The organism is Actinopolymorpha singaporensis (genome assembly GCF_900104745.1).
Taxonomy (GTDB): domain Bacteria; phylum Actinomycetota; class Actinomycetes; order Propionibacteriales; family Actinopolymorphaceae; genus Actinopolymorpha; species Actinopolymorpha singaporensis.
In genome coordinates, this window is sequence record NZ_LT629732.1 from 738,001 (window position 1) to 968,686 (window position 230,686).

203 protein-coding genes, 1 tRNA gene, 4 pseudogenes and 1 riboswitch (2 of these 209 running past the window's edge) are annotated in these 230,686 nt (G+C 70.8%); of the genes and pseudogenes, 91 read left to right on the forward strand and 117 right to left on the reverse strand.

What is annotated here, in order from left to right:
• The 5 genes in view from BLU27_RS03430 to BLU27_RS03450 are tightly spaced (at most 50 nt apart) and all read left to right on the forward strand, a layout consistent with a single transcriptional unit that may run on beyond the window.
• On the forward strand, positions 1–879 hold the 3' portion of the coding sequence (locus tag BLU27_RS03430; protein ID WP_092657101.1) for an FAD-dependent oxidoreductase. The gene continues 447 nt to the left of window position 1, outside the view; the window shows 879 of its 1,326 coding nt (coding positions 448–1,326); its start codon lies beyond the left edge, outside the window; the stop codon is at positions 877–879.
• 50 nt (positions 880–929) lie between these two features.
• Complete coding sequence (locus BLU27_RS03435) at positions 930–1,988, forward strand: polyprenyl synthetase family protein (protein ID WP_157728193.1); 1,059 nt, start codon at positions 930–932, stop codon at positions 1,986–1,988.
• Positions 1,973–3,547: an SDR family oxidoreductase gene (locus tag BLU27_RS03440; protein ID WP_241827760.1), complete on the forward strand. Its 1,575-nt coding sequence runs from the start codon at positions 1,973–1,975 to the stop codon at positions 3,545–3,547. Before BLU27_RS03435 ends, BLU27_RS03440 begins: the two co-directional genes overlap by 16 nt.
• Positions 3,544–5,139 (forward strand): phytoene desaturase family protein, encoded by a 1,596-nt coding sequence (gene crtI / locus BLU27_RS03445; protein ID WP_092650485.1) that lies wholly within the window; start codon positions 3,544–3,546, stop codon positions 5,137–5,139. Before BLU27_RS03440 ends, crtI begins: the two co-directional genes overlap by 4 nt.
• Positions 5,136–6,083 carry a phytoene/squalene synthase family protein gene (locus BLU27_RS03450; RefSeq protein ID WP_241827761.1) on the forward strand — a complete coding sequence of 316 codons (948 nt, stop codon included), beginning with the start codon at positions 5,136–5,138 and terminating at the stop codon, positions 6,081–6,083. The genes crtI and BLU27_RS03450 overlap by 4 nt, the downstream gene beginning before the upstream one ends.
• A gap of 43 nt (positions 6,084–6,126) precedes the next feature.
• Here BLU27_RS03450 and BLU27_RS30180 read toward each other — a convergent pair.
• Together BLU27_RS30180 and BLU27_RS03460 are read right to left on the reverse strand one after the other, a co-directional pair.
• A pseudogene (locus BLU27_RS30180) lies at positions 6,127–6,348 on the reverse strand (lycopene cyclase domain-containing protein); the annotation flags it as partial.
• On the reverse strand, positions 6,341–6,748 hold the full coding sequence (locus BLU27_RS03460) for a lycopene cyclase domain-containing protein (RefSeq protein ID WP_241827762.1): 408 nt from the start codon (positions 6,746–6,748) through the stop codon (positions 6,341–6,343). The pseudogene BLU27_RS30180 and the gene BLU27_RS03460, both read right to left, overlap by 8 nt.
• 65 nt (positions 6,749–6,813) lie before the next feature.
• On the opposite strand from BLU27_RS03460, the gene BLU27_RS03465 reads away from it, so the two are divergent.
• Genes BLU27_RS03465 through BLU27_RS03475 form a run of 3 tightly spaced genes read left to right on the forward strand, consistent with a single transcriptional unit; the run spans position 6,814 to position 11,491 of the window.
• Positions 6,814–7,713, forward strand: a complete 900-nt coding sequence (locus BLU27_RS03465; protein WP_092650489.1) for a cobalamin-dependent protein — start codon at positions 6,814–6,816, stop codon at positions 7,711–7,713.
• Positions 7,710–9,122, forward strand: coding sequence for a cryptochrome/photolyase family protein (locus BLU27_RS03470; RefSeq protein WP_092650491.1), 1,413 nt, complete (start codon positions 7,710–7,712; stop codon positions 9,120–9,122). The genes BLU27_RS03465 and BLU27_RS03470 overlap by 4 nt, the downstream gene beginning before the upstream one ends.
• Positions 9,119–11,491: an FAD-dependent oxidoreductase gene (locus BLU27_RS03475; protein ID WP_092650493.1), complete on the forward strand. Its 2,373-nt coding sequence runs from the start codon at positions 9,119–9,121 to the stop codon at positions 11,489–11,491. The genes BLU27_RS03470 and BLU27_RS03475 overlap by 4 nt, the downstream gene beginning before the upstream one ends.
• Before the next feature lie 173 nt (positions 11,492–11,664).
• On the opposite strand, the gene BLU27_RS03480 is transcribed toward BLU27_RS03475, so the two are convergent.
• The 3 genes from BLU27_RS03480 to BLU27_RS03490 all read right to left on the reverse strand — a co-directional run bounded on the left by BLU27_RS03480 (position 11,665) and on the right by BLU27_RS03490 (position 15,855).
• Positions 11,665–12,678, reverse strand: a complete 1,014-nt coding sequence (locus tag BLU27_RS03480; RefSeq protein ID WP_197681659.1) for a DUF5914 domain-containing protein — start codon at positions 12,676–12,678, stop codon at positions 11,665–11,667.
• 97 nt (positions 12,679–12,775) lie between these two features.
• Complete coding sequence (locus tag BLU27_RS03485) at positions 12,776–13,804, reverse strand: TAXI family TRAP transporter solute-binding subunit (RefSeq protein WP_092650495.1); 1,029 nt, start codon at positions 13,802–13,804, stop codon at positions 12,776–12,778.
• A complete protein-coding gene (locus tag BLU27_RS03490) occupies positions 13,801–15,855 on the reverse strand; it encodes a TRAP transporter permease (protein WP_241827763.1) in 2,055 nt (684 codons plus the stop codon). The genes BLU27_RS03485 and BLU27_RS03490 overlap by 4 nt, the downstream gene beginning before the upstream one ends.
• A 58-nt stretch (positions 15,856–15,913) precedes the next feature.
• Here BLU27_RS03490 and BLU27_RS03495 point away from each other — a divergent pair, with 58 nt between their 5' ends.
• The 3 genes from BLU27_RS03495 (at position 15,914) to BLU27_RS03505 (ending at position 20,704) form a co-directional block, all read left to right on the forward strand.
• Complete coding sequence (locus BLU27_RS03495; RefSeq protein ID WP_241827764.1) at positions 15,914–17,614, forward strand: FAD-binding oxidoreductase; 1,701 nt, start codon at positions 15,914–15,916, stop codon at positions 17,612–17,614.
• Between the two features lie 121 nt (positions 17,615–17,735).
• Positions 17,736–18,620, forward strand: a complete 885-nt coding sequence (locus BLU27_RS03500; protein WP_092650499.1) for a TIGR03621 family F420-dependent LLM class oxidoreductase — start codon at positions 17,736–17,738, stop codon at positions 18,618–18,620.
• A 227-nt stretch (positions 18,621–18,847) separates the two neighbouring features.
• The gene (locus BLU27_RS03505; protein WP_092650501.1) at positions 18,848–20,704 is read left to right on the forward strand and encodes a phosphoenolpyruvate carboxykinase (GTP); all 1,857 of its coding nucleotides are present in this window, start codon (positions 18,848–18,850) and stop codon (positions 20,702–20,704) included.
• Positions 20,705–21,887: 1,183 nt separating this feature from the next.
• Here the strand turns inward: BLU27_RS03505 and BLU27_RS31085 are convergent.
• The 3 genes and pseudogenes from BLU27_RS31085 to BLU27_RS03520 all read right to left on the reverse strand — a co-directional run.
• Positions 21,888–22,043: pseudogene (locus tag BLU27_RS31085) on the reverse strand (DapH/DapD/GlmU-related protein); the annotation flags it as partial.
• Between the two features lie 592 nt (positions 22,044–22,635).
• Complete coding sequence (locus tag BLU27_RS03515; RefSeq protein WP_092650505.1) at positions 22,636–23,865, reverse strand: hypothetical protein; 1,230 nt, start codon at positions 23,863–23,865, stop codon at positions 22,636–22,638.
• A gap of 198 nt (positions 23,866–24,063) precedes the next feature.
• A tRNA-Ser gene (locus BLU27_RS03520) sits at positions 24,064–24,154 on the reverse strand.
• A gap of 441 nt (positions 24,155–24,595) precedes the next feature.
• Between BLU27_RS03520 and BLU27_RS03525 the strand changes: the two genes are divergently transcribed.
• The gene (locus BLU27_RS03525; RefSeq protein ID WP_092650507.1) at positions 24,596–26,134 is read left to right on the forward strand and encodes an LCP family protein; all 1,539 of its coding nucleotides are present in this window, start codon (positions 24,596–24,598) and stop codon (positions 26,132–26,134) included.
• Between the two features lie 5 nt (positions 26,135–26,139).
• Here the strand turns inward: BLU27_RS03525 and BLU27_RS03530 are convergent, their stop codons facing one another.
• Positions 26,140–26,667: a hypothetical protein gene (locus BLU27_RS03530; RefSeq protein WP_092650509.1), complete on the reverse strand. Its 528-nt coding sequence runs from the start codon at positions 26,665–26,667 to the stop codon at positions 26,140–26,142.
• Between the two features lie 232 nt (positions 26,668–26,899).
• On the opposite strand from BLU27_RS03530, the gene BLU27_RS03535 reads away from it, so the two are divergent.
• Positions 26,900–27,913 carry a DUF6081 family protein gene (locus tag BLU27_RS03535; protein ID WP_092650511.1) on the forward strand — a complete coding sequence of 338 codons (1,014 nt, stop codon included), beginning with the start codon at positions 26,900–26,902 and terminating at the stop codon, positions 27,911–27,913.
• 16 nt (positions 27,914–27,929) lie between these two features.
• Here BLU27_RS03535 and BLU27_RS03540 read toward each other — a convergent pair whose 3' ends face one another.
• The gene (locus BLU27_RS03540; protein WP_092650513.1) at positions 27,930–28,544 is read right to left on the reverse strand and encodes a TetR/AcrR family transcriptional regulator; all 615 of its coding nucleotides are present in this window, start codon (positions 28,542–28,544) and stop codon (positions 27,930–27,932) included.
• Between the two features lie 91 nt (positions 28,545–28,635).
• Here BLU27_RS03540 and BLU27_RS29750 point away from each other — a divergent pair, with 91 nt between their 5' ends.
• Complete coding sequence (locus BLU27_RS29750; RefSeq protein ID WP_197681660.1) at positions 28,636–29,559, forward strand: nuclear transport factor 2 family protein; 924 nt, start codon at positions 28,636–28,638, stop codon at positions 29,557–29,559.
• A 6-nt stretch (positions 29,560–29,565) separates the two neighbouring features.
• On the opposite strand, the gene BLU27_RS03550 is transcribed toward BLU27_RS29750, so the two are convergent.
• The 8 genes and pseudogenes from BLU27_RS03550 to BLU27_RS03585 form a co-directional block, all read right to left on the reverse strand.
• Positions 29,566–30,462 carry a carbohydrate ABC transporter permease gene (locus BLU27_RS03550; RefSeq protein ID WP_092650515.1) on the reverse strand — a complete coding sequence of 299 codons (897 nt, stop codon included), beginning with the start codon at positions 30,460–30,462 and terminating at the stop codon, positions 29,566–29,568.
• Entirely contained in the window at positions 30,462–31,412 is a 951-nt protein-coding gene (locus BLU27_RS03555) for a carbohydrate ABC transporter permease (RefSeq protein WP_092650517.1), read from the reverse strand. The genes BLU27_RS03550 and BLU27_RS03555 overlap by 1 nt, the downstream gene beginning before the upstream one ends.
• 6 nt (positions 31,413–31,418) lie before the next feature.
• The gene (locus BLU27_RS03560) at positions 31,419–32,708 is read right to left on the reverse strand and encodes an ABC transporter substrate-binding protein (protein WP_092650519.1); all 1,290 of its coding nucleotides are present in this window, start codon (positions 32,706–32,708) and stop codon (positions 31,419–31,421) included.
• 490 nt (positions 32,709–33,198) lie between these two features.
• Complete coding sequence (locus BLU27_RS03565) at positions 33,199–33,414, reverse strand: hypothetical protein (protein ID WP_092650521.1); 216 nt, start codon at positions 33,412–33,414, stop codon at positions 33,199–33,201.
• A gap of 128 nt (positions 33,415–33,542) precedes the next feature.
• A complete protein-coding gene (locus tag BLU27_RS03570; RefSeq protein WP_092650523.1) occupies positions 33,543–34,484 on the reverse strand; it encodes a cation diffusion facilitator family transporter in 942 nt (313 codons plus the stop codon).
• A 203-nt stretch (positions 34,485–34,687) separates the two neighbouring features.
• Positions 34,688–34,975, reverse strand: a pseudogene (locus BLU27_RS30185) (ArsR/SmtB family transcription factor); the annotation flags it as partial.
• 186 nt (positions 34,976–35,161) lie between these two features.
• Positions 35,162–35,956 carry an SDR family oxidoreductase gene (locus BLU27_RS03580; protein ID WP_277869275.1) on the reverse strand — a complete coding sequence of 265 codons (795 nt, stop codon included), beginning with the start codon at positions 35,954–35,956 and terminating at the stop codon, positions 35,162–35,164.
• Positions 35,953–36,978 (reverse strand): zinc-dependent alcohol dehydrogenase, encoded by a 1,026-nt coding sequence (locus tag BLU27_RS03585; protein ID WP_092650525.1) that lies wholly within the window; start codon positions 36,976–36,978, stop codon positions 35,953–35,955. Before BLU27_RS03585 ends, BLU27_RS03580 begins: the two co-directional genes overlap by 4 nt.
• Positions 36,979–37,202: 224 nt before the next feature.
• Between BLU27_RS03585 and BLU27_RS03590 the strand changes: the two genes are divergently transcribed.
• Complete coding sequence (locus tag BLU27_RS03590; RefSeq protein ID WP_092650527.1) at positions 37,203–38,180, forward strand: pirin family protein; 978 nt, start codon at positions 37,203–37,205, stop codon at positions 38,178–38,180.
• Positions 38,181–38,214: 34 nt separating this feature from the next.
• Here the strand turns inward: BLU27_RS03590 and BLU27_RS03595 are convergent, their stop codons facing one another.
• Positions 38,215–39,150 carry a LysR substrate-binding domain-containing protein gene (locus tag BLU27_RS03595; protein WP_172804854.1) on the reverse strand — a complete coding sequence of 312 codons (936 nt, stop codon included), beginning with the start codon at positions 39,148–39,150 and terminating at the stop codon, positions 38,215–38,217.
• A gap of 139 nt (positions 39,151–39,289) precedes the next feature.
• On the opposite strand from BLU27_RS03595, the gene BLU27_RS03600 reads away from it, so the two are divergent.
• Both BLU27_RS03600 and BLU27_RS03605 read left to right on the forward strand, forming a co-directional pair.
• Positions 39,290–40,447 carry a YeiH family protein gene (locus tag BLU27_RS03600; protein ID WP_241827765.1) on the forward strand — a complete coding sequence of 386 codons (1,158 nt, stop codon included), beginning with the start codon at positions 39,290–39,292 and terminating at the stop codon, positions 40,445–40,447.
• A 173-nt stretch (positions 40,448–40,620) separates the two neighbouring features.
• Complete coding sequence (locus tag BLU27_RS03605; protein WP_197681661.1) at positions 40,621–41,577, forward strand: diacylglycerol/lipid kinase family protein; 957 nt, start codon at positions 40,621–40,623, stop codon at positions 41,575–41,577.
• 99 nt (positions 41,578–41,676) lie between these two features.
• Here the strand turns inward: BLU27_RS03605 and BLU27_RS03610 are convergent, their stop codons facing one another.
• The 3 genes from BLU27_RS03610 to BLU27_RS03620 all read right to left on the reverse strand — a co-directional run bounded on the left by BLU27_RS03610 (position 41,677) and on the right by BLU27_RS03620 (position 43,466).
• Positions 41,677–42,516, reverse strand: a complete 840-nt coding sequence (locus BLU27_RS03610; RefSeq protein ID WP_092650533.1) for a DUF1206 domain-containing protein — start codon at positions 42,514–42,516, stop codon at positions 41,677–41,679.
• Positions 42,517–42,761: 245 nt separating this feature from the next.
• The gene (locus BLU27_RS03615; RefSeq protein WP_092650535.1) at positions 42,762–42,998 is read right to left on the reverse strand and encodes a DUF6458 family protein; all 237 of its coding nucleotides are present in this window, start codon (positions 42,996–42,998) and stop codon (positions 42,762–42,764) included.
• 255 nt (positions 42,999–43,253) lie between these two features.
• The gene (locus tag BLU27_RS03620) at positions 43,254–43,466 is read right to left on the reverse strand and encodes a CsbD family protein (protein WP_092650537.1); all 213 of its coding nucleotides are present in this window, start codon (positions 43,464–43,466) and stop codon (positions 43,254–43,256) included.
• A gap of 385 nt (positions 43,467–43,851) precedes the next feature.
• On the opposite strand from BLU27_RS03620, the gene BLU27_RS03625 reads away from it, so the two are divergent.
• On the forward strand, positions 43,852–44,148 hold the full coding sequence (locus BLU27_RS03625; RefSeq protein ID WP_092650539.1) for a hypothetical protein: 297 nt from the start codon (positions 43,852–43,854) through the stop codon (positions 44,146–44,148).
• A gap of 33 nt (positions 44,149–44,181) precedes the next feature.
• Here the strand turns inward: BLU27_RS03625 and BLU27_RS03630 are convergent, their stop codons facing one another.
• Complete coding sequence (locus BLU27_RS03630) at positions 44,182–46,359, reverse strand: ABC transporter substrate-binding protein (protein WP_241827766.1); 2,178 nt, start codon at positions 46,357–46,359, stop codon at positions 44,182–44,184.
• A 97-nt stretch (positions 46,360–46,456) separates the two neighbouring features.
• Positions 46,457–47,815 (reverse strand): class I SAM-dependent RNA methyltransferase, encoded by a 1,359-nt coding sequence (locus BLU27_RS03635; protein WP_092650541.1) that lies wholly within the window; start codon positions 47,813–47,815, stop codon positions 46,457–46,459.
• Between the two features lie 118 nt (positions 47,816–47,933).
• On the opposite strand from BLU27_RS03635, the gene BLU27_RS03640 reads away from it, so the two are divergent.
• Positions 47,934–48,584, forward strand: a complete 651-nt coding sequence (locus tag BLU27_RS03640; RefSeq protein WP_092650543.1) for a hypothetical protein — start codon at positions 47,934–47,936, stop codon at positions 48,582–48,584.
• On the opposite strand, the gene BLU27_RS03645 is transcribed toward BLU27_RS03640, so the two are convergent.
• Positions 48,555–49,403, reverse strand: coding sequence for an AraC family transcriptional regulator (locus tag BLU27_RS03645; RefSeq protein WP_241827767.1), 849 nt, complete (start codon positions 49,401–49,403; stop codon positions 48,555–48,557). The two genes, BLU27_RS03640 and BLU27_RS03645, sit on opposite strands and share 30 nt — an antisense overlap.
• 135 nt (positions 49,404–49,538) lie before the next feature.
• On the opposite strand from BLU27_RS03645, the gene BLU27_RS03650 reads away from it, so the two are divergent.
• The 3 genes from BLU27_RS03650 to BLU27_RS03660 all read left to right on the forward strand — a co-directional run bounded on the left by BLU27_RS03650 (position 49,539) and on the right by BLU27_RS03660 (position 52,502).
• Positions 49,539–50,375: a phytanoyl-CoA dioxygenase family protein gene (locus tag BLU27_RS03650; protein WP_172804856.1), complete on the forward strand. Its 837-nt coding sequence runs from the start codon at positions 49,539–49,541 to the stop codon at positions 50,373–50,375.
• Between the two features lie 82 nt (positions 50,376–50,457).
• The gene (locus BLU27_RS03655) at positions 50,458–50,790 is read left to right on the forward strand and encodes a hypothetical protein (protein ID WP_172804857.1); all 333 of its coding nucleotides are present in this window, start codon (positions 50,458–50,460) and stop codon (positions 50,788–50,790) included.
• Positions 50,791–51,005: 215 nt separating this feature from the next.
• Positions 51,006–52,502, forward strand: coding sequence for a sensor domain-containing diguanylate cyclase (locus BLU27_RS03660; RefSeq protein ID WP_092650545.1), 1,497 nt, complete (start codon positions 51,006–51,008; stop codon positions 52,500–52,502).
• 217 nt (positions 52,503–52,719) lie between these two features.
• Here BLU27_RS03660 and BLU27_RS03665 read toward each other — a convergent pair whose 3' ends face one another.
• From BLU27_RS03665 to BLU27_RS03675, 3 genes are all read right to left on the reverse strand, one after another.
• Positions 52,720–53,961 (reverse strand): S8 family peptidase, encoded by a 1,242-nt coding sequence (locus BLU27_RS03665; RefSeq protein ID WP_092650547.1) that lies wholly within the window; start codon positions 53,959–53,961, stop codon positions 52,720–52,722.
• Positions 53,962–54,174: 213 nt separating this feature from the next.
• On the reverse strand, positions 54,175–55,140 hold the full coding sequence (locus tag BLU27_RS03670) for a transketolase family protein (RefSeq protein WP_197681662.1): 966 nt from the start codon (positions 55,138–55,140) through the stop codon (positions 54,175–54,177).
• A gap of 10 nt (positions 55,141–55,150) precedes the next feature.
• Entirely contained in the window at positions 55,151–55,864 is a 714-nt protein-coding gene (locus BLU27_RS03675; protein WP_092657129.1) for a thiamine pyrophosphate-dependent enzyme, read from the reverse strand.
• Positions 55,865–56,069: 205 nt separating this feature from the next.
• Between BLU27_RS03675 and BLU27_RS03680 the strand changes: the two genes are divergently transcribed.
• Genes BLU27_RS03680 through cbbX form a run of 3 tightly spaced genes read left to right on the forward strand, consistent with a single transcriptional unit; the run spans position 56,070 to position 58,965 of the window.
• Positions 56,070–57,515 (forward strand): form I ribulose bisphosphate carboxylase large subunit, encoded by a 1,446-nt coding sequence (locus BLU27_RS03680; protein WP_092650549.1) that lies wholly within the window; start codon positions 56,070–56,072, stop codon positions 57,513–57,515.
• Positions 57,516–57,529: 14 nt separating this feature from the next.
• Positions 57,530–57,982: a ribulose bisphosphate carboxylase small subunit gene (locus tag BLU27_RS03685; RefSeq protein WP_092650551.1), complete on the forward strand. Its 453-nt coding sequence runs from the start codon at positions 57,530–57,532 to the stop codon at positions 57,980–57,982.
• Entirely contained in the window at positions 57,979–58,965 is a 987-nt protein-coding gene (gene cbbX, locus BLU27_RS03690) for a CbbX protein (RefSeq protein WP_241827768.1), read from the forward strand. Before BLU27_RS03685 ends, cbbX begins: the two co-directional genes overlap by 4 nt.
• Before the next feature lie 10 nt (positions 58,966–58,975).
• On the opposite strand, the gene BLU27_RS03695 is transcribed toward cbbX, so the two are convergent.
• Positions 58,976–59,947, reverse strand: coding sequence for a phosphoribulokinase (locus BLU27_RS03695; protein WP_092650555.1), 972 nt, complete (start codon positions 59,945–59,947; stop codon positions 58,976–58,978).
• Between the two features lie 297 nt (positions 59,948–60,244).
• Here BLU27_RS03695 and BLU27_RS03700 point away from each other — a divergent pair, with 297 nt between their 5' ends.
• Both BLU27_RS03700 and BLU27_RS03705 read left to right on the forward strand, forming a co-directional pair.
• Positions 60,245–61,009 (forward strand): response regulator, encoded by a 765-nt coding sequence (locus BLU27_RS03700; protein ID WP_172804858.1) that lies wholly within the window; start codon positions 60,245–60,247, stop codon positions 61,007–61,009.
• Positions 61,006–62,214: a GAF domain-containing sensor histidine kinase gene (locus BLU27_RS03705; RefSeq protein WP_092650557.1), complete on the forward strand. Its 1,209-nt coding sequence runs from the start codon at positions 61,006–61,008 to the stop codon at positions 62,212–62,214. Before BLU27_RS03700 ends, BLU27_RS03705 begins: the two co-directional genes overlap by 4 nt.
• Positions 62,215–62,262: 48 nt before the next feature.
• Here the strand turns inward: BLU27_RS03705 and BLU27_RS03710 are convergent, their stop codons facing one another.
• The gene (locus BLU27_RS03710) at positions 62,263–62,820 is read right to left on the reverse strand and encodes an NADPH-dependent FMN reductase (protein ID WP_092650559.1); all 558 of its coding nucleotides are present in this window, start codon (positions 62,818–62,820) and stop codon (positions 62,263–62,265) included.
• A gap of 115 nt (positions 62,821–62,935) precedes the next feature.
• Here BLU27_RS03710 and soxR point away from each other — a divergent pair, with 115 nt between their 5' ends.
• Complete coding sequence (gene soxR, locus BLU27_RS03715) at positions 62,936–63,391, forward strand: redox-sensitive transcriptional activator SoxR (RefSeq protein ID WP_092657132.1); 456 nt, start codon at positions 62,936–62,938, stop codon at positions 63,389–63,391.
• Between the two features lie 134 nt (positions 63,392–63,525).
• On the opposite strand, the gene BLU27_RS03720 is transcribed toward soxR, so the two are convergent.
• Together BLU27_RS03720 and BLU27_RS03725 are read right to left on the reverse strand one after the other, a co-directional pair.
• The gene (locus tag BLU27_RS03720; protein WP_092650561.1) at positions 63,526–66,747 is read right to left on the reverse strand and encodes a discoidin domain-containing protein; all 3,222 of its coding nucleotides are present in this window, start codon (positions 66,745–66,747) and stop codon (positions 63,526–63,528) included.
• Between the two features lie 158 nt (positions 66,748–66,905).
• Positions 66,906–67,697, reverse strand: a complete 792-nt coding sequence (locus BLU27_RS03725; protein WP_092657134.1) for an LLM class F420-dependent oxidoreductase — start codon at positions 67,695–67,697, stop codon at positions 66,906–66,908.
• 239 nt (positions 67,698–67,936) lie between these two features.
• On the opposite strand from BLU27_RS03725, the gene BLU27_RS03730 reads away from it, so the two are divergent.
• Complete coding sequence (locus tag BLU27_RS03730; RefSeq protein ID WP_157728194.1) at positions 67,937–69,676, forward strand: ABC transporter ATP-binding protein; 1,740 nt, start codon at positions 67,937–67,939, stop codon at positions 69,674–69,676.
• A 22-nt stretch (positions 69,677–69,698) separates the two neighbouring features.
• Here the strand turns inward: BLU27_RS03730 and fdhF are convergent, their stop codons facing one another.
• The 3 genes from fdhF to BLU27_RS03745 are packed head-to-tail and all read right to left on the reverse strand — an operon-like array spanning position 69,699 to position 76,682.
• Positions 69,699–72,449 carry a formate dehydrogenase subunit alpha gene (gene fdhF, locus BLU27_RS03735; protein ID WP_197681663.1) on the reverse strand — a complete coding sequence of 917 codons (2,751 nt, stop codon included), beginning with the start codon at positions 72,447–72,449 and terminating at the stop codon, positions 69,699–69,701.
• The gene (locus BLU27_RS03740; protein WP_197681664.1) at positions 72,446–74,149 is read right to left on the reverse strand and encodes an NAD(P)H-dependent oxidoreductase subunit E; all 1,704 of its coding nucleotides are present in this window, start codon (positions 74,147–74,149) and stop codon (positions 72,446–72,448) included. Before BLU27_RS03740 ends, fdhF begins: the two co-directional genes overlap by 4 nt.
• Positions 74,150–74,156: 7 nt before the next feature.
• Positions 74,157–76,682 carry a cation-translocating P-type ATPase gene (locus BLU27_RS03745; RefSeq protein ID WP_197681665.1) on the reverse strand — a complete coding sequence of 842 codons (2,526 nt, stop codon included), beginning with the start codon at positions 76,680–76,682 and terminating at the stop codon, positions 74,157–74,159.
• A 119-nt stretch (positions 76,683–76,801) separates the two neighbouring features.
• On the opposite strand from BLU27_RS03745, the gene BLU27_RS03750 reads away from it, so the two are divergent.
• The 3 genes from BLU27_RS03750 (at position 76,802) to BLU27_RS03760 (ending at position 83,043) form a co-directional block, all read left to right on the forward strand.
• Complete coding sequence (locus tag BLU27_RS03750) at positions 76,802–79,600, forward strand: bifunctional acetate--CoA ligase family protein/GNAT family N-acetyltransferase (RefSeq protein ID WP_197681666.1); 2,799 nt, start codon at positions 76,802–76,804, stop codon at positions 79,598–79,600.
• A gap of 102 nt (positions 79,601–79,702) precedes the next feature.
• Complete coding sequence (locus tag BLU27_RS03755) at positions 79,703–80,965, forward strand: protoporphyrinogen/coproporphyrinogen oxidase (RefSeq protein ID WP_277869276.1); 1,263 nt, start codon at positions 79,703–79,705, stop codon at positions 80,963–80,965.
• A gap of 86 nt (positions 80,966–81,051) precedes the next feature.
• Complete coding sequence (locus tag BLU27_RS03760) at positions 81,052–83,043, forward strand: DUF8034 domain-containing protein (protein ID WP_157728195.1); 1,992 nt, start codon at positions 81,052–81,054, stop codon at positions 83,041–83,043.
• Positions 83,044–83,049: 6 nt separating this feature from the next.
• On the opposite strand, the gene BLU27_RS03765 is transcribed toward BLU27_RS03760, so the two are convergent.
• The gene (locus BLU27_RS03765; protein WP_092650569.1) at positions 83,050–83,598 is read right to left on the reverse strand and encodes an HNH endonuclease; all 549 of its coding nucleotides are present in this window, start codon (positions 83,596–83,598) and stop codon (positions 83,050–83,052) included.
• A gap of 384 nt (positions 83,599–83,982) precedes the next feature.
• On the opposite strand from BLU27_RS03765, the gene BLU27_RS03770 reads away from it, so the two are divergent.
• Entirely contained in the window at positions 83,983–84,231 is a 249-nt protein-coding gene (locus BLU27_RS03770) for a hypothetical protein (protein WP_092650571.1), read from the forward strand.
• Between the two features lie 257 nt (positions 84,232–84,488).
• On the opposite strand, the gene BLU27_RS03775 is transcribed toward BLU27_RS03770, so the two are convergent.
• From BLU27_RS03775 to BLU27_RS03790, 4 genes are all read right to left on the reverse strand, one after another.
• Complete coding sequence (locus BLU27_RS03775) at positions 84,489–85,220, reverse strand: formylglycine-generating enzyme family protein (RefSeq protein ID WP_241827769.1); 732 nt, start codon at positions 85,218–85,220, stop codon at positions 84,489–84,491.
• 266 nt (positions 85,221–85,486) lie between these two features.
• Complete coding sequence (locus tag BLU27_RS03780; protein ID WP_092650573.1) at positions 85,487–85,942, reverse strand: YtxH domain-containing protein; 456 nt, start codon at positions 85,940–85,942, stop codon at positions 85,487–85,489.
• The gene (locus tag BLU27_RS03785) at positions 85,939–86,526 is read right to left on the reverse strand and encodes a DUF1772 domain-containing protein (RefSeq protein WP_197681667.1); all 588 of its coding nucleotides are present in this window, start codon (positions 86,524–86,526) and stop codon (positions 85,939–85,941) included. Before BLU27_RS03785 ends, BLU27_RS03780 begins: the two co-directional genes overlap by 4 nt.
• Positions 86,523–88,697 (reverse strand): MMPL family transporter, encoded by a 2,175-nt coding sequence (locus tag BLU27_RS03790; protein ID WP_092650575.1) that lies wholly within the window; start codon positions 88,695–88,697, stop codon positions 86,523–86,525. Before BLU27_RS03790 ends, BLU27_RS03785 begins: the two co-directional genes overlap by 4 nt.
• Before the next feature lie 156 nt (positions 88,698–88,853).
• Here BLU27_RS03790 and BLU27_RS03795 point away from each other — a divergent pair, with 156 nt between their 5' ends.
• Together BLU27_RS03795 and BLU27_RS03800 are read left to right on the forward strand one after the other, a co-directional pair.
• Positions 88,854–90,101 carry a sensor histidine kinase gene (locus BLU27_RS03795; RefSeq protein ID WP_241827770.1) on the forward strand — a complete coding sequence of 416 codons (1,248 nt, stop codon included), beginning with the start codon at positions 88,854–88,856 and terminating at the stop codon, positions 90,099–90,101.
• The gene (locus tag BLU27_RS03800) at positions 90,098–90,811 is read left to right on the forward strand and encodes a response regulator (protein ID WP_277869277.1); all 714 of its coding nucleotides are present in this window, start codon (positions 90,098–90,100) and stop codon (positions 90,809–90,811) included. Before BLU27_RS03795 ends, BLU27_RS03800 begins: the two co-directional genes overlap by 4 nt.
• A 9-nt stretch (positions 90,812–90,820) precedes the next feature.
• Here the strand turns inward: BLU27_RS03800 and BLU27_RS03805 are convergent, their stop codons facing one another.
• Both BLU27_RS03805 and BLU27_RS03810 read right to left on the reverse strand, forming a co-directional pair.
• Entirely contained in the window at positions 90,821–91,195 is a 375-nt protein-coding gene (locus BLU27_RS03805; RefSeq protein ID WP_092657147.1) for a TraR/DksA family transcriptional regulator, read from the reverse strand.
• Positions 91,188–91,793, reverse strand: coding sequence for a TetR/AcrR family transcriptional regulator (locus BLU27_RS03810; protein ID WP_172804860.1), 606 nt, complete (start codon positions 91,791–91,793; stop codon positions 91,188–91,190). Before BLU27_RS03810 ends, BLU27_RS03805 begins: the two co-directional genes overlap by 8 nt.
• A gap of 95 nt (positions 91,794–91,888) precedes the next feature.
• Here BLU27_RS03810 and BLU27_RS03815 point away from each other — a divergent pair, with 95 nt between their 5' ends.
• Positions 91,889–92,416, forward strand: coding sequence for an NUDIX hydrolase (locus BLU27_RS03815; protein ID WP_092657149.1), 528 nt, complete (start codon positions 91,889–91,891; stop codon positions 92,414–92,416).
• Here the strand turns inward: BLU27_RS03815 and BLU27_RS03820 are convergent.
• From BLU27_RS03820 to BLU27_RS03835, 4 genes are all read right to left on the reverse strand, one after another.
• Complete coding sequence (locus BLU27_RS03820) at positions 92,413–93,186, reverse strand: SDR family NAD(P)-dependent oxidoreductase (RefSeq protein ID WP_092650581.1); 774 nt, start codon at positions 93,184–93,186, stop codon at positions 92,413–92,415. The two genes, BLU27_RS03815 and BLU27_RS03820, sit on opposite strands and share 4 nt — an antisense overlap.
• Positions 93,187–93,208: 22 nt before the next feature.
• Positions 93,209–93,472 (reverse strand): acyl-CoA-binding protein, encoded by a 264-nt coding sequence (locus BLU27_RS03825; RefSeq protein ID WP_092650583.1) that lies wholly within the window; start codon positions 93,470–93,472, stop codon positions 93,209–93,211.
• A gap of 101 nt (positions 93,473–93,573) precedes the next feature.
• The gene (locus BLU27_RS03830) at positions 93,574–94,581 is read right to left on the reverse strand and encodes a Gfo/Idh/MocA family protein (protein ID WP_241827771.1); all 1,008 of its coding nucleotides are present in this window, start codon (positions 94,579–94,581) and stop codon (positions 93,574–93,576) included.
• A 157-nt stretch (positions 94,582–94,738) separates the two neighbouring features.
• The gene (locus BLU27_RS03835) at positions 94,739–95,542 is read right to left on the reverse strand and encodes a phytanoyl-CoA dioxygenase family protein (RefSeq protein WP_092650585.1); all 804 of its coding nucleotides are present in this window, start codon (positions 95,540–95,542) and stop codon (positions 94,739–94,741) included.
• Positions 95,543–95,815: 273 nt separating this feature from the next.
• Here BLU27_RS03835 and BLU27_RS03840 point away from each other — a divergent pair, with 273 nt between their 5' ends.
• Positions 95,816–97,003: a cytochrome P450 gene (locus BLU27_RS03840; protein ID WP_092650587.1), complete on the forward strand. Its 1,188-nt coding sequence runs from the start codon at positions 95,816–95,818 to the stop codon at positions 97,001–97,003.
• Here the strand turns inward: BLU27_RS03840 and BLU27_RS03845 are convergent.
• The 5 genes from BLU27_RS03845 to BLU27_RS03865 all read right to left on the reverse strand — a co-directional run bounded on the left by BLU27_RS03845 (position 97,000) and on the right by BLU27_RS03865 (position 103,299).
• The gene (locus tag BLU27_RS03845) at positions 97,000–97,428 is read right to left on the reverse strand and encodes an NUDIX domain-containing protein (RefSeq protein WP_092650589.1); all 429 of its coding nucleotides are present in this window, start codon (positions 97,426–97,428) and stop codon (positions 97,000–97,002) included. The genes BLU27_RS03840 and BLU27_RS03845 overlap by 4 nt on opposite strands.
• Complete coding sequence (locus BLU27_RS03850; RefSeq protein WP_157728196.1) at positions 97,429–100,047, reverse strand: hypothetical protein; 2,619 nt, start codon at positions 100,045–100,047, stop codon at positions 97,429–97,431.
• A 165-nt stretch (positions 100,048–100,212) separates the two neighbouring features.
• Positions 100,213–102,312: a phosphocholine-specific phospholipase C gene (locus tag BLU27_RS03855; RefSeq protein WP_092650591.1), complete on the reverse strand. Its 2,100-nt coding sequence runs from the start codon at positions 102,310–102,312 to the stop codon at positions 100,213–100,215.
• 163 nt (positions 102,313–102,475) lie between these two features.
• On the reverse strand, positions 102,476–102,925 hold the full coding sequence (locus BLU27_RS03860) for an SRPBCC family protein (RefSeq protein WP_092650592.1): 450 nt from the start codon (positions 102,923–102,925) through the stop codon (positions 102,476–102,478).
• Positions 102,922–103,299 (reverse strand): ArsR/SmtB family transcription factor, encoded by a 378-nt coding sequence (locus BLU27_RS03865; protein WP_092650594.1) that lies wholly within the window; start codon positions 103,297–103,299, stop codon positions 102,922–102,924. The genes BLU27_RS03860 and BLU27_RS03865 overlap by 4 nt, the downstream gene beginning before the upstream one ends.
• A 303-nt stretch (positions 103,300–103,602) precedes the next feature.
• Between BLU27_RS03865 and BLU27_RS03870 the strand changes: the two genes are divergently transcribed.
• From BLU27_RS03870 to BLU27_RS03880, 3 genes are read left to right on the forward strand one after another with little or no spacing between them, the layout of a single operon-like run.
• A complete protein-coding gene (locus BLU27_RS03870) occupies positions 103,603–104,418 on the forward strand; it encodes a helix-turn-helix transcriptional regulator (RefSeq protein ID WP_197681668.1) in 816 nt (271 codons plus the stop codon).
• Between the two features lie 38 nt (positions 104,419–104,456).
• Positions 104,457–105,572 carry a WD40/YVTN/BNR-like repeat-containing protein gene (locus BLU27_RS03875; RefSeq protein ID WP_092650596.1) on the forward strand — a complete coding sequence of 372 codons (1,116 nt, stop codon included), beginning with the start codon at positions 104,457–104,459 and terminating at the stop codon, positions 105,570–105,572.
• Between the two features lie 8 nt (positions 105,573–105,580).
• Positions 105,581–105,865: a MoaD/ThiS family protein gene (locus BLU27_RS03880; protein WP_197681669.1), complete on the forward strand. Its 285-nt coding sequence runs from the start codon at positions 105,581–105,583 to the stop codon at positions 105,863–105,865.
• Positions 105,866–105,872: 7 nt separating this feature from the next.
• Here the strand turns inward: BLU27_RS03880 and BLU27_RS03885 are convergent, their stop codons facing one another.
• The 3 genes from BLU27_RS03885 to BLU27_RS03895 form a co-directional block, all read right to left on the reverse strand.
• A complete protein-coding gene (locus tag BLU27_RS03885) occupies positions 105,873–106,568 on the reverse strand; it encodes a class I SAM-dependent methyltransferase (protein ID WP_092650600.1) in 696 nt (231 codons plus the stop codon).
• A gap of 40 nt (positions 106,569–106,608) precedes the next feature.
• Positions 106,609–107,031 carry a DoxX family protein gene (locus tag BLU27_RS03890; RefSeq protein WP_092657153.1) on the reverse strand — a complete coding sequence of 141 codons (423 nt, stop codon included), beginning with the start codon at positions 107,029–107,031 and terminating at the stop codon, positions 106,609–106,611.
• A 234-nt stretch (positions 107,032–107,265) separates the two neighbouring features.
• A complete protein-coding gene (locus tag BLU27_RS03895; protein ID WP_092650602.1) occupies positions 107,266–108,396 on the reverse strand; it encodes a C40 family peptidase in 1,131 nt (376 codons plus the stop codon).
• Between the two features lie 8 nt (positions 108,397–108,404).
• Positions 108,405–108,563, reverse strand: a riboswitch (cyclic di-AMP (ydaO/yuaA leader).
• A 513-nt stretch (positions 108,564–109,076) separates the two neighbouring features.
• On the opposite strand from BLU27_RS03895, the gene BLU27_RS29470 reads away from it, so the two are divergent.
• On the forward strand, positions 109,077–109,232 hold the full coding sequence (locus tag BLU27_RS29470; RefSeq protein WP_092650604.1) for a hypothetical protein: 156 nt from the start codon (positions 109,077–109,079) through the stop codon (positions 109,230–109,232).
• 134 nt (positions 109,233–109,366) lie between these two features.
• Positions 109,367–110,134 carry an alpha/beta hydrolase gene (locus tag BLU27_RS03905; RefSeq protein WP_092650606.1) on the forward strand — a complete coding sequence of 256 codons (768 nt, stop codon included), beginning with the start codon at positions 109,367–109,369 and terminating at the stop codon, positions 110,132–110,134.
• Positions 110,135–110,138: 4 nt separating this feature from the next.
• On the opposite strand, the gene BLU27_RS03910 is transcribed toward BLU27_RS03905, so the two are convergent.
• Both BLU27_RS03910 and BLU27_RS03915 read right to left on the reverse strand, forming a co-directional pair.
• Entirely contained in the window at positions 110,139–111,485 is a 1,347-nt protein-coding gene (locus BLU27_RS03910) for an ABC transporter substrate-binding protein (protein WP_157728197.1), read from the reverse strand.
• 19 nt (positions 111,486–111,504) lie between these two features.
• Entirely contained in the window at positions 111,505–111,897 is a 393-nt protein-coding gene (locus BLU27_RS03915; RefSeq protein ID WP_241827772.1) for a carbohydrate ABC transporter permease, read from the reverse strand.
• Positions 111,898–112,245: 348 nt separating this feature from the next.
• On the opposite strand from BLU27_RS03915, the gene BLU27_RS03920 reads away from it, so the two are divergent.
• The 4 genes from BLU27_RS03920 (at position 112,246) to BLU27_RS03935 (ending at position 116,237) form a co-directional block, all read left to right on the forward strand.
• On the forward strand, positions 112,246–112,617 hold the full coding sequence (locus BLU27_RS03920) for a VOC family protein (protein ID WP_092657155.1): 372 nt from the start codon (positions 112,246–112,248) through the stop codon (positions 112,615–112,617).
• Positions 112,618–112,839: 222 nt separating this feature from the next.
• The gene (locus BLU27_RS03925; protein WP_092650610.1) at positions 112,840–113,883 is read left to right on the forward strand and encodes a Gfo/Idh/MocA family protein; all 1,044 of its coding nucleotides are present in this window, start codon (positions 112,840–112,842) and stop codon (positions 113,881–113,883) included.
• 84 nt (positions 113,884–113,967) lie between these two features.
• On the forward strand, positions 113,968–114,930 hold the full coding sequence (locus BLU27_RS03930; protein WP_092650612.1) for an aldo/keto reductase: 963 nt from the start codon (positions 113,968–113,970) through the stop codon (positions 114,928–114,930).
• Between the two features lie 131 nt (positions 114,931–115,061).
• Complete coding sequence (locus tag BLU27_RS03935) at positions 115,062–116,237, forward strand: XdhC family protein (RefSeq protein ID WP_092650614.1); 1,176 nt, start codon at positions 115,062–115,064, stop codon at positions 116,235–116,237.
• On the opposite strand, the gene BLU27_RS03940 is transcribed toward BLU27_RS03935, so the two are convergent.
• The 7 genes from BLU27_RS03940 to BLU27_RS03970 form a co-directional block, all read right to left on the reverse strand.
• Entirely contained in the window at positions 116,192–117,241 is a 1,050-nt protein-coding gene (locus tag BLU27_RS03940; RefSeq protein WP_157728198.1) for a hypothetical protein, read from the reverse strand. The two genes, BLU27_RS03935 and BLU27_RS03940, sit on opposite strands and share 46 nt — an antisense overlap.
• Before the next feature lie 144 nt (positions 117,242–117,385).
• Entirely contained in the window at positions 117,386–118,981 is a 1,596-nt protein-coding gene (locus BLU27_RS03945; RefSeq protein ID WP_092650618.1) for a CYTH and CHAD domain-containing protein, read from the reverse strand.
• Between the two features lie 116 nt (positions 118,982–119,097).
• The gene (locus BLU27_RS03950) at positions 119,098–119,523 is read right to left on the reverse strand and encodes a pyridoxamine 5'-phosphate oxidase family protein (RefSeq protein ID WP_092650620.1); all 426 of its coding nucleotides are present in this window, start codon (positions 119,521–119,523) and stop codon (positions 119,098–119,100) included.
• A complete protein-coding gene (locus BLU27_RS31090; RefSeq protein ID WP_092650622.1) occupies positions 119,508–119,672 on the reverse strand; it encodes a mycothiol transferase in 165 nt (54 codons plus the stop codon). The genes BLU27_RS03950 and BLU27_RS31090 overlap by 16 nt, the downstream gene beginning before the upstream one ends.
• A 13-nt stretch (positions 119,673–119,685) precedes the next feature.
• The gene (locus tag BLU27_RS03960) at positions 119,686–120,195 is read right to left on the reverse strand and encodes a DEAD/DEAH box helicase family protein (protein WP_092650624.1); all 510 of its coding nucleotides are present in this window, start codon (positions 120,193–120,195) and stop codon (positions 119,686–119,688) included.
• Positions 120,196–120,314: 119 nt separating this feature from the next.
• Complete coding sequence (locus BLU27_RS03965) at positions 120,315–121,619, reverse strand: MFS transporter (RefSeq protein ID WP_197681670.1); 1,305 nt, start codon at positions 121,617–121,619, stop codon at positions 120,315–120,317.
• 150 nt (positions 121,620–121,769) lie between these two features.
• Positions 121,770–122,978, reverse strand: coding sequence for an FAD-dependent monooxygenase (locus tag BLU27_RS03970; protein WP_092650628.1), 1,209 nt, complete (start codon positions 122,976–122,978; stop codon positions 121,770–121,772).
• A 194-nt stretch (positions 122,979–123,172) separates the two neighbouring features.
• Between BLU27_RS03970 and BLU27_RS03975 the strand changes: the two genes are divergently transcribed.
• Positions 123,173–124,204, forward strand: coding sequence for a TetR/AcrR family transcriptional regulator C-terminal domain-containing protein (locus tag BLU27_RS03975; protein ID WP_092650630.1), 1,032 nt, complete (start codon positions 123,173–123,175; stop codon positions 124,202–124,204).
• Here BLU27_RS03975 and BLU27_RS03980 read toward each other — a convergent pair.
• On the reverse strand, positions 124,201–125,835 hold the full coding sequence (locus BLU27_RS03980; protein WP_241827773.1) for an alkaline phosphatase D family protein: 1,635 nt from the start codon (positions 125,833–125,835) through the stop codon (positions 124,201–124,203). The genes BLU27_RS03975 and BLU27_RS03980 overlap by 4 nt on opposite strands.
• A 349-nt stretch (positions 125,836–126,184) precedes the next feature.
• On the opposite strand from BLU27_RS03980, the gene BLU27_RS03985 reads away from it, so the two are divergent.
• Positions 126,185–128,410 carry a HelD family protein gene (locus BLU27_RS03985; RefSeq protein ID WP_092650632.1) on the forward strand — a complete coding sequence of 742 codons (2,226 nt, stop codon included), beginning with the start codon at positions 126,185–126,187 and terminating at the stop codon, positions 128,408–128,410.
• Positions 128,411–128,457: 47 nt separating this feature from the next.
• Here the strand turns inward: BLU27_RS03985 and BLU27_RS03990 are convergent, their stop codons facing one another.
• A complete protein-coding gene (locus BLU27_RS03990) occupies positions 128,458–128,994 on the reverse strand; it encodes a 2TM domain-containing protein (protein WP_092650634.1) in 537 nt (178 codons plus the stop codon).
• 66 nt (positions 128,995–129,060) lie between these two features.
• Between BLU27_RS03990 and BLU27_RS03995 the strand changes: the two genes are divergently transcribed.
• The gene (locus BLU27_RS03995; RefSeq protein WP_092650636.1) at positions 129,061–129,666 is read left to right on the forward strand and encodes a TetR/AcrR family transcriptional regulator; all 606 of its coding nucleotides are present in this window, start codon (positions 129,061–129,063) and stop codon (positions 129,664–129,666) included.
• 119 nt (positions 129,667–129,785) lie between these two features.
• Here BLU27_RS03995 and BLU27_RS04000 read toward each other — a convergent pair whose 3' ends face one another.
• From BLU27_RS04000 to BLU27_RS04010, 3 genes are read right to left on the reverse strand one after another with little or no spacing between them, the layout of a single operon-like run.
• Positions 129,786–130,757, reverse strand: coding sequence for a DNA polymerase domain-containing protein (locus BLU27_RS04000; RefSeq protein WP_092650638.1), 972 nt, complete (start codon positions 130,755–130,757; stop codon positions 129,786–129,788).
• Between the two features lie 40 nt (positions 130,758–130,797).
• Complete coding sequence (locus BLU27_RS04005; RefSeq protein ID WP_092650640.1) at positions 130,798–132,039, reverse strand: RNA polymerase sigma factor; 1,242 nt, start codon at positions 132,037–132,039, stop codon at positions 130,798–130,800.
• A 3-nt stretch (positions 132,040–132,042) separates the two neighbouring features.
• Entirely contained in the window at positions 132,043–132,450 is a 408-nt protein-coding gene (locus BLU27_RS04010) for a YciI family protein (protein ID WP_197681871.1), read from the reverse strand.
• Positions 132,451–132,644: 194 nt separating this feature from the next.
• Here BLU27_RS04010 and BLU27_RS04015 point away from each other — a divergent pair, with 194 nt between their 5' ends.
• Positions 132,645–132,974, forward strand: coding sequence for a putative quinol monooxygenase (locus BLU27_RS04015; protein WP_092650644.1), 330 nt, complete (start codon positions 132,645–132,647; stop codon positions 132,972–132,974).
• A 59-nt stretch (positions 132,975–133,033) separates the two neighbouring features.
• On the opposite strand, the gene BLU27_RS04020 is transcribed toward BLU27_RS04015, so the two are convergent.
• The 3 genes from BLU27_RS04020 to BLU27_RS04030 form a co-directional block, all read right to left on the reverse strand.
• Positions 133,034–134,611 carry an FAD-dependent oxidoreductase gene (locus tag BLU27_RS04020; RefSeq protein ID WP_092650646.1) on the reverse strand — a complete coding sequence of 526 codons (1,578 nt, stop codon included), beginning with the start codon at positions 134,609–134,611 and terminating at the stop codon, positions 133,034–133,036.
• 91 nt (positions 134,612–134,702) lie between these two features.
• Positions 134,703–135,128 carry an SRPBCC family protein gene (locus tag BLU27_RS04025; RefSeq protein WP_092650648.1) on the reverse strand — a complete coding sequence of 142 codons (426 nt, stop codon included), beginning with the start codon at positions 135,126–135,128 and terminating at the stop codon, positions 134,703–134,705.
• Entirely contained in the window at positions 135,125–135,808 is a 684-nt protein-coding gene (locus BLU27_RS04030; RefSeq protein ID WP_197681671.1) for a CGNR zinc finger domain-containing protein, read from the reverse strand. The genes BLU27_RS04025 and BLU27_RS04030 overlap by 4 nt, the downstream gene beginning before the upstream one ends.
• Before the next feature lie 40 nt (positions 135,809–135,848).
• On the opposite strand from BLU27_RS04030, the gene BLU27_RS04035 reads away from it, so the two are divergent.
• Positions 135,849–136,298, forward strand: coding sequence for a VOC family protein (locus tag BLU27_RS04035; RefSeq protein WP_092650652.1), 450 nt, complete (start codon positions 135,849–135,851; stop codon positions 136,296–136,298).
• An 82-nt stretch (positions 136,299–136,380) separates the two neighbouring features.
• Here BLU27_RS04035 and BLU27_RS04040 read toward each other — a convergent pair whose 3' ends face one another.
• Complete coding sequence (locus tag BLU27_RS04040; RefSeq protein WP_092650654.1) at positions 136,381–137,319, reverse strand: lipid kinase; 939 nt, start codon at positions 137,317–137,319, stop codon at positions 136,381–136,383.
• A 191-nt stretch (positions 137,320–137,510) separates the two neighbouring features.
• Between BLU27_RS04040 and BLU27_RS04045 the strand changes: the two genes are divergently transcribed.
• The 10 genes from BLU27_RS04045 (at position 137,511) to BLU27_RS04095 (ending at position 151,450) form a co-directional block, all read left to right on the forward strand.
• Positions 137,511–138,551 carry a Gfo/Idh/MocA family protein gene (locus tag BLU27_RS04045; protein WP_092650656.1) on the forward strand — a complete coding sequence of 347 codons (1,041 nt, stop codon included), beginning with the start codon at positions 137,511–137,513 and terminating at the stop codon, positions 138,549–138,551.
• A 132-nt stretch (positions 138,552–138,683) separates the two neighbouring features.
• Positions 138,684–139,682 carry an alpha-L-arabinofuranosidase C-terminal domain-containing protein gene (locus BLU27_RS04055; protein ID WP_241827774.1) on the forward strand — a complete coding sequence of 333 codons (999 nt, stop codon included), beginning with the start codon at positions 138,684–138,686 and terminating at the stop codon, positions 139,680–139,682.
• A gap of 152 nt (positions 139,683–139,834) precedes the next feature.
• A complete protein-coding gene (locus BLU27_RS04060) occupies positions 139,835–141,196 on the forward strand; it encodes a hypothetical protein (RefSeq protein WP_092650660.1) in 1,362 nt (453 codons plus the stop codon).
• Positions 141,197–141,512: 316 nt separating this feature from the next.
• Positions 141,513–143,474, forward strand: a complete 1,962-nt coding sequence (locus BLU27_RS04065) for an APC family permease (RefSeq protein ID WP_092650662.1) — start codon at positions 141,513–141,515, stop codon at positions 143,472–143,474.
• Positions 143,475–143,693: 219 nt separating this feature from the next.
• Complete coding sequence (kdpF, locus tag BLU27_RS04070; RefSeq protein WP_157728200.1) at positions 143,694–143,783, forward strand: K(+)-transporting ATPase subunit F; 90 nt, start codon at positions 143,694–143,696, stop codon at positions 143,781–143,783.
• Positions 143,783–145,444: a potassium-transporting ATPase subunit KdpA gene (kdpA, locus tag BLU27_RS04075; protein WP_092650666.1), complete on the forward strand. Its 1,662-nt coding sequence runs from the start codon at positions 143,783–143,785 to the stop codon at positions 145,442–145,444. The genes kdpF and kdpA overlap by 1 nt, the downstream gene beginning before the upstream one ends.
• Entirely contained in the window at positions 145,441–147,579 is a 2,139-nt protein-coding gene (gene kdpB / locus BLU27_RS04080; protein WP_092650668.1) for a potassium-transporting ATPase subunit KdpB, read from the forward strand. Before kdpA ends, kdpB begins: the two co-directional genes overlap by 4 nt.
• A complete protein-coding gene (gene kdpC / locus BLU27_RS04085) occupies positions 147,576–148,193 on the forward strand; it encodes a potassium-transporting ATPase subunit KdpC (protein ID WP_092650670.1) in 618 nt (205 codons plus the stop codon). The genes kdpB and kdpC overlap by 4 nt, the downstream gene beginning before the upstream one ends.
• A 3-nt stretch (positions 148,194–148,196) precedes the next feature.
• On the forward strand, positions 148,197–150,764 hold the full coding sequence (locus tag BLU27_RS04090; RefSeq protein WP_092650672.1) for a sensor histidine kinase: 2,568 nt from the start codon (positions 148,197–148,199) through the stop codon (positions 150,762–150,764).
• Positions 150,761–151,450, forward strand: a complete 690-nt coding sequence (locus BLU27_RS04095) for a response regulator (protein WP_092650674.1) — start codon at positions 150,761–150,763, stop codon at positions 151,448–151,450. Before BLU27_RS04090 ends, BLU27_RS04095 begins: the two co-directional genes overlap by 4 nt.
• Here BLU27_RS04095 and BLU27_RS04100 read toward each other — a convergent pair.
• On the reverse strand, positions 151,432–152,460 hold the full coding sequence (locus tag BLU27_RS04100) for an NAD(P)-dependent oxidoreductase (protein ID WP_157728201.1): 1,029 nt from the start codon (positions 152,458–152,460) through the stop codon (positions 151,432–151,434). The genes BLU27_RS04095 and BLU27_RS04100 overlap by 19 nt on opposite strands.
• 167 nt (positions 152,461–152,627) lie before the next feature.
• Here BLU27_RS04100 and BLU27_RS04105 point away from each other — a divergent pair, with 167 nt between their 5' ends.
• A complete protein-coding gene (locus BLU27_RS04105; protein WP_092650678.1) occupies positions 152,628–153,671 on the forward strand; it encodes an acyltransferase domain-containing protein in 1,044 nt (347 codons plus the stop codon).
• A 7-nt stretch (positions 153,672–153,678) separates the two neighbouring features.
• On the opposite strand, the gene BLU27_RS04110 is transcribed toward BLU27_RS04105, so the two are convergent.
• Together BLU27_RS04110 and BLU27_RS04115 are read right to left on the reverse strand one after the other, a co-directional pair.
• Complete coding sequence (locus BLU27_RS04110) at positions 153,679–155,664, reverse strand: 3-keto-alpha-glucoside-1,2-lyase-like domain-containing protein (RefSeq protein ID WP_092650680.1); 1,986 nt, start codon at positions 155,662–155,664, stop codon at positions 153,679–153,681.
• Between the two features lie 240 nt (positions 155,665–155,904).
• Positions 155,905–157,032: a LacI family DNA-binding transcriptional regulator gene (locus tag BLU27_RS04115; RefSeq protein WP_092650682.1), complete on the reverse strand. Its 1,128-nt coding sequence runs from the start codon at positions 157,030–157,032 to the stop codon at positions 155,905–155,907.
• A 214-nt stretch (positions 157,033–157,246) separates the two neighbouring features.
• On the opposite strand from BLU27_RS04115, the gene BLU27_RS04120 reads away from it, so the two are divergent.
• Entirely contained in the window at positions 157,247–158,446 is a 1,200-nt protein-coding gene (locus BLU27_RS04120) for a glycoside hydrolase family 76 protein (RefSeq protein ID WP_092650684.1), read from the forward strand.
• A 247-nt stretch (positions 158,447–158,693) separates the two neighbouring features.
• Here BLU27_RS04120 and BLU27_RS04125 read toward each other — a convergent pair whose 3' ends face one another.
• Positions 158,694–159,263, reverse strand: coding sequence for a 2'-5' RNA ligase family protein (locus BLU27_RS04125; protein WP_092650686.1), 570 nt, complete (start codon positions 159,261–159,263; stop codon positions 158,694–158,696).
• Positions 159,264–159,280: 17 nt separating this feature from the next.
• Here BLU27_RS04125 and BLU27_RS04130 point away from each other — a divergent pair, with 17 nt between their 5' ends.
• The 6 genes and pseudogenes from BLU27_RS04130 to BLU27_RS04150 all read left to right on the forward strand — a co-directional run bounded on the left by BLU27_RS04130 (position 159,281) and on the right by BLU27_RS04150 (position 164,150).
• Complete coding sequence (locus BLU27_RS04130) at positions 159,281–159,973, forward strand: histidine phosphatase family protein (protein ID WP_157728202.1); 693 nt, start codon at positions 159,281–159,283, stop codon at positions 159,971–159,973.
• Between the two features lie 351 nt (positions 159,974–160,324).
• Positions 160,325–160,996, forward strand: a pseudogene (locus BLU27_RS30190) (aryl-beta-d-glycosidase); the annotation flags it as partial.
• Positions 160,997–161,276: 280 nt separating this feature from the next.
• Positions 161,277–162,215 (forward strand): glycoside hydrolase family 3 C-terminal domain-containing protein, encoded by a 939-nt coding sequence (locus tag BLU27_RS30195; RefSeq protein WP_241827776.1) that lies wholly within the window; start codon positions 161,277–161,279, stop codon positions 162,213–162,215.
• Between the two features lie 289 nt (positions 162,216–162,504).
• Positions 162,505–162,735: a hypothetical protein gene (locus BLU27_RS04140; RefSeq protein ID WP_092650688.1), complete on the forward strand. Its 231-nt coding sequence runs from the start codon at positions 162,505–162,507 to the stop codon at positions 162,733–162,735.
• Positions 162,736–162,863: 128 nt separating this feature from the next.
• Positions 162,864–163,271, forward strand: a complete 408-nt coding sequence (locus BLU27_RS04145) for a VOC family protein (RefSeq protein WP_092650690.1) — start codon at positions 162,864–162,866, stop codon at positions 163,269–163,271.
• A 72-nt stretch (positions 163,272–163,343) separates the two neighbouring features.
• Complete coding sequence (locus BLU27_RS04150; RefSeq protein ID WP_092650692.1) at positions 163,344–164,150, forward strand: SDR family oxidoreductase; 807 nt, start codon at positions 163,344–163,346, stop codon at positions 164,148–164,150.
• Between the two features lie 265 nt (positions 164,151–164,415).
• Here the strand turns inward: BLU27_RS04150 and BLU27_RS04160 are convergent, their stop codons facing one another.
• Entirely contained in the window at positions 164,416–165,159 is a 744-nt protein-coding gene (locus BLU27_RS04160; RefSeq protein ID WP_092650694.1) for a haloacid dehalogenase type II, read from the reverse strand.
• Between the two features lie 98 nt (positions 165,160–165,257).
• Between BLU27_RS04160 and BLU27_RS04165 the strand changes: the two genes are divergently transcribed.
• The 3 genes from BLU27_RS04165 (at position 165,258) to BLU27_RS04175 (ending at position 167,356) form a co-directional block, all read left to right on the forward strand.
• Positions 165,258–166,097 (forward strand): CPBP family intramembrane glutamic endopeptidase, encoded by an 840-nt coding sequence (locus BLU27_RS04165; protein WP_197681672.1) that lies wholly within the window; start codon positions 165,258–165,260, stop codon positions 166,095–166,097.
• A gap of 94 nt (positions 166,098–166,191) precedes the next feature.
• Entirely contained in the window at positions 166,192–166,854 is a 663-nt protein-coding gene (locus BLU27_RS04170) for a ThuA domain-containing protein (protein WP_092650698.1), read from the forward strand.
• Positions 166,855–166,900: 46 nt separating this feature from the next.
• Entirely contained in the window at positions 166,901–167,356 is a 456-nt protein-coding gene (locus tag BLU27_RS04175) for a VOC family protein (protein WP_092650700.1), read from the forward strand.
• Positions 167,357–167,369: 13 nt separating this feature from the next.
• Here BLU27_RS04175 and BLU27_RS04180 read toward each other — a convergent pair whose 3' ends face one another.
• The 9 genes from BLU27_RS04180 to BLU27_RS04215 all read right to left on the reverse strand — a co-directional run bounded on the left by BLU27_RS04180 (position 167,370) and on the right by BLU27_RS04215 (position 175,904).
• A complete protein-coding gene (locus BLU27_RS04180) occupies positions 167,370–167,840 on the reverse strand; it encodes a MarR family winged helix-turn-helix transcriptional regulator (protein ID WP_092650702.1) in 471 nt (156 codons plus the stop codon).
• Positions 167,833–168,810, reverse strand: a complete 978-nt coding sequence (locus BLU27_RS04185; protein WP_092650704.1) for an SMP-30/gluconolactonase/LRE family protein — start codon at positions 168,808–168,810, stop codon at positions 167,833–167,835. Before BLU27_RS04185 ends, BLU27_RS04180 begins: the two co-directional genes overlap by 8 nt.
• An 83-nt stretch (positions 168,811–168,893) precedes the next feature.
• Entirely contained in the window at positions 168,894–170,174 is a 1,281-nt protein-coding gene (locus BLU27_RS04190) for an MFS transporter (RefSeq protein ID WP_092650706.1), read from the reverse strand.
• Positions 170,171–170,722: a MarR family winged helix-turn-helix transcriptional regulator gene (locus BLU27_RS04195; protein WP_197681673.1), complete on the reverse strand. Its 552-nt coding sequence runs from the start codon at positions 170,720–170,722 to the stop codon at positions 170,171–170,173. The genes BLU27_RS04190 and BLU27_RS04195 overlap by 4 nt, the downstream gene beginning before the upstream one ends.
• A gap of 34 nt (positions 170,723–170,756) precedes the next feature.
• Entirely contained in the window at positions 170,757–171,206 is a 450-nt protein-coding gene (locus BLU27_RS28755; protein ID WP_241827777.1) for an O-methyltransferase, read from the reverse strand.
• Positions 171,131–171,724 carry a DUF2218 domain-containing protein gene (locus BLU27_RS29755; RefSeq protein ID WP_197681675.1) on the reverse strand — a complete coding sequence of 198 codons (594 nt, stop codon included), beginning with the start codon at positions 171,722–171,724 and terminating at the stop codon, positions 171,131–171,133. Before BLU27_RS29755 ends, BLU27_RS28755 begins: the two co-directional genes overlap by 76 nt.
• 75 nt (positions 171,725–171,799) lie before the next feature.
• The gene (locus BLU27_RS04205; protein ID WP_092650708.1) at positions 171,800–173,422 is read right to left on the reverse strand and encodes a DUF4185 domain-containing protein; all 1,623 of its coding nucleotides are present in this window, start codon (positions 173,420–173,422) and stop codon (positions 171,800–171,802) included.
• A 257-nt stretch (positions 173,423–173,679) separates the two neighbouring features.
• Positions 173,680–174,780, reverse strand: coding sequence for a Gfo/Idh/MocA family protein (locus tag BLU27_RS04210; RefSeq protein WP_157728203.1), 1,101 nt, complete (start codon positions 174,778–174,780; stop codon positions 173,680–173,682).
• Between the two features lie 14 nt (positions 174,781–174,794).
• Entirely contained in the window at positions 174,795–175,904 is a 1,110-nt protein-coding gene (locus tag BLU27_RS04215; protein WP_092650712.1) for a Gfo/Idh/MocA family protein, read from the reverse strand.
• 309 nt (positions 175,905–176,213) lie between these two features.
• Here BLU27_RS04215 and BLU27_RS04220 point away from each other — a divergent pair, with 309 nt between their 5' ends.
• Positions 176,214–177,218, forward strand: coding sequence for a phosphatase PAP2 family protein (locus BLU27_RS04220; RefSeq protein WP_092650714.1), 1,005 nt, complete (start codon positions 176,214–176,216; stop codon positions 177,216–177,218).
• Between the two features lie 30 nt (positions 177,219–177,248).
• Here the strand turns inward: BLU27_RS04220 and BLU27_RS28765 are convergent, their stop codons facing one another.
• The 3 genes from BLU27_RS28765 to BLU27_RS04225 all read right to left on the reverse strand — a co-directional run bounded on the left by BLU27_RS28765 (position 177,249) and on the right by BLU27_RS04225 (position 178,681).
• Positions 177,249–177,410 carry a hypothetical protein gene (locus tag BLU27_RS28765; protein WP_157728204.1) on the reverse strand — a complete coding sequence of 54 codons (162 nt, stop codon included), beginning with the start codon at positions 177,408–177,410 and terminating at the stop codon, positions 177,249–177,251.
• An 89-nt stretch (positions 177,411–177,499) separates the two neighbouring features.
• Positions 177,500–177,727, reverse strand: a complete 228-nt coding sequence (locus BLU27_RS28770) for a hypothetical protein (RefSeq protein WP_157728205.1) — start codon at positions 177,725–177,727, stop codon at positions 177,500–177,502.
• A 219-nt stretch (positions 177,728–177,946) separates the two neighbouring features.
• Positions 177,947–178,681, reverse strand: a complete 735-nt coding sequence (locus tag BLU27_RS04225) for a maleylpyruvate isomerase family mycothiol-dependent enzyme (protein WP_092650716.1) — start codon at positions 178,679–178,681, stop codon at positions 177,947–177,949.
• Positions 178,682–178,879: 198 nt separating this feature from the next.
• Between BLU27_RS04225 and BLU27_RS04230 the strand changes: the two genes are divergently transcribed.
• Entirely contained in the window at positions 178,880–179,521 is a 642-nt protein-coding gene (locus BLU27_RS04230; RefSeq protein ID WP_092650718.1) for a dihydrofolate reductase family protein, read from the forward strand.
• 65 nt (positions 179,522–179,586) lie between these two features.
• On the opposite strand, the gene BLU27_RS04235 is transcribed toward BLU27_RS04230, so the two are convergent.
• Positions 179,587–180,489 (reverse strand): polysaccharide deacetylase family protein, encoded by a 903-nt coding sequence (locus BLU27_RS04235; protein ID WP_092650720.1) that lies wholly within the window; start codon positions 180,487–180,489, stop codon positions 179,587–179,589.
• A 99-nt stretch (positions 180,490–180,588) separates the two neighbouring features.
• On the opposite strand from BLU27_RS04235, the gene BLU27_RS04240 reads away from it, so the two are divergent.
• The 5 genes from BLU27_RS04240 to BLU27_RS04265 all read left to right on the forward strand — a co-directional run bounded on the left by BLU27_RS04240 (position 180,589) and on the right by BLU27_RS04265 (position 185,412).
• Entirely contained in the window at positions 180,589–181,215 is a 627-nt protein-coding gene (locus tag BLU27_RS04240; protein WP_092657163.1) for an acyl-CoA-like ligand-binding transcription factor, read from the forward strand.
• Between the two features lie 94 nt (positions 181,216–181,309).
• Positions 181,310–181,681 (forward strand): hypothetical protein, encoded by a 372-nt coding sequence (locus BLU27_RS04245; protein ID WP_092650722.1) that lies wholly within the window; start codon positions 181,310–181,312, stop codon positions 181,679–181,681.
• Positions 181,678–182,214, forward strand: a complete 537-nt coding sequence (locus tag BLU27_RS04250; protein ID WP_092650723.1) for a hypothetical protein — start codon at positions 181,678–181,680, stop codon at positions 182,212–182,214. The genes BLU27_RS04245 and BLU27_RS04250 overlap by 4 nt, the downstream gene beginning before the upstream one ends.
• A gap of 95 nt (positions 182,215–182,309) precedes the next feature.
• Positions 182,310–183,488 carry an ROK family protein gene (locus BLU27_RS04260; protein WP_092650725.1) on the forward strand — a complete coding sequence of 393 codons (1,179 nt, stop codon included), beginning with the start codon at positions 182,310–182,312 and terminating at the stop codon, positions 183,486–183,488.
• 127 nt (positions 183,489–183,615) lie between these two features.
• A complete protein-coding gene (locus BLU27_RS04265; protein ID WP_241827778.1) occupies positions 183,616–185,412 on the forward strand; it encodes a bifunctional metallophosphatase/5'-nucleotidase in 1,797 nt (598 codons plus the stop codon).
• Positions 185,413–185,494: 82 nt separating this feature from the next.
• Here BLU27_RS04265 and BLU27_RS04270 read toward each other — a convergent pair whose 3' ends face one another.
• The 4 genes from BLU27_RS04270 to BLU27_RS04285 all read right to left on the reverse strand — a co-directional run bounded on the left by BLU27_RS04270 (position 185,495) and on the right by BLU27_RS04285 (position 190,820).
• Positions 185,495–187,960 carry a CehA/McbA family metallohydrolase gene (locus BLU27_RS04270; RefSeq protein WP_092650729.1) on the reverse strand — a complete coding sequence of 822 codons (2,466 nt, stop codon included), beginning with the start codon at positions 187,958–187,960 and terminating at the stop codon, positions 185,495–185,497.
• Between the two features lie 127 nt (positions 187,961–188,087).
• Positions 188,088–188,930, reverse strand: coding sequence for an ABC transporter permease (locus BLU27_RS04275; protein ID WP_092650731.1), 843 nt, complete (start codon positions 188,928–188,930; stop codon positions 188,088–188,090).
• Positions 188,923–189,702 (reverse strand): ABC transporter permease, encoded by a 780-nt coding sequence (locus BLU27_RS04280; RefSeq protein WP_157728206.1) that lies wholly within the window; start codon positions 189,700–189,702, stop codon positions 188,923–188,925. Before BLU27_RS04280 ends, BLU27_RS04275 begins: the two co-directional genes overlap by 8 nt.
• A gap of 74 nt (positions 189,703–189,776) precedes the next feature.
• Positions 189,777–190,820: an ABC transporter ATP-binding protein gene (locus BLU27_RS04285; protein WP_172804865.1), complete on the reverse strand. Its 1,044-nt coding sequence runs from the start codon at positions 190,818–190,820 to the stop codon at positions 189,777–189,779.
• 218 nt (positions 190,821–191,038) lie between these two features.
• On the opposite strand from BLU27_RS04285, the gene BLU27_RS04290 reads away from it, so the two are divergent.
• The 4 genes from BLU27_RS04290 (at position 191,039) to BLU27_RS04300 (ending at position 193,854) form a co-directional block, all read left to right on the forward strand.
• Positions 191,039–192,109 (forward strand): amidohydrolase family protein, encoded by a 1,071-nt coding sequence (locus BLU27_RS04290; protein ID WP_092650735.1) that lies wholly within the window; start codon positions 191,039–191,041, stop codon positions 192,107–192,109.
• Positions 192,106–192,252, forward strand: coding sequence for an N-acetyltransferase (locus BLU27_RS28775; RefSeq protein WP_157728207.1), 147 nt, complete (start codon positions 192,106–192,108; stop codon positions 192,250–192,252). The genes BLU27_RS04290 and BLU27_RS28775 overlap by 4 nt, the downstream gene beginning before the upstream one ends.
• A gap of 130 nt (positions 192,253–192,382) precedes the next feature.
• On the forward strand, positions 192,383–193,486 hold the full coding sequence (locus BLU27_RS04295; protein WP_092657167.1) for a Gfo/Idh/MocA family protein: 1,104 nt from the start codon (positions 192,383–192,385) through the stop codon (positions 193,484–193,486).
• Positions 193,486–193,854: a cupin domain-containing protein gene (locus BLU27_RS04300; protein WP_092650737.1), complete on the forward strand. Its 369-nt coding sequence runs from the start codon at positions 193,486–193,488 to the stop codon at positions 193,852–193,854. The genes BLU27_RS04295 and BLU27_RS04300 overlap by 1 nt, the downstream gene beginning before the upstream one ends.
• A gap of 70 nt (positions 193,855–193,924) precedes the next feature.
• On the opposite strand, the gene BLU27_RS31095 is transcribed toward BLU27_RS04300, so the two are convergent.
• From BLU27_RS31095 to BLU27_RS04320, 4 genes are all read right to left on the reverse strand, one after another.
• Positions 193,925–194,152 carry an SRPBCC family protein gene (locus tag BLU27_RS31095; protein WP_197681676.1) on the reverse strand — a complete coding sequence of 76 codons (228 nt, stop codon included), beginning with the start codon at positions 194,150–194,152 and terminating at the stop codon, positions 193,925–193,927.
• Positions 194,153–194,234: 82 nt separating this feature from the next.
• Positions 194,235–194,642, reverse strand: a complete 408-nt coding sequence (locus BLU27_RS04310) for an ArsR/SmtB family transcription factor (protein WP_092650739.1) — start codon at positions 194,640–194,642, stop codon at positions 194,235–194,237.
• The gene (locus tag BLU27_RS04315) at positions 194,632–195,063 is read right to left on the reverse strand and encodes an SRPBCC domain-containing protein (protein ID WP_092650741.1); all 432 of its coding nucleotides are present in this window, start codon (positions 195,061–195,063) and stop codon (positions 194,632–194,634) included. Before BLU27_RS04315 ends, BLU27_RS04310 begins: the two co-directional genes overlap by 11 nt.
• A 61-nt stretch (positions 195,064–195,124) precedes the next feature.
• A complete protein-coding gene (locus BLU27_RS04320; protein ID WP_092650743.1) occupies positions 195,125–196,585 on the reverse strand; it encodes a DJ-1/PfpI family protein in 1,461 nt (486 codons plus the stop codon).
• A 101-nt stretch (positions 196,586–196,686) separates the two neighbouring features.
• On the opposite strand from BLU27_RS04320, the gene BLU27_RS04325 reads away from it, so the two are divergent.
• Positions 196,687–197,259, forward strand: coding sequence for a TetR/AcrR family transcriptional regulator (locus BLU27_RS04325; RefSeq protein WP_197681677.1), 573 nt, complete (start codon positions 196,687–196,689; stop codon positions 197,257–197,259).
• Positions 197,260–197,390: 131 nt separating this feature from the next.
• Here the strand turns inward: BLU27_RS04325 and BLU27_RS04330 are convergent, their stop codons facing one another.
• The gene (locus BLU27_RS04330; protein ID WP_092650747.1) at positions 197,391–198,212 is read right to left on the reverse strand and encodes a sugar phosphate isomerase/epimerase family protein; all 822 of its coding nucleotides are present in this window, start codon (positions 198,210–198,212) and stop codon (positions 197,391–197,393) included.
• Positions 198,213–198,263: 51 nt separating this feature from the next.
• On the reverse strand, positions 198,264–200,240 hold the full coding sequence (locus BLU27_RS04335; protein WP_157728208.1) for an ABC transporter substrate-binding protein: 1,977 nt from the start codon (positions 200,238–200,240) through the stop codon (positions 198,264–198,266).
• A 291-nt stretch (positions 200,241–200,531) separates the two neighbouring features.
• Between BLU27_RS04335 and BLU27_RS04340 the strand changes: the two genes are divergently transcribed.
• Together BLU27_RS04340 and BLU27_RS04345 are read left to right on the forward strand one after the other, a co-directional pair.
• A complete protein-coding gene (locus BLU27_RS04340) occupies positions 200,532–201,596 on the forward strand; it encodes a LacI family DNA-binding transcriptional regulator (RefSeq protein ID WP_092650751.1) in 1,065 nt (354 codons plus the stop codon).
• Positions 201,589–202,557: a Gfo/Idh/MocA family protein gene (locus BLU27_RS04345; protein ID WP_092650753.1), complete on the forward strand. Its 969-nt coding sequence runs from the start codon at positions 201,589–201,591 to the stop codon at positions 202,555–202,557. The genes BLU27_RS04340 and BLU27_RS04345 overlap by 8 nt, the downstream gene beginning before the upstream one ends.
• A 24-nt stretch (positions 202,558–202,581) precedes the next feature.
• Here the strand turns inward: BLU27_RS04345 and BLU27_RS04350 are convergent, their stop codons facing one another.
• The 8 genes from BLU27_RS04350 to BLU27_RS04380 all read right to left on the reverse strand — a co-directional run bounded on the left by BLU27_RS04350 (position 202,582) and on the right by BLU27_RS04380 (position 211,332).
• Positions 202,582–203,007, reverse strand: a complete 426-nt coding sequence (locus BLU27_RS04350) for a VOC family protein (RefSeq protein WP_092650755.1) — start codon at positions 203,005–203,007, stop codon at positions 202,582–202,584.
• A 43-nt stretch (positions 203,008–203,050) separates the two neighbouring features.
• Positions 203,051–203,149, reverse strand: coding sequence for an epoxide hydrolase N-terminal domain-containing protein (locus tag BLU27_RS30200; RefSeq protein WP_241827779.1), 99 nt, complete (start codon positions 203,147–203,149; stop codon positions 203,051–203,053).
• A gap of 9 nt (positions 203,150–203,158) precedes the next feature.
• Positions 203,159–204,127 carry a phosphotransferase family protein gene (locus tag BLU27_RS04355; RefSeq protein ID WP_092650757.1) on the reverse strand — a complete coding sequence of 323 codons (969 nt, stop codon included), beginning with the start codon at positions 204,125–204,127 and terminating at the stop codon, positions 203,159–203,161.
• 140 nt (positions 204,128–204,267) lie between these two features.
• Complete coding sequence (locus BLU27_RS04360) at positions 204,268–206,106, reverse strand: ABC transporter substrate-binding protein (RefSeq protein ID WP_241827780.1); 1,839 nt, start codon at positions 206,104–206,106, stop codon at positions 204,268–204,270.
• 11 nt (positions 206,107–206,117) lie between these two features.
• Entirely contained in the window at positions 206,118–206,924 is an 807-nt protein-coding gene (locus BLU27_RS04365) for a phytanoyl-CoA dioxygenase family protein (RefSeq protein WP_092650759.1), read from the reverse strand.
• Positions 206,925–207,052: 128 nt separating this feature from the next.
• Entirely contained in the window at positions 207,053–207,832 is a 780-nt protein-coding gene (locus tag BLU27_RS04370) for an ANTAR domain-containing protein (protein WP_092650761.1), read from the reverse strand.
• A gap of 83 nt (positions 207,833–207,915) precedes the next feature.
• The gene (locus BLU27_RS04375; RefSeq protein WP_092650763.1) at positions 207,916–209,847 is read right to left on the reverse strand and encodes a glycoside hydrolase; all 1,932 of its coding nucleotides are present in this window, start codon (positions 209,845–209,847) and stop codon (positions 207,916–207,918) included.
• A gap of 30 nt (positions 209,848–209,877) precedes the next feature.
• Complete coding sequence (locus BLU27_RS04380) at positions 209,878–211,332, reverse strand: amidase (protein WP_092650765.1); 1,455 nt, start codon at positions 211,330–211,332, stop codon at positions 209,878–209,880.
• A 215-nt stretch (positions 211,333–211,547) separates the two neighbouring features.
• On the opposite strand from BLU27_RS04380, the gene BLU27_RS04385 reads away from it, so the two are divergent.
• Positions 211,548–212,861: a cellulase family glycosylhydrolase gene (locus BLU27_RS04385; protein WP_157728209.1), complete on the forward strand. Its 1,314-nt coding sequence runs from the start codon at positions 211,548–211,550 to the stop codon at positions 212,859–212,861.
• On the opposite strand, the gene BLU27_RS04390 is transcribed toward BLU27_RS04385, so the two are convergent.
• The gene (locus BLU27_RS04390) at positions 212,821–213,888 is read right to left on the reverse strand and encodes a class I SAM-dependent methyltransferase (protein WP_092650769.1); all 1,068 of its coding nucleotides are present in this window, start codon (positions 213,886–213,888) and stop codon (positions 212,821–212,823) included. The two genes, BLU27_RS04385 and BLU27_RS04390, sit on opposite strands and share 41 nt — an antisense overlap.
• A gap of 213 nt (positions 213,889–214,101) precedes the next feature.
• On the opposite strand from BLU27_RS04390, the gene BLU27_RS04395 reads away from it, so the two are divergent.
• Together BLU27_RS04395 and BLU27_RS04400 are read left to right on the forward strand one after the other, a co-directional pair.
• Positions 214,102–214,785, forward strand: a complete 684-nt coding sequence (locus BLU27_RS04395) for a winged helix-turn-helix transcriptional regulator (protein ID WP_092650771.1) — start codon at positions 214,102–214,104, stop codon at positions 214,783–214,785.
• A gap of 265 nt (positions 214,786–215,050) precedes the next feature.
• Complete coding sequence (locus tag BLU27_RS04400) at positions 215,051–215,773, forward strand: hypothetical protein (protein ID WP_092650773.1); 723 nt, start codon at positions 215,051–215,053, stop codon at positions 215,771–215,773.
• 388 nt (positions 215,774–216,161) lie between these two features.
• Here BLU27_RS04400 and katG read toward each other — a convergent pair whose 3' ends face one another.
• The 4 genes from katG to BLU27_RS04425 form a co-directional block, all read right to left on the reverse strand.
• Positions 216,162–218,351, reverse strand: coding sequence for a catalase/peroxidase HPI (gene katG / locus BLU27_RS04410; protein WP_092650777.1), 2,190 nt, complete (start codon positions 218,349–218,351; stop codon positions 216,162–216,164).
• 24 nt (positions 218,352–218,375) lie between these two features.
• Positions 218,376–218,798 (reverse strand): Fur family transcriptional regulator, encoded by a 423-nt coding sequence (locus BLU27_RS04415; RefSeq protein WP_277869301.1) that lies wholly within the window; start codon positions 218,796–218,798, stop codon positions 218,376–218,378.
• Positions 218,799–219,019: 221 nt separating this feature from the next.
• A complete protein-coding gene (locus BLU27_RS04420) occupies positions 219,020–219,634 on the reverse strand; it encodes a dihydrofolate reductase family protein (protein ID WP_092650781.1) in 615 nt (204 codons plus the stop codon).
• A 189-nt stretch (positions 219,635–219,823) separates the two neighbouring features.
• The gene (locus BLU27_RS04425) at positions 219,824–220,249 is read right to left on the reverse strand and encodes a MarR family winged helix-turn-helix transcriptional regulator (protein ID WP_092650783.1); all 426 of its coding nucleotides are present in this window, start codon (positions 220,247–220,249) and stop codon (positions 219,824–219,826) included.
• Positions 220,250–220,357: 108 nt separating this feature from the next.
• On the opposite strand from BLU27_RS04425, the gene BLU27_RS04430 reads away from it, so the two are divergent.
• Positions 220,358–220,768 carry a nuclear transport factor 2 family protein gene (locus BLU27_RS04430; protein ID WP_157728210.1) on the forward strand — a complete coding sequence of 137 codons (411 nt, stop codon included), beginning with the start codon at positions 220,358–220,360 and terminating at the stop codon, positions 220,766–220,768.
• A gap of 22 nt (positions 220,769–220,790) precedes the next feature.
• Here the strand turns inward: BLU27_RS04430 and BLU27_RS04435 are convergent, their stop codons facing one another.
• The 3 genes from BLU27_RS04435 to BLU27_RS04445 form a co-directional block, all read right to left on the reverse strand.
• A complete protein-coding gene (locus BLU27_RS04435; protein ID WP_092657171.1) occupies positions 220,791–226,316 on the reverse strand; it encodes an ATP-binding protein in 5,526 nt (1,841 codons plus the stop codon).
• 271 nt (positions 226,317–226,587) lie between these two features.
• Complete coding sequence (locus tag BLU27_RS04440; protein WP_092650787.1) at positions 226,588–227,838, reverse strand: hypothetical protein; 1,251 nt, start codon at positions 227,836–227,838, stop codon at positions 226,588–226,590.
• A gap of 143 nt (positions 227,839–227,981) precedes the next feature.
• Positions 227,982–228,803: a sulfotransferase gene (locus BLU27_RS04445; RefSeq protein ID WP_092650789.1), complete on the reverse strand. Its 822-nt coding sequence runs from the start codon at positions 228,801–228,803 to the stop codon at positions 227,982–227,984.
• A 193-nt stretch (positions 228,804–228,996) separates the two neighbouring features.
• Between BLU27_RS04445 and BLU27_RS04450 the strand changes: the two genes are divergently transcribed.
• Positions 228,997–230,472, forward strand: coding sequence for a polysaccharide pyruvyl transferase family protein (locus BLU27_RS04450; protein ID WP_092650791.1), 1,476 nt, complete (start codon positions 228,997–228,999; stop codon positions 230,470–230,472).
• 137 nt (positions 230,473–230,609) lie between these two features.
• Here the strand turns inward: BLU27_RS04450 and BLU27_RS04455 are convergent, their stop codons facing one another.
• Positions 230,610–230,686, reverse strand: partial view of a sulfite oxidase gene (locus BLU27_RS04455; RefSeq protein ID WP_197681678.1) — the 3' portion only. The gene runs 1,012 nt beyond the window's last position; 77 of the gene's 1,089 nt are visible here — the last part of the coding sequence; the start codon falls outside the window, past its right edge; it ends in the stop codon at positions 230,610–230,612.

Here is a 230,686-nt window from a genome sequence, read left to right on the forward strand (position 1 = left end):
AGGCAGGCCCGGGTCACCGGCCTGCTGGAGGACGAGGACGGCGTGGTCCAGGGTGTGCGCTACCGCGGACCGGACGGAGAGCACGAGCTTCCGGCCCGGCTGGTGATCGGCGCGGACGGCAGGTTCTCCCGGCTGCGGAGGCTGGCCGACATGCCCGCGGAGTCGTTCGGCGCCGGCGCGGACGTGCTGTGGTTCGAGCTGCCCCGCCGACCGCGGAGCGACCCGCCGGACGCGGACGTCTCGCTGTACTTCGGCGTCGGCGGGTACGTCGGAGTCCTCGGCCGCACCGAGACCTGGCAGGTCGGCTACACGATCCCCAAGGGGAAGTACGCGCAGGCCCGTGAGGCAGGCGTCGTACCCATCCAGGACTTCATCCGCCGCTGGGTGCCGTGGCTGGCCGACCGGGCACATCTGCTCGCCGACTGGTCCCGGCTGACGCTGCTGTCGGTCGACATCGCCCGCGTGGAGCGCTGGCACCGCCCGGGACTGCTGCTCATCGGCGACGCCGCACACGTGATCTCACCGGTCGGCGGCAACGGCATCCTGATGGCCATCCAGGACGCGGTGACGGTGGCCAACGTGCTGGCCCGCCCGCTCCGCCAACGGGGGCTTGTCAGCGACGCCGAACTCGCCCGCGTCCAGGAGAACCGTGAGCCCGCGATCATCTCCGTCCAGCGCCAGCAGATCCGCACCGAACGCCGGTCGGCGGCCACCCTGCGCGCGGACAAGGCGTTCCGGCCACCGCTGCCGCTGCGCCTGATCACCGAGGTTCCGTTGGTGCGCTGGCTGAGCGCCCGGTCCAACGCCTACGGCCCGCGAACACCCCGCCTGGACGAGTCCGTCCTGACGTCGCCCCCGGTCGGCAGGGGGGCGTCGTGAAGGTGGGGGCCGAGCCCGGCCGGGCAGGGATCGAAGTACGTCCGGGCCGTTTGACCGACGACTTCGACCGCGCGGTCGACGCCTACCTGCGGGACCTGCTTGCCGCCGAGGCGACGCCGTGGACGGACGGGCTCGCCGTACGGTTGACCGACCGGGCAGGTGACCGGCTGGGCGAGCTGCTCGCCGACCTGTGTGCCAGCCTTACCGGCGGCAAGCGGTTGCGGCCGGCGTTCTGCCACTGGGGTTTCGTGGGCGTGGACGGTACGCCACCGGGCGACACGGCAGTCCGCGCCGCCGCCGCCCTCGAACTCCTGCACACGTTCGCGCTCGTCCACGACGACGTGATGGACGGCTCATCCTCACGGCGCGGCGCACCCGCGCTGCACGCCACCCTGCTCGCCCGGCACTCCTGCCACGGCTGGCGCGGCGACCCGCGGCGGTTCGGCGCGGGCCTGGCGGTGCTGGTCGGCGACCTCGCGTTCACGCTGGCCCACCGGATCGCCGCCGGCCTGCCCGATTCGGCCGCGCGGACCTGGCACCAGATGTGTACCGAACTCGTGGTCGGGCAGCACCTGGACATGCTGGGCAGCGCAACCGGCGAACGCGACGCCGACTACGCCACGTCCGTCGCGACCCTGAAGTCCGGTCGCTACACAGTCGTCCGTCCGCTGCAGCTCGGGGCCTGCCTCGCGGGTGGATCGAGGTCGCTCATGGCGGCGTACGCCGAGTACGGAGGTCCGCTCGGCGTCGCGTTCCAGCTGCGGGACGACCTGCTCGGCGCGTTCGGCGACAGCGCCGCCACCGGAAAACCGGTCGGTGAGGATCTGCGGGAGGGCCGGCCGACCCTGCTGCTGGCGGTAGCCGCCGAACGCGCCGGGCCCACCGACCGCCGGTTGCTGGACCGCGTGGGCGACCCCGACCTGGACGACGACGAGGTCGCCGCGCTGACCGCCGTACTCCGCCGAACCGGCGCCGATGTCGAGGTCGAGCAGCAGGTCAAGCTGGCCGTCGACCGCGCACTGCTGGCCCTGGAGCGGGGGCCGGTCCACCCGAGGGCGGTGCCCGCCCTGCGCGCGCTCGCCGAGGAGGCCGCGTGGCGGCAGCGATGAACGACGCACCGGCCCTGGTCACCGGCGTCACCGGGTACGTCGGCGGACGGCTGGTCCCCGAAATCCTCCAGCGCGGACACCGGGTCCGCGTGCTCACCCGGTCGGTCGACCGGATCCGCGAGCGCACCTGGTTCGCCGACGTCGAGGCCGTGGAGGGCGACGCCGGCGACCCCGACGTACTGTCCCGGGCCCTCGACGGCGTGTCCGTGGCGTACTACCTCATCCACGCGATGGGCACGTCGGCGAAGTTCGAGGAGCGCGACCGCGGCACCGCCACCGAGTTCGCCCGGGCCGCCGAGCGGGCGCGGGCGGGCCGGATCGTCTATCTCGGCGGCATCACTCCCCTGGACGAGAACGGCCGCCCCGCAACCGACCTGTCGCCGCACCTGCGCTCGCGGGAGGAGGTCGGGCGCATCTTCCTGGACTCCTCGGTTCCGGCCGCGGTGATGCAGGCGGCGGTGATCATCGGGTCGGGCTCGGTGTCGTTCGAGATGCTGCGCTACCTCACCGAGCGGTTGCCGGCGATGGTGGCGCCGTCGTGGGTGCGTACGCGGATCCAGCCGATCGCGATCCGGGACGTGCTCTGGTATCTCGCCGAGACGCCGAGGCTGGCGCCGGACGTCAACCGCACGTTCGACATCGGCGGCACCGACGTCCTCACGTACGAGCAGATGATGAAGCGGTTCGCCGCCGTGGCCGGGCTGCCCCGGCGGGTGATCGTCCCGGTGCCGGTGCTCACGCCGCGGCTGTCCAGCCACTGGGTCGGCCTGGTGACGCCGGTGCCGAGCGGGATCGCCAAGCCGCTGGTGGAGTCGCTGCGGTACGAGGTGGTGTGCCGCGAGAACGACGTCGCCGACCTCATCGGCGAACCACCCGCTGGCCGGCTCGGGTTCGACGAGTCCGTTTCCCTTGCGCTGCAACGGATCCGGGAGGCCAACGTGACGACCCGGTGGTCGTCGGCGTCGGTGCCGGGCGCGCCCAGCGACCCGCTGCCCACCGACCCGGACTGGGCCGGCGGCAGCCTGTACGTCGACGAGCGCCGGCGCCGGGTGCACGCGTCGCGGGACACACTGTGGTCGGTGATCGAGGGGATCGGCGGCGAGCGCGGGTGGTACTCCGTCAACATGCCCTGGCGGATACGCGGGCTGATGGACCGCGCCGTCGGCGGTGTGGGACTGCGGCGCGGGCGCCGCGACCCGAACAGGCTTCAGGTCGGTGACGCCCTGGACTGGTGGCGGGTGGAGGCCCGCGAACCCGGCCGGCTGCTTCGACTGCGCGCGGAGATGCGGCTGCCCGGCCTTGCCTGGCTGGAGTTCCGCCTGGAGGAGGACGAGGGCGACGACGAGGTGACCCTCGTGCAGCGCGCGTTGTTCCATCCGCGCGGACTGCTCGGTCAGGCGTACTGGTGGGGCATCATGCCCTTCCACGGCCAGGTCTTCGGGACAATGATCGCCAACATCGTCCAGGCCGCCGAACGCGGTCGGCCGCGTCCGCTGCGCAAGCACGAGCAGTGGCGCCGGGAGGTAGCCGCACGGCGAGACGAAGGAGACCACCGATGAGCCCGACCGGCTCCCGCTCCGGCGGCAGGTCCGGCCGCTCCGGCACCGGCAACGACACCGCCGACGGCAACGGCACCGGCCTGTCCGGCACCCGCCCGAGACGCCGGGTGGTCGTCGTCGGCGCCGGCCTGGGCGGGTTGTCTGCCGCCTGTCACCTCGCCGGTGCGGGCCACCAGGTCACCGTCGTCGAACAGGCCGCGCGGCCTGGTGGCCGGGCCGGTCGGATCGTGTCCGACGGCTTCACGTTCGACACCGGGCCGACGGTGCTCACCATGCCGGACCTGCTGGAGGCGACCTTCGCCGCGGCCGGAACGCCGATGGCCGACCTGCTGACGCTGCGCCCGCTCGACCCGTCGTACCGCGCGAACTTCGCCGACGGATCGACCATCGCGCTCCGGCACGGCCGGGAGGCGATGGCGGCCGAGATCCGGGAGAAGTGCGGACCGGCCGAGGAGGCCGGCTTCGTCCGCATGTGCGACTGGCTGGAATCGCTGTACCAGTTGGAGATGCCGGCGTTCATCGACCGCAACTACGACCACTTCTGGGACCTCGCCCGGCCCCTTGCGCCGGCGCTCGGGCTGTTCCGGCTGGGCGCGCTGCGACGGCTGGAGAGCGCGATCCGGCGGTACTTCACCGACGAGCGACTGGTGCGGCTGTTCAGTTTCCAGGCGATGTACGCCGGGCTCGCACCCCAGCAGGCTCTCGCCGTGTTCGCGGTGATCACCTACATGGACTCCGTACGCGGGGTGTACTTCCCCGAGGGCGGCATCGGCGCGGTGCCGGCGGCGATGGCTGCCGCCGCACAGAAGGCCGGCGCCACGTTCGTCCACGACGCCCGGGTCGAACGCGTGCTGCACGACGGCGCGGTGCCCGGGTCGGTGGGCTCCGGGCGCGCCGCGCAGGTGCGCGGCGTACGACTCGCCGACGGCACCGAGATCCCCGCCGACGCGGTGGTCGTCAACGCCGACCTGCCGACGGCCTACCGCACCCTGCTGCCCGAGCTCGCGGCACCCGTCGCCGCGCGCAAGGGCCGCTACTCGCCGTCGGCGTTCGTGTGGCACGTCGGGGTGCGCGGCCTGCCGCCGCCGGAGGCGACCCACCACAACATCCACTTCGGCAAGGAGTGGTCGTCGTCGTTCCGTACCCTGCTTCGCGACGGACGGCGGATGCCCGACCCGTCCGTGCTGGTCACCGTGCCCACGTTGACCGACCCGGGCCTGGCACCGGACGGTTCCTCGGTGCTGTACGTCCTGGAGCCGGTGCCGAACCTCTCCGGCAAGGTCGACTGGACGGTCGAACGCCGCGCCACCCGCGACCGGCTGGCCGGCCTCGTCGAGAAGTGGGGCTACCCGAGCGACGTGGTGGTCGAGGAGACCGTCGACCCGACCGACTGGGCCCACCAGGGGATGGCCAGGGGCACACCGTTCGCGTTGGCCCACACGTTCTTCCAGTCCGGGCCGTTCCGGCCGCCGAACGTCGACCGCCGGATGCGCGGCCTGGTCTTCGTCGGCAGCGGAACCGTCCCGGGAGTCGGCGTTCCCATGGTGCTCGTCTCCGGCCGGTTGGCCGCCGAACGCGTGGAGGAGTTGTGAGCGGGGGCCCCGGCAAGAGCGGGTTGACACCGGAACTCGAGCGGTCGTACGACCTGTGCCGCAAGATCGCCCGCGCTCATGGCAAGACGTACTCGATGGCGGCCCGGCTGCTCGACGCCGAGCAACGCCGGCACGTGCACGCGGTGTACGCGTTCTGCCGCGTCGCCGACGACATCGTGGACGAGGCCGGCGAGCGCGACCTGGCGCAGACCCGGGCGGCCCTCGCGGAGTTCGGCCGGAGGTTCGACGCCGACCTCGCCGCCGGGTACTCCGACCATCCCGTACTCGCCGCCGTCGTGCACACCGCACACACCCTGCACATCGATCCGGACTGCTTCACCAGGTTCATGCGGTCGATGTCGATGGACCTGGACACCGCGAAGTACGACACCTGGGCCGACCTGATGGACTACATGGATGGTTCGGCCGCGGTGATCGGCGAGATGATGCTGCCGGTGCTGCGTCCTCGTGACAAGGCTGCCTTGCGCCCGGCCCGCGACCTCGGGGTGGCGTTCCAGCTCACCAACTTCCTGCGCGACGTCGGCGAGGACCTCGAGCGCGGCCGGGTCTACCTGCCGCAGGAGGATCTGTGGCGGTTCGGCGCCGACCCGCAGGCCCGCACGGTCACGCCGGAGTGGCGGGCGCTGATGAGGTTCGAGATCGCCCGCAACCGGGAGATCTACGCCGCCGCCGACACCGGAATCCCCATGCTGGCAGGGCGTTCGGCGCGCTGTGTGCACACCGCGCGGGTGCTGTACAGCCAGATCCTGGAACGCATCGAGGCCGCCGACTACGACGTGTTCACCGCTCGCGCGCGGGTGCCCGGCCGCCGGAAGCTGGCGGTTGCTGCGCGGTCGATGCTCGGTCGCGCTCCCGGCCACCGCTCTGGTCATGGCCCTGGCCGCGCTCCCGGGAGCCCAGCCGATCCCACAGCAGCAACGTGAGCGTCATGAGGCTGAAGCCGAACGCGAAGTCCTCCACCGGGATGTCCCACGGCATCCGAATGCCGCTGGCGTGGCTCTCGGCGTACAACACGATCGGTGCGCTGAGCTTGGTGAGCCAGCCGTCCACCGGGATCTGGAAGCCGAACACGATCACGGCGGTGATCCAGTACGCCGGACGGCGGAACATCCCGGTGCGCAGCCAGGCCAGCTCCAACGCCACGACGAGGCCCACCGACACCACCGCGGCCAGGGTGTACTCAGGCATGCTCGGCTCCCTGCGGCTCGCCGGACCGCGGGTCGCGCCGCACGCGGCGGCGGTCGGCGAGGTAGCCGAGCATGGTGCTCACCGACTCGTACGTCAGCAGTGCACAGATCGGGATCGCCAGGAAGAACGCGAACTCCTCCACCGGGATGTTCAGCGGAAGCAGCCATCCAGTGGTGTAGCGGTCGCTGAAGTGCCAGTGGCCGCGAGCGACCGCCACCGCGTCCCAGGCGAGGAACACCACCAGCACCGGGACGAGCGTGCGCACCAGCCGGCTCGGGCGACGGTAGACCCGGGCACGGAACACGAACTCCAACGGCAGGGTCAACACCAGGCACGCCGCCATCAGCAGGAGGTACTGGAACCTGTCGATCTGCGGACTCCTCAGCACTCGGCGCGACACGGGAACGCCCCTCGGGTCCGGCCGGGCGTACGCGCGGACAGACCACCTGCGAGGGTAGTAACGAGATGAACGGCACCCAGGGTTCCGGGGGCCGCGACCGCGAAGACGATCCCGCCGACCCGGCGGAATCGGTGCGTTCGGGACACCCTCTCGACCTCGCCGAGGTGGCTCGGCGGCTGGGCGTGCACTACATGACGGCCTACCGCTACGTCCGCCTCGGCCGGCTGCCCGCTGCCCACCGCGGCGGCCGCTGGTGGGTTGATCCGGCCGATGTGGACAGGTTCGTCGCGCAGCGTACTGCCGCACCGCCCGCCCGGCGCGGCGACTGGCGGCCGGAGGCCTACCGCACCCGGCTCGGCGAACGCATGCTCGAGGGCGACGAGGCGGGTGCCTGGTCGGTGGTGGAGTCCGCACTGGTGTCCGGCGTCGCGCCGAAGGAAGTGATCCTCGGTGTGCTCGCCCCGGCGATGCGGGCCCTCGGCGACGGCTGGGAGGAGGGCCGGCACACGGTGGCCGAGGAACACAGAGCCAGTACCGTCGCCCTGCGCCTGGTCGGGCGGCTCGGCCCGCTCTTCGCCCGCCGGGGACGCCCCCGCGGCACCGTCGTACTCGCCGCGGTCGCCGGCGACCCGCACAGCCTCCCCACCGCGATGGTCGCCGACGTGCTGCGAGGGGAGGGGTACGCGCTGGTCGACCTCGGCGCCGACACGCCTGTCCGGTCGGTGGTCGAGGCGGTCGGCAGGACACCGCGGCCGCTCGCGCTCGGGCTGAGCGCCGGCGCCGACCAGCACCTGGCCGCCGTACGCCGAACCGTCGGTGCCGTCCGCGCGGAGCGGCCCGACCTGCCGATCTACGTCGGCGGCCCGGCGGTGGTCTCCGCCGACCAGGCGTCCGACCTCGGCGCGGACGGCTGGGCCGCCGACGCGGGCGGGTTCGCCGACCTGCTGGAAGGACTGACTCCTTGAGCAACGCCGAGGTCCCCGCCACGGGAGCCCCCGGCACCCCCGCCACGGGGACCGCCGGGGACCACACCACGGTGGTGCTGTTCACCCGTGACCTGCGGGTCCGCGACCACCCGGCGCTGGCCGCGGCGTGCCGGGGGTCGGCGCGGGTGGTGCCGCTGTTCGTCGTGGACGACCGGATCGTGCGGGGCCGGTACGCCTCGCCCAACCGGGGCGCGTTCCTGGGCGAGGCGCTGGCCGACCTGCGGGACAGCCTGCGCCAACGCGGCGGTGACCTGGTGGTCCGGTCCGGCGACCCGGTGACGGAGACGCTGCGGGTGGCGAAGCAGGCCGGCGCGGACCGGGTGGCCGTGAGCGCCGACGTCACCGCGTACGCCCAGGCCAGACAGGACCGGCTGGCCCGGGAGTGCGGGCGCGCGGGCGTGGACCTGCGGTTGTTCCCGGGCGTCACCGTGGTCCCGCCGGGTGAGCTCCGGCCTGCGTCGGGTGCGTCGTACCAGGTCTTCACGCCGTACTGGCGGGCCTGGGACTCGGCCACCTGGCGTACCCCCGACCGCGCGCCCGTCAGGGTGGAGCTTCCGGACGGGATCGCACCCGGCGACCTGCCCGTCCGTTCCGACCTGGTGTTCGGCGAGACGTCACCGCGGCTGCCGAAGGGTGGTGAGAGCGCCGGCCGGGCGGTGCTGGACGCGTACCTGCGCAGGCTGCCCGGTGACGGCGGCGAACTCGACCGGGACGACCTGGCCGGCGACCAGACCACCCGGCTCAGCCCGTACTTCCACTTCGGTTGCCTGTCGCCGCTCGGGGTGGCCAACCGGCTGCGCGGCAGGGCCGACGACGTCGTACGGCAGCTGTGCTGGCGGGACTTCTACCACCAGGTGGCCGCGGCGTTCCCGCGCATCTCCACCGACGACCTGCACAATCGGGGCCGGGAGTGGGCCGCCGACACCGAGGACGCGGTGGAGGCGTGGCGCACCGGGCACACCGGCGTACCGCTCGTGGACGCCGGCATGCGGCAGCTGCTGGCCGAGGGCTGGATGCACAACCGCGCCCGGATGCTGGTGGCGTCGTTCCTGACCAAGCAACTCGGGGTCGACTGGCGGGTGGGTGCCGCGCACTTCATGCACTGGCTGGTCGACGGCGACGTCGCCAACAACTTCGGCAACTGGCAGTGGGTCGCCGGCACCGGCAACGACACCAGGCCCAACCGGGTGCTCAGCCCGCTCCGCCAGGCCGAGCGCTTCGACACCGACGGGGAGTACGTCCGCCGGCACGTCCCCGAGCTGGCCTCGATCGAGGGCGGCGCGGTTCACCAACCGTGGCGGCTGCCCGGCGACGTACGCCGTAGCCTGGACTACCCGCCACCGTTGATCGACCCCGTGCCCCGGCGCGGACGGAAGGGACCCACGTGACCGACCGGCTGCTGCGCCCGTCGCAGGTGGTGGAGGGCTTCGACGAAGCCGCCGACACCTACGATCTCCTGGTCGGATCCAACCCCGGCTACCACGCGCACCTGCGCAGGTCGGCGCGCCGGCTGGTGCCGCCCTCCGGCGACGGGTCGGGGCTAGGGCTGCTCGACCTCGGGTGCGGCACCGGTGCGTCCACCGCCGCGCTGCTGCGGGTCGCACCGCGCGCTCGGGTCGTCGCCGTCGACGGGTCGGCCGGGATGCTGGCACAGGCGCGCCGCAAGCCCTGGCCGGCCGGGGTGACGTTCGTGCACGCGGACGCGTCGGACCTCACGGCCGGGCTGGCCGCGGCCGGTGAGAACGGCCCGTTCGACGGGGTGCTGGCCGCCTATCTCGTGCGTAATCTCGACGATCCCGACACCCTGCTGCGCGAGGTGCTCGGCCTGCTGCGCCCGGGCGGCACGCTCGCCGTGCACGAGTACTCCGTCGCCGGCTCCGCGCTCAGCCGCGCCGTCTGGCGGGCGGTGTGCGCGTCGATCATCGTGCCGATGGGGCGGGCGGTGTCCGGTCACCCCGCGTTGTACGAACACCTGCGGCACAGCGTGCTGCACTTCGACAGTGTCGAGCAGCTGTCCGCGCGGCTGCGGGCGGCGGGGTTCACCCGGGTGCGGGTGGCCCCGATGACGGGCTGGCAGCGCGGGATCGTGCACACGTTCCTGGCCAGCCGGCCCGCCACCGGCGCGGTCGCCGAGCGTGCCGGCGAGGAGGACGGCGAGCACGTCGGCGAACTGGTGAACGTGAGCGACGACGGAGCGGGGCCGCCGCGACCGCCGGGACGGGACCGCCGGGTGACACTGCTCCCCGTCCCCACGGTGCACCTGGTGCCGCGACCGCCGGACAGTCCGCGGGTCGCCGTCGTCGGCGGCGGCATCGCCGGGGTGAGCGCCGCGGTCGCGCTGGCCGAACGCGGCGTCCGGGTCGTCCTGTTCGAACGCGAGCCACAGCTCGGCGGGCGGTTGGCCGGCTGGCCCACCCGGCTGAACGACGGCAGCGAGGTCACCATGACCCGCGGCTTCCACGCCTTCTTCCGGCAGTACTACAACCTGCGCGCCCTGATCGAGCGGGTCGACCCCGGACTCGGCTCACTCGTCCCGCTGCGCGACTATCCCCTGCTGCACGCAGACGGTGTACGGGACACGTTCACCCGGGTGCCGAGGACGCCCCCGCTGAATGCCGCCGTCTTCGCCGCGACCAGCCCGACGTTCGCCGCCCGCGACTTCCTCCGGCTGAAGCCGCGGGCCGCGCTGCCGATGGTTGACGTGTCGGTGCCCGACGTCTACCACCGGCTGGACGACGTGGACGCGCTCACCTTCCTGAACCGCATCGGATTCCCGGCGGCGGCGCGCGACCTGGCCTTCTCGGTGTTCTCCCGGAGCTTCTTCGCCGACCCGCGCGACCTGTCCGCGGCCGAGCTGGTGACGATGTTCCACCTGTACTTCCTCGGCTCCAGCGAGGGGCTGCTGTTCGACGTGCCGTCGGCGCCGTTCCCGCGGGCGTTGTGGAACCCGCTCGCGGCGTACCTCTACGACCGCCGTGCGCAAGTGGAACTTGACACCCCGGTGCGATCGGTCGAGCCGAGTGCTGCCGGCGGGGGTGGCCGTACGCACCTCGTGCACACCGACTCGGCGCTCTACGACGTGGACGGCGTGGTGCTTGCCGCCGACGTGCCCGGTCTGCGGTCCCTGGTCACCGGGTCCTCGGCGCTCGGCACTCCCGAGTGGCGGGACCAGCTCGCCGGACTGCCGAGCGCGCCGGCGTTCCTCGTCTCCCGGTTGTGGCTGTCGGAGCCGGTGCGAGCCGACCGGCCGGCGTTCGCCGGTACGGCGGGATACGGTCCGCTGGACAACGTGAGCGTGCTGGACAGGTACGAGGACGAGGCCCGGGACTGGGCGGGGCGCACCGGCGGCTCGGTGGTCGAGCTGCACGCTTACGCCGTGCCCGAGGGCACCGACCCGGACAAGCTGCGCCACGAACTGCTCGGCCAGCTGCACCGGGTGTTCCCGGAGACCGCCGACGCGACCGTGGTGGACGAACGTCACGAGTTCCGTGCGGACTGCCCGCTCTTCCCGCCCGGCGGGTTCGACCGGCGGCCCACGGTCACCACTCCGGACCCGGCCGTCGTGGTCGCCGGCGACCTGGTGCGGGTGGACGCCCCGGTGGCGTTGATGGAACGCGCAGCCACCAGCGGCCTGCTCGCGGCCAACCACCTGCTCGCCCGATGGGGCCGCCCGACGCATCCGGTGTGGAGTGTCCCGAACGCCGGCCGGTGGCGGGCGCTGCGGGCGCTGTCCCGCCGGTACGCCCGGACGTCCTAGGGTCTGGCGTCAGGCGAGAGGCTGAGCCGGACGAAGGCCGGCGTGCACAAGGGTCACGAGCGCGCCGTCGGGACCGAGCGCGACGTCGACGTGCCAGCATGCTCTCATGGCTGAGCAGCGGCCCGAGGGCGGCTTCTCGCGCCAGCGCCGGACCATGGCTCGAACGGCGGCCCTCAGCCGGGGAATCGGCCTGTGCTGCGCAGCTCGTACCGGCGTTCGGCGTAGGCCAGGTCGTCCTTCCACAGCCGGCGCGCGGCGACCCGCATGAGCGGTCGCACCGCCGGTGCGACCCGCCTGGCCAGGGCGAAGCCGGGCCGCCCCGAGTAGGCGATCGTCGCCTCGATCACCGCGGTCAGCGGCCGGCCCTGTTCGTCGGGTCCGAGCGGGGTGGCGTGGGTCTCCACGGCGCTGGTCGCGCCCTCGCCGTCGAGGATGTGCATGACGACGGTGCGCGGCTCGGGACAGCTGAACGCCACCCGCACCGGCACGCCGACCCGGCCGGCGACCCGGAAGGTCACCTCCACCACGAGGTTGTCGTCCTCGGGCGCGGGATCACGCGGGGCGTCCAGCACCTTCAGATGTGCGAAGGAGTACGGGTGGAACCACGCGCCGTGCCACGGGTCGAGCCGGTTGGCCACGACGTCGGCGGGTTCACACCGGCCGACCATGGTGGTCACCGCGTCGATGCTCACCGGGACGTCCGGCCGCGCGGGCAGCACCGGCGCGGGCAGTGGCTCCTCCCCGCCCGGGCCGTCCAACCGGACCCAGCACAGCACGCCGTCGTCGTGAACGGGGTAGGGATCCCAGCCGGGAAAACCCTGCGCGCCGAGACCGAGTCCGTGCCAGCGACAGATCAGCTTGCCTGCGTCAACAGCGGCTTGACACAGCGGCGCGCCGAGGTGCGGGCAGGCGCCTGGGCCTGCGTGCGGCGCACCGTCCGGAGTACGCCAGGCAACCAGCTCGACCCCTGCGACCGTGCGCCCGAACGGTTTGTCGGCACGGACCTCCGCACTGCTCGCGAGGACGAACCAGTTGCCGGACGGCCGTGCCTCAGCGCGCTTGAGGGCAGCCTCGATCAGTCCGGGGCGGGCGCCCTCCCAGGTCGGCGTCTGCTCCGCCCACCTGGTCGCCGCCATCCGCCGCAACGGGATCTTGCCCGCGACCCGTTCGCTCAACCGCCCGGCCATCTGCCCACCTCGCCCGCGTCGCGCGTGTTACCGCCTCCACGCTAGCTGCTCGCGGGCCCCGGGGCCGGCCGGCCTGCCCTGCTTCGCGCCGAGTTCCCTACTTCGCACCGAGATCGCTCAGGGCCTTGTCCGCGCCGGAGTTCAGTGGGATCGGGTCGGTCCTGCGGGCGGTGTCCAGCGAGATGTCGTTCGCGGCCGGGTTGACCTTCGCCAACTCCGCCTTGCGGTCGAACACCAGCTTGACCAGCTTGCCCGCGAGGTCGGGGTCGAAGCCCTTCTTCACCACCAGCACGTTGGGTACGACGATGGTGGACACGTCCACGGCCTGGTCGTACGTCGCCTTCGGCAGCGTCCCGGCCTCGTAGATCTTGCCGTACTCCTGCTGCAGCTTCGGCAACTCCGCGGACAGGTCGAGGAACTTCACCTTGCCCCGCATCGAGGTGGTGAGGTCGGTGATGCCGCCGGTGGGCAGTCCACCGGACCAGAACATCCCGTCCACCGTGCCGTCCTTCATGCCGTCCTGGGTCTCCGGCAGGCCGAGCCGCTGCGCCTTCACGTCCTTGGCGGGGTCGAGTCCGGTGGCCTCGAGCAGGCGCTGCGCGATCACCTCGGTGCCGGAGTTCGGTGAACCGGTGGAGATGCGCTTGCCCTTCATGTCCGCGATCGAGTCGATCCCCGAGTCCGCGCGTACCAGAACGTGGGTGTAGTTGGGGTAGAGCCGGGTCAGCGCCTCGATCGGCTGCTTGCTCTCGAAGGCCCCCTTGCCCTCCACCGCGTCGTCGGCGGTGTCGGCGAGGGAGAACGCGACGTCGTAGGTGCCGGCCACGATGCCCTGGATGTTCTGCACCGACGCGCCGGTCTCGCTGGCGGTGGCGCGGTAGCCGTCGATGTCGCGGCCGATCAGCCGGGCCAGGCCGCCGCCGAGCTGGTAGTAGACGCCGGTGGTGTTGCCGGTGGCGATGGTGAGGCGGCCGCCGGAGCTCTTGCCGCCGCTCCCGCTGCCGGCGTCGTCGCTGCCGGCGTCGTTGCGCTTGCCGCCGCAGCCGGCCAACGCGAGCACGCCCGCGAGCAACGCCACCGCGATCCGGACGGGCAGATGTGTGGACCAGCGGGTGGACCCGGTCATGTGGTGCTCCCTTGCGTGTCCGGCACCGGCGCGTCAGGCCTGCCACGCAGGCGGCGCCGGAGCAGATGGAGGACGACGGCGACGCAGATGAGCGCGCCGCCGATCCCGGCGGTGAGCGGTTCCAGGTAGAGAAGCAGGAGCGCGGCGGCGAAGGCAAGGACCCGTTCCGGCGCGTTGGCCGGTCCGACGATCCAGCCGCCGGTGGCCGCGGCGAGTGCCGCGACGGCGAGCACCGACACGCCGGTCGCCGCGAGGATGCCGGGCAGAGGTCCCTGTGCCAGCAGGGCCGAGCCGTTGTCGGTGAGCACGAACGCGAACGGCACGAGGAACGCCGGCAGTGCGTACCGCCAGGTGGCCCACATCGTCCGGATCGGGTTGCCGCCGGTGATCGCGGCGGCGGCCACGGCGGCCAGTGCCGTCGGCGGGCTGACCTCGGACAGCACGGCGTAGTAGAAGACGAACATGTACGCCTCGGGCCGGCTCACGCCCAGCTCGACCAGCGCCGGGGTGATGATGACCGACGCGATGATGAACGACGCGGTGACGGGTACGGCGAGGCCGAGCACCGCCACCGCGACGGCGGCGAACACCGCCGTCAGCACCAGCACCAGCGTCGGGTGGTCGCCGACGACCTGTGCCGCGTCGATGATGATCCCGGCCAGGTTGAGGCCCAACCCGGTGAGGGTGACGACCGCGACGATGATGCCGGCCGCCGTGCACACCGCCGCCACCGCAAGCACGCTGCGGGTTCCGGCGGCCAGCGCCTCCAGCAGCCGCCGCGGGCCCATCCGGTGCGCGGGGTCGAGGAACGAGAACAGGAACTGCAGGATCGTGGCGTACACCACCGCGCGGAACGGCGGGATGTCGGCCGCCATGAACGCCACGATGAGGAACAGCGACGCGAAGTGGTAGCCGAACCGCGACAGCAGCTTGCCCGCCGACCCGGCCGGGATGTCGACCGGGCGGGCTCCGTGGCGGCGGGCATCGATCTCGATCGCCAGGATGATGCCGACGTAGTAGAGCAGCGTGGGGACGATCGCGTACACCAACACGGTGAGATAGCTGGTGCGCAGGAGTTCGGCGATGATGAACGCCGCGGCGCCGAGCGTCGGCGGGGACAGGATCGCCCCGATGCCGGCCGCCGCCAGCACTCCGCCGCCCTGTTCGCGCCCGTAGCCCGCCCGGCGCAGGATCGGCCACGACACCGAGCCGAGGCTGACCGCGGTCGCGGTGCCCGAGCCGGACACGGTGCCGAGCAGGAAGCCCGCGAGCGTGACCGTGCGACCCGGTGCGTTCGGTGACTGCCGTCCCTTCCGGCCCTGGAACGCCGCGAACGACAGGTCGATGAAGAACTTCCCCGCCCCCGACATGTCCAGCACCGCGCCGTAGATGGTGAACAGCACGATGTAGGTCGCGGCCACGTTGAGCGGCGTGCCGAAGAAGCCGCTGGTCCCCATGTAGAGCTGCGGCACGATCTCGTCGATGTTGAAGCCCACGTGGGCCAGCGACCAGTCGGCGGGGAGGTAGCCGCCGTAGTAGGCGTAGGCGAAGAACGCCAGGCAGATCGCCGGCAGCCACCATCCGGTCGTCCGCCGGCACGCCTCCAGCACCAGCAGGGTGAGCAGCAGCCCGGCGACCAGGTCGAGGGTGGTGGGCACCTGGCGGCGTTCGAGGAAGCCGTCGAAGTCCAGCAACGGGTAGAGCGTGACGGCCAGGGAGAGGACCGCGAGCGCCCAGTCGAGCACTCCGGGGTTGTCCGGCCGGTCGCCGTCCGAGCCGGACGGTGGCTTCGGCCTCGGGCGGTACGACACGAACGTCAGCGGCAGGATCGCGGCGAGGAAGAGGACGAGGTAGTACTGCGTACCCCGGGCCAGCGGGAAGAACACGACGTACAACACGAACACGCTGACCACCGCGCACACCACGGTGACCACGAGCGCGACGCGGCCGGACAGCCGGCGGGCCGGGCGTTCCTCGTCGTGCTCGGCGATGATGCGCTCGACGTCGGGCTGCTCCTCCGGGGCCGACGTGGCAACGGCGTCGCCGGACACAGTGTGGGATCTGGTCGACGCCGAGTGATCACCGTCTGCCATATGTCACGCTCTCCCCATGGACGAGCTTGCGCATGCAGGTCTCGGTCCCCGGCCGTTCGCCCGGTGGGCGGACCCCGAGGACACGGCGGTGCCGTCGAGCAAGGTCCCAGTGTGGCTGGTGCGCCGCCTAGGTGGGTTGACCCCGAGCCCGGCGGTGCCGGTGTCGGACATACAGGTGCCGCCGAGCGCGCTGACCCCGGCCGCGGCGGACGCGCTGCGGTCCGCCGTCGGCGCGGCGCACGTCGACACGGATGCGCCTGCCCGGCTGGCGCACGCGGGCGGGCAGTCCTACCTCGACCTGGTACGCCGACGCACCGGGCACGAGGTCGCCGTACCCGACGCGGTGGTGTCGCCGGGCAGCCACACCGAGGTGGCCGCGGTGCTGTCGGTGGCGGGCGAGCACGAGCTCGCGGTCGTGCCGTACGGCGGCGGAACCAGCGTGGTCGGCGGGGTCGAGCCGGTCCGGGGTACCCCGCCGGGCGGGCAGCCGCGGCGCGCGGTGGTGACGCTGGACCTGTCCCGGATGGACGCGCTGGTCGCCGTCGACGAGGTCTCGCGTACGGCGACCTTCCAGCCGGGCGTCACCGGACCGCGCGCGGAGGCGCTGCTCGCGCCGTACGGCCTCACCCTCGGCCACGTCCCGCAGAGCTTCGCCCGCGCGACGCTGGGCGGGTACGTCGCGACCCGCTCGGCCGGCCAGGCCTCCACCGGGTACGGCCGGCTGGACGAACTGGTGGTCACGCTGCGGCTGGCCACTCCGGTCGGTGAGGTGCGGGCGGGCACGGGGACGCCGAACGCCGCGGGCCCGGACCTGCGGGCGATGTTCGTCGGCTCCGAGGGCGCGTTCGGCGTGGTCACCGAGGTCACCCTGCGGGTGCGGCCGGCGCCGGTCGAGCGCAGGTACGAGATGTGGGTGTTCCCGTCGTTCGAACGCGGGCTGGCGGCGGTGCGGGCGTTCGCGCAGGACTGCCCCCGGCCGCCGGACGTCGTACGCCTGTCCGACGAGGAGGAGACCCGGACCACGCTCGCCACGCAGGGAGCGGCCGGCCGGGCACTGGCGTTGTTCGTCCGGGCCCGGGCCGGAACCACCCCGGCCATCTGCGTGCTGGGCTGGGAGGGCGCGGCCGGCACGACCCGCGCCGCGCGGTCGGGCGTACTCCCCGTGCTCCGGGCGCACGGCGCCGTCCGGATCGGCACCCGTGCCGGGCAGGCGTGGCGGCGGCACCGGTTCGCCGGCCCGCACCAGCGGGACGTCCTCCTGGACGCGGGCGCGCTGGTGGAGACGGTGGAGACCGCGACCGACTGGGCGAAGCTGCCCCGGCTGTACGACGCGGTGGGTACGGCGCTCGCCACCAGCCTCGCCGGGCACGGCACCCCACCCGTGGTGTTCACGCACGTGTCGCACGTCTACCCCACCGGCGCGTCGCTGTACTTCACCGTCCTCGCCCGCCGGCTGCCCGACCCGGCCGACGCGGTCGTGCAGTGGGCGGCCGCCAAGGCTGCGGCGAGCGAGGCGATCCAGGCCGCCGGCGGCACGATCACCCACCACCACGCTGTCGGCCGCGCGCACCTGCCCTACCTCGAGGGCGAGATCGGCCCGGTCGGTGCGCGGGCGCTGGCAGCAGTGAAGGCCGCCCTGGACCCGGCGGGCATCCTCAACCCGGGCGTACTGGTCGAGCCGCCGCGCGGGCCGAGCGACGTACGCCCGCAGGAGTAGACACACCGCGCGCCCGCACGCCGTCCGCCGTACCCCAACTCACGCCGCCGAGCGGACGCCACGCAGCCGGATCCCGGGCAGGCTGTGGCACATCCGCCAGCGCCGCAACAGAGGAGTCGTCATGGCCGACCGACCGTTCCGCTTCGGCATCGTCGCCGGGCTCGCCGCCGCCGGCCCCACCTGGGCCGAGACCGCCCGCCGCGCCGAGAACCTCGGCTACGCCACCCTCCTGGTGCCGGACACGCTGTGGACCCTCTCCCCGTGGGTCGCGCTGGGTGCCGCCGCGGCCGGCACGTCCACGCTGCGCCTCGGCACGTTCGTCCTCAACGCTCCGCTGCGCACCCCCGCTGCGGTCGCGCACGAAACGATGAGCCTGGACCTGGTGAGCGGCGGCCGGTTCGAGCTCGGCCTCGGCGCCGGGCGGCACGGAGCCGAGGCCGAGGCCGCCCGGCTGGGTCTGCGGTGGGGGACGCCGGGCGAACGCGTCGACCAGCTCGCGGAGACGATCCGTACGGTGAAGGAGACGTTGGCCAAGAGCGCCGCCGACGCCGCTGCCGGGCAGGCACGCGGCCCTGTACTGCGGGCGGTGCAGCAGCCCGGCCCGCCGATCATGGTGGCCGGAGCCGGGCGGCGACTGCTCACGCTCGCCGCCCGCGAGGCCGACATCGTGGCGCTCGGGGTACCGCCGACCGGCACGGAGTACGACCTCGCCACCAAGGTGGGCGAACTCCGCGACGTCGCCGGTGACCGGTTCGACAGGCTGGAGATCGCCTACAACCTCGCCGCGGTCGGCGACGAACTGCCCGGGTGGCTGGCCGGCCAGCTCGGCGCGGACCCGGCCGAGCTGGTGCGATCGGGGTCGGCGGCGATCCTGCGCGGCACATCCACGGAGGTGGCCGACGCGCTCCGCCGGCGCCGGGACGCCCTCGGCATCTCCTACATCACCGTGAACGGTGCGTTCATGGACCAACTCGCACCGGTCGTCGAAGCCCTCGCGGGTCGGTGAGACCCACGTGGTTCTCGTACAACCCTCGTGAACGGCGAAGCTCCGACGTAGGTATGGCCTGGTCCGGACCAGCCGCTTCGACTTGCGGCTGATCATGACGGTCCGGGGCGGCCTCCGGCAAGACCTTGCAGTGCCTACGCAAGAACCGGTAGGACAGCCCTTTCCCGTTGTCGCGGGCACCTTCCCGATCCCGTCCCCGGCGGCATGCCCGCCCCTACCGTGACCGCATGTCCACCACCACTACGCCTACCGGCAGGGTGTTGCACGCCACCGGAGAAACGCCCGCCGGAATCCCCACCAGCCATGCCCGCCTGCGCGCCTGGGTCGAAGACGTCGCCCACCTGTGCGAACCGGACCAGATCTACTGGTGCGACGGTTCGGACGAGGAGTGGGAGCGCCTCACCGACCAGCTCGTCGAAGCCGGCACGCTGGTCCGCCTGAACCCGGCGAAGAAGCCGAACTCCTTCTGGGCGCGTACCGACCCGAGCGACGTCGCCCGGGTGGAGAAACGCACGTTCATCTGCTCCCGGCGCGAGGCCGACGCGGGCCCCACCAACAACTGGATGAACCCGCGGCAGATGAAGGACACGATGACCGAGCTGTACCGCGGCAGCATGCACGGCCGGACGATGTACGTCGTGCCGTTCTGCATGGGCCCGCTCGAGGCCGAGAACCCCTTGTACGGCGTGGAGATCACCGACTCGGCGTACGTCGCGGTGTCGATGCGGATCATGACGCGGATGGGGCAAGCCGTCCTTGACGGTCTCGGGTCCGACGGCGACTTCGTGCCCTGCCTGCACTCGGTGGGCGCGCCGCTGGAGCCGGGCGAGCAGGACGTGCCCTGGCCGTGCGACGACACGAAGTACATCTCGCACTTCCCCGAGACGCGCGAGATCTGGTCGTACGGCTCCGGCTACGGCGGCAACTCCCTGCTGGGCAAGAAGTGTTACTCGCTTCGGATCGCCAGCGCCATCGCCCGCGACGAGGGCTGGCTGGCCGAGCACATGCTGATCCTCAAGCTAATTTCACCCGAGCAGCACGTCCACTACATCGCGGCGGCGTTCCCGAGCGCGTGCGGGAAGACCAACCTCGCCATGCTCGAGCCGACCCTGCCGGGCTGGAAGGTGGAGACGCTGGGCGACGACATCGCCTGGATGCGGTTCGGTCCGGACGGCCGGTTGTACGCGCAGAACCCGGAGTACGGCCTGTTCGGCGTGGCGCCGGGCACCGGCTGGAAGACCAACCCGAACGCCATGCGCACCATCGAGCGCGGCAACTCGGTGTTCACCAACGTCGCGCTCACCGACGACGGCGACGTGTGGTGGGAGGGCTACAGCGACCAGTCGCCCGCGCATCTCACCGACTGGAAGGGCCGGGACTGGACGCCGGGCAACGGCGAGCCCGCCGCTCATCCCAACAGCAGGTTCTGCACCCCGCTGCCGCAGTGCCCGATCGTGGCGCCCGAGTTCGACGACCCGCGCGGCGTACCCGTCTCGGCGTTGTTCTTCGGCGGCCGGCGGGCGACCACCGTGCCGCTGGTCACCCAGGCGCGCGACTGGACGCACGGGGTGTTCCTGGCGTCCACGCTGTCCTCGGAGCAGACGGCGGCGGCGGAGGGCAAGGTCGGTGTCGTACGCCGGGACCCGATGGCGATGCTGCCGTTCATCGGCTACAACGCCGGTGACTACTTCGACCACTGGATCAACATCGGCAAGCACCACGACAACGCGAGGCTGCCGCAGATCTTCTACGTCAACTGGTTCCGGCGCGACGAGGACGGCTCGTTCCTGTGGCCCGGGTTCGGTGAGAACGGCCGCGTCCTGAAGTGGGCGATCGACCGCATCGAGGGCCGCGCGGACGCCCGGGGAACGCCGATCGGGTACGTGCCCGCACCGGGCTCACTCGACCTGTCCGGCCTCACGATCGACGACGACGCTGTAGAGGAGCTGGTACGGGTCGACGAGGAGGAGTGGCGGGCCGAGGTGCCCGGCATCGCCGAGTGGTTCGAGACCATCGGCGACACCGTGCCGGCCGCGCTGTGGGGCGAGCTCGACGGCCTCAGGAACCGGCTCGGGCAGCGGTGACACCGCAGGCAGCCGAGGCAGCGGTGACACCTCGCAACGACGACGCCGGCTCGGGGCGGTGCACCCCGCGCGGGCGGTAGCCGAGTGCGCCGCTCTCGCCGAGGTAGTCCGCGAGCAGCCAGATCACCGCCAGCCACATCTCCGTGCCCTGGAGGCCGGGCGTGCGGTCGCGCTCCGCCCCGCGGCCGTCCTCCAGGCCGAAGGAGAAGCCGGCACCGTCACGCCAGCGGGTGAGGGCCCGCTCCAGCTGCCGGCGGGCCCACACCTCACCCTCGTTGCGGCGCAGCCGGGTCTGCTTGCCGATGAGCCACAGCGGGTGGATCACGTCCAGCACGTTGCACGCGTTGCCCAGGTCGTCACCGAAGTACCCCGCGTCCCGGCTGTGGGTGAGCACGGTGTCCATCGCCTGCTCGGGATAGGGCAGCGGCAGGCCGAACTGCGCGTAGGTGCCGCGGGTGAGCCGGTAGAAGCCGTTCACCGGCTGCAGCCAGCGCCCGTTCACGTCCGGCCTGCTCCACATCCCGGTGAACGGGTCGGCGTTGGTGAGCAGCCAGCCGAACAGCGTCTCGGCCGGTCCGGTGACGCCGAAGTCGACGAGGTTGCGGTGCAGGGCGGTGCCCACGCCGTCCACCCAGGAGCCGGCCGACCAGCCGCGGGTGTCCCAGGGCAGCGCCGCCAGCCGGGCGACCAGTTCGTGCCCGGGCAGGTCGGAGACCGCCCGGACGGGCTCCGGGAAGGACGTTCCCAGCAGTTCCAGCGCGTACCCCACGGAGAGGATGTGATAGTTCGCGCCGTTGTCAAGGCCGGGTTGCTCCACGGGCTGCAGCCCCGAGAACTGCGCAGGCGTCGCGTACTCCGGAACGAGCCCGGTCGCGGCGTCCTGGCGTCCCCGCAGGTGCGCGGCGATCTCCTCGCCGGGCACTTGCGGCGGCGTGGTGCCGAGCAGCAGGTCGGCGATCTCGACCGCGTCGCACCAGGCTCGCACGGTGGGTACGGCACCGGGCCGGTCCAGGAACCGGCCGCCGTGAACGACGCCCTCGCGGGTGTCGTCGCCGGTGTCCGCACTCCCGTCCGGCGCGGACTGCCAGCAACGGGCCAGCACCGCTTCGGCCTGTTCGCGGGCCCGGTCGGCGAACGCCGTCAGCCGCGCGGCAAGGTCGCCGCCCGCCCGCCCGGTCTGCCGGCGGTCCCGGATCTGCCGCGCCGGGTTGCCGCCGACGATCGCCCACGCGGGCACGTCCTTGGTCACCACCGCTCCGGCACCGAGCACCGCGTGGTCGCCGACGTGCACGCCGTCCAGGACGACCACGTGGGAGCCGATCCACACGTCGTTGCCGATGGTGATGCCCCGGGAGGTCGTCGGCTGCTTGCACACCGGACGGTCGGGCGCCATCGAGTGGTTGAAGCCGAGCAGCGAGGTGTGCGCGCCGATCCGCACCTGGTCGCCCATCCGCACCCGGCCGCGCACCACGGAGTAGGGGTTGAGCGTGCACTCCGAGCCCATCTCGAGGACGTCGACCTTCACCATGGCGTGCCCGCCGATGTAGGACTTCGCACCCATGCGCAGCCGCTCGGGATAGACATGGGCGCGGTCGGAGACGAACACGTCGGGGCCGAACTCCACGTCGCCGCGGCCGGCGAGCTCGTTCTGCCACTCCTGTTGGGCCTTGCGGTCGGCCTCGGTCGCGTCGCGGTGGAACGACCAGGGCGAACCGAAGTCGTAGAACGTCTCCGGGTACGTCTCGCTGTGGGTCTCGGACACCGGCACACCGCCGTCGGTCATCAGGTCCCCCTCGGGAAAACGCTCTCCGGTCCACCAGTCTGGAGTACCTGGTCCGTACGGACAACGCGGGCTTCAGGAACCGGACGACCGGGTCCGCCCTGCGGATCAGGGCAGACCCCTGCGCGCCCGGGGCCGTGTGCCGAAGTCCTTACCGGTGGAGCAGGCGCCTGCGGGCGCGCCGGGCGAGGATCCTGACCAGTTCGGCGGAGCGAACCTTGTGGACCGGCACGCCGGCCTTCTCCGACTTCACCGGCGGTACCGGCGGCACCGGCTTCGGAGCGGGCGCTCCGAAGCCGTTGAGCGTCGGAACGGCGGCGATCGCGCCGAAGAGCGCCTGCGCCGCGGCTTCGGGGTCCACCATCGCCGCCGACGTCGGCTCCTCCGCGGCCGCGGGCAGCTGTTGGTACAGAAGTTCCAGATCACCGATGACGCGGACACCCGAGCCGGCCACCCAGTCGGCGATCTCGCGGCCGATCTCGACCGCCTGTTCCTGCGCCCATCGCGGGGTCGTCACCCTCGGCTCGTCCGGCCCCGGCTGGCGGGCCTCCTTCAGCCGCTGGATCGCGCCGTACCGCACCAGCCTGGAATAGAAGTTGTCCGGCAGTTCGTCCTGGCCGCGGAACTCGACGTTGAAGCGCCGAAGCATCTCGATCTCGCCGAGGCTGAGCGACCGGTTCGTCGCCACCGGAACCCCCGGCAGCGTTCCGTCCGGCAGTCCGAGCAGCGACTCGAACACCCGCAACACCATGTCGCGCTCGGAGTCGTCGACCACGACCACGGTCACCCGGTCCCGCCCGACCACGTCGACCCACCGCTCGATCAGCCGGTCGTGCCGGTGCCGGCGCCAGAAGCTGGGGTTCGGCTGCTCGTACGGCGGAACCCGCAGCATGTGGTGCAGCCAGTTCTCGTACGTCGTCCGCTGGCCGTTCTGCACGTACTGCTGCCACTGCGAGGGGAGGATCTTCACCAGCGGCCGAAGCGTGACCACGACGTGCACCCGCTCACCGCCGAGGTCCTCGACGACGCGGGCGATGACCTCCGGGTCCGCCTCGGAGAAGAACTCGCTGCTGATCACGCCGGTCTGGTCGCCGGCCGCGTCGACCTCCGCGATCAGCCGATCCCAGTGCCGCTGCTTCGGCGGGTCGTCACCCATCATCGAGTGCCGGCCGGTCACGGCGAGTACGGCGTGCATGGGATGCCGGTCGTAGCTCGGATAGTAGATGCCCTGCTCGGCCAGCTGGTCGCGAATCTCGAACAGTGCCGCCTGCACGGCCGTCGTCCCCGTCTTGTGCGGTCCGATGTGCAGCAACCGGGTGCCGGTCGGCAGTCTCCACTCGTCAGCGGGTGGAGCGGACGTCAAGGCGAGATCGTCGGTCATGGCAAAGGCACCGTAATGCCATGTACAAGGACGATCCACCTGGAGGTATAGACGGCGTCCGGGTCCGGACACGGACAAAACCGCAGGTGACGGGGTAAATGCGGTGGGGAGTGGTAGGCCGGATCGGCTGTGCCGGGCCGCCCCACTCGGTGGGGGTGAGGCCCGGCGCTCGCCGCACGCATTTTGCCGTGGTGAGGGCGGAGGCGGCGGGATTTGAACCCGCGAGAGGGGATGAACCCTCAACCCGCTTAGCAGGCGGGCGCCATAGACCGGACTAGGCGACGCCTCCCCTCGTCCTGGCAGAGCCAGGGCGCCGGATCAGGGTAGCGGGCCGGGGCGGAGCCGGGCAAAGCGACCTGCCCGAAGCCGCGAACCACGAGGTCAGATAGCCAATCTCAGGGTCGTGGCGTACCGTGCGCTGATCCGGCGCACGTCGCCTATGGCGGGTAACCGGCCGATTGCGCGGGCGTAATCCGGAGAAAACGTACCGAAAACGGGCATTGACCTGGCACACCCCTGTCCGAACAGGAGCCGCACGTGGAGCTCGGCAAACCTCGCGACCAGAGTGCACCGGATATTGCGCCCGCGGGTGCAACTCCGGCACCTGCTCGAACGTCGTGCCAGGGTGAGAGCCAGCACATCCGCTCCCGAGGGCGGTCCTGGACGGGGGCCCGAGTGGGATCCCGAGGGCGGTCCTGGACGGGGGTCCGAGTGGGATTGAATACGGTCCATGACTGAGCTGGTAAGGGACGACCACGGCACGTCGTCGAGGCGGCCGGTGACCGACCGGCGGCGTCGTCGTCGGCCGGCCTCGTTCACCAGCGCTCTCCTGCTCACGGTCGTCGGCGCGCTCGTGCCCGGCCTCGGCCTGCTGGCCGCCGGGCGCCGCCGGCTCGGCGCGGCGGTGCTGACCGTCACCGTGGCCCTCCTCGCCGTCACCGCCTGGATCGGGCTCACCCAGCGGCGATCGGTCCTGCACTGGCTGGTCCAGCCGGACACCCTGCGGCTGATCGGAATCGTGCTGCCGGTGATCGGCCTGGCCTGGATGGTGGTGATCGTCCTCACCTACCGCTCGCTGCGGCCCTGGAACGTCAGCCCGTTGCAGCGCATCCTCGGTTCGGCTCTCGTCACCCTTCTGGTGCTGGTCGTGCTCACCCCGCTCGCCGTCGGCGGCCGCTACGCGCAAGTGCAGCGCGGGGTCGTCCAGGACGTCTTCGCCGGTTCGCACAGCCGGAGCGCCACCCGGCCCAAGAACGTCACCGCGGCCGACCCGTGGGCAGGCCAGGACCGCGTCAACGTACTCCTGCTCGGCGGCGACGGCGGCAAGGACCGCGCCGGCATCCGGCCGGACAGCATCCAGGTGGCGAGCATCGACACCCACACCGGCAACACCGTGCTGTTCAGCCTGCCGCGCAACCTGGAGAAGGTGCCGTTCCCGCCCGGCTCGTCGCTTGCCAAGGCGTACAAGGGTGGCGTCTACGCCGGGCCCGGCGACCAGCTGGAGTGGATGATCAACTCCATCTACCGTAACGTCCCCGCCCAGCACCCGGGCCTGCTCGACAGCGACAACCCCGGCGCCGACGCCACCAAGCTGGCCGTGGGCCAGGCGCTCGGTCTCAAGCTCGACTACTACGTCCTCATCAACCTGCAGGGCTTCGAGCAACTGGTCAACGCGCTCGGCGGGATCACCGTCAACATCAACGAGCGAGTGGCCATCGGCGGCGCGACCGACGAGGGGATCAAGCCCTCGGGGTACCTCCACCCGGGCCCCAACCAGCATCTGGACGGCTACCACGCGCTGTGGTTCGCCCGCGGCCGGTACGGCGCCGACGACTACCAGCGGATGCTGCGTCAGCGCTGCGCGATGAAGGCGATCATCGACCAGGCCAACCCGGGCACGGTTCTCACGAGGTACGAAGCGATCGCCAAGACGTCGAAGCACATCGTGCTCACCGACATCCCGAGCTCACTGCTCCCGGCGTTCGTCGACCTGTCGATGCGGGTGAAGGGCGGCGACGTCAAGAGCATCGCCTTCACCAACAAGATCATCAAGCCGTGGGACCCCGACTACAAGTTGATCCACAAGCGGGTGAGCACCGCGATCACGGCCAGCGAGAAGGCGCCGCCGACGAAGAAGCCGGCGATCCCCAAGGACAACCCCAACAAGACGGCGAAGCCCACGCCCACGCCCACCGGCAGCGCCACCCCGGACCCGAACGCACCGGCCGACTCCCTCGCCGACGCCTGCGCCTACCGCCCGGTCAAGTAGCCGGCTCAGTTGAGCGGGCGGTAGCCGTGTGCGGTGTTCAGCCGGCCCTGCAACTGTTCCTCCAGCGAACCGACCGGTGTGTCCAGCAGCCGGGTGGCGATCAGGCTGCGCCGGCCGTCGGCCAGCGCGACGACGAACACCGGCCCGGCCGCGCCGTCGGATCGTCGTACGTCGGCAACCTCCGACCAGCGCGCCGAGCGCACGCTGTCGCGACGCCAGTTGGTCCGGTTGACGAAGCCCTCGTCCGACAGCACCAGGCCCGACCGCCGGTTGAGCAGTGACCACGCGGCCAGCGCCACGACGATCACGAAGACCACGAAGAAGATCCACTCCAGTGCCACGACGACGGCGCCGTCGATCGCGGGTACACCCCGGCGGAGCGCCTCGGCCACCACGACCAGGGCAAGCCACACGCAGGCCATGCCGAGCATGCGGACACCGAGCGCCGGGCGCAGGCGGTAGCTGACCGGGGACTTCGAACCGGGCGAGCCGGGCGAGCCGTGTGGGGTCGACGGGGTCTGTGCGGCGGACATGACACCGGAGTCTGTCACGCCGCCACCGCGCCACCGTCAGGCGTCCGGCTCGGCATTCTGTTCGAGCCGGTCGTCTCCCGGTGGCACGGGACATCACCTCTCGGCTCAGCTATCTTCGACGAAGTTGATCATGCCAGGTGCGACCTGCGGGTCTGCTGTCATCGAGAGGCCTGCCCTGAGCTTCACGCAACGCGGACTTGCCCGGGCAGTCGAGGGGCGGGAGGCAGAAGACATGCGCGATCTCGAGTCCCTTCGCGCGGAAAACGGGACCTACCGGCATCTTTGGGACGATTTCAGGGACGGGTTCAGCGTCGGTTCCCCCACGGCGAAGTGGTTCTACTTCAGCGCTGGGAGCTTCACAGGTGACGACGGCGTCGTCTCCACCAGCTCCCACGGCCTCACCGTCGTCGCTCGGGGCGAGAATCGAACGACGGGAGAACCCGCGTTCACGCTCTCAGTCGCGCCGGACAGCCAGAACGGCGGGCTCCCCGGTGGGCTGGACCACGTGAAGTGGCTCGCCTATGCCAACCACACCGCCTCCAGCGGCTACCCCGGGTTCGATGCCGTCCCCGGCCGGGTCCTCTCCTTCGAGACCTGGCTCGGAGGACGGACGTACGGTACGCGGCTCCAACCGTTCGGCGGCGCCGTGGACGACCCGGACGACGACCTGCGGCTCGCCTCGTTCGCGGCCAACCAGATCGACTTCGAGACGTACGTCGTCTTCGACTTCTTCCTCACGAACAAAACCATCTACGCCTTCTACGAGCGCCTCCCGTTCGGCAGGGGCCCGGAGCTCGGAGACAACTACGCGGCGTTCAGCTTCCAGATCCCCGTCGCCGCCAACCACCCGCGCGCGATGCACCATCTGAGGATCTCCTACGACCGTGCGGCCGGAGTCGTGCACTGGTACGTGAACGAGGAGGAGGTGTTCAAGGTCGACCGCATCGGCTGCCTCGTCGACCGCAGGTATCTCACCCTGGACCACGGCGGTGAGGAGATACTCGTGGAGCCGCGGCAACTCGCCTGCGGCATGGGTATGTTCACGTTGCTGGACGGGTACCGTCCGACGGGCATCGGCCTGGTGAAGCTCGGCGACGGCCCCACCGGCTACTTCGACCCCACCGTCGGCGATCCCACGCCCGCGCCCTTCGTGGACCCCTCGAGTCTCCCGTCCAACCGGCTGTTCGGCCAGGGGGCGAGGCTCGAGGTTCGTCGCGTGGTGGTCTCGAGCGCGGTCAGCACCTGATCCGGGCCGGTGGCCGTCAGGCGTCCGGCTCGGAGGATCCGCGAATCAGCGCCTGGAACGCCGGCCGCAGCAGGTCGGTGATCTGTTCGGGCGAGGCGTCGCGCAGGTGGTCGAGCTCGAGCAGGTGGCGCCCGGTGGTGACACCGAGCAGGACCGCCACCAGAAGGGCCGACCGCAGTTCCGGGTCGTCGGCCGGGATCGCCCTGGCGCCCTGAGCGATCTGCGCGGCCAGCGACGCCCGCACCGCCTCGGTCGCCTCCGGATGAGTGAACGCCGACCGCAGCAGGGGCATGGTGGCCGCCTGCCCGCTCAGCTTGACGCCCAGGATCGACAGCAGCAGCTCGGCGAACTCGGCCGGCTCCGCGGGCAGCTCCTCGCCCGCCGGCACGTGCACGGCCTGCCGGAACAGCTGGTCCTTCGAACCGAAGTACTGCATCACCAGCGCCGGGTCGACCCCGGCCGCGCCGGCGACGCCCCGGATGGTGGTGCGTTCGTAGCCGCGCTCGGCGAACTCCCGGCGAGCCGAGGCCAGGATCCGCTCCTCGGTCTGCCGGCGGCGCTCGGCCCGGCTCGGCCGGGGACGGCCGGCTTCGCCGGGCGGGCCTGCCTCGGGGTTCCTGGCGGCACTCATTCCCGTGACTCTACCGGCGTTGACCAAAGCGGCAACTTCGCTCTACGCTCGTTGAGTTCAACGTTTGTTGAGTGAACGGGAGAACACCGTCATGACCGATCTGCCCCGTGAGCTGACCCCTCGACGCGCCTTCGAGCGGTTCCGTCGTTCCGTCCTGGCCGGCACCACCGACGACGCCGGCGACCAGGCCGAGGACGTCGTGGTCGAGTGGCCTTTCAACCCGCCGGGGCGCCCGCGCCGCCTCCAGGGAAGATCCGAGCTCGAGGCATTGACGCGCGCCGGGCGGGCCGCACTGCCGATGCGCATCGAGGACGTCCCGGTCGTGGCGATCCACGACAGCCTCGACCCCGAGGTGGCGATCGTGGAGTACGAGTTGGCCGGGACGCTCAACGCCACGGGCGAGCGCGTGTCCGGCGCGGCGCTGCTGCTGCTCCGCGTCCGCGACGGCCGGGTCGTGCACGTACGCGAGTACCAGGACGTGGTGGCGATGGCCCAGGCGTTCGGTCAGTACGACGAACTGCTGGCCGCGGTGAAGGCAGCAGCCGGCTCGGCCCCCGCCGACCCGGCGGATGCCGCCTGCACCGGGGCCGACGACGGGGACCCGCCGGACACCGGGCCTCGGGCCGTCTTCGCCCGCTACCAGCAGGCGGTGCTGGCGAACTCCGCCGACGCGATGGCCGACCTGTTCGCAGTCGACGGCGTCCAGGACTTCCCGTTCCGGCTGCCGGGCATCCCGGAGCGGCTGGAGGGCCGGGAGGCGGTGCGTTCCTGGCTCTCGCGGACAGCTGGGCAGTCGATCCGGTTCGAGGCGTACCGCGACGTCACTGTCCACGACACGACCGACCCGGAGGTGATCGTCGTCGAGCACGCCATCGACTGCACCCACGTCGGAACCGGACGTCCGCTGCGGATGTCGTACGTCTACGTGCTTCGTGCCCGCGACGGACAGATCACCCTGCTGCGCGACTACGCGAACCTGCTGCCCGCACTCGCCGCCCGCCTGGTCGACGCCTGACGCCGGTCAGCCCTTGATGCCCGTCTCGGTGACGCCCTGCACGAGGTACCGCTGCAGGAACACGAAGATCAGCACCAGTGGGAGGATCGACACCGCAGCAGCCACGAACAGCTCGTGGATGTTGATGGTCTGCGCGGTGATGAACGTCGACAGCGCCACCTGCACCGTCCACGACGAGGAGTCCTGCCCGATCACCAGGGGCCACAGGAAGGCGTTCCAGTTGGCGATGAACGTGATGGCGGCGATCGCGGCGAAGAACGGCAGCGAGTTGGGTACGACGATCAGCCAGAACGTCCGCCAGTAGCCAAGGCCGTCGACCCTGGCCGCCTCCTCCAGCTCCTTGGGGAAGTTGATGAAGTACTGCCGGAAGAGGAACGCCGCGAACCCGCTGAACAGGCCGGGGATGATCAGGCCGCGCAGCGAGCTCACCCAGCCGAGCGAGGAGACCAGCACGAAGCTCGGGATGAACGTCACCGCCGCCGGGATCATCAGCGTGGCCACGATCAGGTAGAAGATCTTGTTCGACGCGCGGTGCGGGATCCGGGCCAGGCCGTAGCCGGCCATCGCCGCCAGCAGCAGCTGCCCGCCGGTGCCGACCACGCCGACGACCGCGGAGTTCCACAGCGCCCGCGCCATCGGAACCTCGTTGTCGTTGAACAGCTCGGCGATGTTCTCCCAGTGCAGCGTGGTGGGGAACACCGTCCAGCCGGGCGCGGTGATGTCGGTGTCGCTGGACAGCGCGTTGCGCACGATGAGGTAGAACGGCACCAGGAACACCACGGTGGTGATCAGCAGCGCCACCCAGCGAGCGATCGTGGCCACCGCGGCCATCGGCCCGCGCCGGTGCCCGATCGGGACTGGCGTGCCGGTGGTGCGTACGGCGGGTGTGGTCGTGGTCGCCATCAGTCCGCCTTACCGAATCCGAAGATCCTGCTCTGCACCAGCGTGAGCACCATGATGATCGCCGCCAGGATGAGCGCGCCGGCACTGCCCCGGCCGAGATCCTGGATGGAGCTCAGCGAGACGCCGTACAGGTACACCAGCGGCGGCCGGGCGTAGTTGACGTTGCCGACGAGGTTGTAGAACTCGTCGAAAGCCTGGTAGGCCGCGATGAGGTTCAGCAGCAGCACCGCGATCGAGGTGGCCCGCAACTGCGGGAACGTGATGTGGCGGAACACCTGCCAGCCCGGCTTGGCGCCGTCGACGTAGGCCGCCTCGTAGAGGTCGGTCGGGATGCGCTGCAGGCCCGCGATGAACAGGATCATGTAGAAGCCGAGCTGCAGCCACAGCCGCACGGTCACCAGCGGAATCCAGTACCACGGCGGGTCGACGGAGCTCAGCCAGGCGATGTTGTCGATCCCGAACCAGCTCAGCACGGTGTTGGCCAGGCCGAACCGCACGCCGTTGAAGATGGACAGCTTCCAGATCAGCGAGGCCACGACGTACGAACACGCGGTGGGCAGGAAGAACACCGAACGGAAGAACGCCCGTGCCACCCTCACACCGTTGACCAGGAGCGCCAGCCCGAGGGACAACGCGAACGTCAGGGGCACGATGAACACCGCGAACACGGTGAACGTGACCAGGCTGGACAGGAAGTTCGGGTCCGTCAGCATGTCGACGTAGTTGCGCAGCCCCACGAAGTCGGTCGGCGTGACCGTGTTGCGGGCGTCGAAGAAGCTGAGGAACAGGCTCCACACGATCGGCACGTAGCCGAAGACGAGCAGGCCGACGAGGAACGGGCCGACGAAGAGCCAGTAGGCGAGGGAGGTGCCGCGAATACCGCGGCGCCTCCCCCTGCCTGTGGACTGGGCGGTGCCGCCCGTGGTGGACGGCTCGGTGACGGCACTCATCGCCGCTCAGCCGAACAGCCGGTCGAGCTCTGCCTGGGTGGTCTTCTCCGCCTTCTTCGCCTCCGCGGCGGGGTCGGCGCCCTTCTTGATGATGTTGGTCAGCATGTCGCCGAACGCCGAGCCCATCTTCGGTGTCCAGGCGGGGTTGTCGGTGAAGCCGTTGTCGGCGGCGAGCTTCACCGCCTCCGCGGCCGGGCCCGTCTGCAGCTTCTTCGCCTTCGCCGCAAGGCTCTTTCGCGGCGGGATGTGGAAGCCGTAGCTCAGGCACCAGTCCTCCTGGAAGTCCGTCTTGTCGATCCACAGCCAGCGGACGAACTTCTTGGCGGCCTCGACGTTCTTGCTCTTGGCCGAGACGAACTGCGTCCAGCCGCCGGAGTAGACCGCGTCCTTGCCCTGCGCGTCCAGCTTCGGAAACGCCATCACGCCCACGTCGTCGCCGAACTTCTTCATGATCGCGGGCATCGCCCACAGGCCGATCCACTGCATGGCCGCGAGCTCGTTGATGAACGCGCCCGGGTCGGTCCACTCGGTGGGCGCGCCGAGCAATGTGGACTTGCTCGCGTACAGCTCGTGCAGTTTGGAGTACGCCTTGAGGGCACGCTCGCCGGTGAAGTTCGGCTTGTGGTCCTCGGTGAGGTAGCTGCCGCCTGAGGAGTACAACGCGGGGCCGCCCATGGCCAGGCCGCCGTCGTTTCCGGCGTACAGGCCCTTCATGTTCTTGTTGGTGAGGGCCTTCGCTGCGGTGATGAGCTCGTCGATCGTCGTCGGCGGCTTGAGTCCGGCCTTGTCCAGCAGGCTCTTGCGGTAGTAGATGAGCTGCGGGTCGTCGATCATCCGGATGCCGTAGAGCTTGCCGTCGACGGTGTTGGTGGTGATGTCGTTGGCGTTGAAGTCGTCCTTGACGTCGCTGATGATGTCGTCGAGGGGCACGACCTGCTTGCTCTGCACCATGGCGATGTTGAGCTGGCTCTCGAAGACGTCCGGGCCCTTGTCCGACAGCAGGCCCGAAGCCAGCTTCGACGCATAGTCACCGGGTGTCCACTGCACGTTGACAGCGGCCTTGTCGTACGCCTTGGCGTACTTCAGGGCGGCTTCCTTCGTGCCGGCCTCGCCGTACTGGTGGTACCACTGTGACAACACGGTGTTGCTCCCACCGCCGCCGCCACCGCCCCCACTCGCCGGGCGCCCGGTGTTGCCGCCGCAGGCCGCGGCGAACGCGCCGAGGGCTGCCAGCACACCTGTGCGGCGCAGGAAGGTACGTCGGCTCCAAGCGCCGGCCGGCTGTGTCGGGGTCATGCGAACACACCTCCGATGAAGAAACGCCAACTGGAGCGGTCACAGTCGACGGCACACGTGCGGACTCCCGGTCACGACGACCGACACGGGGCGAGGACACCAACGAAGACGACAGGACCGGGCGACATTAGTGATCTCCCACGTTGGAAAACAGTCGCAGTTGGCGGGAATGGCGTCAAGAGTCAAATCGTTCGCGCACCGTTTCGTTGCCCGCAATGCGGCCGAAACGAGACGAACCCGCGCCGGGACGGCCCAGATCGCGGAGGCGGGCGATCTGGACCCTCCGAGCACGGGCTCGACGAGGGGGTCGTTCGGTGGTTCGGGTTGCGGCGGTGCGCGGGAACTTCCGGTGGTGCCATGCTGCCGGGTGCTGCGCTGCTGCGAACTACTGCGAACTGCTGCGAACTTCGTCGTCGGGCGGCTTCGCGGGCGGCGCCCCACGGCGCTCGCCGCGCCTTCGGCGCACCAGCCGATGATCGTATCTGCGTGGCTACGGCTTCACCTCGTCCGGGCCGTACTCCCGCCCGGGCTTGTCCATCCGGTCGTCGAGCCAGTAGGCCCCGCCGAAACCACCGGTCCCACCACTCACGCAGAAGACCAGCGGATCGCGGACCTGGTCCCGCCCGACGTCCGGGTCCGGCGCGGTGCGCGAGGGCCCGGGAGACCCCTGCGCCGCGGCGAACTCGAACCCGTGTGGTTCCGGCATTGGCGCCGCCTTCCGATCTCGTGCTGTACCCCATGGTCACCTGCTCCAATGCCGGTCAGCACGGGTTTCCGCAAATTTGCCACCCAACCTGACGAGGGATCCCTCATGAACGAGACGGCATGCGGGCGTTAGTCGTGCACCGGGCTCTCGTGCTCGCGGTGGGTGGCCGACTCGATCTGGAACGTCGAGTGCTCCACGTCGAAGTGCCCGGCCAGGCAGGTGCACAGCTCGTCCAGCACCCGCCCGGTGTGGCCGCCGGCCATCGTCGCCTCGTCCACGACCACGTGCGCGGACAGGACGGGCAGGCCGGAGGTGATCGTCCAGGCGTGCAGGTCGTGGACGTCGACCACGCCGGGCACGTGCGCGATGTGGTGGCGTACGGCCTCGATGTCCACACCCTTGGGCACGGCCTCCAGCAGTACCTCGATCGCCTCCCGCAACAGCCCCCACGCGCGGGGCAGGATCATCAGGGCGACCAGCCCGGACGCCACCGCGTCCGCGCGCTGCCAGCCGGTGAGCGCGATGACGAGTGCCGCGACCACCACCGCGACCGACCCGAGCAGGTCGCCGAGGACCTCCAGGTAGGCGCCGCGGAGGTTGAGGGAGTCCGACTGCGCCCGGTGGAGCAGCAGCAGGGACGCGGTGTTGGCGGCCAGGCCGACGAGCGCGACCACCAGCATCAGGCCCGACCTGACCTCGGGCGGCTCGGACAGGCGATGCACCGCCTCGTACAGGATGTAGAGCGCGAGCCCGAAGAGGATCACCGCGTTGGCCGCGGCGGCCAGAATCTCCGCGCGCTGCCAGCCGAACGTACGCCGTCTGGTCGGTGCGCGCTGGGCGAGCGTCACCGCCACCAGGGAGAGGACGATGCCGGCGGAATCGGCCGCCATGTGGCCGGCGTCGGCGAGCAGCGCCAGCGAGCCGGACGCGATCGCGCCGACGACCTGCACCACCAGTACGGACGCGGTGAACAGGAGGACGAGCATCAGCCGGCGCCGGTGCCCGCCCGTTGCGGTTCCCCGCGCCGCCGCGTGACCGTGTCCATGTCCGTGACCGTGTCCGCTGGCCATCAGCCGGCTCCCTCCCCGTGCGGACGCCGGCGGTCCGGGCGAGGCGAGCGAGGTGGGCGGCGGTGCGCCCGAACCGGTCCGGACTCCTGGGTGCGCGGCGGCTCGTGTCCGCTGGCGGGAAGGCTTTCGTGCGGGCGGGCCGCGCGAGCGAACGCGGGCGCCTGCTCGTCGGCGTGGTCGCGTACGTCGAGGATCTCGCGGACGCCGGACTCGGCGCAGCCGGCCTGGCCGGCCCCCTCGTTGACGACGGCGAGGAACTCCACCAGGGCGTGCGCGAGGTGCGGACTGGCGAGGTCGTAGCGGACCTGCCGGCCCTCCGGCGTGGCCGACACCAGGCCGGAGCCGCGCAGGAAGGTCAGGTGGTTGGAGACGTTCGGCCTGGTCAGGTCGAGGGTGTCGGCGAGCTGGGCCGGGTAGGCGGGTCCGGCGACCATGGCGAGCAGGATCCGGCAGCGGGTGGGATCGGCGATCGCCCGGCCGAGCCGGGACATCGCCTCCACGTCCGCCGGCCCGGCAGCCGGGCGCGGGGCCTCGGAGGTACCCGGCGGGCGGGACTCGGGTGGCTGGGTGAACACGGCCCCACGATACAGCGGACGCTGAATTAAGCAAGCGCTGTATCGTCGCGTTCGGCCGGTCTCGGCCGGTACGTCCCCGGATCGGCCTCCGACCGGGGCCCGTCAGCGAGCGAGCCAGCCGCCGTCCACCGGCACGACCGCGCCCGACACGTAGTCCGAGGCGGCCGATGCCAGGAAGACGGCCGCACCGGCGAGGTCGTCGGGGCGTCCCCAGCGGCCTGCCGGGATCCGCTCCAGGATGGCGCGGCTGCGATCCGGGTCGTTGCGCAGCGCCTCGGTGTTGTCGGTGGCGAAGTAGCCGGGCGCGATCGCGTTGACGTTCACGCCGTACGGCGCCCACTCGTTGGCCAGCGCCCGGGTCAGCCCGGCCAGCCCGCTCTTGGCCGCGGTGTACGCGGCGACGTTGATCCCGCCCTGGAAGCTCAGCACCGAACCGGTGAAGATCACCTTCCCGGCACGGCGGCGCACCATGGGCCGGCCGAGTTCGCGGGTGAGGGCGAACTGCGCGGTCAGGTCGACCGCGAGCACCTCGTCCCAGTCGGCGTCGGCGTAGTCGACGGCGGGTGACCGGCGGATCGTTCCGGCGTTGTTGACCAGGATGTCCACCGGGCGTTCCCGTTCGGCGAGGCTCCGCCCGAACTCCGTGACCGCCGCCCGGTCGGCGAAGTCGACCCGGTGCCCCTCGAAGGAGCGGCCGAGCGAGGTCACCGCCTGCTCGACCTCGCTGCCACTGACCTGGAGCCGGGAGCTCACCCCGATCACGTCCGCACCGGCGGAGGCCAGCGCCCTGGCCATCGCCAGCCCGAGCCCGCGGTTGGCGCCGGTGACCAGCGCCAGTCGCCCGGTCAGGTCGAAGATGCCGCCCGCGCCGCCCGTACCGGCGACCGGGGCGGTCACGAGGCGTCCTGGCAGTCGATCAGGACCTTCATCACGCCGCCGCCGGACTCCAGCGCGTCGAACGCCGCACTCGCGCCGGACAGCGGGACCACCCGCGAGATCAGCTCCTTCGCCGGCACCTGCCGGTCGGCGACCAGCCGTACGGCGTACTCGAAGTCGTCCCGGGTGTAGACGCGGGTGCCGAGGACGGAAAGCTCCCGCAGGAAGACCTGGTTGAGATCGACCAGGCGCGGCTCGGAGTGGATGGCCACGACCACCATCGCGCCGCGTACGCCGAGCACGTCGGTGGCGGTCCGTACGCCGGCCGGCGCTCCGGACACCTCGAACGAGACGGGAACGCCCGCGCCCGAGGTCCAGTCCGCGACATACGCAGCGACGTCGGTGCGGCTCGGATCGACGACGGTGAGGCCGAGGCCCTCGGCCGTCGCCTGGCGGTGCGGGTCGAGTTCGAGGAGGACGACCTCGCTCCCCTGCGCCTGCGCCACCCGGGCGATGAGCACCCCGATCGGCCCGCCGCCCACGACGACCGCCTTCTCACCGGCGGCGAGGCCGGACCGGCGTACGTCGTGCACCGCGACCGCGGTCGGCTCCACCAGGGCGGCCACGTCCAGCGGGAGGTCGGCGGGCAGCCCGACCACGACGTCCTCCGGGACCGTCCAGCTCCCCTGCATGGCGCCCGGGATGTCGACACCGATGACCTTCAGCGTCTGGCACACGTGGGTGTGGCCGGCCCGGCACGCGGCGCAGATGCCGCACCAGCGCAGCGGCATCACTGTCACCGGGTCGCCGACCTGGCGGTTCGTGACCCCCTCTCCCACCGAGGCGATCCGGCCGGACGACTCGTGGCCGAGCACCGCCCTGGCCGGCACCCGGTGGTCCATCGCACCGTGCCGGATGTGCAGGTCGGTGCCGCAGATACCCGCGTACGCCACCTCGATCTCGACCTCGCCCGGCCCGGGCGGTACCCGATCGCGGTCCTCGACGATCAGGGTCGGGTCACCGGTGTACACGGCCGCGCGCATGCGATCTCCTCCGCTGTCTGGCTGGGTCTCGACACGGGGCTCCACGGGCACCCACGTTCGCGGTTGGAGTGCACCACATGCGCCCATTTCCGGCCAAGCCGGTGTCCGGCGCTGGTACGTCCGCGGACGGGGCTGGCGGGAATGTTGATGCTTCAACTATCGTTCCGTGTGGCAGGACCGGCCGCCAGCCGGGCGGCAGGCTCCCACCGACCCAAGGAGTGACCATGCCCGCGGTCAGCGTCGACAACATCCTCGTGCTGCCTCGCCTGCCCAAGGTCGACCAGGCCACCGCCACCGAACGCAAGGTCTCGTCGGTGACGACCGCCCCGAGCGGTTTCGAGGGCGAGGGTTTCCCGGTCCGCCGGGCGTTCGCCGGTGTCGACCTGAGTCAGCTCGACCCGTTCATCCACATGGACCAGATGGGTGAGGTGGAGTACGCGCCGGGCGAACCCAAGGGAACGCCCTGGCACCCGCACCGCGGTTTCGAGACCGTGACGTACATGATCGACGGCACGCTCCGCCACCAGGACTCCAACGGCGGCGGCGGCCTGATCAGCGACGGCGACACCCAGTGGATGACCGCCGGTGGCGGCCTGCTGCACATCGAGGCCCCGCCGGAGGAGGTCGTGATGAGCGGTGGCCTGTTCCACGGCTTCCAGCTGTGGGTCAACCTGCCGGGGCGGCTGAAGATGACCGCGCCGCGCTACCAGGACATCCACCGCGGCGACGTGGGCCTGGTCAGCTCCCACGACGGCGGCGCGCTGCTGCGCGTCATCGCCGGCGAGGTGGGCGGCCACAAGGGGCCCGGCATCACCCACACGCCGATCGCCCTGCTGCACGCGACCGTCTCCCCCGGCGCGCAGGTCCGGCTCCCGTGGCGGGCCGACTTCAACGCGCTGGTGTACGTCCTGAACGGCACCGGCACCGTCGGCGCCAACCGACGGCCGATCCGCAGCGGCCAGCTCGCGGTGTTCGGTCCCGGCGACGTGGTGACGCTGGACGCCGACCAGCACCAGGAGAGCCGCAGCCCGGCGCTGGACGTACTCGTCCTCGGCGGGCAGCCGATCCGGGAGCCGGTCGCGGCGTACGGCCCGTTCGTCATGAACACCCGTCAGGAGCTCGTGCAGGCGTTCGAGGACTTCCAGGCCGGCCGGCTGGGCACCATTCCCGCCCAGCCGCACCCGGGCCACGACGTGCTCTGAGCCTGCTCTGAGCCTGCTCCGAGCCGCCTGTCCGTCACGCCCCTCGCCGGGTCGGCGCCCTCCGGGGCCGCCGGCCCGGCGATCTCGTCGCGGTGGCCAGGAGCCGCGCGGCCGGCCCGCTCGGGTCGCGGCCGGGCAACCACACCGCGCGGAACCGCCGCTCGAACCGCAGGTCGCGTACGGTCACCGCGACCAGGCGTCCGTCCGCGAGTTCCGCCCCCACAGCGAGCGCGCTGAGCACGCCCGGCCCCTCCCCGGCCATCACCGCCGCCTTGATCGCGGTGGTGGAGCCGAGCTCCAGACCGGCGTGAACGCGGTGCCCGGCCGCGGCGAGCCGGCGGACGAACACGTCCCGCGTACCCGACCCTTCCTCCCGCAGCACCAGCCGGGCCGCAGCCAGCTCGTCCGGGCGCACCCCGGCAGCACGCCGGGACCACCGATGACCAGGGGCCACCACGACCAGCAGTTCGTCCGCGCCGACCGTGCGTGACCGCAGGCCGGTCGGCACCGACGTTCCCTCGACGAACCCGAGGTCGGCGCGCCGGTCGCGAACCATGGCTGCGACCTGCTCGGAGTTGCCGACCCGCAGCGCGACGTCCAGGTCCGGCTCGGCGGCGTGCAGCCGGGCCAGCCAGCCGGGTACGAGGTACTCCGCGACGGTCATCGACGCGGCCAACCGCAGCTGACCGGCCTGCTCCGCCCGCAGGGCGGCCACACCGAGAGCGAGTTCGCGGGACGCCTCGAGGACCGGCCGGGCCCAGTCGACGACCGCCGCACCCGCCGGGGTGAGCGTCGAGCCGACCGTGGAGCGCTCCAGCAACCGCAGTCCCAGCCGGCGTTCGAGTCCACGCAGACGCTGACTCACCGCGGGCTGGCTGATGCCGTGCAACCCGGCCGCCTGCCGCAGGCTGCCGGTCTCCGCCACCGTGACCAGCAGGTGCAGCGTCGCGACCTCGGGGAGTTCGAGCACACCGCGAGCATAGGCGGTCCGCCACCAGGCTATAAGGCGGCCTTATCACCTGCCCGGCAAACGACGCCTACCGCCGAACGCGGGCAACCCGCATCGTGGATGGTGCGGCAGTACGCCGAAAGACCCCGAAAGGAGCAAGGTGGCCACGGACGTGCGGAACCCCTCGGCACCGGCGTCCCACGCACCCGCCGGGACGGAGAACTCGCCGGCACCACCGGCGAAGGCACCGAAGGTGCCCGCCGGAAGGTCTGTGCCGGCGACCCCGACGATCCTGGCCATCCTGGCCATCCTGGCGACGGCTCTTGCGGCCACCGTGCTCGGTGGACACGTCCCGGTGGTCGGCGCGCCGGTGGTCGCGCTGGCACTCGGCGTACTTCTTGCCGGTACCTGCCCTCCGGTGGCCCGGCTGCGCCCGCGGCTGGCGCTCCCCGGACGGTGGTGTCTGCAGGCCGCGGTGGTCGTGCTCGGCACGAGCCTGTCCCTGCGGCAGATCGCCGACACCGGCCTGGCATCGCTGCCGGTGCTGGCGGGAACCCTCGGCGTCGCACTCGTGGCGACCCCCCTGCTTGGTCGGGCCCTCGGTGTCAACGGCGGCTTGCGCACGCTCGTCGGTGCCGGCACCGCGATCTGCGGCGCGTCGGCGATCGCCGCCACGGCGGGGGTCGTCGCGGTCACCGAGGCCGAGATCGCGTACGCCGTCGCCACGATCTTCGCGTTCAACATCGCCGCGGTGGTGGTCTTCCCCCTCCTCGGCCATCTGCTCGACCTGTCCCCGGCGGGCTTCGGCCTGTGGGCCGGCAGCGCGGTCAACGACACTTCCTCGGTCGTGGCGGTGGGGTACGCCTTCGGCGCGGCCGCCGGAACCCACGCCGTCGTGGTGAAACTGACCCGCACGCTCGCGATCGTCCCGCTCACGCTCGGCCTCGCGTTCGCTCAGGCCCGGGCCTCCCGGGCCGCCCGGTTCGCGGCAGGGGGTTCCCCGTCGGAGGACGGGACGGCCACCCCTCCTGGCCCGCGAGCCGTTCCCCGCCTGCGGAAGGTGGTGCCAGGCTTCGTCGTGCTGTTCGTCGTCGCCGCCCTGGCGAACAGCCTTGGGCTGGTGCCCGCCGCCGTCCACCGGCCGCTCGGCCAGGTCGCGGCGTTCCTCGTGACGGCGGCCCTCGCGGCCGTCGGCCTGAGCACCCGGTTGGGTGAGCTGCGTACGACCGGCCCCCGGCCGCTGCTCCTCGGTGCACTGCTGTGGGTGTGCGTCGCCGGCACGGGCCTGGTCCTGCAGGCCGCGACCAACCAGTGGTGACCGTTCGAACGTGACCGGCCACTCCGTGACCGGCCCGCCGGAAGGCATCGACAGCGGTGCACCGAGACGATCATGCTGGATGCGCACGGCGGTGCCGTCGTGCTTCGGCGTGGCCGAAAGCCTAGGGTGTCCCCCGCAGGACCCACCCCCCAACTCGCGGCCGGGCATGCCCGGTGCGCACGAGAGTCGAGTCGCACATGCTGGTGATCGCCAACAAGGAAGCCGGCAGCACCGAGCCCGAGGCGATCGAACGGGCGCTGGAGGTGCTCCGCGCCGCCGCCCCGGCCGAACTGGTCTACTGCGAGAGCCGCGACCACCTGCAGGATTGTCTCGACGCGCGCGCCGGCCGGCCCGTCGTCGTCATCGGTGGCGACGGCTCCCTGCACACCACGGTCTCCGCGCTGTACGCCCGGGGTGAGCTCGCCGACTGCCCGGTCGGCCTGATCCCGCTGGGCACCGGCAACGATCTCGCCCGTGGGCTGGACCTACCGCTCGACCCGGCGGAGGCGGCCGAGATCGTCCGCTCCGGTTCGCTGCGGACGATGGACCTGATCGCCGACGACAACGGCGGCGCGGTCGTCAACGCCGTACATGTCGGTGCCGGCGCCGAGGCCGCCCAGGCGGCGACGCCGCTGAAGCCGCGCCTCGGCCCGTTGGCGTTCCCCCTGGGCGCCGTCCTCGCCGGCCTGCGTACGAAGGGATGGCGGCTCACCGTGGTGGTGGACGGGCGCACGGTCGCCCGGCCCCGGCGGAAGACTCTCATGGTGGGGTTGGCGAATGCGCCGAGCATCGCCGGCGGCACCGCCCGGCTCTCGCCGGAAGCAGTCCCCCACGACGGACAGATCGACGTCGTGGTGTCGCACTCGGTGGGCCGGATGGCCCGGCTGGGATACGCGCTGCACCTGACCCGCGGCCGGCACACCGGACGCGACGACGTCGTGTCGCTTCGAGGGCGTGAGGTCGTGGTGTCCGGCGAGGAGTTCTTCATCAACGCCGACGGTGAGGTGACCGGGCCGCGGCGGCACTGCTCGTGGCGGGTCGTACCCGGCGCCTGGCGGATGTACCTCCCGAGCGGCCCGCCGGCCGACCCCGGCGCGGCCGCGGCGGCGGGCGACCGACGAGTCGGCTGACCACGAAGCGCTCGAGGGCGGACACGTCGACGGGCGGGTCACTCCACCTGGTGTGGACGTGACCCGCCCGTCGGCGGCTGTCGGCTTGCGCGGTGAAGCTCAGCCCCTGCGGAAGCGGGCGTCGAAGAAGCAGTAGATCCCGTAGGACGCGACGCCGAGCGCGATCAGCCCGAGCAGCACCGGGCCGTAGGGCTGCTTCGCCAGCGTCTGCAGCGCGCCGTCGAGGCCGGCGGACTTCTTCGCGTCGTACGTCACCGCCGCGGCGAGAACCAGCACGCCGACCAGGGCGTACGCGACACCGACGGCGACGAACCCTGCCTGCCCGAGCCGGATCACAGTCTTGCGGGTGCCCAGGCTCGCCCGCATGAGGTCGAGGTCCTCCAGGAACTTCTTCTTCCAGCCGTGGTAGGCGAGGTAACCCGCACCCGCGATGATGCCGAGCCCGACCAGGCCGACCAGGAGCTGCCCGCCGGGGAGTTCGAGGACCTTCGCGGTGAACGTCTTCTGCGTGCCCCCGGAGCCCGCGCTGCCACCGGCGGCGATCCTGCCCGCACTGAACGCCAGCGCGCCGAACGCGATCGCCTTCCCGGCACTGCCGAGCCGCCGGGCCGTCCGGCGCTTGTCGGACGTGGTGTATCCGTATCCGACCCCGGCCTCGGCGAGCTGCCACACCGCCAGCGCGACCAGGCCGATGGTGATCACCCACAGCAGGAGGCCACCGCCCGGTTGACTCGCCAGCGTCTGCAGCGCTCCCTGTTTGCTGGCGTTGCCGCCACCGCCACCGCTGAACGCGACCTTGGCCGCGAGGTAGGCGAACAGGAGATTGACGAGTCCGTACGCGGCGAGTCCGACCCGGCCGAGCAACCTGACCGGTTTGCTGTCAGCGGCCTGCTGGGCCTGCCGGCCCGCGTTCTCACCGCTTCGTACCTGCGCGTTCATCCGCGCTCCCACCCCTTGTCCTCTTGTCCATGAGCATGTCGTCCGGGCTCAGGTCTTCCGGGCACAGGTCTTCCGGGCACAGGTCTTCCGGGCTCAGGTCTTCCGGGCAACAGGCTGCCAGGGCACCTCCCCTGGGCCGCGGCTGTGCCCGGACAGAAGCGAGTGCCCGGGCAGAGACCTGCCCGGGCACGGGCTTCCGGGGACGCCGGCCTCCTGGGCCTCGTCCCGAAAGATGAGGCGAGGGGTCAGACGGCGGGCGGCCCGTCGTCGTACACCCGGCGCTCCTCGACCCGAGTGGCCGGAGCCGCGGCACGCCGACGGCGCGGGCCCCAGATCAGCGCGGTCATGATCAGGCCGATCACGCCGACGACCATCAGGATCCACCCGATGACGGAGATGTCGAGTCCGGAAATGCTGAAGTTGACCGCGAACGCCAGAATGGCACCCACCGCGATGAGAAGAATGCTCGCACCGATACCCATACGTACCACCTCGTGGCTGGGAATAACTGGATCTGGTTGTCCCCCCGATTGGAATACCGTCGGCAAACCATAGGCCAATTCAGAAGTCGGCGCGACCGGTCGCCATCCCGGCGTGGTGAGCGGCCGGCCGAACCGGGAACCGACCGGGATCCCGCCGGGGATTCCCCCGGGCACCCCACATGAGAACGGGTGTCCCACGCCGACGGCGCGGGACACCCGTCAGGTTACGTAGAGACGCGATCCGACTGTGCGGCGTCACTTGTCCTTGTCGAACGCCTTCTTCGCGGAGTCCTTCACGTCCTCCGCGGCGTCACCAACCTTGTCGCCGGCGCGCTTGACGCCCGCCTGCGCCTGGTCGGCGCGGCCCTCGTCACGCAGCTGGTCATCGCCAGTGGCTTCGCCGGCCTTCACCTTGGCCTTGCCCTTGGCGCCCTCTGCCTTGTGCTTCATCTTGTCGCCTGCAGCCATTACGGAAGTCTCCCTTCCTGTGGCGCGGCCATCGGATGGTGCCGACCGCGCGGCCTCACTCACAGCAGATACCCAAGATCGCCTCCTTGGCAACCGGTCACGCCGACTTTGTGAAATTCCGAACAACCCTGGGCGGCCCGCAACGCGGACTTGACACCTGGACCCGCCTAAGGTGTCGCGAAACCACACTTCGGGGAAACCATGACCGAGCCACGAGCCGCCACCTCGTCCGAGACCGGAGCCCCGGCCGCCGGGTTGACCCGAGCGGAGATACGCGGGCGCGCCGTGTGCACCGCCCTGATGGCGTTCTTCGCGCTCGTCTGGACGGCCTGGGGACTGTCCACCGCCGTACCGCCCGCGATTCAGACCTGCGGGCGCGTCGTCGGTGTCCGCCGTTCTCGGCCGCACCGGCCGTCCCGAGGTCATCGCGCCGGTGGTCTGCCTCGGTGTCGGCATTCACTTCTTCCCGGTATGCAGGCTGTTCGCCGTACCGCTCTACGACGCCACCGGGCTGGCGTTGTGCGCGATCGCGGTCGCCACCGCGATCGCGGCACCGTTGTCCGGCAACGCCGCCCTGTGGACGCTGCTCCCCGGCGTGGGTGCTGCGATCACGTTGTACGCCACCGGCGCGCTCCTGCTACGCCCCTCCTACCTTCGCGGTCCGGCTCGGCCGACCCACTGACCAGCCTGCGCAGCCCCTGGACGCCCGCCCACGTCAGGTGTGCCGGTCGGGGTTGGTCCAGTGCCACGTCTCCGGGTCGTACACCGCGGGCGTGGGATGGCTCCACGGCCCGGCGAAGCCGTTCAGCGCGAGGTTCTCCCGTCGCGGCACGTTGCGCAGGTCCTTGTGCGCAAGGATCGGCACCGGGGTGTTGGCCACCGGCCCGATGAAGAACGGGCCGTCGGTCACGTGGATCTTCACCATCTCCCACACCAGCCGGTAGCGGCGAAGGGCGTCCGGCTCGACCTTCGCCCGGTCGTGCAGCTCCCACAGCCGCGCGATCGGTCCACCCTTCTCCGGTTCCACGCTCGGCGGCTTCCGCTCGTACGGGTCGGTGTTCTTCACCTTCGCCGCCTCGGGCGTGTTGCGGATCGCGTGGTAGTTGGCGTGCAGCGGTGCCCACCAGTCCGCGAAGCCTGCAAGGGGTATGAGCACCTGCGGCTCGACCAGGATCTCGTGGATACCGCCGCCGTTCTCCCAGGCCGTGGTGGTCATCAGTTCACCGGCCTGCCACCGGATCGAGAACGCGTCGGGCGCGACGGGGTTCTGCTTCACCGCGATGCCGATCGCGCGCCAGTCTCGTTCCAGCATGGCGTTCTTGTGGATGTGTTCGGGCGAGGTGCCCGCAGGATAGTCCAGCCGTACGACGAGTTTTCCGCCGTCCGGGAGCTCGCGCAGGCCGTCGCCGTCACGGTCGACGACGCCGAGGTCGTCCAGGATCGCCTTCGCCTTCTTCGGATCGTGCCGTACGTAGCTGTCCCGCCAGCCGGCGTAGGCCCGCCTGGCCCGCGCGCTGCCCTGCAGGTCGATCGCCTTGGGGCTGTAGGTGCCGGTGGTGAGCTCGCCGGTGTTGAAGTAGATCGCCTTACGGGCATCGGCCCTGTTGAAGGCGTACGACAGCGCCTGGCGGAACTTCGGCTCCCGGATCAGCGGCCGGAGTTTGTCGTCCTTGTAGTCGTAGTTGAAGAAGAAGATCGAGCCCGTGCCCGAACCCCCGTCCCACAACAGCACTTCCAGGCCGGTGCGGCCCTGCGTCTGCTTCAGCCCGGACACGTCGCCCAGGGTCAGCGACAGGAACGGCCCGTGCGCGTGGTCGAGTTTTCCCTGCTGTAGTTGGAGTTTGGTGACCTCGACGTCCTGGACCGCGGTGATCGTCACCGTGTCGAGGTACGGCAGCTGGTTGCCGGCGGTGTCGACACACCAGTAGTAGGGGTTGCGTTCCCACACGGCGCTGCGACCCTCGCGGTAGGAGCGCACCTTCCAGCCGTTCATCGTCGGGCAGTCCGGGTTGGTGCCGTAGTCACGGAGCCGGTCGAACTTCCCGCCGGCGGCCGCCCAGTCGGCGCCGACCTTCGGGTTGTAGCGCGGGTGGTACTCCGCGAGGTAGTGCTTGGGCGCCATCCAGGCCGGCCCGACGTTGCCGTTCACCCAGCGGGCGAGGTGGAACGGCGTGAGCGGGGCAGGTGTGGTGAACCGCAGCACCAGCGTGTGCGGGTCGGGCGCGGACATCTTCACGAGTTCGCCGTCCGCGCCCTTGGTCTCGTCCGGCGGGGCCTCGGAGTGGTCCTTGTTCAGGACCATGTCCTCCCACCAGAACATGATGTCCGCCGTCGACCACGGCTTGCCGTCGGACCAGCGAAGCCCCTTGCGGAAGTGGAAGGTCCACTCCGAGGCGTCGGCGTTGGAGTCCCACTCCTGCACGAGTCCGGGGCCCACGTCGCGGCCGTCGTTCAGCCAGCGCAGGAGGGAATGGCCGTACATGTACTCCTTGTTGGAGGCCCCGGCCGGGTCGGTGGTCGGCATCCGCAGGTTGCCGCCGTACTTGCCGGGCGTCACCCACCGGTGGGGTACGACGTACGGCGAGTCGGGCAGCCGCTCGGCGACCGCCGGCAGGCTGCCCGCCTTCACCTGCGCGGCCAGGTCGGGCGCCTCGGCGAACTTCGCCGGTGGCTTGAGCGGCGTGGTCACCGAACCCTTTCGGCTCACCCGGCCGGACTTCGCGGCGTCCTTCGCGGCGTTCTTCGTCCCGCCCTTCCCGCCCTCTCTCCCGCCACCTTCGTCGTTCCCGCCGCCGGTGGAGCACGCCGACAGGGTGGCCACGGCAGCCGTCGCGGACGCCAGCAGGAAAGTACGACGGTCAACACGCTTCAGGGGGTTCGCGTCTGGGTTCACAGCCCGGACGCTAGGCGGTCGGCCCGGGCGCGCGCGTTCGTGAACGGCGGGTGAAACGTACACGAACACCCGAACGGCCGAGGGTGGTCCGGCGCGCCTACCCGGGCAGCCCTGCCGGGTGCAGGATCGCCACGCACTCCACGTGGTGGGTCATCGGGAACGCGTCGAAGGCCCGCAGGCCGGTCAGCTCCCAGCCGTGCTCGGCGAAGTAGCCGAGGTCGCGGGCCAGCGTGGCCGGGTCGCAGGAGACGTAGGCGATCGCCCGGCCGGCGAGCCCCGCCACCTGGCGTACGACATCGGCACCGACCCCGGCGCGCGGCGGGTCGAGCACCACCAGGTCGGCCTGGTCGAGGCGGCCGAGCACCTCGTCGACGCGGCCCTGCTCGACCAGGGCGTTGGGCAGATCGCGCAGGTTGTGCCGGGCGTCGCGAACCGCGAGCGCGTTCTCCTCCACACCGACCAGCGCGGCGTACGGTCCGGCCGAGTCGGCGAGCGCGCCGAGGAACAGCCCGACACCGCAGTAGAGATCGAGGACCGACTCGTCCGTACGTGGTGCCAGGCCCGTGAGCACCGCGTCCGCGAGCGCCTGCGCGGCGCCCGGGTGGACCTGCCAGAATCCCGCGCCGCTGACCTGCCACGTCCGCCCGGCGGCGACCTCGCGCACGTACGGCAGACCAGGACCCGGCCGGGGATCGCCGTGCAGGACCCGCACGGCGGCGGCCAACCGGGGTACGCGGACCCGCGTCCTCGCACCGCGCCCGGACACCGCCACCACCCGGTCGCCGGTGGCGGCCGAGGCGATGCCCTCCACCCTCGCGGCACCGGGCCAGCGCCGCCGCTCGATGCCGAGGCGTTCCACCTCGGGGTGGGCGATCAGGCACTCGTCGACAGGCTCGATGTCGTGCGACCGGTGCCGACGGAACCCGATGGCACCGTCCCGGCGTACCGCGAACTGCACCCTGGTCCGCCAGCCGAGCCCGTCGTCGGCATCCTCCGCAGGCGTTTCGTCGTGCCCGGCGGGGATCGGCAGCGCCTCCACCTCGACCGAACGCTCGATCCCGGCGATCCGGCGAAGCTGGTCCTCGACCACCGCGGCCTTCAGCCGGCGCTGGGCGGGCAGAGTCGCGTGCTGCCAGTCGCAGCCGCCACACCGGCCCGGGCCGGCGAACGGGCACGGCGGCGTCACCCGGTCCGGCGACGCGGCCAGCACCTCGATCGCGTCCGCCCGCAGCAGGCGCGCGGTCTCCTCCACCACGTGGGCCCGGACACGTTCGCCGGGCAGCGTGTGCCGGACGAACACGACCTTTCCCCCGTGGTGGGCCACACACCAGCCGCCGTGGGCGACCGGGCCGATCTCGAGTTCGAGGACCGTGCCGACGAGATCATGCACGTCGCCGGCTTCGGCTCGGGCACCGGTGCGGGCTGGGCTGCGGCTGCCCTCGTCACTGTCGTTCATATCGGGTCGAGTCTGTCAGCCTCCCCGCGTGCCGCACCGGCGACCTTCTCCCGGCGGCCCTGAACCGCCGCGCGGACCCCTAGGCTCGGTGCCGGACGCACCGCCCCGAGGAGGCCCGATGAAGTTCTACGCCGACCTGCCCGGGCGCCGGGCCGCACAGATGCTGGCGGACGTGCTCAGCCTCGTCTGGATCTATCTGTCCGTACGCGTGATCAGCGCGGGCTACGACCGGATGAGCGGGTACGCCACCCCCGGGCAGCGGCTGGAGACGGCCGGCGCGGACATCCAGGACAAGATGACCGCCGCGGGCCAGGAGGTGTCCGGGACCCCGGTCGTGGGGGACGCGCTGCGAACGCCGTTCGAGACGATGGCCGGCACCGGCTCCTCGATCGCCGACACCGGGCGTACTGTGCAGGACTTCGTGCATCAGCTCGCCGTGGGGACCGCCGTCGTGCTGGGCGTGGTGCTGTTCGGGCTGCTGCTGGTCCGGCTGGCGTTCCGCGTCCGGTGGATCGTGCGGGCGACCTCGGCCAGCCGGCTGGCCAGTACGCCCGGTGGGGTCTCGGCGCTGGCGTTGCGCGCCCTCGTCAACCGCCGGTACCGCCCGCTGGTCGCGGCCGCGCCCGCGCTGGGCGACGCCTGGCGGCGCGGCGACCCCGAGTCCCTGCGCCGGCTCGCCTCGCTCGAACTCCACCGCCTCGGCCTCGAGCTCACCTCCGGGTCCCGATCGGGGACCGGATCAGTGGCCGGAGCGGACCGCGCGCGGTGAGGCGCCCAGCTCCCGGCGGCAGGCCTTGTTGAACGCCTGCAGGTCGCCGATTCCGACCGAGGCCGCGATGGTCGGGATGGACAGCGTGGACTCCCGCAGCAGGTGGCGGGCGCGTTCCAGCCGGCGCCTGCGGATGTGCGCGACCACGGTGTCGCCGGTCTCCGCGCGGAACAACCGGGTCAGGTGATTGTGGGAGACGCCGGCCGCCCGGGCGACGTCGGGGACGGTGATCGGGCTGGCCAGGTTGGCGGCGATGTAGGCGAGTGCCCGGCCGACCGCGGCGTGCGGCCCGCCGTCGGCCGCGGCACCGAGCTGCACCACGTCCCACAGCGCGGCCCATACCTGTGCGGTCGCCCGCGCCGGCGAGTCCGGCCAGGCCGCGACCGCCCGGGAGAGCAGTTCGGTCAGCTGGGGTGCGTCCGCACCCGCGTCCTGGATCACGGGCACGACCCGCGCCGGACCCGTGGTGGGCAGCCGCAGGTGGGCGTACAGGTGCTCCGAACGCCCGCGGTAGATGTACTGCACCTGTACGCCGGGCGGGATCAGGCTCACCCGGCCCGGGCGGATCGGGTACGCCGAGCCGTCCACCACCAGGTCGGCCGCGTAGCGGTAGAGGTGGAGCTGCCACATGTCCGGCAGCCGGAAGACGTCGCGCCGGCGGACGGTGCCGTGCACGCCGACCCCCATGCTCATCACCAGCGGCGGGTCCTCGATCCGGACCGCGACCTGTCCCGGCCCGACCTGCCCGGCGACCTGCCCGGGCCCGGCCTGTCCGGCGTCGGCCAGCGCGGACCGGGTTGGGACAGCGTTCTCCGCCACGGTGAAAAACTACCAGTAATAGTGATTGGAGCCCACGCATCGGAAGGTGATCGCGGCCTAGCGTGGATGGGTGCCAACCAGCACGTCCGCCGGCGCCTCACCTGGCCGGCACCCACCCCGGCCCTCGGAGAGGACATGAACTTCCAACCAGCCCGCGATCACCTGCTCAGCTCCGTGCAGATGGCGCACTTCGTCTCGCACGGCTCCCTCATCATGGAGGCGGTCGTCCCCGACGAGTTGAACGCCCAGGCGATCGACGTCTTCCGCGCCGGCATCCCGGCGGTCCCGTACGGCACCTCCATCGAGGACTCCTTCCCCGAGGGATCGTTCGCGCGCCGCCTGGTCGAGGTCCCCGAGATCGCGGGCGCCATCCACAGCCTGGTCGGCCCCGGCCCCACCATCGACCACCACGCCGTGCACATCCGCAAGCCGAAGGACGGACAGGCCCAGCCGCTGCACGGTGACGCGATCATCGACGTACGGCTGGACGCGTTCGACGTGCAGCTCATGTACTACCCGCAGGACGTCACCCTGGAGATGGGCGGAACGCTCAGCGTCCCGGGCAGCCACCTGCGGCGTACGAACGAGAGCGACACCGGCCGCTACCAGAACCTCCGCGGCCAGACCCGGCTCACCTGCCCGGCCGGCACGGTGGTCTTCGTCCACCACGGCATCTGGCACGGCGGCCGGCGCAACGACAGCGACATCGAGCGCTACATGTTCAAGATCCGGTTCAACCCGACGGTGCGCCAGCTGCGGCTGTGGAACACCGACGACATCGACAAGCCCGAGGTCGGCGAGAAGCTGCGCACCCGCTTCCCGTGGTACGAGCACGCGACCGGCCGACTGGAGATCTGGAACCGCGTCCAGATGTGGCGGGCGCTCACCGGCGACGACACCTTCGATCTCGACTACTGGGCGACCAGGGTGAGCAACCGCCCGCAGCGCGTCATCGCCACGGCCGGGCGCTGACGGCCCTGACGGCACTGACGGCGTTCGGCGTTCGCACCTCGCGTCCACACAGCGTCCACTCTTCACCCTGGAGTACTGATCCATGAGCACCACGACCGAACAACTCTTCTCCGCCGGACCGGACGGCGCCGGTGAGCAGGTCCTGCGGCAGCGGGTTCTCGTCCTGTACCTCGCCACGTCCGCGCTGGACAGCAGCGTCGTCGGCTGGGCCAACTACGACGGGACCGGCCAGACCTCGCCGACGACCGGCGACGGCGACGAGCCGCCGTACGAGACCGGCGTCGACGCGCTGCGGGACGGCTGGCGGCTGATCCAGGCGTCCCAGCTCATCCCGCCCTACCCGGGCCACGAGTACGACGTGTCGTTCCTGAAGCACGAGTTCCTGTTCGAGCGGCTGGTGAACGTCGCCGGCTGAGCTTGCGAGCTTCACCAGCCGAGCTTCACCGGCCGGTGTTCGTACGCGCGAGTGCTCTTCGACGCACGAACCCACTGTCGGCGGTCTCCCGGGCGGTCGCGGCCTGAACGCCCGGGAGACCGCTTTCTGCCATCGCGTCCAGCGGTGTTGACATCGACGTATTTCCGCCGTATCTCCGTGTGGCAAAGGACCCAGAGAGATCCTACGGTTACGCAATGGCAGATCGCGCCGCTCATCACGTGCGGAGCTGGGGGCTGTGGGCGCTCCCCGCTCCGGCCATGGTGTTCCTTCTGCTGGTCGACCTCACCGCGCTGGCCTGTGCCGCCGGTCTGCTGAGTGACCGCACCTCCTTCGGCGGCGCCATGACCGCGGTGATCCTCTGCGCCTGCGGCGTGGTGAGTGTCGAGGGCGCCCGCCAGGTCGAACGGCGGCGTCGCCGGGGCGGTGCTCTGCACAAGGACCTGCAGCCGGTGTGGATGATCGCCGCCGCGATCGCGCTGCCGCCGGCCACCGCGCTCGTCTGTGTCGTCGCGCTGCGACTGTGGTGGCGGGTACGCGCGAGCAGGTGCATCCCGCACCGCTGGGTGTTCTCCACCGCCGTGGTGATGCTGGCCGCGGCGTTCGCGCACTCGACGTACGTCACCGTCGACAGTGCACTGGCGACCGGTGGCTGGTCACCGCGCCAGGTGCCGATCGTCGCGATGGTCGCGGCCGCGGTGGTGTTCGTCGCCGTCGACGCCGTTCTGTGCGCGGTTGTCATCCACCTACTCGACCCGTCCAGCACTCCGAGGGAGATGTTCGGCGACCGGGCCGAACTCACCGTGGACGCGGTGGCGGCCGGGCTGGGATGCCTGGTGGCGGCGGCGTCGATGGTGACGCCGTGGGCCGGCATCCTCGGCGTACCGATCACGCTCGCCGGCCAGCGTGCATTGCTGCTCGGCCAACTGGAGTCGGAGGCGTCCACCGACGGCAAGACCGAGTTGACGAACTTTCCTCGCTGGCGGCAGGAGGTCGAGGAACTCCTCGACCGGGCCCGCCGGCGGGACGGGACGTTCGCGATCCTGCTCGCCGACATCGACCACTTCAAGCTGATCAACGACCGTCACGGCCACCTCGCGGGCGACCACGTGCTGCGCGAGGTCGCCGACCGGATCCGTGCCGTGATCCGGTCGGCCGACGTCGCCGGCCGGTTCGGGGGCGAGGAGTTCGTCATCGGCATGCCCGACGTGGACGTACGCCATGCCGTCGGCGCGGCCCACCGGCTGCGGTCGGCGATCTCCGACGCCCAGCTGCCGGTGCGCGCACGCGGCAACCTCGCCGACGTCGGTGAACCTGGCGACGCCGGCGACCTCGGCGGCCCTGGCGCCGTGTGGGTCCGGCTCACCGTCTCGGTGGGAGTCGCGGTGTACCCCGTGGACGGAACGACACTCGACCACCTGCTGGAGTTCGCCGACAGAGGGCTGTACGCGGCCAAGACCGCCGGCCGGGATCGCGTCTCCCGAGGGCTGCCGCCGGCCGACCCCGTGACCGGCTCGGTTCTGCCGCCGGCCGACTCGGTGGCCGCTTCCGTACTGCCGGGGCAACCCGATTCACGGGCGGACCCGTATCGGCCTGGGCGGCACCTCCGGCCGGGAAGACATGCGCTGCCGGGGCTGCCCCCCGAGCCCGAGGAACCCGCCGACCCCGGACGCCTGACAGCATCCTCGTCGTGACCGACTGCGTGTTCTGCGAGATCCTCACCACCCGCCGACCTTCACGCGACGATCGCGCTCGTCCAGCGGGTCGGGCGGGCGACGGAGAGGGCGCTGCCCAGTCCGAGAGCCTGTAGCCACGCAGCCGAAAGCGCCCGGGACAGGTCGGCCAGGTGACCGTCCCGGGCGCTCCCGTAACCCCGTTCCCCTGCGCGGTTTCGGGGCCCTCGGGCCCGTCCTAGAAGCGGGTGTAGAGCAGGAGGTTCGGCGAACCGGTACGCGCGTTTCCGACCACGCCCTGGGTCGCCGCACCGACCAGTGCGTTGCGCACCGTCGCCGGCGAGGCACCCGGGTGGCCCTGCAGATACAGCGCTGCTGCCCCGGTCACGTGCGGCGTGGCCATCGACGTACCGCTGATGGTGTTGGTCGCGGTGTCGCTGGTGTTCCACGTCGAGGTGATCGACGAGCCCGGTGCGAAGAGGTCCAGGCAGGAGCCGTAGTTGGAGTACGACGCCCGTGCGTCGGTCGAGGTGGTGGCGCCCACGGTGACGGCAGCGGTGACCCTGGCGGGTGAGGTCCTGCAGGCGTTGGCGTTGGAGTTGCCGGCGGCCACGGAGTACGTCACGCCGTCGGAGATGGAGTTGGTGACCGCGTTGTCCAGCGAGGTGGAGGCGCCGCCCCCGAGGCTCATGTTGGCCACCGCCGGTGAGCCGGAGGCGTGGTTGGAGGTGACCCAGTTGATGCCGGCGATCACGCCGGAGGTGGTGCCGCTGCCGTTGCAGTCGAGCACCCGCACGCCGACCAGCCGCACCGCCTTGGCCACGCCGTACGTCGAACTGCCCACGGTGCCCGACACGTGCGTGCCGTGGCCGTTGCAGTCGTCGGCACTGCCGCCGTCCACCGCGTCGTAGCCGCTCACCGCGCGGCCGCCGAACTGCTGGTGGCTGAAGCGGATGCCGGTGTCGATGATGTACGCGGTGACGCCCGAACCGGTCGCGGTGTAGACGTAGCTGTTGTTCAGCGGCAGGGTGCGCTGGTCGATGCGGTCCAGTCCCCACGTCGCCGGTGACTGGGTGGTGTCGATGCTCACCCGCTGGTCGGCCTCGACGTACTTCACGTCCGGGTTGGCGCGGACCTTCGCCAGCGCGGACTCGGACAGGGTGGCCGCGAATCCCTTCAGCGCCGTGGCGTAGCTGTGGTGCACCCGGGCGCCGGCCTTCACTGCCTGACCGCGTACCGAACGCACCTTCGCGGCCGACGCCGAGTCGCTTAGGACCACGATGTAGCTGCCCTTGACGGCGGTCGCCTGCTGCGCCGCCAGCAACGGTGCCGGACTCGGCCGCGGGCCGGCGGCGTTCGCCACACTCGCGGCGCCGACGGCGCCGGACGTGCCGAGGGTGGCCAGGAGCGCGGCGGCGAGGACGGCGAGCGGACGGCGCAGGAGCCGTCCCGGGCTCGTCGTCGATGACCTCCACAACATGGAGCCTCCTCATGGGTACGAGCCCGGGAGGCCGGAATGGCCACCAGTGGACACTCTCCGTCGCCTCCACGCTGCACTGCGTCGGACTGACCGCATGTGTACGGGATCTCGGAGGCTTTGTCCATAGCTGTCCGGGAGACCCACGGGAAGTTTGCACGGTCCGGAAGGTGCGGCAACATCCCGTTCACGCGACGGCCGCCGGCCCGGACGCGCTCAGCTCGCGCCCCGGCCGAGGAAGCCGTCGACCGAACGACGCAGGCCCGCCGGGTCGAGTTCGTGCACGACGTCGTGCTCCTCAGGCGTGCCGTACCGGCGGACCTCGGTGCGCCCGACCCCCAGGGCCAGCGTTCGGTGCGGACGGTCGGCCAGCGCCTCGTCGACGAGCCGCGCCGAGGTGCCCGCGAGGTACGGCTCGACCAGCACGACGTCGGCGGCGTTCCCGGGAGTGCCGGGACCGGACAGTTCGCGGACCGCGACCAGGTCGAGCGGACGGACCGTGGCGGCGTAGCCGACCGTGACGTCGAGGCCGGCCGTGGCCGCCAGAACGGAGTCGAGCATCGGGCCGACGGCGAGGACCAGCGCCCCTCCTCCCCGGCGTACGACGTCGATCATCCCTGCCCCGGTGACCGCGGCCGGCCGGGCGGCGGCGTTGGAGCGGTTGGAGAGCCGGATGTACGCCGACCCGTCGCCGGCGACAGCGCGCCGCAGCAGCGCGGGCACCTCGTCGGGGTGGCCGGGCACGTGCACCGCGAAGCCGGGCAGGGTGTCCAGCAGCGCCACGTCGCCGGGCGACTGGTGCGTCCGCCCGCCCTGCGTCCAGTCGTACGACGCGCCGACGCTCACCAGGACCGCGCGGGCGTCCTGGTGCCCGAGGTCGAGCTTGATCTGTTCGAAGGACCGCTCGACCAGGAACGGCGCGTAGGAGTGTGCGATCGGGCGCAGGCCGGAGAGCGAGAGGCCGCCGGCGACGCTCACCATCAACGGCTCGCGGATCCCCACGTTGAGGGTGCGGCCGGGATGCCGACGCGCCGCCTCGGTGAACAGGTCCGCGGAGATGTCGGCCAGGACGACGGCGGTGAGCGGGTCCTCGTCGAGCAGTCGCTCGGCCGTCTGGGCGAACGCGGTCCGCATGTCGGTCGGCGACACCGCCGGTTCGACGTGCTCCAGGTGCGTGGTCATCTTCTTCTCCTCACTTCCCGGTCTGCCCGGCGAACTTGGGTGCCACGACGGCGACCACGACGTTCGGCTGCCCGGGCGCCCGCTTCGTCAACGCCGCTTCGAGGTCGGCGTGGTCGCGCCCGTCGACGACCTGTGTCAACCATCCGTTGACAGCGAAGCGCTCGGCTATGCCACCCGGCCAACCGTGCGTCGCCGACTGGTTGTCCACCACGACGACGGTGAGGTTGTCCAGGCCGGTAGCACCGGCGTACGCGATCGCCTCGTGGTTGGTGCCCTCGTCCAGTTCGGCGTCACCGACGAGCACCACGACCCTCGTGCTCGCACGTTCCTGTGCGCGCAGACCGAGGGCGACGCCGACCCCGAGAGGCAGGCCGTGCCCGAGAGAGCCGCTGGAGATCTCCACACCCGGCACCAGCACGCGATCCGGATGGTGGCCGAGCGGTGATTCGAACGACGCGAAGTCCGCCAGCCACTCCACCGGAAAGTAGCCCTTCGCGGCGAGGACGGCGTAGTAGGCCATCGGCCCATGTCCCTTGGACAGTAGGAAGCGGTCCCGCGCGGGATCGTCCACCGTCGCGGGTGACACGTGGAGCACCCGGTCGTAGAGCACCCACAGGACGTCCAGCGTCGAGTGCGCGCTCAGGCTGTGCTTCTCGTCCCCGGTCAGCTGGGTCAGCAGCCGGGGCAGGTCGTCGTACCCGAGTGTGCTGAAGGTGGTGTCCATGCGTACGACACTTCCACCGGCGGCGCCGTTCGCCATCGGACGGCTGATCGAACCCCGACTACGACCTTGGACCTAGGACGTCCGAAGGCGCGGCGTCGGACACAACCACCGCGAGAACCCGGCCGTGAGTAGCTGCCCACCCGATCGGGTAACTCCTCGAACGCGAGGCCTGACTTGGAGTCCCACCGTGTTGCGGGGAGCGTCGATGACGACCGGAGAAGCCATGGACCGCTGGGGTGCCGGCGTCATCCCGTACGCGGAGATGGGTTACTGGCAACCCGACTACGTCGTGAAACCGTCGGACATTCTGGCGGCGTTCCGGATCACTCCGCAGCAGGGTGTGCCCGCCGAGGAGGCCGGCGCCGCCGTCGCCGGCGAGTCGTCCACCGCCACCTGGACGGTGGTGTGGACCGACCGGCTCACCGCGTACGAGCGCTACCAGGGCAAGTGTTTCCGCGTCGACCCCGTGCCCGGCAAGAGCGGGGAGTACATCGCCTACGTCGCCTACGACATCGACCTGTTCGAGGAGGGGTCGATCGCCAATCTCACCTCCTCGATCATCGGGAACGTGTTCGGCTTCAAGGCGCTGCGGGCGCTGCGCCTCGAGGACATGCGGATCCCGCCGCACTACACCAAGACGTTCCAGGGTCCGGCGCACGGCATCGTCATGGAACGCGAGTACCTCAACAAGTACGGCCGGCCGCTGCTCGGCGCCACCGTGAAGCCGAAGCTCGGCCTGTCCGCCCGCAACTACGGCCGGGTGGTGTACGAGGCCCTGCGCGGCGGGCTCGACTTCACCAAGGACGACGAGAACATCAACTCCCAGCCGTTCATGCGCTGGCGTGATCGCTATCTCTTCTGCATGGAGGGCGTCACCCGCGCGGAGGCCGACACCGGCGAGATCAAGGGGCACTACCTCAACGTCACCGCGGCGACGATGGAGGACATGTACGAGCGAGCGGAGTTCGCCCGCGACCTCGGCAGCGTCATCGTGATGATCGACCTCACGGTCGGCTACACCGCAATCCAGTCGATGGCGAACTGGGCCCGGCGCAACGGCATGTTGCTCCACCTGCACCGGGCCGGGCACTCGACCTACACCCGGCAGAAATCCCACGGCGTGAGCTTCCGGGTGATCGCGAAGTGGATGCGGCTGGCGGGCGTCGACCACATCCACGCCGGCACGGTGGTCGGCAAGCTGGAGGGCGACCCCAACACCGTCGCCGGCTTCTACGACACGTTGCGGGCGAACACGCTGGAACCCGATCCGATGAAGGGCCTGTACTTCGAGCAGGACTGGATGTCGCTGCCCGGGGTGATGCCGGTCGCGTCCGGAGGAATCCACGCCGGGCAGATGCACCAGCTGCTGCACTTCCTCGGCGAGGACGTCGTGCTCCAGTTCGGCGGCGGCACGATCGGGCACCCGATGGGGATCGCGGCCGGCGCCACCGCCAACCGGGTCGCACTGGAGGCGATGATCAAGGCCCGCAACGAGGGCCGCGACTATCTCCGCGAGGGCGAGGACATCCTGCGGGCCGCCGCGAGGCACAGCCGCGAGCTCGACGTCGCGCTGTCCACCTGGGGCGACGTCACCTTCAACTACGAGTCGACCGACACCCCGGACGTCGTCGAGACGCCGACGTCGATCTAGGACGGACGGATCGCATGCGGATCACCCAGGGCACCTTCTCCTATCTCCCGGATCTCACCGACACCGAGATCGAGAAGCAGATCCAGTACGCCCTCGACCAGGGCTGGTCGCTCGCGGTCGAGTTCACCGACGACCCGCACCCGCGCAACCACTACTGGGACATGTGGGGGCTGCCGATGTTCGACCTGCGTGACGCGGGCGGTGTGCTGTACGAGGTGAACGAATGCCGGCGGGCGTACCCCGCGCGCTACATCCGGGTGAACGCCTACGACGCCCGGCACGAACGCCAGACCACCGCGTTGTCGTTCATCGTCCACCGGCCGGCCATCGAGCCCGGCTTCCGGGTGGTGCGCGAGGAGGGTCCGGACCGGCGGCTGCGCTACACGATCGCGTCGTACGCCACGGACCGGCCGGCCGGCGACCGCTACCCGAACGGCGACCACCCCGACGGCGGCAGCGCCACGTGAGCGGGGCCGACGAGCGTCGGCGCGGGTTCGGGATGCCGACGCCCGGAGGATCCCGCACCGGTGGCGAGGCTCCCGACGGCCGGCCGGACCAGCCGGCGGACCCGCTGCCCGCGGACGCCTCGGTCGACCTCGCCGCCGAACGGCGCGCGGCGGGGATCGACACCGTCCTGGACGCCCTGGACGCCGAACTGGTCGGCCTGCGCCAGGTGAAGACCCGCGTCCGCGAGCTCGCGGCGCTGTTGCTGGTGGACCGGGTACGCCAGCGGTTCGGGCTCACTTCGTCCCGGCCCAGTCTGCACATGTCGTTCACCGGAAGCCCCGGCACCGGCAAGACGACGGTGGCCCTGCGGATGGCCGAACTCCTGCACCGGCTGGGCTGCATCGACCGCGGCCACCTGGTCGCGGTGACCCGGGACGACCTGGTGGGCCAGTACGTCGGGCACACCGCGCCGAAGACCAAGGAGGTGATCAAGCGCGCGATGGGCGGCGTGCTCTTCATCGACGAGGCGTACTACCTCTACCGGGCCGAGAACGAACGCGACTACGGCCAGGAGGCGATCGAGATCCTCCTGCAGGTGATGGAGAGCCAGCGCGACCGGCTGGTGGTGATTCTCGCCGGCTACAAGGACCGGATGGACTCGTTCTTCGCCTCCAACCCGGGAATGAGTTCGAGGATCGCCCACCACCTCGACTTCCCCGACTACGACCTGGACGAGCTGGCGGCGATCGCCCGGCTGATGCTGGCGCAGGAGCGCTACGAGTTCACCCCGGACGCCGAGCAGACGTTTCGCGACTACCTCGAGCGCCGCATGCGGCAGCCGCGGTTCGCCAACGCACGCAGCGTTCGCAACGCACTCGAACGTGCCCGGCTGCGACAGGCCAACCGGCTGCTCGCCGCCACCGGGCGCACCTGGCACCGGGAGGACCTGATGCGCTTCGAGCCGGAGGACTTCCTCGCCAGCCGGGTGTTCACCACGCAGTGACCGGCGTACGTCAACCGTCCCTTGCGTCGCGGATCCCCCGCGCGGCCAGCAGGTGGTAGAGCAACAACAGCTGCGTGATGGCCAGCGGTTCGCTGCGTTCGCCGTTGCCGATGTCGCCAAGGGTCTCCGCCGGGAAGCCCGCGTCAACCCCGAGTTGCGCCCACAGCACCTTCTCCACGATCCGGCTCTCCTCACGCGGGACGTAGCCGTGAATGTGGAGCACGTCGGCGGGCTGGCCGTCCTCGTCCCGGCACAGCCGAAGGTGGATCGCCCGCTGGTCGCGCTCGGCCAGCGACCCGCTCAGGTCCGGGTGCCGGATCGTCGGGCGCAACATGAGCTCGGCCGACAACGGCGTACCCGGCGGGTCGTCCCGCCCGGCGACCGGCGCGAACCGCACCACGACGTCGGCGAACGCGCGCTGTGGGCGGATGTACGCCGCCGACTCCGGCTCCCGGTCGACGAGTTCGGCCAGCACCTGGTCGGCGTTGTAGCCGCGCCTGCTGGTGTCCCGGCATACCTTCCACTGCCGGCGGATCTCCTCGGGCGGGTCGAGGTAGGCGGTGACGTCGAAGCAGGCCCGCATCAGCCGGGTGTGCAACGGCAGCAGGCCCTCCACGATGACGAACTCCTTCGGCCGCACCAGCACCGGCCGGGTGAGCTCACCGGTGGAGTGGTCGTAGACCGGTTTGAGGATCGGCTGACCGGTGGCCAGCAACTGCAGGTGCTGTTCGATGATCTCGACGTGGTTGCAGTCCGGATGCAGCGCGGTGAACGGCTTGGATCGGCGTTCGATCCGGTCGTAACGGTGATAGTCGTCGACGCAGATCGTGGTCACCCGGTCCGGGCCGAGCGCCTCGGCGAGTCCCTTGGTGAGCGTGGTCTTCCCGGCCGCGCTGTCACCGGCGATCCCGATCATGATGGGCTGGCGTACCGGCGCCTGGTCGTCGTGGACGCGGTGCATCCGGATCAGCTTGTGCGGCATGTCCTTTCCCTCCCCTCAGGAACGGACGTGTCGCCACCGCCGGGACATGCCGCCAGCCAGTGCGTTTGACCCGGGGACCCGCACCATGTCCGCAATGCGACACGGGGTCCCCTCGTCCGCCTGCCCCACACCGTAGGCGGGGACGGCCGCGGGCGGCATCCCCCCGCCGAGGGGCGGCCGGGGTGAGCCGGGCGCCGACGACCGCGGCGTACGAGAAAGGTCCCGGTGCCCGCCGCCAGCGGTCCCGGTGACCTCGGACCACCGGCCCGGCGGCGGGGTCACACCTACCCTCGGTGCATGGACAGCCGAGCCGGGGGCGGCGGTCGAACCGTACGCGGACGGGCGAACCCGCCCGGGCGTGCCAAGCAGGCGACCAGGCAGGTATCCCAGGACAAGCAGGCCGCGGGCCGGCCGCTGCGGATCATCCTGGTCGACGACCACGAGATGGTCCTGGAAGGGCTGAAAGCGCTGCTCGCCCGGTTTCGCGGCCGGGTGCGGATCGTGGCGCAGTCGGTCAGCGCGGACGCCGCCGAGCCGATGGTCGCGGCACTCGACCCGGACCTCGTGGTCTCCGACGTCCGCCTGCGCGGGTCGGTGAGCGGGCTGGATCTGTGCCGGCGTCTGGTCGAGACCACGCCCGGTCGCCGGGTGGTGCTGCTCAGCGCGTACGACGACGAGCAGTACCTCTTCCAGGCTCTTCGTGCCGGCGCGGCCGGGTACCTGCTGAAGTCCATCGACCGGGAGGAACTCGTCCGGATGCTGGAGCGGGCCGCGCGCGGGGAGACGGTGGTCGACCCGAGCATGGCAGGCCGGGCGGTCGCGTCCGCGGCGCGCCTGCAGGCCGGGGAGTTCTGGCCGGGCGCGCACCTGGGGCTCAGCCAGCGCGAGAGCGAGGTGCTCGGGTTCCTCGTCGCCGGGCTGTCCAACCGGGCCATCGCCGGCAAGCTCGTCCTGGGCGAGGAGACGGTGAAGACCCACGTCCGCTCCATCTTCCGCAAGCTGTCGGTGAACGACCGGGCAGGCGCGGTGGCCGTCGCCCTGCGCGAAGGGATCTTCCGGTGACCGGCCACGCACTAGGCCTGGCCGACGCGGCGTCGGAGAACGCCCTGCTCGTCGGCATTATCGAGGCCATCTCGGCCGGTCCCGAACCCGAGGTGCTCGCCGCCCGGGTCGCTCCCCTGATCGTCGCCGCGACCGACACCGACGAGTGCTTCGTACACGTCCTCGACGACACCGAACAGTCACTGACGCTCGCGGGCGCGACCCCGCCGTTCGACCGTGAGGTGGGACGGATCCGGCTGCGGCTCGGGGAGGGCGTCACCGGCTGGGCGGCGAGCCGGCGCGAACCCGTCGTCATCGTTGAGGGCAAGGCGAACGACCCGCGCTACCGCTACTTCCCGGAGCTGCGCGGCGAGGAGTACACCTCGATGGTCTCGGTGCCGATGGCCAGCTCGCCCGGCGGGCTGGTCGGCGTACTCAACGTGCACACCCGGCAGAGACGCGAGTTCAGCGAGGCCGACGTACGCCTGCTGACGTCGATCGGCAGCCTCATCGCCGGCGCGGTGCACCAGGCCCGGCTGCACCGCAGGCTCGCCGCCCGGGAACGCGCGCACGAGCGATTCGCCGAACAGGCCGTCGCCGCCCAGGAGGGGGAACGCCGCCGGCTGGCCGCCGACATCCACGACGGCATCACCCAGCGGCTGTGCAGCCTGCGGTTCCACCTGGACGCGGCGGCCGAGGCGCTGACAGAGGAGCCGGCGTTCGCGGCCGAGCAGCTCGTGCTGTCCCGCCGGCTCACCCACCTGGCGATCGACGAGGCCCGGGCGGCCATCAACGGGCTGCGGCCGCCGGTGCTGGACGACCTCGGCCTGGCCGACAGCCTGGCCAGCCTGGCCCGCGCCGTGTCGGGGGTCGACGTACTCGTCGAGGTGGACCGGTGCGCGTTGCCCGAACACGTCGAGATCGCGTTGTACCGCATCGCCCAGGAGGCGTTCCAGAACGTCGTGAAACACGCCGGGGCGAGCAACGTCCGGCTGAGCCTGCGGCGATCGGCGGCGGAGGTGTCGCTGGAGGTCAGCGACGACGGCCGGGGCTTCGACCTGCTCGCCGACGGCCCGCCCGCGGCCACGCTGGGACCCGACGGCGGCGGCTACGGGCTGGGCAGCATGGCCGAGCGCGCCGAGCTCATCGGGGGACGGCTCGACGTCCGGTCCGCGCCCGGCAGGGGCACCACCGTCCTCGCCCGGGCAGCCGTCCAGCCACAGTAGGTGCCTCGATCGGCCAGTAGATCCGGAGCGGTCAGTCGGCCGGAGCCGTCAGCCGCCGTAAGGTCGTGCGTCGCGCCCGGCCCGAAGGGTGAACGCCCACCAGGCGAGCTGGTCCAGCAGCACCTTCGCGGCGAGTTCGACCGCGCCGGGTTCGACCGGCTCGCCCTCGCTGTCGAACCTCGTCCGCGCCTGGTGGAAGCTCACCGTCTCCCGCACGGTCACGGCGTGGAGTTCGGCGAAGACCTGGCGGAGTTGCTCGGCCGCGCGCAGCCCGCCAGAGACACCGCCGTACGTCACGAAGCCGACCGGCTTGGCCCGCCACTCGACCCGGACGGTGTCGATCGCGGTCTTCAGAGGGCCCGGGTAGCCGTGGTTGTACTCCGGCACGATCACGACGTACGCGTCCGCGGCGCCGATCCGCTCGGTGAACCCGCCGCCGTCCCGTGGCATGCCGTGATCGGTGAGGTCGGCGAGGTCGATGACGTCCACCACGACGTCGCCGCGGCGTTCGACCTGGCCGAGGAACCAGTTCGCGATCACCGGCGCGAACCTGCCCTCCCGTACGCTGCCGACGATCAACGCAAGCTGGAACTGGCCTTCTGGCACAGGGCTTCCCCTTCGGATCGGCTCGGGAGCCCAGGTCCGGTGGGCGCCCGACTACCAACCTAGGACCTGAAGTAATGTTCAGGTCGACGTCGTGCGGTCCGTGGAGGTGGCCAACTTGGACGGAGTGCCCTGGGACCAGAAGGAACTCTCGGTCGGTCAGCTCGCCGAACGCAGCGGGGTGGCCGTGTCCGCGCTGCACTTCTACGAACGCCAGCAGCTGATCACCAGCAGGCGCACCAGCGGAAACCAGCGCCGCTACCGCCGTGACACGCTCCGCAGGATCGCGTTGATCCGGGTGGCCCAGCGGGTCGGCATCCCGCTCGCCGACATCCGCGCCGCGCTGGCCGAACTACCTGACGGGCGTACGCCGAACCGCGAGGACTGGGCACGGCTCGCTGCCCGCTGGCGGGCCGAGCTCGACGAACGCATCCACCGGCTGACGCAGTTGCGGGACGAGTTCACCGACTGCGTGGGCTGCGGGTGCCTGTCGCTGGACCGGTGCGTCCTGGCCAACCCGTACGACCGGCTGTCCGAGCACGGCCCGGGTCCACGCCGCGTCCTCGAGTCCTGACCGCGGCCCGGTCCGGCATGGGGTCCGCGCCGGTTCCCTGAAGAACTGGCGAGGTGGGAAGAGTTGGGGGTGCCCGAGGCCCCATGAGTCTTCCCACCTTGCCCGCAGGGACCTGCTCCGCTCGCTCAGAGCGGTCAGGGATGGGATCCGGTGACCGACAGGTCGGCGAGGGCCGCCTGACCGCGGTGCCAGTCCCCGACGAGCACCGACACGTAGCGGGCGGACGCGGAGAAGGCGAAGGATCTCGCCTGTTGCCCGTCCGAGGCGTCGGCCACCCGCGTCCAGGTGGTCCCGTCGGTGGACACCTCGACCGCGTACGACGGCACCGCCGCCGGGGTCCACCGCACCGTCGCGCGCCGCACGTCGGCGTTCACGCCGAGGTTGACGACCAGCCTGCGGTCGCTGCCACCAGGCGTCCACGCCGTGCGCGCGTCGGCGTCCACCGCCCGGTCGGGGTCACTCATCCCGGGCGGCAACGGCGACGAGGGGTAGGTGATCCGGTCCCGCGCGAGGTCGCTCGTGGGCGTACGGACGCCGGACTCGAAGCGCACCTCCCGGGACTGGCCGTGCGGTACGGTCACGGCGGCCTGCTCGCCCGTCGCCACCGATGTCAACGTCACCTTGGCAGCGATCTCCGCCGAGTTCGTCAACCGGACAAGGTGCGAGTCGACCACCTCCGCGGCCAGACCGTCAGGTGCCTGCCCACCCGACCGAACCGCCGAGAGGCGGAACCGCGGTGCCTGCACGGCTGCCGTACCCGCGGCCAGGCCGACCTGGTACGTCAGACCGGTAGGGGTGGTCGTCTGCCGGCCGAGGTACAGCGTGCGTTCGTCCCCGCTCTCCGGCACTGTCAAGCCGACCTTGTCAACGGCTGAGGAACCCAGGTTGAACAGGCTCAGGTAGCGGTCGTTCAACGCCGCCCGCAGCGCGGCGGGGCCACCGGAGGGCTGCGGCGCGGCCGCAAGCCGGGCGGTCTGCGCCGGAGTCTGCGCAGGGAACCCCTGCACCACCATGCCCGCGGCGCCGTCTGCCGGACCGTGGGAGAGCGCGACGCCGGTCGGCGCGACCGCGATCGGGTTGGTGCTGCCCCGGACGACGAACCCGGCCCGGCCGTCGACGTTCAACCACTGCCCGTCGACGTCCTGCCACCTCGGAACGCTGGTCACCGTACGCCAGTTCTGCCCGTCGTCGGAGACCTCGATCCGGTAGCTGATCGGCCAGGCGTCCTCCTGCCACTGGATGGTCACGCGGGACACCGTTCGCGAGGCGCCCAGGTCGACCGCGAACCAGCCCTTCATCGTCGGGCGCTCGGCTGCCGAGTTCGCCCACCGGGTGGCCGGGTCGCCGTCCACCGCCTTCGCCGGCACCGACGCCTCGCCGTAACTGGAGGACGCGGTGGCCGGCTGGTTCAGCGCCAGGTTCGTTTCCGAGGAAGGCCCGCGCACCTCGAACTCGTACATCGAGTAGCCCCACTGTGACGCGGCCTGCACACCCGTCATCCGCACGTAGCGCGCCTGCGTGGGCGTGAACGCGAGCTGCTCGGTCCCGCCGCCACCGAGTCCGTCCGGCGCGAGCGTCGTACTCCCGCTCGACGCGGTGAACGTCCGGTCGCCGTCCAGTCCGGGCACTCCGGGCATGTCGAGGTTGCGCAGCCGCAGGGAGCCCTCGTCGTCGCCGGTCCCGGTGGTGGCGTAGACGACCGAGCCGTCCGGGAGCGTAGTGTAACCCGCGTAGGAGTCACCGCGCCGCACGACCGTCGCGGACGCGTCCACGCCGTCGCGCAGGCGGGTGTACGTACGTGAGTTCCGCTCGTCCACCGCCGTCACCGACGGCAGGAACGACGGTGCTTTCGCGCTCACGTCGAACAGCCAGTCGTCGTGCTGCGGAAGGTAGGCGAACTTCACGTACCCCGGCTTGGTCACCGCCGACATCAGCGCCTTCGGCGACTGCTGGTTGACCAGGCCGGGAACGTCGCCGAAGTCGGTGACCTTCGAGGCCCGCGCGAAGTACTCCCGTTCGCTCACCGGCGCCACGTCACCGGCCAGGTGGGCCCGCCAGAAGTGCAGGAGGTAGGACATGGCGACCTCGGCCCGCGCCTCCGTCTCATACCCCGTACCCCGCCGGAACTTCACCAGCATCCCGGTCGGCGGGTACTCCACGTACGGGCCGAGCCGGTCGGCCAGCATGCGTTCTGCCCGTGCGGCCATCCGGTCGCCGGTCACCATGGCGCGGTACGTCAACGGGATCAGGCTGCGCCCGTAGAAGTGCACGCGGTCGCCGACCATCAGCTCGGCCGGTACCCCGGCGTCGGTGCCCAACTGGTCGAGCACGCCCTGGATCTCGTCGTTGTTGGGCAGCGTCAACTGGCTCGCCGGGATCGGCTGGCCGGCGATGAGATACTGCACGACGTTGCGGCCGGGGTAGGTTGCGGCCGACTGCTGGTACATGCCGTTCCAGCCGCCGTGGTTCTCACTGGTGAACGTGTCGAAGATGTTCTGCGCGCCCGCCCACTCCGACACGGGCCGGCCCTCGATCACCGTCGGGTTCACCCGGTCGGCAACCGGGAGACCGTCCATGTTGAGGGTCCAGCGGTTCAGCCACTCCCGCCAGCGCAGCCGGTCGGTGTTGCCGGGAAGGAATGCGTCGGCGGCGGCCAGCATCATCGTGCGGGCGCCCATCTCCTCCAGCTTGGTGTCGCCGACGTACCCTCCTCGCAGGCCGTTGGTGGTGCCGCCCTCCCGGCCGGGGTCACCGGGTTCGGCACCGACGTCCACGAGGTAACCCGCCTCCCCGCGCAGGATGGTGTCGACACCGGCGCGGGTACGGTCGTCGAGGTCGGCCCACATCAGATGGGCGGCAGCCACGAGGTACGCCTCCATGGTCGCGTCCCAGTAGATCCGCGCGCCCCAGGTGCCGTGTGCGGGGTCGACGAACCTGTTCGCGGCGATCGCGGCCGCCAGACTGCGGATCGTGTGGTCGCGCAGCACCTCTTGCGAGACCCCGGCCACGGACGGGTCGTAGCTGCCGAACCGCAGCAGGACGGCGTTGCCGAGAACGCCCACGACGTCCCAGTTCTCGATGCCGTACGTGCCCTGCTCGGCGTTCCAGGTGCTCTCCTGGAAGCGGGTGTTGCGCAGCAGCAGTTGGTAGTACGTACGAGCGAGGTCGTCCTCGGACCCGCTCGGCAGTGCCGAGTCGATGGAGCCGGCGGTGCCGGCCGCAGAGGTGCCGGCCGAAGAGGTGGTGACCGTAGAGGTGGTGGCGCCGGGGGCCGGGCGCACACGTGCGGCGCCGCCGAGAGGCACCACGAGGGCCAGCGCGACGACGGCGACCACGAGACGGGCGAGACGACTCATGCGGATCCCTTCCGCCACTCGGGCGCGCCACCAGACGAACGCACCCGGTCGCTCAGGATTGGGAGAGCGCTTGCCGAGCAGAGGTGATCGTATCCAGGGGATTCCGCGTTAAGTCATACTTGTTGCCCGAATGGGCAAATCTGGCCGCCGGCCGGGAATCACTCGCCGTTGAAGTCGGCGATCGCCGCCTCCCACTGCTCCAGCGCGCGTTCGACCGTGCTGCGCGAACCTGACGGCAGCCAGTGGTTCGCGCGCTTCACCCCGGCCTCGTGCATGCGTTCCAGCACCGCCGGGTCGGCCGGGGTGGAGATCATCTGCACCTCGACCGGCCGCTCGGCGCGGTTGCGCAACTCCGCCACCCGGCCGAAGATCGCGTCGCCGGAGTAGTTGGGGAACCACGCGTCGCCGAAGGTCAGGACCCGGTCCAGCACGGTCGGGCCGTCACCGCCGACGAGCACCGGTGGGTACGGCCGCTGGGCCGGCTTGGGGTAGGACAAGATGCGGTCGAAGGTCACGAACCTTCCGGCGTACGACGCCTCCTCCTCGGTCCAGATCGCCTGCATCGCCTCGACGCGTTCGCGGAGCACCGCCATCCGCTGCTTCGGGTCGGTGCCGTGGTGCCGCATCTCCTCGCGGTTCCAGCCGGCACCCACGCCGAACTCGAACCGGCCGCCGGAGAGGTGGTCGATGCTGGCGACCTCCTTGGCCGTCACGATCGGGTCGCGTTCGATGACCAGGCACACCCCACTGCCGATGCGCAGGCTCGACGTCGCCTCGGCGGCCGCGGTCAGCGCGACGAACAGGTCGTAGCAGTGCCAGTACTTCGTCGGCAGCGACTCGCCGCCGGGATAGGGCGACTCGCGGCTGGCCGGGATGTGCGTGTGCTCGGCGAAGTAGACCGCGCTCTGGCCGCGCTCCTCGAGCATCCGGGCCAGGGGGCCGGGTCGCATGCCGTCATGTGTCGGGAAGTAACCAACTCCGAAGTCCACCAGGTCTCGATACCCCGGCAGGGCCGGTCGCATGTGTGCGGACACGCCGAGGTTCCCGGTCTCGGCCACTCCCGGCCCGGCGCTGTCGGCGGTGTCGGCGGCGGATCGACGCCGGAAACCGGGTGGACACGCCTGCGAAGATCGTCGGGATCCGCTGCGGTCAGGCGAAATCGGTCGAGACGGTCACAGGAGATCTGGCGATGACCAAGATCGGCGCGTTCCGCGCCGCTGTAGACGCTTCCGTGTACTCGGTGCGACGCGCCTGGGGATACTCCCCGACCTGGCTGCTGTGGGTGAGCGTCGGCTACCTGGTACTGGCGATCACGCCCGCCGCCCAGGTGCTCGTGGTTTCCTGGCTGGTCGAAACATCTGGGGGGACGGCACGTGAGTATGTCCCTCCGCTCCTGGTGCTGACCGTCCTGCTCGGTCTGGGGCAGGCGATGACGCAGAACACGAACCTGATCGGTCAACGGACGGCAAACCGCCTACGTGCTTACTACCAGGACGAGCTCATGCGGGCGGTTGCGGCCCTTCCACCCCAACGGGTTGGCCAGGCGCAGACCAACGCGACGATTCAGGGCTGCCGTAGCTCACTGGGCGACCTGGGTAGGTTGGCGAGCTCCGTTGTGGCGTCGGTGGGTGCGCTCGTCACTGCCGCCGCGCTGTGCGTGTCGGTCTGGAAGATCAGCCCCGTCGCAGGTGTCCTGGTAGTTGCCGCGCTCGTTCCCAACCTGCTCGTGTTCGCCTGGGAAGCCAAGATGCAGGATGCAGCATTTGTGCCGTACGGGGAATGGGAGAGACGGTCGGAGTACGCCGTCGAGCAACTGGTCGGGCAACGTACGGCAACCGAACTGGCGACCCTCGGCTCGGGTGCCGTCGTCGCGGAGGTGGCCGACACTCGCCGCAGGACGGCAGATGCGATTCTCGACCGCATCCTCCTTCTGCTCACACGTTCCGGGACCATTTCCGGTGGCGGCACAGCGATGCTGCTGGGCGGAGCGCTGGCGGGCGTGGTTGTGGGAGGGTCCAGGGGCGCGGGAATCGCGGCGGGCATCGTGGGTGTCCTGTCCGGAGTGGCGGCCACCAGGGACGCGGGGTTCTCCTTCGGCGACCTGATCTCGTTCGCCCCGAAGGTCCGTGCCTACCGTCAGTTCGTGGAGTCTGTTCCGCGATCGGCGGACACCCAGAGCCGAGCTGACGCCCAGAGCGTCGACGTACGTCGTCTGACCGTCACCTATCCGGGCTCCGAAAGGCCGGCAATCAGGGAACTCTCACTCTCCGCGGAGAAGGGCCAGATCATTGCGCTCGTCGGGGTGAACGGTGCGGGTAAGACGACGGCGATCAACACAATTCTGGGACTCCTCGAGCCCGATGCCGGAGCGGTCGCCGTCGACGGTGTGGATGCCGCAGCCCTGCCGCTGGCGGCACGTCTCGGCTACTTCGGGCTGCTCACCCAGGAGTTCGGCCGCTATGAGTTCACTGTTCGGGACAATGTCAGAATCGGCCGTCCGGACGGTAGGGCGACCGACGACGAGATCTGGCAAGCGCTCGACTCCGCCCACGCCGGAGATTTCGTCCGGAGGTTGAAGGACGGGCTCGACACCCAGCTCGGGTCGCAGTTCGGAGGTGTCGGTCTCTCGGGCGGCCAGTGGCAACGACTCGCTCTTGCGCGCATCTACTTGCGCGACGCTCCGATCTGGATTCTCGACGAACCCACGTCAGCCATTGATGCCGAGGCAGAGCAGCAGATCTTCGCGGAGCTGCAGCGGACCAGATCAGACCGGATCACGATCGTGGTGTCACACCGTGCGTGGACCCTCAAAGGCATGGACCACATCTACGTCCTTGACCAGGGCCGGATCGTCGAGCACGGAACCTACGAGCAGCTGATCACCCAGCAGCGTCGCTTTTCGCAGATCTTCGCCGAGCAGGTCGCGTGACGTTCGTGTAGGTCGCCGGCCCTCAGGCGCGACGCAGGCGGACGGCGGTGAGCTTGTACTCCGGGCAGGACGTCACCTCGTCCGCCTCCGCGGAGGTGAGCAGGTTCGCCGGCACTTCCGGAAAGGCGAACGTGAGGAACACCTCACCCACCGCCACTTCGTCGGTCACCCGGGCCGGAGCGGTCACGGCGCCCCTTCGGCTGGTGACTTCCACCGGGTCGCCCTCGCCGACGCCGAGCCGCCGCGCGTCGTCGGGGTGGAGGTCGAGGTGTTCGCCGGGCACCAGCGCCAGGTTCGGCGTACGCCGGGTCATCGTCCCGCTGTTGTAGTGCACCAGCCGCCGGCCGGTGATCAGGGCGTACGGGAAGTCCTCGTCGGGTGGCTCGCCCGGCGGCAGCCAGGGCCGGGCCGCGAGGTGAGCACGCCCGTCCGGGGTGGCGAAGGCCGTCCCGTACAACCGTGGCTCGCCCTGGTCGTCGAGTGCGCGACACGGCCAGTGCACCGCACCTTCCCGGTCGAGGCGTTCGTGGGAGATGCCGGCGAACACCGGTGTGAGTTCGCCGCACTCGGCCAGCGCCGCGGCCGGGTCGGGGCAGCCGAGGTCGACGCCGAGCGCGCCGCCGACGGCCCGCAGCACGTCGAAGTCGGTGTATGCCTGGCCGGGCGGGTCGAGGGCCGGCCGGACCCGCTGAAACCGCCGGTCGAAGTTGACGAACGTGCCGTCCTTCTCCAGGAACGAGCTACCCGGCAGCACCACGTCGGCGACCTGCGCGGTGGCGGACAGGAAGATCTCCTGGCTCACCAGGAAGTCGCACGCGTCGATTGCCGCGCGGACATGCCGGGAGTTGGGGTCGGTCGCCAGGATGTCCTCGCCGAACACGTACATCGCCCGCACCCGCCCGGCGAGCGCGGCGTCGAACATCTCCGGGATCCGCAGCCCCGGCCGCTCGGGCACCGGCGTCCCCCACACCGCCGCGAACCTCCCCCGCACCTCGGGGTCGTCGACCCGCTGGTAGCCGGGCAGCATGTCGGGCAGCGCGCCCATGTCGGAGGCGCCCTGCACGTTGTTCTGACCGCGCAACGGGTTGACGCCCCCACCGTGCGGCGTCCCGACGGCGCCGCGCAGGATCGCGAGGTTGGCGAGCGTACGGACCCCGTCGGTCCCGTGCGCGTGTTCGGTGACACCGAGCCCGTAGACGATCGCCGGTCGCCGCGCGGTGCCGTACGCCTCGGCGGCCGCGGCCAGCGCGTCCGGCGGGACGCCGCTCAGCTCGGCCACGCGGTCGGGCGGGTAGTCGGCCAGCAGCTCCCGCAGCTCCTCGAGGCCGTCCGCGCGGGCCGCGAGAAACTCCTCGTCGACGTGGCCGCGGTCGACAAGCAGGCGGGCCAGCCCGTTGAACACCGCGACATTCGACCCGGGCCGCCCCCGCAGGTGGACGTCGGCCAGCCGGGCCAGTTCGGTCCGCCGCGGGTCGAGGACCACCAGGCGGGCACCGCGCAGCGCCGCCTGCGCGATCCGCGCACCGATCACCGGGTGGGCCTGGGTGACGTTGGCGCCGGCGACGAGGATGCAGTCGGCGACGTCGAGATCCTCGGCGGGGTTGGTGCCGCCGGCCAGCCCGAAGCTCGCGATCAGCCCGACGGCCGAGGGTGCGTGGCAGATGCGCGAACAGTTGTCGACGTTGTTGGTGCCGATCGCCGTTCGCATCAGCTTCTGCAGCAGGTAGTTCTCCTCGTTGGTGGACCGGGCCGAGGAGATCGCGGCGATGGCGTCCGGCCCGTGCCGGTCGCGGATCCGGGCCAGTTCACGGCCTACCACGGCGAGCGCCTCGTCCCAGGCGGCGGGTTCGAGCCGGCCCTTACGCCGTACCAACGGGGTGGTGAGCCGGTCCGGGGAGCGCACGAACCCGTACGCGAAGCGGCCCTTGACACAGGCATGGCCGCGGTTGACCGGGCCGTCCAGAGCCGGGGTGACGGCAAGGATGCCGGAGTCACGGGTGTGCACGTCCAGGGTGCAGCCGACGCCGCAGTAACCGCAGGTGGTCCGGGTGACCAGGTCGGCCGGGCGGCCACCGGAAGGCAGGGTGAGAGAAGTCCGGGCGGCGGGCGTACTCCCCGCGGTGGCGTACGACGTGAGCACCGACACCGGCCCGCTCAGTGCGCCACTCGGGCAGGAGTCGACGCACCCGCCGCACGCCACGCAGTCCGACTCCACCCACGGGCCGCCGGCGCCGGCCGCCACGACGGTGTCCGCGCCCCGGCCGGCCATGGTCAGCGCGAAGGTTCCCTGTACCTCGTCGCACATCCGCACGCACCGGCCGCAGGCGATGCACAGGTCGGCGTCGAGCCGGACGTACGGGTGCGAGTCGTCCCGGCCCAGACCCCGGCCGGCCAGGTCGAACGCCGACGCCTCCACCCCGAGCCGCGCGCACACGGCCGCGAGTTCGGTGGGCAGGCCGAGCGCTCGTTCGGGGATGCGTTCGACCATCAGCTCCAGCACCCGGCGAACCATGGCGGCCACGTCGCGGTCGTCGGTCCGTACCTCGGCGCCTTCCTCGGCCGGGGTGGTGCACGCGGCGGCCACACCGCGGCCGGTGCGCACCAGGCACACCCGGCAGGCGCCCGACGGGGCCAGCCGGTCGTCGAAGCAGAGTGTCGGTACGTCCCCGCCGGCCGCGCGCACGGCGTCCAGCAGCGTCCCGCCAGCGGCCACCTCCACCGGCTCCCCGTCGACCCGCAGCCGTACGGCGGCCCGCACCCGCTCCCCGGTCACGACAGCTCTTCCCCGTACACCCGGCGCAGGCCGCGCACGACAGCCGGGAGCCGGGTACCGAACGGGCACAGGCTCGCGTTCTCCATCGTGTCCAGCAGGGCGTCGTCGCGGGCGGCCGCCTCGGGCCGGCGTTCGCCGAGCCGGGTCCCCTCGCGGCAGGGCGTGCACGTGCCGCAGGTCTCCCGCGCGCCGAACTCCCACAACGCCCGCAGCAGGTCGCGCGGGTCGACCTGGTCGTCGACGGCGACCAGGCTGCCGTGCCCGGGCGGCGCTCCGGCCTCGACGAGGGCTGCTCCCAGCAACGGCACGTCGAGCTGGTCCGGGCCGAGGAAGCCGCCGAGCGGGCCGCCCACCTGGAGCGCGCGCAACCGGGCGCCCCGGGCCAGCCCGCCACCGAGACCGAGCACGATGTCCCGCATCGGCGTGCCCAGCTCCACCTCGTACACACCAGGACGCCGGAAGCGCTCGTTCAGGCAGACCAGCAACGTCCCCGTCTCCGGCGGCACACCGCGCGCGGCGTGGGCTCGCCCACCCTCGGCGACGATGGCCGGGACCGCCGCCAGCGTCTCCACGTTGTTCAGCGCGGTGGGCCGGCCGAGCAGGCCGTACTCGGCGGGATACGGCGGTCGCGGGCGCACTGTGGCCCGCACACCCGCCAGCGACCGAAGCAGGGAGGTCTCCTCTCCCGCCAGGTAGGACCCGGCACCCGAGACGACCGTGACATCGAGCCGGACGCCGGAGCCGTGCGGGTTGTCGCCCAGGTGGCCGTCGGCGTACGCCTGGGCGACCGCCTCGCGGAGCCGGTCGAAGGCGCGCGGGTACTCCGACCGCACGTAGACGAACCCCCGCTCCGCCCCGCAGGCCAGCGCGGCCAGAGCGAGCCCCTCCAGCAGCCGACCGGGGTCCTGCTCCATCAGCACCCGGTCGGAGAACGACCCGGGGTCACCCTCGTCACCGTTGGCGACGACGTAACGCTGCGCGGGCGGAACGTCCGAGCCCGCCACCGCCCGCCACTTGTGTGCGGTGGGAAACCCCGCACCGCCCCGGCCGCGAAGCCCTGCGGTCGCCACCTCGGCTCGGATCCGGCTGGCGACCGTGGCAGGTCCGCCGTCTGACCGAACGGCCGCCAGCAGCCGCGGCCACGCCTGCCAGGAAGGCTCCTCGCCGACGACGCCCCGCAGGACGACCGGTGGAGTGGCGGCTCGGACGACGGGTTCGGGGGCGCGGGGCGGCGCCTCCTCGGCGAGCTGCGCGGCGAGGTCGGCTCCCGCGCGTGGCAGGTCGCCGTCCAACGCGGCCGGGCCCGTGTAGCAGTAACCCAGGCAGTGCACCTCCTGCAGCGACACCCGCCCGTCCACGGTGCACTCGCCCGGAGGCACGCCGAGGACGCGGGACACCTCGGCGACGTGACGGCCACCTCCGCTGGCGACGAAGCAGGCCGTGCCCGCACACACCCGCACGTGCCGGGTGCCCTGCCGGCCGCGGAGGTCGGCGTAGTAACTCGCGGCGCCGTGCACGGCGGCGACCGGAAGGCGCACTTCTTCGGCCACGACGCGTTGGTCCTCGGGGGTGACCACACCGTGCGAGCTGCGCGCCGCGCGCAGCCGGGCCAGACCGCCGTACGCCGGTCCGCCGGTGCGGCGTTCCAGTCCGTCCAGCGACGCCCCGGTCGGCCCGTGCTCCACCTCGCCTTCACGCACGCAGCACTCATGCCCGGCGGCGACCGGCGAGGAACCGATCCAGCCGAATCGCGACGTACCCGGCGAACGACACCACGCACACCACCGCCAGGTCGGGCAGGGAAACGGGTTCGGTCTCGAGCAGGTCGCGCAGCAGCGGAACGTAGACCCCGGCCGCCTGCAGTCCGAACGCGACCACGACGGCCAGCAGCAGGAACGGGTTGGTCAGGGTGCCGGGCCGGGCCCGCGAGCCCAGGCCGATCCACAGCTGCGTCGCGCCCAGAGTCAGGAACGCCATGCTCTGCCAGGGCCGCCCGGTCGCGTGCGCCCACACCGCCACCCCGAGCGTCACCGCGGCGACCACCACGGCCAGCCGCACCACCCGCTGCCACAGCCCGGCGCCGAGAATGTGTTCGGCCGGTGGGCGCGGCGGCGAGCGCATCAGGTCCCCCTCGGCCGGTTCGGCGCCGAGCGCGACGCCGGGCAGCCCGTGCGTGAGCAGGTTGACCCACAGGATCTGTGCGGGCCGCAGCGGCAGGGGAAAGCCGAGAAACGGGCCGGCCAGCATCACCAGGATCTCCGCGGCGCCGCCGGCCAGCCCGTACGCCAGGAAGCGGCGGACGTTGGCGTAGATCCGCCGGCCCTCCTCCACCGCCGCCACCAGGGTGGCGAGTTCGTCGTCGGCGAGGACGAGGTCCGAGGCCTCGCGGGCCACCTCCGTGCCACGCCGGCCCATGGCCACCCCGATGTCGGCGCTGCGCAGGGCGGGTGCGTCGTTCACCCCGTCGCCGGTCATCGCGACCACCTCCGAGCGGTCGCGGTACGCGTGGATGATGGCCAGCTTCTGCTCCGGGCTGGTCCGGGCGTACACCCGCCTGTCCTCGCCGCCGCCAACCCCCTCGATGCCGACCTGGCGGGCGATCGCGTGCGCGGTCGCGGGGTGGTCGCCGGTGATCAGCACCGGTGCGATCCCCGCCTGCCGGCACGCGGCGATGGTCGCGGGTGCCGAAGCCCGCGGCGGGTCGGCGATGGCCACCAGGCCCAGCAGGCGCAGGCCGTCCTCGAGTCGGGCCTCCCAGGCGACCGGGCCGTCCGCCGGGGGAAGGCTGTCGCGCTCGGCGCCGGCGACGGCGAGCACACGGTAGCCCTCGGCGGCGTACTCCTCGGTCCGCCGGGCGGCGCGCGCCAGCACGTCGGTGCCGTCGGAGAGCAGCGGGTTGCGCAGGACCACCTCGGGCGCGCCCTTGCAGACGACGAGGTACGAGGCCGGTCGGAGAAGATGCACCGTGGTCATCCGCTTGCGGGCGTTGTCGAACGGGATCTCACCCACCCGCGGCCACGTGCGCTCCAGCGCGGCCCGTGTCAACCCAAGCTTGCCGCCGGCCGCGAGCAGCGCCACCTCGGTGGGATCGCCCGCCGCACTCCAGGATTCCGCGCCGGTACGCGGGGGCAGCAGGCTCGCGTCGGTGCACAGGACGCCCGCCCGCAGCAGGTCCACCACGTCGGGCGGCGCCTCCGTCGGATCGACCGGCCGGCCGTTCCGGAACAACGTGCCCTCCGGTGCGTACCCGGCGCCGGACACCTCCACCTCGCCGGCGAAGGTCCACAGCCGCTGCACCACCATCGCGCCCTCGGTGAGAGTGCCGGTCTTGTCGGTGGCGATCACCGTCACCGAGCCGAGCGTCTCCACTGCCGGCAGCCGGCGCACGATCGCGTTCCGGCGGGCCATCCGGCGCGCCCCCAGCGCCAGCGCCAGCGTCACCACCGCCGGCAGGGACTCCGGCACCGCGGCGACCAGCAGGCTGATGCCGGTGAGCACCATCAGCTCCAGCGGCTGGCCGCGCAACAGCCCGAGGACCAGCACCACGACACACAGGACTGCGGCGCTGATCGCGAGCACCCGGGCCACCCCGGTCAGCCGGCGCTGCAGCGGCGTACGGACCGGTTCGGCGGCCATCAGCGCGGCCACCCGCCCCATCGCGCTGGTCGCCCCGGTCGCAGTGACGACCGCGAGTCCCCGCCCGCGTACCACCACGGTGCCCGCCGACACCTCGTCGCCGGACTCCTCCGTGGAGGCGGCGGCCTTGTCCACCGGTACCGCCTCCCCGGTGAGCATGGACTCGTCGGCGGCGAACGCGACCGCCTCCACCAGCCGGGCGTCCGCCGGCACGACCTGGCCCTCCGCCAGCACCAGCAGGTCGCCGGGCACCACCTCCGCGGCCGGCACCTCCCGTTCGGCGCTGTCGCGGACGACCCGCGCCGACGGGGCTGCCAGTGCGGCCAGCTCGGAGATCGCCTGGTCCGCGCGTACCTCCTGGCTGACCCCGACCGCGGTGTTCATCACGATCACCAACACGATGACCGTAGCGTCGGAGATGTCCCGGGTCGCGATGGTGAGCACCGCGGCAATCAGCAGGACGACGATCAGCGGGTCGCGCAACTGGGCGGCGAGGCGGCGGTAGAGCGGCACCGGCGGGCGGCGGGGCGGGGCGTTCGGGCCATACCGCTCCAACCGGGCCGCGGCGTCCGCCTCGGTCAGCCCGGCCTGGTCCACAGTGGAGAACTACCCAACGAACCCCCTGGTCAGCGCTCCCGCAGCAGCCCTGCCATGGCTTACCGTGTGCCTGGGACCGGTGGGGGCCGGCTGGGGCGGGGACGTGAGACGGAGTACGCATGGAGCCAGACCGGCCGGCGACCAAGGTCACCCCGGACGAGGGCAGGCAGGACGATGTCCTGCCGGCCGAGGGCGGGCAGGACAAGGTCATGCAGGACGAAGCCGGGCAGACCGTCCCGACCACCCGGACCGTCCGCGCGGTCCTCACCGACGGACGGGTCGTGGAGTTGCGCCCCCTCGGTCCGGGCGACCTCGACGACCTGCTTCGGCTGCACCAGGACCTTCCCGAGCGCGACACCTACCTGCGGTTCTTCACCACCCATCCGGTCGGCCTGCCCGAGCTACTGGGTCCGCTCGTCCAGCCCGGTGACGCCCACCGGCTCACCGTCGGCGCGTTCGCCGGGCAGACCCTGATCGGCGCCGCCCACTACGAGGTGTTGTCGGACCCGGCCGAGGCCGAGGTCGCGATCGTCGTCGACCACCGGCAACAGGCGCAAGGCCTGGGCACGCTGCTGCTGGAGCACCTCGCGTCCGCGGCCCGGCGCCGCGGGGTACGGCGGCTCGTGGCGGAGGTGCTCACCGAGAACGCCGCCATGGTCAGGGTGTTCCGCGACGCGGGGCTGCCGATGACGATGCGACTGGAGGGTTCGTCGTACCTCGTGACCCTGCGGCTCGTCGAGGGGGCTTCGAGCTACGCGGCCGCCGTCGGCGAGCGGGAACGCCTCGCCGACGTGGCCAGCCTGGGCGCCCTGCTGCGGCCGAAGGCCGTCGCGGTCGTGGGCGCCAGCCGACGGCCGGAGGCGGTGGGGCACGCGGTGCTGGCCAACCTGCTGGCCGGCGGCTACACGGGCACCGCCCACGCGGTCAACCCGCACGCCGACGTCGTGGCGCACGTTCGGTGCGTCCCCACCGCACGCGACCTGCCGGCCGGCGTCGACCTGGCCGTCCTGTGTGTCCCGGCCGCAGCGGTCGCGCAGGCGGCGGAGGAATGCGGTGAACGCGGCGTCCGCGCGCTGGTCGTCATCACCTCCGGCGTGACCGACCATCCAGAACGCGCCGACGCGTTGCGGGCCGCAGTACGCAAGTACGGCATGCGGATGGTCGGCCCCAACTGCCTCGGCGTGATCAACACCGCCGAGGACGTACGGCTGAACGCGACGTTCGCCCGCGGTCCGGCGCCCGCCGGGCGAGTCGGTGTCGTCACCCAGTCCGGCGGGGTGGGGATCGCTTTGCTGGAGCAGTTCGCCGCCGTGGAGCTCGGCGTCTCCAGCCTGGTGTCGACCGGCGACAAGTTCGACGTCAGCAGCAACGACCTGCTGATGTGGTGGCAGCGCGACGAGGCCACGGACCTGGCCGTGATCTACGTGGAGTCGTTCGGAAACCCGCGCAAGTTCGGGGTCCTGGCGCGTGCGCTGGCCGCGCGCAAGCCGGTGTTGGCAGTACGAACCGGCACCAGCGAGGTCGCCCGGCGCGCCGCCGCCTCACACACGGCCGCGTCCGCGACCCCGGCGGTCAACCGGGACGCGTTGTTCGAACAGGCAGGCGTACTCGCGATGGACAGCCTCAGCGAGGTCGTGGCCACCGCCTGCGTGCTGAGCTGGCAGCCGCTGCCCACCGGCAGGCGGGTCGCGGTGATCGGCAACGTCGGCGGGATCGGCGTCCTCGCCGCCGACGCCTGTGCACGCCAGGGCCTCACCCTCCCCGAGCTCGGCGAGGTGACCCGCGCCGAACTCCGCTCGGTGCTGCCACCGACGGCCAGCCTGCACAACCCTGTCGACACCACCGCGGACGTACCCGACGAGGTCTTCCACCAGTGTGTGCGGGCGGTGCTCGAGGATCCGGGAGTGGACGCGGTGCTGGTGCTGACGGCACCGACCGCAGTGACCGATCCGCTTCCCAGGCTGGCGGACGAGGTGCCCTGGGAGCTCGGCCTGCCGGTCGTCGCGGTGCGGGTCGGACAGACGGCGGTGGTCGACGCGCTGCACCCCACCGACCCCGCCACGGGGCGGCCGGTGCCGGTGTTCAGTGACCCCGCCCACGCTGCCGTCGCGCTGGGCAAGGCGGTGCGGTACGGCACCTGGCGCAACCGTCCGGCCGGGACCGTACCCGACCTGCCGAACATCGACGTGGACGCGGCCCGCGGGCTCGTCGCGGAGTTCCTCACCGCGCACCCGGACGGCGGCTGGCTGGATCCCGAGGGCGTGGTCATGCTGCTCGAGCGCGTGGGCCTGCCGATGGCCGGCGTCCGGGTCGCCCGGAACGCCGACGAGGCGGCGATGGCCTTCGCCGAGCTCGGCGGGCGGCCGGTGGCGCTCAAGGCCGCGGCGGCGGACGTACTGCACAAGAGCCGGGTCGGCGGGGTACTGCTGGACCTGTCCGACGAGGCGGCCGTACGCGACGGTTTCGGCGTACTGCACGAGCGTTTCGGATCGGCGCTCACCGGCGTCGTCGTTCAGCCGATGGCCGCGCCGGGGCGCGAGCTGCTCGTGGGGGTGAGCGGCGATCCGACGTTCGGTCCGCTGGTGGCGTTCGGATTGGGCGGGGTCGACACCGACCTCGTCGGCGACCGTACGTACCGGCTGGTGCCGCTCACCGACCTGGACGCCCGCGAGATGCTGACCGCGCTGCGGGCGGGGCCGGCGTTGTTCGGGGAACGCGCCGACCCCCGACTGGACACCGACGGCATCGTGGACGTGTTGCTGCGTGTCGGCCGGCTCGCCGAACTGGTCCCCGAGGTCGCCGAACTCGACCTGAACCCGGTCGTGGCGACCACCAGTTCGTGTGTGGTGGTTGACGCGCGGGTGCGGCTCGCGCCGGCCGAGCCCGGCGACCCCTTCCTGCGCAGGCTGCGCACCTGAGTCGCACGCCGGCCGGGCGTGTGGAACCCGAGTGGCCGGGCGATGACCTGGGGTCGCCGGGAGGTATGCGACACCGGCCAGCCGGTGGGCGGGAGGCGTCAGGTGGTCGAGTCCGAGTACGACGTGGTGGTGGTCGGCGCCGGCATGGCCGGCCTGGTCGCCGCCCTCGACCTGGTCGCCGCCGGCTGCACGGTCACCGTGCTAGAACGCGAGGCGCGTCCGGGTGGTCGCGTCGCCTCCGACCACCGGTCCGGGTTCACCCTCGACCGCGGGTTCCAGTTGCTCAACACGTCCTACCCCCAGGTGCGGCGACGGCTCGACCTGCCGGCGCTCGATCCGCGTCCGTTCACCGCCGGAGCGCTGGTGCGGTACGCCGGCAGGCTGCACCGATTGGGCGACCCGCGCCGCCACCCGGCGGACCTGCCCGCCACGATCGGTTCGAGTCTGCTGCCGTGGCAGGCGAAGCTCGCGCTGGCCGCCTACTCCGCCGACGTGGGGTTCACGCCAGTACGCCGGCTGCTGCAGGCGGAGGAGACCACGGCCGCGGAGTCGCTACGCAGACGCCGGCTCGCCGGTCCCGCGGTGGAGAGGTTCCTGCGCCCGTTCCTGTCCGGCGTACTCGCCGAGGACCAGCTCACCACCTCGAGCAGGTTCGTCGACCTGGTGTGGCGCAGCTTCGTCCGCGGCACCGTCATCGTTCCCGCGGCAGGTATGGGAGCGATTCCAGCCCAGGTGACGGACCGGCTGCCGGCCGGAGCCCTCCGTACCGGCGTCGAGGTGGAGGAGGTCGCCCCCGGGCTTGTCCGGTACGACGGAAACGAGGTGCGTGCGCGTGCCGTCGTGGTCGCCACCGACCCGGCCACTGCCGGCAGACTCCTGCCGGGGTTGAGGATTCCGCCCCTTCGCGGGCTCACGACCTACTACCACGCCGCGCCCGAACCGCCGTTGGCCGAGCCGACCCTGCTCCTCGACGGCGCCGAGGACAGGACCATCGTCAACACCGTCGTACTCACCGCGGCGGCCCCGTCGTACTCCACCGACGGCCGGGCACTGATCTCCACCTCCGTCCTCGGACCGACCGGTCGCGGCGGCGGCGCCCCGCCGGACGAGTCGGAGCTCCGGCCACGGCTGTCCGCGCTGTACGGCGTACCCACCGACTCGTGGGAACACGTCGAGACCGCTGTGGTCCGCGAGGCGCTGCCGGCCGCCCCGCCTCCGCTCGGCGATCTTCGTAAGCCGGTCGACCTGGGCGAAGGGCTGTTCGTGGCCGGCGACCACCGGGACACCCCGTCCACCCAAGGCGCGATGGCCAGCGGCACCCGCGCTGCCCGTGCCGTCCTGCGCCACCTCGGCGACGCCGGTTGAGATCCCGGCTGGGACGTCCGACCGGTTCAGGCCGACCTCGGCGCCACCTTCCCCGGTGGGTTCGCGCGGTGCCTACAGTGCCGAACGTGCCGAGCGACAGCGTGCCGAACGGAATGAGCGTGCCGAGTGAACCGAGCGTGCCGAGTGAACCGAGCCGGCCGACCGTACTGACTGACGAGCCGACCGACTCGGCGACCGAAGGGGCGACCGACGCTATCCCGCTGATCGATTCGAACGACGTGGCCGTGCCTCCGGAATGGGCCCGGTTGCAGCGTGAGCTGCTGGCGGCCTCGGAGCAGGCGGCGCTCGAGTTCGTCGACTGTTACGCACGCCCGGACGGCACCCTGCCGTGGCGGGAGTCCTGGCCGGGCATGGACGGTTCGGACGACCCGTACGAGGGGTTCCAGGGACTGCCGATGCTGTACCTGCTCGGTGGGCGCACCGAACTCCTCACCCTCGCCCGCCGCCAGTGGGACGCGGTCACCTGGCAGTGGACGGAGTACGGCCAGATCCACCGCGAGTTCGACGCGTACTACGACTGGATGCACCACGGCGAGGCGAACAACCTCCTGTATCTGCTGGCGCTGGCCGACCCGACGAGTGTGAAGGAACGCCAGCGGGCGGTGCGGTTCGCGGGCTTCTACACCGGCGAGGACCCGGAGGCGGCGAACTACGACCCGGACCGCCGGCTGATCCGCTCGCCGCTGACCGGCTCGCGCGGCCCGCGGTTCACCGTCACCGCCGAGGACTGGAGCACCCACCGGGAGGTGCTGGACAACTACCCGCCGCCGTTCGAGGACCTGCCGGGGGTCACCGGGCCCACGTGCCCGTGGACCGACGACGCGACGTACGCACACATCCTGGACCGGATGAACGCCCGGATGACCCGTGGCGACGTACCGCTGAACCTCACCGCGACCAGCCTGCTGACGCACGCCTACCTGTTCACCGGGGAGGTTCGCTACCGCGACTGGGTGCTCGGCTATCGCGCCGCCTGGCGGGAGCGCGCCGAGCGCAACGGTGGCTTGCTTCCGGACAACGTCGGGCCCGACGACGTGATCGGGCAGTACATGGACGGCGCGTGGTGGGGCGGCTACTACGGCTGGCGCTGGCCGCACGGCGCCCACCAGATCCTCGAGGCGGTGGCGATCGCCTGCACCAACGGCGTTCTGCTCGACGGGAAGCTTTCGCACCTGGACCTGATTCGTTCCCAGCTCGACGCGTTGTGGGACCTCGGACATGACGACCAGACCGGACCGGGCGGCCGGGTGGTGCCGCACCGGCATGTCGACGCCGGCTGGACGGACTACCGGCGGCCGGACGCGCGTGTGCCCGTCGCGTGCTGGAGCGTGAGCCACACGACGGAGGACCTGGACCGGGTGCTCCGGTTGCCCGGATCGGCGGAGTGGGGAACGCCGACGGACCGGATCGCCAAGGCCAATGGTGCCGCCAACAGCGAGCACTGGTTCGCGTACGTGCACGGCGCCAACCCGGACTACCCTGCGCAGATCCTGGCCGTCAACCAGCGTCAACTCCAGGAACGCCTGACCCGGATCCGTTCCGACGACGGCGACCCGGCCGAATGGGACGTCCACCACTGGCAGGACATGAGCCCGGTTTTCGCCGAGGGACTCGTGCAGACGATGCTGGGTGCGCCGCTGCACGTCTACCACGGCGGTCTGCAGTTCGCGACCGTTCGCTACTTCGACCACGCCGCGCGGCGTCCGGGCCTGCCGCCCGACGTGGCCGCGCTGGTGGAACACGTCGACGGCTCCTCGGCCACCGTGCACCTGGTCAACTGCGACGCCGACGGGCAACGCGAGGTCGTCGTCCAGGCAGGCGGATTCGCCGAGCACCACATCGAGCACGCCACCGTGCTCGGCGCCGACGTCGACGCCGCGCAGGTCGCGGTTGACAGTCGTTGGCTGCGCGTACGCCTCGCCCCCAGCGGGCAGATCCGGCTGCGGCTTTCCATGCGCCGGTTCCTCAACGACCCGACGTACGACACACCCTGGGTCAGCCGCGCCGACCAGCCCGCGCTGATCCGTTCCCGCGATCTCTCGGAGTTCGGCGGGTAGTGCCCCTCAGAACGGTGGGAGGTCATCGTCGGCCGTTCCCGTTGTGGCGCTGACCGCTGGGTCATCGACGGCCGGGTCGGTGAGGGATGGTGTTCGGCTGTGGTACTGCCGGCCGTGGGGGTCGGTGAGGGTGTGTTCGCCGGGTCCGGTCTGGTGGAGTTTCCAGTCGCGGTCGGTTTTGGCTTTGTGGTGGCGCGGGCAGAGCGGTGCGATGTTGTCCACGGCTGTTTCTCCGCCGTGGGCGTGTTCGGTGTTGTGGTCGAGGTGGCAGGTGGCGGCGGGTCTCCTGCAGGTGGTCCATACGCAGCGCTGGTCGCGGGCATGCACCAGCTCTGCCTGCAGCCCGCGCAGGAACCTCGCCGGTATCGGGTGCAGATGTAACAGTCGCCCGGTGACGGGGTGGGTGACCCCGACGGAGAATCTGGCTTCGGGGTTGTCGAGGTGGTTCGCGACGATGCGGCGGGCCACCTCGGTGATGACCGGCCCGAACCCGCCGAGCTCACCGGGCTGGGCGGACAGCCCCATCAGGGTGGTCAGCGGGATGGTCAGCTGCACCTTGGCGCGCGTTCGTATCGGCCCCCAGCTCGGCTGCGAGGACGACCAGGGCGGCGGTGTGGGTGGTGGTGTCGGGTTGCCCCTCGGTGGATCAGGCGGGTCGGCCGTTTCGTCGGGTCGGCGGTTCTGCCGCGGGATCTGACCCGCGGTAGGCCGCCCGCCGTCGGGAGCAGCGGTGTGAGCAGCTGCACTGCCTGTGGCTGCGCCGCGTTCCGCTGCGTTCTGCCCGATGGGGCTGCTATCTGCGTCCTCTGCGGCTGCGCTGCGCGCGGCGGCGTCGTGGGCTTCAGCGTCGTGGGCGGTGGAGCAGTGGCAGGGGGTGTAGTGGGCGGTGGTGTTTGCGGTTCCGGCGGGAGCGCAGTCGCCGCAGTCACAGTCGGCGCTGTGCAGGTCGTGGTCGGGGTAGCGGTGAACCGCACAGCACCCCTGCTCGCCGCGCTGTTCAGCGTCACGCGGCGTTTCCTCCCGCGGCGTCTCGTCCTGCTCGGCCTCGTCCTGCTCAGACTGGTGCTGCTCAGCCTCACCCTTCTTGGTCTGCTTCTGCACCGCACCCTGCGCTGCCTGGTCCTGCCAGGTGTGGTTGGTGGCCGCTGGGACCGAGCAGTCTTTGATGTCGGCGGTGCCGGTGAGTAGGGCGGCGGCGGCGACGTCGGCGCGGAGTTGGCTGAGGGTGCGCGAGTCTCCGGACGATTTGACTGCGCGGGCGATGGCGTCGATGTAGCCGTACGCCTCGGCGGCCTGGTCTGCGGACAGGCCGCGGATGGCGAGGTCGGCGACGCCGTCGACGGCGGGCCAGATCGCGACGTTCCGCCCGGACCTGGCCGCCCGGTGCCGTTTGGCCGCGGCGTCGGGGTCTGCCGTGACAACCTCAAGTTGTCTGCACGGAACGCTCAGTCGTCTTGCGTACGACCGGACACGCTACGGGCGAGCCGAAAGCCGAGGTCGTCGATCGCGAACGAGGGATGGCTTCGGCGGCGGACGGTGGCACCGCAGCCACGCGCCTCCTCGGCCCACCCGCCGCCGCGGAAGATGTGGTAGGAGCCGTAGACCTCCTCGTCGTAGAGGTCCCAGCACCACTCCCAGACGTTGCCCAGCATGTCGAACAGTCCCCAGGGGTTCGGCGCCTTGCCGCCGACGTCGTGCGGCCGTCCTCCGGAGTTGTCGGCGTACCAGGCGATGTCGTCGAGTTCGCCGTAGCGGTATCCGGTAGTGCCCGCCTTGCAGGCGTACTGCCACTCCGCCTCGGTCGGCAGCCGGTAACCGTCGGCTGCGCGGTCCCAGATCACGTCGCCGGCGCGCGGGTCGCGGGAGTACGCCGGGCGGAGTCCGTGCCGGGCCGAGAGCTTGTTGCACAGGTCGACCGCGTCGAACCAGTTGACGTTCGTCACCGGAAAGGCATCACTCGCCGATCCCGCGGATTCGGCCGCGGTGGCGGCACGGTGAAGGTTCACCGTGACCGGGACGCGCGCCAGCCAGAAGGGCGCGAGCTCGACCTGCCACCGAGCGCCGATCCGGTCGTCCCGTAGGTCGACGCAGCCACCGGGGATCTCGACCATCGCCGGCGCGGTCGGGTCGTCGGTGGGCAGGTGCACGTGGAGTCCCTTCGGGCTGAACGGTCCCATGAGGTCGACTCGGGAGGTCGGCTCGGCGCAACCATAGGCGGAGCCCGCATCCGACCGCACCCGGATTTGACTTCTCTTTCACCGTCACCAATGTGACGGCCGACCTACGAGGATCGGCAGCGATCATGTCGACACCAAGCCGCAAGACAAGTGCCCGTAGCTGCACGACTCGATGTTCTCCGGCGGCGTCAAGGTTGCCGTCAAGTAGCAGTTGACGTGCCGGGGCCGCGGTCGCCACACGCGGCCCCGGCCCTTCGGGCAGGGGTTCACCGACCGCCCTTCGGCGCGGGCACAAGGCGGCACAGCAGCGCCGCGACCGCGCCGGTGACAGCGCCGACGAGCAGGCCGGTGACGAGACTGGACACGACGGCGGCGGCACGGATGATGCGTTCCTGCGCTGTGGGGTCGAGGCCGGCGAGGTTGCCGCCGAGCGCCGGCGGCCGCGCTCCGAAGCTCTCCTCCCACAGCAGCTGGTGCCCGGCGGCGAGGAACACCGCGTAGATCGCGCCGATCACCACGACGGTCAGGAACGGACGTGGCGGCCGCCGCCACAGCACGGCCGCGATCCAGCACAACGGCGGCAGGAACACGAACAGCCCGTTGACGAACGTGCCCTCCTCGATGACGTCGAGGTCGTGCAGCACCACCCGGGGGGCTGCCAGTGCGGCGAGCCCGACCAGTGCCGGCCAGGAGAATCCCAGTACGCGCGTCGCCCGGCTCATCGCCCTGCCTCCGCCGCATCGGTCGCGGGCACGGCGGCCGCGCGGGCACTCTCCCGGTCGCACAGCACGAACGCGGTGAAGGCGAGCGCTGCGGTCACCGCGCCACCGGCGAGGCGTACCCAGTGCCCGGCGACGAACTCCTCGGCGACCTGGCGAAGGTACGCGGCGGAGTGGGTGCCCACCGGGTCGACGAACATGATCTCGTTGCGCGGCCAGAAGAACAGCACCGAGAAGAGGAACTCGCAGGCGACGAAGACTGCCGCCGCTCCGGCGACCCACCAGCGCAAGCGTGGGTTGCGCAAGCTGAGCGCGAACGCGGCGAGGCTGCTGATCGTCACGGTCGCGCCGAGCGGCGGGAAGTAGTCGCTCGGGCCGCCCGCGACCATGAACTCCCGCGCCCGGTCCAGAGACGCCGGCGCGTCACCGAAGATGTTCGGGTACAGCATCACCGTCTCGGCGGCCACCCCGCCGAAGGACAACATCGCGCCCCACACCAGCACGACGAGTGCGAACCAGGTCAGTTTCGTACGGGACACCTTGGAGTACCTCCTGCTGCTGGACGGCGCCGGATCGGTGCGGTTCATCGTTCGATCACCACTCGCGGCAGCCGGCGAAGCCGGCTCGGCAGCCACCAGGCGCGGGCCCCGAACACCTGCATCACGGCCGGGAGCACCAGGCAGCGGATCACCACGGCGTCGAGCAGGACGGCCACCGCCAGGCCGAGTCCGAACTCCTTGAGCATCCGGCCCGGATCGAGCAGGAAGGCTCCGAAAACGACGATCATGATCGCTGCCGCGGCGGTCACCACCCGCGCGGTGGTGGCCAGACCCTCGGTGACCGCGAACGACGCGTCGCCGGTCCGCTCCCACTCCTCGTGCATCCGGGACAGCAGGAACACCTCGTAGTCCATGGACAACCCGAAGACGATGGCGAAGATCATCACCGGGACGAACGCCTCCACCGGACCCGGTTCCACCCCGAACAGTTCGCCGGCGACGCCCTTCTGGAAGACCAGGGTGACCACACCGAGCGACGCGCCGACGCTCAGCAGGTTCAGCACCGCCGCCTTCAACGGGATGAGCACCGAGCGGAAGACGAGCATCAGCAGCAGCGCCGACAGCCCGACAACCACACCGGCGAACAGCGCCAACCGGTCCTTGACAGCAGTGGAGAAGTCGACCACCGCGGCGGTGGCACCACCGACGAGGAAGGTCCCACCGGTCTCCTCGGCCACCCCCGGCAGCACGTCCGCGCGCAGCCGGTCCACCAGGTCGACGGTCGCGGTGTCCTGCGGCTTGGAGTCGGGAAAGACCAGGAGGGTCGACACACCACTCCGCTTCGCGGGCATCGGCGGGGTCACCTCGGCCACTCCATCGGTGCCGGTGAGCGCCCGCTGCGCGGCCTGAGCAGCCGGCCGGCCGCCCTCGGCGAGTACCAGCAAGGGGCCGTTGACGCCGGGGCCGAACCCTTTGGCCAGCAGGTCGTACGCCTGCCGGCTGGTCTTCGTCTCCTGGTCGTTGCCGGCGTCGGCGAACCCCAGGTGGAGGTCGAGAAGTGGCACGCACAGCGCCGCAAGAGCGACCACGGGTACGACGATCGCGGGCCACGGCCGCCGCTGCACCGCTGTCGACCAGCGCCGCCAGCGGACGCCCTCGGCCGACCGGGCGCGAGCGGCATGCCGGCGTACGGCCCGTTCGAGCCTGCTCCCGAAGATCGTCAGCAACGCCGGCAGCAACGTCAGCGACGCGAGCATCGTCACCAGGACCGTCAGCCCGACCGCCACCGCGACACCCTGCAGGGCGCCGAGCCCGAGAACCGTCAAGCCCATCAGGGCGATGATCACCGTGCAGCCGGCGAAGAACACGGTCCGTCCGGCGGCGTCCAGCGCCCTCTTCGTCGCCTGGTGGCGATCCAGGCCACGCAGCAACTCGGTCCGGAAACGGGAGAAGACCAGCAACGCGTAGTCGATGCCCACGCCGAGCCCGACCAGGATCATCACCGGCGTGGTGAAGTCCGCCACCACCGCGACGTGCGAGGCCAGTGCGACCAGACCCACGGTCGCCCCCACGGCGAACACCGCGATCACGATCGGCAGACTCGCCGCCAGCACAGAGCCGAACATCAGAACCAGGATCACCAGCGCGGCGAGCAACCCGACCCCCTCGGCCGCACCGCCGCCGCCGTCCTCGGCATCTCGTACGGCGTCACCGGCGAGTTCGACTCGCAGGCCGCCGTCGCCGGCCTGCTGCGCGGTGTCGATGATCGCCCGCACCGCCTCGACCGGAACGTCCGGCGACGGAGCGTCCAGCAGCACGGTGGCGTAGGCGATGGTTCCGTCCGCACTGACCGCGTACCGCTCGGCGTACGGACTGGTGACGTCGGCGACGTGTGGCAGTTCACGAACGGCGGCGAGCATCCGGCCGACCCGCGCCCTCGTGTCCGCCGAACCGATGCCGCCGGGATCCTGCAGGACGACCGAGATCGTGCCGCCCGCCTGCACCGGCGACTCCGCGGCCAGCCTGTCGGTCACCTGCTGGGACTCGGTGCCCGGCAGCGAGACGTCGTTCTGGTACGCCGATCCTGCCGCCTGCGCGGCCACGGTGGCACTGACGAGCACGACGACCCACAGCACCAGCGCCGACCATCGGTGCCGTGCGGACCAGTCGGCCAACCGTTCGAAGACGCTGCCCTGGCGGCTGGATTCGTCCACGGACGGGTGGGGGGAGCGGGACTCGACCCGCGGCTGCTCAGCCATCGCTACGCACCTCCTGTGGTGACGCAGCGACGCTACGAAGGCCGGGCACTTCCCGAGAACGCCCTGCGGGAGGGTCCTCGCGTACCCCCGCGGGGGTACGGGCCATGCTCCGGTCGAGGGATCCGCCGGGCGGCCTGGAGGACCTACTCTGGGCGGGTGCTCCGACGAATCTGGACCATGGCGCGGCCTTACACCGGCCTGGCCGTCGACCTCTCCGTCGCCGTGGTGGCGTTCGTCGTCTCGGTGGGCGTGCTCAGCTCCGGCGGGTTCGGCACTCCGGACCCGGGGATGCGAGGCCTGGACCAGGTGGCCGTCGTCGTGGGCGCGCTGGCCACCCTCCCGTTGGCCGCCCGCCGGTTCGCACCACTCACGGTCTACCTGCTGACCGCCCTGGCCACCGGACTGCTCCTCTATCTGCGGTACCCGTTCGAGCTTCCGCTCGGCGCGGCGATCGCGGCGTACGAGGTGGCCCGCGCCTACGGCGATGCGGGCCGCACCCGGCGGTTGGTCGCGATGACCGCTGTCGCGGCGTTCGTCCCGTTCCTCACGTTCGTCTACACCCTGGCCGGAGTCCACCTGGAGGCGATCGTCTCGGGCCTGCTGTTGTGGGTGGCGATCTTCGTCGGCCTGTGGATCGCCGGTGACCGGGCGCGGCTGCGACGAGAACGCCTGGCGGGCCTGGAGGAACAGGCCCGGCGTTCTCTCCGCGACGCCGAACGCGAACGCCGGCTCGCGGTGGCCGAGGAACGCACCCGGATCGCCCGGGAGCTGCACGACTCCGCCGGGCACGCCATCAACGTGATCCTCGTCCAGGCCGGCGCCGCCCGGCTGCTGCAGGAGCGTGACCCCGCCGGTTCCCGGCAGGCGATCGCGGCGATCGAGGACGTCGCCCGCGCGACGATCACCGAGATCGACCGGCTGGTCCACGCACTGCGCGAGGACGACCCGGCGGTTCCACCCCCGCCCGCCGACCCCGGCGCCCTGGCGGAGCTGCTGAGTGAGCAGCGCTCCGACGGGCTGGTCCTCACCAGCGAGGTGCGCGGGGAGCCCCGGCCACTGCCGCGCGGGGTGGCCTGGGCGGCCTACCGCATCCTGCAGGAGGCGCTCACCAACGCTGCTCGGCACGGCACCGGAACCGCCCACGTCACGGTGGACCACAAGCCGGACGCGGTCGAACTCGCCGTACGGAATCCGGTGCCCGAGTCCTCGCGGACCTTCGCCACCGTGCCGGCCGGCTCCTCCGACCTCCCGGCCGGCGACGCGCCGGGAACCTCCGGGGCCAGCCACGGCATCATCGGCATGCGCGAACGCGCCACCCTGCTGGGCGGGTCGTTCGAAGCCCGCGCCGACCACGGCACGTTCTGGCTGAGGGCCCGGCTGCCCTTCGACGGGAGTGGCCGGTGAGCGTCGGCGAGGGCAGCGGCTCGAGCCCCGCGCTCCGGGTTCTGGTCGTCGACGACGACGACCTGATGCGGGCCGGGCTCCGCGCCGTCCTGTCCACCGACGAGACGGTCGAGGTGGTGGGCGAGGCGAGCAACGGACGGGAGGCGGTCGAGGAGGTCCGCCGGACCCGCCCGGACGTCGTACTCATGGACGTACGGATGCCGGAGCTGGACGGCATCGCCGCCACCCGCGCCATCGTCGAGGCCGACCCGGACGCCCGGATCCTCATCCTCACGACGTTCTCCGACGACGAGTACGTCTACGGCTCACTCGCCGCCGGCGCGTCCGGCTTCCTGCTCAAGCGGACCAGGCCCGAGCAGCTCATCGCCGGGATCCACACGATCGGCTCGGGTGAGTCCCTGCTGTCCCCTGCCGTCACCCGTACCGTCATCGACCGGATGGCCGGCCACGGCCGCCCCCCTGCCGATCCCGGCGCCCTCGGCAGGCTGCGCACGCTGACGCCGCGCGAACGCGAGGTCCTCGAACTCATCGGCCGTGGACTGTCCAACACCGAGATCGCGGGCACACTGTTCGTGGAGGAGTCGACGGTGAAGACGCACGTGAAGCGGCTTCTCGGCAAGCTCCACCTGCGTGATCGCGTGCAGGCGGTGATCCTTGCGTACGAGACGGGTCTGGTGCGACCGGGCGAGCGGGGTCCGGTCAGCGGCTGACCGAGGATTTCACCGCGACCGAGCGGCGCAGGTGACACAGGTCGTGGTCGCCGGACGGATCCGCAGTCGTTCGACCGGGATGGGCCGCCCGCAACGTTCGCAGGTGCCGTACGTCCCGGCGGCCATCCGGCCCAGCGCAAGGTCGAGTTGACGCAGGTGTTCACGTGCCTGGTCGAGGAGCGCCTGCACGTGTGCGCGTTCGAACGCGGTGGACGAGCCCTCCGGATCGTGCTCGTCGTCGGTGGCCACCAGCGCGGCCGACTCCACGATGCCGGTCAGGTCGCGGGTGAGGAACGCGAGCCGCTCGGCGGTGCGCTCCCGGTCCGCCTCGATCAGGGCGCGTAGCTCGGCCAGGTCGCTCGCCGGCAGTCCGGCGTCACTCATCCCGGCCACCCTCCTCGGGAACGCCCGCCGACAGCATCCTCGTCACGGTTCGCTGGTACGCCTCCAGATCCAGGTCCGGCAGCACCGCGCGGTGCAACAGCAGTCCGTCGATCAGTGCCGCGAACACACCGGCGGACGCAACCGGGTCGGGGTGCCCGCACGCCGCCAGCCAGTCCGCGAGCCGCTGCCGGACCTCCTCGATCAGCGCGGCGAACTCCGCGCGCAGGGTCTCCTCCCGCGTGGCGGCGAGGAAGCCCTCCATCATCAGCAACGACGCCGGGTCGGTGCCGGTGTAGGGGCGCAGGAATCCGAAGAGCGTGTCCACCCCGGCGCGGACGTCGGTCGCCCGGCTCAGGACGTCCACCAACTGGAAGACGGCCTCGCGAGCCGTCCGCATCACCGCCTCGCGCACCAGGTCGGCCACCGAGGAGAAGTGGTAGTGCACGAGGCCTGCGTTGACGCCGGCACGTTCGGCGACCAGGCGGGTGGACACCGCGCCCCAGCCGACCTCGCCGACGAGTTGGGCGGCGGCGTCCAGCAGCCTTGCCCGGGTGGCCTGTCCTCGGCCGGAGGGCGCCGGCCCGCGTCCGGCGGTCACCTCCGCGCTCCCGGGTCTCGCACGTTGCCTCCGTGACTGGTCGGTCGCCCAGGACGCTAACACGTGCTCACCGCACCGGCCGGTACGGTGTGGAGGTGACCGATCGGTTCCAGGTGGTCCCCGCCGCGTACGTGATGTTCCGCCGCACCGTGGACGGCGCCGAGCAGGTGCTCCTCCAGCTACGCCAGGGCACCGGTTACATGGACGACCACTGGGCGATGGCCGCTGCCGGGCACGTCGAGGAGGGCGAGTCGGTGTTCGAGGCGGCCTGCCGGGAGGCCCGGGAGGAGCTAGCGGTGAAGATCGACCCGGCCGACCTCACCCCCCTCACCGCCATGCACCGAACCGGCCGCACCGGTGACCCGATCGACGAGCGGGTCGACTTCTTCCTCCAGTGCCGCACCTGGGCCGGCGAACCCCACCTGGTCGAGCCGGAGAAGGCCGCCGACCTGCGGTGGTTTCCACTGGACGCCCTGCCCGAGCCGGTCGTACCCCACGAGTTGTTCGTTCTCGAGCGGATCCGCGCAGGCGGGATCGACCCCGTGGTCAGCTTCGGCTTCGCCGGCCCGGCGTTGCCGTCCGCCAAGGGGTCCGGAAGTACCGACCGGCAGGACGCGTCCTAGAACGTCACGGCCAGGCCGCCGTCGACCGGCACGATCGCCCCGCACACGTACGCCGCGGCAGGCGAGGCGAGGAACGCCACCACCTCGGCCACCTCGGCAGGCGTACCAGCACGCCGCATCGGGATCCGCCCGCCACGCACGTAGACCGACTGGAACTCCTCGCTCTCCAGCTCGTTCTCCCCGTCGACGACCGACATCGGGGTGTCCACGAAGCCCGGTGCGACCGCGTTCACCCTGATGCCGTGGTCGGCGAGCTCGAGCGCGAGGCACCGGGTGAGCTGGTCGACCGCACCCTTGCCCGCGTTGTAGTGGCTGGACTCCGCCAGTCCCCGGTTGCCGTTGATCGAGGAGACGTTCACGATGACGCCGCCGGTGCCCCGGGCGACCATCCGGGCGGCGACCTCGCGGGAGAAGAGGTAGGCGCCCTTCACCAGCACGTCGAACGTGCGCTGCCAGACCGGCGTGGGCGCCTCGACGAACCGCACCGGCTCGAAGATCCCGGCGTTGTTGACCAGGACCGCGACCGGGCCGACCTGCTCCTCCGCCGCGCCGACCACCCGTACGACGTCCTCCTCGACGGTGACGTCGGCGGCTGCGAAGGTGACGTCCAGGCCGTCCGCACGCAACGCGTCCCGGGCTCGTCCCCCGGCCTCGGCGCGGCGGTCGACGATGACGACGCGGTCCCCGCCGCCCGCCAGCCGCCGGGCCGTCGCCAGCCCGATACCGCTGGCGCCCCCGGTGACCAGTGCGACCCGCCCGGCGTCAGTCATCGCGTACTCCTGGGTCGGGGCGTCAGCGGATCAGGTCGGCGGCGAGGTCGACGTACGCCCGCTTGGCCTCCGCCGAACTCATTCCGCTCACCGACGCCCACGCGTCGTGCTTGGCCCGCCCGACCGGGTTGGTGAACCCGGGCCGTTTGCCGTCCACGTCGCCGATCGTCGCCTGCTTGTACAGCGCGTACAGCCGCAGCTTGACGTCGTTGCCCGGGTCCTGGTCCGCGCCGAGCGCGGACACCGCCTTCACGGCACTGGTGAAGTCCGTCTCAAGGTCACTCATCCCGCACCTCCGCGTGCGGGGCGCCGGTCGCCCCGCTCCATCGGTCTATGCCCCGACACAGCCGCGCGCAACGACAACCGCGCGTTCCGGTCAGAGGTTGATCAGCGGAGGGAGATGCGGGCACCGCCCTGGCCGGCCGACCGGTAGATCGCCTCGCTCAGCTCGGCCACCGCGATTCCGGCTGCGGGCGGCGCCTCGTTGACGGCCCCGTCGCGGATCGTTGCCAGCAGGGCCTGGTGGATCTCCGGGGGCTCCGGGAGGTTCACCGGCTGCACGAGCTCGCCGTCGCGGTAGTGCACCACCCGGCCGGTACGCCACGGGTGCTGCGGGTCGGCTTCGTACCGCAGCAGGCCGTTGGTGCCGGAGACGGCGACGTTCTCCATCCAGGTGGTGGCCAGGTCCCCCACGACGTGAAGCTGGCCCTGCACACCACCGGCGAACGACACCGTCGCGGCGGTGTTGATGTCCACCGGCGACCCGGCGTTGTCCACCAGCGCCGAGACGGTCTCCACCGGCTTGCCGACCAGCCACAACAGCATGTCGGCCAGGTGGGAGCCGCTGTCCATCAGCATGCCGCCGCCGGACAGGGCCGGGTCCTGCCGCCAGGTGCCCACGGTGTTCTTCAGCCAGCGCTGGCCGACCGAAACCATGATCGACCGCAGCTCGCCGAGCTCCCCGGAGGTGATGACCTCCCGCATGTAGCGGTACGCCGGGTCGAACCGCCGCTGGTAGCGCACCATCACGGTCACCCCGGCCGTCGCCGCGGCGGACTCGATCTCGCGCGCGTGCGCCGGGTCGCAGGTGAGCGGCTTCTCGCACAGCACGTGCAGGTTGCGCTTGATGGCCCCCACCACGATCGGGTGGTGCAGGGTGTGCGGGGTCACCACGGTGAGTGCCTCCACCTCGACACCGGCGTCGTACAGCTGCTCCACGTCGGCGTACGCCGGTACGTCGGCGACAGCCGGCACCCTGGTGCGGAAACTCGCGAGGTTTCGCTCGCTCGGGTCGACCAACGCCACGATCTCGAAGTCGGCCAGATTGGCCAGCGCCAGCGCGTGCCCGGTCGCCGCGCCCCCACAACCGACCACAGCGACCTTCAGCCTGCTCACGTCCATGCCTCCCAGCGGTGCGGAATCTCGTATGTCCGCACCGACCCTTCCACACCGGCCCGGACGGGGCGGAACCCTTATCCGGGAACGGACAAGGGCTCGGCGGCCCGTCAGGACGCGGCTACGGAGGGACAGGTTTGCCGGTGTGCCGGCCGTCCTACCGCGACGCCGACCGAGCCGCGCGTGACCACACGACCGGGAACGCGTCGTCGGTCATCAGCTCGCCGTCGCCGACGGTGACGAACTTCTTCATGATGTGCTCGCCGGCCGCGGCGTAGCGGGTGTCGTCACCCATCACGTGGACGGCGATCGCCCGGCGGGGGCGGTTGCTGGTGTTGCCGTGGGAACCGTGCCAGGTCAGCGAGTGGTGGAAGTGCACCTCACCCTTGGCGACCGGGCGCAGGACCACCTCGACCGGCTTTCCTTCGTACGTCTCGGGCAGGGCCGGGTCGTCCTCGGTCCGCCGCAGGAAGTCCATCTGGTCGCCCCACAGGTGCGAGCCGCGCACCATGCTCATGCAGCCGTTCGACTCGTCCACGTCGTCCAGGGCGACCCAGGCGGTCACCTGCGTGTCCGGTGTCAGGATCGGCCACAGCGGCGCGTCCTGGTGCCAGTGCAGCAGACCGCCCTGCTCGGCCGGCTTGTACTGGATCTGGTCGTGCCAGACGCGCAACTGCTTCGCGCCGCTGAGCTGGGCCAGCTCCTCGGTGATCTTCGGGTTGTGGATCAGCCGCTCGAACGCCGGGCTGGCCTGCCAGATGTTCACGATCTGCCAGATGGGGCGCTCGTCGGTGCCCAGGTTTGCGAGCTGGACCGGCTTCGGAACGTCGGTGCGGTCGCGCTGCTCGATGACGCGTTCCATCTCCGCACGCAGCTCGTCGACCTCCCCGTCGTCGAGCACCCGCGAACCCTTCACGAACCCGTCGGCGCGAAAGCGCGCCACCTGCTCCTGCGTCAGCATGCTGAGGATCTCCTGACCCTGGTCGCGCCGGCGCGGCCCGCGTGCTGCCCCACAAGCCGCACGCCGCCGCATCTGTTCTGGTTACGCCTTATGCGCAACGTGTCGCGGCGATGCGGGGATTGTCAAGCGTCGTTCAGCGTTCGGACTCGGTTCGGACAGGCTCAGGTCCGGACGGTGAGGACCCGCGGCCGTTGACCACCGCCCGGTCGTTGACGGACGCTGGATGGAGGCCGTCCCACTGACGGCCGACGGGAGCGGCGCATCGGGGGAACGATGACCACGGTCGCGGACACGTGGACGACCCATCCGGACCAGTTCTGGCTTCGGGGACAGGCGCCGCCGGCGCCGGTGGAGTACGCCGAGCGGCTCGGATTCTGGAAGGTGTACGGCTATCCGGAGGCGGTGCGCATCCTCGCCGACCCGCAGACCTTCTCCTCCGACACCAGCCGTTTCGTACCCCGCCGGGACTTCGTCGAGGGGAACCTGCCGACGATGGACCCGCCGGAGCACCACAAGCTCCGCAAGCTGGTCAGCCGGGCGTTCACACCGAAGGTCGTGGCCGATCTCGAGCCCCGCATCGCCGATCTGACCCACGAACTTCTCGACCGGGTGAAGCCGGACCGGATGGAGCTGGTCGCCGACCTCGCCTATCCGCTTCCGGTCATCGTCATCGCCGAACTCCTCGGCGTCCCCAGCAGCGACCGGCACCTGTTCAAGCAGTGGGTGGACGGCGCGTTCAGCAGCTCCGAGCAGTTCTCCCTCGTCGAGCCGAGCGAGCAGCAGCAACGCGCCATGGACCGGGCGTTCGAGCAGCTGCACCACCTCACCGACTACCTCGGCGAGCACGCCGCCGAGCGGCGCCGGCGTCCGCGCGCGGATCTGCTCACCAAGCTTGTCGAGGCCGAGGTGGACGGTGAGCGGCTCAGCGACGCGGCCGTGGTCAACTTCGCCAACGTGCTGCTGATCGCCGGGCACATCACCACCACCATGCTGCTCGGCAACACGGTGCTGTGCCTGGACGCCCACCCGGGCGTCGCCGCGCGAGTACGCGCCGACCGCTCCCTGGTGCCTGGGACCATCGAGGAGTCGCTGCGGTTCCTCAGCCCGTTCGCCGCCCTCGCCCGGGTGACGAACACCGACGTCGAGGTGGGCGCAACGCCGATCCCGACCGGACAGATGGTGATGGTGGTGCTGGCCGCGGCCAACCGGGACCCGCGGCAGTTCACCGACCCGAACGTCTTCGACCCCGGCCGCGATCCCAACCCGCACCTGGCGTTCGGGCGCGGCATCCACTTCTGCATCGGGGCTCCGCTTGCCCGCCTGGAGGGCCGGGTCGCGCTGAACATCCTGTTGGACCGGTTCCCGCACCTGCGGACCGACCCGGACGAGCCGCCGGCCTTCCTCCCCTCGCCGAACCTCACCGGCGTACGGACTCTCCCGCTCCTGCTCGGATCCGGCTAGGCCTCGATCCGCAGCGCGGCGTCGACGAAGGCGACCGAGATCGCGGGCAAGTTCAGCTTGACGACCTCCCCGGCGTCGGCGAGGAACGTGCCGAGCTCCCATCCGGCGAGGTCGGCCCAGTCCTCTCCGGCACCCACCGCCCGGGTCCTCGCGACACCGAGGTAGACCAGCTGCAGGAAGTCCGGATGCGGATAGGGGTGGTCCGGCGGAGCGTCCACCAGCCGCCGCAGATGCAGAAACCCCAGCGGCACAAGGGATTCCGGGTCCAGGTGCCAGCCCGTCTCCTCGTACACCTCACGAACAGCGGTCTGCGGTGGCGTCTCACCCGGCTCGGGCCGGCCACCCGGCAGTACGTGGATGCCGTTCGAGGAGGGCCAGCAGGTCCGGATGGCGAATGCCGAATCCCGGGCGCCGGCCGAGTTCACTCATCGGGCACAGCTGTCCGGCAGGGGGACGGAGGTGCCGACCGGCGCCGGGAGCTGCCGGCACCGTGGCGTACCGGCTATCGCCGCACCGGACAGGCGGATCATCCCGGCGGCACCGTCGACCTCCACGTCGAACGTCCGCCCGTGGTAGGTCAGCCCGGACAGCCCGCCGTCCACGTCACCCGACATGCGGACGAACACGGGTGTACCGTCGTCGGCTCGACAGCCGTTCCGCAGCCACACGAAGTCCACCAGGTTCACCGCGCCGAACATCGACGGCCGGACGCCCGTACCGACCGGACCGCTCGGCGGGTCGTCGTACACCTCGGCGAACGAACCGGCTCGTACGATGTCGCGGATGTTCGCCTGCACGAACACGTCCGCCTCGGCGGCCATGCCGTTCTCCAACAGGCCGTACGTCGTGTAGGTGACGTCGGGCGCCTTCACGTCGGGGAAGCCGAAGCCCGCCAACGTCGCGACCGGTGAGAACGAGGCCATGAACCGCTCGGTCAGCAGACTTCGCTGCCGCGCGGTCAGCTGCGGCAGGTGCAGGCCGGTGCACACCCACAGCGTGTTACCCGGGCTGTCGGCGTGACTGCCCTTTAGATAGTGGTACTGCAGCGTGGACGAGATGCCGCCCGCCGGGAAGAACCAGTTCCCGTAGTCGCGCGTCAACTGCTCCTTGCGCCCACGCCAGATAGGCACGTCGCCGGGCTCACCGACGACGTCCGCGATCCGCTCGGCGTACCCGAAGTCGACGATCAGCGAGACGACGAACTCCGCGTCGCGCTCGTCGGGAATGTCGTGGTCACCGAAGATCCACCGTGGATTCTCCTGTGCCCACAGCAGATACCGCCGCAGATCGGCGTAGATTCCGGTGAGGCGAGCGCGGTCCCCGGTCACCGCGTACAGCATCCAAGCGGTCTGCGCCTTGCGGCTGGGCAGGCTCTCCCCGCCGAGCTTACCGTCGGCGTCCACCAGCGACATCAGGCCCGCGAACGACGCCCAGGCGACGTCGGGCCGGAGGTAGCCGAGGTACTGGATGCCGAGCAGGCTGTCCCAGCTGGCGGATGGGCGAGCGCCATCAGCGCCGTAGTTCCACATCGACGGCTTGCCGGTGGCGACCTGTGGGTGGTGGTAGCCGACCTCGGGCGCCTCCGGAAGGGTGTTGGCCGCGAGAAAGTGCCAGGCCCGGTAGTAGGTCGCGGCGACGTCATCCGGCCCGACCCCGTTGGCCGGCACGCCGGGCAGGGTGAAATCACCCGGGCGTGGGACGCGTTCGAGCTCGGCGTTCCAGAATGCCGTCCAGCGGGCCTGGTCCCGGGCCGCCGCGTCGGGCCGGGCCGCGTCAAGCGCCCGTTGCGCCGACCGCGCCGAAGCTTCGCCGGCGTAGGCGAAACCGAGGCCGACAGCGCGGTCCTCGGCAGGAACCACCACACCCCAGCACCCGCTCGGAGGTGGCACCTCGAGTTCGGGGCCACCGGCGCGCAGGTCCGTCTCGTTCGCGTAGTAGCGGATCTGCGCACCCCGACCGACCGTGACCGAGTAGCTGAACGCCTCCGCTCGCACGGTCACCACCCCGCGGCCGTCGAGCGCGATCTCCCCGGTGAAGCGCCCGGCGAGCATCAGCTTCCGGCCTCCGGTGACGTCTCGCACGGCCAGCACCCGGGTGAGGCTCTCCGCGTCGTGGAACTGGTCCCGTCCGCGCACGCCGCCCCCGGAGGCGTAGTCCGCGAAGAACTCCAGCGCCTGCGGCCGCCACGTGGTGGAGAAGTCCTTCGCGGCCTCCAGCCACGAGGTCGGCTCCGCCTGCACAGCGATCCGGTCCACGACCAGCGGCGCGTTCTTCTGGACGACGAACAGCCGCAGGGTGAAGGCTCTCGTGCCCGACCAGCCGGTGAACCTGCGAAGATCGTAGGAGAACGCCCCGGTCGCCGTCGTGTCTCCCTGGAGCACCGTGTCGACCGGTGCGTCACCCTCGTTCACCTTCAAGGCCCACGCACCGGCGACGCTGGTGACGTCGACAGTCACGACCGGGAATGCGTCGACGTCCACGGTCAGTGTCCGCGACAACGCCCCCCAGGGGTTGGGCGCGGAGTCCGGCAGCGTCATCGTCAACCGCGAGTTGGCAGTGGCGGCCACTACTCCCGGCTCGGCACTCCACTGCGGCGAGAGGTCGTCGAAGTCGTCGGCGAACGCCACCGCCGGCGGCTTCGGGTCAGGTTCACCGTCAGGTCGGACGTACAAGCTCAACAACGAAGGCACCCGGGTCGCCTGGTTGTGGGCGTAGTAGCCGACCGACAGTGGGAGTTCGGGCCCGCTGTTCTGCTCGAGCTCGCTGCTGGTCTGGTTGAAGTCGTACGGATTGACGACGATCCGGCTCATCGGCACCGACAGCCAGCGCGGCTGCCCCGGACCGGAGACGGCGAGCAGTTCGGTCGTGGGTGGCGGCGCCTTCGCGGCCGCGCCGGGTGCGACCTTCGCGGTCGCGGCCACCGCCTGGTCCCGCGCCCCACCTGCGAGCGCGGTCAGTCCCAGTGCAGAGACACCTGCGAGCACACGACGGCGCGTGATCCCGTCTGGATGGAACCTGTCGGCGGCGCCGTCATCGGTAAGCACGAATCCCGACCATAGCCACACCGGCACTCTCGGTGAACCGGCTCGTCCTGCATAGGTCAGGCGATCCCCCTTGCTGGGTTGACGTCCGCGTGCTGTGGTCGACGGGCGTCATCGCGTCTCTTCCCCGCCGGTCGTCGACCGGCGGGCCCTCTGGCGATCAGGGAGTCAGGCGGTCCGCCCCGCTCGCCCGTCCTCGACCCGGCCGGCGAGCCGACGGCGGAACGTCGGGTCCTCCGCCGCCTGCACCTCGATGTCGTACCACCCGTCGTCAGTCGGCCACTCGAGCATCCGCCGCTGCCTGGCGGACAGCCTGAGCGTCCGGTCGGCGTCACCGTGGTCGAGGGCGCGCAGCCGAAGGGTCACGGCCGTCCCACTGGCGTTGCTCACCTGCAGGCGAAGCTGGAGCCCGCCGACCGGCGCGGCAACGCGCACGTCGACCCCGGCGGCCGAACCCGCGACCGTCCCGGCGAGTTCGTACCAGAACCTGTTCGGGCCCTGCACGCCGAGCCGATACCGTCCACCGGACACCTGCACCCGTTCGACGTGGTTTCCGTGCACGTCGAGATGACGCGGCCGGTCGAACTCCCCGGCGTACGGATAGATCGCGAAGTGTGCCGAGGCCGTTCCGTCGTTGGTGAGGGTCAGTGCGAGCCGTCCACCGCCCTCGAGCCGGGTGCTCACTGCCGGACGGTAGGGCAGAGCACGCGCCGGCCGGTGGCCCGGCTCCTGCGGCGGCACGGACTGGTCGGTCGGTGGCTGCGGGTGCCAGCGGTCGATCGGCGCGGGCACCGGCCCGGGGTGGTCGAGCCTGGGCGCACGGCCCTGCCGACCGAAGTCGAACGCGGACGTGAGATCACCGCAGACCGTACGCCGCCACGTGCTGATGTTGGGTTCCCGCACGCCGGTCCAGCGTTCGAGGAAGCGGAGCACCGACGTGTGGTCGAAGACCTCGGAGTCGACGTGTCCGCCGATCGTCCAGGGCGAGACCACCGTCATCGGCACCCGCGGGCCGAGTCCGATGGGCTGCCCGTCGTACCAGTCCTCGCCGTTGCCGGACGCCGGACGCGGCGGCACCGGCGGCGGAACGTGGTCGAAGTACCCGTCGTTCTCGTCGAAGTTGACGAACAGCACCGTCCTCGACCAGGTGTCCACGTCCTCCGCGAGCGCGTCCAGCACGTCGTAGATCAGGTTGGCGCTACCCACCGGAGTGGAGGAGCCGGGGTGCTCGGAGTCGACCGCCGACGGCACCAGCCAGCTCACCTTCGGCAGCCGGCCGGCGGCGATGTCGGCACGCAGCCGGGGGACCAGGCTCTCCGGCTCGCTGCGGTACAGCGCCCGGTCGAACAGGCTGCGCTCAGCCGGGGTGAGACCCGCCCGCCCGGCAGCCAGCTGGTCCAGCAGGCGCCGCCGCTCGGCCTCGGGCCGGTCGAACAGCGCGAAGTACAGCTCCTCGGTGGTACGGAACTTCTCGTCCACCGCGGTGAGCGCCTTCGTACCCACCTGTTTGAAGGGGCGGAAGTACTCCACCGCGTTGTCGGTGAAGTTGTCCCACTCCTGGTAGATCTGCCAGGGGACGCCGGCTGCCTCCAGTCGTTCGGGATACGTCGTCCACTCGTAACCCGGGTGGTCGTAGTCGTACGCCGCGTTGGTGACCGCCCGCTGCGTCGTGCCGGGCTCGAAACCGACCTTGCCGCTCCACAGGTAGTTGCGGTTCGGGTTCGTGGAGCCGAACACCGAGCAGTGGTAGGCGTCGCAGAGGGTGAAGGTGTCCGCGAGCTCGTACTGCAGCGGGATGTCGCGCCGTTCGTAGTACGCCATGGTGGCCTCGGTCTTCGCGGCCACCCAGTCGTCGTACCAGCCGCGCGCCCACGCCTTCGTGCTTCCCGGCCAGCTGTGGTCCAGCGCGCCGAGGTACTGGATGTCGGACGGGTCGCGGTGCGCGCGTTCGGCGCCCTCACGTACCGAGAACGGCAGCACCTCTCCGCCACCGGGTCGCGGCTGATGCGACAGCGGCCGGCCGCTGGGCAACCTCAGCGGCGTGCGGTCGCCGTACCCACGGACTCCGCGCATCGTGCCGAAGTAGTGGTCGAACGACCGGTTCTCCTGCATGAGTACGACGACGTGCTCGACGGCCTTCAGGCCACCTGGCCGCGTGGGCGCGGCCATCGCACGATGGAGGGACGGCGGCAGCGTGGACGCGAGGCCCGCTCCGGCCGCGGTGGCGGCAACCGAACCGAGCAGGCGGCGACGGGAAAGTTGGGTCACGGTCGCAGTGTCGTCGCGTTCGGTGCACCTGTCGCCAACGGCGACCGATCCAGTGGTGGCCGGTTGGTGACGAGTCCCTCGGAGAATCACTGGTCGCCGGCCACCACCGCCTTGCCGGTTTCGGCGTCGAAGGGCACCGAGGCGAGGTCGGGCAGGCGAGCGGTCAGGACTGGCCGAGTTCGCGGCCGAGCGCGTCCAGCCAGCCGCCGGTGCCCTGTTCACGCCATTCGGGATGCTCCTGGTCGTCGAGGAACGTGCCCTGCTCGGTGAGTACGAGCTGCGTGCCCGTGCCGTCGGGGACGAACTCGACCGTGGTCACCGACACCGTCGCCAGCACCCCGCGGCCGAACAGCGACGTGGTGTAGACGATGCGCTCGTCGGTGAGGATGTCGCGGTAGACCGACTCGGCGACGATCTGTGCGCCGTCGTCCGTGCGCCCGTGGGCCGCCTCGGTGCCGCCCACGCGGAAGTCGAGGGTGTACGCAGGGTCGTCTGCCGCGAACCACTTCGCCTTCGTGTCGCGATCGGCCCATGCCGCGAACACCTTCGCGGGCGGCGCGGAGTAGGTCCGTTCCAACGTGAACGTGCTGTGCTTCACCGAGTGCTCGGTCATGATCTGGTCTCCTCAGTGGTGTTCGTCGGGGGCGACCTGCGCTCGTCCGCGCTCTCGCCGAGGACGTCGCCGAGGCGGTCGAGGCGGCGCTCCCATGTGGTTCGCCGGAGGCGCAGCCACTCCTCGGCGCGCCGCAGGCCGGACGGATCGATCTGGCAGGTGCGGACGCGGCCGGCCTTCTCCGACCGAACCAGCTCGCTCGCCTGCAGCACCCGCAGGTGCTGAACCGTGGCCGCGACCGTCACGCCGAGCAGCCGCGCCAGCTCGCTCACCGTTGCCGGGCCGCGGGTCAGGTGATCGACGATCGCCCGCCGGTTGGCGTCGGCCAGGGCGTGGAACACCCCGTCGGCAGCCTCAGCGTGATGCTTAAGCATGTGCTTAACCATATGCCTTCCGTCCGAGAAATTCAAGTCGACGCTTAAGTTTTGTCGCCGGAGAGCACGCTCACGCCGAGCCCTCCGTACTTTGCGGCTCCAGCTGGCATATCGAACGCATGTTCGATATAGTCGGCCTGGCCAGCACCTGTAACTACCCGGGGAGGGTCGGCAACGGTGTAGCCGAGGTGCTGGAGCCGGCCGGGCCCATCCTCTAGGGTGGGCCCGCCGGTCCGGCCTGGCGTGTCGAGACCCGAACTGGCCAAACGACGGCGTTCATACGCAGTACGGCGGTGTGAGGCGATGCTCGAGGTCGCGGTCCAGGCGGCACGCTTCCTCGCCGCGCACGCCACCGAGCCGATCCGCCTGGGCGACGTCGCCGACCACGTGGGCTACAGCCCGTTCCACCTCTCCCGGATCTTCGAACGCCACCTCGGCCTCCCGCCGGGCCAGTTCCTCAGCGCGCACCGGTTCCAGCACGCCAAGCGCCTGCTCCTCGACAGCGACGAACGCATCATCGACGTCTGTTTCGCGGTCGGCTTCACCTCCATCGGCACGTTCACCAGCCGGTTCGCGGCCTCGGTGGGGGTCGGCCCGCGCGAGTTCCGGCGGTTTCCCGACGCGCTCGCCACCGAGCCGCCGCGGCCGGTGAGCCGGCCCGGTGGTGACCGGCACGGCGGCGTGGTCACCGGTGTGGCCCATCTCAGCCCTGTCGCGATGGCCGCGCTGGGCGGTTCCGCCGCGGTCTACGTCGGCGTGTTCTCCCGCCGCGCCCCGCGCGGTACGCCGGTGAGCGGCGCCCTGCTCGACGACGGCGGCGGCTTCGTCCTCACCCGCATCCCGCCGGGCAGTTACTGGCTGCTCGCCGCCGCGTTGCCCGGACGGGCCGACCCGCTCGGACAACTCCTTCCCGAGCAGGGCGTCAGCGGCCACTCACCAGGGCCGGTCCGGGTGGCGCCGACCGGGCCCCCGGTGCGACGCGACGTCCACCTCGACCTCACGCCGTCCTGGTCCGCGCCCGTGGTCGTGGCGCTGCCCCCGCTGGCCTGCAGAAGCGCAAGATTGGAGAAGACAGCGGCCGGTCGGACCGCTAGCTTGGCCTCGGGGTACGCAGGGTAGACAGTTCAGCGGCTCGGCCCGCGACGAAGGAGCACACAGTGAGCGGCGTACGCGTTCTGGTCGGCACCCGCAAGGGCGCCTTCATCCTCACCTCCGACGGCCGGCGCGAAGACTGGGACGTCAGCGGTCCGCACTTCCCAGGGTGGGAGACCTACCACGTGAAGGGGTCGCCCGCCGATCCCGACCGGCTGTACGCCTCGCAGACCAGCGGCTGGTTCGGCCAGGTGATCCAGCGTTCCGACGACGGCGGGAAGACCTGGCAGCCGGCCGGCAACAACTTCAGCTACGACGGCACGCCCGGCACCCACCAGTGGTACGACGGGACCCCGCACCCCTGGGAGTTCGCCCGGGTGTGGCACCTCGAGCCCTCCCCGACCGACCCCGAGACCGTCTACGCCGGCGTCGAGGACGCCGCGTTGTTCCGCAGCACAGACGGCGGCCAGACCTGGGGTGAGCTGTCCGGGCTGCGCGGGCACGGATCCGGCCCACACTGGCAGCCCGGCGCCGGCGGTATGTGCCTGCACACGGTCCTGCTCCACCCCACCGACCCCGATCGGATCTTCGTGGCGATCTCCGCCGCCGGGGCGTTCCGCACCGACAACGGCGGAAAGACCTGGCAGCCGATCAACCGCGGCCTGAAATCCGAGGGCATCCCGGACCCGGACGCCGAGGTCGGGCACTGCGTCCACCGCCTCGCCATGCACCCGTCACGGCCGGACGTGCTGTTCATGCAGAAGCACTGGGACGTCATGCGCAGTGACGACGCCGGCGACTCCTGGCACGAGATCAGCGGCAACCTGCCGACCGACTTCGGCTTCCCGATCGACGTCCACGCGCACGAGCCCGACACCATCTACGTCGTCCCGATCACCAGCGACTCCCACCACTTCCCGCCCGAGGGAAAGCTGCGCGTCTACCGCAGCCGCACCGGAGGCAACGACTGGGAGCCGCTGTCCAGGGGCCTCCCGCAGAGCCACTGCTACGTCAACGTCCTGCGGGACGCGATGGCAGTCGACTCGCTGGACTCATGCGGCATCTACTTCGGTACGACCGGCGGCCAGGTCTACGCCTCGGCCGACGCCGGCGACAGCTGGGCGCCGATCGTGCGCGACCTCCCGGCGGTCCTGTCCGTCGAAGTCCAGACGCTGCCATGATCCGCGTCGTGCTCCCCGCACACCTGCGCACCCTGTCGGGAGCGGACCGCGAGGTGCAGCTGGAGGTGCCCGGCGAGCCGACACAGGCGCTGGTGCTGGACGCCCTGGAGGCCCGCTACCCGATGCTGCGTGGCACGATCCGCGACCCGAAGACGCGACGTCGGCGCGCGTTCGTCCGCTTCTTCGCCTGCCAGCAGGACCTCTCCCACGACGACCCCGACAAGCCGTTGCCCGGCGAGGTGGCCGACGGCGCCGAGCCGTTCCTGGTGGTCGGCGCCATGGCGGGCGGCTGAGCTTCGGTCAGGTCGTCGTGGCGGGGACGGCGCGTACCCACGTTCCGTCGTCGGTGAGGTAGGCGTCCACCCGCAACCCCACCTCGGCCAGCGCCTGCTCGAACTGCTCCGTGGACAGCGGCCGGGACAGGAACGTCTGCGTCCACACCGCGTCGGGAAAGGCGTACTCGAAATGCACCGAGTTGACGCCGGGGCCGACTGGTTCGGACGAGAGGACCCTGGCCACCCCGTCACCTACCTTGCGCTCCCGGGGCACCACGTCGTGCCAGTCGCTGCCCTCACGCTGGATCAGCACGCATCCCCCGGCCGCGAGATGGTCCAGGCAGGTACGCAGCATTCCCCGGCGGACGTCCTCCGAGCCGGCGTGCACCAGGAACGACGCGAGCAGTACGACGTCGAAGTGTTCGCCGAGGTCCAGCGTCTCGATCGGGCTGAGCACGGTGCGCGCGCCCCGGACGCGTTCCAGCATCTCCGGGGACTCGTCGACGGCGGTCACCGTGAAGCCGCGCTCGAGCAGGGGGTGGGTCATCCGGCCGACGCCGCAGCCGAGTTCGAGGATCGTGGCGCCGGCCGGCACGGACCGGGCGATGAGGTCGGGAGAGTCGTCCACCGGGATCCTGCTGTACAGCTCCACCGCGCAGCCGTCCGGTGTGATCGCCCCCGGGCCAGTGCCGTGGTAACCCTCGCGCCGTCGTACTTCCATCCGGCCCACTCCCTCTCGCTCGGTCGCGTCCCTCGTTCGATCAACGACGCAACCTGGCGAGTAGCTCCCTGGTGTCCGCCCATCGCGCCCGTGCGACCAACCCGAGAAGGGCACCCAGGGCCACGGTGAGGATCGCCACCGCGGCCATACCCGGTATCAGGAACAGGTTGGTGAGCGTGGCGCAGACCATCAGCCCCACCAGAGCGATCGCGGCGGGTCCACAAAGTCGCGGAACCAGCAGGCCGATCGCGCCGGCGAGCTCACACGCGCCGGTGAGGTAGCGGAACCACTGGCCGAACCCGATGGCCTCGAAACCCTCCACCTGCGCAGGGTCGCCGGACAGTTTTGTGAACGCCGCGGACAGGAACACCGCCGCGAGCAGGACCTGAAGGACCCAGAGGGCGACGGTGAGTGCGCGAGAGCGGTGCGGCGCGTCGGTCGTCCGGACTTCGTGCGTGGCCATGAGACGTGCTCCCCTTCGGGCGGCCCGGGCGTGGCCGGGCGGTACGAACGTGTCGGTGTATGGACCGTCCACGTCGCCCGAAGTCATCGGTGACGCACCAGATGCACATCGCGGAGTGACCGGAGGAGAACCGAACGCGGATGTTGCTGGACAGCACGACAGGCGCTGACGCCAGCGGGGGGTTCCGGCATCAACGCCTGTCGTGGTTCGGGGGGGCGCGGAGAGGTGCGCGGCCTAGCCGGGCCGCACCGCTCCGGCGTAGGGCATGTATTCCATCTTGATGTACTCGACGGACTTACCCGGGCGCGGCGCGTGGATGACCATGCCGTTGCCCGCGTAGATGCCCACGTGGTGACGGTCGCTGTAGAAGAGCACCAGGTCACCGATCCGCAGCTGGGACTTGGAGATCTTGGTGGAGATGGCGTACTGCGAACGCGAGGAGTGCGGCAGGGAAACGCCCGCTGCTCCCCACGCGCCCATGGTGAGGCCGGAGCAGTCCCAGCTGTTGGGGCCGGCCGCACCGAAGACGTACGGCTCACCGAGCTGGGCCTTGGCGAACGCCAACGCGGTCGCGCCGCGGCCGCTGGAGGGCGCGGGAGCGGGAGCAGGTGCGGGACCCGGGTTGGACGGGGGGCCGGACTTCGGCGTGGTGCGGCTGCCACCGCCGGTGCTGCGCGTCGAACGAGCCGCCGCCTTCTCCCGCGCGGCCTGCTCGCGGGCGGCCTTCTCGCGGGCCGCGCGCTCGGCGGCCTCGATGCGCCGCTTCTGCTCGGCGGTCAGGCGATCGAGCAGGGCCTTCGCCTCGGCAGCGTTGCGGAGCGCGGTCTTCCGGCGGGCGTCGGCCTGGCTCTTGGCCTCGCGGTAGCTCGCGAGCTCCGCCGACCGGGCCGCACGCTGCTCGGCGAGCCGCTTCTGGCTTTCCTGCAGCTGCCGGAGCATGTCGCCCTGCTGGGCGTCGACGACCTTGACCGTGCGCATCCTGGCCAGGTATTCGTCCGGGTTCTTCGACACCGCGAGCTGAGCGGTCATGTCGACGTTGCCGGCGCGGTACTGGGCAGCGGCGAACTGTCCGATGTCGCCACGCAGAGCGCTCACGCGCTGCTGCTGGCGGGTGACGTCGGCGTCGAGGCTGCGCACCCGGCGGTTGATGGCCGTCATCTTGTCACCCAGCTCGTTGGCCTGCTCGGTGACCTTCTCGGCCTTCGCGTACAGCTCGTTGACCTGCTGGCGGACCTCACCGATGCTTCGCGTCGACGGCTCGGCGTAGCTGCTCGAACCGGGGAGCGCGACCAGAGCGGCCAGGGTCGCCGTGGTGGTGCCGACGACGAACAACGCGCGCCCTGACCGGGCCCTGCGGGTTGTCACAGGCGGTGCCTTTCTTCCTCAACGCCTACCGGGTGAGCTGACGGGTTCGGGCCGGGAAGTTGCCCTACGGCGGGTCCGGCGGTCAACGTGCGACCGTCGCGCCTGCCGATTCACCCCAGAAAACACGTGGTTCCCCGGCTCCCCGCAGGACTGATCCACGGTGGATCAACCCAACAGGGACTAAGCGAGACATCTGCGTCGACCCGGACGGCCGACTCAAACTGGACAGATATCTGATGGAGACCATAGTGACCAGTCCGTGATCAATCAACACCGGCACCCCTGAGAAGTTGTCCGGGAATTCGGCATCTCGCAAGGTTTGTTCCCGCTACGCGGGATCACCTCGGCATACGGGCTGGTCACAGCGTTGCGCAGAGGTTCAGCCGGGCGGAGGCACAGTGCGCACGCCCGACCGCGGTCGGCGGTGGAAAGCCGGAACGCGACCTCGCACGGACGCGCCACCTCACCATCACGAGTACGCAGGACGTCGGGCGGTCGGGGTTCCCGGCCGGATCGGCACACACAGCCGCTGCAACGGCAGGTCGCCCGCGTAATGATCACAGTCTGGAAACGAAGTCCGGACACAAGCCCGGAAGGCGGCTACGCTGCAGCACCGAAATTCCGGTACGGATCGCTAAGCTAGCCGACCGGTGACCCCCTAGAAAGATGAGGCTGTAACTGTGATCATCCTCGGCATCATCCTCACGATCCTGGGCTTCGCCCTGGGAATCTCGATCCTCTCGACCATCGGCATCATCCTGCTGGTCATCGGAGTGGTGCTGTTCATCCTGGGCGCCATCGGACGTCCGGTCGGCGGCCGGAAGGTCTGGTTCTGACCCGAATCAATCTGTGAGCCAACCGGCTCTCCCGGCAGTAGCTGGGCGACCGGGTTCGGCCGTTGCGCTGGCAGCCTTCCTTCGGGAAGGCTGCCAGCGACGTGTTTTCCGGCCACAGTGAAGGAGCTCCGCCGATGGCGTTGATGCGTTGCGACTTCTTCTCCGAGGCACTGGAGCTCAGCACCTCGATGACGGTGATCCTGCCGCAGGAGACGAGCACCCAGATCGGGATGTCCGGCGCCGCGCGCGCGGGCGGTGCCCCTGTGCTCTACCTGCTGCACGGCCTCAGTGACGACGACACCATCTGGCTGCGGCGTACGTCCATCGAACGCTACGTCTCCACGCTCGGCCTCGCGGTCGTCATGCCTGCAGTGCACCGCAGCTTCTACGCCGACGAGGCGCACGGCAACCGTTACTGGACTTTCCTGTCGGAGGAGCTTCCCTCCCTCGTCGACCACTTCTTCAAGGTGTCCACCCGTCGCCAGGACACGTTCGTCGCGGGCCTGTCGATGGGCGGGTACGGCGCCGTCAAGTGGGCCTTGCGCCAGCCGGAACGCTTCGCGGCGGCGGCCAGTCTCTCCGGGGCGCTCGACGTGGCCAACCCCGGTATGCGGCAAGGCCGGCCCGAACTCATGGACCGGGTCTTCGGCGAAGATGTCCGCGGCACCGACAACGACCTGCTGTGGCTGCTGGAGCAGGCCGCGAAGTCGGGCCGACAACTACCGGCTCTGCACGTGTCGTGTGGCACCGAGGATCACCTGCTGGCCCACAACCACGCGTTCGTCGACACCGCCCGCCGCCTGGACGTACCCGTCACGGTGGAGTACGAGCCCGGCGAGCACGAGTGGGGCCTGTGGGACCGCAAGATCCAGGACGTGCTCCGCTGGTTGCCGCTGTCCTGACGGCCTACTTGTAGTGCCTGGTGTAGCTCTCCTCGATCAGGTCGGCCCGCGACTGCAGCTGCTTCTGCAGCCGGCCGAAGACCGCCCCCACCGACACGGTGGGGGAGTACAGCTTCTGCAGGCCGACGTCCATCATGTAACCGGCGTTGGAAACCAGGGGACGAACGAGGTCCTGCGGCTTGGTCTTCGGTAGTTGCCGAAGCGCCGTGGAGAACTTGTCGTCCTGCCTGGTCAGCGCCACCAGCTTGGGATCGCTCTGAGCCGCCTTCACCACCGGCATGTAACCGCTGGCCATCGTCCACTGTGCAGACTTGGCCGGCTGCGCGAGGAAACGCAGGAACGCGAACGCAGCCTGCTTGCGCTCGGCCGGGGCATTCCGCAGGATCCCGAACCCGCTGCCCCCGGTGGGGCAGCCGAACCTACCCTCGTGCTCGGGCAGGAAACCGGTGCCGATCTCGAAGCCTCCGGCCTTGGCCAGCTCTGAGGTGTTCTTCAGGCTGCCGGTGCTGAGCACGGTGCATGCCGTGACGCCTTGACCGAAGTCGATGTCCGGCGTCTGGGAGAGGTAGGCGGCGCGGTCCGTGCGGATGAAGTCGACCATCCACCTGCCGGCAGCCAGCGCCGGCTCGTCACCGATGCTGATGTCCAGGCCCCTGGAGAAGTTGCCGCCCCACGCCCAGACGTTGTTCTGGAAGTACCAGCTGGCGTAGGTGCCGCCCATGGCGAACGCCCGCGGCGCGCCTTCCCTGCCCTTCACCTTCATCATCGCCGGCGCCCACTCACGGAACTCCTCCCAGCTGCGGGGCGCTCGCGCGGGGAGTCCGGCCCGGGCGAAGATCTGCTTGTAGTAGAAGAGCGGCGTGCTGCGGGCGAACGGGATCCACCAGGTCCTGCCCTGGACCGTGCCTTCCTGAATGAACTGGTCTATGTAGGTGTGCGGGCCGAGGCGGTCGTCGAAGTAGGAGTTCAACGGCTCCAGCGCGTCGGCCAGGTGCATCTTGCGCCAGGTGATCTCGGAGAACACCGCGAGGTCGGGAATCTGCCGGGCGATGATCGCCGCCGCGACCTTCTGCATCGTCTGCTCGTAGCTGCCCTGGAACTGCGCCTCGACGAAGACGTCGCGCTGGGACTGGTTGAACTCGTCGATCAGCTTCTGCAGTGCCTCCTGCAGGATCCCGCCGAAGGAGTGCCAGGCGACGATGTGGGTGCGCCTGCGGGACTCCCGCGGCGTGGCGCCGGTGACCTGGGTGTACTCACCCCCGCCGCAGCCGGCGAGCGCGCCGACGCCCACTCCGCCGAGCGCGGCCAGGAATCCTCGGCGACTCCACCGCGGCATGTCGTTCCCCGTCATGCTTCTCCTCATGCCGCCGTCAACCCTTCGTTGCGCCCTGGGTGAGCCCTGCGACGATCTGCGGCTGCGCGAAGAAGAACACCACCAGCGGCGGCAGGACGACGGACACCGTCGCCGCCATCACCGCACCCCAGTTGGTGAAATCCTCTACGTTCTTCAGCATCAGCAGCCCGACCGGCAGCGTGCGCATCGAGTCGGTGTTCGTGGCGACCATCGGCCAGATGAAGTCGTTCCACTTCTCGACCAGCGCGATGACGACGACGGTCACGACCATCGGACGCGACATCGGCAGGATGATGCTCCACAGGATCCGCAGGTGACCGGCGCCGTCCACCTTGGCCGCCTCGCTCACCTCGCCCGGCAGCGTCATCATGTGCTGGCGCAGCAGGAACATCGCGAACACGCTGCCCACGCCGGGGATGGCCAGCCCGGCGTAGGTGTTGACCCAGCCGAGGTTGGCGATCGTGAGGTAGTTGGGCAGCAGGACGACCCGCGCCGGGCACCATCATCGCACCCAGGAAGATCAGGAACACGAGGTTCTTGGCCGGGAAGCGCAGATAGGCGAAGGCGTACGACGACAGCACCGCGACGCAGATCTGGATCAGCTCACCGGCCAGGGTACGACCCGAGACTCCAGCACACACAGGGATCCGCGGCCGTGAAGATGGTGGCAGGCGGTAGGCTATGGGTTGCGGAACGTATGCGCAACTGGTTCACGCGCAACATCCAGGTGTCGGTGCTTCCTGCCAGGATTGAGCGCATGCTCGACCATCTCTCGATCCAGTGCGCTGACGTCCTGGCCAGCGCCGCGTTCTACGACGCCGTCCTCGCTCCACTGGGCGGCTCCCGGCTGCTCGACCTCGGACCGGTCCTCGGCTACGGAGTCGCACCGTCGCCGAGCTTCTGGCTGGGGCCACGTGGCAACGACTCCGGTTTCGCCGAAACCCACATCGCGTTCACCGCGGCCGACCGGGCAGCGGTGCGGGCGTTCTTCGACGCCGCCGTGGCGGCCGGAGCGCAGGTGCTGTACAAGCCCCGCGTGTGGCCGGAATACCACGCCACCTACTACGCGGCGTTCGTCCGTGATCCCGACGGGAACAACGTCGAGGCGGTCTGCCACGCGCCCGAGTGAGCGGGGCCACGCCGCAAGCCGGCCTTGCCCTCGCAGATTCCGGTGAATGCTGCACCCAGTGCTGCGGCCAAGGCCGCGTTGCCCGGGCCCGTGACCGGCTGGCCGCGGCGCTGCGGCCGGTCCGCTGACCGTGGGACGCACTGCGGCCGGTCCGCTGACCGACGGCGGCGATCCGGCCGGCAGGACTCCCGGCCGCCGCGGTCGGCGTGGAATGGTGGACGCATGACGAGCACCGACTCCCGTACGACCAAGCCGTTGAAGTTCGCCGCCGTCGGTCTCGACCACGGTCACATCCTCGGACTCGTGCACGGCCTGATCGGGGCAGGTGCGGAGTGCGTCGGCCTGTGGAGCGAGACCGACACCCCCCACACGGCGGCGCTGGCCGAGCGGGCACCGCGGATTCCCCGCGTTGCCGAGGCGGACGAGCTCCTCACCGACCCCGACATCTCCCTGATCGTCACCGCCGCCGTCCCCGCGCGCCGGGCCGGGATCGCGGTCGCCGCCATGCGCAACGGCAAGGACGTGGTGGCGGACAAACCGGGCGCCATCACCCTCGACCAGCTTGCCGAGGTGAGGACTGCGGTGGCCGAGACCGGACGCTTCTGGTCGGTGGCATTCTCTGAGCGCACCGCGTCCAGGGCGACCGTGCGCGCGCGCCGGCTGATCGAGGAGGGCGCGATCGGCCAGGTCGTCCAGACCATGGGAACCGGCCCGCACCACCTGCGGCCGCACACCCGCCCGTCGTGGACGTTCGACCCCGGGCTGGCCGGCGGGATCCTCGCCGACATCGCCTCCCACCAGGTCGACCAGTTCCTCTACCTCACCGGCTCGACCAGCGCCGAGGTCGTGTCGTCGACGGTCGGCAACTTCGCCCACCCTGAGTACCCCGAGTTCGAGGACTTCGGCGAGGTCGTACTGCGCAGCCCGCACGCACACGGCTACGCCCGGGTCGACTGGTACACCCCCGACGGCCTCGGTGTCTGGGGCGACGGGCGGCTCACCGTGCTCGGCACCGAGGGCTACATCGAGGTACGCAAGAACATCGACCTGCTCGGCCGGCCGGGCGGAGACCACCTCTTCCTGGTGAACGGCAAGGGCACGCAGTACCTCGAGAGCGACGACGTCGAGCTGCCGTACTTCCCGGCCATCCTCGACGACGTCGTACGACGTGGCGACACGGCGATCCCCCAGGAGCTGGTCTTCACCGCGACCGAGCTGGCACTGACCGCCCAGGCCAACGCCACCCGGGTCGGCTGCCTGGGCTGAGCAGCTGATTGATCGGTCTGGGTGCTCAAACTCAGCGGATTCTGCTGTTGGACGACTGGCCACCCGACTCACAGGATGGAAAGCATGGAATTCACTCACCTCGGTCGTACCGGCCTCAAGGTCAGCCGCCTCTGCCTGGGCACGATGAACTTCGGGCCGCACACGTCGGAGGCTGACTCGCACGCGATCATGGACGCCGCACACGACAAGGGCGTCAACTTCTTCGACACCGCCAACGTCTACGGCGGCGTGGAGAACAAGGGCCACACGGAGCAGATCGTCGGCAACTGGTTCGCCCAGGGTGGCGGCCGCCGCGAACGCACCGTGCTGGCCACCAAGGTGTACGGCGACATGGGCGACTGGCCGAACGAGGGCCGGCTGTCTGCGCTGAACCTCCGTCGCGCGCTCGACGCCAGCCTCAAGCGGCTGCAGACGGACTACATCGACCTGTACCAGTTCCACCACGTCGACCGCGAGACGCCGTGGGAGGAGATCTGGCAGGCCCTCGAGGTGGCCGTCCAGCAGGGCAAGATCCTCTACGTCGGCAGCAGCAACTTCGCCGGCTGGCACATCGCCCAGGCTCAGGAGGCGGCCGCTCGCCGCAACTTCGTCGGCCTGGTCAGCGAGCAGTCGAAGTACAGCCTGCTCGCCCGCGCGGTCGAGCTCGAGGTGCTCCCGGCCGCGCAGCACTACGGCCTCGGCGTCATCCCGTGGTCGCCGTTGGCAGGTGGGCTGCTCGGTGGCGTCCTCCGCAAGGAGAACGAGGGCAAGCGCCGCCAGCAGGCCGAGGCGATCCAGAAGCACCGGTCGCAGCTGGAGGCGTACGAGAACCTCGCCGCCGAGCTCGGCCACGAGCCCGGCGACGTGGCGCTGGCCTGGCTGCTCGCGCAGCCCGCGGTGACCGCGCCGATCATCGGGCCGCGCACGATGGAGCAGCTCGACGCCGCCGAGCGTGCGCTGGACGTCCGGCTGGACGACAAGGCGCTCGACCGGCTGAACGAGATCTTCCCCGGTCACCGCACCGCGCCCGAGGACTACGCCTGGTAGGCGGCACGTCCCCGGACGCGCGTAGCACTCGCATCGCCGAAGCCTCCCGATCCCTGGCGTAAGCCTCGGACCGGGAGGCTTCGTTCGTGCGGCACCGAGACGTCCACGCCGGGCTGCGCAATGATCGGGTGATGAGCAGAAGAGGCGGCCACGGCGACCTTCGCGACCTCCTGCCGGACCTGCTGGGCTGGCTGGACTCCGGCCGGCGGTGCGCGGTGGCGACGGTGGTGGTCACGTTCGACAGCGCTCCGCGCGAGGTCGGTGCGGCGATGGCCGTCGCCGCGGACGGCGCGGTGGTCGGCAGTGTGTCGGGCGGTTGTGTCGAGGCCGCGGTGTACGAGCGGGCGCTGGCGGTCCTGGACACCGGCCGGCCCGTCCTGGAGCGGTACGCCGTCGCCGACGAGGACGCGTTCGCGGTCGGCCTGACCTGTGGCGGAACCATCGAGGTGCTGGTCGAACCCGCCGACGCCGCGCTGCTCCGCCGGCTCGACGCGGCCGTTCGTACGCCGGAGCCGGTGGCGGGAGTGACCGTGGTCGGCGGTGCCGAGCCGGCCGGGACCCGGCTGCTCGTGGGTGTCGACAGCACGTACGGGTCGCTGCCCACGCCGGACGACCAGGCGGCATCGGCCCTGTTCGCAGAGGTACGCACGATGCTGGCCGGAGGCGAGTCAGGGATCGTTCGTCTCCCGGCGGCGCCGCGGCCGGCCGCACCGCTGACCGAACCGCTCACCGTGCTCGTCCAGTCGTACCTTCCACCGGCGCGGATGCTCGTCTTCGGCGCCACCGACTTCGCAGCCGCGGTGAGTTCCGTCGGCGCGTTCCTCGGCTACCGGGTGACCGTCTGCGACGCCCGGCCCGTCTTCGCCAGTGCCGAACGCGTACCCGACGCGGACGAGGTCGTCGTCGACTGGCCGCACCGGTATCTGGAGCGGGAGACCGCCGCCGGCCGGGTCGACGGCCGCACCGTGATCTGCGTACTCACCCACGACTCCCGGTTCGACGTGCCGTTGCTCCAGGCCGCTCTGCGCGGTCCCGCCGCGTACGTGGGCCTGCTCGGCAGCCGGCGGACGGCGGAGGACCGGCTGGGACGTCTTCGCGAGCTCGGCTTCACCGACGCCGAACTATGCCACCTGTCCGCGCCCGTCGGGCTGGACCTCGGCGGCCGCACACCGGCGGAGACGGCGATCGCGGTGGCGGCGGAGATCGTCGCCTGCCGCCGGGGCGGAACCGGCCGCCGGCTCACTCACACCGACGGCCCGATTCACGGCCGCCCGGCGAGCGACGAGGCGCGGGTGAGCAGGTGGTAGCCGAGGGTCGCGACTCCGAGGGCGACACCCCAGGCCAGGAAGAGCACCTCGGTGCCGGTGACGGCCCATGCCGACGCGAGCCCTGCCCAGGTGGTCTGCCCTTCGGCGAGCGCAGTGACGATCATCGACACGCCGATCAGGCCGTACGACGTCACCGCCACCGAGACCACCCCGGCCGGAACCAGCGCGAGCAGGCGAGGGACTCGGCGGCCGGCCAGCACCGGCACCCAGGGCGGGAACTCCTGCCCCCACCGGCCGACGAGGCCCAGGGTGAGCAGGCCTCCGAGCGCTGGTACGGCACACAGTGCGATGCCCATCGGGAGGCTGATGTCCTCGTGGACCTTCGCCAGCATCTCCGCCGGGATCCCGAACGGTACGCCGAGCAGCCACAGCGTGTGCGGCACCGTCCAGCCGAGCAGCGGTAGGGCGCACCCGGCGTACGCCCATCCACGCAGCCATCCTGGCGCCGGACGAACCCCGGCTCGACGTGGCACCCCTTGCGCGCGTGGCCAGGCCGAGGCCGCCGCGGCGGCGACCAGCAGTCCGCCACCGAGCAGGACCACGCGGTCGGCGAGATCACGCCAGTCGGTGGGGTGGCCGGCCGCCGCGGCGAACTGGAACACCAGGTGCCCGGGGAAGGACAGCGCGACGAGAACGGCGGCGGAGACCCACAGTCCGGCGGCCGCCGTTCGCCCGGGACGTACGACGCCGAGCGCGGTCACCACCACCAGGGCGGCGCACAGGCCGACCGCGCCCCACCCGGACCAGAACGGCAGGGAGTCCAGCCGGGCCGCGCCGCATCCGGTGGCGACCTGCTCGGCGGTCTGCTCGACGGTGCGGTCGCAGGCGGTGTAGCCCCACCGGCTGCCGGTGGCCCACAGGAGCCGGAGCAGGGCATAGGCGTCGGCGAACACGAACGCCGCGACAGCCAAGGCCGGGCGGCGTCCACCTCTGGTGGGACTCCGGGGTGCCGTGGCCGCCGTCGTGGAGGGGGTGTCGGTCATGCCTCGACGATGCGCGCAACCGGCCCTCGGCTGCGTGCACCCGGCGAGGGGCTTCACTCACCCACGGGAGGGAACCGGAGCGCGGGCGCCGCCGCCTCAACCAAGCCGCCGCCTCAACCAAGCCGCCGCCTCAATCAAGCCGCCTCAACCGAGCCAGCGCCTCGCCTTCTTGCGGCGGATCGCCTTCTCCACCGCGGGGAGGTCTTCGAGGGCGCGCTCGGCGGCGGCCTGTTCGCGGGCATGCAGCAAGCCGTAGGTGAAGGCGTTCTCGTGGTCGAGATGGGCGCGTACGCCGAGGTCTCGGAGCGTCTGCCGGGCCACGACGCTGTCCTGGTGGGCGCCGAGCACCTTCTGCAACCGCTTGAGCGCCTTGACCAGGCGGCGGGCGTCCTTGCCACCGACGGCGGCAAGTGCCTCCGCGGCATATCGCGCCCGCTTCGCGGCCTTCCGCGCCTCGTGCAGCGCGGTTGATCGGTCGCGGACGACGCCGGGAAGTGGCGGGGTCACCGAGGGCCTGGCTTCGGGGCGAGCCGACAGCGCGGCGGCGCGGTCGAGCCGGCGGTCGACCCGGCGAAGCGCCTTGCGTGCTCGCCTTCGCAGCTCGGCCGCACCGGCATCCTGACCCGCGGTGGCTTCCACCAGCGCGTCCAGGTTGTCGAGCAGCGCGGAGTATCGCGGGCTGTCCAGGGCGGCGGCCACGCGGCCGCTGGCCTGCCCGGCCTCGGTCGCGAAGTGGTCGCCGATCCGGCGTTCCACCGAGCCGATCACGAGCTCGGCGGGTTCGGCATCGACCGCGGCCCGGAGACGCTCGGCCTGCACCTGGCTGTCGCGGAGCATGCCCAGCTCGCCGGCGAGCCAGCGCAGCTCCGCACCGAGGGGGTCGGTGCGCGCCCGGTCGAGGAACGGCCGGAAGGTGCGCAGCGTGCTCCGCAGCCGGCGGCAGGCGACGCGCATCTTGTGCACGGCCTCCGGATCACCGCGTCGTACGCCCGGATCGAGGGTGATGATGGCGTCCCGCTGGTCGGCGATGTAGGTCGCGACAGCCGACCACGCGCGCTCCTCGTCGCTGCCTGACCCGCTCCCGGCCGGCCCGGCGTCCTGTGTGCTGGAGCGTCGGAGGCCGAGGGTGCGGGCCAGCTTCGACCCGAACGCGGCCGGGCGTGCGCCCGCGTCCAGCAGCAGCCGTTCCGTCGCGTCGAGCAGGTCGGGCGGACCGTCGACGAGTTCGATCTCCACCTCCCGCCACTCGCTCGTGGTCACCGAGTCGCCGTAGGTGTGCGCGGTGACGTGGTCGTCGCAGACCTCGGCGAGGGCGTCACCGGAGCCGGAGCGGAGTACGCGTTCGAGTCGGCGGGTGCGGATTGCCGCCACCGGGCGGAGCGGATGCCCGCGGGTCAGGGCGCGGAGCTCCTCGCCGAACGACGCGGGCGGTCCGGCTGGTTCGGTGCTTTCTCCCTCGTCGAGCGGGGCCCTGAGCTCGGTCCGCGCGCCGTGATGCTCGGGCGCTCCCTCCGCACGGGCAGGTCGCTTGAGGTGCCAGCCCTCGTCGTGACCGCCGGCGCGCCGGCGAAGTGTCACCCGGTGGCGGGCCAGGTGCAGCTCGTCGGTGTCGTAGTAGCCGGCGTCCAGCTCGTGCTCGACGGGCTCGTCGACCGAGTCCACTCCGGGGGCCGAGGACAGATCCGGCAGGACGAAGTCCGGCTCGACGTCGTACTTGCGTTCCACTTCCAGGTGACGCATTCGGCTCCCTTCGGACGTGCCTCATGCCTACCGGACGCGGGCGCGGTACGCCACCTCGCCCGCCCGGGGGCCGGGGACGGGCTCCTGGGACTCGACGGCACGTCAGGCAAACCGGGTCAGAACGAACCCAGGTCAGCTGACAGCCAACGCTCCGGCCGCATGGCGACGACGAGCTGTTCGCCGTGCTCGGCCTTCGCCATCTCGATGTAGCCCTTCACCACTTCCGGTGGGAGGTATCGCCTCGCCATCTCCTCCTGCTGCTCGTCGGTCATCGGACTGGTCCGGGTGACGGGCCCTTCCACGGAGACGTAGCGCACCGAGGGCTGAACGCGCTCGACCATCAGCGAGAACCGGCCGGCGGCCTCGATCAACCGCGCCTTGCGGGAATGCACTCCGGTCAGCACCCAGGCCTCGCCGCCGGGCTCGTACTGGTACCAGATCGGGACCACCAGCGGTCCGCGACCATCCTCCGCTTCCACCGCCAGCGCGGCGACGTGCGGTTCGGCAAGAAACTCTTGTCGTTCGTTCACAGACAGTGCCATGACGCAGACCCTACGAGAGGCCGCCGACCGTTGTGTCTGGCGTACTCCTTGATCAGGTGCAGGCAGATCCACCGCAGCGACACCTGCCGGCACCGGGAGGTCCTCACCGCCCGCCTTCCGGCGGAACCACACCGCGGGTACGGGATCATTGCCCGGCCGAGGTCAGGCGCATCCTCTCGCCCAGGCGAGTACGCGTTCGGCCAACGCTCGTGGATCCTGGTCGTCGGTGGAGAACACCGTCGGGATCAGCGAACGCCCCTGGCCGGCGTCTGCCAACGCGTCGTCGACGAGATCCTGCGTCCAACCCCGTGCCTGCAGGCGCCTGACCCTCAGGTCGTCCGCGCAGTCCAGCAGAGCCCACCGGATCGGGCCGTCCCACAGCGCGCCGTCGGGGATCTCGTCCGCGTCCGGCACCGGGCACAGCAGCACCACCGGATGGCCGGCTCGCCGCGGCAGGCCGACGACGCGTCCCCACATCCGGTTGTACGCAGGCCAGACGGGTGCGGCCTCCGGCACCGCGATCGGGACGCCGAGCAGGTTGCCGTCGTCCAGCAGTTCGTCCATGTCGGCGACCACCACGCCGCCGGCCGCCTCGAGGAGATACGGAAGCAAGGTCGTCTTGCCCACGCCGGGCGCGCCGGTCAGGAGGTGAAGCGGTGCCAGCCTGGTCATCCCTGCCATTGTGGCCCGTGCCGCAACCAGCTACTTCCCCGCCACCACGTCAGCCGGGCAGGTCGTTGAACGCCACGACAGGTGAAGGCCGCGGCAGGGGGCGGCATCAGGAACCGCGCTCATCGGGCCGCCGCGCGTTCGGCCTGAATCTCTTCGAGGGTCTTGCCGGCCGTCCGCGGCATGAACACCAGCCCTACCACGCCGCTGGCCACCAGCAGCAACAGCAGGATCAACGCCAGCGTGTGGAACCCGGTCGCCGCGAGCACCGGTACCACGAAGCTCCAGCCACCGATGAGGATCCGCACCACGCCGTACAGCAACGCCTGCGAGCTCGCCCTGATCGGTGTCGGGAACAACTCGGTGGACCAGACCCGGAAGAACGGCCCCTGCCCGAACCCGCTGCCGAGGTTGTTCACCACGAGGTAGACGACGGCGACCGTCACCCCGAGCGGGAACGTGAACAGCACGCCGTACGCGATCGCCTGCAACGCCGCGCCGATCCCGAACAGCAGCCGCCGGTGCCGGGTGTCGCTGAGCGGCATGAACACCACCGACGTGGTGATCGACACGATGAGGAATCCCATCGCCTGCAGGGCGACGCTGGTCCCCTGGCCCGCGCCGCCGACGGTGCGCAGGATGTACGGGAAGAAGAACCCTGCCGTACCCGCGACGAGGTTCCACGGCAGGAACATCGCGAACACGAACGCGAAGGCCCGCAGGTTCGCCCTGGTGGTGAAGTCCCGCAGCCGCATGGTCGCCTGCCGGGCGCCACCCGCGACCGCCTGGCCGGCTGACCGGCCGGCGTTGCGCCAGCGTTCGGACTCGACCATCCCGCGGCGGAAGAACCACGTCACCAGCGCCACCACCAGCAGGTGGGCGAACACGATCCGGATGCCCAGCACACCAAGGGGTGCGAGCGCCCAGGCGAGTGCCAGCGTCAGCACCGGGCCGAGCGACCAGAAGACGTTGGTGAGGCCGAGCAACCTGCCGCGTGCCCGCGCCGGGGAGAACTCCGCGATCAGCGTCCACGAGGTGGGGATGTCCGCACCGACCGCCAGCCCGACGATGACGAAGCCGACCAGCAGCCCTGGCAGGCTGGGCGAGAAGATGACGAACAACGTGCCGAAGGCGTACACCAGGAGGTCCCACTGGTAGACCCGCTTGCGGCCGATCCGGTCACCGAGCCAGCCGCCGATCAGGCAACCGACCCCGGCCGAGATCGCGTTCGAACTGAACGCCGCGATCAGCCCAACCGCGCCACTGCTCAGGTTGTACGCGCTCGCCCACAGGGCAAGGCCGGCCGAGCCCGCGACGATCGAGCCGGCGTCGATGTAGTCGGCCATCGACGCGAGCACTGCCCACCGCCAGTGCCGCCGGTCCAGAGCCTCGTCGTCCTTCACCTGCGCACCGCGGGTTGTGCTCACGGTGACCATCGTTCTCACCGTGATCCGGGAGGAACAAGGCCGCACGACCGGTCTGGCTGGAACCGGTCTGGCTGGAACCGGTCTGGCTGGAACCGGTCTGGCTGGAACCGGCCTGGCCGATCCGGGTCGCCACATCCATGCCGGGGTTCGTCAACCCACGCTTGCGAACGCGTACTCGGGTAGCTCGATGTCGGCCGCCTTGGCGAACTGCCGGGCGATCAACGGACGCATCGGCCAGCGCGTCATCCACCGCATCGACAGTCCACGCGCCCAGATCGCCGGCGCACTCATCGGCGCGTACCCCGAGACGCCGCCCGGCGGGAGTTCCTGCGCACTGCGGACGTAGGGCCGGATCCGGTCCTCGTAACGGGCGAACGCGGCCACGTGGTCGCCGCCGGCGGCGGCGAGCTCGCCGGCCAGCACGTACGCACCGACCAGGGCCACGCTCGTGCCCAGCCCGGTGAGCGGCGTCGGGCAGTAGCCGGCGTCTCCGAGCAGGACCACCCGTCCGCGGGACCAGTGGTCGAGGTGCACCTGCCCGATCGAGTCGAACGCGAAGTCGGTGCTGGTGCGCATCCCGGCGAGCAGGCGCGGGACCTCCCACCCCACGCGCGCGAACCTCGCGGCGATGACGTCCTGCTGGCTGCGTACGTCGCGTCGGTCGTACGACAACGGCTGGGAGCGGAAGCTCAGCCCGGCTTTCACTTCACCGGGGAGGCGGCCCGGACGGGCGGACGCCACCAGGCCGCCGGGCGCGTTGTGCATGAGGTACCAGCCGTCCAGCGCGAAGTCCTGGGGGGCGGTGAACCACGCCGTGTAGCAGCCCAGCGGGCGGACGTACCTTTCCTCGGGCCCGAACGCCAGCGCGCGGACGGTCGAGTGCAGCCCGTCGGCGCCGACCACCAGGTCGAACCGGCGGGGTTCGGCGCGTTCGAACGTCACCAGCACGCCGTCGCCGTCCTGGCGCAGGTCGGTGATGGTGTCGTCGAAGAGGTACTCGGTGTCGGGCAGCGTGTAGTCGTACAGAAGCTCGGCGAGATCGCCGCGCAGGATCTCGATCTCGGAGACGATGCCCTCGCCGCCGAAGCTGTCCGCGGGCATCCGCGCGGTGATCCGGCCCCGCTTGTCGACCAGGGCGAGGCCGCGCTGGTCCAGGCCGAGCGCCCGAGCCTGCTCCATCAGGCCCATCCGGGTGATCACGGTGCGGCCGGCGCCTCGCAGGTCGACCGCCTGACCACCGGGCCGGGGCGCCGGCGCGCGCTCGACGACGGTGGGGCTGTAGCCGGTTCTGCGTAGCCAGTACGCAGCGGCTGGGCCGGCGACGCCGGCGCCGGACACGAGCACTGTTCTGTTCGACATGCAGGTGACTGTACGGTGTACGCAGGACCGACGCAACACGTTCATCTCCGAGGGAATCCAGGAGGCCGTACTAGTGCAGCTTGTTGCGGTGTGCGTCTGTGCCACACGTCTCCGGCGGGCCGACCGGCGACGTATCGCTAGGCTGAGCGCTGTGTCGGTGCACTAGTACGGCTCGACAGGAGGGAGACTCCCGGATGGCTGCTTCGCCCACGGCTTCGCGGTACCGCGAGGTCGCCGCCGCGCTCCGGAGCCGCATCGAGGCCGGTGAGCTGGCACCGGGTGAGCGGGTTCCCTCCACCCGGGAGATCACCCGCGAGTGGGGTGTGGCGATGGCGACCGCCACCAAGGCACTCACCGAGCTCCGGCACCTCGGCCTGGTGCGGGCCGTACCAGGTGTCGGCACCGTGGTCGCCGAGCGGGGCCGGGCGAGCACCCGGACGGGCACGGCCGGCCGGGCCGTCACCGGCAGCCGCACTGCCGGCACCCGCGCCACCGACAGCCGCGGCGGGGGCGCCGACCGGACACTCACCACCGAACGCGTCGTCGAGGCGGCGATCGCCGTCGCGGACGCCGAGGGAGTTGCCGCCGTCTCGATGCGCCGGGTCGCCGTCGACCTCGGGGTCGCCACGATGTCGCTCTACCGGCACGTGCGCGACAAGGACGATCTGTTGCTGCGGATGATGGACGCGGTGCTGGCGGACTCGCCACTGCCCACCGAGCCGCCGGACGGATGGCGGGCGCGGCTCGACCTGGTGGCCCGGACGCTGTGGACGATCTTCCGCCGGCACCCCTGGCTCGCGCCCGCGATGTCGATCACGCGCCCGCAGGCGACCCCGCACGCCCTCCCGTACACCGAATGGGTCCTCGCCGGCCTGCTTGCCGAAGGGGTCGACCTGGGCGCTGCCTTCACCATCCACCTGACGTTGTTCAACTACGTGCGCGGCACGGCCGTCAACCTGGAGAGCGAGACGGAGGCGGAGGCGGCCAGCGGACTCACGAACGAGGAATGGATGGCGGCCCAGCAGCCGGCCATCGACCGGATCGTCGCCGAACAGCAGTTGGTCACGTTCGCCCGGCTCACCGAGGAGGGTTTCGACCTCGACCTGGACGCGCTGTTCGAGTTCGGTCTGGAACGCCTCCTCGACGGCTGCACCGACCTGGTGGAGGGCGCTCGCGGTCGCGGTCGCGGTCGCGGTCGCGGTCGCGGTCGCGGTCGCTCAAGCTAACCCTCCTGGACACCGGGCCGGCGGTCCTCCACCACCCAGGTGGCGCGGGTGCTGATCGGTGCGCCCGGCCGGGTGACGTACGGCAGCACCCGGAAGTCCGTGCGCCACCGCTGCCTGTCCACGTGCACCCGGACGTAGCCGCGGCGGGCGTTGTAGAACTTCAGGTCCGGGTTCGAGGCGAGCATCAGCCGCCCCCGCGCGTCGACCTCCTCGCCGTCGCCGCGGGTGGTGACGGACGTGCCCACGAACTCGCTGCCGATCGTCGGCGAGTCGGGGTCGGCGTAGTCGGCTCTGAGGTCCTGGGCCTGGTTGCGGTGCCGGTCGCCGGTGATCACCACGAGGTTGCGTACGCCGAGGTCCCGGGCGGCGCCGAGCACCCGGTTGCGCTCGGCGACGTAGCCGTCCCACGGATCGAGGGACACCTTCGTGGCCGGGCCGGGGTCGAGGTCGCCCTGCCCGATCGGGACCTGGTTGCCGAGCACCTGCCACCGCGCCGGCGAGGTCGCGAAACCGCTCAGCAGCCATGCCCGCTGCCGGGCGCCGAGGATGCTCCTGTTCGCGGCGAACCGCTCGGTGCAGGTGGCAGATATCCCGCCGCCGCACGGCTGGTCGTCCCGGTACTGCCGGGTGTCGAGCATGGTGAGGTCGACCAGCCGGCCGTACGGCAGCCGCCGGTGCAGGCGGACGTGTGACCCGGACGGCACTTGTGCGCTGCGCAACGGCAGGTTCTCGTACATCGCCTGGAACGCCGCCGCCCGCCGCCTGCGGAACGCGACCGGGTCCGCGCTCGGCACCGGGGTCGTTCCGGCGTGGTCGCCGGCCCAGTCGTCCTCCACATCGTGATCGTCCATCGTCACGACCCACGGGAAGCTCGCGTGCGCGGCCCGCAGCGGCGCCTCGGACTTGTAGAGCGCGTACTGCAGTCGGTAGCCGGGCAGGTCGAAGACCTCGGCCCTCAGCGAGGACTCCGCGATCTCCCCGCGCCGGTCGGGGTCGGGCACGTGTTCGTAGATGTAGTCGCCCAGATGAACCACCAGGTCGAGGTCCTCCCGCGCCAGATGGTCGTACGCGGTGAAGAAGCCGTCCTGCCACGTCTGGCAACTGGCGAAGGCGAAGTTCAGGTCCCTCGGCGAGGACGAGACCGGTGGCGTCGTCCTCGTCCGCCCGACCGGGGAGAGCGTCCCGCCGACCCGGAACCGGTAGTAGTACACCCGGTCGGGTTCCAGGCCGCCGACCTCCGGATGCACCGAGTGGCCGAGTTCGGGAGTCGCGACCACCCGGCCCCGGCGTACGACACTTCGAAACCGCTCATCCGCAGCAACCTCGTACTCCACCCGCACCCGCCTCGGCGGCATCCCGCCGCTCCCGTCGGCGGCCAGCGGCTCCGGCGCCAGCCGGGTCCACAACACCACCCCGTCCGGTGCCGGATCACCTGAGGCGACGCCGAGGCTGAAGGGGTCGGCACCTCCGAGCGGGAGTGACGACACCGAGTTCTCGACGAACACCCCGGTGCCGAGCAGCACCGCGGCGGCGCCACCTCCGCCGAACCCCAGGAACCGCCGCCGGGACAACTGCCGGGACAGCTGCCAGCGGGACGGGTTCGGGGTGCGAGCGTGCGTGGACCAACTCACCCTGGTGCCTGACGAAAGCCCGACAGAAGTACGCCGCGCCCGGCTGACGGGAGCAACCGGGCGCGGGCGCGCGGCGGACGGAGCTGGAGGTGTCCGCCATCGTGGGAGTTACCCACCGGACCGGCACGAATAACCGCTGGCGCGGCGCCGACCGCCCTGGTAGCGTCACCGGGCTTCCTGGGTGGCTCTCGAGTAATCCTCGAAGGATCGAATCGAACCGGACCTCTTCCGGGGCGGGACCCTCGTCGATGGCCGCCGATCTCTTCGTCTCTCGGCAGATGCGGTCATGTCAGGCACATGGCCGTCCGACTCCCCACGCGTCCTCACGACCAGAGGAGCCCAGGTCCTGATGATCGAGTACGTCACCACGCCGGCCGGTCGGCGCGAGTCCGCCGACGCCGGCACACCGCACCATCCCGGCACACCGCATGGCCCCGAACCCGCCGACCCCGACCGGCCGCACGACCCGGAACTCCGGGCCGAGCGCGCCTTCCTGGACACCGCCCGGGCGGCGCTGCGCCGCATGCACGCGGACGTCGTGACCACCGAGACACCGCTGATCGGTGGGGAGGACAACGACGAACGCTTCACCAACGAGTCGAACCTCCGCGCCCGCTGGCTGCGCGCCCAGGCCCTGGTCGACCTGCCGGACGTCCCGCTGTTCTTCGGCCGGATCGACTACGACGCCGGGACCGTGGCAGAGGCGGCCGACCGGATCCACATCGGCCGCCGGCACGTCCACGACGAGGCGGGTACACCGCTGGTCATCGACTGGCGGGCACGCGTCTCGGTCCCGTTCTACCGGGCCACCCGTACCGACCGGCAGCGCGTCCACCGGCGCCGTCGCTACGGCTTCTCCGACGCGGCCGACCTCACCGCCTACGACGACGAGATTCTCGACGACGGCAGCACGTCGTCGGACGCCGGAAAGCCCGACGCGGACGCCTTCCTGCGGGCCGAGATCGAGCGGCCTCGTACCGGACCGATGCGCGACATCGTGGCCACCATCCAGCCCGAGCAGGACGATCTCGTCCGCGCACCGCTGCAGCCGTCCATCTGCGTGCAGGGGGCACCGGGCACCGGCAAGACGGCGATCGGCCTGCACCGGATCGCCTACCTGCTCTACACCGAACGCGAACGCCTCAGCCGCGGCGGCGTCGTCATCGTCGGGCCGAACCGCTCGTTCCTCTCCTACATCCGCAAGGTGCTGCCCGCCCTCGGTGAGGTCGACGTACGCCAGACCACCGTCGAGGAGTTGCTCGGCCAGGCCGGCACGGTCGGCAGCCCCGGCGCTCATGGCGCTCGCGGCCAGGCCGGCCCGGTCGCCGGGGACCCGCGGGCCGAGCAACTCAAGGGCGATGCCCGGATGGCGGCGGTTCTGCTGCGCGCGCTGTGGCTGCACGTCGGTACGCCGACCGAGGGAATCCTCTACACCAAGGGATCCAACCGCTACCGCGTGCACGACTACGCCGTCCAGGAGATCGTCGAGTCACTGCGCGGGGCGACCCGCTACGCCCCCGGACGCAACTCGCTCGCTCAGCGGATCGCACACGAGGTGCTGGTCCTGATGGAACGCCGCGGCGAGTCACCCGACGACCGCGTGCAGAACGCCGTGGCCCGGTCCAGGCCGGTCAAGGCGCTCGTCGACCAGGTGTGGCCGAAGGTGACGCCGGAGCAGGTGCTGTTCCGGCTGTTGTCCGACACGGAGTTCCTCGCGGCCGCTGCCGGCGCCGACCTCGCCGCGGAAGAGCAGGCCGAGCTGGCGTGGTCCAAACCTCCACGGTCGGCGAAGTCGGCGAAGTGGTCACCGGCCGATCTGGTCCTGCTCGACGAGCTCACCGACCTGATCGAACGCCGGGCGGGTTCCCTCGGACACCTGGTGGTGGACGAGGCGCAGGACCTGTCGGCCATGCAGCTGCGGGCACTCGGCCGGCGCTGCCGTACCGGCTCCGCGACCGTTCTCGGCGACCTCGCCCAGGCGACCTCCCCGTGGACGACGGGCTCGTGGGAGCAGGTGTTCGAGCACCTGGAGATGCCCGAGACCCGGCTGGTGGAGCTGGAACGCGGGTTCCGGGTGCCGGGCGAGATCATCGACTTCGCGGCCCGGCTGCTGCCTGCGATCGCGCCAGCCCTGGGCCGGCCGACGGGGATCCGTTCCCTGCCCGGTGCGCTGCGGATCAGTGCCGCCCACTCCCCCGACCCGCAAGTCCTCCTTGACAGCCTCGCCGATGCCTGCCGAAACGCCCTGGCCGGAGAGGGTTCGGTGGCGATGATCGCGGCGGACGCCGACGTCGCCGACCTGCGCGCGGGCCTGCTGGACAGGGGTCTCCCGTCGGCGTTGCTCGGCAGCGCCGACGACGCGATGGAGACGGCCCGACTGGTGTGCGTACCCGCGATGCTGGCAAAGGGACTGGAGTTCGACGCGGTGGTGGTCGCCGAGCCGGCCAGGATCGTGGCGGCCGAGCCGCGGGGGATGGCGCGGTTGTACGTCGTCCTCACCCGCGCGGTCACCAGCCTGCACGTCGTCCACGCCGAACCGCTGCCGGCCGAGCTCCGCGACGCCGCCGGACCCTAGGTGGCAATCCGGGGCACGAGCCGGGTGCCGTGGATCGCGGCAGGTAGTCAGTTGCTTCGTCGCTTACGTGGGGCGATCGTGTAGCTGAAGGAGATCACGAAGTCGATTGCGAGCACGATCCCCCAGGGAGCCATCACCGACCACAGTTTCAGGGTGCGGTGGAGGTCACCGACGAGCAGCGTGAAGATGACCAGTACCGCCACCGCCAGGACGTAGGCGAGGAGGTGGCGAAGCCATTGGCCGCGTTCGTGGGCGGCGTGGGCGCGTCCGATCTTGGGTGGCTTCACGGGGACCGGGCCGCCTGCGAAGCGGTGGGCGAAGCGTTGGTCGGCCCACTGGATCATCTGATTGCCGAACGCGATCGAGACGCCGAGGTAGATCGCGGCCAGGCCGTGTGCGGTTGTGGCGGGTGCGCCGCCGCGGAGGTCGACGACCGATGCCGCGAGCAGTACCACGTCGACCATCGGAACGCTGACCAGCAGGACGTTGCTGAGCCACCGGGCGCGAAGGAGATAGCGGGTCGCGAGACCGGTCACCAGCAGCACCCAGAACGCGATCTCGCAACCCACGACCAGGAAGATCACAGCCGGCCCTCTATTTCGCACGAGCGCATGAAAAAGAAAATAGCACGGTCGTGCGATAATGGCCAGATGCCGAAGATCGTGGACCATGAGGCGCGCCGGCTGGAGCTAGCCGACGCTGTTGGCCGTGTCATCGCCAGGAACGGGGTGAACGAGGTCTCGATCCGCTCGGTCGCCGCCGAGGCCGGCTGGTCGTCAGGCGCGCTGCGGCACTACTTCGCCACCCGCGACGAGCTGCTGGCCTTCGCCTGCGAACAGGTGATACAGGGGGTCGCGGCCCGAATCATCAACATGAGGCACACCGGCACCATCCATCAGGCGGTCCGCGACGCCCTCCTGGAAACCATGCCGATCGACGCGCAGCGTCACGCCGAGGCGGCGATCGCCTTCGCCTTCCTGGCGCTCGGCCTGAGCGATCCGCGCCTGGCCAAGGTCCAGCGCACCCACTTCGACAGCATGTACGGGCTCTGTCTACAGATCATCAGGAGCCTGGACACGGAGGGCCTGCTGGCTCCCCACACCGCCTCGACCGAAGTCCTCGCCCGGCGCCTGCACGCCGTCGTCGACGGTCTGTCCATCCAACGACTGGCCGGCCATCTGACCCCCGAGATCATGATCACCCAGCTCGATGCCTACCTGGCCGAAATCATCCTCGGCACCGACGAGAGTCGCTGACTCACTCCACGATCGAACGTGTGTCACCTGGTGCTTGAGGATCTGAGCCACTACGTGCTCGACGCTCCGCCAGCAACACCGACCAACAAGCCGCTTGATGCACTACGACCGCGGGAGGTCTAGGACGACTCGCCGCGCCGGGCACGGGCGCGGCGCTTGCCCTCGTGCATGGCCTGGACCCGCGCCACCGGGATCGTGTGGCCCTCGGCCACGAGGTCGGCGGGCAGCGTCTGCGGTGCCGGCATCTCCTCGGCCCAGGGGTCACCCGCGCCGATCAGCTCCGGCACGGTGTGAATGGTGAAGTCGCGCGGCGCTACGTCGTCGAGGGTGTCCCAGCCGACGGGGTAGGACACCGGAACTCCCGGCCGGACCCGCGGGCTGTACGCCGCGACGACGGTGGCCCCGCCGGCGCGGGTGGAGTCGAGGAACACCTTCCCGGCCCGGTCCTCGCGGATGAACGCGGTGGTCGCCACGGCCGGATCGAGCCGTTCGGCCCGCACCGCGAGCGCCCGGGTCGCGGCGGCGACGTCCCAGACGTCCTGCCCCGTGGTGAGCGGGACGACCACGTGCAGGCCCTTGGCGCCGCTGGTCTTCACCGCGCCGGCCAGGCCGGCGTCGGCCAGCGCCTGCCGGACCAGCTTCGCCGCCGCGACGGCCAGCCCGAACCCCGCGGCGAGGTCCTCGCCCTCCGGCGGGTCGATGTCGAGGATGAGCACGGTCGGATGGGTGACGCTGTCTGCGCGGGACAGCGTGGGGTGGAACTCGATGGCGCGCTGGTTGCCGAACCACAGCAGCGTCCGGCGGTCGTCGCACAGCGCGTACCGGATCTCCCGCTTGGACGCCTCGGCCCACACCGAGACGCTGGGGACCCACGACGGGGTGTATTTCGGGAGGTTCTTCTGCATGAACGGCTGCTGCCCGCGCAGCACCCGCACCACCGACAGCGGCCGGCCGGCGAGCTCGGCGATGATCCGGTCACCGATCGCGTCGAGGTAGTCGACCAGGTCGCGCTTCGTCGCCCCGGCGCCGTCGAACAGCGGCTGGTCGAGGTTGGTCAGCGACACACCGTCGCGCGTCTCCTCCGACGTCATGACCGCAGCGTAGGCGACCCCGCCGACATCGCGGTGCAGGTCACGCCTCGACGTCGGCCAGTCGTGCGGCCCGGGCGCGGAGGTATCGCTGCCGGGGAAGGCTGGACGTACGGTCCGCGGCGGCGAGGTAGGCCGCCCGGGCGCCTGCCGGATCGCCGTCGCGTTCCAGCAGGTGTCCCCGGACCGCGTGCAGCCGGTGGTCCTGCGCCAGTCGTTCGTCGGACTCCAGCGCACCGACCAGGGCGAGACCGGCCCGGGGACCGTCCACCATGGCCACCGCGACGGCGTGGTTGAGCGCGACCACCGGGTTGCCGGAGATACCGCGCAGCAGGCCGTACAACGCCGCGATCTGCGGCCAGTCGGTTTCCTCGGCGCTGGGCGCCTCGTCGTGCAGCGCGGCGATCGCGGCCTGCAGTTGGTACGGGCCGGCGTGGCCGCGGGGCAACGCGGCGGTGACCAGGCGCACCCCCTCGGCGATCTGGGCGGCCTCCCAGCGGCCGCGGTCCTGTTCGTCCATCGGGACGAGCTCGCCGTCCGGCCCCACCCGGGCGGCCCGCCGGGCGTCGGTGAGCAGCATGAGCGCGAGCAGCCCGGCCACCTCGCCGTCGTCGGGCAGCAGCCGGTGCACCATCCGGGTCAGCCGGATCGCCTCCGTGGCGAGTTCGACGCGGTGCAGGTTGGGTCCGGACGTACTCGCGTACCCCTCATTGAAAATCAGGTAGAGCACGTGCAGGACGGCGGCCAGCCGGTCGTCGCGTGCGGCCCCGGCCGGGATGCCGAACGCGACACCGCTGTCGCGGACGCGTTGTTTGGCCCGGCCGATCCGGCGGGCCATCGTCTGTTCGGAGACGAGGAACGCCCGGGCCACCTCGGCCGTGGTCAGCCCGCCGACGGCGCGCAACGTCAACGCGATCTGCCCCTCCGCCGACAGCGCCGGATGACAGCACATGAACAGCAGGATCAGCGAGTCGTCGGTGTCGGACGCGGGCCGGTCGGCGGGCGGTGCCAGCCACTGGTCGGGCAGCACCCAGGAGGCGACGGCGTCCTCACGCCGCCGCCGGGCCTGCTCGTTGCGGAGGAGGTCGGTGAGCCGCCGGGCGGCGACGGTGACCAGCCAGGCACGCGGGTCGTCCGGCACGCCGTCGACCGGCCACCGGGTGGCGGCGGCCAGCAGGGCCTCCTGGGTGGCGTCCTCGGCAGTGTCGAAGTGGCCGTACCTGCGTACGACCGCGCCGAGGACCCGCGGCGCCAGGGTGCGCAGCAGGTCCTCGACCTCGGTCACCGCTCACGCCTCCAGCTCGGACCTGGACTCCACCACCGGCCGGACGTCGGCGTACGCGGTGGCCCGGACGGACTCGGGTCCCGGGCAGTCGGCCAGCCGGGCGGCGAGCTCGGTCGCCCGGTCGAAGCTGTCGCACTCCACGATCCAGTAACCGGCGAGCACCTCCTGGGTCTCGGCGTACGGCCCGTCGGTCACCACCGGCCGGCCGTCCTTCGACCCCAGCCGCCGCGTGTGCACAGGCGCGTCCAGGCCACGCGTCTCGACCAGCTCACCGGACTCGGCGAGGTCGGCGTTGAACTTCTCCATGAACGCACCCATCGCGGCGAAATCCTCCTCCGACCAGGCCGGCTTCTCCCCGCCCTTGCCGGCCATGCCGTCGTAGTCCTGCTGTGAGGCGTACGTCAGGATCATGTACTTCACGGGTTCACTCCCTCTCGGCGTGGCGCCGGTGTTCGGCGCCGCTCACCCAGGACGTCGAGGCCGGCGCGGCCGGCCGGACACTCACCGACCAGGATCGCGCACTGATTCTCCGGGAGTTTTCCCCGGCCATTTCCCGGCCAGTACGGTGTGGCGTGAGGGAGAAACCGGACACGGGGAGGCGACCCATGATCTTCATCACCGCGAGGTTCCGCGTACGGCCCGAGGACGCCGACCGGTGGCCCGAGATCGTCGCCGACTTCACCGAGGCCACGCGCAGCGAGCCCGGCTGCCTGTGGTTCGACTGGTCGCGCAGCCTGGACGACCCGACGGAGTACGTCCTGGTCGAGGCGTTCCGCGACGACGACGCGGGAGCGGCACACGTGCAGTCGGCGCACTTCCAGGAGGCGCGCCGGACGTTGCCGCCCCACCTCGCCCAGACGCCGCGCATCGTCAACGTCAAGACGCCGGGGGACGACTGGTCCGAACTCGGCGAGATGGCCGTGTCCGGGGAGTAGCCCGGGCGCAGTAAGGCCGGCGTGCGGTTGGTGAGCCGGCAGGCGAACTCATCGGTGGCTCATGCGCTGCCCTGACCCTCCGCGCCCTCGTCCTCCGCGTCCTGGTCCTGGTGGGCGTTCACCGTGGCCTGCGGGTCGCGCGGCTGGAGCGGGCTGGTCGCCGGACCGGTGAGGACGGCGCCGTCGGGATCGAACCTCGACCCGTGGCAGTTGCAGTCCCAGCTGGTCTCGGCCGCGTTCCAGTGCAGCCGGCAGCCCATGTGCGAGCAGGTGGGTCGTACGCCGTGCAGGTTGCCGGCCGGGTCGCGGTAGACGCCCATCGCCTGACCGCCCACCCGGATCAGCCCACCGGTGCCCGGGAGCACCTGGTCGAGCGTCCGCGACTCCGGCGTACCGAGGTACCCGCCGACGAACTCCTTGCCCACGTGCAGGTTGTCGGTGACCGTCTTGACGACTCCGCGTACGTCGCCGATCCGGCGGGCGTCGAACGCCGACGCCCACGGGTTGGAACGGCCGGACATGGCGTCGACCAGCATCATCGCGGCGGCGGATCCGTTGCTCAGGCCCCACTTCCCGAAGCCGGTGGCCACCAAGATCGCGTGGTGGCCGGGCGCGGCTCCGACGTACGGGATGTGGTCGGGGGTGGTGAAGTCCTGCGCGGACCAGGTGTACTCCACGTCCTCGACGTCGAACGTCGCCCGCGTCCACTCCACCAGGTCGCGGACCTGTTCCTCGGTGTCGACATCCGACGCCCCGGTCTCGTGGCCGTTGCCGACGACGATGATGCCGTTCGGGCCGGGGTCCAGCCACGGCCGCGTCGACCGGGTGGGCTGGTCGACCGACAGAGTCATCGCGGTCGGTGCGGGCCCACGCAGCCGCGCGGCCAGGCCGTACGACCGCTGCGGGCGCGTGCGCGCGAAGTAGCCGCCGATCATGCCCAGCGGCAGCAGGGTCGCCATCACCACGTGCCTGGCCCGGACCACACCGGAGGAGGTGGTCACCGTGACCACGCGGTCGCGCCCCTCGGACACGTCGGTGACCCGGGTGTCCTCGTGGATGCCGGCACCCGCCTCGGCCGCGGCGGCCGCCACGCCGCGCAGGTAGCGGACCGGGTGGAAGTGCAGTTGGTCGTCGAAGCGTACGGCGGCCGCGACGTTGAAAGGCTGCTCGGCGGTGTCGGCCATGCCGGCCGCGATTCCGACCTTGGTGGCCGCGGCGACCTCGGCCTCGAGTTCACCGACCCGGCCCTCGTCCAGGGTGTAGGCGTAGGACGGTGCCCGGGTCAGCCGGCAGTCGATGCCGGACCGCTCCACGAGGTCGGTCACCAGCTCCATCCCGGCCGCGTTGGCCGCGGCGTACTGCCCGGCGGCGGTCCAGCCGTGCCGCTTGGCGAGTTCGGCGTAGATCAGGCCGTGTTGCGTGGTGACCTTGGCCGTGGTGTGCCCGGACGAGCCGGCGGTGAGCCGTCGGGCTTCGAGTACGACGGTCTGCAGGCCCGCGCGCTGGGCGAGCAGGGCGGTGGTGAGGCCGACCAGCCCGCCGCCGACCACCGCGACATCGACGTCCAGGTCGGTGTCCAGGGCCGGGTAGGTCGGCCCCTCCGGTCCGGTGAACCACACACTGGCATGTCTGGTCATCTCGTCCTACTCCTCGCGCATTGCTCCCGCGCACCGACGTCCCTTGTGTAGGGCGCTCCTACCCGGGGTGGGGAACGACATGCTCTAGGAGTCACTCCGCGCCGAGGGCACGGACCACCTCGGCCAGTACGCCCTGCCAGTGTTCGCGGCGGCAAGCCCGGTGCGCCGCATCGGTGAGGCGTTCCTCGTGGAACCGCAGCACCGCGCCGTTCGCGACGGGCGTGACGGTGACCTGCCTCGTCGTTGCCGACGCTGCCCCGGGAACCCGGTGGGTCACCCGGATCCTCGTTCCCTCGTGATAGCCGCGGACCTCTCCGGTCGCACCGTCGGCAGTGGTGTAGCCGGCGCCGCGGGTCGGCTCGACCCGCGCGCCCTTCCCGAGCCACAGCGCGAGTCCCCGCGGGGAGGTGAGGAAGCGCCAGAGGTGGTCCGGCGGGAGCCGGAGAGTACGGGAAACGCCGATCTGGAAGCCGGCATCCTTCGTCTGCCCGGTCACCCGGTGAGGCGTGGGGGTCATGGCGACGGCACCTCCTCCGGCTCGTGCGTCCCCTTCTTGTCCTTCGGATCGCGACGGGCACGATGCGCCCGGAGCTTGTGACGGTTTCCGCAGCGTTCCATCGAGCACCACCGCCGGCGGCCCGGCCGCGAGGTGTCCACGAAGATCAGTTGGCAGTTGTGCGCGTCGCACTCCCGGATCCGGTCGGCGAACGGGCCGGTCAGCAGGTCGATCGCGTCCCGGGCGACGGTCGAGACCACCTGCTCGGCGTCGGCGGGGAGTTGCCAGTCGCGCGTTCCGTCGGCGCCGATCAGCGGCGCGAGGGGCGGGCGGGCCGCAGCGCGGTTGACCTCGGCCAGGTCGGCGTCGGTCGGGGTCAGGTCGGCGTCCTCCCCCGCGTCCTCGCCGACCTCTTCGCCTGTCCCGTGAGCCGCATCGTGGATCAGGCGCCACAGTGCGTCGCGTACCCCGCGAGCGGACGCCAGCGCCTCGGCGGTGACGTCCACCTGGGCGGGGTCGAGGTGGAGCCGGGAGGCCGCCAGCCAGGTGCGCAGGTCGTCCGGCCGGTTGAGCGTCTCCCACCTCGCCAACCGCCCGGGCCCGCCGGTCACCAGGAACTCCAGGCACAGCGCGCCCGGGTCGAAGATCCACCGGGCGCCGTCGCGGGAGTGCATGGGCAGACCGGTTGCGTGGGTAGACACGTAACCACTATAACTGGTGTCAACTTCATCGGGAGGACTCATGGCCCTGCACTGGAAGCTCGTCGTCGACTGCGCGGAGCCGCTGCGACTGGCCGATTTCTGGGCGTTCGCCCTCGGCTACGACGTGGAGGACCACTCCGCTCTGATCGACCGACTGCTCGGCGCGGGGGTCGTCACCGAGGCGCAGTACGTCGAGGTGGACGGCCGCAAGGCGTGGGTGCACGCCGCCGCCGTACGCCACCCGGACGACCCGGTGGACGATTCGACCGGGGTGGGCCTGGGCCGGCGGCTGTTGTTCCAGGCCGTTCCGGACCCGACGCCGGGCAAGAACAAGTTGCACCTCGACGTGCACGCCGAGCCCGGGCACCGCGACGACGAGGTGTCCCGGCTGCAGGAGCGCGGCGCGAAGGTGCTGCAGGTGGTGTCGGAGCCCGGGACCGACCACGTTGTCATGACCGACCCGGAGGGCAACGTCTTCTGCGTCCAGTAGTGTCGCTTCCCAGGCATTACGGCGTCCCCGGCGTCAAGCCCACCTTGCCGATCGGTGTCAAGACTGCCTTGCCGGCGCGGTGTCAGGGATGCCGCGTGTCCAGCCGGGCGGCGTCGGACTCCTGCGGTACGAGCACGACCAGCGCGTTGCGTTGCACGCTGAACTCCTGCGGGGTGGTCGCCACCACCTCACCGTCGACGTTGATCGCCTGGTCGGGCTCGGCGTGCAGGTTCAGCCGGCGCGTGGTCACGTGCACGACGTTCTGGTGCCGGACGACGCTTCCGTTCCGCAGCAGCCGAGCGATGCTGAGATGGTCCCGGACACGCCCCGCCGGGATGGCGTACACGTCCAGGGTGTTGTCATCGATGCCTGCGGTGGGCGAGACGACGTTGCCGCCGCCGTAGTGCCGGCCGTTGCCCACCGCGACCTGGAGCAGGTCGTCGAACTCCATCGGCGCGTGGTCGCCGTCCGGGAACTCCAGCCGGGCCCGGAACGGCTGGTGCGCGCGGTAGGCACGGACCGCCGCCAGGGGGTACGCCAAGGGTCCCAGCCGGCTCTTCAGCCTGGGTGTGAGCGCCCGGGTGACGCCGACGGACAGCCCGATCGACGCCACGTTGACGAAGTGGTTGTCGCCGATCCGGCCGAGGTCGACGTCGACCACCTTGCCGTGCGCGATCGTCTCACACGCGCCCGCGAGGCCGAACGGGATCCGGAGCGTACGGGCGAAGTCGTTCGCCGTGCCCAGCGGGAGCACGCCGAGGGCGACCCGGCGGGGCGCGAGGTGGTCGACGGCCGTACTCAAGGTGCCGTCCCCGCCGCCGACGACGACCAGATCGTGGTGATCAGCGACCTCGGCGACGACCTCCGGCAGCCGCGCGCCGTCGGTGACCTGGTACCACTCACCGAGCGGCACGCCGAGGTCGTCCAGCCGCCCGCGGACCTCCTCGAACGCCGCGGCTCCGCTCCGCGACCCGGAGTTCACCACCAGCGCGACCCGATCGAACCGCTTCTCTCCTGCCATCGGGCCAGGCTATGCGGGCTCCTTGAACGGGACCTGAGAGCCTTCGGAGCGCGGGCCGGATCGGATCACTGGCCGTCACAGGCCGCCGGCTTGGCCGGCACCCACCCGGGGCGGCAGGCTGGCTGCGGCGGATCGGCGACAGACCGGCCGTACCGAGAGTCGAACGTGACGGGCACGACGGAGGGACTGGCATGGCGGACGCACCGCTTCGGGTCGGGATCATCGGACTGGGCAGGAGCGGGTGGAACATCCATGCCGACGCGATCGCCGACCACGAGGGGTTCGAGCTGGCCGCGGTCGCCGACCCGGTGGAGGAGCGGCGGCAGGAGGCCGAGGAACGCTTCGGCTGCGCGGCCCACGCCGAGCCGAAGGGGGTGATCGGCACAGACGGCCTGGACGTCGTCGTCGTGGCCACGCCCTCCCACACCCACGTCCCCCTCACCGTCGCCGCGCTCGAGGCCGGAAGCCACGTCGTCGTGGAGAAGCCGATGGCCGCGTCGGTGGCGGAGATGGACGAGCTGATCGCCGTCGCCGACCGGGCCGGCCGGGTGCTCACCTGCTACCTGCCGCGCCGGCTGGACGTCGACTTCGACTTCGTCCGGGAGTTACTGGCCTCGGACCTGCTGGGCAGGCTGGTTCTGCTCCGGCGTTCGGTGCACCGCTTCCAGCGGCGGGCCGACTGGCAGATGCTTCGCAAGTTCGGCGGCGGCGAACTCTCCAACACCGTCCCACACGTACTCGACCAGGTTCTGCTGCTGCTGGAGGAGGAACCGACCGAGGTGTACGCAGACCTGCGGCACACGGTCGGCCAGGGCGACGCCGAGGATCATGTCAAGCTGATCTTGCGGGGGCAGAACATCCCGCTGGCCGAGGTCGAGTCCAGTCTGTGCATGGCGATTCCCCAGCCGGCCTGGCAGATCACGGGCACCACCGGAGCGCTGGTCGGCGACGGGCGTACCTTCACCATCCGGTGGTTCGACGCGGCCGCCGCGAACGCACCGCACCTGGACGAGGGGCCGGCGGCGGGCCGGAGGTACGGCAGTGGCGAGACGATCGACTGGCAGGAGGAGGTCCGCACGCTGGGCCGCGGCACCAGGTCGGCCGCGTTGAGGTACTACGACCGGCTGGAGGCGACCCTGCGGGCGGGTGCGGATCTGTTCGTCACGCCGGAGAGCGTGCGGCGGCAGATCGGGATCATCGAGGAGGCCCGCCGCCAGACCGGCTACGCCTGACCCGCTGGCGTTCTCAACTCCAAACCGGCATGGCCTCCACCACTTTCCTGGCAGCGTCGATGACCGCCTTGACCTTTGGGAGAGTCTCGGCGATCTCTTGTGGGGTTACCGGCGGGACTCCCTCGTCGGCTGGTGGCGGCCGGGATCCCATGGCAGCAGGAGGAGTGGACCCGCCCGTTGCTGGAGCAGGCGGGAAACCTCGTCGACTACGTTTCGCTGCACCTTTACGGAGCGAGCACGCACCTGTTCTCGCCGGCGTCCGGCGACGACGACTACGACGCGGTGGTGGCGCAGCCGACGTACTTCGAGCAGCGCATCCAGGACTACTCCCACCTCGTCGCCGACCTGGCCGTGAAGGCAGGTGTCAACCGGCCGTTGGCACTGGCGCTGGACGAGTGGAACATCCGGCATCTGGAGCCCGCGAGCTGGCCCGAGCCGCTGCCCTCCGACGACGGCGGGGTCGTACCACGTGACGTCGCCGTTCCGGACGAGCCACCGACGAACCTCCGGGTCAACCGCTGGAGTCCCCGCACGCTCGCGGACGCGTTGTTCTACGCCGGGGTGTTCCACACCCTGCACCGCGGCGCCGGCCTGCCCGTGCCGCCGACGATGGCGAACACGGTCAACCTGGTCAACGCGAACGGCCTCGTCGTCGCCCGACCCGGCGGCGCGGTGAAGTCCGCGTCCTACCACGTGTGGGACCTTTACCAGGACTCCCTGGGCAGCCGGGCGCTCGCGACCCAGGTCGACGGCCCGGCCCGGTCCGCGGCCGTACGCCAGGGCGACGAACGCGAGCGCGGCGGCCTGCACACCACGCGTCCCGCCGTCGTCGCCTACCTCGACGTGACCGCGACCCTCACCGGGGACCGGCGCTCCCTGCGCGTCGCGGTCATCAACCGGCACCGGTCGGCGCCGATCCGGGCACGGATCGTCCTGGACGGCAGGGGGGAAGTGTTGCCGCCCACCGCGGACGTGCGCGATCTCGGCGCCGACGTCGACGACGTACTCGCCGGCAACAGCCTGAGCAACCCCGACAACGTGAGCGTCCGCCGGCGCGGCCGGGTGGACGTGCCGTCCGGTGAGTTCGAGTTCCCGCCCCACTCGGTGACCGTCCTGTCCTTCGGTCTCTGAGTTCGGCAGCCGGGACGGGCTGTCGGCGGCGACGTGCTCTGATCGGCCTTTACGAAACCATTACACGAACCCACCGCCTGCCTTACGATCTTCGCCACCGGACGGCAGCGGGCGTCGCCGGGTGCGTCACAGGCTTCGTAGCGGGGGGACAGATGAAGAGGTTCGGCCGAGTCGCGGGCGTCGCCGCGTTCGCCGTGGTCGCGAGCGGAATGGCGGTCTCCTCCGCCACCGCGGCACCACCGACCACGCAGACGTCCTTCCAGGCAGGGCTGCAGTGCTCGGGGACCACCACGACCGGCGAGCAGGTGTTCGTCACCGCGGGCGCATCCTCCGACTTCGGCGACTTCGCATACGTGGCGGTCGGCCCGGACGAGGCTCCGGTCCTGAGCGGGTACGGCACCGGCAGCTGGAACGACGGCGCGCCCGCCTACCCCCTGGACGTCTACGACGCCGAGGGTGAGCCTGTCGGCAGCGGCGCGTTCACGGCGACGACGACGGTCACGGCGCAGGTCGAGACCGACGGACGCAACGACAACGGCAACCAGCACGTGAAGTCGCACACCGTCGCCTCCACCCTGGCCGTGAGGCCGACGCTCGACCTGCCCCGCTACACCATCCAGTCGCTCGACTGCACCGGCACGTCCACGCTCGTCACGTACCGCGCCAACTCACCGGCGGCGACCATGCGTTCGCAGCGGCAACTGTTCGACTCCGCGCGCTGTGAGGGCAACGCGGTGGTCGGCTTGTTCGGCCCCGCCGAGGGTGAGTACTACCTCTCCGTGGAGGTCGAGCACGAGGGCCGTCAGTACAACCTGTTCGGCCCAGTCGAGCCGGCGGAGGAGTTCGTGGCGACGCTTCCGCTGCGCGACTCCGAGACCGCCGAGGTGGTCGCGGACATTCCCGTCACGGTGACGGCGCGGCCCACCGGGGAGACCACCACCGGCGTTCTGCGTACGTCCAAGGCACGCGTGGTGCAGAAGGCCACGCCGTACGCGGTGAACGCGCAGGCGGAGCTGCCCTGGGGTTCGGTCGACGCCACGTGTGAGCACCTGGAGATCCTCACTCGTGAGCACATCAGCGCGTCGCAGGGCCCCAAGCCCGGCGGCCCCGCACCGAGCAACGACACCCTCGCGACCGCGTCCACGTTGACCGCGGGCTCGACGGTCCGCGACTCCAGTCGCGGCGCCGCCGAGGAGGCCGAGGCCGACCTGCCGTGCGCGGACGGGCCGGTGGGCCGCACTCTGTGGTACGCCGTCCAGGGGACCGGTGGGACGCTTCACCTCGACACCGCCCGCAGCGACTTCGACACCGTGCTCGCCGTCTACACCGCCACCGCCGACGGGCTCGAGCCCGTCGCGTGCGGCGACGACGACGGCCCCGGCTTCCCGCTGCCGCGCACCACCCTCCAGGCCCGGGTCGATCTGCCCACGTCCGCCGGAACGACGTACTACGTCCAGGTGGGCGGACTGTACGGCGACTACGGCCGCCTGGCCCTGACCGCGACCGCCGGCTGACACCGTGACCGGCGGCGTCACCGTTCCGGTGCCCGACCCGTTCGGCAACCTCCTCGTCATGGTGGACCTGTCCAAGGGCTTGTACGTCACGGACGAGGCCGGCTCGGTCACCGGCATCGCCTGAGCTTGGACGTACCGAGCATTGCGTGGGCGGACGCCCGATTCGCCCGGCTCGCCCGATTCCGCCCGGCCCCGCCGGTGTGCTCCCGATGACACCGGGACGACGCGATCGCGTCTCGCGGTGGACCGGGCTCTCCTACTGTGAGGTGAAGCCCTCCTCGACGTGCGCTCGACGGCGGCGAGACAGGAGCACGCCGTGGCCGAACCCAGCAACGCCGGTCCCTCGCCGGTTTCGCGACGTTTGCGTCAGTGGCTGCTGGAGGGGATGCCCCGCCGGTCCCAGCGGCTGGCGGCGTTCAGCGAACCGGGTGGTGACTCACATCCACGCAGCCCCTGGTGGAAGGTGATGTGCCTGACCGGTCTGGACTACTTCTCCACGCTCGGATACCAGCCCGGAATCGCGGTGCTCGCCGCCGGCCTGCTCTCGCCGCTGGCCACGGTCGTGCTGGTGATGGTGACCCTCTTCGGCGCGCTGCCGGTCTACCGCCGGGTGGCGCGGGAAAGCCCGCACGGCATGGGGTCGATCGCGATGCTCGAACACCTGCTGCCGTTCTGGAGGGGCAAGCTGTTCGTCCTGACGTTGCTGGGGTTCGCGGCCACCGACTTCGTCATCACCATGACCCTGTCCGCCGCGGACGCCACCGAGCACGTCATCGAGAACCCGCACGTACCGGCGGCGTTCGGCAACCACAAGGTCGGAGTCACCCTGGTGTTCCTGGCCGTCCTCGGAGCGGTCTTCCTGAAGGGGTTCAAGGAGGCGATCGGGGTGGCGGTGGCCCTGGTCGCGGTGTACCTGACGTTGAACGCCGTCGTCGTCACCGTCGGCCTGTGGCACGTGCTCACCGCTCCGCACGTCGTCGCCGACTGGAGCCTCGCGCTGACCACCCAGCACGGTGGCGTGTTCTTGATGATCGGCCTTGCGTTGCTGGTGTTTCCCAAGCTGGCGCTGGGCCTGTCGGGGTTCGAGACCGGCGTCGCCGTCATGCCGCACATCGAGGGTGATCCCGCCGACACCGAGGAACGCCCGACCGGCCGCATCCGGGGCACCCGCAAACTCCTCACCACCGCCGCGCTGATCATGAGCGTCTTCCTGATCACGAGCAGCATCGTCACCACACTGCTCATTCCGGCCAGGGACTTCCAGCCCGGGCAACCCGCGTACGGCCGGGCGCTCGCCTACCTCGCACACAAGTACCTCGGCAGCGGGTTCGGCAGCGTGTACGACCTGTCGACGGTGGCGATCCTGTGGTTCGCCGGGGCGTCGGCGATGGCCGGGCTGCTGAACCTCCTGCCGCGTTACCTTCCGAGATACGGCATGGCACCGCACTGGGCACAGGCCGCCCGGCCGATGGTGCTGGTGCTCACCGGTGTGGCGTTCCTCATCACCTGGATCTTCCGGGCGGACGTGAACGCGCAGGGCGGGGCGTACGCGACCGGCGTACTCGTCCTGATCACCTCGGCCGCCGTCGCGGTGACCATCGCCGCCCGGCGTGCCCGCGAACACCACTGGACCGCGGCGTTCGGCGTGATCGCGGCCGTCCTCGTCTACACGACCCTGGCCAACATCGCCGAACGCCCCGACGGAGTGAAGATCGGCGTGTGCTTCATCGCCGCCATCATCGCGGTCTCGTTGCTGTCCCGCTCCTACCGTGCCTTCGAACTGCGGGTCACCGAGGTCACCCTCGACGAAACCGCGGAGCGGTTCGTCCGTGACTGCGCCCGCCGCCGGGTGCGGCTGGTTGCGAACGAACCCGGCGAGGGTGACGTCGCGGAGTACCGCGAGAAGATCCGCCAGATGCGCGCGGACGGCGACGTCCCCGTCGAGGATGACATCATCTTCGCCGAGGTCGTCGTCCGTGACCCGTCGGAGTTCGAGTCCAGTCTGAACGTGCACGGCCTGGTGATGCACGGGAAGTACCGCGTGCTGCGGATGGAAAGTTCCACGGTGCCCAACGCCCTGGCCGCCCTGCTCCTCGACGTCCGCGACCGCACCGGGAGTCGCCCGCACATCCACTTCGAATGGACCGAGGGCAACCCGCTCACCAACCTGGCGAGGTTCCTCCTCATCGGTGTGGGCGAGGTCGCGCCGGTCACCCGGGAGGTCCTGCGTGAGGCGGAGCCCGACCCCGCCCGGCGCCCGCACGTCCACGTGGGCTGAGCCGTCAAGAACGTGTCAGGATCGCCCGCGATCCCGTACGGACGCCGTTAAGACGCAGCCGGCGAAGGGCATCGGTCCGCTTGAGTGGGTTCGGGTCGGTCCGAGCACCCACTGAGAGCTCGGCAGAGAAGGGTACCCCGTGAGTGACCTGTTGTTCATCGCCCTGACGATCACCGCGTTCTGCGCCGTCGTCGGTGTCCTCAAGGGGGCGGCGAAGCTGTGAACGCCGCCAACCTGGTCGGCCTCGTTCTCGCGGTCGCCCTGGTCGTCTACCTGCTCCTCGCCCTCGTCCGGCCGGAGAAGTTCTGATGTCCCCGGAGCTCACCGCCGTTCTCCTCGTCGCAACGCTGGTCGTCGCATACGTCGTCGTGCACCGTCCGCTCGGCGACTACATGGCCCGGGTCTACCAGAGCGACCATCACCTGAAGGTCGAACGCCTCGTCTACCGCGTACTGCGGATCGACCCCGACACCGACCAGCGGTGGACCAGTTACGCCACGAGCGTGCTGGCGTTCTCCCTGGTGTCGGTGCTGTTCCTGTACGCGATGCAACGGCTGCAGAGCCGGCTTCCGTTGTCGGTGGGCATGAAGCCGGTGCCACCGGACGGCGCGTTCAACACCGCGGTGTCGTTCGTCACCAACACCAACTGGCAGTGGTACTCCGGTGAGTCGACGATGAGCTACCTCACCCAGATGGCCGGCCTCACCGTGCAGAACTTCGCGTCCGCGGCGGTCGGTATGGCGGTGGCGATCGCCCTCGTCCGCGGCTTCGTCCGGCACGGCACCGGTCAGCTGGGCAACTTCTGGGTCGACCTCGTCCGCGGCACGCTGCGCATCCTGCTGCCCCTCGCGTTCGTCGCCGCGATCGTCCTGCTGGCCAACGGAGTGATCCAGAACCTGAGCGACCCGACGACGGTGCACACGCTGGCCGGGTCGACCCAGCACCTGCCCGGCGGCGCCATCGCTTCCCAGGAAGCGATCAAGGACCTCGGCACCAACGGCGGCGGCCCCTTCAACGCCAACGACGCGCACCCCTTCGAGAACCCCACCGGCTTCACCAATCTGCTGATCGTCTTCCTGCTCACGGTGATTCCGTTCTCGCTGCCGGCGACGTTCGGCCGGATGGCCGGAAACCTCAGGCAGGGCTACACGATCGTGGCGGTGATGGGTCTGATCTGGCTGGGCTTCATCGTGGCCTGCTACGCCGCGGAGTTCGCCCACCCGGGTGCAGCCCTGCAACTCGCGGGCGGGGCGATGGAGGGCAAGGAAACCCGGTTCGGGGTCTCGTCCTCGCCGGCCTTCGCGGTGTCCACGACGCTGACGTCGACCGGCTCGGTCAACTCCATGCACGACTCCTTCTCCGCACTCGGCGGCGGGGTGACGATCCTCGCCATGTTGCTCGGGGAGGTCGCACCCGGTGGTGTCGGTTCCGGGCTGTACGGACTGCTCGTGCTCGCGGTGGTCGCGGTGTTCGTCGCCGGGCTGATGGTCGGGCGTACGCCGGAGTACCTGGGCAAGAAGATCCGCGCCCGGGAGATGAAGCTGGTCGCGCTCTACATCCTGACCATGCCGCTGCTGGTCCTGGTCGGCACCGGGCTCGCGCTGGGGTTGGCCACCGGCCGCTCGTCCATCCTCAACCCGGGCGCGCACGGCCTGTCGGAGGTGCTGTACGCGTTCGCCTCCGCGGCCAACAACAACGGCTCGGCGTTCGCCGGCCTCACCGCGGGTACGCCGTTCTACGACATCGCCCTGGGCCTGTGCATGTTGTTCGGGCGGTTCGTCCCCATCGTGTTCGTGCTGGCGCTGGCAGGCTCGCTGGCCCGACAGAAACCGGTACCGGAGACAGCCGGAACGTTGCGGACCAACTCGCCGCTGTTCGTGGGCATGCTCACCGGCGTCACCCTGATCGTCACCGCCCTGACGTTCTTCCCTGCTCTGGCCCTCGGTCCCCTCGCGGAAGGCCTGTCATGAGTACCTCCACCCACCGAACCCACCAGAGCGACGAAGCGGAGGTCACGCAGGTGCAAGGTGAGCTTGCCTTCCAGCCGGGCGGACATCACCGCGTCGGCGGGGGTGCGTTCGACCCGGCTCAGTTGCTGAGTTCGCTGCCGCAGGCGTTCGCCAAGCTCGACCCGCGCACGATGGTCAGGTCGCCGGTCATGTTCGTGGTCGAGGTGGGCGCCGCGCTGAGCACTGTCCTCACGATCTTCGACCCCAGCCTGTTCGGCTGGCTGATCGTCGGCTGGTTGTGGCTCACCGTGCTGTTCGCCAACCTCGCCGAGGCGGTGGCCGAGGGACGCGGCAAGGCGCAGGCGGACACACTGCGCCGGGCGCGCACGGAAACCCTGGCACGCAGGCTCGGACCCGACCGGATCACCGAGGAACCCGTGCCCGGCACGTCGCTGCACGCCGGCGACCTGGTGGTGTGCGAGGCCGGTGACGTGATCCCCGGCGACGGCGAAGTCGTCGACGGGATCGCCAGCGTGGACGAGTCCGCGATCACCGGGGAGTCCGCGCCGGTGATCCGCGAGTCCGGCGGCGACCGCAGCGCGGTCACCGGCGGGACCAGGGTGCTGTCGGACCGGATCGTCGTCCGGATCACCAGCGAGCCAGGTGAGACGTTCCTGGACCGGATGATCTCGCTGGTCGAGGGTGCGGACCGGCAGAAGACGCCGAACGAGGTGGCGCTGACGATCCTGCTGGCCAGCCTGACGATCATCTTCCTGCTGGCGATCGTGACGCTGCAGCCGATGGCGGGGTACTCCGGTCAGCAACAGACGGTCCTGGTGCTGGTCGCCCTGCTGGTCTGCCTCATCCCCACCACGATCGGCGCGCTGCTCAGTGCGATCGGCATCGCCGGTATGGACCGCCTGGTCCAGCGCAACGTACTGGCGATGTCCGGGCGGGCGGTCGAGGCCGCGGGCGACGTGTCGACGCTGCTGCTGGACAAGACCGGCACCATCACCCTGGGCGCGCGGCAGGCCGTCGACTTCGTGCCCGTCGGCGACGCCGGGCAGGACGAGCTCGCGAACGCCGCCCAGCTCGCCAGCCTCGCAGACGAGACACCCGAGGGCAGGTCGGTGGTCGTACTGGCCAAGGAGAGGTTCGGGCTTCGCGGCCGGGAGCTCAGCGGGGCAACGGTTCTGCCGTTCACCGCCGAGACCCGGATGTCCGGCGTCGACCAGCCGTTCGGACACCAGATCCGCAAGGGCGCCGCCGGTGCCGTACTCCGGTGGGTGCAACAGGAGGGCGGCACGATTCCGCCGGACACCGCGGCGGCGGTGGACGAGATCTCACTGCGCGGTGGCACGCCCCTGCTGGTCGCCGAACGGCGCACGGCAGCCGGCGACGCCGCCCCCGTCGTTCGCGTCCTCGGCGTCGTCCACCTCAAGGATGTCGTCAAGACGGGCTTGCGCGAACGCTTCGACGACCTGCGGGCCATGGGAATCCGTACGGTGATGATCACCGGCGACAACCCACTCACCGCCAGGGCGATCGCGGAGGAAGCAGGCGTCGACGACTTCCTCGCCGAGGCCACGCCCGAGGACAAGATGGCGCTCATCCGTCGCGAACAGGAGGGCGGCAAGCTCGTCGCGATGACCGGCGACGGCACCAACGACGCTCCCGCACTGGCCGCCGCGGACGTCGGGGTGGCGATGAACACCGGTACGCCGGCCGCCAAGGAGGCCGGCAACATGGTTGACCTCGACTCCAACCCGACCAAGCTCATCGAGATCGTCGAGATCGGCAAGCAGCTGCTCATCACCCGAGGAGCGCTGACGACGTTCTCCATCGCCAACGACGTGGCGAAGTACTTCGCGATCATCCCGGCGATGTTCGTCGCGGTCTACCCCGGGCTGCGGACGCTCAACATCATGGGCCTGTCCACCCCGGAGTCCGCGATCCTGTCGGCGGTGATCTTCAACGCCCTGATCATCGTCGCCCTGATCCCGCTGGCGCTGCGCGGCGTGCGCTACCGGCCCACCTCGGCGTCGGCCATGTTGCGTCGTAACCTGTGGGTCTACGGCCTCGGCGGAATCGTGGTGCCGTTCATCGGGATCAAGGCGATCGACATGCTCATCTCGCTCATACCAGGGATTCGGTGACCGCCGTGGACGCAACCATCCGTCAGCTCGGCCCCGCACTTCGGGCCCTGCTCGTCCTGACCGTGATCACCGGTGTGCTCTACCCGCTGGCCGTGTGGGGAGTCGGCCAGGTCGCCTTCCGCGACCAGGCCGCCGGCTCGCTCGTCCACCGCGACGGCCGGGTCGTCGGCTCCCGCCTGATCGGGCAGGAGTTCACCGGGCCGCGCTGGTTCCACTCCCGTCCGTCGGCCACCGGCGACACGCCGTACGACGCGACGAACAGCTACGGCTCCAACCTCGGCCCCACCAACCCCGAGCTGGTGAAGGTGGTGGGTGAGCGCAGGGCCCAGGTGGCGAAGGAGAACGGGGTCGCCGAGTCGGCGGTGCCACCGGACGCGGTCACCGCCGGCGGCAGCGGGCTCGACCCGCACATCTCCCCCGCTTACGCGCAGGTGCAGCTGTCCCGCGTGGCCCGCGCCAACCACCTCGCACCGGGCCAGGTCGCCAGGTTGGTCGAGGAGCACACCGACCGGCCCTCGCTGGGCTTCCTCGGCGAGCCCGGTGTCAACGTGGTCGGCGTCAACCTCGCCTTGCGCGACCTGGTTCACCACCAGCAGCGGACCCGAACGCGGTAGCCGATGGCGCGCGGGATGTTCCGGGTCTACCTCGGCGCGGCGCCGGGGGTGGGCAAGACGTACGCCATGCTCGGTGAGGGGCACCGGCGCGCCGACCGTGGCACGGACGTGGTGGTCGGCTTCGTCGAGTGCCACGGACGGGTCCTGACCGAGCAACTCGTGGCCGGGCTGGAGGTCGTGCCGAGACGCACGATCGAGTACCGCGGCCGGACGTTCACCGAGATGGACGTGGACGCGATCATCCGCCGCCGGCCCGAGCAGGTGCTCGTCGACGAGATCGCGCACACCAACGTCCCCGGCTCCCGGAACGCCAAACGCTGGCAGGACGTCGAGGAGTTGCTGGACGCGGGCATCGACGTGATCACCACGGTCAACATCCAGCACCTGGAATCCCTCAACGACGTGGTGGAGGCGATCACCGGGGTGAGGCAGCGGGAGACGATCCCGGACGAGGTGGTCCGTCGCGCGGACCAGATCGAGCTGCGGGACATGTCGCCGGAGGCGCTGCGCCGCCGCCTCGCGCACGGCAACGTCTACCCGCCGGAGAAGGTCGACGCGGCACTCGCCAACTACTTCCGGGCCGGTAACCTCACCGCGCTTCGGGAGCTCGCGCTGCTGTGGCTGGCCGACCGGGTGGACGAGGGTCTCGCGCGCTATCGCGCCGAGCACGACATCACCGCGGCGTGGCCGGCTCGCGAACGCGTCGTCGTCGCACTCACCGGTGGGCCTGAGGGCGAGACCGTGCTGCGTCGGGCGGCACGGATCGCCGCGCGTGGTGCCGGCGGTGAGCTGCTCGCCGTGCACGTGGCGAGTGGCGACGGCCTGGCCGCCGCGCCGCCACAGACCCTCGCCCGGCTGCGCGCCCTGGTGGAGAGCCTGGGTGGTACGTACCACCAGGTGGTCGGTGACGACGTGCCCACCGCGCTGCTCGACTTCGCCTCCGGTGTCAACGCCACCCAGCTCGTGCTGGGGAGCAGCCGGCGCAACCGCTTCCAGCACCTTTTCCGGCCGGACGTGGCGACGGTCCTGACCCCGCGGTCGGGCGACATCGACGTCCACCTGGTCACCCACGAGCAGATCGGCAAGGGCCGGTTGCAGACGTCGCGTACGCCACTGAGCAGGCGGCGCATCATCGGCAGCTGGATCCTGGCGCTGGTCGGGCCTCCGGTGCTGACCCTGCTGCTGACGGCGACCAGGGACGCGCACACGCTCACCCTCCAGGTGCTGTTGTTCCTCGCCCTCGCGGTGGCGAACGCCCTCGTCGGCGGGATCGCACCGGCGGCGGTGTCGGCGGTGCTGGGCTCGTTGCTGCTGAACTACTTCTTCACCCCGCCGTTGCACACCCTCACGATCAACGAGAGCCAGAACGTCGTCGCGCTGGTGATCTTCGTGGTCATCGCCGTCGCGGTCGCGATCGTCGTCGACCTGGCGGCACGGCGGTCCAGTCAGGCGGCCCGGGCCAAAGCCGAGGCGGCCACGTTGTCCACCCTTGCCGGCAACGCGTTGCGTGGTTCGGACGCGCTGGAGTCCCTGCTGGGGCAGGCGCGGGAGACGTTCGGGATGGCCTCGGCGGCACTGCTCGAACGCGGGCCCGCCGACGGCATCGACGACCAGTGGAAGGTGCTGGGCAGCGTGGGAACCGACCCGGCCCGCGCCCCTGCGGAGGCGGACGCGGACGCGGCGGTGACCGACTCGCTGGTGCTGGCCCTGACCGGGCGGGTGCTTCCGGCCTCGGATCGCCGGGTGCTGGAGGCGTTCGCCGAGTACCTCGCCGTCGTCCTGGAACGCCGGCGGCTGGCCGAACAGGCCGGCCGGGCAGGAAAGCTCGCCGAGGGCAACCGCATCCGGACCGCGCTGCTCGCCGCCGTCTCCCACGACCTGCGCACCCCGCTGGCCGCGGTGAAGGCCGCGGTGAGCAGCCTGCGCCAGACCGACGTCGAACTGTCGGAGGAGGACCAGGCCGAACTCCTCGCCGGCATCGAGGAGTCCGCCGACCGGCTGGACCGGCTGGTCGCGAACCTGCTCGACATGAGCCGGATCCAGGCGGAGGCGGTCCGCCCGATGCTGCGTGACGTGAGCCTGGACGAGGTGGTCCCGGCCGCGCTGATCGGCGTACCACCGCGCTCTGTCAAGGTGGTCTTGCCGGAGGACCTGCCGGCAGTCCGCGTGGACACCGGGCTGGTCGAACGCGCGGTCGCCAACGTCGTCGAGAACGCCGTACGCCACAACCCGCCCGGAGAGCCCGTGCTGCTGACGGCCAGCGCCCTGCGCGACCAGGTGGAGATCCGCGTCGCCGACCGCGGGCCGGGCGTTCCCGACGAGTCCAAGGACCACATCTTCGAGCCGTTCCAGCGGCTCGGTGACGCGCCCGCCGGAACCGGCGTCGGGCTGGGGCTGGCGGTGGCACGCGGGTTCGCCGAGGCCAACGGTGGCACTCTGTATGCGGAGGACACCCCCGCCGGAGGGCTCACCATGGTGCTGACACTGCCTGCCGCCGAGGCCGGCAGCGGCGCCGGAACTCCTCCGGGGACGACGTACGGCTCGGGAGACACGGACAGGACGGCACCGTGAGCAACCCCAAGGTTCGGCTGCTGGTCGTCGAGGACGACCCCCAGCTGGCCCGTGCGCTCGCGATCAACCTGCGGGCCAGGGAGTACGACGTGGACGTGGTGGCCGAGGGGCGAGCCGCGCTCGACGTCGCCGCCCGCCGCCATCCGCAGCTGGTCGTCCTCGACCTCGGCCTGCCGGACATGGACGGCGTCGACGTGATCCGCGGGCTGCGCGGCTGGACGCAGGTGCCGATCCTCGTCCTGTCCGCGCGGCAGTCGTCCACCGAGAAGGTCACCGCCCTGGACGCGGGCGCCGACGACTATGTGACGAAGCCGTTCGGCATGGACGAGTTGCTGGCCCGGCTGCGAGCCGCCGTCCGCCGCGGGCAGCCCGGGCCGGACGGCGAACCCGTGGTGACCACCGAGGCGTTCACCGTGGATCTGGCCGCCAAGCGGGTGATCCGCGACGGCAAGGAGGTACGCCTCACGCCGACCGAATGGCACCTGCTGGAGACCCTGGTGCGCTCGCCCGACCGGCTGATCGGCCAACGCCAGCTGCTCCAGGAGGTGTGGGGTCCGGAGTACGCCACCGAGACCAACTACCTGCGCGTCTTCATGGCGCAGTTGCGACGCAAGCTCGAACGCCAACCGGCCGCGCCGCGCCACCTGATCACCGAGCCGGGCCGGGGCTACCGCTTCGTGCCCTGACCGGACACCACCCGGCCGACGAGTTCGGGCTCGGCGGCCAGCAGCCGGCGTGGCGGCAGACCGGCGGCGATCGCCTCCAGGTCGTCGACCACCATCTCGCCGATGTCCCACATTCCCTCGCGCACCGACCCGGCCCGGTGCGCGGAAAGCACCGCGCCGCGAGCGCGGCGGATCGGATGGTCGGGCGCGAGCGGTTCGTCGGGGAACACGTCGATCGCGGCGCGGAACCGCCCGGCCAGGACGAGTTCGGTCAACGCGTCGAAGTCGACCACGTGTGCCCGGCTGACCAGCACCACAACGGCGTCGGGCCGAACGCGTTCGAGCAGGTCCCGCGACAGCAACGCGCGGTTCTCGCTGCTCGGCGCGGCCAGGACGAAGACGAACCGTGACGCCTCCAGCAGCTCTGTCAACGACACCGGCTCCACACCCTGGCGGCGCAGGAAACCGTCGGCCAGCCACGGGTCGTACGCCCGGATCCTCACGCCGAACGGCGCCAGCAACGGCTGCAGGCTCCGCGCGAGCGCGCCGTACCCGATGAACCCGACCGGCTGGTCGTACAGCATGAAGGTGGTCGCGTTGCCGGCGTGCAGCCACCGCTCGTCACCGGCCCGCATCGCGGCGTCGCCGGCGGCGATCTCCCGGCACGACGCGAGTGCCAGACCCAGTGCCATCTCGGCCACCTGCCGCCCGAACGCCGGCGCCGCCGACAGCACGCGGATCCCGCGCGCCCGACATGCCTGGTAGTCCAGGGCGTTCGGGAACGCGCCGGAGACGCTGATCACCGCGCGCAGGTGGGGCGTCTCGTCGGGCAGCGGTCCGTAACGCCATTCCGAGCACACCACCGCCGTCGCCTCGGACAGCTCCCTGCGGGCGTCCTCGGCCGGCATCGGCTCGTCGCGTCCCCACACCACGTCGGCGGTGGCGTGCAGGCGCTCCAGGTCGGCGGCGGAGAAGATCTCCGTCATCTTCCGGAAGTGCGGGTCGAGAAGCACTTTCGCCTTGTCCGGCAAGGGTTTCTCCCTCCCAGCCCGGCGCGTGCCGCTGGGTGCTCGGTCGTACGCCGGGGATCTTCGCGGGACTCCCTGGCACGGTAGCGTGTCCGGCACGCCGGGCGCACCGGGCGCACCGGCCGGCAGGGCCGCCACTTCGCCAACCCCGGTCCGAGGGAGGACACGTGATGTCGACGCCGGGCGTGAGCCGCGATCTCGCGATGGTGCGGGACGCACTCGGTCTGTCCCCCGAGGCGGTGCGCTGGTTGTCCGAACGCGAGCACGCGGGATCCCGGGTCGGCGCGGACGGCCCGGTGCTGCCCGACGACGAGACCGCCGACCGCCTGCTCACCCGGCTCGGAGCGGACCCGCGCGACCGCGCGGACACGCTGGCGGCTCGCCCCGCCCCCGAGCGGGACACGGCACTGTGGTGGGTGCTCGACCGGATGTACCGCCACCAGCTGTCCGTACTCGGGGAGTGTCTTCCGATCGAGGGCCTGCCCGGATGGCCGGCACTGCCCGCGAGCACCGGACCGGTCGGCGCGCACCTGTATGTCTGGCTGTATCTCGCCGTACTGCCGAAGGTGGTTGCCTACCACGCCGAGCGGGGCATCCCCGAGGAGGTGAGCTGGGCGAGCCTGGGGGTCGGCCAGGGCATGCGGGCCCACCGGAGCTTCACCGGGCACAGCGGGCTGAGCCTGTTCAGCACGTGGACTCCGCAGGTGCACCTGCGCGGGGCGCAGTTCTCGTTCGGGCGGCTGGAGTTCAACCGCGGTGCGGTGTCGTTCGGCAACGGCGCCTGCGGGTACGCCGTCGCGGTGCACATCCCGGCGACCGGGCGGCTGGACGCCGACGCGTGCGACCGGTCGCTGGCCCAGGCCCGGGACTTCTTCGGGCGGTACTTCCCCGAGGAGCCGGTGGCGTTCTTCACCTGCCGGTCCTGGCTGCTCGACCCGCAGCTCGGCGAGTACCTCCCACCGGCGTCCAACATCGTGCGCTTCCAGCAACGGTTCCGCCTGTTGCCGTTCCTGCGCGGGACCGACGAGGGCGACGCCGACCACGTGGTGCTCGGCTACGTCTTCGAACGCTCCGCACCCGGCGCGGAGGTCACCGCCGACCTGCTCGACGAGCTCCCGCAGGACTCGACCCTGCGGCGTGCCTACGTCACCCACCTGCGCGCCGGGCGGCACTGGCACGAACGCACCGGCTGGCTCCCCTTCCACGAGGCCTGAGCGCCGGTCACCGGGATGCGGGTCGGAGCCGGTAGAGAACCGCCGCGCCCGCGTCGAGGTTCGCGGTCAGCCGCAGCCGGTCCTGGTCGACGTACGTCCCGATCCTGGGGTCGAACCTCGCGACATTCCCGACCGCCGCCGGGTCGAGCTCGACCTGGCTCACGCACCGCTCGGAGTGCGAACGGTTCGCGATCAGCAGCCAGCGGGTGCCGGTCCGCTCGGCGTCGACGAACCTGCCGAGGACGACCGCGCCGCCCTGCACCGACTTCACCACCTCGTCCGGGGTCCACGCGGTCGCACCGGCCGGCAGCGGGTCGTCGTGGGCGTGGGTCACCGACTCCGACACCAGCGGCTTGAGCTCACGCCCGACCGGGGCGAGCCAGCGCAGGTTGATGTTCTTCGCCGCGTCGTAGCGGTCGGTGCGTTTGCCGTCGACAGTGATCAGCGCGGGCTGGAACCCTTCTCCGCGCGCCGGGTCGGGCGTCCAGTAGGTGAAGTACTGAATGCCCTTGGCCCCGTAGGCGAGACTGACGTTGATCTGCCACAGCAGTTCGGCCGGGGTCGGCTGGCGGCGGTTGCCGTACGCACCGGTCTGGATGAAGATCCACGTCGGCAGGCCGGCCCGCAGCCCTTCCTCGCGGATGATCTTCCAGTTGAGGAAGTAGCCCGGGTCGTCGGTGCCGTCGGCCATCAGCGGGTAGCGGTCGAAGGAGAGCAACACCGGCTTGACGACATCGACGAACTGCCGCACGTAGTTCGGGTCGTTGGAGGGCAGCAGGTTGATGTACGGCAGGGCGTTCGGGTCGAGCTCCCGGGTGATCCGCACGAGGTGGGCGAGCGTCTCGAACCTGTCCGGTGAGGGTTCGTCGTAGATGTCGAGCCCCGCGAACGCCGGAGAACCGCCGGCGTTGGGCGGGTTCCAGGCTTCGAGATTGCCGGAGAAGTCGTCTGTCAACACCACCTTGCCGTCGGCCGTGGTGACCTTCACGTTGTCGAAGAGTGCGGATTCCGGCCCGGCCTCGCGGAACCCGACCCGGCCGCGGGCGTACGTCGCATCGGTCGTGGTGTCGACCACGGTGCCGTTGATCGACGTGGTGATGGTGTCGCCCGCGACCTTCGTCTCGACGTGGTACCACGTGCCGTCGGTGACCGCGGTCGTGAGCGGTACGGGCCTGACCCAGGCGGGGCTGCCGTTCACGAACAGCACCTTGGTCAGATAGCCGGGCGCCGCCGGGGTGGTGTAGGCGGAGTTGGACAGCAGCCAGACGTAGGCGTTGGCCGGGTCCTGCGCGCGAAACGCCCACCCTGCCTGGGCGTACTTCCCGCCGCCACCGGTCTGCCGGGGCGCCACGTCGAACGCGAACGTGTAGTCCGACCAGTCCGCACCCTCGCGGGACAGCCCGGCGCTGCCGCTGCCCGTGCCGCCGTTCTGCAGCAACCGGCCGTCCCGGACCTCCCAGAAGCTGCGCGGGCGGTACGTGTCCAGCACCTGCCGCAGCTTCGTCTCCGCCTGCTCCGGAGTGAGGGTGAAGTCCCCGCCCTCGGAGGAGACGCGGAAGTCGTTGCGCATCCACCGCACGGTCGCGTCGTCGACGACGAGGGTGAGCCCCACCTGGTCGGCGATGCCGAGCGCGTACTTCTGGATGTAGGCGTCGGCCCACAGGTAGTTGTTGCTGTGGGTGTAGGTGAATCCTGCGTCCTTGATCTCCTGGTAGCGCGCGAGCGTGGTCTGCAGGGGCGGTGGTGGCCACCACAGTCCGATCGGGAACTCCCGGCCGCCGACCAGGGGCAGGTGGGCGAGATCCTCCGGGGTGATCGCCGGCGCCGCGGCCGCTCGGGTCGCCTCGGCCGCCCGGGTCGTCGCCGCCTCGCCGGTCTCGGCCGCTGCCGGGACGGCTCCCCCTGCGATCGGCGCGGTGGCGGCGATCGCGCCCGCCCCCATCGCCTTCAGCAGCGTCCGCCGGTCAGGGTGCGTGGTGCGTTCGTCGTGCATACGTTCTCCCCCAGGAAAGCGTCGGTGACGAAACGAAACGTGTGAACCCCGCTCGAACTCCGCGGCCCCACGGTGCTGCACCGTGCCAGGTAGTGCCCAAATGCTCCGGGTTGGCACCCGGGACTTCAAGCCATGTGTACAGATTCGGCCCCGGCAACCATCGTTGGGCGGCACGCGACTCGTTGGGCGGCACGCGACGGGCGGCCATGAGAATCTCCATCGCGGCGGTGATCCTGGCCGTTACGGAGCCACCAGCTCGAACGGGACGGTGGACCGGCGGGGTACGTCCTCGCCGTTCAGTTGGGCGACGAGAAGGTCGACCGCTCGCCGCCCCATCTCCTGCTGGCCCTGCCTGATGTGGGGGAACGAGGCGGCAGCCGCCCGCGACCAGGGCGAGTCGAAGCAGGCGACCAGGTAGCGAGCCGGATCCCAGCGGCCCACCTCCGCCAGCACCTCCCGCACCAAGACGGCCAGGTTGTACTCGCAGACGACGAACCCCGTCACGGCGGGTTCGCGGTCGAGGAACGCGCGGATCGCGGCCCGGTCGGCCCCCGCCTCCCCGTCCGAGCCCGGTTCGGGAAGGGTGCTCTGCAGACCGGTGAAGCAACGCTCGGCGGAGGCCGGCGCGCCACGTTCGTGCAACGCGGATCGGTAACCCTGGATGCGTTCCTCGATGCTGGTGGTGTTCTCGACCGGTGGTGAGACGAACGCGACCTCGGTGTGCCCCTGCTCCAGCACGAACTCCGTCAGCGCCCGGCACGCGGCCACGTTGTCGGTGTGTACAGCGCACGCCGGGATGCCGGGCAGGTAGCGGTCCACCAGCACCAGCGGGGAGCCGTCCAGGACGAGCCGGACGAGGCTCGCGTTGTAGAACTCCCCGTGCACCGGGAAGACGATCATGCCGTCCACTGTCCCGCCGGCGAGTGCGCGGATCGCGCTCTCCTCGACCTGCTGGCTGTCGCGGGTACGCCGCACGAGGAGGTGGTAGCCGTGCTCGGCGGCCCGCTCCTCGATGGCACACATCAGGTCCAGGCCGTACGTCTCGGACGCGTCGGGCAGCAGCAGCGCCAGGCATCCCGTACCTCCGGCGCGTTCACCGACGGCCGGCACCGACGGGCTCTCCTCTTCGCGTACGGCGTCCAGGCGTCGTGCGTCGGTGGACACGAACGACCCCTTGCCGCGGCGGCGGTCGACCACCCCGGCATCGGCAAGCATCCGCAGCGCCCGCTTGGAGGTGATGCGGCTGACCCCGAACCGATCTGCCAGCTCGGTCTCCGACGGCACCCGGTCGCCGGGGCGCAGCCGGCTCTCCGCGATCTCCTCCAGCACGAACTCGTAGAGGCGTTCGTACAGGAAGTGTTCGGGCACCAGAGTCTCCAGACCTCGGCTGCATACCATTTGTGGGCCACCGACATACCAACCCCGACCGGCGGCCTCTCGGCCTCAATCCTCCACTACACAAGGAGGATCGGCGACGAGGTGGCGATGACCGCATACGGACGAAAGCAGCCGTTGACTTGTTGGTATATCCAGTGCACGTTGAGTCCCGTGCCCAGGCGGCACATCGACTCGGAGGTTTCCCGTGAGCCAGCACTTCAGCACCCCGTCGCGACGTGCCGTCCTACTCGGCGGAGTGGCCGCGGCCACTACCGCAGCGGTCGGCGCGGTGTCCACCACTCCCGCGTACGCCGGCACTGTGTCGACGGCGAACCTGAGCCGCTACGCGCGCCGCGCGCAGGCCAGCTACGCCGCGTTGCAGCGGTACTTCTACGACCCGAAGACCTCGCTCTACCTGGAGGAGTACCCGCACGCAGGCGGCAACCCGTACTCCTATGTCTGGCCCTTCTCCCAGGCGATGGTCGCGACCCAGGACATGGCCGGGCTTCCCGGAGTGGGTGCGAGGTATGCCGCCGACGTGGCGGACCGGTTCACGGCGGTGGAGAAGTACTGGAACGACCAGACCGACCCGCCCGGCTACGACTCCTACCTTCGTCCGCCGCTCGGCCAGGGCGGTGACAAGTTCTACGACGACAACGAGTGGATCGGCCTGGCCGACCTGCAGCATCACCTGATGACGCCGGGCGGGCACGCGCCCTCCATGCGTCGCGCGGCACAGATTTTCGACCTGGTGGTGTTCGGCTGGGACGACGACCCGACGCACCCGTGTCCCGGCGGGGTCTTCTGGACACAGGCACCCTGGAGCCATGACCGCAACACCGTCTCCAACGCGCCCGGTGCCGAGGTGGGCCTCCGCCTGTACCTCATCACCAGGCAGCCGCGCTACCTCGAGTGGTCCACCCGGATGTACGACTGGACGCGGACCTACATGCTGGCACCGAACGGTCTGTACTGGGACCACGTCGATCTCGCCGGCAACATCCAGAAGACGCAGTGGTCCTACAACCAGGGCGTCATGATCGGTGCCGGCGTCCTGCTGCACCGCGCGACCGGTAGCGGCGAGTACCTCGACCAGGCCGAGGACACCGCGAAGAAGGCACTCGCGTTCTACGCCGAGAACGAGCGCTACTTCACCCAGCCCGCGCGGTTCCACGCGATCTTCTTCGCCAACCTGCTGCAGCTGTCGACACTTCGCCCGGACCCGGCGTACCGCGAGGCGATGCAGTGGTACGCCGACCAGTCGTACCAGCGGTTCCGCGACCCGAAGACCGGTCTCTACAGGTTCGAGGGCGCCAACCCGGTCACCCTGCTGGAGCAGTCGGGCATGGTGCGCATCGAGGCGATGCTCGGCTGGTCGCCCGCCAACTACGGCAAGCTGACCTGAGGACCGGGCCGGCTCCCGACCGCCCGGCCGGGGCGCACGAGCAGTTCCGTGCGCCCCGGCCGTGCAGTGTCGATCAGGAGTTGGCGAACCGCTCGTAGTTGCCGCGGCCACGTTCACGGCCGAAGGCGATGTTGTTGACGGTCACCCGTGCGCGGCGGTCAGGGCAGAAGTTCGGCGAGTTGTCGTCCCGTACGTACGTCGTGGCGTTCCACCTGCCGCGGCGGCCGCACCTGAGCGAACGGCCGGCTCAGCGTCGGCCGAGGGGGAGTTCTGCGATGGTGTGCCACGAACCCGGCTCGGACGATCCGCAGATGACGTGCGCCGTGGCCACCTCCGTACTGATCGGAAGGTGGCCACGCACGAGCTCCGCGGCCCGGCGGAGTTCGGCTGTCGGAGCACCGTCGCCGACGGTCAGGTGCGGCACCACCTCGGCGTGGACCCCGCCGTACGGCGGGTACTCCGGGAAGCGTTCGCACACCGCGATGATCAACTCGGCGAACGCCCGGGCAGGCTCGGGGGACAGCCACACCACCTGGTCCCCGAACCACTCGACACTCGTGAAACGAGCCCGGAAGGACGGAACCGTGCGGACCGCCTCGCCCGCCTTGGCCAGCACCCTTGCATCGATCAGGGCCGGAGGGACGAACGGGTAGAGGACCGTCACGTGCGCGGGCACTCCCTCGGCGGCGGCTGGGTCCAGCCGTGACCGGAGGTGCCCCACGGCAGGCTCCGCCTCGGGCACCGGCACGATCACCGCGCTCTCCGGCGGCAGCCGAGTCGGTGGCAGCTGAGTCGGCGGCAGCTGAGTCGGTGGCATGTGGGGAGTATGAATCGGTGAGCCTGATCTTCGCCCGCCACGGGGAGAGCCACGCGAACCTGCTGAACGTCTTCGCCAACCGCGAGCCGAGTCACCCGCTGACCGACCGCGGGCGCGAGCAGGCAGTCGCGCTCGCGCGTCGGCTGGCGGGCCGGACCATAGTGGGCCGGCCCATGGGGGACCGGACCTCGGGGGACCACTTCACGGTGGGCCGCATCCACACGAGCCCGTTGCTGCGGGCCGTGCAGACGGCGCGGATCCTGGGTCACGAACTCGGTGTGCCCGTCGTCGTCTCCGACGCGCTGCGCGAGTACGACGTCGGCTCGTACGAGGGAAGCGGCGATCCCGCGCACTGGCGTGAGTACGACGAGGTGCTGGAGGCCTGGCTGGTGCGCAACGAGGCAGACCGCCGGGTGGGCGGGGGCGAGAACCTGCACGAGATCCGGGCGCGGTTCCGGTCGTTCGTCGACGAGTTGGGCACCCGGGCGGGTAACACGGTCCTGGTCGGGCACGGCGGGTTGTATCGCTGCGCACTTCCCGGCGTACTCTCGAACGTCACCCCGCGCTGGGCCCTCGCGCATCCGCTCGCCAACACCGAGACGGTGACGGCGCGGCCGCATCGGGGCAGGCTGGTCGCCGTCGCGTGGGGAGACCTCGACGTCGGACCGGACGGCGTACTCGACGAACTCCGGCCACCCGACGGCTCGTGATCAGCCCAGGCGGGCGAGTTCCGTGCGCGCGGGTGACGGCCCGGACCGCCTCGCTGTGGCCGGACGCCGCGCCCGCCTCGCGTTCGGCACCGGCGATGGCGAAGAACGGCACGTACGCGATGCCCCGCTCCTCTCGAGGTGCGGATGTGCGCGGGGCTGTGGGTGGGCGGGGTTACAGTGCCATGCACGACGGCCCCAGCCCACGGCTCCCAGGGAGCCACCATGTCCGAGTCGTACGGTTCCTTCCCGCCCGTGCTCGGCGAGCTCACCCTGGCGGAGAAGGCCGCGCTGGTCAGCGGTTCGGACTTCTGGCACACCACACCGGTGGAGCGGCTGGGCGTCCCGGCGATCATGGTCTCCGACGGCCCGCACGGCCTGCGCACCCAGCTGTCCGAGGCCGATCACGTGGGCCTGTCCGGTAGCGTCCCCGCGACGTGCTTCCCACCGGCGGCGGGCCTCGCCAGCTCATGGAACACCCGGCTGATCGAGACCGTGGGCCGAGCGCTCGGCACCGAGGCGCGCCGATGGGGCGTGTCCGTCGTCCTCGGCCCCGGCGTCAACATCAAGCGGTCGCCGTTGTGCGGTCGCAACTTCGAGTACTACTCCGAGGATCCCTTCCTCGCGGGCCGGCTCGGCGCGGCCCTCGTCCGCGGCGTGCAGAGCCAAGGCGGCGGCACGTCGGTGAAGCACTTCGCCGCCAACAACCAGGAGGACGACCGGCTCCGGGTGAGCGCCGAGGTGGACGAGCGCACCCTCCGCGAGATCTACCTGCCGGCGTTCGAGCACATCGTGCGCACCGAGCAGCCGTGGACCGTGATGTGTGCGTACAACAAGGTCAACGGGACGTACGCCTCGGAGCACCGCTGGCTGCTGACGACGGTGCTGCGGGAGGAGTGGGGATTCGCCGGGCTGGTCGTCTCCGACTGGGGCGCGGTGCACGACCGGGTGCGCGCGCTCGAGGCCGGGCTGGACCTGGAGATGCCGCCGAACCTCGAGCTGAGCCCGGCCGCGGTGGTCGCCGCGGTACGCGAGGGACGGCTGGCGGAGTCCGTGCTCGACGACGCGGTGGGCCGGGTGCTGGCACTGGTCGGCCGGTCCGCGAACGGTGAGGTCACGTTCGACGAGGACGAACACCGCCGGGTGGCCCACCTCGCCGCACTGGAGTCCGCGGTTCTTTTGAAGAACGAACACGGCGCACTGCCCTTACGGCCGGAGGTGGGCGCCACGGTCGCGGTCGTCGGCGAACTCGCCCGGACACCGCGCTTCCAGGGCGGGGGGCAGCTCCGAGGTCAACCCGACCCGGGTGGACGTACCGGTCGAGGAGCTGCGCGACCGGCTCGGCCCGGACGTCGAGGTCGTCTTCGCGGCGGGATACGGCCTCGGCGGCGACGCGGACGGGGCCGATGCCGACGGGCCGGGGGACGAGGACGCGCGGCTGCGGGCAGAGGCCGTGCGAGTGGCCCGCGCCGCCGACCGGGTGGTGGTGTTCTTCGGCCTGCCGGCCGCCGAGGAGTCCGAGGGCTTCGACCGTACGCACCTGGACCTGCCGGCCGGCCAGCTGAGGCTCCTGGCGGCGCTGCGGGAGTCGACCGACCACCCGCTGACCGTGGTGCTGTCCAACGGCTCCGCCGTGCGCACCTCCACCTGGGACGGCGACGCCGACGCGATCCTGGAGAGCTGGCTGTCCGGACAGGCCGCGGGCGGCGCCGTCGCCGACCTCCTCACCGGCCGGGCCAACCCGTCGGGGAAGCTGGCCGAGACGATTCCCATACGCCTGGAGGACAACTCGTCGTTCCTCAACTTCCCCGGCGACAGCGGCGTGGTGCGGTACAGCGAAGGTGTGTTCGTCGGCTACCGCGGCCACGACCGCTCCGCGCAGGAGGTCAGCTACCCGTTCGGGCACGGCCTGTCGTACACCACGTTCGACGTCGGCGGCCTGTCGGTGCGCACCAGCGGCTCCGTGGCCGGTGACGACCTGGCGGTCGAGGTGTCGGTGACCGTGAGGAACACCGGCCCGGTCGCGGGCGCGGAGGTCGTCCAGGTCTACGTACGGGACCCGGAGTGCTCGGTCGACCGGCCGGTGCGGGAGCTGAAGGGATTCGCCAAGGTCGCGCTGGAGCCCGGCGAGGGCCGTACGGCCACGATGACGCTGGACCGGCGGGCGTTCGCGTACTGGTCGATCCGCCACCACGACTGGGTGGTCGAGGCGGGCGACTTCGAGGTCGCGGTCGGCACGTCCTAACGCGACCTGCGCGCGACCACCACGATCCGGCTCGACGCCCCCTCGATCGCCCTGCCGCTGACCGGCGACTCCACCCTGGCCGTCGGCCGGCCCGCTCGCAACCGCCGCCGAGGGTGGCCGCGGCCGCAGGCCGGCGGGTGCGCCTGACGGCCGGCGCAGCCGGCGCGCAGATCGACGCCGCGGCCTGTTCGGCGCCGGCGTGCCGGCGCCGCGATGGGGCGCCGCGGGTACCCGCTGGCCGGCCCGCAGGCCGGCGTCACCTCGGCGCGGCCCGGACCCTGCGGCCGGCGTGAGCGTTCGCCGGCCCCCCGCGCCGACCTGCTGCACGGGCCCGCTGCGGGCCGACCCGCAGGGGACCGAACTCCTGCAGAGCCTCGACCTGCCGATCCTGCGCGACGCGGGGTTCGTCCGGGTGGTCGGCACGATGCCGATGAGCACACTGGCCTCCTTCCCCGGTCTCGGGCTCGACCACGCCAGCCTCACCGGCCTGGTGACCCGCCTCGACCGTGCCACTGGGTGACGACCGGGGCGACGCCTTCGTCGGGTTCTCCTTCGTCGGGGGTGCTGGCCGCTAGGGTCTGTCCGCAGGACAGACCGCGAAGGTCTGTCCGCAGGACAGACCGCGAAGGCCGGAATCAAGGAGGATCCATGGCCTCTCGACTCAACCCCTACATCAGCTTCCCCGGCAACGCCCGGGAAGCCATGGAGTTCTACAAGCAGGTCTTCGGTGGCAATCTCACCATGAGCACCTTCGGTGAGTTCGGTACGCCGGACGCAGCGGGCGCCGACAAGATCATGCACGCCATGTTGGAGACCGACAACGGCTTCACCCTGATGGGCGCGGACAACCCTCCTGGCATGGAGCACCAGCCGGGTAACAACATCACGGTGAGCCTGAGTGGAGACGACGCCGACACCCTGCGTGGCTACTGGCAGCAGCTGTCCGACGGAGGCCATGTGGCGGTCCCCTTGGAGAAGCAGATGTGGGGCGACGAGTTCGGCATGTGCACCGACCGGTTCGGCATTCCGTGGATGGTCAACATCGCCGGTGGCTGATCGACCACCAGTGGCGAAAGCCGGCCGAAACGCGGTTGCCGGTTGTCGACCGGTCCAGCACAATCCTCCGCGATGAGCCACAGCGAAGGAACCAACCAGGCGGCCACAGAGTCCGGCGAGTCCGGACCGGACCGCCCGGTGGCGCTGGTCACCGGCGTCGGCCGGACCGTCGGCATCGGCGCGGGCATCGCCCGCCAACTCGCCGAATCGGGCTGGGACATCGCGTTCACGTACTGGACTCCCTACGACCAGCGCATGTCGTGGGGCGCCGAGGCCGGCGCGACGCACGCGATCAGCGACGACCTCGCTGGGCGCGGTGCGGCCACGGCGGCCATCGAGGCCGACCTGTCCGACCCGGACGCTCCGGCAGCGGTGTTCGACGAGGCCGAGAGCCGGCTGGGTGGCGTCACCGCCCTGGTGATGTGCCACTGCGAGTCCGTCGACTCCGGGTTGCTCGACACCACCGTCGAGAGCTTCGACCGGCACTTCGCGGTCAACGCGCGCGCCACCTGGCTGCTGATCCGGGAGTACGGACGGCGCTTCGCCGGGGTGCCCGGCACCGGCCGGATCGTGAGTCTGACCAGCGACCACACGGTCGGCAACCTGCCCTACGGCGCGAGCAAGGGCGCACTGGACCGGATCACGCTGGCCGCTGCCCACGAGTTCGCCCACCTCGGCGTCACCGCCAACGTCGTCAATCCCGGCCCGGTGGACACCGGCTGGATGAGTGACGAACTGCGGGCGGCCTGCGTCACGCAGACGCCGCTCGGCCGACTCGGCACGCCCCAGGACACGGCGAATCTCGTCGAGTTCCTCTGCTCGCCGCGCGGGCAGTGGGTCAACGGCCAACTGCTGCTGAGCAACGGCGGATCCGCCTAGCGCGCCTCCCCCCTACAGGTGTGGCGCGTCCGGTGGGGAGTGACGGTGCCGCCGGCGGCGTGGTCCCGCGGCGGGCGACCGGGACGTCGCGGTCCACGGCGCGTACACCGCGACGCGGGCGCTTCAGGCGGGCGTGCTGGATGAGCTGCAGATCCACCAGGTCCCGGTGCTGTCCGCGCCGGTCGTCGACTGTTCGACGTGGTGCCGTCGCGGATCGAGCTGGGATTGTTCGGGCGATCGACACACCGGACGCCACCCACGTCCGCTATCGCGTCCGTCGTTGAACCAGTCGGTGCGGTGCGGGCTGGCGGGCGGTCGACGACCGTTCGCCGAGCTGGCGGGCCAGGTCGGCCAGGTCGTCGGCGTACACGTCGAACCGGTCCGACGGCGAGGGCGGGTCGCCGACGGGGCGGGCGACGTAGGCGGTGCGCAGGCCGAGCCGCTGCGCACCCCGCAGGTCCCAGGCATGCGCGGCCACCATCAGCAGCCGCTCCGGGGGCCGACCGGAGACGGTGACGGCCACCTGGTAGACCGCCGGGTTCGGCTTGTAGGTGTGGGCGTCCTCGGCGGACAAGGCCTGGTGCCAGCGCAGTCCGGCGTGTGCGTTGAGTTCCAGCAGCGCCGTACGGCTCGCGTTTGACAGCCCGACCAGCGCAAACCGCTCGGCGAGCGCGGCAAGCCCCGCCACGGTGTCGGGCCACGGCGGAAGCCGGCGACCCGACCGGGCCAGTCTCGCCACCGCGGCCGGGTCCTCGACTCCGGCTGTGTCGGCGACCAGCCGGGCGGCCTCCTCGTCGAGGACCTCGGTGGTGACGTAGGCCCGGTCGCCGTCGAGCACCCGCCGCTGTTCGCGTTCGATGTGCTGCTGCCACTGCGCCAGGAGCTGCTCGAGCCTGGAGTCCTCCAGCGACGGGTCGAGCTCACCGATTCCCGCGCGGAGACCGGCAGGCTCGTCGACGAGCGTGCCGAGTACGTCGAACACGAGGGCGTCGATCTCCAGTTCAGCCATGACCCCGACCCTAGAAGCCGCTCTGGCCAATCCGGCCACCGAAGCTTCGAAGTAGTCTGACGGGAACCGCCGAACCCATCGCTGGTAGGAGCTCTTCGGTGCCTGAACTGGAGCACTCGTCACTGGCCACAGCATCTGATCGTCCGAGCATGGCTCGCCCGCGCCGGGCGGTGGGCGCAGGGCTGTGCATCCTCGCACTGGGCGCCTGTGCGATCGTTCCCCTCCGTCCGGAGGACCCCACGCGTTCTGGTGTCTTGGTTGCGGCCGCGGCAGTGGTGATCGGGGCAGCAGTTCTCCTGCGGTCCGCGGAGGCGATCCGCACATCGCTCTTCATCGGTCCACTCCTCGGCTGCTTCGCGATCGGCGCGCTCGGCGATCTACCTCCCGCCGTCACCACCGTTCTGGTGAGTGTGCTTCCTTTGACGTGTCTACTACTCGTCGGCCGAAGTGCCGCACTGCATCCGGCGGCTCATTGGCTGAGGCCGGGAGTCGTGACGCGGGAGGCCCCGTGGCTCGGTCTGGCCACCGTGCTGCTCAGTGGGGCGGCCCTCACGGTGTGGGCACTCGTGGTGCGCCCCGAACCCGCCGAGTACCTTCGTGAACTACAGCGGCTTCCACTGTGGCTGGCTATCTTGGGCATCGCTGGATTCGCCGTGGTCAATCCGGTGTGGGAGGAGTTGCTCTTCCGGGGGGTGCTGCTGAGCGAACTTGCCGCTGTGTGGGGCGCCCGGGCGGGGGTCGTTCTGCAAGCAGCGCTGTTCGGGGTGGCGCACTTCGCAGGCTTTCCATCCGGTGTGGTGGGCATGATCATGGCGGGAAGCTGGGGATTCGCCCTGGGGGTGATGCGCTTACGCAGCGGCGGGGTTCTCATTCCTTACCTGGTTCATGTGGCCGCCAATCTGGTGATCGGAACAGTTGCAGTCCTGGTCCTGCGCTGAGCACAAACTTCGGCTGCTCGGAGACCGCAGACGAAAGCGAGCGGCCAACCGGCGCGGGTGGGCGGGTCGCAGCGCAAGGCCGTAGGGTCGCGCCATGACCAGGCTGTTGGTGTTCTCGCGTACGGCCGGATACCGGCACGAGTCCATCGAGGCGGGGGTCGCCGCGCTGCGCGACCTCGCCGCGGAGGCGTCGGTCCACCTCGACCACACCGAGTCCGGTGACGCGTTCACGTCCGCCAACCTGAGCGGGTACGCGGCGGTGGTCTGGCTGCAGACCTCCGGGACCGGTCTGCTGGACGCCGCCCAGCGGCAGGCGTACGAGGAGTTCACCGCGGACGGCGGAGGTTTCGCCGGGATCCACGTGGCTTCGGACGCCGAGCGCGACTGGCCTCTCTACGGCCGACTTGTCGGCGCCCGCTTCACCTCCCACCCACGGGAGCTGCAGACCGCGCGCATCCAGGTCGAACGCACCGACGACCCCTCCACCAAGCCGTTGCCCACGCCGTGGTCCTGGCACGAGGAGTGGTACGCGTTCGACACCAACCCGCGGGGAAGCGTCGAGATCCTGGCCACCGTGAACGAGGACGACTACGACGTCGGCTCCTCCGGCATGGGGCCCGACCACCCGATCTGCTGGCGAACCGAGGTGGGCCGGGCGAAGGCGTGGTACACCTCGCTCGGGCACCTGCCCGTGGCGTACGAGGACGAGACGTTCCGCGCCCACCTGTGGGGCGGGGTCTCCAGCGTCCTGCGCTGACCATGGTCCAGCCGGGGATGTCGGAGTTCTCTGTCAGGCTCCGGCCATGGAACTCACGCTGCAACTGGTGATCGACTGTGCCGACCCGCAGAGACTGGTGGCGTTCTGGAGCGAGGCTCTGGGTTACGTACCCGAGCCTCCACCCGGTAGCCATGCGACGTGGCGGGAGTACTGGGCAGCCATGGGGGTGCCCGAGGAGGAGCTGCCCCCGGGTGCGGGCGACACCCCCGAGTCGATCGTCGATCCGGCAGGACGAGGGCCCCGGGTGTGGTTCCAGCAGGTACCGGAACGCAAGGCCGCCAAGAACCGCATCCACCTCGACCTGAAGGTCGGCGGCGGGCGCGACGTCCCGCTGGCGGTCCGCAGGCAGCGGGTGAGCACCACGGTCGAGAGGCTGGTCGAAGCCGGCGCCACCGTACTTCGGGTCACGGACGAGCCGGGCATGGGGCACTACGCCGTCCTGCTGCAGGACCCGGAAGGCAACGAGTTCGACGTTGTCTAGGTCGACAACCACGCTAGGCCGTGATGACGGCCCGGATGGCGTCGTCCAGCCCGGCGAGCACGTCCCGTACGCCCTCGGCGGCATCCCGGCCGCCGAGTTCGGCGTTCAGTGCGGCCACCACCTTCCGCATCCTCGGCCGGCAGTCCTCCAGGCGCGCTCGGCCCGCCTCGGTCAGCGCGACGACGTGGGAACGCCCGTCGCGATCACTGCGGGTGCGGGCGATGTCGCCGCGGCGGTCCATCGCGGCGAGGTAGCCCGACAGTGTGGGCAACGGCAGTCCGAGCGTGCGGCCGAGCTCACTCGGGGTCTGGTCACGTTGCCCGAGCTGTCCGTACACCGCGTACTGCGCGGGCGTCACGCCGGTCGGCTCCAGCGCCGCCGCGAGCAGGCCGCCGAGGTGCTGGTGCAGCACGAACAGGTCGAGGACGACGTTGCCGCCGCGCTGTTCCAGAACGCGCCGCCGCCCGGTCCGGCGCTCACTCACCGCAGGCGGGATCGGAGACCGTGCTCACCGTGTAGGGCGGCTGCCCCGACCGGTGGTCACCCTGGCTGTTCACCACGTACAGCCGGCACCGGTGGCGGGCGAGCGTGGTGGGGAGGTCGAACGCCTGTCCGTCGGCGTCGGTCAGGATCTTGTGGGTGACGGTGCCCGATCGCAGGTCGGGATCGAGGTCAGCGACGTAGACGCCGTTGGGGGCGCCGTAGTTGAGCACCGCGTACAGCCGGCGGCCGGCCAGCACCATGCCGTCGGCGCCGAAACTTTGGTCGCCGAGATCGAGCTGTTCGACGGTGCGGGTGGCGACGTCGATCCGCCAGACCGCCTCGGTGCCGTTCGAGGCCACCAGCACCGTGTCACCAGCCGCGTCGGCCACGATGCCGTTCAGCAGCCAGTACTGCGCCGGGAACTGCGGGAACGCCGACCGGATGTCAACCCAGGGTTGCAGTGGTCCGGGCCGCCCGTGCCGGAGCTGCGCGCGGTAGACGATCGGGTTGGCCCAGTCGGTGACATACACGGCGTCGGCGGTGATGGCCAGGTCGTTCAGGTCGGCAGGTCCCAGCGGACCGTCCGGCGCGGTGCGTGTGGCCAGCAGCCGGCCGGTACGCGAGTGCACGGTCAGGGTGCCGGCGCCGACCGACCACACCCGCCCCGCCGTGTCGGTGTGCACGCCGCGCGAACTCGGCCGGTCCACGGCGCCGACGGCGAACGGATGCATCGACGGCGTGCGCACGTCTCCCGCGAACAGCGCGCCGGTGGCGTCCGACGTCACGTACATGCGGCCGTCCCGGTGCACGGCGATGCCCTCCGGCACCATGCCGGGCTCCGCGGACACGACGTAGGTGTCCGGCAGCCGCGGCGGAGCCTCCCGTGTGGCCGCCTCGGCCGGTGGCGCCGCGAGCCCCACCGTCAACGCAACCACGGACGCTGTGACCCACAGCGGAAATCGCCTTGCCATGCGGGACTCCGTTCGCCACGACCACGGACCAGCCACACCGAACAAGTTCGAGGTCGAAGTAGTTTCGGAGCAGCATGGCGGACTCACACGGCTGCGCGCAACCCCTCGTCGGACTCATCGGGCACCTCGGGTACCTCGGCCGTCGAGGTGAAGGTCCGCAGGCTCCGGTTGGTGGCGGCGACCCCCGCCACTCCGGCCACACACATCACCCCGCCCACGACGAGGGCGAACGTCGCCGAGGTCAGGTCGCCCACGAGGCCGCCCCGGAAGTTGCCCACGTCGGGCCCGGAAGCCCCGATGACATGCTCGACGGCGCTGACCCGACCGCGGTGGGAGTCGGGGGTCGCGAGCTGCACGATCGATCCACGCGAGATCACCGAGAAGGTGTCCGCCGCGCCGGCCACCGCCAGGCAGCCGAGCCCGAGCCAGAGATACGGCGCGAGCCCGAACCCCGCCAGGCCCACGCCCCACACCCCCGCGGTCACCAGCATCACCACGCCCGGCCGGCCGGACCGCGTGACGCGCCCCGACACCGCCCCCGCACACACCCCGCCCACCGCGATCGCGGTGAAGAACAGCCCCAGCGTCTCCGGCCGGCCACCGAACCGCTCGGAGTTGACCACCGGGAACAACGCGACCGGCATGGCCAGCACGGTGGCGAAGACGTCGGTGAGGAACGCGCCACCCAACGCCGGCCTGCTCGCGACGAACCGCCAGCCCTCCCAGACGGTACGGATGCCGGGGCGAGCGGCGGTGCCCACCGGTCGCATCGCCGGCAACCCACGCACGCCGTACAGCGCGGCGAGGAAGGCGACCGCGTCCACCAGGTAACAGACGCCCACCCCGGCGTGCGCGATGACCAGGCCGCCCAGCGCCGGCCCACCGAGCATGGCGAGCTGGAAGCTGACATGGAACAACGCCACACCTGCGGTCACCTGTTCGGTGGGCAGCAACCGCGGGACGAAGGTACGCCGCGCCGGCGCGCCCAGCGCACCACCCGCGCTCTGCGCCGCCACGAGGACCAGCAGGACGGCGTATGAACGCAGTTCGGTGAACGCCTGCACCGCCAGCAGCCCGGCGAGCACCAGCTGCACGGCGGTCGTGACCAGGACGAGGCGGCGGCGGTCGCACGCGTCCGCCAGCGACCCGCCGACCAGTCCGAACACCACCATCGGCACGGCCTGGACGAGGCCGAGCAGCCCGACGGCCGCCGGACTGCCGGTCAGCTCCCACATTTGGTAGAGCACCGCCACCATGGTCAGCTGCCCGCCGAGCCGGGACAGCGTGGTGCCCACCCACAGGCGGCGGAACGCTGGACTGGACCGCAGCGGCCGGGTGTCCAGGAACCCGTCGAAGAAGCTCACGGCGCGCCGTCCCCGTCGTCCAGGTGCGCCGCGATCCGGTCCCTGAACGACCGCCGGGCGAGCGCGGCCTCCAGGTCGCGGACCACCTGGCTCAGCGCGTACGGAATCTCGGCCTCGAGGTCGGCGACGGCGCGCTCGGTGGCCCGCCACTCCGCCTCGAGGAACGGCAGCACCTCACGGGCGCGCGGTGTCACCGCCACCTCGCGGGTACGGGCGTCGGCGCCCGGAGTGCTGCGGACGAACCCCTCCCGGCGCAACGCCGCGACCGTCTGGCTCATCGCGGAGTGACTGACGCCGAGCGCGTCGGAGAGCGCCCGGATGGTCATCGGGCCCTCCCGGCCGAGCCGGATCAGCGGCCTGGTGAACCGCGGCCGGATCCCGGTCACGCCCCGCTCGGCGTACAGCGCGGCGATCTCGTCGTCCATCGCGGCCAGCAGAAGGTGCAGCGGCCGCCAGTGGCTCACTTCGGTGGGGTCGGGGCGCTGCCGGCCAGATGGTGGCCGGGCAGGCTTTCGGGCGCGGTCGTCCGCGGCCGCTGGAGGGACCATGCCCGGAACTATAACAGCGCTTATATACCTCGGGTCAGCGTTTGCGGGCGAGCGTCACCCCGTCCCGTACGGGCAACATCACCGACTCGACCCGCTCGTCGTCGCGGACCAGCTCGTTCACCCGGCGGATAGCCGTAACGGCCTCGTCTCGAAACGCCGGGTCGAACGTCCGCCCGCCCCGGAAGACGTTGTCCAGCACCACCAGCCCGCCGGAGGTGAGTCGGGGCACGATCTCCTCGTAGTACGCCGGGTAGTTGTCCTTGTCCGCGTCCACGAACGCGAAGTCGAACGCCGGCTCGTTCGGCAGTGCCCGCAGGGTGTCCAGCGCCGGCCCGATGCGCAGGTCGATCCGGTCGGCCACGCCCGCTCGCTGCCAGTACTCCCTCGCCACCGAGGTCCACTCCTCGCTCACGTCGCAGGCGAGCAGCCGTCCGTCCGCGGGCAGCGCACGGGCGACGCACAAGGAGGAGTATCCGGTGAACACGCCGAGCTCGAGCGCGGTGCGGTGCGGGCACCGGCCAGCCGGACCAGCATGCTCAGCAGGGCGCCCTCGTCGTGCGCGATCTGCATCCCGGCCGCGTGGCCGGCCACCTCCCTGGTCCGTACGACGAGTTCGGTGAGCAGGTCGTCCGGCGGGGTGCAGTGCGTCTCGAGATAGTCGACGACGACGGGCTGGACGAGCTCCAGGGCGTCGCCGTCGGCCGGCTCCGTCCACTCGACCCGAAGCTCCTCCTGGGTGGCGAAGCGCACGAGATGGCGGGCCACGACGTCCTGGATGCGGGCGAGCGCGTCCGCGTCGACGGCGGTGGCGATCAGGCCGAGATGGGCGGGGCCTGGCGTCAGCACGCACTGCCCGCGCTCGAGCGCGATCACGCCGCGGCCGTCAGCGCCGACTTCCGCGGTGGCCAGCTCCGCGGTGGCCAGCTGGCCGAGGTGGGAGACCAACTGCTTGACGTAGCGGTCGGGACGTTCTGTCGCGACCTCCGCTGTGGAGATGGGCATCGGGATCAGCAAGCTCCTCGGGTGGGTTGCGAAGTGGCCGCCGCTACCACCCTAGGGCTGCCTGGTGACCTGCTCCTACAACGCGACGAGCGACATCTGGTCGACCTGCAGCCAGGCGTCCGCACCCGCTCCCCAGAAGCCGGCGAAGACCTCGATGTCGGCGTTGTCGCCGGGGTTGAAGTCCACGCTCACCTTCGTGTAGGCGGCCAGGTGCCCGAACGACGTCCGGGCGATCTCGCCGCGCCGGCCGCGTACGCCCAGAGCGCCGTCCGGTACGTCACGTTCGGAGGACCGCACCCAGGCGGTGAGCCGGTACAGGCGGTTCGGCCGCACCACGACGGCCTGGGTGAGGGCGTTCCACCCCTGTGCCGCGCGCACGTACCCGTTGTTCTTCCCGGCGTACGACTGCTGGCCGTCGCGGTCGATGCCGCCCTGGCCACAGAGGAACCACGGCACCCGCACCTGTCGGTCGGGCTGTTCCTCGAAGCCCGGGTCACTGAGCAGGTTGGCGGTGTCCACGGCCCGGTCGAGCGTGGTGCGCATGAGGAAGACGTTGTACGGGCCCCACTGCGACATCGCGAAGTAGAGCTCCCGGTCACCGGAGGCCGCCGACCACGGATGCATGAACGGCGCGTACAGCGCGGGATATTCACCACCCTCGCCGCCGCGGACTACCACCCGTGCGCCGCTCCAGGGGCCGGTGATGTCCGGTGCCTCGCGCATGACGATCGCGGCGCGGTACTCGTCGAGGTACATCATCAGCCACCGGCCGAGATACGCGTTGTACAGCACGGACATCTCACCCGACGGCGCCGCCACGACGGGGACGGCGTCGGCCTCCCGGGCGGTCCAGGCGCGCGCGTTCCAGTACCTCCAGGCGCCCATGTCGAGCACCCGCGCCTCCGGGACGCGGGCCAGCCTGATGTCGTACAGCCGGCCGCTGCCGGTGCCGAACAGGTACACGAACCCTTCGTGGCGTACCAGCGAACCCAACTGGAAGCCGCGTCCCCACAAGGGCGCGGAGTTCTGCCAGCGGACGTCGCTCTTGGTCCAGGTCTGCCCGTTGTCGTCGGAGTACGCGATGCCGCCGTAGTTGGTGTTCCAGGGACCCCAGTGGTTCTGGGAGAAGTAGTGCAGGAACTGCCGGTCTCCGACGCTGACGCCGGAGTTGGGGATGACGGTGATCTCGTCGTTGTCGATCTTCTTCGACGCGAGGAGTTCCTTGGCGTGCCCCGGCCGGTCCACCACCATGTCGTCGAAGGTCATCCCGTCGGACAGGTCGTGGTCGGACGACCGCGCGAGGACGTTGGACCGCCAGTCCTGGCCGAACTGCCCGCCGCCGACCTGCCCCTCCCCGAAGGTGTCGCCGAACGCCATCAGCACCTGACCCGAACCGTTGTCCCACATCGCGCCGAGATCGGTACCCATCACCTGGTAGCGGGTGTCGGTGTGGTTGACGGAGTCGGGACCGGTCAGTTTGGCGACCTTCTCCGCGAGCGTCGGGCCCGGCACGCTCGGCCCGGGGGCCAGCATCGGCACCGCCGCGCCGACGGACCTCGGTGCCGGCTGGCCGTGGCCGCTGCCCGGGTTGTCGTTGGTGCTGCCGTTCGGGCCCTCGGCCCTGGCGGCCTGTGGTCCGGCCACGGCGGCCAGTGGACCCGCCAGCGCGGCTGTGGTGAGGAGTGTCCTGCGTCGCATAGCCCGGCTCCCGTTCCCGATCAGCGGCCAGAAATCGATTTCACATTGGCCGGAGGCTAGGAGCCGCCTCGGGACGCCGTCAACGAACCGCCATCCGCTGACCGCACCCGGTCACGCCGGGTTCCCTTCGTGAAGTGTGGAGACCTACGGGGGTCCCAGGCCCCGTAGGTCTCCACACTTCGCCGCGCACACTGATTCGGACGAGTACCCGCTCGATGTCGACGGATCCGTACGTGCGTATGCCTGGCCCTGGCCGGTCAGGAGCGGGCCCAGGGTTGGCGGGTGGTGCGGATCCGCGTCCCCGACGCCACGGCTTCGGAGACGACCAGCCCGAGGTAGTGGTCCTGGCAGGCGTCCGCCAGCGAGTAACCACCCGATGCCTGCCCACCGGAGTGAATCCGCGCGGCCAACCGGGTCAGGCAGGTGGCGATCGCGATCTCCTCGTCGGGCATCCTCGCCGGCGCGTACGGGTTGGCGTACACGCGGCGCTCTCCCGCGTACAGCGCCCGGAGGTGGAATCCCTCCAGGTCGCCGCCGAGTCCGGTCTGCTGACGCGTGAACGACGTCTGCACGGGCGCGGACGGGTCGGGCAGGTGGGTGAGCCGGTCGTCGACGACCTCGCCACGTTCGCCGCGTACGACGATCCGGTTGCCGAGAATCGGGTGGAACCACTGCCCGGCGGTGAAGTCGTAGACGCCGAGCCGGTCGCCGAAGTCCAGCGTCGCGATCACCTGACCGGCGTCCACCAGCTCCTCCCGGACGGGCCAGCCGTCGCGGTCGGGACCGCGCTGGAGGCGGTTGGTGAACGCGGTTCCGGCCACCTCCGCGTCGGCGAACCCGACGTCCAGCAACGTACGCAGCACCGCGATCGCGTGGTAGGTCTGGGTGGCCGACAGGTGGGCGGAGGTCACCTTGCCGAGCAGGCCCGAACGGCACACCTCCACCCGCGCGGCGTACTCCGGAAGGAACGGATACTGCTCGGCGACCTCCACGATCGCGGTGTCGCCGACCTCGTCCCACAGCGCGCGCATTCCGTCCAGGTCGGGCGCCGGCGGCGTCTCGCTCAGCACCGGAACACCGCGCCGGGCCAGCTCCACCACGATGCCGGGGTTCGCCGCCCACGACACCGAGGTGACCACGAAGTCGGGGCCTGCGTCGTCGAGCAGCGCGTCCACCGAGTCGAACGTCGGTACGCCGAAACGTTCCCGGAGTTCCTTCGCGCGTTCGGGCCTGCGGGCGACCACGCCGGCCACGCCGAAGCGGTCGGGCAACGCGGCGGCGATCCGGAGGTAGAACTCCGTTCGCCAGCCGCTGCCGACCACGCCGAAGACGGTTCTCGAGGTGCTTGCGTTGGTCATCGCGGTCATGGTGGTCATCGTGCCTCCAGTCGGCGCCCGTCGCGACCGCCGCCCTCACCGGGATACGGCGTACCCGGATCCCAGTCCGACGCCCCGGGCGGCACGAACTCCGACAGCGGGAACGTGACCACACAACGGTGCCGATGCGAGAGGTACGCCGCCTCGCACAACTCCAGCGCCCGCAGCGAGGTGTCGGCGACCGTGTAGTCCGGCCTGTGGTCCGGGCCGCCCTCGTCGATCTGGCGGGCCAGCTCCTCCAGGTGCACCTGGTGCGGCGACCGGTCGGCGTCGGGGATCGGTCCCACGTCGGCGGGACCGGACCGCGCGACGATCCGGTAGCCGTTCTCCCACCCCCAGAACTCCACCAGCCCCTCGGTGCCCACGACGCGGAACAGGGTGTCCTTGCCGGGCCGGCTCTGCGCCACATAGTCGCCGCTGTGCAGCACGACCCGGGCGCCGCCGAGCGTCCAGGCGTACGTCACCGCCTCGGTCTCCACCCGCATGCCGTCGCGGAACGTCCGGCTCGAGGTGTCGCATGTCGCCAGTACGCCGGCGAACGGATCGGAGCCCAGGAGGTTGACGGCGTACTGGAACCAGTGGATGCCGGCGTTGATGATGTCCCAGCCGGCACACTCGATCTCCACCAGCCGCACTTCGCCGATGTCCCCTGCCCGCACCCGGCGCAGGATCTCCAGCGAGGTCGGCCGGGCGACGAGCCCGTGTGGGACGGCGAGCGGCGTCCCGCTCCCGGTCACCGCATCGAGGATGCGCCGGCCTGCCGCGGCCGTGTCGCCGAGCGGCTTCTCCACCAGCAGGCCCCGCGGACGGTTCGCCAGCGCGGCCAGCGCGATCTCCTCATGAGTCGGGGCGTACGTCGACACGCAGACGACGTCGATCGCGCCGTCGGTTCCGGCGGCCGCGGACGCGTCGGCGAGAAGCTCGCGATAGTCGGCGTAGGTGCGGATCCCCGGGTGGTCGGCGGCGAGCTTGTCCCGGACGTCGGGCCGCAGGTCGCACGCCGCCACCAACCGGAACCGCTCCGAGGCGGCGAGCGCGCGGACGCTGAGCATCCCGCCGGTCCCGCATCCGATCACCGCGGCGGAGTACACCGGTCGGTCGTTCATCGCGTCTCCCTCACCGCCGGACCTTCGGGGGCCCGCCGTACGTACGTCGACGATCCATGCGTACGCCAGCCTGCCAACGAGCTCCGTGCCGAGGGGCGCCGCGACCGCAACCGGCCCGGTCGACCGGCGAACCGGCGGCTACGGCCACCGCCAGATGACCGATAGCGGTCAGACCGCGGGCGTGACCCGGCTCGGGTTCGTGCGTTACCGCAGTAGTGCCGGGTCCGCCGCGGGCCTGATGGTTTCCCCCGTACCGCCGGGCTCGCGGGGGCTCGGCACGCTCAAGGAACCGATCGGAAGGCTGACCAGATGCAGCGCCTCGTCAAGAGCCTGGTCGCCGGATGGCTGGCCGTTCTCGTGCTCGCGCAGGCAGCGGTACTCGTGTTCGTGTGGTGGATCTTCATCCGTACGCCGCACGGCCAGGTGCTGGACGCGAGCGTTCTCCGGGCGAGCGGCATGGGCCGGGCCCAGGCCGACGGGCTCGTCACCGTCGTCCTCGACGCCGTCTCGCTGGCGTCCCTGGTGGTGGCGACGGCCGTTGTCGCGTTCATCGCGCTCGTCCGCCGTCGGATCCGGCTGGCACTGGTCGCCACCGTCCTCGTCGCAGGTGCGAACCTCACCTGCCAGGTGCTCAAGGACTACGTGATCGACCGGCCCGACCTCGGGATCGCCGGCACCAACATCGGTGCGCCCAACAGCATGCCGAGCGGGCACGTGACGGTCGCCGCGTCCATCGCCGTCGCCGCCATGCTGGTCCTTCCGCCCCGGCTGCGTGGCCTGGCCGCCATCCTCGGCGCCGTCTACACCGCGCTCACCGGGATCGCCACGTTGTCAGCCGGGTGGCACCGGCCGAGCGACGCCCTGGCGGCGCTTCTCATCGTAGGAATCTGGGCCGCCGCGGCGGGTTACCTGCTCGTCCTGGGTCAACGGCACGAACCCGTTCGCGAGCCTTCCAACCCCCACCACCGCACGGTGGCCGGCCTCGCCCTGGTGGGCGGGGCGTTCCTGGTGGTCGCGGTCCTCGCCATCGGACTCGCCGACCGGGGCGGGCTGACCCCGCCGGTCGACCTGAGCCCGGGCCAGCTTGCCGGGGCTTACGTCGGCGGCGTGAGCGGTGTCGCCGGGGCGACCTGTCTGGCACTGGCGCTGGTGCTGTCGACGTTGCACCGCGTCGTCCCCGACCTCGACCGGCCGGGTCTGGTCGAGACCCTCGTGGAGAACCTGCGTGCCCCGGCGACTCCCTCGTCCGGTGCGGCTTCCCCGGCCGTCGCGGCCTCCTCGACGGCGGAGACCGCGACGAACCAGGAGAACTGAACGGGAAAACGCCGGAGAACCTGACCCGACCTAACCCAGCCGCAGCGCGGGAAGCAGCGCGAACAACAGGCCGAGTCCGAACAGGACCACCGCCGCTATTCGCGCGATACGGCTACTCCCACCGCGCAGGAAATGAGCGAGCGCTCCGGCGAACAAACCACCAAACAAAAACACGACCAGCGTCTGACTCATCTACGTCCCACTTTCCGGATATGCACATTGAAACAACGGAGTCGACGCCTTCCCGAGAAACCGCCGGCCACCGGAAAGAGGCTCGGACCTCACCCGTCCGCCACGGACCGTGAACCGATGACTTCCCTTGCGTGGCGAGCGAAACTCACGCCCTGCGACTTCAGGTGACGCTCTGCTCGCCGCGCTTCCGCAACTCCACGCTCGAATGCCGCACGCGCTTCTTCGGAATCATCCCAGGTGTCGTATCCGTCGAACTCGTGCGGCGCCCGCCCGAGGCGTTCGTCCACCAACCGGTCGTACAACGGCGTGTCACTCATCGGTCCTGCTCCTTGACCCCAAAGGGCTCGGTCAAAGGTCCGCTTTCCGGATCGGAACAGGTTAGCGATATCGGCGTCGGCGCGCACGACAAGGCCCGCCCGGGCAATTTCCGGCCTCGCGTACGTCCGTGTTCGCCGGCGTTCCGGAGCTGGCCGCCGCGGTGGCGTTGCGCCGGCGGGGTTGCGCCGGCTGTGTTTGCGAAAAGGGGCCGCCCTCGTTCAGTCGGTGGAGCTCAACGCACGGAACTCGGCGACCCGGTCCGGCAGGCCGGTGGGCAGCGTCGCCCGGCCGTAGATCCACAGCAACAGGTCGGCGACCGCGCCGGAGACGGTGACCGCGCCGTGTGCGCCCGGGGTCCACGTCAGCGCCGCGGCGGGGTCGGTCTGGGAAACCGTCCAGGAGCGGTCGATGTCGGTGGCGGTGAGCACGAGGGGACCGGACAGCGAACGGTCCAACCGCGCGACGTCGTCGGCGTCGGCCAGGGAGCAGGAGAGGAACTCCTCCACCGCGTCGGCCGCCACCTCCGGTCGCACCGTCCACGTCGTCCCGGCCGCGTTCGCCGCGTCCCAGTGGTGCACTGCGGCCTCCTGCACCTGGTGGCGGGTGATGAAGCCGATGTCCTGACGGCCGGGGAACCAGGTCCACACCGGTGCGTCCTGGTCGGCCCTGCCGAGCACGTCGACCAGCTCGGCGGCACCCCGCTCGAACGTGGCGACCAGCTCCGACCGGTCCGCACGCGCCGGACGCCTGGACTCCTCCGGCGGCGCGGTCAGCCGCTCGGCCGCGATCGTCCGCCAGAACCAGTGCACCTCGGTCAGGTGCGCCACGAGGTCGGCGACGTCCCACTCGGGACAGTGCTCGACCCGGGCGTCCAGGTTGTCGCGGACGGCGGCGGCGAAGCCGGTGGAGTGTTCGGCGATGGCGGCCAGGCAGGCGTCGGTGGAGAGCGTCATGGCGCCACACACTAGAGGCCGGCCCGGACCGGCGGCTCGGCACTTCTCCGGAGGATCTCTCCGGACGGATGTCGAATCCGGCCGGTCCGGATCGAAGGGTGGGTGAAAGCCGCCGGGCACGGCGTCACTCCCATGACACCGACAGGGCACCGACCTCACGCCCGGTGACCGCCACGTTCATCGAAGAAGGAGATCGCCATGAAGCTCACCGTGCACACGTTCCTCACCGTCGACGGCGTCATGCAGGGCCCCGGAGGTGTCGAGGAGGACCCCAGCGGCGGTTTCACCCGCGGCGGCTGGCTGGTCCCCCACGCCGACCAGGACATGGGCAAGATCGTCGACGGCTGGTTCGCCCGCGCCGAGGCGATCCTGCTGGGACGTACCACGTTCGTGATGATGCGTGACTTCTGGAAGCAGATCACCGACCCGGACAACCCTGCCGCGACCGCACTCAACGGGCTGCCCAAGTACCTCGTGTCGAACACCGTCACCGAGCCGGACTGGAACGACACCACCGTGCTGTCGGGGGACGGCGTACTGGCCGAGATCGCCCGGCTGAAGGAGCGACCGGGCGGGGAGCTCCAGGTACACGGCAGCTGCAGGCTCGCCCGTACGCTGCACGAGGCCGGCCTGGTGGACGAGTACCGCCTGCTGACGTTTCCGGTCGCCGTCGGCGCCGGCAAACGCCTGTTCACCGCCGAGGCTCCGGCCACCGGCTTCCGTCTCGTGGAGTCCGCCTCGACGAGCGCCGGTGCCACGTACGCCGCGCTCGCTCCCACACCGTTCACCACCGGCGGGATCCAGGCAGTCGACGGCAAGGAGCAGCTCGTCGAAGGCTAGACGTGTCGAGCCCCGCACCGGAACGTCGTCAACCCGGGGGCCGATGACGGCCGGCGACGGCAACCTCAGGGCCGGGTGCCGGCCTCCCCCGCGGTGACCTGGCTCGCGGTCCGGCCGAGGAGGTCGACGAACCGGTACCCGTGAGCGGCGTACCAGTCGATGATCCGGGGCAGTGCCGCGACGGTGTTGCCGCGGTAGGAGGAGACCTTCGACTCGTCCTCGTGGGACGCCTTGGCGGCATGCATCAAGACGATCGGGTGCCGGCGGTCGTCGGCGGCCGGCGAAGTGGCTCGGGCGACGATCCTCGTCACCGCGGCAGGGTCGGCGTACCCGGGCTGGGCCCAGTCCCTCGCGTCCACCGACCACAGCACCGTCGACATGCCCTCGCGGGCCGCGGTCTTCCGCACGTTGGTCAGGTAGCCGCCGGGCGGGCGGAAGAAGCAGGTCGGCCTGCCGGTCAGCCGCCGCTGCAGGGCGGACGTACGGGCCAACTGGTCACGGAGGTAGGCGACGGTCCAGCCCGAGGTGGTTCGGGCAGGGTAGTCGTGGTCCCAGGTGTGGTTGCCGATGAGGAATCCCATCGAGGCCACCTTCGCGACCGTGGCCGGGTCGGCGTCGTCGTGGGCGCCGGTGTCGAAGAACGTCGCGGTGACACCCTTGGTGCGCAGCACGTTCGCGATGGCGAGCATCGCCGGACCAGGGCCGTCGTCGAAGGTGAGGGCGACGGTCATGCCCTTGCCCGGAGCCGACCTGATCACCTTGCGCGCCGGCGGTGGGCAGGTGGGGGCAGGTCGTGGGGCAGCGTGCGGCACAGCGTGCGGGGAAGAGTACGGCTGATGGCTGCCGGCCACCGGCGTCCCGGACTGCCGCGTACCTTCCGGCCGGTTCGGCGACGAAGCGCACGCGGTCAGCAGGAACCCGCCGGCCACCAGGGCCGTGGCGAGGGTCGACCACCGGGATCTCGACATGCTGCGAGCCTCCCCGCACGGGCCCAGCTTCACGCCGACACAATAATTTCGCGGTCCGCAATCTTGCGCGCCACGCAAGAATTCGCCATGCTGGTTCTCATGACGACCGGGGACGGTGCCCGCACCGGCTTGCGGGAACGCAAGAAGTACGAGACCCGCATCGCGCTGAGCTGGGCCGCCATCCGGCTCGCGGTCGAGCGCGGCTTCGACAACGTACGAGTGGAGGACATCGCCGCCGAGGTCGGTGTTTCCCCTCGTACGTTCAACAACTACTTCACCGGCAAGGCCGAGGCGGTCGCCACCCGGCACCTCGACCGTGCCCGCCAGATCGCGGTGGAGCTGCGCGCCCGGCCGGCGTCGGAACCGCTGTGGGAGGCACTCGAACACGCCGTCGCGGCGCAGTTCACCCTGGGCCAGGACCGGGAGCGCAACGTCCCCGACGAGCAGTGGGCCACCGGGATCCGGCTGGTGCTCACCGAACCCGCCGTACGCGGCGAGCTGGCCCGGGTCGGCGCGGCCGTCGAGACGGAGTTGGCCGCGGCGATCGCCGACCGTACGGGCACCGACGTCGAGCACGACCTCTACCCGCGCCTGGTGGCCGCCGCGGTCGCAGCGGCGGTCCAGGTCGCGACGTTGCACTGGGTGCACACCGGCTCCCAGGGTCCGGTGGCACCGCTGCTCCAGGACACGATCCGTCAGCTCGCGGCGGGCCTGCCCGTTCCGTAGTCCGTTCACCTCGAAGAGGCTCACTTCCACGGATCTCGACGCCGAGGCCGACCCGGCCGGCGCCGCGCACACCCCTGTCCCCAGGAGGACCCTCATGCGTCGCATCCTGCCCGCGATCGGGCTGTTCTTGCTGTCGCCGCTGGTCGCGGAGTACCTACTCGGCGACCTGCCCCTCACCGCGCTGTACGCGCTCGTCATGCTCGCCCCGATGTACGGCGGCGCCGCCTTGCTGGTCCGTGAGGTCTGCCGGCGCTTCGGGTGGGGCTGGCCGAGCATCCTCACCCTGGCGCTGGCGTACAGCGTCGTGGAGTCGAGTCGATCGCTTGCGACCGGGGGGACGTCCCGTGGCTCGGCCGGATCGGCGTCACGGTCACCGCGATCCTCTGCGCGGCTGGTACGACTCTCAACTTCGCCCGGTCACGCGAGCCGAGCGGCTTCGCCGCCTCACCGACGCAGTTGCTCGTGAGCGCCCTGGTGGTGGTGGCTCTGGCCGGGCTGGCGGTCTTCCTCGGCCGCCGGACCCACCGCGCCCGACCCGAAATGCGCGACGCCGACGGGTGGGCCCCGCCGGCGCCGCTGCTGGGCCTGGCGTCCCTCGTCCTCACGTCGGCGTTCGTCACCGCGTGGTACGCCGGCCGGAACACCATCCCACCGTGGGTGTTGGCCGGACTCGTGGTTGCCGGCTACGTCGTCGCCGTCGCACTCGTCGCCCACTGGTCGCGGCGGCTCCGTTGGACGCGGACGCACCAACTCGCACTCGCGGGCGGGGCGCTGCTCACCTACGCCTGGCACGGGTTCGTCACCAGGCCGTTCCTGCCCACCTCACCGGCAGTTCGGCTGACCAGCCACGTGGTGTTCGCAGCCGGCGCGGTCGTGGTGCTCGCGGTGGCCGCCGTACGCCTGCGCGCCGACCCCCGGGATCACCTGGCTCGTCCGGCCGCACGCCACTCCGGCGCGAGCACGGACCAGATCTCGATGTCGTGCCGCTCGCCTCGGTAGGGGAAGCTCTCCCGCAGCACGCCCTCCCTGGTCATCCCGAGCCGCCGGGCCACGGCGACGCTGTCCGCCGACGGTGACGTTACGCTTCGCGGACCATGGCAGCAGCGCGAGGGAATTCGGCCGACGGAGGTGACCTGTCCCGGCTGCGCCAGCTCAACGAGCGCGCGGTGCTGGCCGCCGTGCGCGCCGCGGGTGAGCTGCGGGTCGCACAGATCGTCGAGCGCAGCGGCCTGGGCCGCACCGCGGTGGAGGACGTGCTCGCCAGCCTGGTGGCCCGGCGGTGGCTGGTCGAGGAGCGACCGGCGGTACGCGGGCGCGGCCGGCCGGCACGCAGCTATCGTTTCCGCGCCGAGGCGGGGTACGTCGTGGGGCTGGACATCGGGGCGTACTCCATCCGGGCGGTGCTGGCCGACCTCGGCGGCCGGGTCCTGGCGACGGAACACCGCCGGGTGAGCCCGGACACCCGCCGGACAGCCCGGCTGGCCGCCGCCGACCGCACGGTCGCCGACTGTGCCCGTGGCGCGGGTGTCGCGGCATCCCGGATCTGGGCGGTGGGTGCGGGCACCACCGGACTGGTCGATTCCCAGGGAGTGGTCGTCCGGGTCAACGCCATTCCGGACTGGGCAGGAGTCGACCTGGCCGCACACTTTCGCCGGGCGGCGCGGCTGGTCGTGGTGGACAACGACAGCCAGTTGGCCGCCCTCGCCGAACACCGGCGGGGCGTGGCGACGGACGTGTCGGACCTGGTTCTGCTGCACGCCGGTCGGCGTACCGGCCTGGCTCTTGTCCTCGACGGCACATTGCGCCGCGGTTTCCACGGTGCAGCCGCGGACCTGTCGACCCTGCCGACGCTGCACTGGGAACCGGCGATCGAGTACCTCCACCGCTGCCGCGCGGTGCCACCGGACGTGCCGCTCGCCGACCGTGCGGAGCGAGCCTTCGCCGCGGCCCGGGAGGGGCGCCGGACGGCGCTGACCGCGGTTCGCCGGTATGCGCGGGAGATGGCGGTCGCGGCCGCCACCGCGGTCGGCGTCGTGGACCCGCAGCTGGTGGTGCTGGGCGGCGCGTTCTCCCAGGCTTCCGACGTACTCCTCGAGCCACTCACCGAGGAGCTGACCCGGTTGTTTCCTCAGGGGCCGGAAGTACGCGCGTCCACGTTGGGACCGGAGTGCGTGGCGCTGGGAAGCGTCTGCCTCGCCCTGGACGCGTTGGACGAACGCCTGCTGGCCACAGCTCGTGGCGCGCTTCCGGTTCTGGCCGTCCGCAGCATCTGACCGAACACCTCAACCGTCGCCGGCGCGTTGACCGGCGTTCACCCGGTGCCAATAATGTCGGAGCCAGGCAAAAATGATCTCCGGCGCCGCCCGGAAGGCCGGTGCAGCCCAGGAAGAAGGATCCCCAGTGGTCAGACGGATTCCACGTCGCACCTTTCTCACCGCCGCCGGTGCGATCGCCACCGCGACCGCCGTCGGTGACATCTCCTACGCCACGCCGGCCGCGGCCGAGGACGCTTCCGAGTACGTCGACGTCCAACTGCTGAACATCACCGACCTGCACGGCTACCTGCAGCCCACGACTCCGAGCCAGGGCAGCGTCATCACCGGCGCCGGTGGTGCGAAGGTGACCGTCGGCGGCGTGGGCTACATGGCCACCCACCTGAAGCGACTGCGGGAAGGGAAGAAGAACTCCATCTTCTTCTCCTCCGGAGACAACTTCTCCGGCTGGCCGTTCGAGGTCGACGCGCACGCCAACGAGCCGACGATCGAGGCACTCAACGCGATGGGCCTGGATTTCAGCACCGTCGGCAACCACGAACTCGACCAGAGCGTCAGCTTCCTGGTCGACCACATGATGAACGGCGAGCCGTACCCCGTGTCCGGCCGGGACGACAACTTCGTCGACTCCACCGGGCAGCGGTTCCAGGGCGCGAACTTCAAGTTCTACACGGCGAACATGGTGTGGGCCGACTCCGGGAAGACGATCCTCCCGCCGTACAACATCGAATGGGTCGACGCCGGCAACGGCCGCAAACTGCCGATCGCGTTCATCCACCTCACCCTGGTGGGCACAGAGGTCGGCTCGACGTCGTACCAGCCGAAGCTTCGGTCGCTGTCCGACCTCGACCAGGCGAACAAGCTCGCCGCCGAGCTCAAGGCCCGCGGTGTCAACGCGATCGTCATCAACATCCACGACGGCGGCGTCGCAGGCAACGACTACAACGCCGGCAGCAACCCTTCAGGTCCGGTGTTCCAGCTCGCGGCCAAGGCCTCGCCCGACATCGCCGCCATCGTCACCGGCCACTGGCACTGCCGGTTCAACATGATGGTGCCCGACCCGAGCGGCGTCCCGCGCCCGGTCGTCGAGGCCGGCAACCACGGATCGCTGATCAACGAGATCAACCTCAAACTGGACCCGGACACCGGCGCGGTGATCCGCGAGCTGACCACCTCGACCAACCACGCCAACACCCGCGACGTGCCACTGGACGAGGAACTGCAGGACATCGCCGACTACTGGACCGCGCAGGGCGCCAAGCGCTGGGCCACGCCGTTGGCCAGGACGACCGCCGACTTCACCCGCGTCCCGAACGCCAACGGCGAGTCCACGATGGGCAACCTGGCCGCCGACTTCGCCTACTGGGACGCACAGCAGAGCCGCGAGGGCCGGGCCGACCTCGCCCTGATCGCCACCAAGCCGGTCTCGGGTTCGGTCGCACTGACCGGAGACCTGCTGTACGGGAAGGGCTCCAACGCCGCGGACGAGGACGGCACGATCCTCTTCGGCGAGGCCTGGGGCGCGTTCGGGTACGGCAATCCGGTGTTGACAGTGACCATGCCCGGCACCATGGTGCACGCGGCGCTCGAGGCGCAGTGGGTCGAACAGGCCGACGGCACGGTGAAGTTCGCGCCGTTCGCGGTGTCCCGCAACGTGTTCTACTCCTTCGACACCTCCAAGCCGGTCGGGGAGCGCGTCGACCCCGCCGGTGTGCACATCAGCGGTCAGCCGCTGGACCTCCACCGTGCCTACCGGGTGGCGGCACTCGCCTACACCCTCATCGGCGGCGACGGCTACAAGGTCTTCCAGGGGTACACCGACCCGGTGCGCAACGACCGCGACCACGAGGGCTTCATCGCCTACCTCCGCGCACACCGCACGATCACTCCCGCTCCACTCAACCGGGCCCGGCCGGTGCGCTGACGCGCCGGCCGTTCGACGTACGGCCCGGCCGGACGCGGCGCTCGCGTCCGGCCGGGCCGAACCCGGCTGCCTCGATCCGGAGCTACCGGTGGCGTTCGCGGGCGCGGCGGTCCAGCGCCTCCAGCGCCTCGGCGAAGGGCCGTTCGAGCCAGGCGAGGTGGTTCGCCTCGCCGTGGTGGTGGGTGGTGAGGTCGTCCGGGCGGCGGATCGCGGTGTGGCGTACGTAATCGCGCGCGCCCTCCACGACCGTCCGGATGTAGTGCAGGCCGGCCGGGTCAGCCATGCCCCAGGGCCCGCCGCACGCGACGAACACCGGCGAGGTGTGCGCGAACACCCGGCGTCCCCACTCGTCCAGGTGGTGGTCGCTGCCGATGGCCCGGACCGCCAGCCAGGAGTGGCCGTCGACCCGGACCTCCTCGCTGAGATCGAGGGCGTGCTCGCCCCGCGCGGGCGCGGAGGCCACCACCTCGCCGTTGCACACGAGTTCCAGTCCCTGCAACGGGAAGATGCTGGTCACCCCGGCCTCGACGGTCACGGTGCCCGGCCCGGACAGTTCAACCGTGTCACCGGCCTGCCGGCCGTCCACGGCGAACCTGAGCAGCGGTCCGCCGGACAGGAACGTCCGGCCCTGCCGCACCGCACGGCACCAGCTCTCGTAGGTGAACTCCTCGTCCGGGTCCAGCCGGGCGTAGGTGCGGTACAGCCCGACCGGCACCGCGCTGGACATCTTGTCCGTTCCGCCGACCAGCGGCATGCGGTAGCCGGCGTTGAGGTAGCGGTAGTACTCCAGCAGCGCGTCGTCGCCGTGGGCGAGCATCTCCACCGCGTCCGCCCGCCCGGTGGTGACCAGCACGGCCGGCTCGCCGTTGGGGTTGGGGAAGTGCGCGGCGACGACGGTGCCGCCCTGGGCGTGGGTCCGGTCGGCCCAGTCGCTCAGGGTCGCGTCCAGCGCGCCGCCCAACTCCGCCTCGTCCGGGCCGTCGCTGGACCACGGCATGACGGGTTCCTTCAGCCCCCACAGCAGCATGTGACCCAGCACGTGCTGGCGGTTCTCCTGCCCGACGTAGGTGAGGTAGTCGCCGCCGCCCCGCCCGTTCGCACCGTCGGCGCCGATCACCCGGCCGGTGAAGTCCTCGGTGTTGGTGAACAGCGCGCCCCACTGGGCCTGCAGGAGGTTGACCACCCGCAGGTCCTCGCCCTGCTGTTCGAGCTGTGCGCCGGCGGTGGACAGGAAGTGCACGTGGGAGTCACCGGACCACCAGCCGTCGGCCGCCAGATTGCTCGTACGCCGGATCCGCAGGGTGAGCTCCCGCTGCCCCCGCTCGATCCGCACGGTCTCCCGCAGCGGTTCGAACTCGAACCCGCGGGCGACGTCCACGACCACCTCTCCGCGCGGAAGCCAGCCCTGGCAGGTGCCGTCGACGTAGGCGAAGGTGCGCTGGCCGAGGAGCACGTCCCCGCCCACGTCGAGGTGCCAGCTGCCCATGTTCTGGTTGACGTGGTTGTGGTGGCCGTGCGGCTGGTACGGAACGCCTTCGGGAGAACGAAAGTGCACCCGGCACGGCACCGGGCGCCCGGTCGCGTCGTCGAGGATTTTCACGTGCACCCAGTTGCGGCCTGTTTCGGCGAGCTCCACGCGCACCCGGTCGTTCTCCGCATGGCCGTCGCGTTCGACGTCACCCCAGCGCACCCGGCCGAGCTCCTCGCCCTTGCTGCCGACGACGAGGGTGGCCGACGGGAGAGCGGTGACCGAGGCGTGCGCGGGGCTGGTGGCGGGCGGCCAGTCACCGGCGCCGTAGCCGGCTCGGTCGTTACCGGTAGGAATTGGCTGGGGGTAGGTCGCCACTCCCCGGTCGACGTCGAGGTCGAGCACGCCGTCACGCCCGGCCACGTCGTCGTCGGTGACCACCAGCCGGACCGGCCGTCCCGGCGTACGTACGAACGGATGCTCGTCGAGGTGCCCGAGGGTGACGCCACCGACGAGGAACGGCAGGCCCCGGGGAATGATCTCCAGGCGTTCAATCACGGCGTCCGGCTGGGGGCTCTCCCACTGCCACAAGTAGAACGTCCTGGCCCAGCCCTTGTTGTGCTCGGTCATCCGGAAGCCGGCCATGCCCCAGCGGCCCTCGAACCGGGCCGCGTTGCTGTCCTGGGTGTCGCTGACCGCGAGGAACGGGTCCCGCCCCCAGGCGTGGCCGATGATCTGGATCTCGAAGCGTTCCCGGATCGGCACCTCGACGGTCCGCCCACCGGCCAGGTGGAAGACGTAGTCGGCGACGTGACTGCCGACGCCGTGCCCGGCAGGTCCGCCCGGCTCCAGCAGCCGGTGCGCGACGACCACGTGCCGGGCCGCCTTGCCGATGTCGATCGACACCGGCTCGGAGGGCGCAACGAAGCAGCGGTCCTTCGCGGGAGTCTCGGATCCGACGAGGAACGGCAGGCCGCGCAAGGTCACCTTGCCGAGCGGGGGATCCTGGTCCTGGATGCCGAGGATTTCGACGCCTGCATTGCACACGGACTCGAGGGAAAGTGGTTCGTAGCCGGGCATTGCATGATCGTAGGCCCACTTCTCCCCCGCGTGACAAGAGTTTTGTCCCTCCAAAAAGGGCCGATTCCCTTTTTGCGAACGAAGATTTGAACGCTACTTGTCGGCTTTGTGCCGCCCGCCCTGTTCCTCAGTGGCCGGGGCTGGAGTAGTGGCGTACCTGCCGATGGAAGAGCCGGACAGCGCCGGCGTACAACAGCAGGCCCGCCACCGGCGACGCGAGCGCCAGCCAGGTCGGCACGAACAGGTCATTTGTCCGGCCCAGCAGGATGGCCGCCGGAAAGAACGCCGCGTACGCCAACGGCAGCACGAACGTCAGCAGGTAGCCGACCGCCCGCGGCAGCACGCTCAGCGGATACGGCCCGAACGTCACGAACACCCGGTCGGCCACGCCCAGCAGCGCAGAGGCGTCCAGCAGCCGGAACGTCGACGAGGCCAGCGCCAGCATCACCGCCGACTCCACGAACGCACTGCCCACCACGGCCGCCACGAGGTACGCGACCCAGCCGGCCGACCAGTCCACCGGCGCCGCCACCGCCGTCACCGAGAGAACCACCACGCCGAACACGACGTCCCCGACGGCGGTGATCTGGAACCGCCGGGTCAGCAACTGGACCAGCGGGTCGACCGGCCGCAGCAGGTATCGGTCGAACTCGCCTCGCCGTACGACGTCCTCGGTCATCCACAACTGCCCGGACAGCAGGCCGTGCAGGGCGTGCCCGGTGGAGCGGATGCCGTACACGAAGGCGACCTCGACGAAGCTCCACCCACCGATGCTGCCGAACGCGTGCACGATCACCCCGACGAAGACCAGCGACACCGCCTCGTAGAAGATCGCTCCGACCGAGGTCAGCACGAAGTTGGCGCGGTACTGCGTCGCCGATGCCAGCCCGATGCGCACGAGAGTGGCGAACTGCCGCAGCATCGGTGGCGGGTTCGCCGTACTGCCCGAGGGGCCGGTGAGGTCAGCCACCCTGCACCACCACCCGACGCCGAGCCCGCGACCACACCCACGCACACAGCCCACCCAGCACGACGATCCACAGCACCTGCACGCCGAGCGCCGGCAGCAGGCCGCCGGGCGGGCGGCCGAAGTAGATCGCGAGCGGGGTGTACGCCGAGGCCTGGAACGGCAGGGCCCCGGCGACCGCCTGCAGCCAGCCAGGCATGAACCACAGCGGCAGGATCGCGCCCGACATGAAGGTGCGCACCACGAAGAACGTCATGTTGATCCCGCCCACCTCCATCGTCCAGAACGACGTCAGCGCCATCAGCATCGTGGTCAGCTGCGATACGGCGAAGGCGAGCAGCAGACTCACCGCGAACCACCCGGCCGCTCCCGGGTCCCTCGGTGGGGCGAGTCCGCCCACGACCAGGCCGGTGCCCAGGCCCACGGCGACCGTCGGCAACCCGGCAAGGACGGCGCCCGTCTGGAAGGCGAGGTTCTGCGTCAGCAGACCGATCGGCCGGGTCAGGTCCACCCCGATCAGCCCCTCGCGCACCCGGGACGCGATCGAGTGGTACGGCGAGGTGTTCAGGACACCCGCGATCGTGAGGCCCAGGACGGCGTACCCGACCGCGGTGCGCACGTCCGCCCCGGCGACCTCACCGTCATGGCCGGCGTAGATCGCCCGCCACACCACGCTGTAGAGCGCGATCTGGACCGCGACCGCCGGATAGCCGAGCATGATCGACGTCCGGTAGGCCCACGGTGTGAGCATGCCGATCCGCACCTGGCTCAGCACGGGCCGCAGGTTGGGTCGCCGGACGAGCCGCACCACGGGCTGTACCACGGGCCGTACCACGGGCCACAGGCTGCTCATGCGACGCTCTGCGGCAATGCGCGCTGGGTGTAGATCCGGCTGATGACCGCCTCCAGCCGCGGCTCGACGACGGACAGGTCCACGACGGCGTGTGCGGCGGTGACCGCCGCGATGACCTCCGGGGCCCTCACCTGGTCCGAACGGAACCGCAGGGTCACCACCGGTCCTTCCCGGGAGACCTGCTCCGCGCCGTCGACCACGATGTCCGCCGGCTCGGCCAGCGTGACGACGAGATCGCGGTAGGGGCCGTAGCGTGCCATCAACTCGGTGAGCGCGCCGTCGTACAGCACCCGGCCGTGGTCGATGAGAACGATCCGCCGGCACAGTCGTTCCACGTCCTCCAGATCGTGCGTGGTGAGGACGACGGTCGTGCCGTGTTCGGCGTTCACGTCGGCGACGAACTCCCGGATGCGTTCCTTGGCCACCACGTCCAGCCCTACTGTCGGCTCGTCGAGGAAGAGCAGCCGCGGCTGGTAGAGCATCGCGGCCGCGAGGTCACCGCGCATGCGCTGTCCCAGCGACAGTTGGCGAACCGGCGCGTCGAGGAACTCCTCCATGTCGAGCAGGTCGACGAGCTCGTGCTGGCGCCGATCACCTTCCCGCCGGGGAACGCCGTAGAGGTCGCGGATCGCGCGGAACGACTCCCGCAGCGGCAGATCCCACCACAACTGGCTGCGCTGGCCGAACACCACGCCGATGTTGAGCGCGTTCGCCCGGCGTTCGCGCGACGGGTCGCGCCCGGCGACGGACAGGGTCCCGGCGGTCGGCGTGAGAATCCCGGTGAGCATCTTGATCGTCGTCGACTTACCGGCGCCGTTCGGACCGAGGTAGCCCACCAGCTCACCGCTGTGGATGTCGAACGAGACGTCGTCGACAGCCCGGATCATGTCGTGGTCGCCACGAAGATACGCGCGGAGTGCACCGAGGCGGCCCTCACCGCGCTTCGCCCGGCGGAACTCCTTGACCAGCCCGGTCGCGCGTACGAGAGGGCGTTGGGAGTTTCCGGCGGTCGCATGCGGTGTGTTCGGCGGGAGAGACACCGGCCACCCTGTCAGGCGTACCGGTGTCCGGCAAGCGCTTATCGGGCGGGTGATCCGCGCAACAGGGCATGGCTGAACGCAGTCTGCCGCGAGCGACAAGTCGGCCGGATGGGGGGTGTCACAGGGCCCCCTGCCGGGTGGCGAGGCATGCCCTGGAAGGCGCGGACACGCTTGTTCTACCGGTAGAACCCCCCGGCGCCGGCGCATAGCGTTCAGGCATGGTGCTTCCTCCAGATCACCCGATCGCCGCCCTGCCGAAAGCAGACCTGCACGTACACCAGGAACCCACACCGCACCTCGACCGTGTCCTCGCACACCGCGAGGGCAGGCAGCTGTACGACTGGGCTGCGTGGCGACGGCGGCTGGTAGCGGAGTTCCCGCCCGGCCCGGATCGGCTGGCCCGGGTGGGCACCATGCGCCCGGTCCCCCTCGAGGTCGACGATGACGACGAACTGTTCGTCGCCCGCATCGCCGACGTGATGTACGAGCACGCGCGCGCGGGAGGCTGTTACATCGAGGTGCGCTGCGGTGGTGACGTCGTGTTGCGTGACCGGTTCATGGAACTCTTCCGCCGGGCCGAACGACAAGTCCAGGTTGACAGTCCTGCTCTGCGTGCCGAGGCACTGGCGATCGTGATGGTGGGCTCGGAGCCACCCCTGGCACTGGCAGCGAAGGTCGACGGCTGCATCCGCCTGGCCGGTGAAGGGCTCGCCGGCGTGGACCTGATGTGCTTTCCGTACCGGTCGGAGGCGGACTGGTCCGTCGCGCATCGCCTGGCCGAGCGGTTCGCCGAAGCCGGTCTCGGTATCACCGCCCATGCCGGCGAACTGTCCACCGACAACATAGCTGCGGCTGCCGCCACCCCTGGGCTGACCCGGATCGGGCACGGCATCCACGCCATCGAGAACCCGGCACTTGTCGAGCTGCTGATCGGACGCGACATCACCCTGGAGTGCGCCTTGTCCTGCAACGTGCTCTTCGGTGTGGTCCCGTCTCTGGCCGAACATCCCCTGGTGCGGTTGATCGACGCCGGAGTGAAGGTCACGCTGGCAACCGACGACCCGGTGCAGGTGGGTACGACGATCGGTGCGGAGTACGAGGCCGCCGCTTCACTCGGACTCAGTCATGACCAACTGCTTCAGTTGACCCGCAACGCGATCGAGGCAGCCTTCACCACAGACCGCCGTAGAAAAGACCTGCTTGCCGAACTCGACGCCGCCGCGATGTCCGCCGCGTCGTTCGACAACCGGTCGACCGGGCAGCCGCCGAATGTCGAGGTTGGCTCATGACACCTCAACCGGCAGCGAGCCCCCAGCCGACAGTGCGGCCCGCCACGCTCAAGACCAACGGGAACGCCGAACGGCTGTACAGCCGGTTGGGCTTCCGCCGCCACGGTGAGCTCGGTGACGAGTACGTCATGACCACCGGGTGAGCGCCGTCGGGCAATCTCGGTGACCACACCGGCGCTGCCGGTCCGGCCGCGCCCGAACGTACCTGCTGGGGACGGCCGGATCCGGCAACAGGCGGGGCGCAGTCGCGCAAGGTGCGCCACGGTAGGGGTGGTGGACCACATCACGTACCAGTTCGAGTACGACGAACGGATCCCGGTCGCCTTCATCGGTGCGGGCGGCCACTCCTACCGCAACGTCTACCCGTCCTTCCAGTACGCACCGGTCGACCTGTGCGCCGTCTGCGACCTCGACGGCGGACGGGCGGCGAAGTACGCCCGGCTGTTCGGGGCGCCGCGTTCCTACACCGACCACCACGAGATGCTCGAACGTGAACGACCGGTCGCGGTCTTCGTCGTGACGTCGTACAGCGAGGACGGCCGGGTCCAGGCGACCGACCTCGCCCTGGACTGCCTGCGGGCCGGCGCCCACGTCTGGATGGAGAAGCCGACCGCCGCCTCGGTGGCGGAGATCAGCCGGCTCCGGAGGCAGTCCGCGGCGGCGGGCAGGTTCGTGATGACCGGGATGAAGAAGATCTTCACCCCGGCGATGGAACGCACGAAGGAGATCATCTCCTCAGCCGAGTTCGGCGAGGTGAGCTCGGTCAGCGTCCGCTACCCGCAAACCCTTCCGCCGTTCGAGAACCGCCGCGACCTGCGAGCGATGCGTGGTTTCCTCGACCACATCTACCACCCAGGCGCGGTTCTGCACCATCTGATGGGTGACGTGTGCGGGTTCGGCTACCAGTGGGAGCCGGTCTCCGGCGCAAGCACTGCCTCGCTGCGCTTCGCCTCCGGCGCGGTCGGGACGCTGCACCTGGCCGCCGGCAGTGCCGCGACCAGCCCGCTCGAACGTGTCGAGGTGGTGGGACAGGACGCCAACGTCGTGGTGGACAACGGCGTCCGGCTCACGTACTACCGCCGCGGCGCACGCCTGGACTACGGTCGTTCGCCCTCCTACGTCGTCGAGGAGGACCACGCCCCGCTGCACTGGGAACCGGAGTTCTCCCTGGGGCAGCTCTACAACAAGAACCTCTTCTACCTCGGCTACGTGCCGGAGATCCTGCACTTCTGCGACAGCGTGCTGTCCGGAACGCCGCCGACCAAGGGCACGCTCGAGGACTCGCTCGCCGTCATGCGGCTCTTCGAGGCCTACCAGACCGTGCCCGCCGGAACTTTCGTCGACCTTGCACAGCCGAACGAGAACGGAGCAGCCTGATGCCGGACGTCGCCACTGCCCTCGCCAACGTCACCGACCACGAGATCGAACAGACGCCCTGGGGACGCCTCGTCTGGATGGTGTCGGGCAGGCTCGGCAACTCCACCACGATGACCGTGGGCAGGTGCTACATCGAGCCGGGTCTGCACAACCCCCGGCACTATCACCCCAACTGTGACGAGGTTCTGCACGTCCTGCGGGGCACGATCGAGCACAGCTTCGACGACGAGACCGTACGAATGAACGCCGGGGACACCATCAGCATCCCGCAGGGCGTCCTCCACAACGCCCGCAACGTCGGCCCGGACACCGCCGTGTTCGTCATCTCCTTCTCCTCCCCCGATCGTCAGGTCGTCGGCGAGGACTGAACGCCACAAGGCCGCCACAGCACGGCGAGGTGCGGCAGCGGCCTCCGGCTCGGACGGCAGGTGGTGTTCTTCACGCCATTCCCGACACCACCGCCTCCTCGGTCGCCAGTCGTGCGCGGCCACCGGAGTTGGGCTGCCCCTCGCCGGTGGCGATCAGCTGGCGCAAGCTGGTGTTGACATAGAAGTTCCACCCCGTGGAGCACACGTCGAAGCACTCCTCGGTGGGCACCAGGCCGTGGTGGGTGAAGCGGACCTCGGTGCGCCCGTCCTTCTGAGTGATGTCGAAGGTGATCACCATCACCCGTGGACATTGGTGACGGCCTGGAACGCCTCCATCGGCGTCTGGTCGACCGTGAACGTGGTGGTGAGTCCCTGCTCGGTCACGTGTGGTCTCCGTTCCCGTCCGTCCCGGACGCGTCGTGATCTTCTGCGCCTCGGTCGAGGAGGTCCTTCAGGGCGTCCAGCTGGCTGTCCCAGTCGCGGGCAAGCGCGGCCAGGAACTGCTGCGCCACCTGCATCGGTGCCGAGCGCAGCCGGTACCGCACCCGGCGGCGCTCACCTGCTTCGGCGGTCACCAGACCCGCGTCGGTCAACAGGGCAAGGTGTTTGGCGATCGCCTGCCTGGTGATCGGCAACCGGTCGGCCAGGTCCGTCGCCGTGGCCGGTCCTCCCGAGGCGAGCTCCGCCAGGATGGCGCGCCGGGTCGGGTCGGCCAGGGCGACGAAGACCTGCTCGGCGACCGCCTCGATGTCACCGTGCTCAGGCCGCTCGGACGGCTCAGGCGGCATCGAGGTAGTCGACGAGTTCACCCAGCTCGTGCGCCCAGCCCTCGGTGTTGCCCTGGTACGCCTTGCGGTAGGCGTCCTCGGGGAGTTGGGCGAAGCCTGACTCGACCACCGTCAGCCGGGTGCCCGCAGCGGTCGGCTCGAGCGTGAACTCGACGTACGTACGACGTGGATCGTCCTCGGGCAGGCCGTGGATCTGCCAGGTGAAGCCGAACACCGTCGGCTCCTCGACGCGTTCGACCCGCATCTCGGCCTTGTCGCCGCTGTCCCACGTCATCTGGGCCGATCCGCCCGGACGCAGGTCGATCTTGGCCTGGTTGCCGAACCAGGTGCCCAGCCCTTCGGCGGTGGTGAGCGCCGCCCAGACCCTGGCCGGCGGGTGAGCGACCTCCACGGTCCGCTCGATGCGATCGGGAAAGCTCATCTGTGACCTCCAGCTAGTAGCAACCGTACGGTTGCTACCGTATGGCAACCGTACGGTTGCGTCAACTGGTGGTTGCGCCGGCTCCTCGATTCCCGGATCGCCCGGGCGTGCCGGACTCCCGACGCTTCCGAGATCGCCGGGCCAGGAAGCGACGGCGGGCGACCCAGGCGATCACCGCCGCGATCTCCCCACCGACGATGCCGACGACGAGTGCCCGGGCGGCGAGCTCCCACGGCCACGACGGGCCCGAGAGCTCGGTACGTACGGGATACTCCAGGGTCTTGGCCACCCAGGTGGCGGTGGCGACGTCGGTGGTGGCGGCCACGTCGCGCAGCGCTCCGTCGAAGGCAAACTCCGAGCGCGTGTGCAGGTACGTCACCGGGAGGCCGGCCGAGCCCGCCGCGCGAGCCAGCGCCGGGTCCGGGTTGCGGGCCGCCGAGTGCCCGGGCACCACCAGGCGATCCAGCTCGCCCGAGACGTCTCCCAGGGCGGACCGCGGCACGAAGGTCAGCCCGTGCCGGGAACGGATCGGCCCGCCGTCCAACGTGACCGTGTGGGTCTGCGCCACGAAGGAGAGCGCGGTGTACGGCCGGAAGGCCGACGCCAGCTCCGTCTCGCCGACGCCGCCGGTGAGGACGACCCCCTGCGGGGCGGGATCCCGGTAACCGAGGTTCAGCAGCACCACGGAGTCCGAGGACACTCTGAACCGCGAGCCGGGCACCGGCGCAGCCCTGCCCGGCCGGTAGTACGGCCAGCGCACGGCGGCCGCAGCCCTGCGGGCGGCGTCCTCACCGGCCCGGCGCTCCACCACACGCAGAGCACCGTCCACTCCGGACAGCACGGCGGCAGTGGTGATGACCTGACCGTCGTCGACGTATCGCACGTCGGTGACCCAGCGGACGTTCGGATACTGCTTCGCCATCCCGCCCATGCCGAGCTTGAACCAGTTCGACGTGGCCGGCCGATGGTCGAGCAGACCGGTCTGGGCGAGCAGTTCGACGCCGACACACACGCCGACGACGGTCGCACCGTGGGCTGCCTGCCGAAGAATCCAGTCCCGCAACGGATCCGAACTCGGCTTGCCCGCGTCCGGCACCTCCGGGATGACGACCACGTCGACACCCTCGGGGAACTTCTGGTCGAGTTCGGAGAAGGTGTGGTCGGGTACGACGTCCAGGCCGCCGGTGAGCGGCAGGGGCCGGCGTTGCGGGGCCGCGGTGTAGACGTTGAACTCACCCGACGCCGCGAGCACTTCGTACGGCGCGAGGACGTCCGCACCGTTCGCGCCCTCGGCGCCGATCAGGACCACGGCCGTCGGCCGCTTCGGGTCGTACGCGGGTCGCGGCGCGGCGGCGACGGCCGCTCGAACCCGGTCGGTCACCTCCATCGGGTGCGGGTAGGCCGCTTCGATAGCACCCCTGCTCGACACTGCTCCGACCCCGACGGTCGCACCCACCGCGGCGGCCAGAATGACCAGCCCACTCGCCACCCGGGTCGCCGCCCGGGCCCACCAACGCCTCATGACGCCTCGCACCTCTCCCACCTAAACGCGAACATCCTCGCGTCAAGACGGTAGACGGCACCCGCCAGCTAACGCAATGGTTTTCGCGTTAAGGTTCGACCGTGGCTTACGAACGAACCATGCAGCGGCCCGGCGGGCGTTCCGCTCGAGTGCGGTCGGCCGTCCACGAGGCGGTCGTCGACCTGATGGAGGAGCACCCGTGGGAGGAGATGAGCGTGCCGCTGGTCGCCGAGCGCTCGGGCGTCCACCAGGCCACGATCTACCGCCGCTGGGGCAGCATGTCGGCGCTCGTCCAGGACGTACTCGTCGAGCGGTTCACCGCCGGTGAGGTTCCCGACACCGGGTCACTGCGTGAGGACCTCCGGCAGTACACCACCAACGTTGCCGAGAGCCTCGCCGACGGAGCGATCCCGCTGATCCTGCGGGCCACGGTGATGGAGATCCGCCCCGGCGAGTCCCGGGAGAGCTCGCCGGCGTTCCGGGCGCGCGAACAGCAGCTCCAGGTCATGCTGGACCGCGCTGCGACCAGGGGCGAACAGGTGCCGACCGTCGAGGAACTGCTCGACGTCCTCGTGGCGCCACTGTACTTCCGGGCACTCTTCGCCCAGCCCATGCCGACCGCGCACGCCGACCGCCTGGTGGACCGGCTGCTCGACCTCGCCGCCCACCGATGAGTCGCCCACCGATCCGGCCGGCTCTGCGCGATGATCCGGCCCTCCGAACGTGCGTACGGAGGGAGAGCACCGGGCCGGCCCGCGCTTCGGGCAAGGCGTGACGGACAGCGTCGCGGGTGAGGTCGGAGCGGTCAGGCCGAGGCGTGCTCCAGGCAGCGCCGCACGAACCGCAGGTCGGTGCGCGTCTGGTCGAGCACCTGCTCGTACGGCAGTTCGTAGTGGCTGTGGAACGACAGCAGTCCGCCGAACCCCGTCGTGCGCAGGTGGTCCAGGATGCCCGGCCACGGCACCATGCCGTCGGCGAGACCGAGCCAGTCCGACTGCCAGGCACGCTCGCCGCTCTCCTGCGTGGAGCCCGCGAACCAGCCGCCGTTCTTCACCCCGACGCAGCTGAGCCAGGGGCGCAGCAGGTCGAAGGTCAGCCGCCAGTCCTCCCGGCCGTCCTGAACCACCTGGTTGCCCGGGTCGGGATAGGCGCTGACCGCCGCCGGGTCGCGGCCCTCGAGCAGCACCCGGGCGAGTGCGCCCGAGGAGTGGATCGTGCCCCCGTGCAGCTGGATCGCCAGGCCGATGCCGTACGACCCGGCGAGGCGCTCCAGCTCGTCCAGGTCGCGACGGGCCTGGTCGCGGATCTCGTCGTACGGACGGGACCCGTCGTAGTTCCAGTAACCCAGCCGGATCAGACCGACGCCCGCGTCGGCACACGCACCGAAGACCTTCGCGGTGGGGAAGTTCGCCGGGTCGGTGAGATCCGTCGTCGCCATCGGGACGTCGAGGCCGAGCGCCCGCAGGTCTGCCACCGCACCGGGCAGCCGGTCCGCCTCGTCCGGGGTCACCGAGAAGCCGGGCCGGATCAGCAGGTCGACGCCGTCGAAGCCGAGGTCGGCCACGGCCGGTCCGATCTCGTCCAGTCCCCGGGACCCGAACAGCTTGGTGAACAACACGGTGCGCATCAGACGGTCTCTCCTCCAGCCGGTGGCGGCTCTGGTGACAGCTCTACTGTTCTACTGCCGGGTCGTGAAGTACTGCTCGGGGTTCGTCGGCCCGGGTTCGGGATAGTCGGACTCGATCATCATCGTCGGTACGTTGTGGAAGTCGTTGCGGACGATGCTGTATCCCTTCGGTGGGAGGCAGATGCCGATCGCGTAGAACTGCTCTCGCGCCATCGCCACGACCTCGTGCAGCAGCCGGTTCTGCTCGTCGGCGTCGGCGGTGGCGGTCATCTGGTCGTACAGACTCATCTGGCGGCGGACCGCCTCGGGTGGTTCCTCTCCGCCGGCACCGCGGGTCTGGTACCACTCCGCCCACGGGAGCGCGAAGTTCGACTCGTCGCGGTAGGGCATGTAGTAGCGGGGTTCCAGGCGCGGGTCCATGCCTCCGACGTCTCCCTGCCAGACCACGGCGTCGAAGGTGTTCGCATCCTTGCGTTCGTAGAACAGGCTGCCGTCCTCGGCGTGGACGCTCATGTCGACACCGACCGCGCGCCAGTATCCCCGCACCAGGTCCATCACGTTGGCCCAGCCGAAACCGTAGTCCTGACTGGCGATCTCGACCACGAACCTGATCGGCGAGCCGTCCGGGCCGAGCCGGACACCGCTGCGGTCGCGTTCGCGGTAGCCGGCCCGGTCCAGGTGCTGGTTGGCGAGGCCGACGTCGTACTCGGTGTACTGCGTGGCCAGTTGCCTGTCGTAGAACGCCGACTCCGGTCGTGGCGCCGGTTGCGCAGGCGTGCCTTGACGCTGGTACGCCGCGACGATGATCTCCCTGCGGTTGATCGCATGGGACAGGCCGACCCGGAAGTCGCGGTTGCGGAAGATCTCGCGCTTCACCGGGTCCTTGTGGCACAGGTTCAACGAGATGATCGCGGTGTTCATGTTCGCGTTGACCATGTCGAGGAAGCGGTAGTGCCCCTTGTCCCGGCTGCGGGCAAGGACCGGCTTGTTGCGCAACGAGGTGATGGTGCGTTCCTGGAAGTCGAACTCGCCGTTCGTGGCCTTGAGCAACATCACTTCGGGGTCGGAGACGACGGAGTTGACGAACTCGTCGAGGTACGGAAGCTGGCTGCCGTCCGGATCGACCTTCCAGTAGTACGGGTTCCGGGTGGCCACGACCCGATCGCCGGTGCCCACCGCGTTGGTGATGACCCACGCGTCGAGCGTCGGGAGCTCCGGATTGGCCCACCGGTCCCGCTTCGCGCCGAACAACGCCACCCAGTCGGTGAACTTCCCCTTCCTGGCAAGGCGATCCGCGTCCTCGGAGTACTTCTCGTGGAACTTCGACAGGTAGTGTCGTGGATGCTTCACCAGGTCCAGCCCGTACGCCTTGGTGGCCATCCGCTGCGCGAACAGCGCGTTCGGTTCGTCGAAGGTCACCTTGAAGCCGTACGTGTCGGTTCTGGAGATCCGGGCCGGGCGCCCGCCGGCGAGGTATGCAGCGGCGAGGACGGGTGAGATCTTCTTGTTCAGCAGCACATCCTCGTAGGCGAAGACGATGTCGTCGGCGGTGAACGGCTCACCGTCGGACCAGCGCATGCCCTCCCTTAGCCGGAAGGTGTACTCGGACGCGTCGGCGTTCACCTCGAACGACTCGGCGACCCCGGGCACGACCTGCTCCCTGTCGAACGTCCGGGCGCCGGGCCGCCACCGCAGCAGCGGGTCGTAGCCGATGGTCCGGTCCAGCCACGCCGTGTCGGCTCCCAGCATGGCGGCGTGCCAGGTGCCGCCGTACCGCCCGATGCGTTCGGCGGGTTTGACCACGAGTGGCTTCTTCGGCAGGCGTCGCCTCACCGGCGGAAGCTTGCCCGCCTCGACCTGGCGGGCGAGCATCGGAGCCTCCGCGCCCTTGGCCTGCGCCGTCTTGCCGGCGTCTCTCTTCTTACCCTGCGGGCTGGTCGACAGCAGGCTGCAGCCGGTGCCCGACGCGCCCACCGCGAGAGAGACGGCGCACAACTCCAGCACTCGCCGCCGGGATGGCCTGTCCACCTGGTCGGTGCGATCGATTCGGTCGGTGCGGTCCTGAGCGTGCTGACTACCGTGCTGACCCCTTGCCATGGTCGTCTCCAGAACAGGTCGGGACGAACAACGAGCGGGATAGCTGAGTTGGTGCAACGTTACACAGGTGGCGACACGGCTGAGCTCGTCGCTGTTCGCAATGACCGGAACAGGCCGAGGCCGGGCACGGAATCCCGGCCGAGTACGTGTCTACTAAATCGTTAGACTCCATGCGGTCGTCGATCCGTCGTTCGTAGCGCCGAGAGGACGTCGAGGAGGCTCATGGACGCCGCGAAGGTGAGCCTGCGAGACGTCGCCAGACACGCGGGGGTCTCCCCGAGCACCGTCTCCAACGTGCTCAACGGCCGCGCGGGGCGAACCCGTCCGGACACGACCGAGCGCGTACGCCGAGCCGTCCGCGAGCTGGGTTACGCACCCAACCAGCTGGCCCGGCAGCTTCGCACCGGACAGGTCCGTACGATCGGGCTGATCGTCCCGTCGGTCGCCAACCCCTTCTGGGGGTTCGTGGCCCTGCGGGTCGAGCAGGCCGCTCGCGAGCATGGCTACCAGGTCCTGCTGTGCAACGCGGAACGCGACACCGAACGCGAGGTGCGGTTCGCGGAGACACTGCTCGACTCCGGCGTTCGCGGACTGATCTTCGGTTCCTCACCGTTGTCGTTCGACCATCTCGGCCACCTCGACGGCCGTGGGCTGCAGGTGGTGGCGTTCGACCGCTCTCCGGCCGGTGTGAGCCCACTCGTGGTCGGCAGCGTGGAGATCGACAACGTGCTCGCGGCGCGCTTGGCGATCTCCCACCTGACCGGACTCGGGCACCGCAGGATCGGCTTCCTGTCCGGGCCGATCCGCACGGTCAGCCGGCGCGAACGCCTGGCCGGCTACCGGCACGCGCTCGCCGATGCGGGCATCACGCCCGACGACGACCTCGTGTGGGAGGGCTCGTCGGTGAGCACCTTCGGGGACGCGGAGAGTGCCGAACTCGGCCGGACCGGCGCGCACCAACTGCTCAGCATGCCGGCCAGGCCGACCGCGTTGTTCACCATCAACGACATGTACGCCCTCGGCGCGTACGCCGGCGCCCGCGACCTCGGCATCCGGGTTCCCGACGACCTGTCCGTGGTGGGCTTCGACGACCTGCCGGTACTCGCGGAGGTCGCCACGCCGCCACTCACCACGGTGCGCCAGCCGCTCCCGCAGATGATGCGCACCGCCACCGCCCAACTGATCGGCCGGCTGGAAGGTGAGCGATCCGGTCCGCCCGACCACACCACGGCGACACCCGAACTGGTCGTACGGCAGTCCACTGCCAGGAGGGACCATCATGAGTGATGCGAAGGTGGCGCTGATCGGACTCGGCGCCATGACCCAACGAGTGCACCTTCCCTCGCTGGCATCGTTCCCAGACGTCAGCATCGTCGGCGCCTGCGACCTCGACCGGCAGCGGCTGGACAGCGTCGCGGACCGCTACGGGATCGAGGGCCGCTACACCGACTACCGGCAGATGGTGGAGGACACCGCGCCCGACGGGGTGTACGCGGTCGGGCAGCCTCACCTGATGTACGACGTCTGGGTCTGGTGCCTGCGACAGGGTCTCAACCTCTACGTCGAGAAGCCGCTCGGGCTCAGCCGCCACCAGGCCGAGATGCCGGCCGCCCTCGCCGAGGAGAACGGCGCGATCACCCAGGTGAGCTTCCAGCGGCGTACCAGCCCGTTGCTGTCGAAGATGCGCGACGCCTGCCTCGAACGCGGCCCGATCGTGCATGCGGTGTGCGAGTTCTACAAGTGCGACCCGCAACCCTTCTGGTCGCCGCGCGACCGCATGCTCGACGACGGCGTGCACGTCATCGACACGTTGCGCTGGATCTGTGGTGGGGACGTCGAGAACATCGAGAGTCACTGCAAACGGATCGGCGTCCCCGACATCAACTGGTTCACCGCCACCCTGCACTTCAGCACCGGCGCGACCGGAGTGCTGCTGTGCAACTGGGCCAGCGGGCGACGGGTGTTCCGGGTCCAGATGCACGCTCCGACGATCGCCTGCGATGCCGATCCGGAAACCGGTGCGCAGTTGTACGCCGACAACCAGACCGAGCCCGCCGTGTACGACGCCCGCGCGGTGGCCGGCAGCGACGAACTGTACGTTTTCGGCGGTTTCCGGGAGAAGAACCGGGAGTTCATCGACTCCCTTCTGGCCGGGAGGGAGCTGACGAGTTCGCCGTTCCGGGATGCCGTCAGGACGATGGAGGTCGCTGACCGGATTCTTGCCCAGGCCGCGCTGCGCGGTGACTGACGGCCCGCGCGTTGGTTCGGGGCGCTACTCCTCGACGGGTGTACGGGCGGCCCGGATGCGCGCGAGTTCGGCGTTCTGTTCGGCGGTGAACGCTCGCAGTACGCAGAACTCGTTGCCCTCCGGGTCGGTCATCACCACCCACGAGGCGTCCGGGTCCTGGCCGACGTTCGCCCGGGAGGCGCCCAACGACGCAAGCCGAGCCACCTCGGCTGCCTGGTCCTCCGGGCGCAGGTCGAGGTGCAACCTGTTCTTGCCCGCCCTGGCGTCCGGGACACGCACGAACAACAGGTCCGGCGCCACGCCGTCCCAGATCGAGCCGGCGGGGGGTTCCAGGGCGACCTCGTCGGGAGTGTCGTGGGTACGCCGCCAGCCGAGCGCCGCCTCCCAGAACGCCGCCAGCCGGCCGGGATCTGCCGCGTCGACGACGACGCACTGAACGGTGAGAGCCATCGGGTCATCCTGTGGGACGCGGGGCGGGCGACGCAAACCGAATTCAGCAGGACTCGGGCTCTGGCCAGCGCGTCTGTGCCAGTCGCCGGCGCAGGTCGTCCAAGGCGAACTGTGGGATCTGGATGGTGAACGGCTCGATCATCGCCCGCGGCTACCTCCTTCCGTGATCGAAGTCGGCCAGGATGCGGCGCAGCCGGGCCACCGACCGGGGCGCGCCGGCGAGGTCACCGATGCGAACGTGATGCGCGGTGTGGCCGATCGCGTACATCATCGTGGACAGCGCCAGTGCCCGCCGAAACTCCGGGTCGTCGTTCGCCCACCGGCCGTGGCCGTCGACGATCGCCGCGAAGTCCTCGTCCTCGTTGAGCATCGAGGTCCGGGCCAGGTCCCCGACGGCCGAACCGCCGTGCCAACCACCCCAGTCGATCATCGCGCTCACGTTGAGGTCGGCGTCGACGAACGCGTGGTCGGGACCGAGGTCACCGTGGCAGAGCACCGGTCGCTCCGGGGCGGTGGCATCCCAGGCCGTCGGCAGCAGGCCGATGATCTGGTCGACCTCCTCGTCGGTGAGGCCGGCCCGGACGAGTTCGGTGCGTTCACCGGCTCGCTCGTCGATGAAGCCGTTCCGCAACGAGGTCGGGTCCGGCCAGCGCCCCTCGCCGTCCGGGCGCCACGGGCCGGGCGTCGGCACGGAGTGGAGGAGCGCCAGTACGCGGCCCACGGCGGCCATCGCGCTTCGGCGTTCATTCCCGGTCAGCGAGGGCAGAAGCGCGGCGAGCGCGCGACCCGGCGCACACGAGACCACCATCGCCTCGCGCTCACCCTCCTCCGTGTAAACGACCTCGGAGGCGAGTACGTCCGGCACGGGAACGCCGGCCGCGCGGGCCTGCTCCATCGCCCACACCTCGTCGGTGTGGCCGTGGTCGCCGGCAGGCCTGATCCGGGGATAGACCACCCCGCCATCGTCGAGGCCGACGCGATACACCTCGTTGTCGTAGCCGCGTACGACTCGCTCGACCTCGACGACACAACGTCCTGTCGCGCGCTCGGCCAGGCCGACCACTACATGGCGCGGAACTTCGAAGCGTCCGTGCAGTTCACTCAGGAACGGGTTGGGCATCCGTCCATCAACGCAGCTCGGCCCGTCGCGACGCAATCCTTTTCCGGCTCACCCGAGCGAGCCTGGAAGACTTCGTCCCCACCGACCTCGCCAACGGGGTACTGCTCTGCAGAACGCACCGCGGCGAGGAGCACGCCCTCCTACGCGGGCTGGAGCTTGCCCTTGAACATCAGCAGGGTGGTGAAGTTGTCGGCGTACGGCGCGTTCAGCATGATCGGGTCACTGTCCGGCGGCCACTCCTTGACCCGCACTCCCTGCAGGGCAGGGTTGTTCCCGTAGCGTTCCTCGATCGGGATGATCGGGAGCAGCTCGTTGAACGCCCGGGCCGCGATCGCCACGTTCTGCCGCTGCTTCTGCTCGTCCAGCCCGGCGCCGGCCTCGTTGACGACCTTCTCCAGGTCGACCTTTCCGAACGCCTTGGTGTTCTGGGTCAGTGGGAACGCGATTCCCTTGCCTCCCTGGTTGGCGGCGATCGGGATGTTGTGGGTGAAGAACGCGGCCACGAAGGAGAAGTGCGGATGCGGGGCACTGGACGCACCCCACCCCTGCATGGCGAACTCGAACCGCCCCTTGTCCAGGTCGATCGGCTGCTGGGTGAAGGTCACACCCCGCATGTTGAGCTGGATGCCGAAGCTCTTGAGCTGCCGGGCGATGCTCTGCGCCGCGGCCACGTAGTCGAAGTACTCCGCGGGATAGTTGATCTCGTAGGTGGCCGGCTTCCCCTGCGGCGTACGCCAGCTCCCGCCACGCCTGGTCCACCCCGCGGCCGTCAGTATCGACGCCGCCTTGTCCTGGTCGTGCTCGTAGTGGTTCAGCCGCGCCTGGTCGGCGTCCGACAGCCACTGCGGTACCAGGATGTCGGAGAATCCGGCCATCAGTCGTACGGGCTTGTAGGAATCACCGCCGACCTCGGCGGCCAGTCGCCGGTCGATCGCGTGGGCGAGACCCTGCCGAGCCCGGACGTCCCTGAACTCCGGAAGCTTGTCCAGGTTGAGGAACAGGCCGCCGCCGGCGTAGGTCGGCGGGCGAATGATGCGGAAGCCCTTACTGATCAGTTCCTTCTCGGTGGCGGTCGGAAACCCGTGGGTCGCATAGTCGACGTTCTTGGCCAGCACCACCGGTGTGACGTCGGTCGTCTCGCCGTTGAAGACCGTGATCGTGTCGAAGTTGATCCGGTCCGCACCCCAGCCCTTCTCGTTCTTCCGCAGCGTGAGCTGGGCGTTGGTGATGCTGCCGAAGTCGTAGCGGAAAGGCCCGCTGGTGAGCACCTCCTTCTCCGGGTTCTTCGGCCGGTACGCCTGCACGTCCTCGTTGAGCTTCTTACCCTCAGCGTCGTCCAGGCTCCCGCCGCCGGAGAACAGCTCCGTGGCCCGCTTGGCGAAGCCGCCGTACATCGCGTGCGGGAAGACGGCCGCCCGCACCACGTACCGTTCGACCACCGTCGACGGGTTGTTCATGGTGAACACCACGGTGTGCTCGTCGGCAGCCTCCAGTTTGTTCACGAACTGCCACTCGGTCTGGCGCATAACCCGCCGGCACATGAAGGTGGACAGCACGTCCTGGCTGGTGATCGGCGAACCGTCGTTCCAGGTGAGCCCGTCCTTGATCGTGTACGTGAAGGTGCTGGCCTTCTCGTCGAAGCCCCACTTCTTGCCCAGCAGGGGCTCCCACTTCTGCTCCTTCCAGTACCACATCCCACCCGGAAGGAAGATCAGGTCGAGGTACATCCCGAGCCCGATGGAGTCGGTCACCCCCGACATCAGGTTGAAGTGACCCTTCGGCGGGACCTGATACGGCCAGGCGCCGTGGAACTCCCGGGTCTTCCCGGACTTCCCGCCGCCCTTCCCGCGGCCGTCTGCGGCGCAGGCAGTCGTGGTGGCCGCTGCCGTCGTACCCACAGCGCCGAGTCCGAGGAGTTCCAGCAGACGACGCCGGGAGAGACGTCCACCTGGGCTACTCGCCATGTCAGTCACAGGCACCGCCGGCATCGTCACGCCTCCGTCCGCGTCACGCGCTGGGCACGTCGCGCCCGGGCGGTCGTCTGTTGCCCGGCGCGCCACGGGTACTCCCGTGGCACCACCACCGGTTCGCGCGGCGTACCGCCGCCGACGATGTAGGCCCGGCGGTGGTCGTCGGAATGGTTGGCCGACGCGTAGTGCACGGTCCGGTTGGTGTGGATCGCCGCGCCGCCCGGTGGGAGCGGGCAGGCGACCGCGGCGGACACGTCGATCGTTCCGGGCACCACTTCCAGGCCGTGCACGCGCGAGTCGCCGCCGATCTGGCGGTGCGGCAGTACCTCACCACGATGGGAGCCGGGAATGAACTGCATGCAGCCGTTGTCGACAGTGGCTTCCTGCAACGGGATCCAGATGCTGAGCGAGCGGTACGTGTACGCCGGATCCCAGTACGCCTCGTCCTGGTGCCACGGTGTCTCGGCGCCATGGCGCGGCGGCTTGTTGATGGCGTGGTCACCGCCCATCGTCGCGGTCGGCCCGAGAAGTGCCGCGAGGACCGCCCGCACCCGCGCGACGGTCTCACTGCGCAGAAGCTCCGGTGCGTACTGCGACGGCTTCAGGATCTGCGGCAGCCTGGCCTCGCCGCCCTCCTCGTCCGCGCCGGCAAGGTCGAACTGGTCGCCGGCCGAACGCCCCGCTCGCTCGGCGAAGAGGCGGTCGTAGATGGCCCGCATACGCAGGACCTCGTCGGCGGAGATGAACGACTCCAGGGCGAGGAACCCCTGCTCGTGGTAGCGCTCGACCTCTTCCGTGGTGAGGATCGACTCGTTCGCATCAGCCATGCACCGACGGTAGTGACCATGTGGCGGAAGGGAACTCTCCTCTCTGGCCGCTACCGGCGATCATGCGACCGGCACCGGCGTACCGTACGACCGAGACCAGCGTGTCGTACGACCGAACACCGGCGCGGTCACGGCACGACCGTCGTGTCCTCCCCGTCGACCGACCGGGCGGGCGGGCTCGGCAGCATGCCGGTGTCGACGACCTGGGTGGCGATGTCCCGCAGCTTCCGGTTGGTGTGCTGGCTGGCGATCCGCAGAAGATCGAACGCCTGCTCGCGGGTGACCCGGCGCCTGGCCATCAACATGCCGATGGCGATGCCGATCTCGCGGTTGGAGGCCAGCGCCTGCCGCAGATGGTGGATCCGGTAGCGGTCGTCGGTGACCAGCGCGAGGAACTCTCCGTACCTCGCCAGTGTCTGCACGTATCGCATCGCTGTGTCGTCGAAGGCCTTCGGTATGTCCGAGTAGACGTTCAGGCTGGACTGCGCCTGACCGTCCTCCACGGGCAGGACGACCATCGAGCAGCTGGCGACGCTGCCCACACCCAGGTCGGTTCCGGCGCGCTTGGCGAAGTCGGGCCAGCGCCGGCCGGCATGGTGGACGTCCCTGAGCTGGTGCACCGAGTCGTCGCGGATGGCGTCGACACAGGGACCGGAGGCGTATGTGTACTGCAGTTCGTCAGCCAGCCGGGCCGTCTCGTGCGTGGCCACCTCAGTCCAGAACCGGCCCGCGCTCGCACGGGTGATGCTGGCCCACTTGGCGCCGCCTATCTGGCGGACTGCGACCTCGGCGACAGCCTGTGGGTACGGTGTTCCGTCGGCCGGGGGCCGTTCGGCCCACAGCTCCTCGAAGGCGACTTTCAAAAGCCGCACGACCTTGGTGGTCGGAAGGTCGGTTGAGCGAGACATGCGAGGTCCAGCCTCCGTCTGGGCATTGAACGCCTGCAGATTGGCTGGATCCTCAACCGGGCATCAGCATACCCGGGAGTGGCCTATACGTCCGTGACGGTCTCGTCGGTCACCCGCCACCGCTGGTTGGGCCCGGCGTTTGGCTGCCAGGCCCCCACTGCCGACCCGTCGGCCGTCGCCTGCCCGCCGACCTCGATGTTTCCCGGGCCGGCGACATTCGCCATCGTGTACGTGCCGTCACCGGTCGTGGAGAGGTACCACCGCGCCGCCTCGTCCGGTGGCCCCTGCGCCGCCTCGAGGACGAGCGCCCCCGACCGCACCGCCACCTGACGGCCGTCGCGGGCACGCAGCTGATGGTGCTCGCGGTTGGTCCAGCCGCCGGTCAACCGGGTCACGGTCCACAACTGGTCACCGTTCGCCGCGTCGGTGGTCCGGACTACCAGCCCCTCGGAGCCCGAACCGCGGGTGGCCAGCGACCTACCGCTCTGCACCCCGACGAACCGGTATGTGCGCCCGTCCCGGAACGTGGCAGCGTCCTCGTCCACCCCTGCCACTTCGGTGACGACCAGGGTGGTGACCGACCGTGCCGGCGCGCGTACGCTCGCCGTCACGCCGTCGACCGGGACCGGCGCGCTCTCCCGCAGGGCGCCGGACCGGTCGGTGACGATTCCTGTGACGGTGGCGTCGGGGCCGACGGTGCCGAACTTCGACAGGTCGATGCGCAGGTCGCGCGGAGCCGCCGTCGGGTTGGTGTGGACGAGGGTGGCGGTCCGCGCCCCGGGCCGGATCGCGGCGAGCGTGCTGGGGTCGTCGACCTTCACCAGGTGGTCGCCCGGCCGGATGTAATGGGTGAAGTTGCGAGCCGTGTTGAACTTCTGGTTGGTGCGCACCGGGCACGTCCGCGGCGTGTCCTGCGCGCCGCAGACGAACGGCACCTGGATCTCACCCCAGTTGCCACCGAGGTCCCCGTGGCCGCCAGGCGCCATGTTGTCGTAGTCCTCGATGGGCTGCCAGAAGACCCAGGCCGAGGGTTCGAGCTCCCGCAGGTCGTCGGTGATGTGCTGGGCCAGGCCCAGCCCCGGATCCATGTCCTCGAAGTCCTGGCCATGACCCCAGTCGCCCTCGACCTCCGACATCCACAGCGGCTTGCCCTCGGACTTGGCCAGGTCGCGGACCGCGGTGCGCTGACCGGTGGCGTACGTGTGCACGTTCATCCTGCTCACGGCCGCCTTCACGTCGGCGGGATAGCTCGTCCAGTTTCGTACGAAGATCGACGGGTTGGTCTCGTCCATCGCCGCGATCCGGGCGCCGGTGGCCGAGCCGGCCAGGGCCCGCCCGAGTGCGCGGACGACCCGCTGCTGGAGTTCGGGTCCGATGTGGGCGCCCTCCTGGCGTACACCGATCGGCCGGCCGTCGAAGCCGAGGATGGTGACCCAGTGGTTGGTGTTCGGCTCGTTGAACGGATCGATGGTGTCGACCCGGATGCCGTGCGCCGCCTCCAGTCGCTCGGTCACCCCGACGACGTACCTCGCGAAGTCGTCGACACTCGTGGCCTTCAGCTGGTCGTTCCACGGGAGGAACCCGCCGGAGACGTAGCCGGAGCGGGTCATGAACCACGGCGGGGAGTTGCTGAACGTCTCCCACTTCGTGACGTACGGCTTGATCCGGTCCACCCACCAGCGCTGCGCGTGGTCGGCGTCGGGGTTCCAGCCGGCCGGATCGTCCGCCGACCACCAGTCGACGTCTCCGCGGGAAGTGCCTCCCGGTGCGTGCCACCATCCCGGCACGGCGCCGCCGGGGCGGAGGTAGTCGCGCACGTCAGGGGCGTTGCCGCCGCCGATGTTGTAGCGGGCGATGGTGAGATTGAGCCCGTCGTCGCCGAAGACCAGCCGCACCAGCGTCTCCCGGAGCTCGTCGGGGTAGTCGCCGGTGGCGTTGGCGAACCAGACCAGGCTGGTGCCCCAGCCCTCGAACGCCGGATGCTGGTACGACGGGTCCGGCTGAATGGTCACCATGGGGACAGTGTCACCCCAAGTCACCCGGGGTCAATCCTGGGTGAACCGGGCGTCGACCGCTGTCGAGTCGGGACCGACCTCCAGCGCACGTGCGATCCGGTAGAGGCGGGCCTCGCTCCACGCCCGGCCGCTGAGCTGCAGGCCGACCGGCAGTCCGTCGCGGGAGAATCCGCAGGGTAGGGACAGGCTGGGCGTTCCGGTCACGTTCGTCGGTACGGCGAGCCGGGTGAGGGCCCAGCGCACCGTCTCCTCGACACCCGCCGCCTCGGTCTCCACCTGGCCCAGCGGCGGCGCGGTGACGGCGACGCTCGGCGTCGCGAGGGCGTCCACGTCCTCGAGGAGCCGGGTGAAAGTACGCCGGGACTCCCACAGCAGCCGCAGCGCCTCGGTGTACTCCCAGCCTCTGATCGCGCTGCCGTCGACGAGCCGCTGCCGCACGGTGGGGTCGAACAGCTCCTGGGCATCGTCGGCGTCCAGCCGCTGCCGGTGCACCGCGTACGCCTCGACGCTGATGACCGTGCGGTGCGCGTCCCGGAGTGCGGCGAGGTCGGCGAGGCCGGGCACGGTGACCGGCCGGACGGTGGCGCCGAGGTCGGCGAGTGCGCTGACCGCGGCCCGGACCCGGCGGTCGACGTCGGGGTCGAGGTGGTCGAAGTAGTAGGCGTCCGGGACGCCGATGGTGAGGCCGCGAACGCCGAGATCGAGCTCGCGGGTGAAGTCCTCGGGGTCGCGGCGTACCGAACCCGGGTCCCGCTCGTCGTACCCGCAGAGCACAGTGAGGACCCGGGCGTTGTCCCCGACCGTCCGGGTGAGCGGGCCGATGTGGTCGAGGTTCCACGACAGCGGGAAGACGCCGTGCCGGCTGATCCGGCCGTACGTCGGCTTCATGCCCACCACGCCGCACAGCGCCGCGGGGATACGGACCGAGCCGCCGGAGTCGCTGCCGAGCGCGGCGGCACACATACCGGTGGCCACCGCGACCGCCGACCCGCCGCTGGACCCGCCGGCCATCCGGCCGGGGTCGTGCGGGTTGCGTACGGGACCGAAGCAGGAGGCGTCCCCGGTGGGCCCGAACGCGAACTCGTGGGTGTGCAGCTTCCCGATCACCACCGCGCCGGCGCCGCGGACCCGGCGTACGGCCTCGGCGTCCTCGTCCGGCACGCGGTCGCGGAAGAACGCCGACCCTGCGGTGGTACGGATACCAGCGGTGTCGAAGATGTCCTTCACACCGAACGGGATTCCGTGCAGCGGCCCGCGCCAGTGGCCGGCCCGCAACTCCGCGTCGGCGATCTCGGCGTCCCGCATGGCCTCGTCGGCGAGCAGGGTGACGACGGCGTTCAGGCGAGGGTTGCCGGCCTCGATGCGTTCCAGGGCCGCGGCCGTGAGCTTCACCGCCGTGGTCGACCCCTCCCGCAGCCGGCGGGACAGGCCGGCGAGGTCGCCGGCAAAGTCGCCGGTCTCTGCGTCCGTACTACTCGTCTCCATTCGGCACCCCTATCGGAGTCGCCAACCGCTTGTCGAGCAACCTCCACCCCGCGGACAGCATCGGCCGCCATCGGCCGCCATCGGCCGTCATCGGCCGTCATCGGTCGAAGCACGGCCCCGGCTCTTGACGGAATCCGCGCCGGACCGGACCGTGGGGGATTGTGTCTCCAGCGCATCGTGAACCGTCGAGCGCGTTCCCACGCCGACGCACCCTGTTGAAGGCGTCCGCCGCCGTTCCAGCCGCTGCCCTGCTGGGCAGTGCGGCCCCGGCGCACGCCGCGGGTCGCCAGAGTCCCTTCGTCGGCACCGACGGAACCGGCTTCACCTACCAGGGCAGGCCTTTCGCCGTCGCCGGCTTCAACAACCACTACCTCGGCTGGGGCACCCGGGCCGAGGTCGACGACGTACTGGAGACCGCGAAGCGGGCCGGTGCGAGTGTCGTACGGACGATCCTGCACTCGGTCATCGGGTCGCCCGACGGGTCGGTGCCGTCAACCTGGAACTGGCAGAGCACCGCCGACGCCTCGAACATGGGCATGCACGGCACCTACCTGCTGTCGTGGGACGCCGCGCGCGGGACCTGGGCGTTCAACGACAGCACGGTGAACGGGCTGGGCCGCTGGGACTACGTGATCTGGAAGGCCGAGCGGCTGGGCCTCAAGCTCGACATCGCGCTGATCGACTTCTGGCAGTGGGCCGGCGGAATCCAGCAGGTGTGCCGGTGGTTCCTGCCCGACTACAACGTGTCGAACGACCCACGCAGGTACACGTTCTTCTTCGCCGACGAAAGGACGCGGGCGTTCTACCGGGACTGGGTCGCGCACGTACTCAACCGGCGTAACTCCCTGACCGGCCGGGCGTACAAGGACGAGCCGGCCATCTTCGCCTGGGACCTGATGAACGAGCCGGAGGCCGACAACACCAAGACAATGCCCGACGGCCGGCCGCTGTCGGAGGACTGGATCTCGCGGATGTCGGCGTATGTGAAGTCGATCGACGCCAACCATCTGGTGTGCGTGGGCGGCGAGGGCTTCTACGACCGGTCGAGCTTCGTCGATCCGGCCCGCGAACTCGCGATCCCGACCATCGACTTCGGCACCTGGCACACCTATCCCGACTACCACGGCATCACTCCCGCCCAGGTCGTCGACCTGATCCACCGCCACGGTGAGACGGCGCGGCAGGCCGGGAAACCCGTTGTCCTGCAGGAGTTCTCCTACAGTGCGCTGCACGAGGGCCAGCCCGCAGCGCTGCGCTCGTGGGTGGACGCGATCGCCGCGGACCGGTCCAGCGCGGGCTGGTTGTACTGGCGGCTCGTCGGACGCGTCACCCCGGCGCCGACCAGGGCCTTTCCCGAGGCGGAGAACGACCTGCCGACAGAGTTCGCACCGGACAACGGCGAACACTTCGACGTGGCCGCCAACCCGGACGCGACGCCTCCGGCGGTGTGGGACTCCTTCCAGGTCCTGGCCGGCGCCGCGCGACAGCTCACCCGCCGGAACCAGCCGGGGGTACCTGCCCGTACGTGAGCGCGTGCATCGGCGTCAACTGCACCGATCCCAGGTTGGCGAAGCCGTGCCGGGCAAGGAGTTCGTCGTACGTCGACCGGGGTACGAGCTGGTCGTCGATCTGGGCCTCGAAGAACTGGATGCCGCACATCACCTGCCCAGGAGGCGTCCGCAACCCGGCGTCGGAGTCCGGGAACGGGAAGTCCGAGATCACGAACCAGCCGCCGGGTTCGAGCGTGGCCGCGACGTTGCGGGTCACCACGTCGGCGTCCCGGCACTCGTGCATCGAGATGTTGTTGATCACCAGACCGGCCGGTTCGTCCAGCACCATGTCCTCCAGCGGGCTGCACACCAGCCGGACGCGGTCCTCCAGCCCTGCCGCCCGCACCCGCTCGCGCGCCACCTCGACGGAGTGCCGGTCACCGTCGACGCCGACCACGGTGCAGTTCGGGTAGGTGGACGCCAGCCGGACGAGCCCCACACCTGATCCACACGCGGTGTCGACGACCCGGCATCCGGTGGACAGCCGTTCGGCCAGCCCGGGTACGTGCGCCAGCCCTGCCGGGATCAGCCGGGTGTAGAACGGCGTACCGGCGCCGGCGACACCGTTGATCCAGTCCGGCGTGGTGTCGTCCCACCACATCCGCCGGCCGGTGGCGAGGTTCTCCTCGAACCGGCCGAACATCTCCGGCGCGTCGCAGACGAGGAACACGTCGCCGACATAGGCGGGTGAGGAGGTGTCGAGGAGCAGGGTGCCCAGGTGCGGTTCGAGTTCGAACCCGTCGCCGCCGTCGCCGCGGCGGGCGAGAATCCCGGAAGCGAACGCGCTCCTGCACCACACCGAGACGTAGAACGGGTCCAGACCCAGCCTGTCGGACAGTTCGTCCGCGCTGATGCCAGGACTGCCGGCGACGGTGCGCAGCAGCCCGGCCCGCAGGCCGATCACCACTGTGCGGTGTGCGACATACCCGGCGATCTTGGACAACAGCACCGGCGCCTGCTCTGCGAGGGTGGGCTGCGCGGTCGTCTGGACGGTCTGAACGCTCATGATCGTGGCCTTTCGTACGTGGGAACGCCGTCGACACGATCGTCCGGCCCGACGCGGGCCCGTCCCCAGTACTCGGTCTGTACCTGGGCAGTACAACTTCTGTACCGGCAGTGCGCTCCCGCCGACCGTCCTGGAAGCCTTACTCTCAACGGCATCGGGCCCGGACGGCCACGGCAACCGCACCGCACCGGTCCGGGCGGAAGGAGTACGGCGATGCCGACCACCTACGGGCAGTTCTGCCCGGTCGCCAAGGCCATGGAGTTGCTGGACGAACGCTGGACGCTGCTTGTCGTCCGCGAACTCGTCGCCGGCAGCCGGCACTTCAACGCCTTGCGGCGCGGTGTGCCCCGAATGTCGCCGGCACTGCTGTCGAAGCGGCTGAGCACGTTGGTCAGGGCCGGAGTGGTCGAACGGCGGCAGGCCGGCAACCGGATCACCTACGCTCTGACGCCGGCGGGCAGGGAGCTGGAACCCGTCATCGACGCGCTCGGCCGGTGGGGGATCCGATGGGTCCCGGAACTCGGCGACGCCGATCTCGACCCGCACCTGCTGATGTGGGACGTACACCGCAACCTCGCCTACGAGGCGCTCCCCGACACCCGGACGGTGCTGAAGTTCAGCTTCGCCGACGTCACCGACGCGCCCCGGGACTGGTGGCTGGTCATCACCACCGACGGTGTGGACGTCTGCGACCACGACCCCGGCTTCGACGTACTCGTCACCGTCGAGACGAAGCTGCGCACGCTCACGCAGGTGTGGCGCGGCGACCTCACCTGGACCGCGGCGTTGCGTTCCCGCGACCTTGCCGTACGCGGAGATCCCAGCGCACGCAGGGCTCTGCCGCGGTGGCTGAAGCTGTCACCACACGCGTCCACACCTCGTCCCGCCAGGCGCTAGCGCGACCACCCGTGTCCCCGAACGGCACAGGTGACGTCGACCGGCCCGCCGCGGTGGCGGTCACCGAGCACACCAGCACCGCGTCAACGACCACTTGCGGCCCGCCCGACCATCACACCGTGGACGCTGGGACTTCACCAGCTGGTGGCAGCCCGAGTACCCCCGTGGGGGGACGCCGAGTTCCCTCCGTCGGATGTTCCCGGCAGCGGGAGGGCGTTCGTACGGTGGTGGCGCGTCGAAGTCCATCCTCTCGGGAGGTTCGGTCATGTCCGTCACCGCCACCGCGACATCCACGACATCCACGACGACCTGTCGTCCGCGGCAACTGCTCCACCAACTCACCGCTGTGTCAGTCGTTGGTGGTCCACTGTGCTTCTGGCTCGGCGGGCTGCTGTCGCCCCCGGCGATGCACACCGACGGCGCGCAGACCATCACAGCGAACGCGGCCGCCAACCCGGCCACCAACACCGCACACCTGATCGCGTTCTTCGCCGCGAGCTTTCTTCTTCCGGTGAGCGTCGTCGGACTTGCCCGGCTCTCCTGGGCTCGTGCGCCGTGGCTGTCCACCCTCGGTGGGTTCACCGGTGTGGTCGGCTGGATTCCGCTCGCAGCCCTGACCGCACTGGACGCCTCCGCGGTCGCCATGGCCCAGATGCCCGGCAGCCCTTCGTACGGGAAGTTGTACGACGCGTTCGCGTACGGACCACTGATGAACGCGTTCCTTATCGTCTACATCATCGGCCACCTAGCGGCGTACGTCCTGCTCGGGATCGCGCTGCGGCGGGCCAGGGTCCTTCCCGCCTGGGCGGCCTGGGCGATGGTCGCCAGCAGCCCACTGACGATGGCGATGTTCATCCTCCCCGGCAACCCGGTCACGGTCGGGGCGATCGCCATCGGGCTGCTCGTGGCCGGCAGCGTCCCCGCCGCCCGAGCGATGGCCCGCGCGGGCACAGCACCGAGTGACCGCGAGCAAGGCGGAGCCTGCTAGGGCAGGAGCGTCAGTGAGCCTGTGTGCCCAACAGGTCCTCGGCGCGAGCGGCGGTGTCAGTGCGGCGGGCAGTTGCTGCGGCGAACCATGGTGGCGGCCAGTTCGTGGAGGGCGTTGAGCGAAGATGTTGGCGCACTTCGGCAAGGACGGCCGGCACTTGGTCCTCGGGTAGTTCCTCCACCAAGCGCCGAAGCTCGTCACGGCCTCCGGTCACGGCTGTCAGTTTCGACGCCCAGGGCAGGGCTGCCGGAGTTGTCCACAGTCGCTCCGGACGCCCGGTTCTGTCAGACAGTCATGAGAAAGGTCCAGGCCGGCCGGTGATCCGGCCGACCTGGACCTTCTGCAATGCCGTGCTGCCGTACTTCGAAAGACGAGTCCTGCTTCGGGATCAGCGCAGCTCGAACCGGTCGAGGTTCATGACCTTGTCCCAGGCCGCCACGAAGTCACGGGCGAACTTCTCCTTCGCGTCGTCGGCCGCGTAGACCTCGGAGATGCCGCGGAGCTGGGAGTTCGCACCGAAGATCAGGTCGACGGCGGTGGCCGTCCACTTGACCTCCCCGGTGGCGCGGTCCCTGCCCTCGTAGACGTTCTCCTCCGACTCCGACGGCTTCCACTCGGTGGCCATGGTGAGCAGGTTGGTGAAGAAGTCGTTCGTCAGCACACCAGGCCGGTCGGTGAGGACGCCGTGCCGGGACTGCCCGTAGTTGGCGTTCAGGGCCCGCATCCCGGCGACCAGGACCGTCATCTCCGGAGGGCTGAGGTTCAGCATGTACGCCCGCTCGAGCAGCAGCGTCTCCGGGGACAGCTTCTCGCCCTTGCGCAGGTAGTTGCGGAACCCGTCGGCCTTCGGCTCCAGTACGGAGAACGACTCGACGTCGGTCTCCTCCTGCGAGGCGTCCGTACGTCCGGGCGCGAACGGCACCGTGATGTCGTAGCCGGCGTTCTTCGCCGCCTGCTCGACCGCAGCGCAACCGCCCAGGACGATCAGGTCGGCCAGCGAGATCTTCTTGCCGCCCGACTGCGAGCTGTTGAAGTCCTGCTGGATCTGTCCGAGAACCGGCAGCACCTTGGCCAGCTCGGCCGGGCTGTTGACCTCCCAGTCCTTCTGCGGCGCGAGGCGAAGCCGGCCGCCGTTGGCCCCGCCGCGCTTGTCGGTGCCGCGGAAGCTCGCCGCCGCCGACCACGCGGTGGAGGCCAGCTGGGACGTGGACAGGCCGGAGTCGAGAAGGGTGGCCTTCAGCGCGGCGATGTCGTCGGCCCCGACCAGCTCGTGGTCGACCGGGGGCACCGGGTCCTGCCACAGCTGCGCCTCCGGCACCCAGGGTCCGAGGTAACGCGAGACCGGGCCCATGTCACGGTGCAGCAGCTTGTACCAGGCCTTGGCGAACGCCAGCGCGAACTCCTCGGGGTTCTCCAGGAACCTGCGCGAGATCGGGCCGTACACCGGGTCGAACCGCAGCGCCAGGTCGGTGGTCAGCATCGTCGGCCGGCGCTTCTTGGTGGGGTCGTGCGGGTCCGGGATGGTCTCCTCGGAATCCTTCGCGACCCACTGGTGCGCCCCGGCCGGGCTCTGCGTGAGCTCCCACTCGTGCTCGAAGAGGTTCTTGAAGAACCCCATGCTCCACTTGGTCGGCGTGCTGGTCCAGACCACCTCGAGGCCGCTGGTGATCGCGTCGCCGCCCTTGCCGGTGCCGAAGGTGCTCTTCCACCCCAGGCCCTGCTGCTCGATGGGCGCCGCCTCCGGCTCGGGGCCCACGTGGTCCGCGGGGCCCGCGCCGTGGGTCTTGCCGAACGAGTGACCACCCGCGATCAGCGCGACCGTCTCCTCGTCGTTCATCGCCATCCGGGCGAACGTCTCGCGGATGTCCCTGGCGGCCGCGATCGGGTCCGGGTTGCCGTTCGGGCCCTCCGGGTTGACGTAGATCAGGCCCATCTGCACCGCGCCCAGCGGGCCGGAAAGCTCCCGGTCGCCGCTGTAGCGCTCGTCGCCGAGCCAGGTGTCCTCAGGGCCCCAGAAGATCTCCTCGGGCGCGTAGATGTCCTCGCGACCGAAGCCGAAGCCGAACGTCTTGAACCCCATCGACTCCAGGGCGCAGTTGCCCGCGAAGACCAGCAGGTCGGCCCAGGAGATCTTGCGGCCGTACTTCTGCTTCACCGGCCACAGCAGCCGGCGGGCCTTGTCCAGGCTGGCGTTGTCGGGCCAGCTGTTGAGGGGCGCGAACCGCTGCGCACCGGCGCCGCCGCCACCGCGGCCGTCGGCGATGCGGTAGGTGCCCGCGGAGTGCCAACTCATCCGGATGAACAGCGGGCCGTAGTGGCCGTAGTCGGCGGGCCACCAGTCCTGCGAGGTCGTCATCACCTCGACGACGTCGCGCTTGAGCTCGTCGAGGTCGAGCTTCTTGAACTCCTCGGCGTAGTCGAAGTCCGGGCCCATCGGGTTGGTCCGGTCCGAGTTCGGCGCCAGGACCTTCAGGTCCAGCGCGTCAGGCCACCAATCCTGGATCGTCCTCGGCCGGTCCGTCTTCGGAGTCGGGGAGGGGATTGCTGGGTTCTCGCTCTCGCTGGCATGGTCAGACACGTCTGTCCTTCTCCCGTCTCGCTGTTACTTGGTGCTGGCTGCGTGCTGGTTGCTGCTCGCCACACAGTCAGGACATCTGCCCCAGTAGATGACCTCGGCCTCGTCGATCTCGAAACCCGAGTCGTCGGCCGCCGTCAGGCAGGGAGTCTCGCCCACCGCGCAGTCGACGTCGGCGATGGCACCGCACGACCGGCAGACCACGTGATGGTGGTTGTCGCCGACCCGGGCCTCGTACCGTGCCACCGAGCCGAGCGGCTGGATGCGGCGCACCAAGCCCGCACCGGTGAGCGCGTGGAGTACGTCGTAGACGGCCTGATGGGAGACGATGCCGAGATTCCTGCGTACGGCACCGATGATCGAGTCGGTGTCGGCGTGGGGAAGGTCGTGCACCGCGGACAGTACCGCCATCCGCGGGCGCGTCACCCGAAGGGCGGCCTCGCGGAGCATGCGCTCGAAGTCTGCGGAGGTTGGCACGCCGCCAAGTCTGGCGGATTTTCTTGAATCAATCAAGTATGGGCCGCAGATTGGGGACTTTCGGCCCGGATTGGCTGGACACGGAGTACACACGGCGACCGGCCGGGAGGCCCTCCTCCCGGCCGGTCACCGTCCTGCTTCACGGCGGCGGGCGTCCTCGGAGCACCGCGCCCCGCACCAGGCGTCGACTCGGCTCAGCTGTCTTCCTGGGGCAGGTGCCCCTTCGCGTCCTCGTACGTTCCGTCGGGAGCGGAGTCGTCGGTGGTGTAGACGAGGTGCAGTACGCCCGTGCTGAACGACTTGGACGACAGCAGCCGCAGCGGGATCGAGCTGTCGGCCTCCTCGAACAGCCGGGTCCCCCTGCGGACCGCGATCGGGTGAACCAGCAGGTGCAGCTCGTCGATGAGACCGGCGGCGAGCAGCTGACGTACGACCGAGACCGAACCGCTCATCCCGATCTGGTCTCCCGGCTCGTTCTTGAGGGCGGTGACGGCCTCGATCAGGTCGCCCTTCAGCACCTCGGAGTTGCGCCAGGTGAACTCGAGGTCCTGCCGGGAGACGACGATCTTGCGTGCGTCACCCAGCTTCTTGGCGAACGGTGCGTCCTCCTCGCCGGCCGTCTCACGGTCCGGCCACGCACCGGCAAAGCTGTCGTAGGTCACCCGGCCGAGCAGGAGCGTGTCGGCGGCGCCGAGCTGGGCGTCGACGGCAGCACCCATCTCGTCGTTGAAGTACGGGAAGTGCCACTCCCCCGGGTTGTGGACAACGCCGTCCAGCGAGATGAACAGACCAGCAGTGAGCTTGCGCATCGAACTACTCCTTGATCAAAGGTGCCGCGGTAGTGGTGTACGCCCAGTCTGACCGCACACGCGGTCCCAACTCATCGGCGTTCTGCCCCTCCTTCGAACAACGAGCCGCGGAATCGACATGACGAGCTTCCGCCAGCCCGTGACCTTCGCTTCGGACGACGGAGCGTCGGCCTCCGACCGCCGCCGAGATCAGTCCGCGTCCTGGTCGGTGAGGTTGGCGAGCATGGTCTGGAGGAGGGCGGCGGCGTCGCCCGGGTCTACGCCTCGGGTCAGGTCCGCGGCGACGGCCTCGAAGACCGGTGGCAGTTCGGGGATCAGCGAACGCCCGGCTTTGGTGAGTTCGACCACCACCGCGCGACGGTCGGCCGGGTCGGGCACGCGCCGGACGAGTTCCTTGGCTGCCAGCCGGTCGACCAGTCGGGTGATGCCGGCCGTGTCGGTGCCGAGCAGGTCGGCCAACCGGCGCTGGCTGGACTGCCCGGTGAAGACGTGGACGAGGAGGCCGGCCTGCTGGGAGGTCAGCCCGAACGCCGCGAAACGCTGGTCCAGGGCGGTCCGTAGCTCGCGGGCGAGCCGGACGACGAGGCTCGACGCCTGAACTCCGGGGCTGGGCATGACGCTCCTGTTATTTGTCGTGACAATTACTGTTGGGGCCGCTATCGTACGACAGTCAGCGGCAACCGTCGCACAGGGACTCGGTCACGCGGAGGTTCAGTGAGTTCAGTGAGCACCCCTGCCCTGGAAGCGGAGCTTCGGGAGTTCTTCGAGCGGTTCGACACCAGCGGCGCCGACGCGTTCCACGAACAGTTCCTCAGCCTCGACCCCGCCAAGGCCACCGTCGTCACCCGCGACCAGCTGCGGGCAGTTCTCCCCAGGCGCGCCCAGATGTTCAGTTCGGTCGGGGCAACGGGCACCCGCCTCCGCGACCTCCACGCCCGGTCACTCGACGACCACCACACACTCGTGGAGACGTACTGGGACGTGGAGCTTGCCGACGAGGACGCCGAGCCGCTCACTCTGCACGCCACCTACCTGCTTCGCCGCGCCGACGAGGGGTGGCGCGTCGTCGTCTACCTGAACCACCAGGACATCGGCAGCGTCCTCGCCAACCGCACCGCGGCATCCAGCGCCTGAGGCCCTCGGAAGAATCGGCGGGTCAGCGCGAAGTGCCGAGGCCGCGCTCGATGGCCTCGATCAGCCGGGGCCGGAGTTCGGTCGCGCGGATCACCGTGTCGACCGAACCGACCTCGACGGCCCGCTGGATGCTGTGCACCCGGTCGAAAGCGGCCGCGACCTCACCCAGCTTCTCGGCCCGGACGGCGGTGCGTACCTCCGCCAGTTCCGTCGCCAGCGCGGCGCGTTCGGCACCGACCGCGGCCGACACCCTCCCGGCCAGGCTCGACACCCGGGGGTCGGCTGCCGTACGAGCGTCCACCTCCGCCGCGAACACCACCGCCGCCGCGGGCGCGCCACCGAGCACCGAAGCGAACGAGCCCTCCACCGCCAACACGGTGAGGTTCGGGTTCAGCGCCTTGGAGAACACCACGAACGCCCCGCCGTGGTAGCGCGAGATCACCGCGAACACGATCGGTCCGTCGAAGTTGACGACCGCCCGGCCGATCTCCGCTCCGTACTCCAACTGCAGGTTGCGCATCGAGTCCGGTGACCCGTCGAAGCCGGACAGGTTCGCCAGCACCACCAGGGGCCGGTTCCCGCTGGCCGCGTTGATCGCCCGGGCCACCTTCTTCGACGACTTGGGGAACAACGTGCCGGACGTGTAGGTGTCCGGGCCGTCGGTGGGCGGGAATCCCCGCCGGGGAACGGACTTCGACTCGATCCCGATCAGGCACACCGGGTACCCACCGAGCCGGGCGTCCTGCACCACGGCGGTGTCGGCGTCGGCCATGCCTGCCCAGCGTTCGAGTACCGGGTGGTCCAGGTCGCTGACCGCGCGCATCACCGTACGGATGTCGAACGGCTTCTTGCGGCCGGGATTGGTCTCCGACGAGAAGATGTCGCCGACCGTACGGAAGTCGCTGCCCGGCACCTCGTGCGGATACGTCGTGACGTCCCGGTCCACCGGATCGGACGTGTCCGACCGCCGCGGGCCCGACTCGCCCGGCACGACGTAGGTGTGGTCGTAGTGCGCCATCAGCACGTCGCGGGCGCTCTTGAGGTCCGGCGCCCAGTACTGCGCCTGGCCGTTCGGGCCCATCACCCGGTCGTACCCGCCGATGCCGTAGTTGTCCTCGGCGGAGACGCCGCCGGAGAAGTCCAGTGACTGCTTGCCGGTGAGCACCATCGCACTGTCCGGCGTCATCACCAGGATGCCCTTGGTGTGCATCAGCATCGTCGCCTCGGCGTTCCAGTACGGCTGCGCGCCGACGTTGATACCGGCAACGACGACGTTGATCTCGCCACCCGCCTGGGTGAACTCCACGATCCGCTTGAGTGCGGCGGCGATCCAGTCCATGTTCTCGGTGCCGGAGTCCATCGAGATGCGCGCACCGGCCGACAGCGCGTACCACTCGACCGGTGTGCGCATCCGCTCGGCCAGGTCGAGCGCGGCGATGATCCGCGCGCACTCGGCCTCGGCGAGTGCGCCGAGCGCCTTGGTCGGGTCGCCGCTGAGCACCACGCGGGTGATGCCCTCGGGGCAGCGCGCGGTCGGTGTGCTGATCACCCCGACGATGATCGCCGCCTTGTTCAGGCCGCGGGGCCGGTCGACCGGCACGAGCACGCCGGAGTCGTCCAGGTCGTACTCCACCCCCGAGCCGCCTGGCCCGGCCACCATGTCGGTCAGCTCGTACGGGTAGACGGTGTTGCGGCGGCGCGAGCGCAGGACCTTCTGGGCGTAGTCGTCGAGCGGCTTGAGCCGCTCGGTGGTCCGCTCCTCCACGGAGGTGACCACGCCGGACCCCGGCTGGTAGAAGAAGCGTGCCGTCACCGGCGCGACCGTGCCGTCCGGCCGCTCGACGCGCCCCTGCGCCAGCACCTCCTCGATGCCCGCACCGACGGTGAGCGGCGCGATGTTGCGCTGTAGCGCCGTCAGCTCCTCGACCTGGACGTCGACGACCGGCCAGATGTGCACCCAGACATGGTTCATGTCCAGGCGGGCGCCGGCCGTACCCCGTGCGCTGCGGGCCCTGCGGATCGCCTCCAGGCAGTTCGAGATGGCCCGCTCGACGTGCGGAAGGGACGTCACCTGCCCGTCCTCGTCGCGCACGACGGCGAACTGGCGCACCTGGGCAAGAGCGACCAGCCGCTGGTCGGCGTCGTTGTCGCGCGCCACGCAGTGGTAGAGCAGGACGCCCTCGGGCGCTTCCAGGCGGTTTATCCGGAAGTCCCGCAGCCGCCAGAGGTTCAGCCGCCGCCCCACCATCGGGTGGACGCCGCGCACGTTGTCGTCCTCGACGACGGTGGTACCGGCCGGGCGGTAGGTGAAGTACTCCACCGCCCTGTCGCCGCCGCGGGCGACGGCGAGGGTGATCCGGCGTACGCCACGGCCGAGGGGCAGCGCGGCGACCAGGTCGTGCAGCGCGTCCGCCGCCTCCTGCTGCCCGTCCGGGGTGTCCGGCCCGAACAGGTAGAGGTCGACGACCGCCTCGTGCCCGGCGGGTCGGGCCACGACCTGGGCGGCGAGGGCCCGGACCAGAGCGCCGTCGGGATCGGCGAGCTCGGCGACCGTGCCGACCGTACTGACCAGGTGGGTGGGGCGGTCGTCCAACGAGTAGCCGGCAGTCGCGAACGGTCTCCCGTCGACAGCCAGTTCGCTCAGGCCGTGGAGTTCGTACTCGCGGTAGTGCCGGCGGATCAGCACCTCGAGCATCGGCTCCCACTCGGCCCAGCCGCGCTCCAGCCGCCGGGTGAGGAAGCCGACGATCTGCTCCGGGATGGCCGCCAGCGCCTCGATCCGCTGCTGCCGGTCGGGCGCGTCCGGGTTGGCAGCGAGCGAGTCGACCTCGGCGCCCACTCCGGCGACCACCTCGGCCCGTGCCTCGTCCACCAGCGGCTGGTCGAACCAGCGGAAACGTACGCTGCGGGCCAGGTCGCCGACGACCGGGAAGCGCAGCTGGGTGGCGAGCACGAGTCGTTCCAGTACGTCGTGCACGCGGCCGTCCAGCGGGGCCGCGGGCAGCGGCTCGGTGCTCCAGGCCTGCAGCAACGCCGTCACCAGCAGCACGTCCGGCCTCGACCGCTGCTGGGCGAGGAAGATGCGGAACACCGCCTCGTCCAGCTCGGGGCTGCGCTCCAGGTCGGTCACGCCGTAGTGCCCGAGCACGCGGGCCAGCCGGGCGCGGAACGCCTCCGGAAGGCCGCCGCGCTCGGGATCGAGGCTCTGCAGGTACGTGTGGAAGTGCTCGCGGGGGCTGTGCACCCCGTGCTCGGTGTTGACCTCCTCGCCCGCCGGCCGGTTGCGGCTCAGCTCGGCGAAGTCGGCGAACACCTGCAACAGTTCGATCTCCGCCGACACCGGCGCCTGCCCGGCCGCCGCGAGCTCTGCCCGGGCACTCAGGTAGCCGGCCAGCATCTCGCCCCCGTCACGAGGGTCGACGTCGTAGCCGAGCAGCATGCTGCGCAGGTCGGCCAGGCCGCGTTCGGCGCGTTCCTCGGCGGACTTGCGCACGCTCTCGGTGGGCAGGTCCAGGTCGACAGCCGGCGTTGCGGCGCCGGGCAGACCCGCCGGCGCACCCTCCGCCGCGCCGTCGGCGACCGGCTCCAGCCGGAGGAGGGGCGCGCTGGTCTCGACCTGGCTCCCGGTGGAGACCAGCAGCTCACGCACGGTGCCGCGGAACGGCGCGTACAGCACCGTCTCCATCTTCATGCTCTCCAGCACCAGCACCGGTGCGCCGGCCTCGACCTCGGCGCCCAGCGACACCGGCGTCGCGACGACCAGGGCCGGCGCCGGTGACCGCAGCACCCCGCCCTCGCCCCGGCTCACCCGGTGCGTGACCCCGTCCACCTCGACCAGGTGCACCGGGCCGTGGGTGGCGGTGACCAGCCGGAACGTCCGGCCGTCGACGGTCAGCCGGGCGCCGTAGGTGCCGGACCGTTCCAGTTCGCCGTAGACGACGTGCTGGTCGTCACCGTTGCCGACGCCGACCCGGAACCTGTGCGGGCCGATCTGCGCGACCGTGACGCGGTAGGCGACGCCGCGCAGCTCCAGGTCGATCGCCCGGGCGACCTCGTGCTGCACCTGCGGCCGGCCGCCGTGCGCGGTCTCCAGCAGGCGCCGGAGCTCGACCTGCTTGGCCTCCTCGTACCCCTCGATCGCCGCCGCGACCAGCCCGATGCCGGAGTGGCGGTGGGAGACCAGCCGGCCCTGCCCGCGTACGCGGTCGATCCAGGCGGTGTCCGCACTGCCGTCGATCACCTCGGGCTGGTCGAGCAACGCGAGGATGAAGCCCTTGTTGGTGACGCCGCCCTCGATGATCACCGTGGTCGCGCCGACCGCCCGGCGCAGCCGCGCCAGTGCCTCGTCCCGGGTCCGGCCATAGGCGATGATCTTGGCGATCATCGAGTCGAACTCGGCCGGAATGGTGTCGCCGGCACTGACCCCGGTGTCCACGCGTACGCCAGGTCCGACCGGCAGGTCGAGGAGTGCGATCCGGCCCGGCGACGGTGCGAAGTCCCGGTCGGGGTCCTCGGCGTTCAGCCGGGCCTCGATCGCGTGCCCGGTCTCGACCGGCCGCTCGCCCTCCAGCCGGCCGCCGGCGGCGATCCGGATCTGGGTCTTCACCAGGTCGAGGTCGGTGGTCAGCTCGGTGACCGGATGCTCGACCTGCAGCCGGGTGTTGACCTCGAGGAAGGAGAGCAGCTCGTCCTGCGGACGGTAGAGGAACTCGACCGTCCCGGCGCCGCGGTAGCCCACCGCGAGCGCGAGCCGCTCGGCCGCGTCCTTGATCTGGTCGGCCTGCTCCGCGGACAGCACCGGCGAGGCGGACTCCTCGATCACCTTCTGGTTGCGGCGCTGCACCGAGCAGTCGCGCACCCCGAGCGCCCAGGCGGTGCCCTGCCCGTCGGCGATGACCTGCACCTCGACGTGCCGCCCGCCGGTGACCAGCTGCTCGAGGTAGACGACACCGCTGCCGAACGACCGCTCGGCCTCGTCGCGGGTCCGGTCGTACGCCTGCTTGAGATCCTCCGCGGACATGATCACGCGAATACCCCGGCCGCCGCCGCCGGCGGTCGCCTTGAGCATCAACGGATAGCCGATCTTGTCCGCCGCCTCGAGCGCCTCGTCCAGCGTGTCCACCGGGCCGCCGCTCCACCGCGAGACGGGAACGCCGACCTCCTCGGCCACCAGCTTGGAGGCGATTTTGTCGCCGAGCCTGCGCATCGCGGCGGCTGTCGGTCCGATGAAAGTGACGCCGATGCGTTCGCAGAGCTCGGCGAACGCCGGGTCCTCCGCGACGAACCCCCAGCCCACCCACGCGGCGTCGGCCCTGGTGTCCCGGAGTGCGCGTTCGAGGACGGCGTGGTCGACGTAGGGCCGCGCGGACGCCGCGCCCAGTGAGTAGGCGAGGTCGGCCTCGCGTACGAACGTCGCGGTCCGCTCGATGTCGGTGTAGAGCGCCACCGTCTCGATCCGCTCGCCGCCCTCCGCGTTGAGCTCGCGTACGGCGTTGATCAGCCGCATCGCGGCCTCGCCGCGGTTCACCACTGCGATCCGCCTGAACACCGACCGGCCTCCCACACTCCGCCTGCGCTTCACGGCGCCGAACCCCTACAGACCCCCGCCACCACGGCACAGGCTTTCAGACCCGGCGAGTTACCGTCGAGTCAACCTGACCCGCGCGGCACTGTCACCGCAGCGTCGGCCGGTTGCCACGTTCCGTGGCCGGAGGAAGGCTCCCCTGTTGGCCGGGAAGGATCCGCCCACGGATGCAGACCCTACGGTCAGCGGTCCCCGAGCGCCTCGGGACCCACCGCGGGCCGGGCGCAAGGGACACTCAGCGCGGGTGGACGATCCGATATATGTGCACGCCGTAACCGTCGAACGCGTCGCTGAACCGCCCCCGGGTCATCGCGACCGTTCGGTTCTCGTCGACGACGTGGACCCGGGACGCCCCGGCCGCCGCACCGCCGAGGACGAAGTGGCCCACGGTTGGCGCGTCCCGCATGGCCACGGCGAAGACGTACGTCTCCCCGGTCAGCCGCTTCACCATCGTGTCGACAGGTACGCCGGAGTCCGAGCTGGTCACCTCGACCGCACCCGGCATCGACGGCCGGTTGAGCACCGGCGCGAGCCGGCGGATCAGCGCGTTCGTCCTCGTCACGGCCGCCAGCATCACCGGGTCGTGCAGCAACCTGGCCGCATCGAACTCCGGTGCGAACCGGTGGACGAAGTAGAGGATGCCGCGCGACCCGTGGACCAGCGACATCCAGACCTCGGCCCGGAACTGGTGGGGGGTGACCTGGCGGTCGCCGGAGATGTTGGTGGTCTCGACGAAGTTCCAGACGACCTTGCGGCCGCCGGACCAGGCCCGCAGCCGGTCGACACCCTTCGCCACCAGCCACAGCGGAAGGCCGTCGGCGACCGGATAGACGTCGAAGCTCACGACGTCGGCACCCCGGACGTACTTCGGGTAGTCGTCGAGGGAGGCGTCCGGACCACGGCCGATCCAGTCGTCGTCGGCCACTCCCCGGCCCAGGTTGAGGAACACCGGGCGGGTTCGGTCGGCCCGCGCCATCGCGCGGTACCGGTCCACGATGACGGCCGGGTCGACCGGCGGGCCGTAGCCTCCTCCCGGCAGCGGCTGCGCGTTGTCCGGCTCGTCCATCTGGGCCCAGCCGACCAACGGATTGTCGGTGCCGTTGCCACGCGCCAGGCCGACGTCGTTCTGGTGGGCGATCACCGCCATGCCGTGTTGTGCGAGCGTCGTCAGCTGCTCCTCGGTGGGCCCCTGCCACAGGCCGACGTAGAGGTTGATGCCCGCCTGTTGGTACTGCGGGGCCAGCGCCGGTTCCTGCAGCCACACCCCGATCGGGAAGTACGACGGATCAGGCCGTGGGCACGGGCCGTTCGCCCAACGCGCGTAGGGATCCGGGGTCATCGTGCCGCCTCGGTCGGTGAGTGGCGTGGACGCCGCGGCCATGCCGCCGGCGAGCGCCGACACCACCGGCGCCATCCCCGAGGCGACGGCCGTCCCCGCAGCCAGCTTGAGGAATCCCCGCCGCGACGTTCTCTGGTCGTCTGCCATGCCGAGCCTCCCTGAGCCTGAGGTGGAGCCACCGGCGCCCACCGTGCTGGGCCTGAGTTCCGGTCGAGGCGTCTCTCCACGATGACGGCGGACCGGGCCGCCGTCATCCGAGTCTGCCCGCATCCGGTCGCGTTCGAACCCCGTCAGAACGAGTGCCGTACGGCCAGCGTGCGGGTGACCCGCTCCTCGTCATACTCCTCGCCGAGCCAGTTGAACAGCCCACGCAGTACCGACGGATCCCTCACGTAGTCGTCGAAGTGCACGTGGTAGCCGCGCTCCCCTCGCTTCCCGACCGCCTCTCGCAGCCGCTCCTCGAGGGTGGCGAGGTCCACCATGGCATTCGGCCTGTGCGCCATCCATCTGCTCTTCGCGACGTCGGCGAGGTTCCGGGTGTTCAGCACGAACCGTGCGCCCGGGAAGAGCGTCTCGACGAAGCCGAGGTAGTCGTCGGGAGGGGACTGCCACCAGCGGATCTCCTTGAAGCCGGACACCCGGGTCCCGGGCTCCGGACGCAGCAGCGTCTCCGTCACCAGTTGGCGCATGCGGGCGGTGGCGAGCCCGGGCGGATACTCCTCGATGCCGTACCACGGGTGAATCGGCGTCAGCGGCTCCTCGCCGGACCACTTCACCCGCGCCTCGAGGGCCGCGGAGTGGTATTCGAAAAGCCGGTGCAGAACCCCGCCGTTCTCCCCGCGGATGCAGTACCCCGGGGTTCCGTCGAGCAGGGACATCAGCAGGGTCGACCCGGAACGGCCGTACGTCACGACGAACAGGTACCGCAGATCTATCCGACCGTCGGTACTCGCCGTCGCCCCGCCCCGAACCGCGTCCAGCTGCAGGGTCAGCCGGTCGACCTCCGCACGCAGCCGGTCGTTCTGGATGCGCAACAGGTCCCGGTGCCGGACGAGCCGGCCCAGGATCGGGACCGCGGTGGTGACGGCCGTGCGCAGAAGGCTGCTGCCCATACTGTGAGGACCCTTCACATCGGCGTGGCCGGGCGGTATCGGTGTTCCGGTTGGTTCCTTCCCTACCCCTGCGACCGCGCCTCTGGACCTGTCGGCGAGGGGAAGGCACGATAGGCCATTCGGCGGAAGCCGTGACTCCAGACCATCGCCGGCCGGACACGCAACGTGTTCCCATCACGACCAGGACCCTGCCGTGAAGCACATCCTCATCCGCTCGGGCAAGAGCCCCCACCGCGTCGCCACCCAGGCCGAGTTCCTGCACCAGGACCTGATCGGTACGAACACCGGCAATCTGCTCTTCAGCGACTCGGTTCACAAGATGCTGGCGGTGCCGGACACCACGGTGACGTCCAACGGCATCCGTACCGACATCTCACCCGAGCGGGCCGCCGAGATCAACGAGCGCTACGACGTCTTCGTCGTGCCTCTCGCGAACGCCTTCCGCCCCACCTTCCACGCCTCCCTCGACCGGCTGACGAAGCTGATCGAACAGCTCACCGTCCCCGTGGTCGTGGTCGGTGTGGGTGCCCAGGTCGGCGAGGACTACGCGACCGACTCACTCGCACCGATGAACGAGTCCGTACGCCGGTTCGCCTCGGCGGTCCTGGACCGCTCCGCGTCCATCGGGGTACGCGGCGAGCTGACCGCGCGTTACCTCAAGGGCCTCGGCTTCGCGGACGTGGACATCATCGGCTGCCCGTCGATGTTCCTGTACGGCGACACGTTCCCCGAGATCCGGGCCACCGAGGTCGGCCCGGATTCACGGATCGCGATCAACCTCTCCCCCGACGCCATCCCGATCGGTGACGTGGAGGGCATCGTCCGGCACGTCTGGGAGCGCTGTCCGCACCTGACCTACTACGCGCAGAACACCGTCGACGGCGAGTTGCTGCTGTGGGGCGACACGACGCCGGAGTCGGGCATCTCGGAGGACTTCCCCCGGCATCTGACCCACCGTCTGCTGCGCGAGAACAAGATGCGCCTGCCGCTGGACCCGGCGACCTGGATCCGGGAGCTCCGCGAGCACGACTTCGCCTTCGGGACCCGCATCCACGGCAACGTCGCCGCCCTGCTGGCCGGGACGCCCGCGGTCGTGCTCACCCACGACTCGCGGACTCTGGAACTGTGCCGGTACTTCGACCTGCCGTACCGGCCCCTTGCCGGGCTGCCCGCCGAGACCGACCCGCGGGAGCTGTACGAGGACGCCGACTTCTCCGCGATGCTCAAGGGCCACGCCGAGCGGTTCGACCGCGTCGTCACCTTCCTCGACCGCAACGGCCTGCGCAACACCTACACCCACGGAGACCGGGGCGCGGCCTTCGACGCCGAACTAGCCGCTCTCGACCTGCCCGCGTCCATCTCGGTCTGGGACGGCGGCGACGACGGCAACCTGCGCTACCGCGTCAGCAGGCTGCGCGAACTGGTCACCGCGACCGACGCCAGGACCCGGGAGAACGACAGGAAGCTGCGCGGCCGCCTGAGCGCCGCCCAACGCCGCGAAGCCGAGGCCGAGCGGCAGCTCACCGAACTCCGCAAGGAGCTCGCGGCCGCCCGAAAGCAACTGGCCGCGCTGGAACGCAGGACGATGGGGATCGAGAAGCGGGTGATGGTCCGTCTCGGTCCCGCCCTGCGCCGCCGGCTCCGCCGCCTCGGCCGTCGCCGTTCGTGACGAGGGGTCACGCGAGGAGGCGGTACCCACGGTTTGCGTCACCATCGGCGGAATGCTCCCCTGCAGATCCAGTGACATGTGAACCTCCGGATCAGGTGGTCGGCGTTCTCGGCTGTGGGAGACCCGCGACCCGGCGCTCAGGGACAGGACACGCGCAGCCGGGCCCAGGCGTTGTTTCCGTATCCCTGAGGGTTCCACAGGGATCGAGGTGACT

Coding starts and splice junctions, on each gene's coding strand:
- crtI (WP_092650485.1), top strand. CDS start 3,544: ATGAGCCCGACCGGCTCCCGCTCCGGCGGCAGGTCCGGCCGCTCCGGC.
- BLU27_RS03465 (WP_092650489.1), top strand. CDS start 6,814: ATGAACGGCACCCAGGGTTCCGGGGGCCGCGACCGCGAAGACGATCCC.
- BLU27_RS03480 (WP_197681659.1), bottom strand. CDS start 12,678: ATGGCCGGGCGGTTGAGCGAACGGGTCGCGGGCAAGATCCCGTTGCGG.
- BLU27_RS03485 (WP_092650495.1), bottom strand. CDS start 13,804: ATGACCGGGTCCACCCGCTGGTCCACACATCTGCCCGTCCGGATCGCG.
- BLU27_RS03495 (WP_241827764.1), top strand. CDS start 15,914: ATGGACGAGCTTGCGCATGCAGGTCTCGGTCCCCGGCCGTTCGCCCGG.
- BLU27_RS03500 (WP_092650499.1), top strand. CDS start 17,736: ATGGCCGACCGACCGTTCCGCTTCGGCATCGTCGCCGGGCTCGCCGCC.
- BLU27_RS03505 (WP_092650501.1), top strand. CDS start 18,848: ATGTCCACCACCACTACGCCTACCGGCAGGGTGTTGCACGCCACCGGA.
- BLU27_RS03515 (WP_092650505.1), bottom strand. CDS start 23,865: ATGACCGACGATCTCGCCTTGACGTCCGCTCCACCCGCTGACGAGTGG.
- BLU27_RS03525 (WP_092650507.1), top strand. CDS start 24,596: ATGACTGAGCTGGTAAGGGACGACCACGGCACGTCGTCGAGGCGGCCG.
- BLU27_RS03530 (WP_092650509.1), bottom strand. CDS start 26,667: ATGTCCGCCGCACAGACCCCGTCGACCCCACACGGCTCGCCCGGCTCG.
- BLU27_RS03535 (WP_092650511.1), top strand. CDS start 26,900: ATGCGCGATCTCGAGTCCCTTCGCGCGGAAAACGGGACCTACCGGCAT.
- BLU27_RS03540 (WP_092650513.1), bottom strand. CDS start 28,544: ATGAGTGCCGCCAGGAACCCCGAGGCAGGCCCGCCCGGCGAAGCCGGC.
- BLU27_RS29750 (WP_197681660.1), top strand. CDS start 28,636: ATGACCGATCTGCCCCGTGAGCTGACCCCTCGACGCGCCTTCGAGCGG.
- BLU27_RS03550 (WP_092650515.1), bottom strand. CDS start 30,462: ATGGCGACCACGACCACACCCGCCGTACGCACCACCGGCACGCCAGTC.
- BLU27_RS03555 (WP_092650517.1), bottom strand. CDS start 31,412: ATGAGTGCCGTCACCGAGCCGTCCACCACGGGCGGCACCGCCCAGTCC.
- BLU27_RS03560 (WP_092650519.1), bottom strand. CDS start 32,708: ATGACCCCGACACAGCCGGCCGGCGCTTGGAGCCGACGTACCTTCCTG.
- BLU27_RS03565 (WP_092650521.1), bottom strand. CDS start 33,414: ATGCCGGAACCACACGGGTTCGAGTTCGCCGCGGCGCAGGGGTCTCCC.
- BLU27_RS03570 (WP_092650523.1), bottom strand. CDS start 34,484: ATGGCCAGCGGACACGGTCACGGACATGGACACGGTCACGCGGCGGCG.
- BLU27_RS03585 (WP_092650525.1), bottom strand. CDS start 36,978: ATGCGCGCGGCCGTGTACACCGGTGACCCGACCCTGATCGTCGAGGAC.
- BLU27_RS03590 (WP_092650527.1), top strand. CDS start 37,203: ATGCCCGCGGTCAGCGTCGACAACATCCTCGTGCTGCCTCGCCTGCCC.
- BLU27_RS03610 (WP_092650533.1), bottom strand. CDS start 42,516: ATGAACGCGCAGGTACGAAGCGGTGAGAACGCGGGCCGGCAGGCCCAG.
- BLU27_RS03615 (WP_092650535.1), bottom strand. CDS start 42,998: ATGGGTATCGGTGCGAGCATTCTTCTCATCGCGGTGGGTGCCATTCTG.
- BLU27_RS03620 (WP_092650537.1), bottom strand. CDS start 43,466: ATGGCTGCAGGCGACAAGATGAAGCACAAGGCAGAGGGCGCCAAGGGC.
- BLU27_RS03635 (WP_092650541.1), bottom strand. CDS start 47,815: ATGAACGACAGTGACGAGGGCAGCCGCAGCCCAGCCCGCACCGGTGCC.
- BLU27_RS03640 (WP_092650543.1), top strand. CDS start 47,934: ATGAAGTTCTACGCCGACCTGCCCGGGCGCCGGGCCGCACAGATGCTG.
- BLU27_RS03650 (WP_172804856.1), top strand. CDS start 49,539: ATGAACTTCCAACCAGCCCGCGATCACCTGCTCAGCTCCGTGCAGATG.
- BLU27_RS03655 (WP_172804857.1), top strand. CDS start 50,458: ATGAGCACCACGACCGAACAACTCTTCTCCGCCGGACCGGACGGCGCC.
- BLU27_RS03660 (WP_092650545.1), top strand. CDS start 51,006: ATGGCAGATCGCGCCGCTCATCACGTGCGGAGCTGGGGGCTGTGGGCG.
- BLU27_RS03665 (WP_092650547.1), bottom strand. CDS start 53,961: ATGTTGTGGAGGTCATCGACGACGAGCCCGGGACGGCTCCTGCGCCGT.
- BLU27_RS03670 (WP_197681662.1), bottom strand. CDS start 55,140: ATGACCACGCACCTGGAGCACGTCGAACCGGCGGTGTCGCCGACCGAC.
- BLU27_RS03675 (WP_092657129.1), bottom strand. CDS start 55,864: ATGGACACCACCTTCAGCACACTCGGGTACGACGACCTGCCCCGGCTG.
- BLU27_RS03680 (WP_092650549.1), top strand. CDS start 56,070: ATGACGACCGGAGAAGCCATGGACCGCTGGGGTGCCGGCGTCATCCCG.
- BLU27_RS03685 (WP_092650551.1), top strand. CDS start 57,530: ATGCGGATCACCCAGGGCACCTTCTCCTATCTCCCGGATCTCACCGAC.
- BLU27_RS03695 (WP_092650555.1), bottom strand. CDS start 59,947: ATGCCGCACAAGCTGATCCGGATGCACCGCGTCCACGACGACCAGGCG.
- BLU27_RS03700 (WP_172804858.1), top strand. CDS start 60,245: ATGGACAGCCGAGCCGGGGGCGGCGGTCGAACCGTACGCGGACGGGCG.
- BLU27_RS03720 (WP_092650561.1), bottom strand. CDS start 66,747: ATGAGTCGTCTCGCCCGTCTCGTGGTCGCCGTCGTCGCGCTGGCCCTC.
- BLU27_RS03725 (WP_092657134.1), bottom strand. CDS start 67,697: ATGCGACCCGGCCCCCTGGCCCGGATGCTCGAGGAGCGCGGCCAGAGC.
- BLU27_RS03730 (WP_157728194.1), top strand. CDS start 67,937: ATGACCAAGATCGGCGCGTTCCGCGCCGCTGTAGACGCTTCCGTGTAC.
- BLU27_RS03750 (WP_197681666.1), top strand. CDS start 76,802: ATGGAGCCAGACCGGCCGGCGACCAAGGTCACCCCGGACGAGGGCAGG.
- BLU27_RS03775 (WP_241827769.1), bottom strand. CDS start 85,220: ATGGGACCGTTCAGCCCGAAGGGACTCCACGTGCACCTGCCCACCGAC.
- BLU27_RS03780 (WP_092650573.1), bottom strand. CDS start 85,942: ATGAGCCGGGCGACGCGCGTACTGGGATTCTCCTGGCCGGCACTGGTC.
- BLU27_RS03785 (WP_197681667.1), bottom strand. CDS start 86,526: ATGAACCGCACCGATCCGGCGCCGTCCAGCAGCAGGAGGTACTCCAAG.
- BLU27_RS03790 (WP_092650575.1), bottom strand. CDS start 88,697: ATGGCTGAGCAGCCGCGGGTCGAGTCCCGCTCCCCCCACCCGTCCGTG.
- BLU27_RS03805 (WP_092657147.1), bottom strand. CDS start 91,195: ATGAGTGACGCCGGACTGCCGGCGAGCGACCTGGCCGAGCTACGCGCC.
- BLU27_RS03820 (WP_092650581.1), bottom strand. CDS start 93,186: ATGACTGACGCCGGGCGGGTCGCACTGGTCACCGGGGGCGCCAGCGGT.
- BLU27_RS03825 (WP_092650583.1), bottom strand. CDS start 93,472: ATGAGTGACCTTGAGACGGACTTCACCAGTGCCGTGAAGGCGGTGTCC.
- BLU27_RS03835 (WP_092650585.1), bottom strand. CDS start 95,542: ATGCTGACGCAGGAGCAGGTGGCGCGCTTTCGCGCCGACGGGTTCGTG.
- BLU27_RS03840 (WP_092650587.1), top strand. CDS start 95,816: ATGACCACGGTCGCGGACACGTGGACGACCCATCCGGACCAGTTCTGG.
- BLU27_RS03860 (WP_092650592.1), bottom strand. CDS start 102,925: ATGACCGAGCACTCGGTGAAGCACAGCACGTTCACGTTGGAACGGACC.
- BLU27_RS03865 (WP_092650594.1), bottom strand. CDS start 103,299: ATGCTTAAGCATCACGCTGAGGCTGCCGACGGGGTGTTCCACGCCCTG.
- BLU27_RS03870 (WP_197681668.1), top strand. CDS start 103,603: ATGCTCGAGGTCGCGGTCCAGGCGGCACGCTTCCTCGCCGCGCACGCC.
- BLU27_RS03885 (WP_092650600.1), bottom strand. CDS start 106,568: ATGGAAGTACGACGGCGCGAGGGTTACCACGGCACTGGCCCGGGGGCG.
- BLU27_RS03890 (WP_092657153.1), bottom strand. CDS start 107,031: ATGGCCACGCACGAAGTCCGGACGACCGACGCGCCGCACCGCTCTCGC.
- BLU27_RS03905 (WP_092650606.1), top strand. CDS start 109,367: ATGGCGTTGATGCGTTGCGACTTCTTCTCCGAGGCACTGGAGCTCAGC.
- BLU27_RS03910 (WP_157728197.1), bottom strand. CDS start 111,485: ATGACGGGGAACGACATGCCGCGGTGGAGTCGCCGAGGATTCCTGGCC.
- BLU27_RS03920 (WP_092657155.1), top strand. CDS start 112,246: ATGCTCGACCATCTCTCGATCCAGTGCGCTGACGTCCTGGCCAGCGCC.
- BLU27_RS03925 (WP_092650610.1), top strand. CDS start 112,840: ATGACGAGCACCGACTCCCGTACGACCAAGCCGTTGAAGTTCGCCGCC.
- BLU27_RS03930 (WP_092650612.1), top strand. CDS start 113,968: ATGGAATTCACTCACCTCGGTCGTACCGGCCTCAAGGTCAGCCGCCTC.
- BLU27_RS03935 (WP_092650614.1), top strand. CDS start 115,062: ATGAGCAGAAGAGGCGGCCACGGCGACCTTCGCGACCTCCTGCCGGAC.
- BLU27_RS03940 (WP_157728198.1), bottom strand. CDS start 117,241: ATGACCGACACCCCCTCCACGACGGCGGCCACGGCACCCCGGAGTCCC.
- BLU27_RS03945 (WP_092650618.1), bottom strand. CDS start 118,981: ATGCGTCACCTGGAAGTGGAACGCAAGTACGACGTCGAGCCGGACTTC.
- BLU27_RS03950 (WP_092650620.1), bottom strand. CDS start 119,523: ATGGCACTGTCTGTGAACGAACGACAAGAGTTTCTTGCCGAACCGCAC.
- BLU27_RS31090 (WP_092650622.1), bottom strand. CDS start 119,672: ATGATCCCGTACCCGCGGTGTGGTTCCGCCGGAAGGCGGGCGGTGAGG.
- BLU27_RS03960 (WP_092650624.1), bottom strand. CDS start 120,195: ATGACCAGGCTGGCACCGCTTCACCTCCTGACCGGCGCGCCCGGCGTG.
- BLU27_RS03970 (WP_092650628.1), bottom strand. CDS start 122,978: ATGTCGAACAGAACAGTGCTCGTGTCCGGCGCCGGCGTCGCCGGCCCA.
- BLU27_RS03975 (WP_092650630.1), top strand. CDS start 123,173: ATGGCTGCTTCGCCCACGGCTTCGCGGTACCGCGAGGTCGCCGCCGCG.
- BLU27_RS03985 (WP_092650632.1), top strand. CDS start 126,185: ATGATCGAGTACGTCACCACGCCGGCCGGTCGGCGCGAGTCCGCCGAC.
- BLU27_RS03995 (WP_092650636.1), top strand. CDS start 129,061: ATGCCGAAGATCGTGGACCATGAGGCGCGCCGGCTGGAGCTAGCCGAC.
- BLU27_RS04000 (WP_092650638.1), bottom strand. CDS start 130,757: ATGACGTCGGAGGAGACGCGCGACGGTGTGTCGCTGACCAACCTCGAC.
- BLU27_RS04010 (WP_197681871.1), bottom strand. CDS start 132,450: ATGATCCTGACGTACGCCTCACAGCAGGACTACGACGGCATGGCCGGC.
- BLU27_RS04015 (WP_092650644.1), top strand. CDS start 132,645: ATGATCTTCATCACCGCGAGGTTCCGCGTACGGCCCGAGGACGCCGAC.
- BLU27_RS04020 (WP_092650646.1), bottom strand. CDS start 134,611: ATGACCAGACATGCCAGTGTGTGGTTCACCGGACCGGAGGGGCCGACC.
- BLU27_RS04025 (WP_092650648.1), bottom strand. CDS start 135,128: ATGACCCCCACGCCTCACCGGGTGACCGGGCAGACGAAGGATGCCGGC.
- BLU27_RS04035 (WP_092650652.1), top strand. CDS start 135,849: ATGGCCCTGCACTGGAAGCTCGTCGTCGACTGCGCGGAGCCGCTGCGA.
- BLU27_RS04040 (WP_092650654.1), bottom strand. CDS start 137,319: ATGGCAGGAGAGAAGCGGTTCGATCGGGTCGCGCTGGTGGTGAACTCC.
- BLU27_RS04045 (WP_092650656.1), top strand. CDS start 137,511: ATGGCGGACGCACCGCTTCGGGTCGGGATCATCGGACTGGGCAGGAGC.
- BLU27_RS04060 (WP_092650660.1), top strand. CDS start 139,835: ATGAAGAGGTTCGGCCGAGTCGCGGGCGTCGCCGCGTTCGCCGTGGTC.
- kdpA (WP_092650666.1), top strand. CDS start 143,783: ATGTCCCCGGAGCTCACCGCCGTTCTCCTCGTCGCAACGCTGGTCGTC.
- kdpB (WP_092650668.1), top strand. CDS start 145,441: ATGAGTACCTCCACCCACCGAACCCACCAGAGCGACGAAGCGGAGGTC.
- BLU27_RS04090 (WP_092650672.1), top strand. CDS start 148,197: ATGGCGCGCGGGATGTTCCGGGTCTACCTCGGCGCGGCGCCGGGGGTG.
- BLU27_RS04105 (WP_092650678.1), top strand. CDS start 152,628: ATGTCGACGCCGGGCGTGAGCCGCGATCTCGCGATGGTGCGGGACGCA.
- BLU27_RS04110 (WP_092650680.1), bottom strand. CDS start 155,664: ATGCACGACGAACGCACCACGCACCCTGACCGGCGGACGCTGCTGAAG.
- BLU27_RS04125 (WP_092650686.1), bottom strand. CDS start 159,263: ATGCCACCGACTCAGCTGCCGCCGACTCAGCTGCCACCGACTCGGCTG.
- BLU27_RS04145 (WP_092650690.1), top strand. CDS start 162,864: ATGGCCTCTCGACTCAACCCCTACATCAGCTTCCCCGGCAACGCCCGG.
- BLU27_RS04150 (WP_092650692.1), top strand. CDS start 163,344: ATGAGCCACAGCGAAGGAACCAACCAGGCGGCCACAGAGTCCGGCGAG.
- BLU27_RS04160 (WP_092650694.1), bottom strand. CDS start 165,159: ATGGCTGAACTGGAGATCGACGCCCTCGTGTTCGACGTACTCGGCACG.
- BLU27_RS04170 (WP_092650698.1), top strand. CDS start 166,192: ATGACCAGGCTGTTGGTGTTCTCGCGTACGGCCGGATACCGGCACGAG.
- BLU27_RS04175 (WP_092650700.1), top strand. CDS start 166,901: ATGGAACTCACGCTGCAACTGGTGATCGACTGTGCCGACCCGCAGAGA.
- BLU27_RS04185 (WP_092650704.1), bottom strand. CDS start 168,810: ATGGCAAGGCGATTTCCGCTGTGGGTCACAGCGTCCGTGGTTGCGTTG.
- BLU27_RS04195 (WP_197681673.1), bottom strand. CDS start 170,722: ATGGTCCCTCCAGCGGCCGCGGACGACCGCGCCCGAAAGCCTGCCCGG.
- BLU27_RS29755 (WP_197681675.1), bottom strand. CDS start 171,724: ATGCCCATCTCCACAGCGGAGGTCGCGACAGAACGTCCCGACCGCTAC.
- BLU27_RS04205 (WP_092650708.1), bottom strand. CDS start 173,422: ATGCGACGCAGGACACTCCTCACCACAGCCGCGCTGGCGGGTCCACTG.
- BLU27_RS04210 (WP_157728203.1), bottom strand. CDS start 174,780: ATGACCAACGCAAGCACCTCGAGAACCGTCTTCGGCGTGGTCGGCAGC.
- BLU27_RS04215 (WP_092650712.1), bottom strand. CDS start 175,904: ATGAACGACCGACCGGTGTACTCCGCCGCGGTGATCGGATGCGGGACC.
- BLU27_RS04220 (WP_092650714.1), top strand. CDS start 176,214: ATGCAGCGCCTCGTCAAGAGCCTGGTCGCCGGATGGCTGGCCGTTCTC.
- BLU27_RS28765 (WP_157728204.1), bottom strand. CDS start 177,410: ATGAGTCAGACGCTGGTCGTGTTTTTGTTTGGTGGTTTGTTCGCCGGA.
- BLU27_RS28770 (WP_157728205.1), bottom strand. CDS start 177,727: ATGAGTGACACGCCGTTGTACGACCGGTTGGTGGACGAACGCCTCGGG.
- BLU27_RS04225 (WP_092650716.1), bottom strand. CDS start 178,681: ATGACGCTCTCCACCGACGCCTGCCTGGCCGCCATCGCCGAACACTCC.
- BLU27_RS04230 (WP_092650718.1), top strand. CDS start 178,880: ATGAAGCTCACCGTGCACACGTTCCTCACCGTCGACGGCGTCATGCAG.
- BLU27_RS04235 (WP_092650720.1), bottom strand. CDS start 180,489: ATGTCGAGATCCCGGTGGTCGACCCTCGCCACGGCCCTGGTGGCCGGC.
- BLU27_RS04240 (WP_092657163.1), top strand. CDS start 180,589: ATGACGACCGGGGACGGTGCCCGCACCGGCTTGCGGGAACGCAAGAAG.
- BLU27_RS04245 (WP_092650722.1), top strand. CDS start 181,310: ATGCGTCGCATCCTGCCCGCGATCGGGCTGTTCTTGCTGTCGCCGCTG.
- BLU27_RS04260 (WP_092650725.1), top strand. CDS start 182,310: ATGGCAGCAGCGCGAGGGAATTCGGCCGACGGAGGTGACCTGTCCCGG.
- BLU27_RS04270 (WP_092650729.1), bottom strand. CDS start 187,960: ATGCCCGGCTACGAACCACTTTCCCTCGAGTCCGTGTGCAATGCAGGC.
- BLU27_RS04290 (WP_092650735.1), top strand. CDS start 191,039: ATGGTGCTTCCTCCAGATCACCCGATCGCCGCCCTGCCGAAAGCAGAC.
- BLU27_RS28775 (WP_157728207.1), top strand. CDS start 192,106: ATGACACCTCAACCGGCAGCGAGCCCCCAGCCGACAGTGCGGCCCGCC.
- BLU27_RS04300 (WP_092650737.1), top strand. CDS start 193,486: ATGCCGGACGTCGCCACTGCCCTCGCCAACGTCACCGACCACGAGATC.
- BLU27_RS31095 (WP_197681676.1), bottom strand. CDS start 194,152: ATGGTGATCACCTTCGACATCACTCAGAAGGACGGGCGCACCGAGGTC.
- BLU27_RS04310 (WP_092650739.1), bottom strand. CDS start 194,642: ATGCCGCCTGAGCCGTCCGAGCGGCCTGAGCACGGTGACATCGAGGCG.
- BLU27_RS04315 (WP_092650741.1), bottom strand. CDS start 195,063: ATGAGCTTTCCCGATCGCATCGAGCGGACCGTGGAGGTCGCTCACCCG.
- BLU27_RS04320 (WP_092650743.1), bottom strand. CDS start 196,585: ATGAGGCGTTGGTGGGCCCGGGCGGCGACCCGGGTGGCGAGTGGGCTG.
- BLU27_RS04330 (WP_092650747.1), bottom strand. CDS start 198,212: ATGCGCACCGTGTTGTTCACCAAGCTGTTCGGGTCCCGGGGACTGGAC.
- BLU27_RS04340 (WP_092650751.1), top strand. CDS start 200,532: ATGGACGCCGCGAAGGTGAGCCTGCGAGACGTCGCCAGACACGCGGGG.
- BLU27_RS04345 (WP_092650753.1), top strand. CDS start 201,589: ATGAGTGATGCGAAGGTGGCGCTGATCGGACTCGGCGCCATGACCCAA.
- BLU27_RS04350 (WP_092650755.1), bottom strand. CDS start 203,007: ATGGCTCTCACCGTTCAGTGCGTCGTCGTCGACGCGGCAGATCCCGGC.
- BLU27_RS30200 (WP_241827779.1), bottom strand. CDS start 203,149: ATGATCGAGCCGTTCACCATCCAGATCCCACAGTTCGCCTTGGACGAC.
- BLU27_RS04355 (WP_092650757.1), bottom strand. CDS start 204,127: ATGCCCAACCCGTTCCTGAGTGAACTGCACGGACGCTTCGAAGTTCCG.
- BLU27_RS04365 (WP_092650759.1), bottom strand. CDS start 206,924: ATGGCTGATGCGAACGAGTCGATCCTCACCACGGAAGAGGTCGAGCGC.
- BLU27_RS04370 (WP_092650761.1), bottom strand. CDS start 207,832: ATGTCTCGCTCAACCGACCTTCCGACCACCAAGGTCGTGCGGCTTTTG.
- BLU27_RS04375 (WP_092650763.1), bottom strand. CDS start 209,847: ATGGTGACCATTCAGCCGGACCCGTCGTACCAGCATCCGGCGTTCGAG.
- BLU27_RS04380 (WP_092650765.1), bottom strand. CDS start 211,332: ATGGAGACGAGTAGTACGGACGCAGAGACCGGCGACTTTGCCGGCGAC.
- BLU27_RS04390 (WP_092650769.1), bottom strand. CDS start 213,888: ATGAGCGTTCAGACCGTCCAGACGACCGCGCAGCCCACCCTCGCAGAG.
- BLU27_RS04395 (WP_092650771.1), top strand. CDS start 214,102: ATGCCGACCACCTACGGGCAGTTCTGCCCGGTCGCCAAGGCCATGGAG.
- BLU27_RS04400 (WP_092650773.1), top strand. CDS start 215,051: ATGTCCGTCACCGCCACCGCGACATCCACGACATCCACGACGACCTGT.
- BLU27_RS04415 (WP_277869301.1), bottom strand. CDS start 218,798: ATGCTCCGCGAGGCCGCCCTTCGGGTGACGCGCCCGCGGATGGCGGTA.
- BLU27_RS04420 (WP_092650781.1), bottom strand. CDS start 219,634: ATGCGCAAGCTCACTGCTGGTCTGTTCATCTCGCTGGACGGCGTTGTC.
- BLU27_RS04425 (WP_092650783.1), bottom strand. CDS start 220,249: ATGCCCAGCCCCGGAGTTCAGGCGTCGAGCCTCGTCGTCCGGCTCGCC.
- BLU27_RS04440 (WP_092650787.1), bottom strand. CDS start 227,838: ATGGCAGACGACCAGAGAACGTCGCGGCGGGGATTCCTCAAGCTGGCT.
- BLU27_RS04445 (WP_092650789.1), bottom strand. CDS start 228,803: ATGGGCAGCAGCCTTCTGCGCACGGCCGTCACCACCGCGGTCCCGATC.